The organism is Gluconobacter oxydans DSM 3504, from assembly GCF_000583855.1.
Taxonomy (GTDB): Bacteria; Pseudomonadota; Alphaproteobacteria; order Acetobacterales; family Acetobacteraceae; genus Gluconobacter; species Gluconobacter oxydans.
The window spans coordinates 1,382,501-1,580,000 of record NZ_CP004373.1; the positions used below are offsets into that span (position 1 = coordinate 1,382,501).

The window sequence follows — 197,500 nt, forward strand, 5'->3', positions numbered from 1 at the left end:
AGGCAAACCCGGGGAACTGAAACATCTCAGTACCTGGAGGAAAAGACATCAACAGAGATTCCGCTAGTAGTGGCGAGCGAACGCGGAGCAGGCCAATGCCTGATCAGGAAGAAGCTGAACGGTCTGGAAAGTCCGGCAAGAATGGGTGATAGCCCCGTAAGCGTAGTGTTCTGATGAGGATTCGAGTAGGGCGGGGCACGTGAAACCCTGTCTGAACATGGGGGGACCACCCTCCAAGCCTAAATACTCCTTAGTGACCGATAGCGAACAAGTACCGTGAGGGAAAGGTGAAAAGCACCCCGATGAGGGGAGTGAAAGAGACCTGAAACCGGACGCCTACAAGCAGTCGGAGCCTCTTATGGGGTGACGGCGTACCTTTTGTATAATGGGTCAGCGAGTTTCTGTTTGCAGCGAGCTTAAGCCGTTAGGTGTAGGCGTAGCGAAAGCGAGTCTGAATAGGGCGAATGAGTTGCTGGCAGAAGACCCGAAACCGAGTGATCTAGCCATGGCCAGGCTGAAGGTGCGGTAACACGCACTGGAGGGCCGAACCCACGCCTGTTGAAAAAGTCGGGGATGAGCTGTGGCTAGGGGTGAAAGGCCAATCAAACTCGGAGATAGCTGGTTCTCCGCGAAATCTATTGAGGTAGATCGTCGGGTGTTTACCCTGGGGGGTAGAGCACTGGATGGGCTAGGGGGGCCCAAAGCCTTACCAAACCTAACCAAACTCCGAATACCCAGGAGTATAGCCCGGCAGACAGACAGTGGGTGCTAAGGTCCATTGTCGAGAGGGAAACAGCCCAGACCACCAGCTAAGGCCCCTAAATCGTGGCTAAGTGGGAAAGGATGTGGGGATTCCAAAACAACCAGGAGGTTGGCTTAGAAGCAGCCATCCTTTAAAGAAAGCGTAATAGCTCACTGGTCTATTAGAAACCCTGCGCCGAAAATGTAACGGGGCTCAAGCCACGTGCCGAAGCTGTGGGTGCATTCTTTGAATGCGCGGTAGCGGAGCGTTCCGTAAGTCTGCGAAGGAGACGGGGTGACCCTCTCTGGAGATATCGGAAGTGCGAATGCTGACATGAGTAGCGACAAACAGTGCGAGAAACACTGTCGCCGAAAGTCCAAGGGTTCCTGCGCAAGGTTAATCCACGCAGGGTGAGCCGGCCCCTAAGGCGAGGGCGAGAGCCGTAGTCGATGGGAACCAGTTGAATATTACTGGGCCTGCCAGAAGTGACGAATGAGAGATGTTGTCTGTCCTTAACGGATTGAACAGGCTTTTCAATCATTCCAGGAAATAGCTCTGGCGTATAGACCGTACCCGAAACCGACACAGGTGGACTGGTAGAGAATACCAAGGCGCTTGAGAGAACGATGCTGAAGGAACTAGGCAAATTGCTCGTGTAACTTCGGGATAAACGAGACCCGCTCGTGGGCAACCATGGACGGGTGGCACAGACCAGGGGGTAGCGACTGTTTAGTAAAAACACAGGGCTCTGCGAAATCGTGAGATGACGTATAGGGCCTGACGCCTGCCCGGTGCCGGAAGGTTAAGAGGAGGTGTGCAAGCACTGAATTGAAGCCCCGGTAAACGGCGGCCGTAACTATAACGGTCCTAAGGTAGCGAAATTCCTTGTCGGGTAAGTTCCGACCTGCACGAATGGCGTAACGACTTCCCCACTGTCTCCAGCATCGACTCAGCGAAATTGAATTCCCCGTGAAGATGCGGGGTACCCGCGGTCAGACGGAAAGACCCTATGAACCTTTACTGCAGCTTTGCAGTGGCATCAGAGACATTCTGTGTAGGATAGGTCGGAGGCTTTGAAACCCAGGCGCCAGCTTGGGTGGAGCCATCCTTGAAATACGACCCTGAATTTTTCTGATGTCTAACCGAGACCAGTAAGCCTGGTCCGGGACCCTGCATGGTGGGCAGTTTGACTGGGGCGGTCGCCTCCCAAAGTGTAACGGAGGCGCGCGATGGTGGGCTCAGGCCGGTCGGAAACCGGCTGTCGAGTGCAATGGCATAAGCCCGCCTGACTGTGAGAGTGACAGCTCGATCAGAGACGAAAGTCGGCCATAGTGATCCGGTGGTCCCACGTGGACGGGCCATCGCTCAACGGATAAAAGGTACTCTAGGGATAACAGGCTGATCTCCCCCAAGAGTCCACATCGACGGGGAGGTTTGGCACCTCGATGTCGGCTCATCACATCCTGGGGCTGGAGCAGGTCCCAAGGGTTCGGCTGTTCGCCGATTAAAGTGGTACGTGAGCTGGGTTTAGAACGTCGTGAGACAGTTCGGTCCCTATCTGCCGTGGGTGTAAGAGACTTGAGAGGATTTGTCCCTAGTACGAGAGGACCGGGATGAACATACCTCTGGTGCACCGGTTGTCACGCCAGTGGCACAGCCGGGTAGCTAAGTATGGACGGGATAACCGCTGAAAGCATCTAAGCGGGAAACCCACCTCAAAACGAGGTCTCATAGAGCCGTGACAGACCATCACGTTGATAGGCCGGGTGTGAAAGTGCAGTAATGCATGCAGCTAACCGGTCCTAATCGCTCATACTTCTCACTCCAAAACACATGCACAGAAATCAGCCACACACTTCAAACGCACCAACCACCACCCTCTCTCAAAAGACAGGGTGGGCTGGAAGACCTGGTGGCCATTGCGAGGGCCCTACACCCGATCCCATCCCGAACTCGGCCGTGAAATCCCTCAGCGCCTATGATACTGCACCTTAAGGTGCGGAAAAGTCGGTCGCCGCCAGGTCCCCCAGCCTACCCAACACCACACCAAATCCCCCAACATCAACCAAACACCACCGCGGGGTGGAGCAGCCCGGTAGCTCGTCAGGCTCATAACCTGAAGGCCGCAGGTTCAAATCCTGCCCCCGCAACCATAGATCCCTGCACCAGGTGCCTGAAACCCCCACGAAACCAACAGGTTCGTGGGGGTTTTCGCATTTGAAGGCCGGGGGGAGGAGAGCAGATTTGCTTCATCGCTTTGGGATCTAACGCTTCGGAAAGGAAAATTACACTACGTATGCTCGCGTTCCTGTAATGAGCAAGTTACTCGTCAGGACTGAGCCGCGCTGAATATTCGGGAGAATCATGTATGACCAAGCTGCGTGTTGCCGTTATTCAGGCCGGAAGTAGCCTGTTCGATACGCCTGCAACTCTTGATCGCATGGAAGCGCACTGCGAGGCTGCTGCTGCGCAGGGGATTGATTTAGCAGTTTTCCCGGAGGCCTATATTGGCGGATATCCTAAAGGACTGACCTTTGGTGCCGTTTTGGGAAGCCGTTTTCCTGAAGGACGGGATGATTATCTGCGGTACTGGAAGTCAGCCATTGTGGTTCCGGGCCTTGAAACAGAGCGGATCGGGTCTTTTGCCCAGAAAATGACAGCACACTTGGTCGTTGGGGTGATCGAGCGGGATGGTGCAACCCTCTACTGTACAGCACTCTTTTTTGGGCCTGACGGAGCGCTTTTGGGCAAGCATCGCAAGTTAATGCCGACGGGTACCGAGCGTTTAGTCTGGGGACAGGGAGATGGGTCCACCATTCCGGTTTTCAGTACCGAGATTGGACGCCTGGGTGCTGCGATTTGCTGGGAAAACTATATGCCGGATCTCCGTCAGAGCATGTACGCGCGGGGGATCAACCTTTGGTGCGCGCCTACGGTGGACGAGCGTGATATCTGGCAGGCTTCCATGCGTCATATTGCTTATGAAGGTCGGACTTTCGTTCTGAGTGCCTGTCAGTTCATGACGCGTGCAGACGCCCCGGAAAACTACGCGTGTCATCAAGGAAATAACCCCGAAACGGTTCTTATCCGGGGAGGCAGCATTATTGTCAGCCCATTGGGAGAGATCATCGCGGGACCGGTTTATGACCGGGAAGCAATTCTGACAGCCGATATCGATCTGGAAGACATTATCCGGGCAAAATATGACTTGGATGTTGCAGGTCATTATGCCCGCCCCGATATTTTCAGTCTGCGCGTTAACGACGTTCCACAAAATCCAGTTTCTTTTTCAGAACAGGCTCAGGCTGTCTCAGGAAGTGACCAAAGCGAATAGCCTGTTCTGCTGGCGTCAGGAGGGTGAAAAGGGCTCCTCAAAACCAGAAGGTTTTTCGAGCCCTTATGTCACTAACGGTCAGGATTGAGGCATAAGAAAACCTCGATGTGAAAACGCCACATTTCGTGCTGCGTTTTCAGCCAAGGACAGCGTTATAGAATTTCTTCAGGGCAATTTGGTAATTTGCCATGTCGAATTTGCGGGCCTGTACGGGGCCATCCTGATGCATTTTCTGACAAAGATTATCGTCCCTATCGAGCTTCTGGATACCTTCCATGATGCTGATCGTATCATAGGCATCCACCATCAGCCCGGCCTCTCCCACGACTTCCGGCAGCGATGCCTCTCCTGAGGTCAGGACAGGTGTTCCCATCATCATCGCTTCCACGACGGGCAGACCGAATCCTTCGGTGAGGGAAGGAAACAGGACGGCTCTCGCCCCCCGGATGAGCATCATGAGGTCATTTTCCGGCAGGTATTCCATCTGGATAATACGTCCCAGACGCTTGCCACGCTCCAGGAGCTGTTGTTCGCCTTCTGATTTCCAGGCCATGGCACCCACTACGACCAGCTGTCTCTGACTTTCAGAGGCCAGGAAAGCCTCAATCAGACGCGCGATGTTCTTCTTGGGCTCAATGGAACCATAGTAGAGGAAATATCCATCTGTTCTGAGATCATAAAGGCGATTGAGTGTTTGGGTAATAATGTCAGCAGAAAGGTTCTGAACAGCGGTCTGTTCCCGCACCGACTGATAGGTGTTGTGCGTGATTGCTGCAGCCTGCGGGGCAAAGTCTATGATATCCCGTCGGGATGCTTCTGAGACGGTACAGATCGCATCTGCGTGCCGCACGATATCCGTAATCAATCGGAGATGGTTGGTCTTGTTGTCCAGCGTGGTGTGTGGGAGGCGCAGGGGTACAAGATCGTGAATGGTATAAACGTTCTTTGTATTCCGAGCCCGGATTGGCAGTGGATAGGTCCAGTGCATGACATCCGGGGTATTGGGCAGAGTAATATTCAGGAAACGGCGCGTCCGGCGGTAATGTGCCCATGCCGTGATGAACAGGTCCCGTGCATTGAGAATACTGTCAAAAGCTGGAAGCCGTTTTGAAAAAGAACGGGCATCTACATGCTGGTCGACCGGAACGCTGACAGCACGGTGCCCCAGAAGTTCTGCACGGGCCCGTTCTTTCCATCGGGCGCCCATGAAGCGTGCCCGACGGCTTGGTTCCTCTGCGCAGACCTGATCGAAAAACAGGATTTCACGCAGCAGACTTGGTGCCTTGGAAGGGATGTTCAGGCCATACAGTACGTCGACCTCACAAGACATTTCCTTGAGGGCATAACTCAGTGTCCGCGCGTAGGTCGCTACTCCCGTGCCGCGGGGAAGGGCAAGATTGAAACCATCGAGAGCGACGTGAAGGCGAGATTGAACGGACACTTGAACTCCTTGAACGGAAATGGGGAATACGACATCAGACCGTCGGGTTGTGGCAGGAAGAAGGCTGTCTTCCGGCCAGGACCTCACGATACAGGGCGCTGAAGCGCAATCCGTAATCATGGGGATTGAAATGCTTTACACGTTCGCGGCCAAGGGCAACGAGATTTCGGCATAAGGTCTCGTCCCGGTCCAGCTCGATCAGGCCTTCCGTGATCGACCCGATATCGAGCGGGTCCACCAGGCAGCCGGCGCCCCCCGCAATTTCCTCAGTGGTGCCGCCCTGAGAGGTGAGAACCGGAATACCCAGAGCCATGCCTTCCACGATAGGAAGCCCGAACCCTTCGGCCAAAGAGGGAAATACGATGGCGCGGGCTTTGGTGAGGGCTGCAAGAAGATCAGGTCGGCTAATCCAGGGTAGCCGCATGACGCGCTCTGGGTGGAGATGTTCTGAGAGTGCCGCGAGTTCCTGCTGTGCGCCGAAGCCATCCGGACCAATCAGAACCAGCATGCGCGTGGTGCGGCTGAGGCTGTGAGCCCGGATCAGGCGTGCGATGTTTTTGCGGCGTTCGATGGTGCCGATATGGATGAAGCTTCCATCAGGGCAGGGTGTCTGTCCTATGGAGTGGCTGCGTGAGAGTTCTGCCTGGATGTTGGTCGCCTGATGGATGGCGTGGATCCGCTCCGGCGGCAGACCGAAATGCGTCATGATATCTTTTTTGACGCTTTCCGAAATCGTGATGATCAGATCTGCCCGATCAATCACACGCTCGAGCATCCGCTGGGTCCGCTTGGGATCCGTCTGGCAGAATTCGGGATGCAGAATGGGGATGAGGTCATGGATCGTGACGATGTTGGGACAGCCGGGCATGTAGAGCGGCAGTGGACAGGTCCAGTGCATGATCGAGGGTTCTTCAGTGGGCTCGACTGCCAGAAGTTTTCCAAAGATATTGAAATGCACATGCCCGATCCGGAAGATATCCTCGGCAATCAGGTTTCCTGTCTGGGGGCCTGTACCAGCGAAACCCTTGCGCCGCCGGCTACTCAGGGCCCGGGCGAACCGGAGGCTGCGGGCGGGAAACGAATGGGAATGCTGCGAGGCGGCTGGCTGTAAACCCGACGCTTCATGGAGCCACCCTACCGAGATTTCCTGCTGGTTTTTCAGGGCTTCGGCGAGTGTTTTCGTGTAGGTTGTGACGCCGGTGCCCATGGCCCGGCCGGTATTTCGGGCGTCTAGAATGATCCGCATGAAGTCGTAGACTTATCGCGGCCGGATATGGGTTCGAAAGATGCGATCCAGCAGGGGAACTGTCGTAGCGTAATTGCCGTGGACAGGCGCATGATGATGCAGCAGATGATGCTTGCGCAAAATCCGGGGAAGCCGTCTGCGAGAATTCGTCTGATGGCAGGCCCAGTGCACCGTGTCATAGACGGTATAACCCGTGACGAATCCGGCAAAGCCTGAGTTATGGCCAGGAAGTCCGGAATGGCGGCAGGCAAGCCATATCAGAAACCCAAGAGGAAGACTGACGGTCAGGGGCATGATGCTGCGCAGTGGGTCTTTCGGATCCGCATGATGGTTGCCGTGGATCAGAAAGATGAAGTGACGTCCCATCGCGGAACTGAGCTTGAGATGGAAGATGTGGCGGTGTGCGACATATTCGAAAAGAATCCAGGCCAGCAGTCCTGTCAGGAAGCCTGTTACCATTTCCCAGCCTGAGTCCGACCGGAAAGCTGTCGCGATCGCAAGAATGTCGATTGGAAACCAGACGCTGAAAAACAAAGGGAAAGGAGTGAGCGTCGTCAGCTCGAGCCATTTGTTTCGAAACAGGCGGACCCGCGTCGGATGTGCCCTGAAAGTGCGGACCATCATTGCAAACCTCACCTGTCTTTACAGAAGCAACCCGTAACTTTACGTCCTATCATCCAGCCAGTTCCCTGTAAATCACGGTAAAATCTCAATGTCTGCCAAACCGTTACACACAGACTGAATAACCAGGTGCCGAACAAGGTTTCCAGGAGAATGCCTGACAGAGGTCCTCAGAACGGCAAGACTGATATATGGTGGCAAGATCAGAAGTGTGAGGCAAGCCGATCCATATGAATAGGGTGTCCGTAGGTTTCGAGAATGACAGGATGACCGGAGAAAACAGATCTCCTGGCAGAATGCACCAGACCATGTCCTGGATCCGGCGCCGGTCCGTTTTTCTGGGGGTTGTTGTGCTTCCGACCGTTCTTGCGGGTGGCTATTACGGACTGGTGGCCTCCCCGCAATACCAGTCAGAGGCGGAATTCGTTGTCCGGGGACAGCCGTCCCAGTCGCCCGGGGCGCTGGCTGGACTGCTGTCCGGCGGGAGTTCTGGTGGGACAGAAGATACCTACGTCGTTCAGGAATACGTGACGTCACGTGATGCAGCGCAACTCCTGCTCCATACGCAGGATCTGGCTAGCGTTTTTGATCGGCCGGGAACGGATGCTCTGGCGCGTTATCCCAACTTCTACTCGGGTCTTACGTTCGAGCATTTCTATTCTTATTATCAGCGCCACGTGAAGGCTGAACTGGACACGACCACTGGCTTGTCCACGTTGCGTGTCCGAACATTCAGGGCTGACGATTCACAGAGAATTGCCAAAGCGTTGATTGCTGCGGCCGAGCAACTCGTCAATGAAATGAATGAACGGCAGCGGGAGAACACGATTTCCGCATCCCGCAAGGAGCGCGATCTTGCGATCGAAAGGCTGAGGGGAGTCAACAGCCAGATCGACTCATATCGCAATGAAATCGCGATGCTTGATCCGCAGCGCCAGTCCCAGCCTCTCCTGACAGATATTGCAGGGCTGGAAACAATGAAAATGGCCACGCGCGTTCAACTCGAACAACTCCAGCATTCCACGCCAGATAGCCCGCTCATTCCCGTGCTCAAGCGCCGAATGGCAGCGTTTGACCAGGAAATTACCCATTCGTCTTCCCGTATAACAGGAGGGAAGGATACTTTCGTTCCCAAGATCAGTGGCTATGAAGACCTTCTGTTCCAGCGCCAGCTTCTCGAACGGGAAGTGAGTGCGGCTGATGCTGCTCTTGATGCGGCGCGGATCCAGGCGGACAGACAGCAGCTTTATCTTGAAGAGGTCACAAAACCCAATCGGCCGGACTATGCTGCCTATCCCCGGACACTTGCCAACATAGCAATCGTATTTGCCACCATGTTGGCATTGTATCTGATGGGCGCTCTTCTGGTGTCTGGTGCCCGCGAACATAAGAGCGTCTGAGATATGCTGCGCTGTATCGACGTCACGAAGGATTATCCCGTTCATGGCGGTCAACGCCGGGTTCTGGATAAGGTGAACTTTACTCTCAACAGAGGGGAAAAGCTTGGTATCCTGGGGCGTAACGGCGCAGGAAAATCTACCCTGATCCGTCTGATCGGGGGGGTAGAGCCGATGACGGCCGGGCGTATCGAACGCACTATGACTGTGTCCTGGCCGCTAGCGTTTGGAGGGGCGTTTCAGGGGAGCCTGACCGGGCTGGACAACCTGAAATTCGTTTCACGGATTTATGATCTGGACTATGCCTACACCCGGGCATTCGTGGAAGATTTTGCGGAATTGGGGCGGCAGCTTCTTGAGCCGGTCAAAACCTACTCTTCAGGAATGCGGGCGCGGTTGGCCTTTGCTCTGTCCATTGTGATCGAATTCGACTGTTATCTGATCGACGAGGTGATCATGGTTGGTGACGCCCGTTTCCACAAACGATGTCAGGACGAATTGTTCAATAAACGCAGTGAGCGAGCCATGATCGTCGTTTCGCACGATATGGGGTTCATGCGTGATACCTGCGACAGGGTCGGTGTTCTCGATAAAGGCCATCTCAGGCCTTATGAGACGCTCGAAGAAGCAATCGCTGTTTACGAAAACCTATGAAACGCGCGATAGGCCCTCTCATCCTGTCGGAACAGGATGAGAGGGCATTGCCTCTTCTTAGCGGGCAAGCCAGGCCGCTGTAATCGCCGGGCTGATCAGTGTGCTGATAAGCTGCGTGAACTTATAGAACCGATTGGTTTTTGCATTGGCGATGACAAGCACGTCGTGATTTTTCATGGGAACACGCTGAGCGGCGAAATACGACGTCGGATTCATGAGATCCAGTTGATAGACAACCGGGACACCAAGTGGTGTGGCGGGTGTCGTGATTTTCAGCGTTCTTGCCGTCTCAGGAGTTTCAAAACGGAACAGGAAAGCTGCGTTCGGGTCCGCACGGCTGTCAGACGGGCCGCCGACCCGCGCCAGAGCTTCTGCGAGGGAGACATGAGGAGACTTGAACGGTGTTTCTGTTGCCTCCCGTCCTGCTGCTCCAAATACCGTGTAGGTGCGCGGCTGATAGATGACATGCAGACGGTCTCCAGGACGGGCGCGGATATCCTGGGCCGGATAGGATTCCAGCGTCCCCAGATCGGTGGCTGCCGTATGTTCCTGGCGCACAAGCTGCACATGAGTGTCTTCGGGGGGATAGATGGCACCGCCTGCGATGGCGATCAGGTCGGACAGACGTTCCTGAGCGGTACTCAGTGTGACGCGGCCTGGATGATGGACTTCACCAGAAACAATGACCGTATTGGAAATGTCACTGGCAATCCTGACCATGACCTGAGGGTTCTGTGATTTTCCAGCCAGCCCCGCACTGATCATTGCCGCAACAGCTTGCGGGGTCTTGCCCGCGACATGCAGGCGTCCTGCATACGGAACGAGGATTGTCCCGTCGGTTTCGACTTCAGTTGGCGGAAGCGTTTCAGCGGTTACGCCAGTGGCACCTCCTGACGCGGCACCCATGCCATTGGACTGGGTGACGGCCGACAGGCTGCCGCCCGATGAGAAAAGACCGTTCCCCAGTTCGAAGACTGTGATGGTCAGGACGTCACCCGCACCTACCCGATCATTCTGGGCTGGGGCATTGTCAGCCGTATCCAGCGAAGAGATGAACGGGGGAATCTCAGCCGCCAGAATCGCCGCCACGTTCGGCGTAACCGGGAGTACGGCAAAGTCCAGAGGATTATGTTTCGTATCCCGTGATGCCTGCAGCACACCACTTTCAGTGGGGCCACTGTCTGGCATGGCGCTGCATCCAGCAAGAGCAAGGGCGAACGCATATGCTATGCTATGCTTGGCAAAACGGGCCGACCAGCGTGGGCACGACAGGCTGATACGCGGAACGGTCATAGAAGTTGAACCCTCGGGAAAATCCTTGTCAGCGCGTTGTGTAGACTTAGAGTGGACAGCAGGTCCACCCATTGAAGGGTTTGTGACTGAAAGCATGCCGACAGACGAGGCCTCAGAAATTTTTTACGCTGCGTCGATCAAGATATCGCCCATATTCGAATACCAGCAGACCATCGTAGATATGCATGCTTTGCACGTTTTCACTGAAAGAGTTGGGAGGAATGACCTGTCCCGTGTGATGAGCATGCATCTCATCGATCAAATCTTTGGCATATCCTAAGATGGTGCCTGGATCTCCCAATGATCCTTTATAGTTTTCCCAGTAGGATGTGTAAGTATCTTCTATAAAATAGAGTCCATTATTCTTGATGATGGCATTCAGGTTTTCGAAACTTGAAATAGTATCCTCCGGAAGATGCGATCCGTCATCTATCACGATGTCTGGCGCGCCAAATTCTATGACAAGCTGCTTTCGGAACAAGGGATTATCCAGGTTTCCGGCCCTGAAGGCGATCTGATCTTGATCTTTGTACCCGTTGGTGAGGCAAACAATTTTTGAAAAGGCCCCCAGGTACCGCACCCACATTTCTGCCTGAGCCTGAGCATGCGGCTCATCAATAATCAGGTAGAGAACGCAGGGACGATTTTTATAAGACGCAAGGTATCGCTCGTAAATCGAGAAGAAGTGCACGTTTTTCTCAATTTCACCGCTTTTGACGCTGGTGAATGCATCATACAGAGACAATGTGTATTCCTCAGTCAATTCTTGACAAAATTTCGTGCGCAATGCCTTTTGGGTCGGATACGATACTGTACAGATTGAACCCTAGAGTGTTTTCGTGCTGCTCTGTTCCAGATTTCGGGAATAAATATCGACTTTTATTTTTTGCTGCTTTGTCTATTAGTTTAAAATTGCTGTTGAGAAGATTTGTGGGGAGAATGCAAAAAATATCATTCTCCAACTCGGAAAATATACTCATGTGAAATGCGGAAGAAGAAGTGCCAATAATGGTCTGGCGTTCTCTGAATAAAGAAATCTGGTCTGGAAGAGACATGGTTTCCGGGCAGAAAATTTCCACGCCTGCATCCCGAAGGACATCGATGATTTCTTCTTCATTTCCGATTTTGGTGACACCGTTTCGCATCTGGTGTTTGCTGAGATAAGCTGGTGTTGTGTTGGAGTGAATGGGCCTCTGTCCAACGATACGATCGCCAATCTTCCGCATCATTCTGCCATAGACGTCATGTACGAAATTCTGCTCCTCCAGAGAGGCTCTGGGAATGGAGAGATGGCGAATCCGTACTGGAGTTTCGAACGTGGCGAAATCCTTGGCTTCAAGATTCGCCCCTTTCCAAAACTCTTCTCTGTAGGAAGGATTGAACCAGTCCGGAATTGCTCCGTGACTATGGCAGAGAATAGGTGAAGTCTTTTCGTGAAATTCCAAAAACCACAGCCGTGACAAGGAACTGATCAGGAAATGTCCGAAGTGGTTTATGATCGGACCACCGTAGATATAATGTTGTTCCGGCGCATACGGGACATCATCAAAATTTATATCTGTCGTGCTGTTTCCACAGACGAGGGCGTGTTGCCCACGAAAATATCCCGAACTATCGATCAGACGTCCGTCACGGGAAAAAATCCCCCACTGCCGGTCGTGGTCGAGGTGTACACCCACAGTGAACGGCACAAAAAGAACATCAAAATGCTCTTCTATGGACGGGCGTGAACGGACCAGATGATCGTTTCCCCAGATCGTGGTAACATCTCGAAGGATCATGAGAAAATCCTTGAAGGGGTCGTGGGGTTCATGTCTGTCTGCAATTCTCTGTCGATTGTCCCGTGCGTCAAGGGATCGAGACCCCTCTTCGCTTTTGTGAAGAGGGCTAACTATGGTAGACCGCCCCCTGAAAGGCAAGATGCCGGATTGGTGCGTTAGAATGCATATCTGAGAAATATTTTTCTCTACATTGGAGATGTTTCATTTACATGCGTCATTATCAGAACAGTCTGGTGTCGTTGGTAAAACTTCAGATCAAGGTCATTGCTGCACTGATGATGCGTGAGCTTCACACGCGTTTCGGGCGAGAGAATCTGGGATATCTCTGGATTGTGGGTGAGCCCATTCTTTTCTGTGCTGGCGTCGCGATCGCATGGACCGCAATTCGTCCTGCTCACGAGCATGGTCTGCAGACAACGGCAGTGGTCATTACGGGCTATGTGCCCCTGACCATGTGGCGGCATTGTCTCATGGTTTCCATTCGAGCGTTCGAAGCCAATGGCAGCCTGCTTTTCCATCGGCAAGTCACACCCCTGGATATTATTACCGCTCGAAGCGTTCTGGAAATCAGCGGAACGATTATGGCCGGTCTGATCGTTTGTACAGGGGCTATTCTTTTGGGTTACATGTCTCCTCCCAAGGACATTGGCCTGCTGTATGTCGGCATTATCTATCAGGCAGCCTACTCTTATGCGACTGCCCTGCTTGTGGCGGCTCTGAGCCAGCGCTCCGAGCTGGTGGAAAAGTCCGTAAGTGTATTTTCCTACCTTTCTTTGCCGTTCTCAGGAGCATTCGCATTTTGCAGTTGGCTTCCGCAGAAAGCGCGTGAAGTCTTACTTTGGTCGCCCTCCGTCAATAATATCGAAATGATCCGGGGAGGGCAGTTTGGGGAAACAATTCATCCCTACTACGACATGGTTTATGACGCTTATGCGACGATCATTCTTTTGATTATTGGTCTCTCTCTGACCTTGCGGGTGCGGCGCTTTATATCGGTCGTCTGAAATCCGTTATTGGCCTGTTGCCGTCCAGACGATCTCACAGTCTGCTTTGCTCGCTATGACGGTGAAGCTGACAGCAGAAACACTTGTTACGGTGGCTGTCGCGTTTTCTCCGTAAGTTTGTGCGAGCAGGATTGGGGCCGCAAAAAAACAGTTATGGCCCAGAGGCCGTTTGGGGAAAAAGATTTCTGTGCGTCCCTGCTTCGCCTTCGTTCTTCCATGAAGGCTGATCAGGCCGTCTGATGTTATTTCGCCTCCGATTTCACGGAGTGATGTCTGGCTGATCTGGTTTCCCCCAGCATCGCGGACTTTTTCTCCGCCGGACCAGGCGGCCCAGAGGGTGTCCACCTCGGAGAGCGTGTTACGTTTGGGATTGGGAAGCGCCGGATCTGCGAATTCAAAAGCGCAATAGATCGGGGCATAGGACAGGACATTGGTATCGCGGGCACGGAAATTGTCAGAGCGTCCGTCGACATAAACGAGGGATAGATCCGGTTCACTACCCGCAAAGACGTCGAATTTCACGCCGTCGAGCAGGATATCCCCGCAATCGACAAAGCTCATATAACGCCGTCTTGGCCGCCCATCGGGAATGGGCAGATGATCCACGTTGCGGTTGGCAATGTAGAAGCCGCCGCGAACGATGATGTTCCTGCAGTGGACCAGATCCAGAGCATACCCGAAGCCCTGCCAGTCACATTCCATGAAGTACCAGATGACGCTGCGATAGGTCTCATCAATGCTGTTCCGACGGTCCGGTGAAGCATGGACCCGCGACCGCACCATTCCCCAACCATTATAACAGGTGCAGGAATAGAAGCGCTGTCCTTCCAGCGGAGAGCGGATGTCATAGTCCCAGCCCCAGCTGTAATTGGCGACCAGGACATTGATGAAGATATAAGTGAAGCATCCCTGTGTGAAATGGGGTTCGCTGATGATCTTGAAACCAGCCGCATCCTGCATTGCGAAGTCGGGCCCGAATACCGTCACGTTTTCGCAATGCCAGTTCCGTGGGCAGTTTACGATCGTGGCACCCTGGCTCCATTTCCGCAGGGCGACGCCTTGCCACGTCATGCTTGCCTGTGGAGCTTCTGCAGCGAAATGGACGGAAATGCCCGTGCATCCACTGCCTTTCGGGTTACCGTCATCGAAACCGAGGTCCTGAAGCTGAAGATAACCCCTTGCTGGCTCACTGGACGTCCCGTGTGTCAGGATTCCCTTACCGCCCGTTGCCATCACCAGGACCGTCAGGTCCTGTCCGGCCCCGCGGATAGTAAGATTGCGGCCTCTCGTCTGTAGTGGCCCCGAAAGACAGATCGTCACAGCTGGAAGATCAAACAGGATGGAAGGGCACGCCATGTTTGGAGTGGTGACGCTGCTTTCGTCGATGCATCCCTGCAGGACATGCAGGTCGTCCGTTTTCCCATCAAGAGCCGCGCCACGACGCCGGAGTTCGGCTTCATCAATTCGCAGTGACGAAACTCTCTTCTCCGCGGAGGCCGAAGCTGCGGCGAGGAAAGGCGCGGCAAGACCCATGCCGACCAGTGCCCGGCGGCGGTTGACATCGGGATGTATACGGTCGGCTCGACGGGACATGTTTAGGTCTCTCCGGGTTGAAGAAGCTTTTCGTACAGAACGCCCAGATCCTGCGCCTGGTCGCGTGCAGTCCGGGATATTTTCAGTTCTGGGGCAGGCTGCCTGAAGCGGGTGGGGGACTTATCGATCAGCGTCAGGACGCGGCGCAGATCTGCTGCGCTGGAAACATCGATCCGGAAGCCATTGATATCATTGTTGATGGTATCACCGATGGCGCCACGATCTGATGCGACTACCCAGCATCCGCAAAGCGCGGCTTCGCGGGTGACGAGCCCGAAACTTTCCGGCCAGATCGAGGGAGCCAGCAGGACATCGATGCTCGCGTAGAGACCGGCCACTTCATTCTGGGACATTTTGCCGCGGAAAACGACCGGCGTCTGTCCAAAGACATCTGTCCGCTCATCGCCGGGACTCATCGCATGATCTATGGCCAGAAGTTCGAGATTGTGGAAATTCCCTTCCCGAAGGGCAATCTGGATCAGGTCCCATCCCTTGTGACGTGCCAGGCCTCCGATAAAGCCTAAACGGATACGCCCGGATTCTTCGCGGAGACGTGGACGGGGCGTAAGGGCGCTGACACCGTTTCCAATGGTCTGGACGTGATGGACCCCGGCAGTACGATAGAGTTCTGCAAACGCTTCCGAGACGGCCAGAACTGCTTTTGCGCCAAAGAGCCTGTCGCGCAGACTCTCCATGCGTGCCACGGCCTTTGCACCGCACCGTTCGAGGGTTTCAAGAGGCGAAGAGTAGTTATAGAGCCGCGGCTGCCCGAGTTCGTCGATGACAAACTGTCGGTCCGAAATCCACCAGGCATCGTGAAGAGTGATGCAGTAAGGAATGTCCAGTTCCAGGAGCACATCAATGATGCCGGCGGTCAGGCGCTGGATGCAGTGGAAATGCACGAGGTGGGGACGGAACCGTTCGATCACTTTGCGGAATTGCGTGACCATGTTGGGGTCTTCAGCGATACGGTCCTTGTCGTCCACATCCAGAGGGGCGACCGATGTGACGAGGATACCATCCTGTGCGTAAACCCGGAGTTTCTCGCTGTCGGGTTCGGCCTGGGAAGTAAAGACTTCGAACAGAAAGCGTTTGTCTTCCGGAGTGGAAAGGTCGCTGAGGTTGTCGTGGAAGACCCGGGTGGCTCCGCCGATGGCCTGGGGGGGATAGAAGACATTGACGCCGAGAATGCGGTGCCGTGCTGTCGTGTCTGGCGGTGCCGTTCGTTCCATGAGTGCTTTGGCACGGCTGGCGAGCGGGGTGGCCCCGTAGGTGGTGAGGGCATGGGTATAGGCGGCTTTTCCGATCCGGGTCCGCAGTGCCTGATCTGCCACGAGCTGGTCCAGCGCCCGTACCCAGCTGTTGGTGTCCGTGGCGAAGAGAGCGGTCTCGTTCTCTTTGGCAACATCCCTGTAGCCGGCGGTGTCGCTAAGGACAGAGGGGATGCCGAACATTGCGGCTTCCAGCCATTTGATGCCGCTTTTTGTGTCGGTCGTGGGGGATTGGCCAAGGATGGCGAGATTGATGTCGGCCGAGGAGAGAAGGGACCAGTAGGCCTGCACATCCGGCAAAGGGGGAAGAAGCGTGATGTTCCCCCTCAGGTCCGTGAGAATGCTGTCCTCGGGCAGGTCGCCGACGATGCAGAGCCGGACCCGCTGGCCATATTTTTTAAGGATCCGCGCCAGGGCCGGCTCGAGCACGGAAACGATTTCTGAACGGTTTGCTTTCGTGTTGCTGCCATAGAAGATCGTCACGGGTTGATCGGGAGAGGGAGATTTTCTGCCGTGACGCCGCATTGCGATTGCATGCGCCTCTCCAAGGCCGTTCGGCTGGACGAAGACTTCGCCATTGTGATGGCGTCGCATCCGCTCGGCGAGAGGTTCTGTGGAGGCTATGGCGTATTCGCACAGGCTCAGGGCCTTTGCGAACAGCGGAGCGCCCAGTGCCAGGCCGTAATAGGTTTCCTGGCTGATGGTGCCGCCATAAGTCTCGAAGGGTTCAGGGTAGAGTTCGGCATCGAAAATCGGATCATCGATGTCGTAGAACGTGGTGAGGCCGAGTGAGCGGGCCAGATGGATGGAGCGGATGACTGCGGGCCATGCGGGCGTCCGGTAGAAGATTACGCTTTCAAAAGCGGAAATTCCTGCGGTGAAGGCATCGAGATCACTATCTACATTGAAGATTTCAACAGTGTACCCCGCAGTCAGCAGATGATCCCGCCGTTGCTCCACACGATAAAGACGGCACTGGGAAAGGCTCATCTCGGCAACGATGGCAATCTTTCCGGTACGTGGCCTGAGTGCTTTTGGAAAAGGCAGCCGAAATGGGATCTCATTTAGGAAATTGTGAATGATATTCTGACCGTCGGCTATGCGTCCGATTCGAGCTAACGCCAGTGCCTCTCTCCAGGCTTGCTGGAGGTCCTGTTCTTCCTGGGTTCTGAGCGTATGGCGCAGAGCAGGTTCGCCGGCATGTGATGCGCCACCTGCGTACAGAGTCGTTCGAGCTGCTTTCCGTTCGCCTAAATGGTCTTCGCAACGTGCCAGAACCAGATATGTCACGGCTGCTTCGTGAGGCTGGCGAACCAGATCCTTCAATAATGGAAGCGCCGATCCTTCCATGTTCTGTGAAGCCAGCATAAAGGCGAGTGCGCGCGTATTCTGACGGCAGGTGGGGACATGGAGATAAATTTTTTCCCGTAGTCGTCTGGCTCCCTTCTGATGAAGAGCACTTCCCTTTTCACCACGGCATGCGATGGCGTGCAGGAGGGGAGCGTTGCGCGGTGTGGGCGTGACGGGGCGCTCGGGATCGGTGAGGAGGTCGGAGATGAAGCCCTCAACCAGGGTGCGCCGGGTATGGGTGGCGGCGTTTTCGTCCCGGAAGGCCGATGAGAGAAGGGGATCCACGTCTTCGAGCGTAGTGATCCGGTCGCCCAGAAGGCTCTGGATCCAGCGTTTTTCGTTCGCAGGGACGTGCTGCGCAATACCAGTGGTGAGCCAGTGCCGGTAAGCGCCGGCATCCGTGAAGGCGATGCCGTTCAGACGGAACCTGCGATAAAAATCGGGATCGAAACTCTCGACGAGGCTGAAGGGGAGGCATTTTGAGATACCGGACGTGCAGAAATGCCGCACGAGGTCCAGAGCGACGGGGGTGCCGAACGTCTGGCGCACTTCAGGATTGATTTGCCAGTAGGCCCAGGGGTCGAACAGTTCCATTCCGGCGTGGCAGAAGCCCTCGCTGGTCCAGAGTGCGGTAATATCGGGTGTCACCCATTCTGGCTGTCGCCATGAACGCTTGGGCTGCTTCTGGCGTTCGCGCAGGGCAGCGATGTCCTCCGCCGCGAAGAGGGGATCGCCGGAGATGCGCTGGCCTTCTTCCAGCGCGGTGATGCTGTCGCGGAAATTGCCCGCAAGGGACAGCAGATGACCGAGCTGAAGCCAGCCATCGGGATCATGTGGCGAGAGAAGCGTTGCCTGACGGTAGGCATGTTCGGCCTGGGAAAGGTCTCCCTGTTCCTTGAAGGCGTGGCCGAGCTGGATCCAGATATGCGCCAGACCCGGATCGACCGCCAGCGCTGCCTGATAGGCTCTGGCGGCCTGTGCCCAGTTCCGGTCGCTGTTATGCGCGTTTCCCTGACGGATATGATGATCCACAGGGAGAGACGTCCGGAACAGTCGGCCGATCCGCCATGGTTTCATGGGCGGGAAGCCAGAAGGGTACGATAAAGGGACAGGATGTCCCGCGCCTGATCATCGGCATGACGCAGCGGAGTGTCCGGCTGCGGGGGAGGTGTCAGGTAACGCTCCGGATCGGCGTCAATCATCTCCAGAACCCGGACGAGATCCGCGGGCGAGGTTGTATCGACCACGAAGCCGTTCACTCCCTCGACGATGTCAGTGCCCATGGCCCCCTGATTGCTGCCAATGACCCATGCGCCGCACTGGGCTGCTTCGCGGGTCACGAGGCCGAAACTTTCGGGCCAGGTGGACGGGGCGAGCAGGATGTCCATGTCTCCATAAAGTGTGGCGATCCTGTCTGCCGGAACTTTTCCCCGGATGGTGACAGGCGTGCTGCCCCATCGCGTTTCGAGCGGAGAGCCGGGATCCCGAGCATGTTCGAGGATGGTCAGGGAGAGGTTCCGGAAAGGACGGCTGCGAAGGGCGGCTTCGACGAGATAGGCGCCCTTGTGATGTTCCAGTCCGCCCAGATGACCCAGCCGGACGCGACCCTGCCGCGGAGTGCGCACGGGGGCGACGAGCGCCGATACGCCATTGGCGATCGTGGAGACCTGGAAACCTGCCTTGCGGTAAATTTCCGCAAATTCTTCGGAAACCGATAGCAGTTCCTGCGCGTGACGCAGGGCGCTCCGCAGTCGGGCGGCCCGTTCGAGACTGCGCGGCAGGCCAATCCGGTGCGAATAGGACTGTGTTGCAGGGTCAATGCTGATACGGGCCGGTTCCCCGTCTTCCTGGACAAGGAAGGGGAAGTCTGACAGCCACCAGGCATCATGCAGCGTGATGACATACGGGATGCCCAGTCTGCGGCATGCCTCTGCGACCGCGACAGAAAGGCGCGGCAGACAGTGGATGTGGACCAGATCCGGCTTGAACAGGGTGATGATGCGGCGTGTCTGGGCATCGACCTCGGAATTGTAGGTCCGCCAGTCCATGTCGATTTCCTGGGGCGTGGCGATCCGGAAGACCGGTGCACCTTTCCAGCTGTCGACACGTGTGACGCCACGATGACTGTTCTCGTCATCAGATGCCAGGATCGCGAAATCATAATCGTCACCGGCATGAGCCAGCATGTAGCCTGCATTGTCCGAAAGGACGCGTGTTGCACCCCCAGTAGTCTGGGGCGGGGCAAAAAGATTTGCGAACAGGATACGTGGCTTGGCCTTGGTGGCCGGGACCGCCCGGACGGGGGACCAGACGACAGGCGTCGGGGAAACAGCTTCCTCAAAGTGCGTACGGGCCGCGAGGGTGGCATCTTCCAGCGTCTGGGGCTGGCCGATCCAGGCTTTCAGGACTTCGGAAATCTGGGCCCATTTGGCGTAGCCCGGCGTTGATGCGCTGCCCAGTGCGGGATTGTCAGAGAGCACGAGGCACGGAATGCCGGACCATGTTGCTTCATCCGCCAGCGAACGCTGGTCGCGGGGGAGGTGGCGCAGGTCGAGGGCGATGGCGCAGCGGCTCAGGGCGGCGAGACGCTGATCCGATGTCAGTTCGCTTCCAAGGCGCTCGATACGCGTGGAATTGCGGACAGACAGTGGAAGAGCAGGATCAACACCTTCCACGAGAAGCGAAACATCCGGATAGGTCTCGAGGAGGGCGTCGAGCGCCTTCAGGAGAGCCTTTTGCCCGATCCGTGGGGCATAGGCGTCCTCATCTGCCGTAGACACGCGAACTGGTCGGCCCGCCAGAGAGCAGAAAATACGGATTTTCCCCGGAGCCGTTTCTGTGGCGGGCGGCATGTCGGCCAGAGCGTCCATCAGGGCGGAGACGCCGAGACGGGGGCGAAGGCTGAGGTCGTGAAAACGGGTGATGAGGGAAGGCATGGTCAGGACCACGTCGTCACACATTGTTGCTGCATGGATCGAACGCAGGGTCCGTCCCGTTTCACGGCTGTCGCGATACAGGAGGAAGTCGCTCCATGCCAGGTCGGACAGATCCGGGCCTTCGCCCGTGCTATCGCGGCCCAGCGGACCGGCCCAGTAGATGTTGCGCACGCCGAGGGCCTTGGCGCGCAGCAGGGTATCGACGATCAGTCCGTCGGTCTCAACCTCATGGTACAGGGCTACCGAGGCGCCGGGCAGGCTTTCCGCAAACAGGGCGACCTGCTCACGGGAGAAGACGATAACCTGTCTCGCGTCATCGGGTGCGATGCGTAGCGATGCTTCCCAGCGGGTCCTTTCGGATAGTCCGGAGCCCGAGAGGATGAGGATCGGTCCGTCTGTCCGGGCAAGGGTCAGTGGGGCAGGGATGCCTATCGATGCTACGGTTGGAACAAAGGTGTTCATGAACGCGAGGAAGCGTGCGTCAGGATGGGTTCTGGCCCGGATGTCGTCCTGAGTGATCCTGTCGTAGCTGTGGTGTGCGGCGTGATCGAACCAGCGCATGAACAGATGGGTCCGGGCTTCGCGCCAGGGCTGCATTTCTTTCCAGGCCGTCTGGGCGGTGCGGAGATGCTCCAGGCCTTTTTCGTAGAAGCCGAGATCTGCCGACAGGCGGATGCAGTTGATGTGGCTCCAACGGTTCGGCGTGTCCGTCTTCAGGCAGCGTGTATAGGCTTCAAGAGCCCCGTGCAGATCTCCCTGTGACTGAAGCCGGTCACCCAGCGTATGCCAGAAGACGCCGCGATGCGGCTCGACGCGGGCGGCTTCACGTAGACATTCCGTGGACAGATGCTGGTCGCCTGCTCCCTGGGCCCGTGCTGCACGCCAGGTCCAGAGGTCTCCGGCGCCCGGACCGCCCACCAGATCATCGCGGGGGGGCACAGCAGTGGACAGGAAGGCATCCAGCAGGTCGAGACGCGTGGAGCGGGCGAAGCGGGCCCGGTCGGTGGCCTGAAAGAGATCCCAGTGGAAGGCCGTGGGATAGGTCCGCTGGCCGATCATGTGCTGCAAGGCCCATTCCTCGGACGGGGCACGATGCATGAGGCTGCCAGCCTCCAGCCAGTGGCGGTAGGCATCAATGTCGGACAGATCGGCGGCATCGGTATACTGGCGGCGATAGAAGTCCGGATCGAATGCTACGGAAACCGAGAGCGGGGCGATACGCTCGATACCGTCTTTCAGGAAGGTCAGGATCGCTTCTGCGGCTGAAGCGGGCTTGCCGCACCATTCGAAGTTGAGTGCGCTGAATTCCTGGAGGTCCAGCATGTTGAACCACGGCGCGCTGATCGCACCCAGACGACGCAGGAGCAGGATACGGGCGGGAACGCCGTCCTGATAATCCTTTCTCTCGGCGTCACTCAGGGAAATCTTATTCGTGGTGAGGAGGGCCTCGAAGGCTTCGTCCAGACCCGGGAAATGGTAATGATACGGACGGTTCTGGGCGGCTCCGATGTTAAGGTAATGCCGGGCAGCGGTCCACGAAACTGGCTGGGTGACAGGCAGATCAGGGTTGGCCATGAAATAGGCGCCGGCGTCAAAATCCCGTGGGAGGCGCTGTTCAAGAGCGGCCTGTTCCCTTTTCATCATGGCTTCCGATCCATACCGGCCGACCAGTCTGCCATGGGTGAAGTAGTGATCCTCAAGAGCACGGTCGTTGGGCAGGGCGCTCAGGTCGCGATAGAAGCGGCGGTAGAACGCCGGATCGAAAGCGTCCTGATTCCTCTCCGCCTGTTTGCTGCCTTTTCCTTCGGCACCATGGTTCGCGAGGGCGCGCAGCTTGTTGACGAGCGACTTCTGCTCAGTGTCCGTTTCGAAGGCTGACCGTGTCCGTGCCAGCCGCGATGCGACGAGGGAGCCCGGGATCCAGTAATCCTCCCGCTGGGCGCGATGACGGATTTCCTCGTCAGAAAGCTCCGGTGCGACGAGGACGACGCTGCGGGTCTTTCCGCTCACGGCATCCACTTCGTACACGTCACTCAGCATCTGTTCGATCGTGGACTCATCCGGGTTCAGGAAGCGCTCGATCAAAGGAGATGTGAACTGGGACCAGAACCCGACGGCGCTCATCCATAGCAGAACGATATCCGAGGGATCGGATTTGATGGTGTTGAGGATCAGATGGCAGGGATGATGGGGATCTTCCTGCGCTGCGACGTCATAGGACGGCACGGTTCGGTCGCCATCCTTGCGATAGCCCAACAGGGGGCCGTACAGCGGATGTTTGAAGAACATCTCCAGCCAGGCGAAGCTGTCCTTCAGTTCGCCCGGAAGGAGGCCGTCATTGAGGATGACGTCTTTCTGGAAAATGACGTGGGGCAGGGCCGTTCGGGCGTTGCCCGAATAATTCGCATTGCTGGCGATGCAATGAAAATATACCTGCGGAATGGAGCCACCCAGTCCCTGCGGGCCTTCCTGAAGGAAGAAGGTGTTGAGGTCCCGTACGACAGTTCCGGAATAGCCGACGTCGCAGACATGGACGCTTTGGTGATTCAGAACGCCGGCATCCTTCAGATAGGATGCGGCCATGGCACGCTTGTGCAGGAGTGCCGTGCGGATTTCCTCGACCAGACCCGATGCTTCATAGGCTTCCAGAACCGTGAAGGTATCCGTCGAGGAGTGGTAGACCTTGTCCGCATCCAGGCCGGCTGGAGTGGCATCGATACCGAGCATTCCGGAAATCTGACGGGGCGTGGCTTTGCCGTGATGCAGCCAGAACGCGTGCCCGATCGACTGCAGAAGCCATTTGTCCTGGAAATTGACATTCAGCCAGCAGGTGACGGCGCGGCTGAGGAACAGGTCTTCCGAGTGAATGGGAGTGAAGAAGTTGCGGAACAGCGGCGAATTCCACTTTTCCAGCACCTTGTGCAACAGGCATCCGTCACGGCTCAGGAAGAACAGTCTGTCGCTGCCATCGCTCTGTGCGCAAAGCAGCAACTGCGTCAGGAAAAGCTTGGAAAGATCGCCAATTTCCATGTGAATGTCGGGACGGCGGCCGTAATCGGGGCGCTTGATACGGAGCAGTGGAGCATGGGCGACGTGGATCGCATGACCGCCCAGGCTGGTGGGCATGGCGACGTCGGAATGCGTATTGTCTCCCAGATGCAGCGTCTTCGCAGGGGCAATATCGAACTGCTTCCACACATGGGTGAAGAGATTGCCCGAATGTTTCGTAAGGTTTTCCTGCGAGGATACGAAAACGCGATCAATATGCTGGGCAAGTCCTGTCTGAAGCAGGATGCCCTCGATCTCGGTCTGGGAAAAATACATATCCGAGATGGCGATGACCGTCTTGCCCTGTGCCTTGAGTGCAGCAAGCATTTCGGCGGCGCCTTCGACCGCGTACAGGTTCTGACGATCAATCTCGTATTCGAAGGCCGCGACCTTCCGTCCCAGAGTCAGGGCTTTTTCCGTATGGCCGATCCGGGCGGTGAAAAGGCGGCTCCAGACAGCTTCTAGGGTCGGTTCCTCGATACGTTCATGTGCGGCGGCTTTCATCACATTGGTGATGTCGTAGCGCGTGAGGGTCAGAGCGCCCGGATTTTCCTTGCCGAATTGCCCCAGAAGGCTGAGGGCATAGGCGCTGGCAAGATCATGAACCTCATTGACTTCCAGATATCGGCGATAGACGAGCGTATCGAAAATATCGAAGGAAACGAGATCGTGGCTTACGTCGGAGGCGCCGATTTCAGACAGGGAAAAAATTTTCTGCATTAGGAGTGCCTGATCCGCTTTCAGATAAAGACAGGGTTTTCAGAAATCTGGGGAATTAGAAACCAAGTGCTGCGAGTTCAACAGTCGCGACTGTGGCGCCGGGATCATGGCGCAGGGCTTCGCGATAGGCTGTGGCCGCTTCTTCGCGTCTGTTCTGGAGTTTCAGGGCGTGTCCAAGCTGAATGTATCCTTCCGCCTGTGTCGGGCTGCGTTGAATGGCCTGTCGGTAGGCCAGTTCGGCATCCACGAGATAGCCGCTCTCCTTCAGGGCATGCCCATACTGGATCCACATGTCCACGCGGTCCGGATATCGGGTGAGGAGGTTCCTGTAAGCCAGGGCGGCTTCCGGCCACTGTTTCGCGTCCCTGGCCGTGTCCGCATTGCGAGCCAGATCGCGAAGGCGGGGAGCACTTTTGAATGGAAAAATCATGATCACGATACCTGGTGGGACGTTCGGCGGAATATCAGGAAGAATGAAAAGGAGAGGTGAACTTCTGGTCGGTGGGGAAGAGACCTTACGTTGCCTGAATATGACGCAGGGCCACGGACGGAGAGACGGGCCGGATCAGGCGTAACGGAAGTGTCGCATCGACCCAGACAGGATTGACGGTAGGATCCATGCTCAGCTTCCTCACTCCCCAGATGTTTTCGAACGCCGCGCGCTCCATCGTTCCGAGAGAATGCCGAAGGGGATTCAGATGGTCCAGTCCTCGCGAGGCAGATTCATCGTGACGGGCTTCGATGAGGGGCGTCCAGAGAATTTGCAGGCCCTGTTCCTGCAGACGCAGGCAGAGGTCGATATCGCTGTAGCTTATGGGCATCCGTTCGGCATCAAAACCGCCGGCCCTGGCGAAGACCTCGGCCCGGATGCCCAGAAATGCTCCGGTAACGGCAGAGACCTGCCGGGTGCATTGCCAGCGGCCGAAATGGGCATTGCTGTCGCGCGGTTCGTAAAGGCCGTCGTGAATGACGGAGCCCTGCCATCCCAGCAGCACGCCGGCGTGCTGGATGGTATCGTCCGAATAAAGCAGCCGGGCGCCCACCGCTCCTGTTGAGGGAGCGCGAAGCAGGCCGGCGAGCACCATGTCCCAGTTTTCCGACAGCATTTGCATGTCGTCGTTACAGAACAGGATATTGGGTGTGCTGATCCCGGCAGTGGCTTCATTGTTCAGGCGGGACCAGTTGAAAGGAGACGGGTCGCGCAGAATGTTCACACGGGGGTGACGCGTGGCGAGTTTTTCAAGAAGGAGGAGGTCTTCTGCAATTCTGGTGCCGTTGTCCACGATCAGGCAGTGGATGCGGTCGGGGTGCCGTGCCGTTGCGAACAGGCTGTCCACCATTGTGCAGCAGTCTGCGGCATTGTCCCGAGTGCAGATGACGACCGTGCAGGGTTCGGGCAGGTCGTGAATGACGAACTGCTCCGGAAGGGGGTGGGGGGCGCTGCAGACAGGGCGGTCCGACGGTCGGGGACTAGCGACGAGCGGGTAGGGAATATGAGCGATGCGCTGTCCTGTCGTCAGTCCATCGCGGATGATCCTGGCAGGACTTTTGCCACGATATGTCGGCCATAGCTCTGCGGAGAAGACGATGGCGTCTCCAATAGTGTCTTCCTGTTCAAGCCATATGGCGTCTGCGGCAGGGCGTGGTTGAAGGGCCGTGGCTTCGAACAGGGCGCTGCGGGAGATCGACAGGGTCAGGGTTTCGGCGTCGAAGAAAGCAATGTCGCAGGTGCTGGTCTGGACGGCACAGGCAATCCAGTCCGCGAGAAGTGGGGAGGGAATGCAGTCAGCGCCGATGAGCAGGACGTTTCCGGAGACCTGTTTTTCGGTGTGAGGCAGGGTAGCTGGAAGTGCGTCTGCATCAGGCAGATGGGTGATGGAAAGACCCGGCCGCATCCTCGTGTTCCATGCATCACGAAGGGTGGAAGAAGCGCCGGTTGTATAAAGCTTCGTGAGGGAGGACATGCTGCCCAGGGCCGTCATCTGGGCGGCGGCAACGGCTTCTGAGACATCATCCTGCGCAATGATGACTGTAAGCGGTAGTGGCGTAGCGGCCGGTGGCGGCGGAATACGGAAGAGTTTTCGGAAGATCGCGTAATCTTCGCTCGGGAAAGCGTTGAATGCGGAAATGTCCGGGAGCACGGCGGTCATGTCGTCCAGCCGGTGGCGCATGTCGGCCAGGGTTGCCGCAAGGTGAAGGCTTTGTTCGGTGCCGTGGGACAGATGCCGATGTGACATGCTGGCCCGCTGCGCGGCCGTGTCGCCGGCGAGGAAAAGTTCCCGATGTGCGGCTTCGCAGGTGGGGTCGCGTTCAAGAGCCTCATGGTAATGGTTCAGCGCCAGAATGCGACGGCCCTGGATCTTGTAGACGTGACCGAGCTGAAGATAGGTTTCGGCCTCTTCTGGGGCCTGGGTGATAATGGTGCGGTAGATATGTTCGGCGGTTTCAAGCTGGCCGCTATCCTTGAGCATGTTGCCCAGCTGCATGCCGAGATCGAGACGCCAGGGTGCGAGCGCGAAGGCGCCTTTGTAGAAGTTTGCGGCGTCTGCGGGGTTGCCTGCGTCCCTCATCTGATCCGCTTCCCGGGTCAGCGTCGTCATCCACTGCTGGCACGCTGCAGGGCGAAGATCCCAAAGGGTACGCACATCTGAAATATCCTTCTGGCCGGCAAGCCGGGACCAGTCTTCCTGACGGCACAGCGTCAGCAGTTCTTCCACGGGCATGGATGGTGAATGTCCATGCGTGTCCGTGCGTTGCGCCGTGTCTGTCCGTCGGGTGGAGAAAGGCCAGAGCCGCTTGAAAAACATCAAAGGGTATGTCCTGCCGAAGGAAGAAGAAGACGGGGGAGAGTTTTTCCGGATGCCAAACGCTGCAGCTTGCTATGACAGTGTCTGGATATGCGCGAGCGCACGGGCGATGCTCTGAGGCCAGGTGAGGATCTGCTCTTCGGCCAGGGGCACCGGTGGAGCGGGTTCTGCTCTGTCCGGTGTCAGTCCAGACAGGGTTTCTATGGCCCGGATCCATGCCGGCCCATCCAGCGGGTCAAGATATGTGGCGCAATCGCGGCCAATCTCGTGAAAGACCGGAATGTCCGAGCACAGAACGCGTGTGCCCAGGGCCAGAGCTTCGGCCAGAGGCAGGCCGAACCCTTCGGAGAATGACGGGAACAGGAGAGCCCTGGCCCCGCGGAGCAGGTCGACGACTGTGGTGTCGGGCAGGGAGTTGTGTTCTTCCACCATCCCCTTGAGAGCCGGAGATCGCTCCAGCATGTCGATGACCTGCTCGTTTTCCCAGCCTCGTTTGCCCACGATGACGAGATGGGGCGCGGCCTTTCCGTGGATATCGACAAGGCGTCGCCACAGGTTGAGAAGCAGAAGATGGTTCTTGCGGGCCTCGATGGTTCCCAGGCAGACGAAATAAGGATGGCTGCGTCGGGTGATCGTGTCGGCTTCGTCGCCAGGAAGTATGTCTGTTTCCGAGGCGGCACGCAGATGGACCCCGAGTGGGACGGGCCATATGGGTACGTTTCGGTGTGCGTTTTTAAAATAGGGGAGAAGAGACTGTTGGGTCGCCTGTGACGGGACCAGGACGGCGTCGGCATACTGGACGACCGTCTCGATACGGCGCAGGTGGCGTGCAGGCTCCCGCTCCCGCGCGTATTCAGGGAATTCGAGCGGGATCAGGTCCTGGATCATTGGAACGAACAGGCCATTGCGCCGCCGGATTGCAGCCGCGATCAGTCCGGGTCGTGTCAGGTGGTGATGGGAGACCAGAAGATAGATATTGCGGCCGTCGGTTCGCGCGTGTGGCGCGGTAGAACGGACGGGGCGTGGGAGGAGAAGGCCATGCAGAAGGGCCCGGCCCAGTCGGGCGGCCCGTCCTCCGTCATCCACTCCACTGTCCCAGACAGTGCCGATGGCCCTGATGAAGGCGAGAGCCCTGTCATACGGGAGAGCGGCGAACCGGCCGATCGGGTGGACGGCAGCGAATTCGAGATGGTCGGGCGCGTTCTGATGCAGGTAGCGGGCATATTCGAGTTCGACGCGGTCAATTCCTGTGGGGACGCGGGCGCCCGCGCGGGTGAGGATCCGCGAGATGTCGAGTGTATAGAATGGCACGTTGTCAGATAGTGACTGGCTCATGATGAGACCTTTTCCAGAGCCTCAGCCTCCGTTTCAGCCGGAACCGGAGAGATGATTTCCGCTGGCGTATCGGGGTGGCAGGCCAGTTCCTGGCGCAGGGTTTCGCGGCGCGCCATTTCGGCACGTGATGCGGTGGCAAAGTCGCGCGGGCTGTGGCGTGTCAGCCGGTCAATTGCGTGGCGCACCAGCTTGGCCATGCCTTCGTTCGAGAAGAAGCCCCCGGGAATCAGGCAGCGTTCGATCAGGACGCGGCGATAGGCGGCGAAGATTTCCGGGTCCGGTTGTCCCGGATTCGACCAGAATTTCTCCAGAGGGCCCTGAAACGTGATGCCTGGAATGTCGTAGACGGCATTTCCCAGCGTGATGACGGGTTTGTTTTCGGCGAGGGCCAGCGTTCCAGTCGTACTGTTGATGGTAATGACACCGGTGGCAGTACGAACCAGATCCGCGATGTCGCCCGTTTCGAAATAGTCCACACGGTCTGAGACGCCGTACGCTGCGGCCTGCATGGCAACTTCGTGGCACCAGTTCCGGATATTGTTGTCGAGCGGATGCTCCTTGATGACGAGGCGCATGCCGTGGGGGGCGTGGGACGTGAAAGAGGCGATCACGACCCGGATGGCTTCTGCCATGCCGCTGAAAGAGGAATGGAGACGGACCTGGGCATCGGCGTCGAGCTGAAGGGGGAACAGCATGTAGGGGCTGCCGGAAGCCCGTAGCGCCTCGAGTGTTTTCTGGCTTCTGGCGCGGCGTTCGTCACGGGCGAGCAGTTTGCGTAACCAGCCGATGCCTTCTGTCAGGGGATGCCAGGGGCGGTAGTTGTTCCAGTGGCGGTAATGCCAGCGGGAAAGAAGATCGGCGGTATTGTAGGCCAGTCCCTGAAGGGCCCGCGTCCGGAAAGAAGACGGAACCGGGTGGTGCGGCGGCAGGGCAGGAAGGGTTCTGGCGCGCTCGACGTAGTAGGCTGGATCGCGAGAAAGAGTGGAGTTGCCATTGACGCCTCCGAGCTCGAACGTCACCCAGTCGGGGCGGAGATAGCCTTCTTCAAAGACGTGCACCGGAATGTGCAGCCGGGCGCAGACTGCGATGGCCGCGCTGTGCAGAGGACGGCAGTCTCCGAACAGCACAACATCGGTAATGTCGTGCTCAATGATGATCCGGGTCAGGGCGTCCGGCCATTCATCGGCGCGGCCCGTGAAGTCGATGCCGCCGGGCAGGCGCCAGAAAAGCCGGTCACCGCCATTGAAATTGACTTTCCAGACTCCGTATCCCCGGCGGCGCAGTTCCCTGCCGATCAGTCGGAAAAACGGTCCCATCAGCCCCTGAAGGAGCAGGATGTTGCGCTGTACGCCTTCGGTGCCGTGCGTTGTATTGGACGCAGTATCTCCCGCGGAAGGAGATGTCCTGACGGAAGTCATGACCAGTCCTTCTTTTTCGCGCGTGTTTGCAACACCGTGTGAACTCCCTGAACAAAGGCTCTTCTGATTCCCCCCTGGGCTCCGCGCAGGCGCATGAGAAGATCAGGTCGCCAGACTTCGGGGGTTTTGAAGCGGTCGATAAGAACTTCCGGTCCGCAGAACAGGCCAGTCAGGGGATCAATATATCGTGGATAAAGCAGCAATGTGGCAGCCGTGAGCTGAGCGATGTTCAGCTGCCGGGTCCGTCGTGCGACAGGCGCCAGATCGTGGGTCAGCCCCCAGCCAGCGTAGAAAGGCTGTCCGTATGTCGTGACAGGCAGGCCGCGCATGATGGCTTCGAAGCCTGTCAGCGACGTCAGTGTATGGACTTCATCGACGGCATCCAGCAAGGGCGCCATGCCTCCCCCACGGGAAATCCGGTCCGCCACGTGCAGGACATCGGCATCAGGGATGGCGCCGGCGCGGTGTCCTGCATCCACATCGGGATGTGGACGATAGACGATGAAGGCATCCGGACAGGTCGCTCGGACACGGCGCAGGAGGTCCATGTTGCCCTTTATGCTTCCACCGCCCAGTCGGACCGACATGTCGTCCGCCACCTGGCCGGGGACGAGGATGATCCGTCGCCCTGCTGGTGCGTCGAATGCTGGAATGCTGCCGCCTGCCGAATACTTGGAAATATTCTGTGTGCGGATCAGCCCGATTAGCGCGCGCGCGCGCTCCTGAAGAGCCTCTCCCAGTGGGTGGGTGGCGAGTAGGACTTCCAGATCGCTGGGCCGTGCGGGATCGTAATAGGGGCCCCTGCTGTCCGCGATGATTGAGGCAGGAGGCAGGAAACCGCTGCCAAGACCGACAGAGCGGATGAAACCATCTTCGATACGGAAAAAGGGAAGATGGTTTTTCTGGGCTGTCTGTTCCAGTTTGCGCGGTATGCGTGTTGCCCAGACAGCAATGCCATTCTGGCCTTTGCGCGCGTGTGCTACGGCCAGCGCACTTGTTGTCGTGCGGCGGAAGAGGGGGAATGGACGGCGTTTTTCCGCAGTGGCGAAAAATTCCCTCATCCGGGCGCGTTTCCAGAATGACATGCCGACGCACACGCTGATGGTGCGATTGGACGTGAGGATGTGCTTCCATTCCGTCAGGAGAGAGATCGCCTCCAGGATGTCGATCGGCAGTCCCGAAAAAGGTGACCGGTATTCTGTTGCGGCGTGAAGGATATGCAATGCTGCCGAGGGGGCATGCAGGTCCGGTTGCCAGCCTTCGTCTCTGTCTGGACGTAGAATCGAATGTCCGGTCAGTGCCCCGAGTGCTGACAGTGTCGTCAGGCCTTTGGGGGGCAAGAAAAATGTGCGCGTTCCATCCAGCAGGGAGTGCGGATCAACATTTTCAGAGAGGGCTTGGGCTCCTTCGGCCCGGGCCTCGTTCCGCATTCTGCGCCATTGCACGCCGTCATGCGGAGTTACAAGAAGGAGCCGGGTAGGGCTGGTCCACTCTTTTGCTTTTCGCCACATCTGTAGGGCATATTCTGCATGAGGGGGGACGCAGACTACGATTGGGGCTGTCGTTGCCGCGGGACGCTCCCAGAACATACCGCCCACCCGTGCTTCCCAAATCATCCGTACAGCGGGGTTGTTCCGGATATGCTCGGGTGAAACCAGGCCTTCAGCCGTCAGATGGGAAATGGCGGACCGGATTTGCGTAAGCGGATGGACCGGATTTCCTAAAGGGGGCGCGGAAAGAATGAGGGGGAGTGGATTGACGGGCGAAATAACTCCTGGACGCAAGACCGGTACTCTTCCTTTCTCGTGCCCTCGTCCGGTGTCGTTTCTGCGGGGCTGGGTAAAATTCATCGGATGGTCTAACATTCAAAGAGTATGCATGAAAGATAAAAAATTAATTACAAAATGGAATGAAATAACATCATGCTTAACTTAAGGTAAGTGAAATTATTTAAATATAATAAACAAGTAAATTATTCGGGATAAATATGTGATATTGTTATATTTTTTATTTACGGTCTGGGTTGTTTTTGAGTTTATGGACTGGATTACATCCCGTTCTGTGAGATTTTCAAGAAAAAGTTCTCATCAGGGTGGGGTTCTGGTTGTTTTTTGTCAGGGAATTATTTTCCGTTTCTTTGTAACATTTATGATTTTTGGGGCACTCGTGTCGCTTGTGGGACATCCTCTGGCGGCAGCGGTGTTGGCAGTGCTGACTGGAGTTCTGCTGGTTTTCGGCTCGGGTTTGAAAAGGAATGTCCTTGGAGAACCGCTGATGTTCAGCGATGTCGCCGTCATTGGCGCCTTTGTGCGGCATCCCAGATTTTATATCGGGGCTATTCCGCCGTTCGCCCGGATTCTGGTGGTGGCAGGACTGGCGTTTCTGGGAGCGTCCTTTTTCGGATTGCTTCTGGAGGATGCACTCTGGCTTGGGAGCGGCTCTGGTCTTTCCGTTCGGGTGCAAGGGTTATGCCTGTTCGTGACCGGATGGTTCTGTCTTGATGTTCTAGGACGTGTCGGACTGGCGCGCAGGCTGCTGCCTGCTGCGGATTTGGATATGGGAGAACAGCGCTACGGTCTGTTGGCAACCATTGTGCTGAGCTGGCTGAGATGGAAGGACGACCGTCGTCGGAAATTACCTAGCTGGCCACCGGTGTCCGCAGGGCAGCTTGATCAGGCTCCCCTGATTGTAGTGATCCAGTGCGAATCGTTTGCCGATCCCCGTGAGTTCGGTCTCGAAGATGCGTCAGCCTGTGTGCTGCCTCATTTATTGTGTGCAGAACGGGAAGGGGAGGTTGGAAAACTCCAGGTTTCGGGGTTCGGTGCCTATACCATGCGCACGGAATACGGTGTGCTGTTCGGTCATGAAGAGAGTGAGCTCGGTTTCTGTCGTTTCGATCCTTATCTCACCGCAGGAAAGCAGGCTGGCGACGCGCTTGCGGCCCGGCTGTCTCCTGTCTGTGGGGATAGGGTCTTTCTGCACCCCCATGATCTCAGGTTTTATGGGCGGGATGTCCTGATGCCGGTCGCAGGCTTTAACCGGCTGATCGGTACCGAAGAGTTCGCTGCTGCGGCGCAAGAGAAAGGTCATATTGCAGATCATGCCGTGGGAGACCGGATACTGACACTGATTGATGAGGCTGTCTCCAAGCCTTCGGGAACATTCATTTTTACGGTTACGATCGAAAATCATGGACCCTGGTCAGGAGGAATGGCCGATTATCTTCAGCATCTTCAACAAGGGGATGAGTTGCTGGGACGTGTAACGCAGGCTCTTGGGCAGACCGGTCGAGACGCTCTTTTGGTATTTTATGGCGATCATCGCCCCTCGCTTCCCGGTGCTGTCATGCCGGGTGGTGCGCGTCATACGCCGGTTGTTGTTAAAGGTTTTGGTGCGTTGTCGGCTATGTCACGGCTCGATGGTGTATCCCTGACCCCCGCGGCTCTGCACCATCGGATCATCAGTCTGGTTGCCGGGTGTGTATCCTGAAACTGCCGTGGGGAGGTCGCTTGAAGAGAATACACCTCAGCGGATCAATGAAGCCAGTCCATCGATCTTGTCTGCCAGTGCGGCAATCATGTGTTTTAAATCTTCTGGAACGTCTGATTTGTCAGCAGTGATATTCAGTCGTTCCGCATCGGCCTGAAGTTCACCGAGAAGTTCGAGAATTTCCGAATCTGTGTCGGTGTCATCATAGGACATGAGTTGGTTTCCTTTGCCTGTGTCCACAGTGAAAGGTCAATTGCTGTTTGTCCAGTCGGTCTGAAGGGGGAGGAGCCTAATTTTTGGGCGATTGGCTATGCCATAATCCGCGCCTGAGAACGCTGGCTCGATAGCGTCTTCGTGAGTGTTTGTGGGGAGCCATGACGAGGCACGTTTGTTTCAATGCTCAAAAGTCTCTTGCAACTTGAGAGTATTCCCTGACCCAGGGGTAACCTTGGGCCAGGGAGAGTAACAGCTAAACCAGTATAAGATCATCTGGGTATAGCCCATTTAACCTGTAGAATTATCCAAACAGGCGGCGTATCTCGCGTCAGAGGGCCTTAAAAATTCCAGATAATTTTTCCTCGAATACCGCTGTCGATATAGTTGGCGCCGTACTGACCAACATACGATACGTTAGCATTCAGGCGATCGGATAGACGTACAGCCGTCCCGGCATTAATGACGGCCGCATCCTGCGCCAAAAGAGCGCCGGCTGCCTCAAAATCTGAGCTTCCCGTTGCAAAGCTCTGGTGTGCTGTTGGCGTTATGACGCCGTAGCTATGCCGATAACCCAGGCTACCATTAGGCATCAGTACGATATTTCCGACATGGAAAACGGTGGAGCCGCGAACACCAAAAGTGGAATACGTGGTGCCTGTATCCATGCCGCGCCCATTCAGAGCAGCAGTCTTTCCACCATCTTCATGGTAGCCGTTCGTATGCACATTGACATAGGCCACATTGGCAAAGGGTTCGATCCGTGTGGCCCGTCCAAAGCGGAACTGATACGCGATGTCGCCAAATGTCTGCGCTGTACCGCCCAGATAGCTGCTCGACAGGTGGTCGCTGAGACCTGGAGCTTTCACGGTCCGATTCAGCCCCAGAATGTCCCAGCTGTAAAAAGCTCCAAGCCGGAGATGGAGGTGTCCCCAGTGGGTGCCAGCGTAACCACCGACACTGACATCATTACTGTGTCCGGAAGACTGCACTGCATTGCTGCTGAATGCTGAGTGACCATAGCTTACGAGGCCACCAATACGCCATGTCTGGAATGCCTGAGTATCAGCTCCCATTACAAAGCCGCCCAGTTCGTGATGAAGGCTGCTGGCATTGCCGCCGCCCCCATTGTGACCCCATGACCCGTAAGCTGTGCCCCACATTGTCAGGCCGGGCTCGCGACAAGCAGAGGCATTGCCGGCAGTGCCGATGGATACAGTCTTGATCGTGCTTTGGCTGACGCCATTGATGCAATCTGATGAGACCAGCCGATCAAGGGCAGCATTCCGGATGTAGAAGCTGTTTTCAATCATTGTTGTACGCGCCGAGGCATGGATTTCACCCGACAGAGAATTATAGGCATGACGAGCCTGCTTCTCATTCAGGAGTTCAACAGCCCCAGTTACAGCACCGCCAGCAGCCCCCATGCTGTCTAGGGCACTTCCCACGGCGTACTGGTTACGTGTTACCGCAGCAGAAGCAAAGCTACGGCTGTTACGATCCATATCCAGATAAATGCTGTCCGCTGTGTAGTCGATGGTCGGGGAGAGGAAGTAATAATTATTAACTAGTCCGCTATCATTAATTGTACCAAAGGTGCCAGAAATCCCATTGGAAGCAGTTAGAATCTGATAACGGCTATTGGCGGATAGAATGGGGCTGCCAACGGTGTTTACAGTCAGGGTATTACCGTTGAGGATGACCTCTCCATTCACTTCTGTCTGGCTTGAGTGGCCATTCTCTCCTACCACAGCCAGATAATTCGCCCCTTGTTCCAGCGTCAGGTTACCATTTACGTGCAGGATGCTATCCAGACCGTTCGCTGAGGTATCAAGTGTACCGGAGCTACGAATATCTGTAGTACCAACAGCTCCAGTACCGGATAGCGTTGCACCATCATCTACAGTAACCGCCGAGTTTCCTATGAAACCGGAGACTGTCAGCGTTCCATTCTCAATCGTGGTATCACCCGTATAGGTATCATAAGCAGCAAGCGTGACATTGCCGCTCCCGGCTTTGGTCAAGGTTCCAGTGCCGCTGATGGAGTTTGACAGAGTGCCATCCGTGTCCTGTGCAATAGCCAGTGCCGCATTATCCATGATGGCGCCGCTGCCGAAGCTTGACGTTCCTCCAGTCAGGGTTCCGGCTGAAATCAGTGTGCCGCCTGCAAAGGTATTAATTCCCGTCAGTGTGACATTGCCGCTCCCGGCTTTGGTCAAGGTTCCAGTACCACTGATGGAGTTGGACAGAGTTCCGTCCGTATCCTGTGCAATAGCCAGTGCCGCATTATCCGTTATGGCGCCGCTGCCGAAGCTTGACGTTCCTCCAGTCAGGGTTCCGGCTGAAATCAGTGTGCCGCCTGCAAAGGTATTACTTCCCGTCAGTGTGACATTGCCGCTACCGGCTTTGGTTAAGGTTCCAGTGCCACTGATGGAGTTGGACAGAGTGCCGTCCGTATCCTGTGCAATAGCCAGTGCCGCATTATCCGTTATGGCACCACTACCAAAACTGGATGAGGTACCGGTCAGGGTACCTGAATTCAGGACTGTACCTCCAGTGTAAGTATTGGAATTGGAAAGAGTCAGGTTGTTGGAGCCGTCTTTAACAAGGATGCCTGATCCTTCAATGGCATTGGAGAACGTCAAATCATTGGAATGGTTAAAATCAACCACCCCATTATCAAGTATGTTTCCAGATATAATTCCAGTGCTGCCGCCGATACCGAAATTTATGGAAGACCCACTGTTCACAACCACATTATCTATAACGCTATCACCGGTAACGGTAGTCGCCCCAGATGCTGTCAGCAGATGAAATCCTACTGCGGAAGAAAATACCGATCCGTCTTCCAGGAAAATATTATTACTATTGTTACTGGGGTCTGCGGAAACCAGTCCCGTAATTGAAGATCCTTTTTCAATATAAAGGTTATTCTCCTGTTGAGTCCCGTTGTATCCTAGTTGGATGGCATATGAGTTTGATGATATTGTCCCAAAATTATATATATTTACTGAGCCATTGCCGGTTGTATCAATGGCGTGACCGTCACCGCCAGAAAATCCATTACTCTCTATGGAGCCATAATTCGTGATATTTAAATTTCCGTTTGACCAGACGCCTACGACTTCACCTTGAATATCGCCCTTATTCAAGATGTTATCATTTCCATCCATGTACAATCCGTAGCCGGTACCTTTTATTTCTCCAAGGTTGGTAATATTATTGGTATTATTTAATGCTGTAACTCCCACCCACTGTCCATCGATAACACCCGATGCATAATTTGTGAGGTCGAGGCCACCTGTTACAGCAACAGCTTCTGAAGCGTTTCCTTCTCCGTTTTTGTCATACCCAGCTGCTCCGGTACTTTGGATAAGGCCATAATTTTCAATAACGGCCTTATTGTCGATATCTACGCCGTCGCCATCGCCGGTTCCTGAGCCGTCATATTCTCCGATGATTGTCCCATAATTCACAACAGAACCATCACCATCCGAGCCAACGCCAGAACCGTTTCTGCCTACAATTGTTCCGTAATTGACAACGTTTACGTCAACGGAAGAGGTAATGCCATGACGTTTTCCGGAGATAGTGCCAGACTGGTTGTTTATTACGGTTCCAGCATAATCCTGAAAATCTATGCCATCATGACTGTCGCCTGTTGCGCCGTCAGCGTATATTTTTCCGTCATTGATGACAGTAGCGTTATTTCCGGGACGAATTCCGTCAGCATCATCTGAAATTAAAGAGCCTGTAGAGGTATTAATTATTGTCGTAGAGGAGGACGTGGAAGAGATATTATCGAAATCAATACTCTGCCCCCCAGATGTGCTTTCAATGGTTCCGCTGTTTGTTAGTGAAATTACAGCTGACCCTTCCGTGTAGGATTTCGCTTGCACGCCATCATCTTCGCTGATGATACTAGAACCCGTGCCGATATTTATGGATATGTCGGTCGGTTTTTTTATAACAATCGCTTTTTCGCTGCCGGTGGAGAGCGTAGTGCCGGAAGTTAAGGAAAGTGCATCATCTCCGGAGATTGAGATAGGAGTTGTACTGGAGCCTTGAAGAGATACCGTCTTGGCGAATGATTTTTGATACGAGAAAGCCAGCATTATGTATATTGTGTAGTACATATATAGTTTTCGTGATGAATATTTTCCATTGAGATGGATTTTGTTAATATTAATCATTTGGTTGTCTTTCCTAATAATTCGTAAATAGACAGAAATTCATTTCCTGACGATTTGTGTGTCTTTTTGTTTCAATTTCTGCCCAGGGTGTCACGGAGTGTTTTTTTTGCTACTATAGAATTTTATTGCCAACAATATATTTCGGTAAAATAATTTCGTATTGTAGAGATTGAACCATCGTTGTGGGGATGGGGCTGAACGGTTGTTGATTGACAACTCTTTCGAAAACTTTCGTTTTGTTATTGTGGTGAAGCGTATTTCGTGGCGCTTTGGACCCCTTAATAGGACTGTGTCTGTCCCTTTCGTCGTAGATTAATATCGATTTTTGAGTGGCTCGCTAAGTCATGATTTGAGCCAGATTACGCTGCTGGGAAACAGTATTCGGGCGGCTTTAAGTTGCCTACGGAGCCTTAGGCGCTCCCTGTCAAGCTACAGGTGGATGCTGCTCCCATACGCATATGCGCATGGAAGATGGGGCAGTTAGAAATTGTCTGACGAGGATTTGCGGCGGCCGCCCAGGCTGTAACGGTTGCCTGGGTAGGTGAAGATACCTTTCATGACGACGCGGCCTTTGACCCATGTGCGGCGTACGAGCTGGAGGCAGGGTTCGTGGGGGCCGATGTCCAGCAGCGATTGTAGCTCCGGCGTTGGAGAGACGGCGAACACGACGTGTTCGATCTCATCGGGGCCGGAGATATGGTAAAGGTGCCGGTGCGGATGGGTGAGGGTGAAGTCCTGCTGGAGGTATTCGGGCGCGAATGCCGGAGAGACGAAACGCTCTTCCACCTGAAGCGGGATATCGTCTTCGAAATGGACGATCACGGAATGGAACAGCTTGCTGCCGGGACGCATGTCGAAGGAAAATGCGAGATCGATATCGGCGCGGATGGCTTCCAGCGTGATGACGCGGGCGGTATGAACATGGCCTGAACTCAGGATGTCATCGGCGATATCGTGAAGTTCCAGAAGGTCAGCCTTTGGCGAAGGGCGCGAGACGAATGTTCCCACTCCCTGTGCACGGACCACGACGCCTTCGGTCATCAGTTCACGAAGGGCCCGATGGACCGTCATGCGGGAGACGCCGAGGAGTTCGACCAGTTCGCTTTCGGAAGGAAGTTTCTGGCCTTCTTTCCATTCGCCGTCCTGAATGCGCTCGGTAATGTAGAGTTTGACCTGTTCGTACCGAGCGGGAGAGCGTTCCCGGGAGACGTCCATTTTCATGTCGCGGGCTGTCCTTCAGCTGGGAAGCGGCAATCCAAAAAACATCCTGGCGAAACGGTTATTTAGACAAGAGGTTGTATGGATAAGAATATGCAACTTTATATCACAGGGTCCAGTTTACCGTCAAAAATTCGCTGAACTGGCCTTCTGCCGCCAATCCAGTACGAGAGTTCGTGTGGGCCGGCGATGTCCCACAGAAGCATGTCTGCGGCCTGTCCGGTCGTCAGGCTGCCGGTGACGTTCTGAAGCCCCAGGGCCTGGGCCCCGATCCGGGTTACGGCTGAGAAGGTTTCTTCAGGAGTCATGCGGAACAGGGTGCAGGCCATGTTCATGATACCTGTAAGGCTGACGCTTGGGGAGGTTCCGGGATTGCAGTCTGTGGCAAGTCCCATGGGAACATTGTGTTTTCGGAACAGGTCTACGGGCGGCATGCGCGTTTCGCGGATGAAATAGAAGGCTCCTGGAAGCAGCATCGCGACTGTGCCGGCCTGAGCCAGGTCGATGACGTCGTCTTCCACGACATATTCCAGATGGTCGGTGGAGAGGGCGCCGTAACGTGCGGCCAGCTTCGTGCCACCGCTGTTTGAGAGCTGTTCGGAATGGAGGCGGACGGGGATTTTCAGGTCGTTTGCCGCGATGAAGAGACGTTCGATCTGATCGGGTGTGAAGGCGATGTTCTCACAGAAGCCGTCAATACTGTCGATCAGCTTTTCTTCCACGGCCTGCGGCAGAATGTCAGTGATGAGGTGGGAGACATAATCGTCCTGCCGGTCTTTGAATTCCGGCGGCAGAGCGTGTGCGCCGAGGAAGGTTGCGTGAACACGTAGGGGCAGGGCGGTGCCGATGGCGCGGGCAACGCGGAGCTGTTTGAGTTCGTCCTGCAGGGTCAGGCCATAGCCCGACTTCATCTCAAGGGTCGTCGTGCCTTCGGCGATCATGCGTCGTACGCGGCGCGCTGTGACGTCAAAGAGTTCGTCTTCGGAGACGTTGCGGGTGGCGTTAACCGTCGAGATGATCCCGCCGCCTTTGCGCGCGATTTCCGCGTAGGAGACGCCATTGAGGCGTTCGGCGAATTCCAGGCTGCGGTCGCCGGCGTAAATGACATGGGTGTGGGCGTCCACGAGGCCTGGCGTCATCCATAGGCCGTTTCCTGAGTGGATCTTATGCGCCAGGTTTGGCGGAGCGTCTGGCAGGTCACGGGCCGACCCAATCCAGCTGATGCGTCCGTTTTCAATGCCGATGGCGGCATTGTGGATGCAGCCATAGCCGTCCTGATCCGAAATGAGCGCCGGGTCGGCAGTCGCGACATGAATGTCTGTCCAGAGCGTATCCCACATTCGCGTTCTTCCTTGCGCCATCAAATCTGTCGTGGTGGTATATACAAGCCTTACAATTCCATTATCATCATGCAACCAACGGGAAAAGCAAAGACTTTCCGCGTGATGAGGGAAGGAATGTCGAGGTTATGGAACTGTTTGCAGAACAGGCCCTTCTGCCAGACGGCTGGCACAGGAATGTGCGGATTACCGTTTCCCCTGACGGATGGTTCGAATCGATTGTCCCGGATTCCCGGATATCTGCGGATGCAGAGCGTAAAGCGATTGTCGTTCCATCGCAGCTGAGCCTGCATTCCCATGCTTTTCAGCGGGGCATGGCGGGACTGGCGGAGAGCCGTCAGAATCCGGCGGATACGTTCTGGACCTGGCGGCGGCTGATGTATCAACTCGCGCATCGCATTTCGCCCGAACAGATGCAGGACATTGCAAGCTACCTGTATATGGAAATGCTGACGGCCGGATATACGCAGGTCGCGGAATTTCATTATCTGCATCATGCGCCGGGTGGAGCGACTTACGGGCAGGTGGCGGAGATGTCCCTGCGCGTCGGTGAGGCGGCGCAGGCGGTCGGCATTGGTCTGACGCTTCTGCCGACGCTGTACGAGCGCGGGGGCTTTGACGGGCGTCCTCTTCAGGAAGCGCAGGAGCGGTTCGCGACGACGCCGGAACTCATCGGCAGGATCATCAGCGAGACCCGGTCGGCCTGGGCAGAAACGCCGCTGCTCTCTGTTGGGCTGGGTCTGCATTCGCTCCGGGCGGTTGATCTGAAGACGGCTTCGGATCTTCTGGCTGCGCAGACGGGTCCTGTTCATATCCATGTCGCCGAGCAGCAGAAGGAAGTGGAGGAGTGCGTCGCCTTCGTGGGTGCGCGGCCTGTGGAATATCTGCTGTCCCAGGCGGATGTGGATGAGCGGTGGTGTCTGGTGCATGCGACCCATCTGTCCGCTTCCGAGGTTGCGGGGATGGCGCGTTCCGGAGCGGTGGCGGGCCTTTGTCCGATCACGGAAGCCAATCTGGGGGACGGGCTTTTCCCGCTTGCGTCTTATGTGAATGATGGGGGGCGCTTCGGGATTGGAAGTGACAGCAATGTCCTGATCAGCCCCTGGGAGGAGCTGCGCACCCTGGAATACGGGCAGAGGCTTTTTACGCAGACACGATGTGCGGCTCTGCCGGCGGAGACGCTGGGATCCACGGGTGGGTGGCTGTATCGGCAGGCGCTGGATGGCGGGCGCCGGGCCTGTGGGCTTGAGTCCTGGGGGCTGGTTGCCGGGGCGCGGGCGGATCTGTGTGTGTTGGACGAGGATCTGCTGCCGCTTCCGTATCTGCAGGATGATGCCGTTCTTGATGCGGCCATTTTCGGATCACGCCAGCCCCCGGTGAAGGAGGTGCTGTGTGGTGGCCAGTGGCGCGTGCGCGATGGACGGCACCTCAATCATGACGCTGTAACGGCTGCGTTCTGGCGCACTGTGCGCACTCTTCTTGATCTCTGATCTTACAAGGAAATCCTGACCATGACGGATGTTTTTTCCTTTGTTCGCGGGACAATGCCCGTGCTTGTGACTCTTCCGCATTCCGGCTGCCATCTGGCGCCCGGGATGGAACGGCGGATGACGGAACGCGGGCGTCAGTTGCCTGATACCGACTGGTATATGGAACATCTTTATGCCTGTGCGCTGTCGAAGGGCATGGGGGTGCTGAAGGCCCATCATTCCCGTTATGTGGTGGATCTGAACCGTGGCGCTGACGATGCGGCGCTTTATCCGGGGCGGCCCAGCACGGGGCTTGTGCCGGCGCTGACGTTTGACGGGCAGCCCATTTACCATGAGGGGCAGGCGCCGGACGAAAGCGAGATCGCCGAGCGGCGGGAGGCTTACTGGCGTCCCTATCATGAGGCTGTTGCGGAAGAGCTGGAGCGGCTTCGTCAGAAATGGGGATGGGCGGTTCTGTGGGACGGGCATTCCATCAAGTCGAGCATTCCCCGGCTGTTTGAGGGGACACTTCCGGATCTGAACCTGGGGACCAATAGCGGACAGTCCTGTGACGGGGAATTGCAGACTCTTCTGGCGCAGAGGCTGGCTGGAAACGCGGCCTACAGCCATGTCGTCAATGGGCGTTTCAAGGGCGGATATACGACGCGGCATTACGGTCAGCCTGAGCGTGGAATCCATGCCATCCAGCTTGAAATTGCGCAGTCTACCTATCTGCGGAGCGAAGAGGCGCCCTGGCCGATCGATCTGGAGAAGGCGGTGCGTCTGTCGCGGATGATCGATGGCCTGCTTGAGACTGCGCTGTGCTGGCGGCCAGAGGCGGCGTGTTCGGGAAAATAAATCCCGATGTCATTTCATAAATGGATTGACAATTCCGCAGAGCGATTTGAGTATTGGTATATACAAGTTCATACAGGATGAAGCCCATGAGTGATCCCGGCAACCGCCTTTCGAATGATCGTGTCATCCGTGCCCCGACCGGGCCTGAACTCTCGGCCAAGAGCTGGCAGACGGAAGCGCCGCTCCGGATGCTGATGAACAATCTGGATCCCGACGTGGCGGAAAAGCCGTCCGAGCTCGTTGTCTATGGTGGCATCGGTCGCGCGGCGCGGAACTGGGACTGCTATGACAGGATCGTCGAGGCGCTGCGTGATCTGGAAGACGACCAGACGCTTCTGGTGCAGTCCGGCAAGCCGGTTGGTGTGTTCCGGACGCATGCCGATGCGCCGCGTGTCCTGATCGCGAACTCCAACCTCGTGCCGCACTGGGCGACCTGGGAGAAGTTCAACGAACTCGATCGGGCCGGGCTCATGATGTACGGGCAGATGACGGCGGGATCGTGGATCTATATCGGCTCGCAGGGTATTGTTCAGGGTACGTACGAGACCTTTGTGGAAATGGGGCGCCAGTATTATGGCGGGAACCTCAAGGGGCGCTGGATTCTGACGGGCGGTCTGGGCGGCATGAGCGGCGCGCAGCCTCTGGCGGCTGTCATGGCCGGTGCGTCCATGCTGGCGGTCGAATGTGAGCCGTCCCGCATCCGCAAGCGTCTGGAGACGGGATATCTGGACCGGCAGGTCGATACGCTCGATGAGGCGCTGGAAATCATTCAGGACGCCTGTGCGAAAGGCGAGGCCGTTTCCGTGGGTCTTCTGGGAAATGCGGCCGAAGTTTTCCCGGAACTGGTGCGTCGTGGCATCCGGCCGGATGGTGTGACGGATCAGACCTCTGCCCATGATCCGCTGAACGGTTATCTGCCAGCCGGATGGTCACTGGAGCAGGCCGAGAAGATGCGGATTACCAATCCTGCGGCGGTTGAGAAGGCGGCCCGGGAGTCCATGCGCCTTCAGGTCGAGGCCATGGTGGCGTTCCATCGCCAGGGCATTCCGACTTTCGATTACGGCAACAACATCCGCCAGATGGCCTTTGACGAAGGGCTTGAAGACGCCTTTGCCTTCCCGGGCTTCGTGCCGGCCTATATCCGCCCGCTGTTCTGCCGGGGTATCGGGCCGTTCCGCTGGGCAGCGCTTTCGGGGGATCCGGAAGACATCTTCAAGACGGACCAGAAGGTCAAGGAACTGCTGCCGGACGACAAGCATCTTCATAACTGGCTCGATATGGCGCGGGAGAAGATCCACTTCCAGGGACTGCCTTCGCGCATCTGCTGGGTCGGTCTGGGGGACCGTCACCGTCTGGGACTGGCGTTCAACGAAATGGTGGCCAGCGGTGAGCTCAAGGGCCCGATCGTGATCGGCCGTGACCATCTGGACAGTGGTTCGGTCGCCAGTCCGAACCGTGAGACCGAGAGCATGCGTGACGGATCGGACGCTGTGTCCGACTGGCCGCTGCTGAATGCGCTGCTCAATACGGCGTCGGGCGCGACTTGGGTGTCGCTGCATCATGGCGGTGGCGTCGGCATGGGCTTCTCCCAGCATTCCGGCATGGTGATTGTGGCAGACGGTACGCCGGATGCGGCGCGGCGTCTGGAGCGGGTGCTGTGGAACGACCCGGCTACCGGCGTCATGCGTCATGCGGATGCCGGTTACGACATTGCAACTGATTGTGCCCGCGAGAAGGGCCTCGACCTTCCCATGATCACGCGCGGAGCCTGAGACCATCATGACAACCAGCACTTTTACACTCACGCCCGGCAAGATCACGCTTAGCGACCTGCGGGACTTTTATTTCGGCCAGATGGATGTCCGCCTGGACGATGGGACCTTTGAGGCCCTGCAGCGTGCGGCGGAATCCGTGGAGCGGATCGTCGGGCGTGGCGAGCCTGTCTATGGGGTGAATACGGGTTTCGGAAAGCTCGCGAAGACGCGGATTCCCGATGACCGTCTGCGCGATCTTCAGCGCAATCTGGTGTTGAGCCACGCGGCGGGGATCGGGCAGCCGATGCCGGAGCGTGTGGTCCGTCTGATCCTGCTGCTCAAGGCCAATGGTCTGGCGCGCGGCTATTCGGGTGTGCGTCCGCAGATCGTGCAGCTTCTGCTGGACATGCTGAACCGGGGTGTTGTGCCCATTATTCCGGAAAAGGGATCGGTTGGCGCTTCGGGCGATCTGGCTCCGCTGGCGCATATGTCGGCTGTGGTGATCGGCGAGGGCGAGGCATTTTATCAGGGCAAGCGCCTTAAAGGCGACGAGGCCCTGAAAGCTGCCGGGCTTGAGCCTCTGGTTCTGGGGGCCAAGGAGGGTCTGGCCCTTCTGAACGGCACGCAGGCCTCCACGGCGCTGGCGATTGCGGCCCTTCTGGATGCCGAGCGGCTATTTCATGCAGCCCTTATCACGGGTGGCCTGACGCTTGATGCGGCGCGCGGCACGGATGCGCCGTTCGACCCGCGTCTGCATGAACTGCGCGGTCAGAAAGGGCAGATCGAATGTGCGGCTGTCTATCGCGCGCTGATGCAGGGGTCTGCCATCCGGGCATCGCATCTCGAGGATGACGAGCGGGTTCAGGATCCGTACTGCCTGCGCTGCCAGCCGCAGGTCATGGGTGCCTGTCTGGACAATCTGCGTCAGGCGGCGCGGGTTCTGGTGATCGAGGCGAATGCGGTTTCGGACAATCCGATCCACTTCCCGGACACGGATGAGATGATCTCGGGGGGCAACTTCCATGCGGAACCTGTGGCGATTGCCGCGGATCTCATGGCGATTGCCGTCTCCGAGGTCGGGGCGATTGCGGAGCGGCGTCTGGCGCTGCTGGTCGATGCACAGATGAGCGGTCTTCCGCCGTTCCTGGTGCAGGACAGCGGGCTGAATTCTGGCTTCATGATCGCGCAGGTTACGGCTGCGGCTCTGGCGTCCGAAAACAAGACGCTGGCCCATCCGGCAAGTGTGGACAGTCTGCCGACTTCTGCCAATCAGGAAGATCACGTCTCCATGGCGACGTTTGCCGCGCGTCGCGTCGGCGATATCGTGGACAATGTCCGGACGATCATTGCGGTTGAATATCTGGCGGCCGTGCAGGGACTTGATTTCCTGGCGCCGCTGGAAACATCCGCGCCGCTGCTTGAAGTCGCGAAGACGTTGCGGAAAACTGTGCCCTTCTTTGCCCAGGACCGGCTGTTCACGCCGGACATGGAAGCCGCCCGCGCGCTCATCATCGATGGCGCTCTGGGAGGCTGTGTCGGGTCGGGCGTTGCCCTGCCTGCTCTTGAGGGCTGATCGGGACGGGAGAAGAACGGGGAATGAACCATCACGGTATTGCGGCTCTGCATCGTCGGGCTGACAGGGTTCTTCCCCGTATTTTCCGGGATTATGTCAACGGTGGCTCCCATTCGGAGCGCACCGTCCGGGCCAACCGCCGGGCCTTTGACCGCTGGGCGGTTGTTCCGAAATGTCTGGTGGATGTTTCGGAGTGCGACCTGTCCGGGTTTTTTCTGGGAGCCACGCATCGGCTCCCGTTCATGTTTGCGCCGCTGGGTTTTGGTGGCCTGATGTGTCCGGACGGCGAAATCCGGGCCGCGCGGGTTGCGGCTTCGGCGGGTCTGCCGATGGCGGTGTCCACTTTCGCCATCCAGTCGCTGGAAACGCTCTCCCGGGTGCCGGGCGTGACGCTCGCGGCCCAGATCTATGTCTTTCGCGACCGCGGCATTACCCGTGACATGCTGTGCCGGGCGGAAAGCTGTGGCATCCGGAACATCATCCTGACAGTTGATACGCCGATCACGCCGCTCCGGCTGCGCGATGTGCGCAACGGCTTTCGCAATCTGACGCGCCCGTCCCTGCGGCATGTGCTGTCCATGGCCGCGCATCCCCGCTGGACGGCGGGGATGCTGCGGAGCGGGATGCCGAAAATCGGCAATCTGGCGCCTTATGGCATGGGCAGTAACCTGATGGAGCAGGCCAGGAATGCGGCGTCCCAGATCGATCCGACGCTGACCTGGAAAGATCTGGACTGGCTGCGCTCCGTCTGGCCGGGGCAGCTTGCCGTTAAGGGAATCATGGACGCAGGGGACGCGCTGGCCTGCCAGAAGGCGGCAGCGCAGACGGTGATCGTTTCCAATCATGGGGGGCGGCAGATGGACCCGGCTCCGTCGTCGCTTTCCGTCCTGCCGGACATTGTCGAGGCTCTGAAGGGGGAGACGGACGTCATTCTTGATGGCGGTGTCCGCTGGGGCGGGGACGTGGTGACCGCGCTGGCGCTGGGCGCGAAGGCTGTGGGGATCGGGCGTCCCTGGGCCTGGGCACTTGCTGCGGGTGGTGAGAGAGGCGTTCGCAGTCTGGTGGATGGGTTGGGCGGTGAGATCCGCGATGTCCTGCGTTTGGGCGGGATGGTGGATCTTGCGTCGCTGCGGGCGCAGGGAGCGGCAGCGCTCCGGCCGGTCAGGTGACGGCGTAGGCGATCTGACCCGCTTTCAGGACGGTGAGTTCAAAGGGGATTTCGCTCAGAAGAATGTCTCCCGGTGCGAGCGTGTAATGCTGCTCTTTGGTCGTAACGTCCCAGTACCCGTCTACGGCGATAAAACCCAGCAGAGCATCTGAAGGAAGATTTTCCGGGGTGATGGCGGTCAGGTCCGGGCCTGTCCTGTTCGCGGGGCGCATCAGGTTCAGGACGTCTACCGGGCCGTCCAGAGGTGCGCCTGTCAGCGGCAGGTCGCCACTGAACCGGATCACGCCGCCGGGCTGATCCAGCAGAAGGGGCGGACCGCCCGACACGGGAAGAAGCTGGACACCATTGCCTGTCAGAAGCCCCATCTGTCTGAACAGACCCGCAAAGCTGGAGAACGGTGCGGGTCGGGTGATGCTGGCGACACTGAGGCGCCATTCCGGCTGTTCGGTCAGCAGGCGGGTGGTGCCGGCACCATTTTTCCATGGGCTTGCGGGCACGGTGGGCAGACGGATGTGCCGAATGCTCATGGGACGTCTGCGGGAACGAGTTTTCCGGGGTTGAGGATGTTCTTCGGGTCCAGTGCGCTCTTGATGGCGCGCATGACGGACAGGGCGGCAGGCTCGTGCTCTTCGGTCATGAAGATCTGTTTTGCGAGGCCGATCCCATGTTCGCCACTTGCGGAACCGCCGAGCGAAAGGGCGCGGCGGATGATTTTATGGTCCAGTTCGAGGGCACGCTTTTCGGCATCCGCGTCATTGGGGGGGATCAGGATGACGGTGTGGAAATTGCCGTCTCCAACATGGCCGACAATGGGGGCCAGCAGGCCGGAGGCGTCGATATCGGCTCTGGCGCCGGTCATGAGTTCCGTCAGTGCGGCGATGGGGACGATGGCGTCCGTGGTGATGCCTCTGTAGCCGGGGCGATAGGCCATGCAGGCCCAGAAGGCGTCATGACGCGCCTTCCACAGCGTGTTGCGCTCCTCGGTTGCGGTGGCCCAGCGGAAGGACTGGCCGCCCTGGCTTTCCACGAGATCGCGCAGCACCGTTTCCTGCTCCGCGACACTGGCGGGTGAGCCTGTCAGCTCGAAGAACATGGTGGGGAGGGCGTCGTAGCCCGTGAGATGGGAGTACAGGATGCAGGCGTCCATCTGGACATCGTCGAGCAGTTCCATCCGGCCGACCGTCAGGCCGCACTGGATCACGAGGACGGCCGTCTCCACGGCGCTGGCCAGTGTCGGGAACTGGCAGACCGCGGCGCCCACGGCTTCAGGGATGGGATGGAGCTGGGCCTGGACTTCCGTGATGACGGCCAGCGTGCCTTCCGAGCCGATGAGCAGACCCGTCAGATCGTAGCCTGTGGCGGCTTTGCGGACGGCGCCGCCCGTATGGAGGATACGTCCGTCGGCCAGAACGGCCGTGAGGCCCAGCACGTTCGCGCGCATGGTGCCGTAGCGCATGGCGCCGGTGCCGGAGGCCCGGGTGGCGCACATTCCGCCAAATGTCGCTTCGCCGCCGGGATCGACCGGGAAGAACAGGCCCTGTGTCCGCAGATGGAGGTTCAGATCCTGCCGGGTCACGCCCGCCTGCACGCGGCAGGTCAGGTTCTCGGGCGAGACGTCGAGAATATCCGTCATCATGGACAGATCGAGGCTGATGCAACCGGGAACGGGCGTCAGCTGTCCTTCAAGGGAGGTGCCGCCGCCGAAGGGAATGACAGGAACATTTTCTTCGTGACAGATCCGCAGGGCGTCGGACACGTCCTGCGTGGTGCGGGCGAACAGGACATAGGCTGGCAGCAGGGTCTGATCCGGGTGGCGCCATCCTTCGCCATGCGCGTGATGGTCCCGGACCGTCTCGTTGGCGGTCAGGCGCTCCCCGAAAAGAGGGGCGAGACGCCGGGCGGCGCGTTCGGCGGCAGAAGGGCCGGTCATGGCGCGTTCCTTCTCAGGCTGCGGAGGAGTGGGAGGGCTGACGGACGCGATCGAAGGCTTCAAGGAAAGCCTGACTGTCTTCGGGGCGCGCAATGCTGACGCGGATCCAGTTTTCGTAGCCCTTTTCCTTCCAGGGTTTGACGATGACGCCCTGTTCGAGAAGGCGTTCGGCGAGGGCTGACGCGGATTCTCGGGCGTCGAAAAACAGAAAGTTGGCGAAGGACTGTGCGACGAAATAGCCGCGCTCTTCCAGAGCCGCTTTCAGCGCTTTGCCTTCGACCAGGGTTGCGTCCACCGTTTTGTGCATGTGTTCCTGATCGAGCAGGCTCAGCCGGGCCATTTCCAGCGCTGCGCTATTGCTGTTGAACGGATCGCGGACGCGGGTCATGACGGCGGTGAGGCCGGGATCCGACGTCAGTGCGTAACCGACCCGCAGCCCGGCCAGACCATAGGCTTTCGAGAATGTTCTCAGAACCATCCAGGGACGCGACTGTTTTCTGAGAATGGCGAGACTGTCGGCATAGTCCGGGCTGGAGCGCGCATATTCCCAGTAGGCCTCGTCGATGACAATCAGCGTATCCGCCGGGCAGGCGTCGATCAGGTTCTGCATGGCCTCTCCTGTCATCATGCAGCCGACGGGATTGGACGGGTTCGAGAACATCAGCACCTTGAGAGGTCCGGATGTTACGGCCTGATGCAGCCGCGGTAGGTCGAAACGGGCATCTGCCGTCATGGGAATGGCGTCTGCCCTGGCCCCCATCATCTGCGGCCAGATCAGATGCAGCCCGAAGGAGGGCAGAACCGTGACGAGGCGGTCTCCGGGAGACAGGAAGGCTTCGCAGATCATGCGGATGATCTGTTCAGAGCCGTTTCCGATAACAATCCGGTCCGTGTCGATTGCGGTCTGACGGGACAGTTCCTCCCGAAGCCCCTCGGCGGACGCGTCCGGATAGCGGAACAGGCTGGAGGCTATTTCGGTCCAGTGCTCTAGAGCCGCGGGAGACGGCCCATACGGGTTTTCGTTGCTGCCCAGTTTGGTGATCCGCGGAATGCCGTATTTTGCCCGCACGGCGTCTTCTGACAGGCCTGCATTATAGACCGGCAACTGACGGACTTCAGCCCGGGCCAGAGAGAGGGGAGAGGTCTGGCATTCAGGGGCGGTGTTCATGCGATGGCTCCACGGAAAGAAGGTGCTGGGGGCTGTGTGAGACGGGATCATTTAACTTGTAAATACAACCATAGATTCTTTGGGATATCCAGAGGATGAAGGGGCTCTGGACGTGTTTTTCAGGCCTTTTCACGCGCTTTTTTCAGGGGTGTTTTCCGTTCTGGCCAAGGGCGCGATCGGAAAGAATAGGATATTGATAGAAGGGGATATTTTAAGGCGTTTGGGGCGAAAAGTGATGTGGGGATGGTGTCTGCTGAAGGGGAAGAATTTCCAAAAAACCAGTTCGATATCAGAATAGACATAGACAACCTTTTTCCGGAATGACATGGTCTATCCCGAAAAGGCCGCATGCCTTTCGGTTTCCTCTGTAGCCTGTCAGTGACTGATGGTGTCTCCTTCAAACGACTGCTTTGGGAAAGTACGGGAATATGATGTCCAAGAATAACATTCCATCACCGGATCAGGATGCCTGTTGTTTTCCCGTCTCAGGAAGCAGATCTCAGTCGGATCTGAAACGAAAGGGTGCATCTTCGTTTCTGGTCTGGGTTCTCGCATCGACGGCATTTTCCTGCTGCGCGGCCCAGGCGGCAGATCCCAAGAAGCAGACCCGTCCCGTCGTCCATCACAATGCTGGCAAGGCTGCTCCGGTAGCGCCTGTCCGCTCGAAAGCCGCGCGGGCCCGTCGTGCGACGGCGCGTGAGGCGCTGGAAAGCGAGAGCATGCAGGTGACGGCCCATCACGTTCCTCACGGTGCCGTTACGACAGTCTCTTCCGAAGCGTTGGCGGATGCGGTGCCGGGCACAAATCCGCTCAAGGTTCTGGCGCGTCAGCCGGGCGTCATGTTCCAGTCCGATGATCCGCAGGGCATGGATACCTGGTCTACCCAGTTCTATATGCATGGCTTCCTGCAGAACCAGATTGGCATGACGCTGGATGGCATTCCGCTGGGCGATCAGGAATTCCATACCTTCAATGGTCTGAACTCCGTCAATGCGATCTCGGCCGAGAATGTCGGGCGAATGGATGTTTCCATGGGAGCGGGGGCTGAATCCGTTGCCAGCACCAGCAATCTGGGCGGTGCTGTCGAGTATGTTTCTTCCGACCCCAAGCACAAGGCGGGTGGTCTGGCGTCACAGACATTCGGCTCAAACAGCGGCTTTCATACGTTTCTGCGGATGGACAGTGGCGATCTCAACAAGAGTGGCACGCGGTTTTACGTCTCCTACATGCGCAATTCGCAGGATAAGTGGAAAGGAGGCGGCGACCAGTTTGGTCAGCAGGTCAACGCCAAGTTCGTGCAGCCGATTGGTGAACGCAGCAGTATTTCGTCTTTCTTCGATTACAACCTGACGCAGAGCTATCTGTATCAGGACATGTCCTTCGATATGCTCAAGAATGGCGGATACGGGATCGACAACTTTTACGGCACGCCTAACGCCTACAAGAAAGCCTATCTGTCTGCGCTTTCGGCAAACGGTCTGCCGGGTGGTGCGCTGCCGGCGGGTTATTCCAAGATGTCCGATCCGTGGGATGCCTCCTATTACGATGGCGCACTGGTTGAGCGTGATTATCTGGGTGGTCTGAAAGCCAATCTGGCCCTGACGGATCGGCTGCGGTGGGAAAGCGTGGTGTACGGTCACGGGCAGTATCTGCGCGGAACCTGGGCGAACCCGTATGTTTCCTCTCCCAATGGTGCGCCGCTGATCGATCAGGCGACCGTGACGCATTCCCAGCGCTTTGGTTTTACGTCCGCTCTTCATTACCAGATCGCACATAACGATATCAGCGGTGGCGTGTGGTATGAAAACTTCCATACGGATGTGGGACGTTTCGGTTATCAGGAACCGCTGCTTTCGGATGTGGAATCCGGGAAGGCCAAGCCTGTCAATTCGGTCGGGGAACTTCCCGATCCTTACGCCACGCTGTGGGGGCAGAACCTTAATTCCAACAGCTTTACGGCTTTCGTTCAGGACACGTATCACGTTCTGCCCAACCTTTCCCTGCATTTCGGCTTCAAGTCGCTTCTGCAGACGGTGCGGGGTGGGCAGTATGCCAATGATGAGAGCTATACGGGTGTTGGCCAGATCGCAGGCGGCAGCATTACGACGGCCAAGGCGTTTCTGCCGCATATCAGTGGAGACTGGCATTTCCTGAAGCATCACGAGCTTTATTTCGATATCGCGGAGAACGTGAAGTCCTATCCTGTGCAGGCCTTCAAGGAAGGGGCATCCCCCTTTTCCGTTTCACAGTCCGCGTATAACCAACTGCTGCAGAATGGTGGTCTGAAGCCTGAGACGGACTGGAATTTTGCAGTCGGCTATCGTTTCACGCACAAATACGCTCTGGCGTCCGTGCATGCCTACAGAACGAATTTCCACAACCGTCTGCAGCAGGTGACGTCGGGTTCAATCGTCAACCCGGTGTCCACGGTTGCGAATGTGGGTGGCGTGACCATGAATGGCGTGGATGCCGGTCTGACGCTGATGCCCGTCAAGGGGCTCTCGCTGTACAACAGCATCAGCTACAACCATGCGACCTATGACAACAACGTTACGGAAGCGGGGACGACCTATCACATCAAGGGGCAGCAGATCGTTGCGTATCCGCGCTTCATGTACAAGGCGAGCCTGGCCTATGAGTGGCGGAACTTCTCGGCGCATCTCGATACCCAGTTCCTTGGCACGCGCAATTACAGCTATACAGGGGATATGAAAATTCCCTCTTACTGGATTGAGACGCTGGGTGCGCGGTACCGCTTCGGCAACCTTGGAAAATATTCCAGAAGTCTGGATTTCGTCCAGAACCTGACCTTCGAGTTCAATGTCTATAACCTGACGAACACGAAGTATATTTCCACGATGGGTGAGACGGGTGTGCCGATGTCGGGCGACTACCAGTCGTTCCTTGTGGGTGCGCCGCGTCAGTACTATGGCACGTTCAAGGCTGAATTCTGATGACGGAACAGGTGCGCAGGGCTGAATTCCACCAGTCCGTCGAGGTTCATACGATCTATCGGATCCCGACGGAACACCGGCATGGACGTGTCCGCGACCTGTTTACGGTCTGGTTCAGTACGAACATGACGCTCCTGACGATCGTAACCGGAGCGCTGGGACCAAAGATCTTCGATCTGTCCCTGATCTGGGCGATTGTCGCGGTGATTGCTGGCAACCTGGTGGGCGCGGTTTTCATGGCGCTCCATGCCGCGCAGGGCCCGGTTCTGGGTGTGCCGCAGATGGTGCAGAGCCGCGGACAGTTCGGCGTCTGGGGAGCAGTTCCGATCATTGTTCTGGTCGTGCTGATGTATATCGGGTTCGCGGCTTCGAACTGTGTCGTGGGCGGTGAAGCGCTGGACGATGCCCTGCCTGTGCTGGGGCGGGTTCCGGCGGTTCTGCTGCTGGCCTTTATCAGTCTCGTCCCTTGTATTCTGGGGTATGGGGCGATCCATGCGTGTTCAAAGGCCGTGACATGGCTGTCCGGCATTGCGGTCATGTACTGTCTGGTGGTCGGGTTTTGGCACATGCCGGTCACGCTTCTGACGGAACTGCATGGCTCGGTCGCCGGTTTCTGCGGCATGTTTTCGATCGCGGCACTCTGGCAGATTGCCTATGCGCCGTATGTTTCCGACTCATCGCGCTATTTGCCTGAGGACAGTCTGTCCGTCCGGAACACGTTCTGGGCGAGTTATGGGGGGACTGTTCTGGGTACGATCCTGCCGATGGTCCTGGGGGCCTTTCTGGTCTTGCAGTGGCCTGGCGAAAGCGTGGTGCAGTCGCTGGGTCATCTGGCGGGAGTGTGGGGCGCGCCGGTTCTGGTGGTTCTGTCCCTGTCCATTGCCCTGGCCAATGCCATGAGTGTCTATTGCGGAGCGCTGTCGAGCATCACGATCATTCAGACCTTTCTGCCTGAATGGCGGGCAGCGTTGAGAAGCCGTGTGGTCCTGACCTGTGCGCTGCTGGGTCTGTCGCTGTTTTTCGCGCTGGGCATGGCGGACAGCTTCATGAAGTCCTATGCGGCTTTTCTGGATATCCTGATGGCTGTCATGGTGCCGTGGACGGCGATTAATCTGTACGATTACTACGTCCTGCGTCATGGCGATTATGATGTTGAGTCCTTTTTTCGGAAGGACGGGGGCATATATGGCTATGTAAACTGGGCTGCGGTCGGAAGTTATGTTCTCGGCGTACTCGTTGAAATCCCGTTCCTGAAGAATGAATTCTTTACGGGATTTTTCGTCCCCTATCTTCACAAGGTGGATGTTTCCTGGCTGGTCAGTCTGGTTGTGACCAGTCTGTTCTATGCGGTCGTATCCCGAAGGAGCAGTGTCGGTGATGTCTCCCGTCCGTCTTCCTGCTGATATGCGGCGGCGCGTGTGGCGTCGGTACTGTCAGGTCGGTCTGCTTGTTGTCGGGGTAGCAGGGAGTGGGCAGATTGCGTGGGCGCAGACCGTGCAGCGTTATTCTGATCCGAAGGATGATTTTCCGATTTCGGCTGCTGTTCAGGTCCCGGCAGGAGCGGAGACAGTTTATGTCTCCGGTCTGGGGCCTGCGCCGGACAGGGCGTCCGGCACGACAACTGAGGAGCAGACACGGAGTGCGCTGGATCAGATCTCGGCGGCACTCGGGCATTTCGGGATGACATTGCAGGATGTCGTGCAGATGCATGTCTATCTGGTGGCCGATCCGCAGTTGGGTCACATGGATTTCGACGGCATGATGCAGGCTTATCGGGCCAGGTTCAGAAGCGGTTTTCCGGCCCGGACCGTTATCGAGGTTCCTCATCTGACCAATCCGCACTGGCTGGTCGAAATCGATGTCGTGGCATCGAGGAACGATGTGAATAAAAAACGTTTTCCTGCGAAATGATGTTCCCGCCGGGAGTAGGAAGGCGGCGTCTGATCGTGGTTTCGTCTCTGGATTTTCAGGGCATCAAAAGGGGTAAGGCATGAACGTATTCAAGCGGACGCGGCTTTCTCGGAAGCGGATGGGCAAGGCCCTGCTGAAAAGCGGCTTTCTGCTGCTGGCTGGCGATCTGATGGTGGCCCAGGCGCTGAGTGCTCCGGCGGATCATCAGGCTGCGGCGGACCAGGCTCTGGAGCTGGCGGAAAAATCCATTGCGCTGCGCTCGGTCGCTGGGCCGGGAAACCAGACGCCGCAAGTGGCCGCGCTGTTCCGCGATGCGCTGGTCAAGGGCGGTTTCGCCCCGTCCGATATTACGATCACGCCTTACAAGGACACGGCTTATCTGATCGCCCGCTGGCCGGGGCAGGATCCGTCCCTCAAGCCGCTGGTCATTTCAGGGCACATGGATGTCGTGGAAGCCAAGGCATCGGACTGGACGCATGATCCGTTCAAGCCGCAGATCGAGAACGGCTATCTTCTGGGCCGCGGCTCCACGGATATGAAGCTGGATGACACGCTGGCGATTGCGGCTCTTCTGGAGCTCAAACGCGAGGGGTACAAGCCGCGGCGCGATATCATCATCGAGTTTTCGGGGGATGAAGAGACCACGATGGCGACGGGTGCCATCATCGCGGACAAGCTCTCCAATGCCGAACTGGTGCTGAACATGGACGGCGCGAACGGGACGCTCGATGAGAAGACGGGCAAGCCGGATTATTTCACCTGGGAAGGTGCGGAAAAGAATTATGCCGATTTCCGCCTGACCGTGACCAATCCGGGGGGGCATTCCTCCGAGCCGCGTCCGGTGAATGCGATCGACGAGCTTGCGGCTGATCTCCTGCGGATCCAGCAGCACCGTTTCAAACCGGAAGTCAACGAGCTCAGCCGCAGCTATTTCCTGAATGCCGCGCGCTGGCAGAAGCCGGAGATGGCTGCTGCCATGAAGGCTTTTGCGAAAAACCCTGCGGATGAAAAAGCCATTCGTACGCTGTCTTCAGACCCGTCTTATATTGGTCGTATCGGAACGACCTGCGTCGTGACCATGATCGAGGGCGGTCATGCGCTGAATGCCCTGCCGCAGAAGGTGACAGCCGACATCAACTGCCGGATTTTCCCGGGCCATCCGCGGACAGCCATTATGGAAGAACTGCGTCAGGCTGCGCAGGATCCGTCCATGAAGATCGAGGATGCGACGGAAGGATCGGTTCAGACTGCCGCGTCTCCGATGCGTCCGGATGTGATCAAGGCGATCGAGCATGGGATGCAGGTTGCCTATCCGGGGGTGGCCGTTTTCCCTGCGCTGTCTTCAGGGGCGAGTGACAGCATGTGGTTCCGCTCCCATGATGTGCCGAGCTACGGGATCAGCCCGATTTTCATCAAGAACTCGGATTCCTTCATGCATGGCCTGAACGAGCGCACGCCTGTGGCCAGCATCGCGCCCGCCATCGAGGATCTGCTGGTGCTGTTTTCGGACCTGTCTCACTGAGGACAGTCCGGATGTTGTGAAAGGGGGCGCACGTGTTTGATCTCGTGATCCGTAACGGTTTGCTGGTTGATCCGGAAACGGGGCTGGAGCAGGTCGGCGATGTGGCGGTGCAGGACGGGATCATCCAGCGTGTCGGTGCTGTTTCCGGTAAGGCCCGGCATGAAATCGATGCGACCGGGCTCGTGGTGGCCCCAGGCTTCATCGACCTTCACGCCCATGGGCAATGTGTGGCCTCCGATCGCATGCAGGCGTTTGACGGGGTGACGACCTCTCTGGAACTGGAAGTCGGGATTTTGCCGGTTTCTGACTGGTATGCGCGCCAGCAGGAACAAGGGCGGGTTCTGAATTACGGGGCCTCGGTGGCGTGGGCCTTCGCGCGGATCAGCGCGATGATCGGCCGGCCGGTGGAGCCTTCTCTTTCGTTCATGGGGAAGTGTTACGATGATCCCCGATGGAGCGAGAATACGGCGAGTTCTTCGGAACTGCGGGATATTCTGTCGCTGGTCGGACAGGGATTGTCGGAAGGGGGGGTGGGGATCGGTATTCCCCACGCCTATGTTCCTGGCGTCGGTGCGAAGGAACTCGTGGAGCTCTGTACGTTGGCGAAGCGTCATGAGGTGCCGACCTATACGCATATCGCCTATTCCTCGAATATCGATCCGCGCAGTTCCATTGAGGCCTATACCCGTCTGATCGGGTATGCGGGTGCGACCGGCGCGCACATGCATATCTGTCATTTCAACAGCACGAGTCTGCTGGATATCCGGCAAGCGGCAGAGCTTGTGTCCATGGCACAGAAGCAGGGGCTGAACATCACGGTCGAGGCCTATCCGTATGGAACGGGTTCCACGGTGATCGGGTCGCCGCTTTTCGGTGAGGTGGCGTTCCGGGAGCGGACGGGCAGTCCCTATACGGCAATCCAGCGGGTCGATGACGGGCATCGGTTTGAAAGCCGTGAAGAGGTTCTGGGCGTGCAAAGGGAGCGGCCTGATACGCTCGTGCTCTGGCATTTTCTGGATGTGGAGAGTGACCCGTCGGCGCAGGATCTGCTGGATGTGTCGGTTCTTTATCCGGGCGGGGTCATTGCCTCGGACGCCATGCCCTGGACGCTTCCGGATGGTTCCGTTTACGAGGGGCTGGACTGGCCTCTGCCTGAGACGGCGGTGGCCCATCCCCGTTCGTCTGGGACTTTTTCGCGGTTTTTGCGGGAATATCTGCGTGAGCGCTCCAGGGTTTCGTTATGCGAGGCCATGCGGCGCTGTTCGCTTGGCCCAGCGAAAATCCTGGAGACTGTCTCTCCGCAGATGCGCCGGAAAGGGCGGCTTCAGGAAGGGTGTGATGCCGATATTGTCGTGTTCGATCCGGATACGATTACGGATCGTGCGGATTTCGCGGCCATGAACCGCTCTTCGGAAGGGGTTCGTTATCTTCTGGTCAATGGTCAGTCCGTGATTTCCGGGGGCGAACTCAACCGGGACGCTTTCCCGGGACAGCCTGTCCGTGGACATTGCGGGGTGGTGTGAGCCGGGGATCTGGTCTGGGAGAGGCTGCGGCCGTTCCGGTGCATGTGGTGGGCGGCTTTCTTGGGGCCGGGAAAACCACGCTGCTCAACCGGCTGCTCAGGGCGCAGCAACACCGGCGTCTCGCCATTCTCGTCAATGATTTCGGCGCGATTGATATCGACGGGTTGCTGGTGGAGCGGCGGGAAGAGGACGTGCTGGCGCTGAGGAATGGCTGCATCTGCTGTTCCCTGCAGGCTGATCTGTTTTCCATGCTGAGGATGCTGCTGTCCCGTCGGCCGTTGCCTGAGGCCATTTTTATCGAATGCAGCGGGGTTTCGAAGCTTCAGGAAATGCGCAGGGCGCTGGCAGATCCCATTCTCTGGCAGTACGCGGCCCTTGAAGGGGTGATCTGTGTCGTGAACGCTGCCGATGTGGTCGCGCAGGCCAGGGTGACTGAAGATCCTCTGTGGAAGGAGCAGATTCTCTCTTCGGACATGATCGTTCTTTCCCATACGGACGAGCTTGGAAAAGCTGGTGTCAGGGATGCAGAAGAGCGGTTCCGGGAAATTGGGCCGGGGATACCGGTCCTGCCTTTTTCAGACAGCCTGCTGACGCATGAGGGGCTTTTTCGTCCTCTGGACCGGAAAACGGAAAAATCCCTTTTCCGGATTGAAGGGGAGAGCATTGATGATGATTTCGTCAGCCTTGAGTGGCGATGGGGATCTCCGCTGGACCTGACAGGATTTCGCGCGGTGATCGAACGCCATGCTCCGGTGCTGCTTCGGGCAAAAGGTATCCTTTATCTCGCGACCGCTCCGCAGCGTGCGTTGCTGCTTCAGATGACAGGATCCCGGATTACCATCGGGCAGGCACCGGAGAAGGCCCGGTCCGATCCCGCCACCCGACTTGTGTTCATTGGTCGGAAAGGGATGTTCGATCCGCAGGCGCTCAAGGTTGATCTTGATGCCATTATAGAGAGCGGGCCTCCCGAGATGCGGGACTAGATCCTTATCGATGATCGAACGGGCGTTCGTCGCTGCCAACCTGGCGGATATAGAGATGGCGGAAATCCGGTTTCGTGTTGACGAAGACCGGCAATGTCATCCCGCCGATTACGGGACCATCCGTGAGAAGGGTCGCTGTGGTGAGGCGCGGTAATTCGCGATCCCGGGTTGCACTCAGCGAGGGCAGAAGGGGATAGGCTCGTTCCACCAGTGCCGAGAGAACCGATGCCGGAAATCCGCCGCTCAGTAAGATTGTTTCGGGATCGAATGCAGTTTCTATGATTGCTACGAGGAAGCGCAGGGTCTTCGTCGCTGTTTCCATCCAGTGCATGAGAGTGCTGTCACGGCTGGCATGCAGGTTGCCGATCGCCTCGGGGGTCAGTTCCGCCACCGGACAGTGCAGCATGCGGGCAATGGCATGGAGCGAAAGCTGATCATCGATCACGCCGCCGGGACTGTCGGGAAGGCAGAGAGGCAGCGGGAGAAGGCCGAGTTCGCCTGCATTCCCGCGGGCGCCTTTCATGGGCATTCCGTCCACGACGATGCCTGCCCCGGTGCCATATCCGATATAGACCAGAACGGCATTGCGGGGCGGGGTTCCGGGATGGGAGAACAGTTCAGCCATGGCGGCCGCGGTGGCGTCGTTTTCCATCAGGACGGGCAGGTCCAGAAGGGCTCCGAGCTTTCCGGCCACGTCAAAGCCGCGCCACAGATCCCATCCGGGCATGGTCATTTCGGCTTCGTAGGTATCCGCGTTGAGTGTTGGCAGGACGAGGCCAATGCCCCAGATTTTCTGTTTTTCGATCCCGCTTTCGAGAATCATGGTCTCTGCCAGCTGGGCCATGACGGTCGTCGTGGCTGCGGGATCGGTTGTCTCGCCTATCCATTCGATCCGTTGCCGGATGTTCAGCAGAAGATCGCCGAGGACAATCGAGATCCGTCCCTGATCGACATGCATGCCCAGCGAATATCCGGCGTCGGGATTGGGGGCGAGATAGGTCTGGGGCTGTCCGCGCTGGCCAACGGATTTGCCGACCTCGTGAATGAGGCCCTGTGTCAGGAGCTCACGGGTGATGCCGGAAATTGTCTGCGGCTTGAGGCCGATACGGTCCGCGATGTCCACCCGGCTCAGGGGGCCGGCCTGATGGAGGAGTTCGAAGATCAGGCGACGGTTGTAGATCCGGGAATAGGCCTGCCCGGCGCCGTCGGATCGGGTGTTTTCGTTCATTTGACAGCCCCCGCAGTCAGGCCGGAGGCAATGCGGTTCTGGAAGAACAGGACGAGCAGGATCGGGGGGAGGGTTGCGAGAAGGGATGCGGCCATGATGGTCCCGAAAGGAAGTTCAAACCGGCCTGGAGCGGAAATCAGTCCGATACCGACCGGAAGGGTACGGGCTGAGTCGTTGAGTGTGAAGGTCAGGGCAAAAAGAAACTCGTTCCAGCACGTCATGATGTTCAGCAGTCCAGTGGCGGCAATTCCCGGCCAGACCAGGGGCAGGTGAATGCTGAAGATCCGGCGCATCAGGCTGCAGCCGTCCAGTTTTGCCGCGTCGTCCAGTTCGGGGGGGAGGTCCCGGAAAAAACCCGTCAATAACCAGATCGTGAAGGGAAGGGCAAAGAACAGGTCGGCAAAAATGATGCTTTCGACGTGATCATACAGCCCCAGCGCTGAGATCAGTTCGAACAGGCCGGACAGGATGGCGATCTGGGGCAGCATCGAGCAGAGCAGCAGGAGGCCAAGCACCAGCCGGCGCCCGGGAAAACTCATCTGACCGAGGGCATAGGCTGCCGGAATGCCGAGTAGAAGCGAGATGAGCGTAACGGAACCGGCGCACAGGACCGAATTGAACGTCTCCCGCCACAGTTCGGGACCGCCGAGGACTTTTCTGTAGTTTTCAAGGTCGGGGAACGTGAAGAGAGCTGTGGAAAAAAGTGTGGTTCCGTGACGGAATGATGTGACGAGGGCCCAGTAGAGTGGAAACAGTGTGTGCAGGATGATGAAGGCCATCGCGACCAGACGTCCTGTGACCAGCATCTCTGTTGTGAGTCTCACGATGAGCGTATCCACCCCGGAATCTTCAGGCACACACCATAGAGCGAAGCTGCAAGAGCGATGATGCCGAGGGTTCCAAGCGCCGACGCTGCGCCGTAACCCGGTGCTCCGAACTGGACGATCTGGCTCTGCACGAAGGCGGAGAGGGTCATGCCACTCATATCCGTTCCGTACAGCACACTGGCCAGATCGAACATCCGCAGGGCATCCAGCAGACGGAACAGCACGGCTATGGACAGGACGGGGGCAACGAGGGGCAGGGTGATGGAGATGAAGCGCTGCCAGGGTGAGGCGCCATCAAGTTTTGCAGCTTCGAAAACATCGGTGGGGATGGACTGTAATCCGGCAAGGGAAAGCAGCGCCATGAAAGGGGTCGCCTGCCAGAAATCTATGGCGATCATGACGGCGACCATGCTGCGCGGATGGGTGGTCCATGCAACGCCCTGATGCAGCAGGCCCAGCCGGACGAGCATCGCGTTGATGATGCCGTACTGGTCATTGAGCATCCAGTTCCACAAACGGGCGGCCACGACGGAGGGAACGGCCCAGGGCAGAAGGATGACGGCCAGCAGGATTCCCCGGAGTTTCAGACTGTAGCCCTGAAGAAGTATGGCAATCGCCAGACCGGCGCAGGTTTCGCTGATGACGGCTCCGGCTGCGAAAAGCAGCGTCGTGCTGACGGCGGTCCACCAGGCCCTGTCCTGAAGAAGAACCCGGAAATTGGTCAAGCTCCATCCCGGCTGTGCCTGCATGAAGCCGTGTGGGTCATCATGGAAGGCAAGCCAGATCGTTCGGGCGAACGGAATTGCGGTGACCGCCATCAGCACGATCAGTGCCGGCGCGACAAGAGCCCAGGGGCGCCAGTCAAACCGTTTTGGAAGCAGGACAGTCAGCATGGGAGATGGTCAGTCCGCCGCCAGCGCGCTCAGTGCTGCACCGATGATTCCGGACTGTTCCCCCAGTCCGGCGATGAGGATGGGAATGTCCGCACAGGAGCGTTCCCAGATATTGGCGCGGACATGTTCCTCCAGTTTCTGGCGGTAAAATCCTTCCGAGCATCCAAGACCGCCGCCCAGAACGATCTTTTCAGGATCAAGCATGTTGACGGCCTGTGCGATGAGGCGGCCGGTCATGCCGGCGGCGTCCTCGATGACGCCTTTTGCACGGCTGTCTCCGGCGGAGGCAAGGGTTTCGAGCGTATGGACGCCCTCTTCCAGTTTTTCGCCGCCCCGCGCGGCCCACAGACGCTCCATCCCCAGCCCGGATGCAAAATCCTCGGGGATGGCGATGCTGAGACGGGAGCGGTCTTCCGTGGGGACCGCAAGGCTGGAGCTGGCGAAATGGATGGCAAAACCATGTGTGCCCCTGTAGGGGCGCCCGTTCAGGCACAGCGTATAGCTGATCCCGGATCCGAGGGAGAAATAGGCGAAGCTGTCGCAGGACTGGCCGGACCCGAAACGGGCTTCCGCAAAGGCCCCGGCCCGGACATCGCTTTCCAGCCGGACGGAGAGGCCGGTATGTTCGTGGATGGTGCGGGTGAGATCGGGGAGCGGGAAGTTCCAGGCGCTCCGGATCTGTCCTGTGATGTCCACCAGTTCCGGAACGGCAATGCCTGCGGCCTGGGGCATGTCATCGGGACCGTGGGCATCCCGCCGGGCCGCATCCATGACCTGTGCCACGATAGCGGTGATGTCGGAGACGATTTCTCCGGGAGCGACGTGACGCCGCGTGGGGATGCGGGTGAGAAAGCATATTTCTCCCGTACACGGATTGACTATGCCGGCCGCGATCTTGGTGGCGCCAATATCAATTCCGAGAATGGGAGATCGGGACAGGGAAGGGGTCACAGGCCGAGCCGTTTCAGCACGTCTCTGTTATGGCGTGCGATGGGAAGGGGTTTGTCAGGGGGGCAGGGATACATATCCTGCTCGACGACGACGAAGCCGTCGAAGTCCTGTTTGCGCAGGAAATCCACGACCTCGGTGAAGTCCAGAATGCCTTTGTCCAGTTCACACATCACACCATTCTGGAAGACTTCCATGAAAGGTGTTCCGGCCGCCATGGCCCGGGCATGGATGGCTTCGTCCAGATTTTTGAAATGATAATACGGGATGCGCGATGCATGCTGGCGCATGAAAGCGAGTGCATCCGCTCCCGTATAGGCGTGGTGGCCGAAATCGAAGCAGAGCTCGACCTGATCGGCAGGGGTGTCGTTCAGCAGACGGAGGATTTCCGTTTCGGTTTCGACGGCGGTGCCGATATGGGGATGGAACAGGAGGTGCAGACCATGCTCATGCCGGATTTCCCGGGCAACCGTCGTGATGACATGCATCATGCGTTTCCAGATTTCCGGGGTGGTGATCCGGGCTTCCGGGGTGAGATAGACGTCTGAATCATCCATCAGCAGAAGCCAGGGCGTGTTGGTGGCGACCAGGGTTCGGCACAGCGGGCGCAGTCTGTCACGCAGGGTTTCCAGGGCATCCGGTGCGGTCAGGGGATGAACGACCGCTGCGCCGCAGAGGCCGAGGCCACGGCTGGAAAGCGCGTCCTGAAGCTGCGCGGGATCAGTCGGGAGGTAGCCCCACGGACCAAGTTCGGTCCAGCTGTAACCGGAGGCTGCGACCTCATCGAGGTAACGCTCCCACGGGGTCTGTTTCGGGTCACTGGCGTACCAGACGCCCCATGCATCAGGGGCCGTGGCGGTTCGGATGGTCATGGTCTGTGCCTCTCGATCGTTGAGTTGGAAAGCGTCCACTGACCGAGCATGGCAAGCTGCTCCAGTGAGGAGACGAGAGAAGTGAGCGTCTGCGGCGACGGGTGTGTGCTGCGCAGGGCGTCCTTGAAGTGGTTCGCCATGATCCACGAGACGCGGGGATAGTCGATTCCGGTCTGTGCGACTGGCCGGAGTCCGAGGGATGCGAGGGCCGGGCGAACGGTGTCCAGGATGGGAATGGCGCTGCGGATTTCAGGATCATCAAGGAGAGATGTGCGGGCCGGGATATAGCCACCTGCAAGCGCCTGATGGCGTTCAACGGTCTCGCTGGTCAGATAATGCAGCAGGGAGAGGGCTTCGGCAGGGTGTGCCGTATTGCGGGGGATCCCCAGATAGACTGTGCCGTCTATGCCGCTCGGGGCATCCTGCGTGTCTCGGGGCAAAGGGGCGACGCCGATCTTTCCGGAAACGGGGCTGTCGGGGTTGTTGGCCAGGGCCCAGGCATAGACCCAGTTCCGCATGAAGACTGCATGACCGGACTGGAAAATGCCGCGGGCATTTTCCTCGTCGTAGTTGAGGACGCCCGGGGGCGAGACTGTACCAACCCAGCGGGTGGCACGCTCGAGGGCGCGCTGCAGGCCGGGCAGGCTGGTTCTGACTGTACCATCGGTTCCGACAGGATTTTCCGCGCCGTCCCATTCCAGGGCATTGCAGACGAGACTTTCCGAGGTCCGGCCCTGCCAGACATAGCCCCAGACCGGGTGGCCCCTCTGATATTCAGCATTCTGAATTAGTGTGGCGGTTCGTTCGAGATCGCTCCAGCGTGTCGGGACCGGCAGGTGATAGCGCTCAAGCAGATCGCGACGGTAGAACAGTAGCCCGATGTCCCGGTACCACGGCAGTGCGACCTGTCGGCCCTCAATCTGAAAGGGCGGCGGCCGGGTGGCCGCGTCATCGTCGGTGGGGGGAATGTCCAGAAGGAGCGGGGCCAGAGCTCCGATCCAGGTGCTGTCAAGGATCAGGACATCGGCGACGGGATGATGGGCTGAGAGCAGCTGACGGTAGAGCGGGAGGACCGTTCCCCAGTCGGAGGGGAGGGCGATGACCCGGACTTCATGGCCCGTTTTTTCCATCCAGCTTTGGACGGCGTGATGGCACAGGGACAGTTCGGTTCCGCTGGATGAGCAGAAAACGGTCAGCGTGGCGGCCGTGGCAGGACAAGTAGCAGCTGTTCCGGCAAGAAGGAGCCCGCAGAGAGCCCCTGCCCATATATTTTTCCGATGCACAGGGTGTCCGACCTGTCCTCTCCTGCTCACGGCGTTTCTGTTCCCCGGGAAAGGGCGGTGGCCATGAAGAGAGAGGCTGCGGTGATTTGTCCCTGCGCTGAGGCGTGAAAGGGATGGTCGTTCCAGGTGTCGCTGGTGAGGGCGTCCAGTTTTCTGCTGTGCCAGGCGGACCGGGCCTGCAGTGACAGCCAGTCCGCAATTCTGGTGCGCGTTGTATTGTCGACTTCTGAAGCTGCAACGTGGCCGAGTGCCCGGACAAAGATGCCGCGGAAAATTCTTGCATCCGTGTTCATGGGGCCGCCGGGCTCCTGGAATGTTCCGGGAGAAGGCGTGAAGGCCCTGATGGCGGCCAATGCAATTCGCGATGCCGTCTGTTGTGGCGCGCCGTCTTCTGTCAGGGCCGAGATTTCCAGCAATCCATCAAGGATTACGCCCTGATTGTAGCTGTATGCCGGGCCGCCGTTATTTCGGCACTGGTTGTCCAGCCCGTCATTGATCAGGTTGTCGGCGTCAATCATTCCGCTGTGGCGGAACCAGGACCAGCTTTTCAGGGCCCAGTCTCGGTAGGCTTGTTCATGCGTGAAGCGATAAAGTCGGGCTGCCGTGCTTAGGAACAGTTCGTTTGTAATGGCATTCTTGTAGGTTCGTGCATGGTCCCACCATACGCCGCCACCGCAACGCCCGTCCCAGTATTTCGAGGCGATGGTATTGAAAATTCTGCGTGCATCCTGGATCTGGGCCGGGCTGTGTGTAAGGCGTGCCATGTCGAGGTCCGCCTGCGCGACCCACAGGTCATCGTCGTTTCCGTCCAGCCCCTGACGGTTCTGGAGCGCACGGAGGGCGCTGTCGTGAAAGCGGGTACTCCTCGACATGATTTCATAATCCGACAGCGTACTGACCGTCACGAAACGCTGCCAGGCATGCAGATCCCGCCAGTCTGAATGGTTGGCAGTTTCGTAGCGGTTCATGAGGGGGTGGAGTGTCAGGGTCGTCTGGTCTTGCAGAGACACAATGGCGTTGTGCTGTTTTTCCGGGTTTTTTGCGCAGGCATTCGGCGCAGGAAGAAATGCGCCCAGCGCAAAGACGGTCAAGGCAGTCATGGTCCTGATCGCCTGTTTATAGGAACGCATTGAAGAGCATGTGCATGCCATCGGGGTTTCAGGCCTTGAGCTTATGGGAGCAGGGCAGGCTGGCATGACACATCCGTGGTTTCATCGTGAAAACTGACATTCAGAATGGAATAAATCCGGTAAGAGTTTTTTTTGCGATGCGGGAGGGCTGAAGCTGTCTCCGGGATGGTGGGGATGAGCGGATGAAAACAGGATTCTGGGAAAATATTTAATCAAATAAAAAGATTTAATCATTGAAATGGAAGATTATTCCTGAAATTTCTCACCTTTTAGGTGTTTTCTGATGCGGTTTTCGTTCTTGGAACGGACGTTCCGTTCGCAATCAGGCTTTGATGCTGTCTGTGAAAAAGTAAAGTGAAACTTTCGCGAAAAAAGCTACTCCTTTAAATGGTTATTGAGAGTAAATAGTTGAAAATAAATTGTTTTATATACCTCCTGGCAGCAGGAAGAGGTATTTTCCCGGCCTGTTCGAATAGGGTTTTTGGGTGTCATGATAGTTTCATCAAGTTACCGTTGCTAAACGGGGGTTCTCTCAAATAAATCAATTTCAGGAAATTAATTCGCGGCAAGGATCATTCATCATGGTGAGACGGCTTACCCTCGGGCTGATTGGTGCTGGCGAAGTGGCCCAGCTCATTCACCTCCCGATTCTTCACCAGCTGTCGGATCGGTTTGATGTCGTTTCGATTTATGATCCGTCTCCTTCAGTGGCGCAGGCTGTCGGGCGCCACTGGGGGGTGCCGCATATCCATACGGATATTGAGAATTTTTTCGCGGACCGGGTGTTCGATGCCGTCATGATCCTCAGTCCGGACCAGTATCATGCGGAACATGCACGGAAGGCCTTTGCTGCAGGGCTGCATGTTTTTCTCGAAAAGCCGGCATGTCTGACGGAAGCAGAATTCAGGCCTCTTAACGAGGATTTCGAACGGACGGATCGCGTGGGGATGGTGGGTTACATGCGCTGTTACGCTCCGGCGTTCCAGAAGGCGCGTGCGCTTCTGCCTGAACTCGGACCAATCCGTCATGTCCGTATCCGGGATGTTATCTGTGAGGGGCCGTGGTTTTTCGGGCAGGTGACGTCGGTTGCCGTGCCGGATGGTGACATTCCGGACGATCTGCTGGTCGCTGGGCGGCAGGCGCGAAGAGACGCAATTCTTTCCGTCTGTGGAGCCGATGCTCCTCCCTCGCTTCTGCGGGGGTACGAGGTTCTGACCGGGCTGGGAATTCATGCGTTTTCGGCCATGCGTGTCCTGCTGGGCAGCCCGGAACGTGTTCTCGCGGCGCATTTTGGCGCTACGGGGACGGAAATCAGTATCTGGTTTGATTATGGAAGCTTCATTGCTTCCTATGAATGTCTGATCGACGATGTTGCGCGGTTTGAATCGTCCATTGAGGTGCTTTCAAATACGCAGCGGCTTCAGGTCCGTTACGACACCCCTTACATCCGGAATCTTCCGGCGGGTGTCACCTTCCAGGAAACCGTTGGTTCCGAGAACCGCGTTACGGAATATGGTCCTTATTATCAGGATCCGTTCAATGCGGAGCTGGTCGCTTTTCACGACGCGGTCGTGACGGGTGCGCCGCTTGTCGATCCCTTTTCCAATGCGCTCGCTGATCTGACCCTGTGCCGGCAGATCATCGAGGTTGCAAAAACCAGCATGTCGCCCGTCTGAGGGCGCTTACCCCTAGCAGAAATCAATGTGTGGACAGGATCTCCGGATGGGGAAGCTGTTCGCGCGCTCCATGGAGAAGTCCTGATGTCCAAATCGTACCGGCAGCAGTCGCCCTGGAAGGCGTTCAGCTGTCTTATTCCTGTGGTGATCGTGGGGGTCCAGCTTGGGCAGCCGGCCGCCGCTGAAACGAAGTCGCTCAAGAAAACCCATACCCGCAAGGCCGTGAAAACGCATCAGGCGCCTGCTGCGGCGCAGGCAAAGCCTGCTGTTGCTCCGCCTGCTGCCAAGGCTGCTCATGTTCCGCCCAGTGATCTGGTGAGCCATGATCAGGAACAGGTGCATGTCACGGGGTTCGGGACGTCTTCGGGACGGCAGCTCAAGGCGCAGAATGAAATGATGAGCCTGAGTGCGAAAGATCTCGCACGGCTACCGGCCCAGAATGTGACGGAAGCGCTGGCCAGATTGCCGGGTGTGACCGTCATGCCGACCAGCATGCAGGGCAATTTCGGCGGTATTGATACGGCCGCCCGCGGCACGGGAGCCACGGTGTCGCTGCGTGGGATGAACGGGCAGTACAATATCAACCAGATCAACGGTATCGATGTCGCGGAAGCTGCGCCGTTCAGCCGGACGGTTTCGCTGGATCTGCTGCCGCCGACCGGATTTTTCAGGATTGATGCCAACAAGACGCTGACCCCTGGCATGGATGGAGATGCCATTGGCGGTATCGTCAATTTTGAAATGCCGAATGCGTTTGATTACGGACATGGAACGCATGGCTCTCTCCAGCTTGGGGGGCAGTATAACGAAAAGGCCGCTGATTACGGTGCGAGTGCCATTGGCGGAAATGGTGCGGCTGAAATTTCCTCCGTTTTCGGAAAATCCGACCAGTTCGGGTTTTACATGAGCGGATATTACAATCAGCGCTATTTCGCGGCCGGCGAGCAGACCTATTCGGGTGGTGAATGGGGTGTGTCGCGTGCCATGGATGCGCAGGGCGATCTTTATCCGGGGCAGGATCCGGTCAAGAGTCTCCAGCTGTTTGGCGTTGATCCGCAGGCCAGTATCGGTGTGACGAAACGCTATGGTGGTACTGCGGGTTTTGAATGGCGTCCGGACAGTTCGACGCGGGTTTATCTTCAGGGCACGGAATCCTATTCCGACACGCAGCAGGACATCTATCAGGTCGCGATTCACGGAAATGACAGCGGTGCGTCCAGCGCTGGCATGATTTCCTATGTCGAGCAGGCGGACGGGTCCTATGCGCCGTCGATCACCCGGACAAATGTCCATTACTGGTACGAAACAAATCCGACGCTTGAGCAGCTTGGCACCATGAAGCTGGGCATGGACAAGAAGCTCGGACGGTTTTCCATTTCGCCTTCGGCTTTCCTGAGCTGGGGCACCATCAGCCGCGATCATATCGAAACATCGGCCTGGCAGTCGGGTGTTGCGGCTTTCGATGGCGCGCCGAATTTCGTTTACAAGGATGGTATGCCGACTGTCGGGCTGACGTCTGCGCAGGCCGCTGTTGCGAACGGCACTCTGGATTTTCCGACGCATAACCGCGGCGAATATGTCCAGTCAGATGCCTGGCAGCTTCGTACGGGGACGTCGCTCGATATGAGTTATCGTCTTGACAGGTTCCATATCGACACGATTTCTGCGGGCTTCAAGTATCAGACGAGCTGGCGGAATTACATCAACCGTGACACGGAAGGTCAGGATAACGGGGGCTCTGGCGCCTATCCTGCCGGTGGCACGCTGTCGCAGACCGGACTGGTGGATGGGAGCCTCTCTTCTCTGATCCCGGGGGCGTATAATTTCTATACTCCGACCATCAGCCGTTCCGCGTTGCTCAGCAACTATCTGGCGGATCCCTATAACTGGAAATACATGGACAAGGATGCCTGGAACGGGAACACGATCGGGGGGACCGAAACCGTCTATGCCGGGTATGTTTCCGCCCAGATGCATTTCGGAAAATTGCAGGTCGTTCCCGGTATCCGGTTCGAGCAGTCAGATCTGCATAACACCTACTGGGCCAGTGGCAATGAAGGTGTCTCGACTGCGGATGCCCATTATGGCTGGTCGGCGACCAACAGTCATTACTTCAAGGCGCTGCCGAGCATTCATCTGACCTATCGTCCGCGGCAGGATATCGTCTATCGTGCATCGGTGTGGACAAGCTATACGCGGCCGTCCTTCTTCCAGCTGAGTGGTGGCTCGCAGATTACCCGCAATGATGACGGAACGCTGAGCATTACGACGGGTAATCCGAACCTCAAGGCGACGACGGCTGTCAATTACGATCTGTCCTGGCAGTGGATGCCGAGTTCGACCACGAGCTTCTCGCTGGCCGGGTTCTACAAGCAGCTTTCCAATTATATTTATGATAATGGTGGTTCGTATAATAACGAGACCACCACGGCAGGAATTGCCAACAGCGTTTCCCATCCTGAAAACGGTGGCAGTGCGACGCTGTTTGGTCTCGAATTCGCGTTCGAGCATCAGTTCAAGGGGCTGCCCGCGCCGTTTGATGGTCTGGGAGTGCGCGGGACGGCGACATGGGAAATGTCGCGGGCCCATCTGAACAATGCCTATCTCAGTTCAACGGAAAACATGCAGGATGCGCCGCGCTGGATGACCAATGCGGGGGCGTTTTACAACAAGGGGCCGTTCCAGTTCGATCTGAACTGGCGTTTTGTGGATGCCTATCTGTACGAATACGGTCTGTGGGGAACGCCGAACAACTTCAAGACGAACCTGAACAGCAGTTCGCTTGATGCCTGGGTACAGCCGAGCCTGAATCTGGATGCGCATCTGGGATATGCGGTGACCAAGCGGTTGCATGTGGATTTCTCGGCCCAGAACCTGGGTGTGAACCGTTTCTATCGTTTGACGATCGGGCGGCACAGCAATGCGGTTCCGCAGAATATCCTGACATCGCGGACCTTCTTCCTGAACGCCGGTTATCGCTTCTGATTTCCGGGACATGACATGCGCCGTCCGGATCTTGGGATCCGGACGGTTGTCTTTATTCTGTTGCGGCGGGTGCCGTGACGTTCATTTGTCCGGATAGCGTTATCGTCCGGATTCTATTGCGGAACAGAGCCATGATTTCTTTCCCCGTTGCTTCGCGTCTGGCTATCGCTCTCATGGCTGCGGGGGATGTCTCGATAGCGGCGACGGCCATGGCGGAAACGCCGCAGGACAGTCTGCGTCTGGATCAGATTCAGATCATCGGATCCCATAACAGCTATCATGCCGGTCTTGATCCTGCGATCCGGTCCCGGCTTCTGGCATCCGCACCCGACCTTGTGCGGGAACTGGACTACCAGCATCCGCCATTGGCCGCGCAGCTTGATGGGGGTGTCCGGCAGCTTGAACTGGATATCTATGCGGATACGGCGGGCGGCCGCTTTGCCAGTCCGCATCGGCCTGGTGTTCCGGAAGATGTGTGGCCACTTTCGCCTTCCGATCAGACGATCATGCGTCAGCCCGGTTTCAAGGTCATGCACATTCCGGACATTGACCAGCACGCGACGTGCCAGCCGTTGCTTCAGTGTTTGAGCCAGATCCGGGAATGGTCTGTCGCGCATCCGGGGCATGTACCGGTTTTCGTTATTCTCGAAGTGGAGCAGCACAACGATATTACCGGCGGGACGGAAGCTGAGCCTTTTGATGCGGCGACATTCGATGCGCTTGATTCGGCCATTCGGAGTGTGTTTTCGCCGTCCCAGCTTCTGATGCCGGATGATGTGCGGGGAGAGGCTCCCGATCTGCGCAGCGCGATCCTCACGAAGGGGTGGCCCTCGATGGGGCAGGCGCGGGGGAAGGTCGTGTTTCTGCTGGATCAGCGCAGTGACCGGAGCTTGTATCTGAGAGGGCATTCCGCGCTGCGCGGGCGGGTGGCTTTTACGAATGCTGATCCGAATGCGCCGGATGCGGCGTTCACCGAGATGAATGACGGGCCGGGGGGCGATATCGCAACGCTGGTACGCCGTCATTTTCTGATACGGACACGCTCTGATGCCGACACCGTTGAGGGACGTTCGGGAGATGTGGGGCGTCGGGATGCGATGCTGGCCAGTGGAGCGCAGATTGTCAGTACGGATTACCCCGATTCCGAACCCGCGCGATGGAGCGGTTATCATGTCGGATTTCTCGATAATGCCGCTGTTCGCTGCAATCCGGTCTCCGCGCCGGCCGATTGTCAGTCCCGTTTGATCGAGACGCCTGCGAAAGGCGATTTTCACCTCGAGCGGATGATCATGGTGATGCGGCATGGAATCCGTTCTCCGCTTGCCGGGCAGGTCCCTGCGGGCGTTGGGATTGCAGGGGGATGGCCGCAGTGGAGTGGGGCTCCGGGGGATCTGACGCCTCATGGGGCGCTGGGCATGACGGCGCTTGGAACATTTGACCGGGTGTGGATGGCGCAAGCGGGACTGATACCGGCGAAAGCCTGTCCGTCCGCCGGCGCTGTGGCGGTCCGTGCCAATTCCTCCCCGCGGACTATCGCCAGTGCTGAGGCATTTGTGCGTGGCTTCATGCCGGGCTGTTCAATGACGGTCATGCACAAGCCGTCTGGTCAGCCGGATGTTCTTTTTTCTCCGCTGGATGCTGATCCGGCGCGTTTTGATATGTCTGCGATTATTCCGCAACTGCCTGATGCGGATCGCATTTTCCGTGCGAAAGGTGAGGCTCTCAAACTGCTGGGGCGTGTGCTGGATTGTGGTCCGGCATCCTGTGGGTTTCTGAGCGCGCCTGCGCATGTTGGTGTGGATGCGACGGGGCACCAGCTTGTTCTTACGGGGCCGGTCGCGCAGGCGTCTTCCCTGTCCGAAGCACTCATGCTGTCCTATCTCGATGGAAAGCCGCTGGTTCAGACACCGTCAGGTGTTCTGGATGTGGGCGACCTCGGGACCTTAAGCGCCCTGCACGCTGGCATGCTGGAAGCGGTGGTGCGTCCCCGCGCTCTGGCCGAACCGCTCTCTCGCGAGATGAGGGCGCGGCTGCTTCAGGATCTCCGGGATGAGGGTGGGCCTGCATTCAGGCTTTATATGGGGCATGACGACACGATCGGTCCCCTGCAGACCATGCTGGGTTTTCATTTTCGTGTTCCCGGCTATGCCGAGGATGAGATTCCCATCGGATCTGCCCTGGGATTTGCGGTGTATGGAAATGGAACCGGGGAGCGCCGTATCCGTGTCTTCATCCAGTCCCAGACTCCGCAGGCTCTGCGTGATCTGGATGGGAAGGCGCTGCCTGTCGTGCTCTATCCTCAGGTTCCGGGCTGTACGGAACCTGGCGGATTGTGCGCTCCGGAGGTTCTGGCTCAGGATTTTTCTGAAGTGCGGCGTGCGGAGCGCTGAATTCCTGATCCCTCGTCTGGAAGCGGAAGAAGGCTCTGTTCGCGACTGAGGGGGAGCCGCACGGCCTGATTCTGGATTTTGAGGACGGGGCTGTGGGGAATATGATTTTCCTTTGTTCCCCGTGTTCGATATCTTCACCTTTTTTCGGAGAGTCTGGGACCATGGCTATCAAAGATCCTGTTGTGATCGAGCATCTTAACACGCAGCTCACGAATGAGCTGACAGCGATCAACCAGTATTTCCTTCATGCCCGGACGCTCCGGCACTGGGGTGTGACCCATCTGGGGAAGAAGGAATATGACGAGTCCATTGAGGAAATGCGTCATGCGGACTGGCTGATCGAGCGGATCCTGTTCCTGGGTGGTCTGCCGAATGTTCAGCGTCTGAACCCGATTCTGATTGGCCAGACGGTTCAGGAAGTCCTGGAATGCGATCTGAAGCTTGAAGAGAAGGCCATTCAGGATCTGCGGGAAGGGATCGCTTACTGTGAAAGCGTCCGGGACTATGTCTCGCGCGATCTTCTGCTGAAAATCCTCGTCAACGAAGAAGAGCACGAGGACTTCATTGACCGTCAGTTCGACCTGATCAAGCAGGTTGGGATCGAGCGTTACATCCAGAAGAACTCCGCTTCGGCACCCGATCAGGACTGAAGCAGCGTTACAGTATGACGTTCAAGCAACCCGGCATTGTCCGGGTTGTTTTTTTATGCGGCGTTGAGATGTGTCTGTTCGGACTGGGCTTTCTGAAGGGCCGAGCGCAGCAGGCAGACGATGCCGGGGACGCAGTTGCCGCACTTGGCTTTGCATTTCCGGGCTGAGTAGATTTCCGCCGGTCGGGATGCTCCGTTGTGGATTGCGATTTCGATATCCTGATGGGACAGCGCGTTGCACGAGCAGACGATCATGGAGAAGCAGGCTTCCGTTCACTGGGACCGATGAAGCGAGCCTAGTTCAAATGCAAATGGTTCGCAAATGCATTTTTGATTTTGGGCGACTCAGGAGGAATCCTGGCTGATCCAGCGCTGGACGACGGGGCGGATTGCGAAATTGCTCTGGATGCGGACGACGCCGGGGAGGCGGGAGAGCTCTTCCTTGTGGATGCGTTCGTAATCCGCCAGATCGCGTGCGGCGACGTGGAGCAGGTAATCGGCCTCACCCGTCATGAGATAACACTCCCGGACATCGGGGCATTCGCGGATACGGGCTTCGAATCGGCGGAGCGTTTCATCCGTCAGGCGCTCAAGGGTGATCTGGACGATAACGGTCGTGAGTTTGTGGGCCGAGCGTTCGTCGATGACGGCTCGGTAACCCCGGATGACGCCCTGTTCTTCACGCAGGCGCACGCGTCGGAGGCAGGCCGACGGGGAGAGGCCCACGCGCTGTGCCAGCTCGGCATTGCTGAGGCGTCCGTCGTGCTGGAGGATGCGCAGGATGGATTCGGTGATGCGGTCGAAGATCATGATGGAATTATCGGTCTATTTTCGCATTTTCGATCATAGATTTTTTGTTAACTGAAAGATTATGCGGTCGTCCGGCAGGATATTCTGATCGGGAAGAGGATAGTCTCATCTTTCATGATGAGCGCATGTCCTGATCCTCTGTGGCCTTCCTATCGTGCCGGTGCCCGCCTGACGGTGGATCTGGACGCGATTGCTTCCAATTACCGGTATCTTCAGACGCTGGCCTCAGGCGCTTCGTGTGCGGCGGTCGTCAAGGCGGATGCCTACGGGCTGGGAATCGAGCGGGTTGCCCCGGTTCTGGAGAATGCCGGAGCCACGGATTTCTTTGTCGCGCATGTCGATGAGGGCATCAGGCTGCGGTCCGTTGTGTCGGACAAGGCCCGGATTACGGTGCTGCATGGACCGCGCCCCGGGGCGTCTGGAGACTGCGTGCGCTATGGTCTGCGGCCTGTCCTGAACAGTCTTGAGCAGATTGCGCTGTGGCGCGACGAGGGCTCGTGGACAGGCGGGCTCCCAGAAGCGGCGCTTCAGGTTGATAGCGGGATGTTACGGTTCGGTCTCTCTGACGCCGATCTTGAAACCCTTCAGGCGGATAAGGGGCTTGTGGACGGGCTGCACGTCGGTCTTGTCATGAGCCATCTGGCCTGTGCCGATACGCCCGATCATCCTGCCAATCAGGCCCAGAAAGACCGGTTGTTGCAGATGTCCGCGCGGCTGCCGCCTGCGCCGCTCAGTCTGTCTGCGTCGTCGGGGATTTTTCTGGGGACGGACTATCATCTGGATGTCGTGCGACCGGGTGCCGCACTGTATGGAATTGCACCCAACCGGACTGGCCCCAATCCGCTGTCGCCGGTGGTCCGGCTTCAGGCCCATGTTCTGCAGATCCGTGAGATTTTGCCAGGTGAGGGGGTTGGCTACGGCCTGACCTATCGGCCTGACCGCGTGCGCCGGATTGCGACGGTGGCTGTCGGGTATGCGGATGGTTTTTCCCGGCATGGCGCCGGGCAGGGCTGTGCGTGGTTCGAGGATATCCGTCTGCCGATTCTGGGGCGAGTCTCGATGGATTCCCTGATCGTGGATATTTCAGAGGTGCCGGAAGGAAAACTTGGTCCCGACATGATGGTGGATCTGATCGGGCCCAGACGCAGTGTCGATGATGTCGCGGAAGCGGCGGGAACGATCGGATACGAGGTCCTGACGTCTCTGGGGCACCGTTTTCATCGGGAATATGTTGGAAATCAGGAGAACCCCTCACGGGGCGATTGACATTCCAGCATGGAAAACAAGATAGACGAACTGAAATCGGACTATGTCATGATGATATCGTCTGTCGCAGCAAATCGGAATTCTCATGTATCTCCGCCGTGATAGAGCTTTGACCGCCATATCCATCATGCTGGATGTCGCTTTCCATGCGGGCCGATCCGGGGTCGTGAGTGGTGCGGATATTGCCAGACGTGGTGACATGCTGCGTCGGGGGATTGAGCCCGTGCTGCAGGCGCTGTCCCGGGCCGGTCTGCTTTCCAGTGTCCGTGGGCCCAAGGGCGGCTATCGCCTGGGGCGGCCGCCGCGGACCATCACGCTGAACGAGATCGTCCGGACTGTCACGGAAGATCCGGAAATGCCGGGGGATGGGGTCAATCTTCTGCGGACCAAGGTTCTGGAGCCGTTCTGGCAGTCAGTGGATCATGAGGTTTCGGAAAAGATGGCGTCCGTCACGCTGGAACATCTGCTGCAGAATGCGGAAGAGGCCGGAATGCAGCGTCCAAGCCGGGCACCGATTTCCTTCTCCATATAACCAGTAAAAAAAGTATTTTGTAAAAACCACGAAATAGGTTTTACAGGGCTGGATATCTTACCATGATGGATCAATGTTTGATCTGCTGTGGTGAATTTCCTGTTTCTGATATGCCTGCGCTCTGCTGTTCAGGCGTGGGAACAGGGACGGATTCATGATGGGTCCGGTCTGAAGGTCAGGTCGGGATTCATCAGGAAGGTGAGCGCTGATGAAACGTCCTGTCCGACTTGAACCTGGCCAGAAGCTGGTTCTGACTGCCAACCGCCTGCTGGATGGTCGTACCGTCTGGTGGTGTGCGGACGGGACGTGGGATCTTCACATTGGACGCGCGGCCCTTCTGGATGCGGATGAGGCGGAAGTAGTGCTCGCGCGCGTGGTGGCAGAGGCCCAGCGTGATGGGGTGGTGGGTGTCTATGATACGGCGGTGCAGGCTGTTGTGCCTCCGGAACCCGTCACCGTACGCGAAAAAATCCGGGCGCATGGCCCGACAGTTCATCCCGAATTTGCAGTGGAGACCGAACAGTGAGCATTCCTGTCGGCCATTACCAGTATGACCGGATAGACCGGGATTTCCTTCAGGCGCGGATTGCCGAGTTTGAGGGGCAGGTGCAGCGTCGTCTGGACGGGACGCTGAGCGAAGACGAGTTCAAGCCGCTGCGGCTGATGAACGGGCTTTATCTGCAGCTTCATGCCTATATGCTGCGGGTTGCCATTCCCTATGGGATTCTGGACAGCCGGCAGTTGCGCAAGCTGGGCGAGATTGCCCGGCGGTATGACCGCGATTACGGGCATTTCACGACGCGGCAGAACATCCAGTTCAACTGGATCCGACTTGAGGATACGCCGGCCATTCTGCGTGAGCTGGCTGAGGTGGATATGCATGCCATCCAGACCAGTGGGAACTGCATCCGTAATGTGACGGCGGATGAGTATGCAGGAGCGGCGGCGGATGAACTGGTGGACCCTCGGGTTCATGCGGAGATCCTGCGTCAGTGGTCTACGCTGCATCCCGAGTTCACGTTCCTGCCGCGCAAGTTCAAGATTGCGATTTCGGGCAGTCCGAATGACCGGGTGGCGGCGCGATTCCATGACATCGGGATTCTGGCCCGTCCGGGTGAGGATGGGGCGCCGGTGTTCCGGATTTTCGTGGGTGGTGGTCTGGGGCGGACGCCGGTCATTGGTGAAGAACTGTTCGACAGCGTGCGGGAAGAGCATCTTCTGGCGACGCTTGAGGCCATTCTGCGCGTCTATAATGCGCATGGGCGGCGGGATAATATCTACAAGGCGCGGATCAAGATCCTGGTCCAGGCGATCGGGGTCGAGGCCTATCGCGAGGCTGTGGAAGCGGAACTCGCCCAGATGGATCTGGAGCGGTATCGGCTGACGCCGGAGGCGGTTGCGGCAATCCGGTCGCGGTTTGCTGTGCCTCTGCTTGAGGCTCCGGCCGATGCAGATGCGGTTCTGGCGCAGCAGCGGCGGGATGATCCGCTTTTTGACCGCTGGGTGCGGAGCAATACGCATGTCCATCGCGATCCGGGGCATATCATTGCCACGATTTCGCTGAAGCCGGCGGGCGGGATTCCGGGCGATGCGACGTCGGCGCAGATTGCGCGTCTGGCGGATCTGGCGGATGCGTATTCGTTCGGGGAGATCCGGATTACGCATCTGCAGAATGTGGTTCTGGGACATGTGCGCAAGGACCGGCTGCGGGATCTGTGGCTGGGTCTGTCGGAAGTCGGGCTGGCGGAAGCGAATATCGGTTTGATCGGCGATATCGTGGCGTGTCCGGGGCTGGATTACTGTGCGCTGGCGAATGCGCGGTCCATTCCGATTGCGCAGAAGCTCGGGGCCCGGTTTGCGGATACGGCGCTTCAGGCGGAAATCGGGGCGCTGCGGATCAATATCTCGGGCTGCATCAATGCCTGCGGGCATCATCACGCCGGGCATATCGGACTTCTGGGCGTGGACAAGCGCGGGGAAGAGTTCTTCCAGCTGACGGTTGGTGGCCGGGCCGAGAATGGCGCGGCGATCGGGACGATTCTGGGGGCGGCTCTGCCGGAAGACGAAACGGTGGATGCGATTGCGCGGCTTGTGGACTGCTATCTCGGGCGCCGGGAGAGCGGGGAGACGTTCCTCGATACGCTGACGCGGCTGGGGCATGAGCCTTTCAGGGAGGCGGCTTATGAAACTGTTTGAACTCGGCGAGCGGTCGGCACAGGTTCATGATGTGCTGGTGACGCTTGCAGAACTGGCAGAGCGGGATGATGCGCGGGCGGTTCTGCTGGAAAGTGCGGATGATCCCGCACTTCTGAAGCCTTATCTGAACCGGCTGGATCTTGTGGTGCTTCGGTTCCCGATTTTCCGGGATGGGCGTGGGTTCACGCAGGCGCGGGAACTTCGGGAATATCTGCGGTTTTCGGGCGAGATCCGCGCGGAAGGGCATATCCTGCCGGACCAGGCGGCGTTTCTGCGTCGGTGCGGGGTGGACAGTGTGGTCCTGCCGAAGGACGGCAATGGTGAGCCGGCTTTGTGGGAAAAGCAGCTCCGGCAGTTTCCGGTGGCGTATCAGCGCTCGGTTCTGCCGGAGCGGTCCGTGGGGCCGGGGCTTCGGGTGGAAGAGGCGCCCTAACGGGCGCCGAACCAGCCGCGGCGCCAGAACCAGAAGAGTGGCAGAACGACCGACAGGACCATGAGTGTCAGGCCGTAGGGATAGCCATATTTCCATGACAGTTCGGGCATGTTGTGGAAGTTCATGCCGTAGATGCCGGCGATCAGGGTCGGCAGGATGCCGATCGCGCTGACGACGGTCAGGACCTTCATGCCGTCATTCTGTTCGATGCTGATGAAGCCGAGTGTGGCGTCGAGCAGGAACTGGACCTTGTTGACGGTCTGGGCATCGAAGTCGTTGAGGGAGGCGATGTCGCGTCCTGCGACCTTGATGCGGGTTCTCAGGGCCTGGGGGTCTTTTTCTGTCCTGTCGCCGATATAGATCAGGATCCGGTCCAGGCCGAGCAGGCTGTCGCGGGTCATGGAGGCAAGGTCGCCGCCATGGCCGAGGCGGCGCAGGGTTTCACGCAGCATCTCACCGGCCCGGGCAGGGTCACGGGGGCGGTCGGTGTTGAACACCCGTTTGGAGATGGCATCGAGGTCGCGGCCCAGGCCTTCCAGGATGTCTGCCAGACGGTTGATGACTTCCTCGATGATCTCGACGAGGATTTCGTTGGCGGAGGGCTCGCCTTTGGCGGGGTCGCGTTCGGCCTGACGGCGACCGACGATGTCGAAGCCATAATAGTCGGCATAACGGACGGTGATGAGGCGTCTGTCGGTCAGGACGAAGCCGATCGGCAGGGAAAATGCCGTGTCTTCCGCGCGTCTGACGAGGGGAGTTGAAAGATAGAGGACCCCACCTTCTTCGTGGTGGCGGGAGGAGCTTTCGATTTCCTCAAGTTCTTCCCGGCGCGGGATATGGGTGCCAAGGGCCTTTTCCGCACGGTCGATTTCGTCCGTGGTCGGATTGATGAGATCGAGCCAGACCGCTTTGGAAATATCGACATCCGGTCCGATTTCCCGGGCCGGAACGCCAGCGGGGCGCACGAGGAACATCAGGCAGATCCTTGGGACAAATGAAATGGCTGTGAGGCTCTCTCATGTCCTGACTGCAGCGGGATCGCAAGGTCCTGTCCCGGAATTGTTTCAGGAAGCGTCGGAAATCAGCGAGATGGATGGACGGCGCGGGCTGCCCTTGGTATCGCATTGGGGCCCTGAAGTGGAGCCGAGTGCGGTATGACGAACACATCTTCCCCCCTGTCCCCTCCTTTGGTCAATTCCCTCCGTTCCGGTCCGGATGACCGGGGGCGGTTCGGGATTTTCGGTGGCCGCTTCGTTGCGGAAACGCTGATGCCGCTGCTGCTTGAGCTGGATGAGGCCTATCGCGCCGCGCAGGCTGATCCGGAATTCCGCAAGGAGCTGGACTATTACCTGAAGGATTATGTTGGTCGCCCGAGCCCGCTGTGGTTTGCGCAGCATCTGACGGAGGAGCTTGGCGGGGCGAAGGTCTACTTCAAACGTGAAGAGCTGAACCATACCGGCTCGCACAAGCTCAACAACGTCATGGGCCAGATTCTCGTCGCCCGGCGGATGGGCAAGACGCGGATTGTGGCTGAGACCGGCGCGGGGCAGCACGGTGTGGCGACGGCGACGGTCTGTGCGCTTTTCGGGCTGAAATGCACGATCTACATGGGCGCAACCGACGTCGAGCGGCAGAAGCCAAATGTGTTCCGCATGCATCTGCTGGGCGCGGAAGTGAAGCCGGTGACGGCCGGGGCGGGAACGCTCAAGGATGCGATGAACGAAGCGATGCGTGACTGGGTGGCCAATGTCGCCGACACGTATTTCCTTGTTGGCACGGTGGCCGGGCCGCATCCGTATCCGGAGATGGTTCGTGATTTCCAGTCTGTTATCGGGGTTGAGGTCAAGGAACAGATTACCCAGGCCGCAGGGCGTCTGCCCGATGTGATCGTGGCGGCCATCGGGGGCGGCTCGAATGCGATGGGGATTTTCCATCCCTTCCTTGATGATGCGTCCGTTAAGCTGGTCGGCGTCGAGGCTGCGGGGCATGGGCTGGATTCCGGGAAGACGGCGGCCTCCATTTCCCGTGGGCGACCGGGTGTGCTCCATGGCAACCGGACGTATCTGCTTCAGGACAAGCACGGTCAGATCGAGGAGGCTCATTCGATCAGCGCGGGGCTGGATTATCCGGGGATCGGGCCCGAGCATTCCTGGCTGAATGATATTGGCCGGGCTGAATATGTGGGTGTGACGGATGAGGAGGCGCTTGAGGCGTTCCAGGTCTGCACGCGGACAGAGGGCATTATCCCAGCGCTCGAATGCGCGCATGGGCTGGCGCATGTCATGAAGATCGCGCCCACGATGGCGAAGGACCAGATCATTGTCCTGAATGTCTCCGGGCGTGGAGACAAGGACATCTTTACTGTGGCGCATCATCTGGGAGTGAAGCTGTGAGCCGTATCCAGACACGTTTTGCGGCCCTGAAGAAGGAAGGGCGCGGCGCGCTGATCCCGTATCTGCAGGCCTGTGACCCGGATTATGATACTTCGCTGGAGCTGCTGCGGGCGATGCCGGCGGCTGGGGCTGATCTGATCGAGATCGGGGTGCCGTTTTCCGATCCGTCCGCGGATGGGCCGACGATTCAGGCGGCAGCACTTCGTGGCCTCAAGGCCGGGGCGACGCTGGGGCGTGTGTTGGAGATGGTCCGGGCGTTCCGCGAGACGGATAATGAAACGCCGATCGTGCTGATGGGGTATCTGAACCCGATCGACAGCTATGGTCCGGCCGAGTTTTGCTTTGATGCGGCTCAGGCGGGTGTGGACGGGATTATCGTCGTCGATATGCCGACCGAAGAGGCGGATCTGCTGGATGCGCATGCGCGGGAAGCAGGCCTCGACATCATCTCGCTGGTGGCGCCGACGACGTCCAATTCTCGGCTATTCCATGTGCTGCGGGAGGCGAGCGGGTTCGTCTATTATGTGAGCATTACCGGGATTACCGGGACGAATAGTGCGAGTGCGGCGGATCTGGAGAAGGCGCTGCCGCGGATCCGGGAAGCCACGGATCTTCCAGTCGCTGTCGGTTTTGGAATTTCCACGCCGGAGCAGGCGCGGACGGCGTCGCGGATTGGGGATGCGGCGGTTGTGGCTTCGGCCTTGATCAAGACCATGGCCTCAACGTTGGAGAATGGTCAGGCGACGGAGCGGACCGTACCGGCGGTTCTGAAGCAGCTTGAAGGCCTGGCGGCGGCCGTCCGGGCCTGATTTCTAAGGTTCCGGCAGGCTGGTGCCTGCCGGAACGGGATGCTCAGACGCCGTCGTTGCGCAGGGACAGTCCGAAGAGGACGGTTGCGACGCCGGCCATGAGCAGTTCCACGGCGATGAACATGCCGATCAGCCACAGGCCGGACCAGGGCAGCGTCATGTAGAGCATGATGCCGATGATCAGTGTGACAAGGCCGCTGATGGCGAGGGCGAGCCAGCTTCTGTTGTTGCGGTGGCTGCCAGCCCAGAAGGTGCGGGCGAGGCCAGCGAAGATAAGGCAGCCTGCGAGGATGGCGGTCAGGAAGATCGAACCGGTGGCGGGCTCTTCGATCAGGAGAATGCCGCCGAGAATGTAGAGGCCGCCGATCAGTCCGGAGAGCCACTGGTTCGGGACGGGCAGGCCACGATGGGCGAAGCTCTGCATGACCTGGGCGACGCCGCCGATGATCATCAGGACGCCGAGGATGACCATGCTGGTCAGGGTGGTGGTGATGGCATCCAGAGCGGCCAGGATGCCGAGAATGATCAGGAAAGCTCCGAAACCAATGAACCAGCCGGGCTTGAGGCCCTGAGGGCTGGGGAAGCGGATGGTGTTGAAACTGTCGGACATGGTCTTCTCCGTTCAGGGACGTGGTCTGTCGGGCTGGCCCTTTTCGGGAAAGGGGCCGGATGCCGGACATGACGTCCGCTGTGATGGGTCGTGTCGGGGAAGATGGCATGATTTGTGATGCAGGCGGGAGAGATAAGACGGGCCCGCTGATGGTTGGGCTGGCATATTTGGCCTCCGGGCGTTAAAACGCGCCAGAGAATGCAGCCCTTCGCCGGGCTTTAACCCCACTCCGTCCTTTGTCCTGAAGGCGGCCAGAAAGTAACGAGACGACATGAGCTGGATGACCGACTACGTCCGACCCAAGCTGCGTGGCCTGCTTCAGCGGGACGTGCCGGACAATCTGTGGACCAACTGCGAATCCTGCGGGCAGATGATGCTCACCAAGGAGCTGGAGCGGTCCGAGAAGGTCTGTCCGCATTGCGGGCATCACATGCGGGCGACGGCGAAGGAGCGTCTGGGCTGGACGTTCGACGGGGGGGAATACACCACCATCGAGCTGCCGAAGATGCCGGTCGATCCGCTGGGGTTCAAGGATTCCAAGCGTTATACGGACCGCCTGAAGGATGCGCGGCACAAGTCCCATCTCGATGAGGCACTGGTCGTTGCTCATGGCATGATCAAGGGGCAGAAGGCTGTTGTGGCCGTCATGGCGCCCGAGTTCCTGCTGGGGACGATGGGTGCTGCGTTGGGCGAGGCTTTCGTGGCCGCCTGCCGTCTGGCTGTTCTGCAGAAGGCGCCGCTGGTGGTCTATACGGCTTCGGGCGGGGCGCGGATGCAGGAAGGCGTTGTCAGCCTGATGCAGATGCCGCGGACGACGATTGGTGTGCAGATGCTTCAGGAAGCCGGGCTGCCTTATGTTGTCGTGTTCACGAACCCGACGACGGGCGGTGTTTCTGCGTCTTTTGCGATGCTGGGCGATGTGCATATCGCCGAGCCCAATGCGCTGATCGCATTCGCGGGGCCGCGCGTCATTCAGGATACCGTTCGCGAGAAGCTGCCGGAAGGCTTCCAGCGTTCGGAGTATCTGCGTGAGCACGGCATGGTCGATATCGTGGCCAAGCGCTCCGAGCTTCCGGAACTGTTGGGGCGGATTCTGGGCATCATGATGCGCCAGAAAACCGTTTCCGACGCGGCGGCCTGATGACTGCGGAGCGTGGGGCGCCGGTTCGGCTGTCCGGCGAATATCAGGGACGGCCGGGTGCCGTTCTTGCGCGCTTGCAGGAGCTTTATCCGGCGCTGATTGATCTTTCGCTGGGGCGGCTTGAGGCGCTTCTGGCGAAGCTGGGCAATCCCGAGCGTCATCTCCCGCCGGTCATTCATGTGGCCGGGACGAACGGCAAAGGCAGCACCTGCGCCAATCTGCGGGCCATTGCCGAGGCAGGTGGTCTGCGCGTTCATGTCATGAGCAGCCCGCATCTGGTGAGCGTGACCGAGCGTTTCCGGCTGGCGGGACGGCTTGTGGACGAGGATGTTCTGGTTGCCGCGCTCGAGAAGGTCGAGCAGGTCAATGCCGGTGCTCCGATTACGGTTTTCGAGGTTCTGACGGCGGCGGGGTTCCTGCTGTTCTCGCAGGTGCCGGCCGATCTGGTGGTGCTGGAAGTCGGGCTTGGGGGGCGGCTGGATGCGACCAATGTCGTGCCGAAGCCTGCGGCCTGCGTGATTACACCGGTCAGTCTGGATCATGAGGCGTTTCTGGGCAGTACGGTTGCGGCCATTGCCGGGGAGAAGGCCGGGATCATCAAGGAGGGTGTGCCGGTTGTTTCGGCGGCCCAGGTACCGGAGGCGCTGGATGTCATTCGTCGCCGGGCCTCAGAGCTGAATGCGCCGCTTCGGGTGATCGGGCAGGATGTTGTCTTCACCGAGCGTGCGGATGGTCTGGAATATCGCGATGCGGATGGTGCGCTCTCGCTGCCGCTGCCGGCTCTGAAAGGGCAGCATCAGGCCGGGAATGCGGCGCTGGCTGTGGCCGCATTACGGGTTTCGGGGCTGGGTCTGCCGGTTTCGGCTTATCAGGGTATTTCTAGGACTTTCTGGCCTGCGCGGTTGCAGAAACTGGATGGTACGCTGGCGCAGATGCTTCCTTCCGGATGGGAACTCTATCTGGATGGTGGGCACAATCCGGATGCCGGTCAGATGCTGGGAACGGTTCTGGATGGGTGGAAAGACCGGCCTGTCCATGTGATCGCGGGTGTGAAGCAGACCAAGGATGCTTCGGGGTTTCTGGGACCGATCGTTGAGCGGGCGGCTTCGGTTCAGGCGGTGGCGGAGCCGGGGCAGCATCTGGCGATGCCGGTCGAAGAGATCATTGCGGCTTCGGGGGGGCGGGCGATTGCCGGTCCGACTGTCAGGGAAGCTTTGGAGCGTCTGGTGGCTGAAGGGGGTGCGCCTGCGCGGGTACTGATCTGTGGCAGTCTTTATCTGGCGGGTGTGGTTCTGGCGGAGGATGGCTGGGTCGCGCGGTAATCCGTTTCTGGTCGCGATGCAGGATGGTAGAAGGGCAGCGTGAACATGATCGAATCGCATTCTTCTCCGACCGTCTCTGATGCTTCCTCGAACGACGGAGATCTGGGTGTCCTGCTGAGGCGCAGTCCGCCGTCCAGCACGGCCGCCGAGCAGGCGCTTCTGGGCGCTATTCTGACCAACAACAAGGCGTATGAGCGGGTTTCGGACTTTCTGGAACCGGCTCATTTTTCCGATCCGCTCAATGGACGGATCTACGAGGCCATTGCCCGGCGGATCGAGCGGGGGCAGTTGGCCGATCCCGTGACCATGCGGGCGGAATTCGAACATACCGGTGTTCTGGATGCTGCGGGTGGGCCTGCCTATCTGGCGAAGCTGCTGACGGCGATGGTGGGTATCGTCAATGCGGGTGATTATGGGCGGGTGATCCATGATGCCTGGGTGCGCCGGCAGCTGATCGATATTGGTGAAACTGTCGTCAACAATGCCTTTGGGGCGCGGCCTGATCTGGATGGTTCCGATCAGATTGCGGCGTCTGAAGAAGCGTTGTTCAAGCTGGCGACGGAGCGGGGCCAGGAAGGTGGGTTTGTCTCGTTTACCAAGGCTCTGACGGAAGCTGTCAGTGTTGCGACCAAGGCCTATCAGCGCAGTGGCGACGTGGTGGGTCTGACGTCGGGTCTGCGGGACTTCGACAAGCGGACGGGTGGGCTTCATCCATCGGATCTGATCATCCTTGCCGGGCGTCCTGCGATGGGCAAGACGGCGCTCGCGACCAAGATTGCGTTCTCGGCGGCACGCTCGATCCTGCGGGATGCCGAAGATAGTGGCGAGAAGCCCAAGGGATCGGTTGCGATTTTCTCGCTGGAAATGTCATCCGAGCAGCTGGCGACCCGTATTCTTTCGGGTGAGGCTGAAGTTTCGGGTGAGAAGATCCGTCGTGGTGATATCGGGCAGAAGGAATTTGACCGGTTTGTCCGGGTTGCGCGCGAGCTTCAGCGACTGCCGCTCTATATCGACGATACGCCGGCGATTTCCCTGTCTGCCATGCGGACGCGATGCCGCCGTCTGGCGCGGACGCAGGGGCTGAGCCTGGTGGTGGTGGATTATCTGCAGTTGATGCGGCCGGCCATCGGAACGAAGCCTGACAGTCGTGTTCTGGAAATCTCGATGATTACGCAGGGCCTCAAGGCGATTGCGAAAGAGCTTTCCGTGCCCGTGATTGCGCTGTCCCAGCTCTCACGTCAGGTCGAATCGCGTGAGGACAAGCGGCCGATGCTGTCGGATCTGCGCGAATCGGGTTCGATTGAGCAGGATGCGGATGCGGTCATGTTCGTTTATCGCGACGAATATTACCTGCAGCAGCGTCAGCCCAAGGACAGTGCCTACGACAGCAATGACAAGTTCCAGGCTGCGACAGAAGAGTGGCAGCGCAAGATGGCTCTGGTGCACAACAAGGCGGAGCTGATTCTTGAGAAGCAGCGGCATGGCCCTACCGGAATGATCCAGCTGTATTTCGAAGGGGAATATACCCGGTTCGGAGATCTGGACGTCATTCACGAGTAGCTCTGCGGACAGGGCGAGTACTTTGAATGATGCGGATACCCCTCGGACGATCCTGTCTGAGGGAAGGGGCTGTCCGGCGGTTCGGATCGTGAAAAAATCGTCGGGACTTTTTTTTCGAAAAAGCGTCCGCGTGGGCAAACATGGAATGTCTCGATAATTGAATCAGTACTTCAAAAGTACAGATTTCATTAAAATATACAGTCAGAAAAAAGCTGTAATATGAAACTCTTCAGCGTGATTTCTCTGTGAAATGCGGTTGAAGATGCCTGTCCGCTATACCGGATTGTGGCTGCAATGCGGAAAATTGGCGGCAGCCAAAACCTGTCTTAATGGCTCAAAGCCATATTTGTTCCTTGACCCAATGGCACAGTGCCATTAATTTATCGTTAATCGGTGGTTGTCATGGGGGCGATCAACGGGGAAGGAAGGGAGCCGGTCAATGAATTCAGACGCTTTGATGACCGGGGATGTTTCCGATTTGTTCATTCCATCGATGAGGCGAGCTTATCGTGTCGTATCGAATGGGGGGCGCCTGAATGCGTATGGAAACCGGTGAAACAGTCACTAATGGATCTCCTCATCTGGTCTCTTGGGCGGATCAGGTGTGTCGGAAGATGTGTTTCTGTCCGTGTTCGGAGCCATGTCTTGCCGCTGGAGCACCAGTTCTGGGTGCAGGGCAGCCAGCCGCAGGGCCAGTTCTTCGTCGGTACGACCGTTCAGGACGCCTTTCAGAAGAAAATCTGTCGAGACGCGCAGGCGGTTCGACAGTGCCGCAATGAGGAAGACGCTGGGCGCGCGGTCACCGCGTTCGATCTTGTTGAGGGTCGAAGCGTCAACGCCCAGCAGGCGGGCGCATTCGCTCTGATTGGGCATGACGAGTTCGCGAGCCCAGGAAATGCGAGTTCCGATGGCTCGTTGGAGTGCAGTCAGAGAGTCCGGGCGCTTGTGTTTGGCCATGAGGCCTTTTTAGCAATGGCTTTATGCCAAATCCAGAAGAAGTTTTTTTTATCACACACTGTGGCATTTTGCCAAAGTTGGAAACAGTTCTGTACTGATAAAGGATGTTGAGATGAGGCAGGTCAAGTCAGGTTCCGTACCCCGTCGGGTCTCCGCAAGCGCTCTCGCTGCCATGCTTGCTTCCGATGGCTGGCTACCTGAGCAGGGCATTGCCCGCAAGGGACGGGGACGTTCTGCCAAAAAAACATCCGGAACGTCCTCGTCGCGCGTCCGGATGGTGACGGACAGGGAAACGGCTGAGGCGCTTCCTGCCGGTCATCCCGTGAGCTGGAATGCGCTGTGGGGTGCGGATCTGGTGCCGGTCTTTCCGGGATTGCAGCCGATGGGTGGCCGTGAGGCCGGGCTGGAGATCAACTGATGTTCGAGATGGTGCGGGAAATACCGGTTGCTGCTGCGGGACTGTCTGATGGTGTGGTCAGGCCGACTGGGGAGCGGTACCGCCATTCGGAGATCCGCGAGGTTGGAAATACGTTCCGGGTCGTGAACGCGGTGCAGTCGATGTATGACGCGGGCGATATCGGGGACGATGAACTGGCTGCTGCGGATCGCTGGTATCGCGAATATGTCTTTGCCTCTCTGGGGGTGGTGGAAAATCCGCCTTCTGATGGTCGTGTCAGGGAGCGGGGAGACATTCACACCTGGATGATGGGGCGCGGGCAGTGTTCTGCGCGGATTACGCAGATTCGTGATATGCTGGGGCTGTGCGCGCATGTTCGTCTGGAGATGCTTCTGGCGCGGGAGATGTCGTTTTCGGCCATGGCGCGGCATCTCTATCCGGCTCTGTCGGAAGGGCGGGCGCGGATGAAGGTGTCGGCTCAGTGTGCACTGCTTCTGGAGCAGCTGGCACATGTCTATGAAACGCTGTCCAAAAAGAAAAACAGGAAAAAATCTGGTTAACGATAAATTACCGCTTGATATATGAACGCAGTTTTGATACAAAAAATACATACTGAAGAATTACGACATGAAAATCTGAAGCCGGCCTTTCGAAAGAAGGCCGGCTTTTATTTTGGAAGTTTCCTGATTTATGGAAAAGTGTGAAATTTCTTCTGGTAGCGTTGTGTTGTCTGGCAGGCAGACATTCATTGTTCTTCAGAAAAATGCAGGTTCATTTGTCGGGTGTCCTCTCGTTTATGAAGGCGAGCCGGTTCATCGGGCGGATGTCGTTCTGGAATGGCATGAACTGGTGGACGCAGGTCTTTCCCGCCTGGATGTCCGGTGCAGGTCCATTCCCTGTCAGCGGTCGGTTCTTTCCGCCCGGGTGATTGGGCGGATTGCGCCGGAAACCCTTTCCCGTGTGGCGCTCCGTGCCGAACGTGAGCAGACGCAGCGGAATGTGGAAACCCTGGCGCTGCGCGGGACAGGTCACAGGGATCGGCCCCGTCAGAAGCCGGTTCGGGCTGTCTGGCTGGAGGGTGGCATGATGATGAGCCGCAGGGAGGCTTCGCTGAGAGCCGTCTGATGGTTGGTTCTCAGGGCGATCTGGGGAAAAAGGTTGGAACAGATGGATGAAGACGTATCTGGTAAATGTTCTTTGCGACGGGAACAGTCTTGGGAACGGAAGAAGAGATTTCTCGAACATCTGTCTGTGAGTGGAAATATTTCTGAAGCCGGGCGTGTCGCTGAGGTCCGGCGCAGTACGTTATATCTCTGGAAAGATACGGATAAGGAATTTTCTTCCCGGTGGGAGGAAGCTCTGGAAGAGGCTGCGGATGCTCTTGAAGCGGAAGCGCGGCGCAGGGCCATCGAGGGATATGATGAGCCTGTTACGTATGCAGGGCGTGTCGTCTGTGATCCGGATACGGGCAATCCGATTGTTCGCAAGCGGTATAGCGATGGGCTGATGGCGTTTCTGCTTCGGGCGCATCGTCCGTCCCGTTTCAGGGCGGGTATGGAATCCGAGGGGCGTTCGGGGACGATCTCGATCAGCATCAGCAGTGATGACAGCGCCCTTTAGGCTCAATGATTCGCAGCGTGAGGCGGTGCGGCTGCTGGGTGGGCCGGCGCGGCATATTCTTCTGAGGGGCGGGTCGCGGTCGGGAAAGACCTTTGTTCTGGTTCGGGCCGTTGTGATCAGGGCGCTGAAGGCACCGGACAGTCGGCATGGTATTTTTCGCCATCGGCTGACGGCGCTGAAGGCGTCGGTTCTGCGGGACACGTTTCCAAAGGTCATGCGGATGTGTTTTCCGCAGGTCGGGTGGAAGCTGGACCGGCAGGACTGTGTCGTGACGTTCCCGAATGGATCGACGATCTTTTTCGGTGGGCTGGATGACGAGCAGCGGACCGAGAAGATCCTCGGTCTGGAGTTTGCGACGGTTTATCTGAACGAGGCCAGCCAGATCAGTTATGGCGCGCGGAACATGCTTCTGACGCGTCTGGCGCAGAAAACCGGCCTGGCGGTGAAGGAATATATCGATGCCAATCCGCCGAGTATGGGGCACTGGCTTTATGCGCTTTTCGAAAGCGGGATCGAGCCGAAATCGGGGGAACCGTTAGCGGACAGGTCGCTGTATGCGACGATGATCCTCAATCCGCAGGCCAACCGGGATAATCTGAGTGAGGATTATCTCGCCAGCCTTGAAGCGCTCCCTGAGCGGGAAAAGCGGCGGTTTCTTTATGGTGAATATCAATCGGTTGTTGAAGGCGCGCTGTGGCGGCTGGAGTTGTTCCAGCGTGAGGCGGCGATTACGGCGCAGAGCCGGGCGGATGTGGCGGCCCGTATGCGGCGTATTCTGGTGTCTGTTGATCCTTCGGGGGCTGCGGGACCAGAAGATTACAGGTCCGATGAAATCGGGATTGTGGTCTGTGGCGTTGATGCGGCTGGTGTGGGGCATGTTCTGGAAGATCTGTCTGCCAGGGATAGCCCGGCGGGCTGGGCTGCCCGGGCCCTGCGGGCATTTGATGAATGGGGTGCTGAACGCATTGTTGCGGAGCGGAACTTCGGCGGGGCTCTGGTAGAGGGCACGATCCGGAGTGTGCGGGCGCATGCCTCGGTCAAGCTGGTGACGGCGGCGCGGGGTAAGGCGGCACGCGCAGAGCCGGTTGCAGCGCTCTATGAGGTTGGCAGGGTTGTTCATCATGGCCGCTTTACGGCTCTGGAGGATCAGCTCTGTCATTTCTCGGTCAGTGGATATCGCGGGCCACGGTCTCCTGACCGGGCGGATGCGATGGTCTGGGGGCTGAGTGAACTGATGCTTGCCGGAAGTGGCGGCATGACGGGCTGGAGCTCGTCTGGATTTTCGCTGGCGCGCTGAACTGACCCTCCGGGTCGGGATGCGGCCTGAAACAATGGAGAACACATGGACTGGTTGTCCCTGCAACAGCGTTACGCTGTTCCCGCGGGTGCGTCCGCGCGGACGGCGCGGCTGCTGGCGCTCAAGCGTGTTCTGGACGGGACGCAGTATGATGCGCTGCCGCATCCGTTCTCGATGGAGAAGTCGGGGGCGGGGGAATACATCCCGCTGTCGAGCCGGCGTCCTTCGGTGCGGACGAATCTGTGCCGGACGGTGGTGGATGAGTCGGTTTCGCTGCTGTTCGGGGATACGCACTGGCCGGGTCTGGTGACGGATGATGCGCGGGTGACGGAAGCCTTGAGCACGTTTGCTTCGCAGACCAGGCTGGCGTCGCTGCTGATGGAGGCGGCGCGGCTGGGCTCGGTTGGGTCGGTTGCGATCCTGTTCGAGGTCTCGGCCGGGGTTCCGAAGCTGTCCGTTCTGGAGACGGCGTATCTGACGCCATTCTGGGATGATGCGACGGGGGAACTGCTTCGGGTCGAGGAGCGGTTTCTGGTCCGGGGGCGGGATCTGGCGGCGCAGGGCTATCCGATTGCGGATGAGCTTCTGGGAGCGCAGTTCTGGTGGCAGCGGATCTGGACGCCTCTGGACTGTGCGGTGTCCGTGCCCTGGCTTGTGGGGATGGATGGCGGGGTCCGCGACGAGAGCCGGTCCGTGCGGCATGGGCTGGGGTTTGTTCCGATTGTGTGGACGCGCAATCTGGGCGGACCTTACGGGCGTGATCCGGAAGGTGAATGCACGTTTGAGCGCGCCATCGATACGGTCATCGAGGCGGATTATCTGCTGTCGCAGGCCGGGCGCGGGCTGAAATACGGGTCCGATCCGACGCTGGTGCTGAAGACGGGTGGGTTTTCCGACGGTGTGGCGCATCAGGGCGGGGCGGCTTCGGCGCTGACGCTACCGCCGGAAGGCGACGCCAAGCTGCTGGAAATCAACGGGAATGCGGCGGGGGCGGTGCTCGATCATTATCGGGAACTGCGTCTGGTGGTGCTTGAGCAGCTGCATGGCAACCGGGCGCATGGCGACCGGGTTGGTGGTGCGCAGTCGGGCAAGGCCATGGAGATGATGTGTCAGCCACTGATCTGGCTGGTGGATCGTCTGCGGCATTCCTACGGTGAGGGAGCGCTGCTCTCGATTTACCGGATGGCGTGCCGGTTTTCCTGTGTTCTGGAAAACGGGCTGCGGATCGGGGGAACGCTGGTCAAGGACCTGCCGTACTGCCGCATGAGTTTGCGGTGGCCGGCATGGTTTCCGTCTACCGATCCGGAGCTGCTGTCACTGACGCAGGGTCTGGTGGCGGCGGTCTCCAATGGAATTCTGAGCCGCGAGACGGCGGTTCGGATGTTTGCGATGGCATCGGGAAATTCTGATCCGAATACGGAATGGAAAATGCTGGAGCAGTGGTGTGCTTCTGAACAAGCATGAGTGTTGACGGGGGAATGATGTCCGGAACTGATGACACCATTGAGGATGTGGAGGCTCTGCGTCGGGCGCTGAATGAAGCGCGGAGCGAGGTTGAGGCGGTCCGTCAGGAAATGACGGATGTTGTGACGCGGCAGGAGACGCTTCAGCGCAGTCATGAGGAAGCGCTGGCCCGGGTGCGGCAGGACAGTGACCGGGAAGTCATTGTGGCGGCGCTGCGGGCGGAGGCGATCCGCAATGGTGCGCATAATCCTGATGATGTCGTGCGGCTGATTGATCTGGAAGGGATCAATCGGGGTGAGGATGGTTCCGTGGTCGGTGTGGCCGAGGCTTTGCAGCAGGCCCGTCAGGAGCGGGCCTATCTGTTCGGCGAGGTGCTGCGGCCTGGATATTCGAGCGGAACCACCGTCGGGCAGGCAGCGCCACGCCCGGGCGGGATCGAACCGTTCAATGCGCGCGCCGTCAGCGAGGCGGATTATGAAGCGCGCAAATGGCAGTTTCTGGCCCAGGGCTGAGGTCCGGGACGATATTTGACCGGGCCTGATGGCAGGCCGGGTTCAGAAAACACATTTACGGAAAAAACACATGAGCATTGATAATTTTCCTGTTCAGCTTCAGGCCGCCATTCAGCAGGGTTTTCTGGCCCGCGAGTTCGAGAATGGTCTGAAATCCCGCCTGGGTTTCCGGCAGGTTGCCGATCGTGAAGTGTTCCCGAATGCCATCGGTGAGACGCTGACGAAAACCCGCAAGAGCCTCAAGGCTCCGGTGACGACGCCGCTGAACCCGACGGGTAATACGAATTTCGATAATGGTCTGAGCCCGTCCGGCTGGTCGATCGAGCAGTATACGCTGTCCATCAACCAGTATGGCGATACGATCGACCTGAACATGGTCACGAGTGGTGTGGGGATTGCGTCGCAGTTCCTGGCCAATGCCAACACCAATGGTGTGCAGGCCATGCAGTCGCTGGACCGTCTGGCACGCAATACGCTGTTTGGCGGTGCACAGAATGGTGTGGGCGGTTACCTGGGTGGCAACACGCGTGTGACGGCGACGCTGGGGAGTGCTGACAATACCATTGCAGTGGATGACATTCGTGGCTTCCAGTCCGTGATCGTGAATGGTCAGGTGACGCCGATCAGCGCGACCAATGGTATGACCGTGACGGTGGGCGGGGATGTTTACACCCTTGTCAGTGTGACGGCGGATGCGACGAATGTGTCCACAGCGCCGGGCGGTGTTTCGGGTCAGATGACGTTCTCGGCGTCCGTATCGGTTACGGATGGGACGGAAGGTCAGGCGGTTGTGGCCTCCACGGCGCCGCTGGTAATCCGTCCGAATGGTCGTCTGACCACGGCGGCACTGCAGACGGCTAGCTCGAGCGGTCTGGCGGATACGCTGGGCATCCAGCAGGTTCTCGCCGGTGTGGCGACGCTGCGGCGTAATAACGTGCCAATGATCAATGGTGCGTATCACTGTTACCTGGATGATCTGCAGCTTCTCTCGCTGTTCCGCGATCCGGATTTCAAGCATCTGTACCGTGGTGCTTATGGTTCGGAAGAGTATCGTTCCGGTCAGGTGATCGAGCTTCTGGGCGTACGGTTCATCCCGACGACGGAAGCGCCGCAGCAGGTGTCTCTGGGTTCCGGTTCCATTCATCGTGCGCTGCTGCTGGGGCAGGGGGCGCTGATTGAGGGTGACTGCGCGCTCACGGGTCATTCCGATATTCCGGATTCCGAGCGTGCGCTGATCGAGATGGTGGACAGCGTGGCGATGGTGACACGTGAGCCGCTGGATCGTCTGCGCCAGATCATTGCGCAGTCCTGGTACTGGATTGGCGGTTTTGCACTGCCGACCGACGTGACGGCGGATATGACGGTCATTCCGACGGCTACGAACAGCTATCTCAAGCGTGGTGTCGTGATCGAGAGCCTTGGCACGGATGCGCTTGGTCTGACGTTCTGAGGTTTTTCCGGCCCCTGTCTGTAAGGCAGGGGCCTCTCTTGCGGGGAGAATGACATGTCCGGAACGGTTGGTTTATCGACGGATATTCTCTCGGAAGGAGAGAAAATGGATATCCGCCGGTTTTGTGGTTATCCCGCGATCGGGTCACGGGAAGGCAATCAGGAATCGTGGCGTTTCTTTCAGGTGGAAGGGGCGCTGGAATGGCGGATGAATTGTCTGTCCGGGGCGGAGCTTCAGCAGATCCGGCTTTATCTGGCGCAGCTTTATCCGCTGGAAAATGCGATTACGGCGTCGTCGGACAATCTGGATACGGCGCGGGCGGCGGGCTGGTATCACAATGGTCGGGAAGTTCAGGACCGGGTGATGCTGTTTACGCTGTGGCGGAGGCGTCTGTGTGCGTTTCTGGGGGTGGCTGGCGGGCTGGAGCTGCAGGACGGCCGGGCGATCGTGGTTTGAGGAGGGCTGTGTGCAGCAGGCAATGATCGCGGCCAGGCTCTCCCGAGGGTATGCGAAGGCGGCGGCCGTTCTGGGGGCTTTGGGGGAACAGTATCGTCCTTCGGGCGGTCTGTCGCCGATGGAAACCCTTCATGCGCAGCCCATGCTGGCTTTTGACGTCGATGCAGGGTTTTCGTTTGCGCGGCCGATCGGGTGGGGGATTCCGACGGAATATGTCCTGACGGATCGGCGGGATGATACGCAGGTTGCCGATATTCTTGTAGCAAACGGACGGATTTATTTTGTCGCGTCCGTGGAGCCTCTGCGGCCGCCTTTATGTGTTGTGTGTAGTCGGATCGTGACAGTCAGCGGGGTTACGGGAACGGTGGAGACGCTGGTCTCGGACTGTCCGGCGGCCGTTATCATGCGGGCGAAAGGGGAGTCTTCGGGCAGTGGAATTCCGGGAGCAACGCGTCCGGGACAGTCCGTGATGTATCTTCCGCTTCTGCCCGGGGTGGTGCTGACGCCTTACATGACGGTCACGACCGATCTGGGCACGACTTATACGGTTAATGCGGTGGAAACTTCCGGCTTCGGGATCCGGTGTACTATGTCGCTTCAGCAGGTCTGAGGGAGGACAAGAATGACAGATGCCTCCAAAGTCGGATTGGCGCTGGCTTATAACTGTGCGCAGATCCTGTATCCGGATGGGCTGTCGGGAGCTTCAGTGACAGGGCGGCAGGTGGTGCTGCGGCGGGGGTGGCTTTTGCCGAGCGATCTTTTCGCGGCGCAGAACATCCGCAACAACATCGATTTCGTGACTGTTACCATGGCGCCGCGGAAAATGCCGGAATGGGCTGAACCTTTGGGGCGGCCCTGGCGGGTACAGCAGAAAGTGGTTCCTACGGTTGGGGTCGTGGTTACGGATGGGACGGTTGAGATCGTCTTTTCCGGGACTTCTACACCTGCGGGTGTGGTGGCGGTCTGGCTGGATGACATGCCGCATGGAGGTGCGCCTTCTGCGGCTTATGCGGTGACGGCGCAGGATACGCCAGCGACGGTTGCGGCAGCTCTGGCGGCGGCGTTGACGGATGGTGTGGCGAGCGGGGCGACTGTCAGTGTGCCGGGACGGGTTCTGAACGGTCATGCCGGTGGATACGGGCAGTCGGTTCGGGTGACGCGGCGGCAGGCGCAGCTTTATCGGGTTTCGATCTGGACCGCGGATGCGACAGCGCGGGAGACACTGGCTTCCGTGTTGGATACGGCGTTGGCGGAGCAGAGCTGGATCAGCACTCTGGACGGGCGGGAGGCTCAGCTTCGGTTCCAGAGCGTGGAAGATGTCGACACGATGCAGAACGAGGCACTGTATCGGCGGGATTATTTCTATGAGCTGGTTTTCGACACCCTTCAGGTGCAGTGGGCTTCCGAAATGCTGTGCGGCATCGGGAACCTCTCTGGAGAGGGCGGGGTAGCGATGTCTTTCGGGGAGTTGGCTCCCGGGGGAGCGAACCAGACGGTAACGGCGGCTCTGGATGCCATGCAGGCTGTGGTTGCGGCGCAGGCTGCCGCCACGGCCTATCCGGGGCTGGGGGTTGATCAGTTCGGGACAGTGGTCGCTGCTGCCTGACGCAGAAGCTGAGTCAAAGCGCTGAAATTTCATCAGGAAAGCGGGTTGCTTCTGTGGGAGCGCCCGCTTTCTGCATTTTGGAGAGCGATCCGGGGATGTCTCTGGTCTATCAGGCGGGAACGCTGAATACCACGGCACTGACCGTGCCAAATCTTTACGTGCAGATCGCCCAGCCGCAGACGCTGGCCCTGGCGGGAGCATCGTCTTCTCAGCTGGGGATTGTGGGCACTGCCGGCTGGGGGCCGGTGGGGATGCCGCTGCCGATCGGGGGCATGAGCGACTATGTCGCGGCGTTCGGCGCCAAGCAGAACAAGACGACGGATGCGGGGCTGGCGGTCAATATCGCTGTGATGCAGGAAGCATCGTCTTTTGTTGTCGTTCGGGTGACGGACGGGACGGATGTGGCGGCATCCGGCACGCTGGATGGCGTGACGATCCAGGCTGTTCATACGGGTAGCGTGGGTAATGGCATCGTGGCGGCCGTGACGGCTACGGGTTCCGGATTTGCGCTTGCGGTTACGCATAGGGATCTGGGGGCTACGACCTATGCGGGGGCGGACTGGTCTGCCATTGCGGCGGCTGTGGCGCAGGATCTGAATGCGCTGGTGAAGGTCGTGCTTCCGGAGACGGTTCCGGCTGTGGCTGCAGCGAGTGTGACACTTGCAGGGGGCACGGATGGCGGTGTGCCGACGACGGCTCAGTTCATCGGGCAGGACAGCACGGTGCGGACCGGTATGTATGCGCTGCGCGGGCAGGGCTGTGCGGTGGCGCTGCTGCATGGTGTGACGGACAGCACGTCCTATACGGCTCAGGCGGCTTTCGGGACGTCCGAAGGGGTCTATATGATCGCTGTCGGGCCGGCTTCCGATACGGTGACGAATGCGATTGCAGTCAAGGCGGCGAGTGGGCTGGATGCGTCGTCGGTCAAGCTGATGTTCGGTGACTGGCTGTGGTGGAATGATGATACCAACGGCATGATGCTGGTCAGCCCGCAGGCATTTGCAGGTGGCAGGCTTGCCGCTCTTTCGCCGGAGCAGTCCAGTCTGAACAAGGCGCTGTCGGGGATCGTGGGGAGCCAGAAGGCGGGTCTGACGGGCAGCAGTGCGACCTATTCAACGGCTGAACTGTCAGTGCTGTTTACGGCCGGAATTGATGTGATCTGCAATCCGGCGCCGGGTGGCACTTACTGGGCGGTGCGCTGTGGACATAATTCGTCCAGCAAGAGCACCATGAATGGCGACAATTATACGCGCCTGACGAACTATATTGCGTCTTCGCTTGCGGGTGGCATGGGCGGTTATGTGGGTGAAGTGATCAACGATACGCTGTTCAGCGATATTCGTTCGACGCTTCTGGGCTTTCTGTCGTCGCTGCTCTCACAGGGTATTCTGGGCGTTCAGAATGGTGAGCTGCCTTACAGTGTGGTCTGTGATTCGAGCAATAATCCGCAGTCCCGCACGGCGCTGGGCTATGTGCAGGCGGATGTGGCGGTTCGCTACCAGGGCATCAACGAGAAATTCATCGTCAATCTGCAGGGTGGCGCGTCTGTCACCGTGTCGTCTGCATCGGGGAGTGTCGGCTAAATGGCAAATCCATACAGCATTGGCCGGGATTGCCGGATTACTGTTCTGTGGAACGGTCAGCGGGTTGATCTGCGGGACGTCACGTCCTTCAGTGCGGCCCAGGAAACACAGGCCCTGCGCGCAAATCCGCTGAACGGGGTGCCGCTGGAGTTCAATGTTCCCAATGGCTGGCGGGGAGCGTTCCAGATTGCCCGGGCCAATGCGGCACTGGATAATCTGGTGGCGGCTGTCGAAGCCGCATACTGGAATGCAGGGACGGTCGGAAGTGGGACGATCTATCAGTACGTGACCGAACCGGATGGGACGACCAGCACCTGGGAATTCAGCAATGTTTCCATGCAGCTGAAGAGTGATCCCTGGCAGGCGGATCACATGATCCATCAGACTGTTCAGTTTTTTGCATCTACGAGGACGAAGATTTCGTGAGTGATTTTCCGCAGGAAGTTGTTCTGTCCGATAACCGGCGTCTGACGCTGCGCGAGATTGATCCGGCAGATATGCTGGATCTGATCGAGGCAGCGGGCAGTGCGATCAATGGCGCGTCGGCATCCGCATGGCTGGGTTATGCGGAAATGATCTGTTCGGTGACGGCCATTGATGGTGTGCCGGTTCAGATGCCGCAGACCAAGGATGAAATCCGCGAGCTGGCCCGTCGGGTCGGCAAGGCCGGGATTGCGGCTCTGACGCCGCTTTTCGAGCGTGATGCGGATGAGGATCTGCGGGACGTCGCAAAAAACTGAGTCGGCACTCCGGGTTTCAGGAGATGCTGTATCTGCTGGATCACGGGGTGCCGTGGGATGTTTTGCGAGGATGGTCGAGAGCGCGGCGTCTTGCCGCGTGTGTCATTACCGGAGAGCGGGAAGGGCACTGTTTTGACTGGGACATGATGGGTTATCGGGGAGAGATATGATGCGGGAGCACATCTGGCGGTCTCTTCTCTCGGTCAGGACGTTTTTTGCAGCTTCTTCCAGAGGGTTGGTGTGGGTGCATCGGTCGTTTCCGGTTGCGGCTGTGCCACGGTTGAAAAAACAGGCTGGGATCGTGCCGTCGCGCATCAGGGGGCCTCTGGTTTCCGGAAGGACGGTGCGGGGTGGCGGCTTTCAAAGACGAGAGGGCATCCACGAGATTGCGCCTGTTCGTAAATCGGGTGGAGTATTTCATTCGGTGTTGTTTCCCGTGCGGGAAAAACAGCGGGTGGTGCGGATCCTGCGATTAGGTCTTTCTTTGAAGCCTTTTTTTGTTGTTGCAGAAAAAGCGGGAATACGTGCGGGTGTGCATGAGATGACTGCTTTTCCGAAACGGAAAGGGCGACTGGATGCAAAGTCGGGGCGGATTGTGGTGGCGCGGAAACGGGCTGCTGCTGATGTCGGACGAACGGCGGTATCCCCCAGTCGGGGGGGAATGATTGAGCGCGCATTGCCTGTCAGGCGCATCAGGCATGGTGCGACAGGGGTGTCTCCTGTCGTTCGCCGGGCAGTACTGGTGGATAAAGGTTCGACCTGTATTCCGCCAGTGCGGAAACAGACTGTGCACGCGCCATCATCTGAAGGAGCCGGACGGGAACATGACGCGCTTCCAGCCTTTCCGGCGCTCCGGAATTATCACGACAGGAACACTATGAGTGGTGATGTGGATCACGAGATGAGGCGTGATGATTTCTCGTTCGGCAATCGCAGGTCCCGTCTGGCGGCGCGACGTTCTGGCGGGGGCGTGGATGAAATCATGCAGCCTCAGTATCCGGGCCGAAGTATCGGATTTTTCTGACAGAGGAGGTGTTCCCCGATGGGTATTGGTCTTTCCGACATCGAAAATGCCATTGGTGCCGTAGGGCGGCTGGGGTCATCATCTCCTGTCATACTGGGAAATCTGGTTCTGACGGGAATTGAAGTTCCCGATACGCTGCAGGTTGGCGGTCGGCAGATGCTGGTTGTGCATCGTCTTCCGGGGGGCGGGCGTGTTGTTGATGCGCTGGGCAACGATCCGGGGCGTCTGGAGCTGAAAGGGCGCTTTCTTGGTCCGGATGCGCAGATGCGGGCTCAGGCGGTTGAACGCATGCGGATGGCCGGGCAGCAGGTTGCTTTTTCGGCTGCGGGGCTTTCCGTCCAGGTCTGGATTGCCCAGTTTCATTACGTTTACCAGGCAAAAGGCGCTGTCTGTTCCTATGCGCTGGTTCTTGAGCGACCACAGGAAACGACGGCTGTACAGACTTCCGATACTTTGTCCGGAGCGCTGGGAGATGATGTCGGGAGTGCTCTCGACAGTTTTTCCAGCGTGGTTTCGGATGTTTCCGAAGGGGTTTTTACGGCGGTGGGACAGGTGTCTTCGGTTGTCGGGCAGGTCATGCCGCTGGCGACGCTTGTTGGTGCCGGGGGTTTTGCCTCGAAGGTGACGGATGCTCTGGGGACGGTCAACGGCGTGGCGCAGAGTGGTATGAATCTCGCTACGGTGCCTTCCGCGCTGACCTCTGTTGCCGGGGGGCTGGAAAATGCGGGAAGTGGGTTGCAGTCCATTCTGACCGGAGCCGGACAGAATGTTGAAGCCATTCAGCCGGTCAACAGTGTTTCATTGAACGCTTTGGGACAGAACGCGGCGCTTCTGAGCGCTGCCGCCGATGCGGGCAGTCTGGTGAATCGCTCGGCGGCGAATGTTGCTGTGGCGCAGGGGCAATCGACGTCTTTGCCGTCCGTTTTCGCATGAGGACATGATGCAGGATATTATTGTCAGCGCTGCGGATATTTCGTTGTTTCATGTGGCCGCGCGTGAGCTGGGGAATGCTTCTCAATGGTGGAGGATTGCGCAGGTTAACGGGATGACGGATCCGGATCTGGGGTGGATTTCCGAAACTGTCGTGCTGAAGGTGCCGGCGGTCGAGAGTGATCTGGTATCGGGTTTGCCTGACGGGGTGTTGGAATGAGCGTCAGAAACCTGGAAGTCCAGGTTCTTTTTGATGGGCAGGTTGATCCGGTTCTGGCGCTTCTGCAGTTCGAGATTGATGCGAACCGCTATGAAGCCTGTGATGTCGCATCGCTGCGTTTTGCCGTCAGGGATCAGGCGCAGCAGGCTTTGTGGTTTGAGACGGAGCAACCTGCCCGGAAGTGGGTGATCCTCCAGATGCGGGATACGCAGAGCGTTTTGTCTTCGTGGACTACGCTGTTTGAGGGCCGGATCGACCATATTGAATATGCGGCCGAGCATGCCGTTCTGGAAATGGAATGCCGTGATGCGCTGGCGGCTCTGATGGATCTGCGGATTCAGGATGCGTGGCTCAACCATACCCAGCAGGAATTGCTGGAAATCATGGCGCAGGCCGCAGGCCTGGATGCGGCGATTGCGCTCCCCTCTGATCAGGCTACGCTCATGGCGGGTCAGTTCTGGCAGATCGAGCATAAGCGCGGTGCTCTCATGGGGCAGCATCGTTTTCAGACGGCGGCGGATCTTGCGTTCACGATTGCCCGGGATTCTTTTTGTGATCTTTACGCTAGTGGAACATCTCTTGTCTGCCAGCCACTGGGCTCCTCTTCCGATACAGGTGTGCAGGTGACAGACATGCGGAACGCGGTTCTTGAAACCAGTGTTGCGCGGGATCTGCAGCTTCTGTCTGGTGTGGTTGTGCACATGGCATCGTGGGATTCACGTCAGAGAAGTACGACGCAGATTTATTATGATGGCGTTTCGTTCTCTCAGGGCGCTCCGTCTGGAAACGCCAGTATCCATACCTTTCGTGTTCCCGGACGGCGGCTGGACGAGTTGCAAAGGCTGGCGCGTGGCAAGCATGCACGTATTGCGGCGCATGCGTTGTCTGTGCGGATCAGGATTCCGGGTGTGCCGGGTATTGCACCAAGAAACTACATGACTGTTGTAACGGGAAATGGGGAAAAGACCCTGGGGATTGATCAGGTGACCTCCCGGTTTTCCGTGGAGCAGGGATTTGTGCAGCAGGTTGTTCTGAGGGATCGCGGAGGTGGGACATGAGTGATGCTCGTTTTGATGCCGCTGCTCTTCAAGGCAGGACGGCGCATACGATGTTTGGAATCGTCTCAGCCGTCGATCCTGTCAATCATGCCGTAAAGGTCCGGATCCAGCCTGAAAATGTGGAAACGGGCTGGATTCCGGATGCTGGCGGGGTGCATGCGGGAGATCTGCGGATTGCGTGTCCGTCTTCTCCAGGCACGCATGTTGTTCTTCAGCCTGTTGAGGGGGACGGAGAGCATCTTGTTGTAACGGGATGTGTGTTTGATACGGTGGTGATGGCGCCTGTGTCTCCTCTGACCGGAGCCGTTGCGCAGCCTGGCGAACTGCTTGTCAAAGGGGGATGTGGTCGTCCGCCGCTTTCCTCGGCAGGCGCTTCCGGGGCGACGTCTTCGGAAGCGGGCTGGCTGCATGTCGGGTCTGCTGGTGTGGCGGCGGGTGCGGGAAATGCACGGATTGTTCTGAAGGACGGTGGCATCAGTTTTTCTGTCGGTGGGACAAGCATGACCCTGACATCTGCCGGGTTGACGGTTTCGGGGGGGGATGTGTGTACGGATCAGCATTCGCTGAATGAGCATGTCCATCTGCTGGGAAGTCAGAAGACGGAAGGAGCGCTTGGATGATCGCTCTTTCACATGTTTTCGGGAACGATCTGGTTCTGAACTCCGGCACGCTTCAGACGGTCTCTGGCACGGAGCTGACGAGACAGAGTCTGTTGAGGCGTTTGCTGACTGTTCCCGGGGATTATATCTGGCAACTGGATTACGGGGTGGGGCTGCCACTCATGGTCGGTCAGGTCATTGCACCGGAAGCGATGGAATCTGTCATCCGGGCGCAGGTTCAGGCAGATGCCGGGGTGGATTCATCGCAGGCCGTGACAGTGACTGTAACGGATGAGGGCGGTGGTGTCTGCAGATGCGACGTGTCCTATGTCGATGCAGCATCCGGTCAGCAGCAGAGCCTGTCTTTTTCCTACTGAAATGATGAGAGCGGCACAGTATTGAACCGCTCCAAGAGGATGCGATGTCTCTCTCCTTACGTTCCTTTTCCACGACTGTTTCGGCTGCAGTGACAACGGCGCAGGCCTCATGTTCCCAACTTCTGGACGTTTCCATCGGATCGCCTGTGCGGGCGCTTATGGAAGGTGTTGGCGGTGTGGGATTGTGGTTGCAGTATCTGGTATTGCAGTCGCTGCTGCGGACCCGTCTGGCGACGTCGACGGGGGCGGACTGTGACAGTTTCGTCAATGATTTTGGCATGACCCGTCTGCCGGGGACGCCGGCGACAGGGCTTGTGACGTTTACGTCCTTTATGGCCAGCGAGCAGTCGGCGGTTGTTCCGCCGGGAGTGATTGTGCGCACTGTGGGGGGGATATCCTTTGTCGTGACGCAGGATCAGTCCTTGCCGACATGGTCCGCATCTGCTGGCGGATATGTGCGGGCGGCAGGTGTGACGACGCTGTCGGTGCCTGTTTCATGCCAGGTGGCGGGGGCAGTCGGAAATGTCTCGGTCGGTGCGATCTGCCTGATGGGCACGGCGGTCTCGGGGCTGGATACCGTGACGAATACGGCGCCTTTCCTGAATGGCTCCGACCAGGAGACGGATAGTCAGCTGAGGGCGCGTTTTCCGCTCTGGCTGGCGGCGAAGGCGTCTGCCAGTCGGGCCGCGGTGGGGAATGCCATTGCTAACGTTCAGACGGATCTGAGTTATTCGCTCCGGGATGGTCTGGATGCGGCGGGTGTTGCGCGGAGCGGATATTTTACGGCTGTGGTCAATGACGGAAGTGGGGTGCCTTCGGACCAACTGCTGTCGAATGTCTATGAGGTCATTGATTCTGTTCGGGCCCTGGGGGTCGGTTTTGGTGTGCAGGCGCCACAGGTTCTGACGGTGGATGTTTCCATGGATGTTGTGGTGCCGTCTTCCGTTTCGGTTCAGCAGGCGGCAAGCGCCATTCAGTCTGTCGTGTCGAAAGATATTGCCGCGATGACCGTGGGGGCCGGATATCCGTACAGCCGTCTTTCCTACCTGGCCTATGCGGGCGCGGGGATCTCCGTGACGTCGGTTCTGAATGTCCGTCTTAATGGAGCGCAGGCTGACATTCCTGCCAACGGCAATCAGGCGCTCGTGGTTGGAAGCATTCAGATCAATGTCACCCAGGGCTAAGGATCCGGAATCTGGATCCATCGGCAGGGATGAGGAATTTTCATGGCGGTATTTAATACATATCCGAAACTCGAATCCCTGACGGGAGAAGAGGTCCTTGTTCTGGCGGATGCCAGCGGAACACGGACAGTGACGGCGACTGTGGCGCAGGTAACTGAGGCTCCTGTCAGTGTTTCGGCCAGTGGTCAGTTCTATGCCGACAAGGGAGCGCAGGTAAAACGTTTTGCGGACCGGCTTCTGGTGGGTGTTGCGGCGGAAAATCCTGCTCTGAGTGACCGGGCCAGTTCTTCGGAACATGACTGGCTGTCGGAGACCATGGCGGCGACGTCCATTGGTCCCTGGGCCTTGCAGGATGCCCAGTGCGCGTCGGTTGCGCAGTTCGGCAACAGTGCGTTCGTCGCAGGGTCGCGGACTTCGGATGCAGTGAGCGGCTCTTCGGTTCTGGGGTTTCAGCCAAGCTCCATCGGAGTGGCGTCCTGGGGAATTTCCGACGATACGTCCAATCCTACCACCACGACCGCCTATGCCTATTATGGTGAAGCGTGGCGGATGGCAGGGGTGGATTACCAGCCGACATTCGGGATGGAACTTGAGGCCGTCAATTTCGGTGGCCTTGCGGTGGGACAGTCCACGCCTTATGCGCCAAATGTTGGTGGTGGCGTGTATGGAATTCAGCTTGGCGCGGGTGGCGGCCAGACATCGGGGACGTCCGATGCTGCGGCAGGAATAGTATTCGTTTCCAATCCGAACTCCTGGCAGACGGGTATTGTTTTTGGGGCCCAGTCCCTGACGGGAACGGATGGGAAGGATTCCGGATATGCATCGGCTGTTTCGCTGGCGCGGAATCATGCTGTCGAATGGCATACGCCCGAGACCGTTTCCGGGGTGGCGGGGGCGAATGTGGGAGCATTTGTCCGTTCCACAGTGACGGAACGCACCAGCGGCACGCGGCAGGAATTTACCAATGACGGGATCCTGTTTGGCAATATCGAGGGGGAAACACTCTTCTCGATTGCCGGCATGGCCAGCCCGACCAATGCGCTTCAGGTTCAGGCTGGATCCGGGACGCAGGCAGCGGGTCTCTATGTGCAGGAAGGGACGGGAGGCTCCGGAAATCTGGGACTTTTTCCCGCAAGCGGGGGAGAACTTCAGATCACGTCACCAGTTACTGGAGCCGGAGGTACGATGCCGACTGTAGCAGATGGCGGTTTTCTCCATATCAACGTCAATGGTGCCGATTATCGTATTCCGCTGATGAGCCCCAGCCAGGCTGGGGGATGACCGGATGGGTATTCTTTATGACGAAGGCCGGGATATTCTCCGGGCATCGGATGGAAGCATCCTTTTCGATACGGGACCGGCTCCCGGTTCGATAGATGATTTCGCAAGCCGGCTCCGGCGTCTTTTGCCCAAGGGATGGTTTCCTTCGGAGCCTCAGGGGCTGAATGAGGAGACCGCACCAGTACTGGCGGCTCTTCTGCGCGGGTTTGGCACTGTCCTGGCTGGCATCTGGCAACTGATGCTGGAGTGTTCTCCGCAGATGCGTCTTGCGACGATGAGCGGCGCGTTTCTGGACATGGCTGCGGACGATTATTTCGGTGAAAGCGGTCTGGTCCGTCAGGCTTCCGAAACGGATGCCGTCTATCGCAAGCGCATTAGTGCTTCGTTGTTTGCCGAACGCAACACACGTCAGGCCGTGACGAATGCAATTGTTGCGGCGACCGGTGTGCAGCCGGTCATCATTGAAACCCTGAATGCTTCTGACTGCCATGCCCTTGGCTGCGCAACGTCGCCTGCTATGGGCGGGGGGTACGGTTATGGTGCGGCGGCCCTGCGTTACGGCAGCCTTCAGGGTGGTCAGTTCTTTGTAGAAACACAGCTGGGAAAGGCCGCAGATCTGGCGACAGTCTGCCGCGCCGTCGATCAGACGGCGGCCATGGGCGTTACCGGCTGGATCAAGGTGGAAAATTAATGGACCGGGCAATCGTTTATGCGGGATCCATCCCGCTCGACACGGATCTTCTGCGGGCCGGGCGTTATACCAAGGCTGCTTTTGGAAACCTGGCGTCCATGCTGTACGGTCCGAATGTCATGGCCGCGTCTGGACTGGGATATTCTGCATCTTCCAGCGATCTGAGCCTGACGGTCGAGGCGGGTTCGATCCTGGCGCCGGGCGTCATGGACGCCACCAGCCTGGGCGGCAATGGCGGGGGGCTTGCGGCGGATACAACGGCTCTTACATGCCAGTATATCAGCACGACATCGCAGACCGTTACGCTTCCGGGGAGCGGCAACACCTATACCGTTTATGCAGTCTGCTTCGAGCAGGATGCCGATCCGACCGTGCTGCCGTTTTTCAATGCCAGCAATCCGTCGCAGACGCAGGCAGGAATCCAGAATGACGGTGGCGCGCTGCCGGTGCGCCGGGCAGGTGTGATTTCTCTGGTGGCCGCTGCCAATCCGCCTTCCGCTCCTACGGGTGGATGTGTTGTGGCGCTTTACACGATTGCGGTTCCACAGGGCGCGAGCAACCTGTCAGGTGTGAGCGTTCAGCCGGGACAGGTTTTCTGGCCGACCATCCCGGAACTGGCAACGCAGGCTCTTCTCAAGGCCTGCACGGAACCCATGACGCTGGTGACTGTGAATGGCTCGGTCTCCGTTCCGGCATGGGCATCTCGGGTGGAACTGCGCGTTATTGGCGGCGGCGGTGGTGGGGCTGCTTCTCAGTCGATGACGACTGCCGGTGCGTTTTCTGGTGCCGGTGGCGGCGGTGGGGGAGATGCCTGGGGTATCTATGCCGTCAGCCCCACGCAGGGGAATGGTCTGGCGATTACCGTCGGAAGTGGCGGCGGGTCCGAGCAGACGGGCGGGACTTCGCTGGTGAGTTACAACGGGCAGACGCTTTTGCAGGCCGAAGGTGGACAGGGTGGAACATTTTATTCCACGACCGGATCTGCGGGCGGTGTGGGCGGTAATGCTTCTGGCGGCACGATCTGGAATCAGAGCGGAACCTCTGGTGGGGACGGGCAGTGCAACGCCTATACGTTCTCCGGATATGGTGGGGATGGCCCCTGGGGAGGTGCGGGACGTTGTGGCAACCAGGGGGGGCGCCTTGCAACGCGGTACGGCGCAGGTGGTGGCGGTTCTTACTCGGCAACGGCTGAGGGCGTGTCTTCCAGTGGTGGCACCGGGTTTCAGGGCTGTGTGCTTTATCGCTTCCTGCCCTGAGGCGGCGTTCAGTTCAGTGAGACTGCATCATCTGCCATATCTGGTGGGGGCATGGTCTTGCTGAACTGTCTGACGTCTTCTGCTGAAACAGGAGAGGCGTTGTTGCCCCAGGCATGGCGGATGAAAGTCACGACATCGGCAATCTGCTGATCGGTCAGTTTGTGACTGAAAGCGGGCATCGTGATGGAAGAGGGCGCGGCTGTCATGGCAGGAAGGCTTGCGCCCTTCTGAACGATGTGAACGAGAGACACAGGATCGCTCTGCATCATGACAGGATTGCCAGCTAAAGGCGGAAAGACGGCCGGATAGCCTTTTCCATCAGTCCTGTGACAGGCTGCACACCGGTCGACATAGATGCGGGCACCGCGTGAGGACAGATCCGCTTTGTGAAGCTGGTCGGTGATCGTGGGATCATACGTCCATGGCGTCTGTGTCTCGTCGGCGGGGGACAGACTTTTGAGATAATGTGCGATGGCGTGCAGGTCGCTGTTGGTCAGTTTCTGTGTGCCGTGCAGAACGGCCGAGGTCATGGAGCCGAAAACGCTGCCGGTGTTCGAGCGGCCGGTCCTGAGGAATGAAACGATGTCCTCCTCACTCCAGCGGCCCAGGCCGGTCCGGTTTTCCTGACGGAGTGATGGTGGCGTCCAGCCATCTACTGGCGCCCCACCAGCCAGATAAAGGCTGCCGTCCTGCGCAGTCAGGGCTTTTTCCTGCATTGTGATGGCGCGCGGGGAATGGCAGGCGCCGCAATGAGCCGGCCCTTCCACGAGATAGGCGCCCCGCGCAAGCAGTGGGTCGGTGAACTCTTCTGCTGTGCTGGCGATGGCCTTATGGGGCGTGGGAGCAAAGGCCCAGCGCCAGAAGGTCAGAGGCCAGCGAATAGAAAGTGGCCAAGAAATTTCGTTCCTAGGCGCTGAAACCGGCACAGCTTTAACGCCCTCCCTGAAATAGACAAAAAGAGCGTGGATATCGCTATCTGTCAGTCGGGCGTAGGACGGAAAGGGCATGGCAGGATAAAGTGTCGAGCCATCCCGGCGGATGCCTTGTCGCAACGCCTGTCCGAACTGGGCTTCCGTATAGCGGCCGATCCCGTGATCGGGATCCGGAGTGATATTGGTGGAATAGATTTTTCCCATTGGCAGGGAAAATGATACACCTCCGGAATACTCCGGTTTGCCATGAACGGAATGACAGGCCGCGCAGTCGGAGGCTGCGGCCAGATAGCGTCCCTTTTCTATAATGGCGTTGTCAGAGGCCTGCGCTGTGGCTTCTGCTGTGAGACCTATTCCCAGAAAGCAGGCGATGACCAGCGGCCACTTCATGCTTTCACCAGGGGGCCAGGGGACTTCAGGTAGGTCGTCCGGATGTGATGTGCGGCCCAGTAGGCCAGAGCGGCCACCATTCCCGTTGGATTATAGCCCATTCCTTGCGGGAAAGCGTTCGATCCGATGACAAAGACATTGGGCACATCCCAGCTCTGGAGATAGCGGTTGAGCGTACTTGTCTGGGGATTGTCTCCCATGATGGCGCCGCCTCCCAGATGGGTGGTCTGATAATTGCGGGTGTCAAAGGGCTGCCCGGCATTGAGATGAACCAGATTCATCTTTGTTGCCCCCATCGCGCGGGCGATGGGCTCGATCCTGCTGACGACATACTGGTTCATGCGGATATCATTGTCTTTCCACGTGAAGGTCATGCGAAGCAGTGGCTGCCCGTAAGCATCTTTCCAGGTCGGATCGAGATCCAGATAGACATCCCGATACGCCATATTGCTTCCATGGGCATCAATACCCAGCGAATGCTTGTAGGTATTGATCAGGGCGTTCTTGTAGGCAGAGCCCCATCGTGGTGTTCCGCCACCACCGGCGCCTATAGCGGCGGCGATGGGTTTCACACCCGCCTGATTGACCCAGACAGGCGATCCCCCCACAAAACCAAGCGGCCCATGGTCGAAATTCATGCTGTTGAAATCGTCAATGGCGACACCGGCCCCGCCGGCCCCGACGAATTGGTTGGTGTAGGTCGAAGAGGGAAGCCAGATGCGCGAGGATGTAATGGTCTGATAGACAAAATTGCGTCCGACCGTCCCGGTATTGCTGACGGGATCGTAAGGTTTTCCAATTCCGGAAACCAGCATCAGATGAACATTGTTGACCTGGAATGCCCCCAGGATCACCAGATCGGCAGAAAGGGACGTTTCCTTCCGGCTCTTTGTGTCCAGATAGGTTACCCCGGTTGCTTTTGTTTTTGTGCTGTCGAGATCGACCCGCAGGACATGGGCATTCGGGATAAGGGTAAATCCTGGGTCCTGCCGCAATGCGGGCAGGATATTCACGTTAGGCGAGGCCTTGGAATACAGATAGCAGTCATAGCCGCTGCAATAGCCGCAGAAATTGCATGGCCCCATCTGACAGCCATAGGTGTTGGTGTATTGTCGTGATGCGTTGGCAGCAGGCAGGGCATAGGGATGATATCCCGCATTTTTCGCAGCATCGCGGAAGATCGATGCTGAAAAGGTATCCTTCATGGCTGGGAGTGGAAAGTTATCGGAACGATCCGGAGAAAAAACATTTCCGTTTCCGACGATTTTTCCCTGAACCTTGTACGCTTCCCCGGACGTGCCAAAGACCTTTTCCGCCTTGTCGAAAAACGGTTCGAGTTCTTCATAGGTGACGCCATAATCCTGAAGGTTCATGCCTTCGGGAATGAATTTCTCACCGTAGCGTTCGATCACGGAGCTCCGCAGTCTCAGATCTTCGGGGGCAACGCGAAAATGCACTCCCGACCAGTGCAGGCCTGCGCCGCCCACGCCTTCTCCGGGCAGAAAGGCTGCGAGCTGACGGTAAGGCAGTGCCGTCTGGTCCATTGTATTGCGGATCGTCACTGTGGACTGGGACAGGTTCTGGAAAAGGCGCTTGCGCACGGCGCCGCGCAGTTCATCAATCGATTCCGGATAGGCGCCTTCGACGGGTGTCGTCCGCTCGGGGCCACGTTCCAGCATGATGACTGACAGTCCGGCTTCGGTCAGTTCCTTGGCCATGATCGAACCGGCCCAGCCAGCGCCAACGATGACTGCATCGACATGTGTCCTGCCCATCTTAAGCGGTCTCCCCTGAAATGGAGACCGGCGCGAGGGGATAGGGAGCGCCTTCCTGATTGACCCAGTCCATGAAATCCGCCCTGGCGCCAGGGAAACCCAGCATGATCCAGCCGCCAAGTCCCCGGTTGCCGCCGTAAAGTGGATCGGCGAAGGCGCCTTCAAGTGTATTGGTCCGGAGCTGCTCGAAAAAGACGCGGCCCGGGACTTCGCCTAGCTGGACCGATCCCCCTTCCAGCGCCGTCAGAATTTCATCCTGCTGCACCGGCGGGAGGTCTGCAAAGCCTTTGCCGTAATGTTGTCGGGTGTAGTGCTCAACGCCTGCGATGCCCTTGCGATACAGGTCGCGCGGTACAAACGGGAGCTGATATCCCAGATTGGCTGGCCCCTGCTGGAAGGGGCCGGACATGTACCAGTTTTCCCCCCGGGCATAAGGGGTCTGCATCTGACGGTCGATGAATTCCGCCACCCCCAGCGCTTTTGCGCCCGGCCCGTTATCGTCAGCAGGAAAGAGGCGCTCGCTGGCTGCCTCTACAAACCGGTATTCCATCGCATCGAAAAAGGTGGGCTGATAGGGATGGGCTGCCTCAGCCGCCAGCGCTTCTGTCCATGAGGCATTTCCCGAAGCCATCCAGAATGATGTGGTCCCAAGAAGCCCCTTCACGAAACTGCGGCGGAGCGGACGGTTCAGTGTCGGTTCCATGGGGGGCACAGGTTTCTCCGGACAGTAGAACCAGAAATGACAGAAAATCTGGAAACGGTCATTTTACAAAAAGGATGCCCTCTCCCTAACGAAGGCAGGCGCAGTTCACCAGACATGTGCTCATCACAACATGACGAGAGGCGTAAATCAGTGCGTTTCAGTGCTGTCTGTTGAGGGAAGCTTCAGTGTTCCGGGCTGTGGCGAGTGCTGGGTGGCTGTCGTTGCCGCCTCGGTGTCGGATCCTGTGGGGAAAATGGCGTCCGGCGCGCTCGGAGCGGCAGCGGGTGCTGCTGCCTTTTCGGATGTGGCTGATCCTGTGGAAGTCTCTGTAGAAAGTGCCGGTGTTGTCGGGGCAGTGGCCACCGGTTCTGTTCCAGGTGCTCCAAGTGTCTGCTGCTGGATACCGCCATTGACGAGCGGAGTTCCGGCAGCATCCGTCATCCAGGAAAGGAGCTTCTTGCGGATCTGGAATTCCAGTTCCACGTTCATGTCCTGCATCATCTGGCTGGTAAGGGTATAGAGTTCCTTGCGCGAGGTCGGATCCCGGTCTCCCGCATCCAGCTTGTGGGTGATGCGCGCATGGACGAAACCGGTATGCTGGTTACCGGCATCCGCGACGTTGAGCTGTACGTCCATGGCGCCAGTTACCACTTTATCGCCTGCCCGGTTCAGATAGGCCTGCTTGATGATGAAGTCGGCCTTGCCGGAGGTTCCGCTGGCTACCAGACGCTGGTTTGCCATGGCCTTCAGGGCCTGGTCCGGCGCAACGGGGGCCTTTGCCGATAGTGAGTCCGGCGCAGCGGGAGCTTCATCCTGCACGTCAATCGACGCTACGTTGAGATGGATCTGGGACAGATAGCTGTAATCAAGCGGAGGAAAGGTCTGGTCCGCATCTCCATCGGAGCATGCCGCCACGCCAAGGGACAGCACCAGAGCACTCAGACCAGTCCAGTAACGTACGCGCATATCCTGTCTCCTGAAGGCGCTACAGACGACCGAAAAGGGACTTGAGTCGACTTTTCAGCCCCTGTCTAGACGCTTGAGGGGGGGCAGCGGAAGCCGATTGTTCCACTGGGAGCGGCGAGGGAGCTGGCGCAGCCGGTGGGGGCGGGGAATTTTCGTCCGAGGGTTTCGGGCGCAGGCCGGACGCCTGTCCGACACCGAAATCCTCGGCTCTGAAGGGGCGCGCCTCGCGGATCAGCGCTGCGTGTTCGGGATGGCGTGCATACCAGCTCAGGATCAGTCCCGGGATCATCGCGCCGCCCGGATCATCACTAATGAGCAGCGGGGCATCGGGATAATAGAAAGAGGGGCGAAGGGCCGGAAGAGCGTTGTTCCAGATCAGGTAGAAAACCGTATCGGCTTCCTGAAAACGGCTGACACTCAGAGGTCCCGTCTGGAACGTGATCTGTGCCAGCAGAGGGAGCGCTGTGAAGGGCGAAGAAACGATCAGCGGGCCGTTTCCGCGCTGGGCAGCCAAGAGGGCCGTTATCCGGTTTGCGCCGATTTTGCGTCCGTTCGGACATGGTAGTGGCTCACCGCTATCTGCATGGCCTGATGGCAGAAGGAGTGTATGGGGTGCATATCCTTCAAGCCACGAACCGGCCAGCTCGTTCACGGCAATTTCAGGCAGGCTCTCGCAGGAGGGGCCGGTCTGGTCGGGCAGGGGAGAGCCCAGAACTCCTGATGCCAGCGGCCAGAACACCGGATCCATGGCGGTCAGAAGGCGTTTCCGCAAGGCGGGATCCAGCGCCAGAATATGGCTGGCACGATAATTTTCGCCTTCAAGCCACCAGCAGGCCTGCCGGCTGGTGCTCGCTTCAGCAAACACCACAACGCTGAAATCATCCGCTACAGGCGCCCGGCTGAGGGGCGCCCAACCGGGATAAAGCTGCTCGACCGGAAAGCCATCGAGCTTTACGTCATCAAGCAGAGGTAGAGTCATGCAGAGCGTGCTCCAAGTTCATCGCGCGTGAATCGGAAACCCACGTTGCAGAATTCACAGTTCATCGTGATGGCGCCATTTTCGACCATGTGATCGAGGTCGTCATCAGGGAATGTCTCCAGAACGGATGCGAGCCTTGCCCGGTTGCATCGGCAGCCATAGGCCAGCGCGCGCGGAGTGCCCAAACGGACATCCAGCGTACCAAAAAGCCGATGGATCAGCCGCTCGTGCGACAGGTCCGGATCAAGGACTTCCTGTTCCGTCACTGTGTCGGCCAGCGTGCAGGCGGTTTCCCACGCATCTTCATCCTGTTCGGTGGTCTCGATGCCGCCTTCGGCCGCAATCCGTTCCAGAACCAGTGCACCGGCCTTCCAGCCGTCAGCCGATTTCGCACAGAACAGCCGGATCCAGCAGTCATGCTGCTCGCTGGTCTGGAAATAGTTCATCGCCATATCGGCGAGCGTCGTGCCCGTCAGGTCCACGATGCCCTGATGCCGGTCCATGTCCGGCCCCTGGTCGATGGTGAAGGCCATGTAGCCGTCGCCTAGAAGCTCCTTGGCGGTGGCGGGCAACGCCTCGCGATTGGCATCTTCACGCAGACGCGCGAAAAACCGCAGATCCCCGCTATCTGTTGCATCCGCCACTAGCATGGAAACCGGCCCATCGCCCTTGACCTGAAGGGAGAAGGCACCTTTGAACTTCAGGGCCGAAACCATGGCGGCTACGAGTGCCAGAGCCTCGCCGCCAAGCCGGGAAACGGCATCGGGATTGTCGTGACGCGACAGGATGGCATCCGCCAGTGGTCCGAGCCGCACCAGACGGCCCCGAACCGGCGAACGTTCCAGATAGAACGGCATGACACCGCCCGAAACGACCATGTTCGGAACTTCAGGCCGGTTCGTATCAAGAAAGGGGGGTGTATCCATCAGCCGTTTTCTTTCCCCAGGGCCCAGAGCAGCAGGCCCTTCTGCGTGTGAAGGCGGTTTTCCGCCTCATCAAAGACAACGGACGCCGGGCCTTCAAAGACCTCGGACGTCACTTCCTCTCCGATATGGGCAGGCAGGCAGTGAAGGAACAGGGCATCGGGCGCAGCTTTTGCCATCAGGGCCCTATCAACCTGATAGGGCTGGAACACCTTGAGCCGCTTTTCGCGGTCCTTGTCTCCCATGCTGACCCAGGTATCCGTCAGTACTGCATCAGCCCCGGCCACAGCTTCTGCAGGGTCCCGGAAAATCTCGATTGTCGCGCCATGATCCCGTGCCCACGCCACGGCATCGGGGTTGGGAGCAAAGCCTTCCGGCGTTGCCAGGTGGACCTTGAAGCCGAGAAGGGCCGCGCCTTCCATCAGGGAGGTAGCGACGTTGTTGCCATCCCCGATCCAGGCCAGCGTTTTGCCGCGGATCGGCCCGCGATGTTCCTCGAATGTCAGGACATCCGCAAGAATCTGGATCGGATGGGAAACCGGCGTCAGGCCGTTGATGACCGGCACCGAACTCCACTTCGCTAGTTCGCGCAGATTGGCGTCATTGCCGGTCCGCAGCACGATCACGTCCAGAAAACGCGACAGGACACGGGCCGTGTCCGCCACGGTTTCGCCCCGGCCAAGCTGCATGTCGCCCGGTGAAAGTACGGAAACGGACCCGCCAAGCTGTCCCATCCCCACCTCGAACGACACGCGGGTGCGGGTCGAAGGCTGGGCCAGGATCAGGCCAAGACTGCGGCCTTCCAGCGGGCGATCGGGATGCAGGGGCTGTCGGCGCCCGTTCTGCAGGGCTTTGACTTTCGCTGAAAGGTCGATGACCTGCCGGATGACCTCGGGGCTGAAATCCCGCAAATCCAGGAAATGTCTTGGAGTCAGGGTCGCTGCTGTGGTGCTCACGATGCGTTCTCCTGCGTTGCAGGGGCTTTCAGGGAGTGAGCCGCCTTCACGAGCCTTTCGCAGGCTTCGCGGCATTCGGCTTCCGTCACGATCAGCGGCGGGACGAGGCGCAGCACGTTGTCCCCGGCGCTGACCGTCAGAAGCTCCTGATTCAGTGCGGCCTGCATGACGTCCGCGACCGGCGGCACGCAGTGCAGTCCCCGCATCAGCCCAATCCCGCGGACATTGTCGAAAACACCTTCAGACCGGCTCACGACATCTTCCAGCATCTTCCCGAACGCGTCGCCGACGCTCCGGACATGTTCCAGAAAACCGGGGCTCAGGATTTCTTCCAGAACGGTCACACCCGCCGCACAGGCCAGCGGATTGCCGCCAAAGGTCGTCCCGTGTGAGCCCGGGGTCAGATGCCGCGCCACCTCTTCCGTCGCAAGAACGGCGCCGAGCGGGAAGCCGCCACCGATCCCCTTGGCTACGGAAATCACGTCCGGACGGACGCCATACCATTCATGTGCAAACAGCTTGCCCGTCCGCCCCACGCCGGTCTGGACCTCATCAAAGCCCAGATACAGCCCGAATTCGTCACAGACGGCGCGGAGCCCTTCCATGAATTCGAGGGTTGCGGGCTTGATGCCGCTCTCACCCTGAACGGGTTCGACGACGATACCCGCCGTGTGCGGCGTGATGGCGTCCCGCAGAGTGTTGGTATTGTTGAACGGCGCATGGTCGAAGCCCTCCACCACAGGGCCAAAGCCCTTGAGGTAGGCGGGATTGCCCGTCGCCGAGATCATGGCCAGCGTCCGGCCGTGAAATGCGCCGTTGAAGCACAGGATGTTGGTCCGCTCCGGATGCCCGTTCTCGAACTGGGCGCGGCGGATCATCTTGACCATGCCTTCATTGGCCTCCGCACCCGAGTTGCAGAACAGCACCGAGTCCGCAAACGTGTTCTGCACCAGCAGTTCCGCCAGCTTCTCGGCCTGGGGGATCCGGTACAGGTTCGAGACATGCATGACCTTCGCGGCCTGTTCCGCAATGGTCTTCACAAGCTTCGGATGGGCATGTCCCAGCGAGGTCACGGCAATACCGGCCCCGAAATCCAGATATCGTCGCCCGTTCGTCGCCGTCAGCCAGACGCCTTCGCCCTGCTCGAAAGCAAGGTCGGCACGTTTGTAATTCGGCATCAGCGCGGGGATCATGATGGATCTCTGAATATCTGGTTGAAAACGAAACGGTTTGTGCGGAATCGCAAAACCCTGCTCTGGTTGCCCGGAGCAGGGCTTCAAGTTCCACACCCCTATAGTGAAGGGCAGAAAGGGGTTCCGTCAAACCCCGACGCAACAGAATGTCCCGGTTAACCCGGCAGATCAGACCCGCTGATACATTAGATCCCGCGCCAGCCAGCACCCGACCCGCACCGCTGTCACGCTGCCGCCCTGACGCTCGAATGCCAGTGTCCAGTCTCCGGGCGCCGTATGATCCAGCGCCCGGGGGCAGGGCAGAACCCAGACATCCTTTGCCAGGCGCTGGAGCATTTCCATCCGGCCATCGCCCAAGATTCCAGAGAAACCGCCATAAACCACGCCGCCAGCCAGTTCGATGGTCACTTCGGCCTCGTCCAGTTCCTCGCAGCGATAGACACCGGCCAGTTCGGTAATATCCTCGCCGGGCGTCTCATCACAGCGGGCGAGGATGCTGGTGCGGTTCTCGCCCGGACGTTCCATCACGGCTTCCGCGCCCTCCGCAGTCTCCTGCGCGTTCACGACGACCGATCCGGCCTCGACGCGCGTGGCTGAAATGCCTTCCAGAAGCTCCGGCACCATCAGATAGCGCAGCTTCGCCCCACCGGGCGCGGGTTCGATTCGGGCCGAGAGTCCCGTCTCCCGTTCCAGATAGGTGCCATACAGTGCTGTCGGCTGCTGCGTGCTCCGCTCAGGCTCGTAGGGCACACCCAGAGCCGCAGCCAGGATCTGCGCCGAGGCAACCTGCGCCGCGCTCATGTGATTGAACATTACCACGACGGACAGACGCTCGGATGCGACATGCAGCCGATGGGACCGCCAGCCGCGCAGGGCGCCCCCATGCATCGTGACGTCCCGGCCGAACATCTTGGTCCGCTGCAGCCCGAACCCGTAAGGCGCAGGCTGTCCGTCGCTGAATGCCACCGGAACGGTCAGGCGCCGGTAAAGACTGTTCGGAGCGTCGCGCGTCTCGTCAATGAAGCGCTCCCAGGCAATCATGTCATCCAGCGAAGCGCCGAGTCCGGCATCTCCCGTCCACCAGATGTTGTTGATGGCCGGGCGGAATCCGCTCTCCACGGTTCCTTCGTAGCCCACTGTTCCATCCGGCATGGCACGTGTTTCGGCGGCAAGGATTGCGCGTTCCATGCCGACAGGATTGAAGATCGACGTCTGGAGCAGTTCGGCGAAGCTGCGTCCCGTCCGGTCCTGAAGAATGTCGGAAATCAGCCGGAAGTTCTGGTTCACATAGGAATAGGACGTTCCCGGCTGGAACTGGAGTGTCCGCGTCCCGTCAATGACGCGACGGGCTTCGCGGTCGCCGAAATACCCTTCGATGGGCGCGCCATGCAGCATCGCCACCGCCCAGTAATCCCGCAGGCCGGACTGGTTATGCGCCAGATGCAGCATTCCCGGTGAGGGCTCATCCAGTTGCGGCAGGCGCGCATCCACATCTGCGTCCAGTTCGGACGGATCGTCATACAGGTCCAGCAGCGTTCCGCAGGTGAACTGCTTGGTGATGGAGCACATGCGGAACAGCGTGGAGGGTGTGAACGGAATGCGACGTTCCACATTCGCATAGCCCCAGCCATGCCGGACCAGAACCTCTCCGTCCTTCAGAACGGCCACGGCCCCGCCGGGACCGGGAAAGCGGGCAGGGAGGGCGGAGACGGCCGCTTCAAGACGGGCAGCCAAAGGGGCAGAAAATGAATCGCTCATGCCGGGAATGATGGCTCCAAGGCGTCTTGCCGTAAATGCCTTTCACGCCGCATACTCCGAAGCATTATGGAGGACAGTCCCGCCCCGCCACCCGTTCCGGATGCAGCGTCCCTGCGTGAAGTGGCGCTGGCGCATCTCGCCCGCTTCGCCACAACCGAACAGGGCCTGCGTCAGGTGCTGGACCGTCGCCTGCGCCGCTGGGGCGTGCGCGCTTCCCGGGCGGGTCTGCCGAACGAAGACATCGAATCCGCTATTGCATCCCTGCGTCCCGCCATCGACGGAATCGTCGCATCCATGACCGATCTCGGTGCCGTGGATGATGCCGGCTACGCCCGCAACCGCGCGCTCAGCCTGACCCGGACCGGTCGCTCCCGCCGGGCTGTTGAAGCCCATCTTGCCAACAAGGGCGTGGATCAGGACACGACCCGCGAAGCCCTCAACGACTCGCTCGGCGAACGCTCGGACAGCAGCGCGCAGGAAGCGGAGCTCGCCGCCGCCCTCGTTCTGGCCCGCAAGCGCCGCCTCGGCCCGTTCCAGAGACCCGACCGCGAAGAGGAAGATCCGCTCAAGGCACTGGGCGTCTTTGCCCGCAACGGTTTCTCCCGTGATGTCGCGCAGAGCGTGCTCGACATGGACTCCGATGAGGCGGAAGACCGCATCATCGCTTTCCGCAGTCTGTAGAAGATGACGATGCCCCGCTTTTTCCGCTGCCTGCCGCTGGGCCTTCTGGTCGTCCTGGCGGCCTGCGGCAACCGCTATGAATACAGCCGCGCCAGCTTCAACGGTCCGCTGCAATGCGCACCTTACGCCCGCGAGCGCACCGGCCTGAAACTGAGCGGAAGCGCCGCCTCATGGTGGGGACAGTCCGCCGGACGCTATGCTCATACCCATACGCCCCGACCCGGAGAAGTCCTGGTCTTCCGCGCCACGTCCCGCGTGCCCAGCGGCCATGTTTCCATCGTGCGCCGGCAGGTTTCGGACCGCACGATCCTCGTTGACCATGCCAACTGGGAACCCGGTCGCATCGACCGTGCTGTCCCCGTGACGGATGTTTCCGCCCGCAATGACTGGACGCTGGTGCGCGTCTGGTGGGCGCCGGTTCACAGCCTCGGAAAGCGCGCTTATCCGACCTATGGCTTCATTTCATCGCACGACAGTGACGACGCTTCCTGAGAGGAACGCTTGCACAATCGCCCAAGCCTTGCCACATGATGGTGGCCTTGGCTTTTCGGAGTAATACATTATGGGCAGCATGAGCCCCGTTCACTGGCTGATCCTGGCGGTCGTCCTGCTCGTCGTGTTTGGCGGCGGCGGCAAGATCAGCGGCCTGATGGGAGACTTCGCGAAGGGCATCAAGTCCTTCAAAAAGAACATGGCCGACGATGAATCCATGACCGCGACGGACGCCACGCAGGCTCCGGGTCACATCTCTCCGCCGAACCAGAATCCTGGCTACAGCCAGACGACCAGCAGCGAAACGCACCGCAACCAGGTCTGATGCAGAACCTCAAGGTTGATGAAAGCTGGGGCAATGCCTGCCGTCAGATCGTGCAGGCTGGCCAGCGGATGGACCAGCGCGGCTGGGTTCCGGCCACGGCGGGGAATCTGTCCTGCCGCCTGCCGGACGGTCGCATCGCGATCACGCGCTCGGGTGGCCACAAGGGTTTCCTGACGGACAGCGACGTCATCGAGATTACCCCCGATGGTGTTCCGGTCGATCCCGCAAACCGTGCCAGCGCGGAAACGCTCCTGCACACGCAGCTTTATGCGCATGATCCCGCAATCGGGGCCGTGCTGCATGGTCACTCCGTGGCTGCGACCATCCTGTCCATGGATGAACCCTCCGACGCGATCATGCTGGCAGGCTATGAGGTCCTCAAGGTGTTCGAGGGCCAGACGACCCACGATACCAGCCTCGAACTGCCCCTGTTTCATAACGATCAGGACATCGCGCGTCTGGCTACGGTCGTCGCACCAAAGCTCGCGGACATGCGTCTTGGCTATCTGATCCGCGGCCATGGCGTGTATGTCTGGGGCAAGGACATGTTCACGGCCCTGGCCCGTCTCGAAGGGCTCGAGTTCCTGCTGGCCTGCGAACTGGCCCGTCTGCAGAAGAAGGCCTGATCATGAGCCGTCTGACCGTCTATCGCGACGATGCTCCCGATACGATTCTGCTGGACGTCACCACGCCCGGCGAGATCGCAGAGACCCTGCGCCCTCACAACATCCGCTTCGACCGCTGGTCCGCTCCCGTCACACCGGCGCCCGACGCGCCGGCAGAAGAGGTGCTGGACGCCTATCGTCCCTATCTCGATACGCTGATGGGTGAGACAGGTGCGGGCAGTGCGGATGTGGTGCGGATCAACGCGTCCACGCCGAACCTCCCCGAGCTTCGGAAAAAATTCCTGTCCGAGCACACCCACAGCGAAGACGAAGTCCGCTTCTTCGTGCATGGGCAGGGGGCGTTCGTCCTGCATATCCGCGGTCGCGTCTATTCCGTCCTGTGCACACAAGGCGACCTGATCTCCGTTCCCGCAGGCATTCCGCACTGGTTCGACGCCGGGCCGTCCCCGGATGTCGTGGCCCTGCGCGTCTTCACCGATACGACCGGCTGGATCGCGCAGTATACCGGCGATGACATTGCCAACCGTTTTCCGGCCGAAGTGCCTGCCGAAGCCTCCGGCAACTCCTGAAAGTCTCCCATGATCCGTCTCGTTCTGCTTGATATCGAGGGCACAACCCTGCCGATCTCTTTCGTGCGGGACGTCATGTTTCCCTACGCCGCGAAAGCCCTCCCGGCCCTGATGCAGGACCATACGAACCCGATAGTTATGGGCGCCCGTGCAGATATCGTCATGGAGCATCCGGGGCAGGACCCGCTGAAGGTCTGTCAGGACTGGATGAAGACGGACGTGAAGGCCGTACCCCTCAAGACGCTTCAGGGCCTGACCTGGCGTCAGGGTTTCGAGGACGGCACCCTGAAGGCGGATCTCTATCCCGATGTCCCGCCCGCTCTGGAAGCATGGTCAAAGGGTGGTCTGCGTCTGGCTGTCTACTCGTCCGGCTCCATCCCGTCCCAGAAGCTGCTCTACGGCCATAGCGAACAGGGTGATCTGACGCCGCTGTTCGAGGATTTCTTCGATCTTTCGACCGGCGGAAAAAAAGACGCAGCCTCCTATGAAAAGATTACAGCCGCTGTCGGCCTGCCCGCACACGAAATCCTGTTCCTGTCCGATATCGGCGCCGAACTGGACGCTGCCCAGAGGGCAGGGCTGACCGTCTGTCAGCTCGTTCGTGAGCAGGACGGCACTGTCCCCCATCCGGGCGTACCGCAGGCCCCAGACCTCAACGCCGTCTCCACCCAGTTCGGCCTGCCCGTCGCATGATCCTGCATACGGACTGGCGCAATATTCCTGCCTCTGCCCGCAATACGGTTGCGGCCCTGGGCAATTTCGACGGCGTGCATCGCGGGCATGTCCATCTGCTCGATACGCTGCGGATGGCACGTCCCGATCACCCACTTTCGGTCGTCACTTTCGATCCCCATCCCCGCACGCTGTTCCGCCCGCAGGATCCGCCGTTCCGCCTGATGCTACCGGATGTCCGCGCCGCTGCTCTTGGTGAACAGGGCGTGGATCATGTCTTCCAGATTCTGTTCGATGCGGAGTTTTCCCGTCTAAGCGCCGATCAGTTCGTGAACGACGTGCTGGTGAACGGCCTTGGCGTGGCGCATGTGGCCTGCGGAGCGGATTTCGCGTTCGGCCACCGACGCACCGGCAATATCGAGCGGCTTGAAACCCTTCTGGCACCCCATGGAATCGGTCTGACCATCGTGCCCCAGCTTTCCGATGAGGGCGGTCCGATCTCCTCAAGCCGCATCCGTCGCCTGCTGCAGGAAGGTTATCCCGAGCGCGCGGCGCAGGAACTTGGCCGTCCCTGGAGCATCACCGGTCCCGTCATGCACGGAGACCAGCGTGGACGCCTCCTCGGTTTCCCGACTGCCAACATTCCCCTGACCCAGCATGTCGAACCTGCACGCGGCGTCTATGCCGCGCGCGTCACGTTGCCGGATGGCCGGGTTATTCCCGGCGTTGCGAATATCGGCCGTCGTCCGACCATCAATGACGGTCAGGAAAGCCGGCTCGAAGTCCATCTCTTTGATTTCAACGAGGACCTGTACGGCCAGATTCTCAGTGTCGCCCTGATCGCCCTGCTGCGTGAGGAAAAGCGGTTCTCCGGTCTGGACGAACTCAAGACCCAGATCGCCGCAGATGCTGCGCAGGCCCGGTCCATCCTGGGCGCCTGACGTCCCCGGTTTTTCCCTTTTTCAGCGCCGTCAAATCCCCTTTTCCGGTCCGGGAAAGGGGTTTTTGTTACGTATCGTTCTGTGTCATTTATGCCACGCTTCGACATGGAGAATGAGAATCTTTCGCAATGTTGCTGAATCTGTATTGAGAATTAGTCGCATTAACTCTTTAAGGACAGCATCCGTTTTCGTTTGCAGGATCGTGATCCGATGTCGTCCAGAACACCCCGCCACCCTCTGGGTCCGCTATCTCTTGCCGCAGGGCTGACGCTCGTCTGTTCCGCCGCACACGCACAGGGCGACACCCGGCATCATCACAAGGCCCGTCGTCACCCGGTTCCCAAAAACGACGCAGCTAGCGCCCAGACGCCCAAGGCCCTTCCGCCGAAAGCTCCTACATCGGGATCTGCTCTAAAAACGGCGGACAACAGCATCGTCGCAACGCCTGAGGAAACCGAACATCTGCAGGTCATCGGCTCTCCGATGAACACGTTGCAGACCCCCATCGGCATTGGCCGGATGCCCGAAGACGTCATGCATACGCCGCAGACGATCAACGTCGTGCCCAAGCTCCTGATGGAACAGCAGAACGTCAAATCGCTCGACGAGGCCCTGCGCAACGTGCCGGGCATTACCGCGTCGGTCGGTGAAGGCGAGGGCGGCATGGCGGGGGACCAGTTCCTGATCCGCGGTTTCCAGGCGCAGAACGACATCTATGAGAACGGCCTGCGCGATTTTGGCGTCTATACCCGCGACAGTTTCGATTACGACCACGTTTCGGTCATCAAAGGGCCGTCTTCGGAAGTCTTCGGGAATGGCACAACGGGTGGCGCCATCAACATCACCACCAAGGTCGCGCATCTCGGGGACAGCTACAGCGGCGGCTTCTCAGGTGGGTCGGGCGCCTATTATCGTGGCACGCTCGATTTCAACAAGCAGATCGGTGACTCCACGGCCATCCGTATCACGGGCATGGGCAACGAGAACAACACGGTCGGCCGGGACAATGTCTTTTCCCATCGCTGGGGTATTGCACCGTCCATTGCCTTCGGTCTGGGCAAGCGCACGACCTTCACGCTGGAATATTTCCACCAGACGGACAACCGCGTGCCGGATTATGGTGTGCCGGTCGTCACCAAGCCGGGAACGCGCGTTGCAAAGCCACTGACGGAATATGGCCTGAATCGCAACAACTGGTACGGCACGACCTATGATCAGGATGCGTCGAATGTGGACATGCTGACGGCGCGCCTGAAATTCGACCTGAACAAGAACATCACGTTCTACAACGATGCGCGTGGTGGCATGTACAGCCGGTACTTCTCCGCATCACAACCGGGCTGCGATACGACCTGCGCTGCCGAGTATTTCACTGATCCTGAAGCGGCGACCATCAACCGGCGTGGCCATCTGGGCGGTCCGGAGCCCTATCAGCAGAACGACTGGTCCGTGCAGGATGTGTTCTCGGGCATCGCGAAGTTCTCGACCGGCAGCATCCGTCACCAGATGATCGCCGGCGTCGATATCTCGCATGTCTATGACCGTCGCACGAACTACGCGTACAATTTCAACGGGCAGAACGGCACGAAAACTGACACGACAAGCCTGCTCCACCCGTCCGCCACCCAGCCGGGTCTCCTGCTCGGATCGCTGGGTCAGTACAGCGGAAATCTCGTGAACATCTCCGGTGTCGGTCATGCCATGTACAAGACGGGCGATGCCACCGATGTCGGCGCGTTCTTCTCCGAACAGATGTGGCTGGCACCCTGGTTCTCGATCCGTGGCGGCTTCCGCTGGGATCACTGGGACAGCCACTACTCCGCCAATGGCGGAACGGCCGGCGCCGGCGTGTCTTACGGACAGACACAGGATACGTTCAATCCGACCGTCAGCCTGATGTACACGCCCAACAGCAACATCATGGTCTATTTCAACTGGGCCCAGTCCACCACGCCGCTGGGCCTGTACGTGACGAACAGCTCCGAACCCCTGAAATCCACGACGCAGGGTTTCAGTCCCGAACGCAGCAGTCTTTACGAACTGGGTGCGAAGTATAACGCCTTTCACGGTCGCATGGGCTTTACGGCGTCCGTGTTCCGTCTGGAAAAGGGCAACGCCCTCATGACCGACCCTTCGACGGGGGATGTGTCTTCGTCCAGCGATCGTCAGCGTAACCAGGGCGTTGAACTCAGCGTTTCGGGCGAAATCCTGAAGAACTGGACCATGATCGGCACTTACGCCTATTACGACGCCACAACCGTCTCGTCCCTGACGGCGGCTGATGTCGGCAAGCGCATCCAGTACGCGCCGAAGAACTCCGCTACCATCTGGTCCACCTACACGATCGCGCCGAACCGCCCGTGGAACGTCACGTTCGGTGGTGGTCTGACCTGGCGTGATGGTGTCTACCTGAACGCCACCAATACAGCGGCAGTGCCCGCCACCGTGGAATGGGATGCCGTGATTTCCCACAATTTCGGCAAGCACTGGCGCGTCGCCATGAACGGCTACAACCTCGACAACCGGCTGAACTACAGCAACCTGTTCAGCGACCGTGCCACCCCGGCTGTCGGCCGGTCCTTCCTCTTCAACCTTTCGGCGAATTACTGACCGAAACAGCCGCGCCTGACGGAGAAATTCCCATCTCCTTCAGGCGTTTGCGCACCCGCTCCAGCAGGTCCGCGTCGCTTTTTGGGCCCAGCGTCGTCAGTTTCTGGTCCATCGCCAGCAGAATGTCGGACGTCGCATCCACGACGGCCTTGCGCCACCAGCCCAGCGCCTCATCGATCTTCCCGGCATCCACAAGCGCCGTGGCATGATTGTGCTGCCCCCGGTAATCGCCGCCTTCCGCTGATTTCCGATACCAGTCCAGCGCTGCCGCCCGATCCTGCGGCACAACCCATCCTTCTTCCAGAAACCGCGCATACAGGTTCATGGATTTTGCATGGCCGTTATTTGCCGCGGTGCGGAACAGGTCCAGCGCCCGCGCCAGATCTGTCTCCATGCCGATCCCGCGCATGGTCATGATACCCAGATTGTACCGGCCCCATTCGTCTCCAGCCGCCGCGGCAGCTTCATAACAGCGCGCTGCCTGCTGAAGGTCCTTCCCGCAACCCCAGCCAAACTGGAAGCACCGTCCGCGCATGTTATGCCCTGGTCCGAACCCGGCATTGGCCGCAATCGTGAACCAGTCCAGCGCTGCCACCGGATCACGCGGAACATACACGCTGTCCAGCAGCACCTGCCCCCACTGTACGATCTGAAGGTGCTGTCCCTTGAGCGCGCCCTGCCTGATTTCCTCGATCTGCGGTGGGAGGACAGGAGGCTCGGGACGGCGGGTGGGCGCTTTGCGGCCCAGGAATTTCTGAACGATCCGTTTCATCAGAGTGCGGGTACGATCTGCTGGACCTCGAACCCGTCCTTGCGAAGCAGGGCGGGCAGCCCCTTCGGCCCCGCCATGTGCAGGGAACCCACGGCTGCGAACAGCGATGTCCCGCTCTCATGGATCTTCTCGATTTTCTGCGCCATGCCGACATTCCGATCATCCAGAAGCCGCGTCATGAAGCGTCGCTCCTGCGCGGTATTCAGGCAGTCGCACCAGTCCTGATAACGATCCAGCCGTTTCACGTCGCTCGCTGCCCACATCTCCGCCAGATGCTGGTTCTCGCCCTGCGTCTTGCCGGAAGACACGCCCTTGACGATGTCATCAATGAACGCGTCCTCATCCGCAGCGTCCGGACCGATCAGCAGGTCCCGCTGCATCTGCACCGTCTCCAGCCCGATCAGTGGCTTTTTCAGACTGCCCGCCATGCCCTGCAGAACGCCATCCACAGCATAATCCGGATAATATCCGTTCTGGCGTGACGCCAGGGATTCGACGCCTGCCGCCTCCACGCCGACCGCCACATGTGCGAATGCCGCGCTGGGCACGCATTGCTGGTCCATCAGCGCATCCACTTTCGCCTTGCGCCCCGATTGTACGAGATGTGCCCATCGGGCGGGATCTTCCGGCTGGCGCAGCGTGGTGGCCGTGTCCGGGGCATTCAGATCAAGCTCAAGGGCGACCTCGCTGCTGTGCAGGATCGCGGCACGTGTCAGGGGGCCGGGCAGCAGCCAGTCCTGTTTTGCGATATGCAGCGTCCCATACAGCCAGGACGAGTGACCGTCCTTCGTCACTTTCCACAGGAAGCCCCGGTCCGGTGCCGTCTGGAACATCTGCGCCATCCGGGCCTTGTCCGGCACGCTTGCCGCTGCCGGGCAACGGGGCGCCTGCGCGTGTGCGGCCATGCTGAACCCCGTACAGACACCCAGAACGGCTCCTGCAAAAGACTGGAAGAGACGAAGTGCGTTCACGGTTCTGCCTTCTGAAAAAAGCGCCATATTGCCCATCATCCGCGAGTCCCGCCGCCCCGGCAACCCGCTTTGGGGCAGCCCTGCATTGCTGCCGCCTTTAACGCGGACTTGACCGGATTGGCTCGCGATCTCCATATAACCCACCCTTTGTGTGAATGACCGAAACTGGCTCGTCCCTCATGTCCGATAAGACTCCCGATCCTTCCGTCGCCGCCTTCAAGGAACAGCAGGACCGCTACCGCGATACCGTGTTCCTCCCCCGCACCGGTTTTCCGATGCGCGGCGGCCTGCCCAAGCGCGAGCCTGAAACGCTCGCCCGCTGGGCCGCTACGGGACTGGACGAAAAGATCCGCGAGGTCGGGAAGGGACGTACCGTCTTCACGCTTCATGACGGACCGCCCTACGCCAATGGTCACATTCACATCGGGCATGCCCTGAACAAGGTGATGAAGGACGTCATCAATCGCGCCCATCGCATGTCGGGGTATGAGGTCCGCTATCTTCCGGGTTGGGACTGCCACGGCCTGCCGATTGAATGGCGGATCGAGGAGCAGTATCGCAAGGCCGGCAAGGACAAGGATCAGGTGCCCCTGCTCCAGTTCCGCGCCGAATGCCGCCAGTACGCTGCCGAATGGGTGCAGAAGCAGGCCGAGGACTTCAAGCGCATCGGCGTTCAGGCCGAATGGGCCAACCGGTATGTGACGATGGACTTCAGCTCCGAAGCCAAGATCGTCGACGAAATCGGCAAGTTCCTGCTCAATGGCAGCCTCTATCGTGGCCTGCGCCCCGTCATGTGGAGCCCGGTCGAGAAGACGGCCCTGGCCGAAGCCGAGATCGAATATCACGACATCGACTCCACGACGATCTTCGTGGCCTTCCCGATCATCAAGGACCCGACGCCCGCCCACGCCCTGAACGGGGTTTCGGCCGTCATCTGGACGACCACGCCCTGGACCATCCCGGCCAACCGCGCGCTCGCCTACGGCCCGGACATCACCTATGTCGTCCTGCGCGTCGATGAGACGAACGAGAACAGCGTGGTTCCGCAGGGTGCCAAGCTTCTGGTGGCCGAGGATCGTGTGGACGCGTTCTGCACGGAGACGGGCATTACCGCCCATCACATCCTCTACACCCTGCCGGGCAACGGGCTTGAAGGCGCGGTCTGCGCCCATCCGCTTCGTGGCCGTGGCTATGAGTATGACGTGCCGATGCTGCCGGGCGATTTCGTTACGACCGATGCCGGTACGGGCCTCGTCCACATGGCGCCGTCCCACGGTCAGGACGACTTCATGCTCTGCCGCCAGTACGGCATCGAAGTCCCCGAACTCGTACAGGATGACGGCCGTTATGCTCCGTGGGTTCCGCATCTGGCCGGCATCCATGTCTTCAAGGCGGCCGATCCGGTCTGCGACCTGCTGACCGAAGCCCGCCAGTCCGCCGAACATGACGACGCCCCCGCCACCGGCCTGATGGCCCGCGGAACGGTCCGTCATTCCTATCCGCATTCCTGGCGTTCCAAGGCGCCGATCATCTTCCGCGCCACGCCGCAGTGGTTCATCGCGATGGATGGCGAGACGAAGCTGCGCGAAAAAGCCCTGAGTGCGCTCGACAACGTCACCTTCGTCCCCGAAGCCGCCCGCCGTCGCCTGACCTCCATGATCGAGCAGCGCCCCGACTGGTGCATCTCCCGCCAGCGCGCCTGGGGCGTGCCGATCGCGGTCTTCGTCGAGAAGCGCACCGGTGAAGTCCTGCGCGATGCGGCCGTCATGCAGCGCATCGTCGAGGCCTTCCGCGAAAAGGGAGCGGACGTCTGGTATGAAGCCGACCCGTCGCTTTTCTTGGGTGAAGGCCGGGATCCCGCCGATTACGAACAGGTCTTCGACATCGTGGACGTCTGGTTCGAGAGCGGGTCCACCCATCGCTTCGATCTGGGGCAGGAAGGTCTGAACTTCCCGGCCGATCTTTATCTTGAAGGTTCTGACCAGCATCGCGGCTGGTTCCAGTCCTCCCTGCTGGAAAGCGTGGGGACGATGGGTGTGGCACCCTACAAGGCGCTTGTGACCAATGGCTTCGTCATGGACGAGCAGGGCCGCAAGATGTCCAAGTCGCTGGGCAATGTCGTGGCCCCTTCGGACGTGACCGAAAGCCTTGGCGCCGACATCCTGCGCCTGTGGGTCCTGAACTCCGATACGAATGAAGATCTCCGCATCGGGCAGGACATCCTCAAGCAGCAGGGCGAACTCTATCGCCGTCTGCGCAATACGCTGCGCTGGCTGCTCGGCGCCCTGGACGGCTTCACGCCCGAAGAAGCCATGCCCTACGCCGATCTGCCGCCACTGGAGCAGTACATCCTGCACCGCCTGACCGAACAGCGCGGCCTGATCGCAAGTGCGGTCGAGACGCATCAGTGGGTTAGTGTCTATCCGGCACTGCACGGCTTCTGCACCACCGATCTTTCGGCCTTCTATTTCGACATCCGCAAGGACGCGATCTACTGCGACGCCCCGTCCGATCCGACGCGCCGTGCAGCCCGCACGGTGCTGGACGCCCTGCATCGCGCGCTCTGCACCTGGCTGGCGCCCGTCCTCGTCTTCACGGCCGAGGAAGCCTGGCAGGCCCGCTTCGGCGAGGAGGATAGCGTTCATCTTGCACAGTTCTTTGAGCCGGACGCCGAGTGGAACGACCCGGAACTCGGCAACCGCTGGGAAGACATCCGTGCCTATCGCCGCCTGATCACGACCGAGCTGGAAACGGCCCGCCGTGACGGCACGATCGGCTCCTCGCTCGAAGCCAGCGTCACGCTGCCTCTGTCGCAGGAAGAGGCCGGGATTTTCGGCGGGCTGGACTGGGCCGAACTGCTCATCACGTCCCATGCCGAAACCGAACTGCTGCCGGGTGACACGGCGCATGGCGGCCCGCAGGTCGAGCGTGCGCCGGGCCATAAATGCGCCCGCTGCTGGAAGGTTCTGCCCGAAGTGGGCGAGAACACCGAACATCCGGCGCTGTGCCGCCGCTGCATCGACGTGGTGAGTGCCTGATGTCCCTGTGGCATGAGGGCATGAGCCGCACAGGCCGCATGGTTCTGGGATTTGCCCTGCTGGTTCTGGTCCTCGTTCTGGATCAGGCCAGCAAGGACTGGATCCTTTATGTTTACCATCTGCCGGACCGGGGATCGGTCGAAATCCTGCCGTTCCTGAACTTCACGATGGTCTGGAACCATGCCGTGACGTTCGGCATGTTCGGCGGCCTCGGCAGCCGGGGACCGTGGATTTTCTGCGCGGTTTCCCTGATCGCCGTAGGGCTTCTGGTCTGGACCCTGACCCGCACGAAGCGCACGCTCGTGGCGGCGTCCTGTGGTGCGATTGCCGGTGGTGCCATCGGCAATGTCATCGACCGCCTGCGCTATGGGGCGGTTGTGGATTTCCTGCACGCCCATGCGTTCGGTTGGTCATGGTATGTCTTCAATATCGCGGATTCAGGGATCGTCTGCGGCGTCATCGTCTGGCTGATCGACTCCCTGCTCGCGGAACGTCAGGCCGCTGCCAAGTGATGCGATTGCGGAACTTGTTCCAATGGCTTGCCCCCGCGTCGCGCGGACTGTAGGAGTGTTGCATCATGATCGCGTCCCAGGGGCCCTCCATGCGCCGTAACCGTCTTTCCGTTGCCCGTCTCAGTGTCCAGATGGGTGCCATGGCTTCCGTCGGCCTGCTGCTTTCGGGCTGCTCGGGCGCCGATGTCTCACGCGCGATCGGTCTCGAACGGGCCATGCCCGACGAGTACACCGTCACGACCCGCGCTCCGCTCTCCATGCCGCCTTCCGAGCAGATGCAGCTCCCCGGTGCCGCAGATGCGCATCGTCCGGACGAAAGCCCGCGGATGCAGGCTCTCGAAACCCTGTCGCCGGATACGGCCCTGCATCCGGATTCCGGCAAGGGCAGCACCGGCCAGACTGCACTGGTCGGACAGGTGGACAAGTCCGCCAGCGCACCGAACAACGCCGAGCTTGGCGCGGCCGATGCCGGTTTCGTGGATAACCTGATGTTCTGGAAGGGCGGCAATGCCGGTTCTGTCGTCGATGGTGACGCCGAAAACCGCCGTATCCGCGAGAACTCGGCCCTGGGCCGCAATCCCGCAACGGGTGCGACCCCGACCGTCAGAAAGAAGAAGGCCTTCCTCGGCGTTCTCTGAAGTACCCTCCGTCCCGACTGCCCCTGATTGGGTGGACGGGACGGTCCTGTCTGCCGTCCGGCCCCTGTCCGGACGATGAGGAGGCATCGTGTCCGAGGCCCCGTCCTTTCCCCGCCCCACAATCCGTCGTCTTTCCGGCCATGTCATTGATCTGATTGCGGCTGGTGAAGTCATTGAACGTCCCGCCGCTGCGCTGAAGGAACTGGTGGAGAACGCCATTGATGCCGGGGCAACCCGCATCGTGGTCGCCCTGCGTGCCGGCGGGACGGACCGGATCGACGTCACCGACAATGGTTGCGGCATGACCCCGGTCGAACTGGAGTTGGCCGTCGAGCGGCACTGTACCTCCAAACTTCAGGACGAACGCCTCGTCCAGATCCGCACGCTGGGCTTCCGGGGCGAGGCACTGCCGTCCATCGGTGCCAGCGCGCGCCTGTCCATCACGTCCCGCACGCCGGAGTCCGATACCGCCTGGTGCATCCGGGTGGATGGGGGTGTCATCACGCCGCCCCAGCCTGCCTCCGGTCCGGTCGGCACGCGCATCGTTGTGACAGACCTGTTCTTTGCCACCCCGGCGCGGCGCAAGTTCCTCAAGAGTGCGCGTGTCGAAAGCAGCCATGCCGAATCCGTCATGCGTCGTCTGGCCCTGTCCGCGCCTCATTGCGCCATGCGCGTCCTGCTGGACGACAAGGTGCTGTTCGATTTGCCCGAGCAGAGCCCCATTGCTCGGGCAGCTTCCGTTCTGGACACGACTCCTGACACGCTGATCCCGCTCGACGAACAGCGCGGGGCCGTGCGTCTGTCTGGCTTCGCCTGCGGGCCGGCCCGCACCCGCGCCACCGGATCTGGGCAGTTCATTCTGGTCAACAATCGCCCGGTCACGGACCCCATGCTCCGGACCGCCATCCGCGTGGCCTACCGCCCCGTGATCGAGCGTGGCCGCTTCCCGGTCATGGCGCTGCATCTGACCGTGCCGCTGGAACGGCTGGACGTGAACGTCCATCCTGCCAAGACGGAGCTGCGGTTTGCCGACGAAGCCGAAATCCGGTCTCTCGTGATTGGCGGTCTGGGCCGGGCGCTGGGTCATGGTTCGAATGGCGGTGGTGGCATTCATGCGAGCTTCGGTTCGCGGCCGTCCATCGTCTATCCGCCCCGGCCGCCGGAGCCACGGGAAGCTCCGGCTTCCGTACCGCTACAGGGCAGCCTTCCGACCGGTTATGCTCCGCGATCCTCGCCTCTGCCGGACGCCACTCGGTCTCTGGTCCGACCGGGTTTTGCGGAAACGGACCCGGCTTTCGCCCCCGCTGCCCGTGCTCCGCAGCAGCCCGAAGCGCTCGATCCTGCATTCCCGCTGGGTGCTGCCATCGCGCAGGTCTTCGATACCTATATCCTGGCCCTCGCTCCTGATGGGGACCTCGTCCTCGTGGACCAGCATGCCGCCCATGAGCGCCTGACCCATGAACGCCTGCGCGAACAGTACGCCAATGGCGGCACGCTGCGGTCGCAGGCTCTGCTCCTGCCGGAAGTGGTGGACCTGCCGCGTCGCGAGGCGGAAGCCCTCATGGCCCGGGCCGAAGACCTGTCAAAACTGGGGATCGATCTTGAATCCTTCGGCCCCGGCAGTGTTCTTTTGCGCTCGGTGCCGGCCCTTCTGGGCGCTCAGGACATTCAGGGTCTCCTGAAAGATATTGCCGACGAACTGGCCAGTGATCCGGATCTGGACGCTGCCAGTACGGGAAGTTTCTCGCATCATCTGGATGCCATTCTCGCGCGCATGGCATGTCATGGTAGCATCCGTGCAGGTCGTCGCCTCAAGCCTGAGGAAATGGATGCCCTGTTGCGCGAGATGGAACTGACACCGCGTGCAAATACTTGCTCGCATGGACGGCCGACATGGCTCAAACTGACACGGCGTGAACTTGAACGTCTTTTTGGGCGCGTTAAATAACACGCAGGGTTGAAGAGCGGTTTCTTGCAACACCATGTTAGGACCAGCGGCGATCACTTTGGCGGCAGGAAAGACAACAGAATGTCAGCGTCACTAAAAGGCAGTTCCGAGGTCAGCAATGCCTCGCTCATCCACTCCCTGCGGGCCATTGTGGGCGCGCGGCACGTTCTGACGAAGCCGTCGGCGACCTACCGCTTCCGCAAGGGCTTCCGCTTCGGCATGGGTGACGTTGTGGCGGTGCTTCAGCCGGGCAGCCTGGTGGAACTGTGGCGCGCTGCGAAACTCTGTGCCGAAACGGGCCGGATCATCATCATGCAGGCCGCCAATACCGGCCTGACCGGTGGTTCTACCCCTGACGGCAACGACTATGACCGCGATGTCGTCATCATCAGCACGAACCGCCTGGACGGCATTCACCTGATCGGTGAGGGCAAGCAGGTCGTCTGCCTGCCGGGCTCCACCCTGCATGATCTGGAAGAAAAACTCGCTGCCATTGGCCGTGAGCCTCATTCTGTCATCGGCTCGTCCTGTATTGGCGCCTCGGTTCTGGGCGGCGTCAGCAACAATTCCGGTGGCGCGCTGGTGCAGCGTGGACCGGCTTTTACCGAGATGGCCCTGTTCGGCCAGATGGGCGAGGACGGCAAGCTCCACCTCGTCAACCATCTGGGTATCCGTATTGAAGGTAATCCCGAGCAGGTCCTTGCCGCCGTGCAAGCCGGTCAGCTTCCGGAAAATGCCATCGACTGGAAGGCCGGTCGTGGTCACGACGAGAACTATGCCATCCATGTCCGCGACGTGGACGCCGACACTCCCGCCCGTTTCAATGCCGACCCCAACCGCTGGTACGAGGCCGCGGGCTGTGCGGGCAAGCTGGTCGTGTTTGCTGTCCGTCTCGACACGTTCGAAGCCAACAAGAATCCGGGCGTGTTCTATATCGGGACGAACAACACATCCGACCTCGAAGACCTCCGCCGCCATGTTCTGACCCATTTCGACGAGCTGCCGATCGCCGGTGAGTACCTGCACCGCGATGCGTTCAATATCGCCGAAAAATACGGCAAGGATACCTTCGCGGTTATCCGCTATTTCGGCACGAAATACCTGCCGATGTTCTTCTCCATGAAGTCTAGGTTTGACGTTTTTGCGCAGCGCCTGCCCTTCCTGTCCGATCATTTCAGCGATCTGGCGATGCAGTTCCTCAGCCGCTTCCTGCCGAAACAGCTTCCCCAGCGCATGTGCGATTACCGCGACCGCTTCGAGCATCACCTGATGCTCAAGGTCTCCGCCCATATGACCGCACCCGTCCGCGCCTATCTGGAGCAGTGGGCCTCAAGCACGGGCGGTGCCTTCTTCGAGTGTACGCCGGATGAAGGCACACGCGCCTTCCTGCACCGTTTCGCCGCAGCCGGTGCGGCCGTGCGTTACCGTGCGGTCCATACGAAAACCGCTGAAGACATCGTGGCGCTCGACGTTGCCCTGCGCCGCAACGACCGTGAGTGGTTCGAGGTCCTTCCCAAGGAAATCGAAGACCGGATCATCGTCAAACTCTATTACGGCCACTTTTTCTGCCACGTGATGCACCAGGATTACGTGATCAAGAAGGGCTACAACGCCATGCAGGTGGAGCACGACATGCTCCCCGGACTGGATGCCCGCGGGGCGCGCTATCCGGCCGAACACAATGTCGGGCATCTCTACAAGGCGCCCGAGGAAATGGTTGCCCATTACCGCAGCCTTGATCCTTGCAACTGCTTCAACCCTGGCATTGGTTTGGCGACGAAGAAGCGGAACTGGGTTGCCGAGAGCGTCTGACGCGCTCCCGGTTCTCTTTCAGAATGCGGCGGTCAGGCTCATGTTGAAGGACCGCCCCATTCCCGGCAACGGCTCCAGAATGCCTGTGGCGTCGTAATCCCCCAGCGAGAGCCCGCCGAGGGGCAGGTAGTATCGCTGGTTCAGCACGTTCGCCAGTTCGGCATTGAGGGTGAAATACCGCCAGCGATAGCTCCCCCCAAGCCCCAGCAGCGCATAGCCCGGCGTGCGGGGCTCGTTGCGCAGCCAGTCCACGGTGTCCTTGGACTTCACGAGCGTTACTTCGACGCGTCCCGTCCAGTTCTCGTACGTCTCGTGCAGCCCGATCACACCATTCGTCGGCATCTGGTGATACAGGCCCGAATGCGTCACCAAATCCACGCCGCGGACCCAGTTGATGTTCCCGACAAGCTCGCCCCGTCCGTAAGCCGGCCTGTCCCAAAGACGTACGGACCCAGAGGCGTTGATGCCGTAGCTCTGGGCATTGTGGTTGACGAAACCCAGCATCGACAGCCCGTTCGAGAAGCTGCCCAGGCGGCGGACGTTAATGTAGTTGTGCGTGTAGGTGTAAAACGGCTGGATCTTCAGGTCCCAGCGCTGCATCGGGTTGGGGTCATGCCAGTCCACCGTCACGCTGGCCGTATTGGCGACTTCGGGCGACAGGTTCAGGTTCCCCACATAGCCGTTGCCATCGCCAAACCAGCCGGTCATGCGCGTCGCCATGCTGCCCATGCCCCAGGCATAACGCTCATACAGGTTCGGCGAGCGCGTCTTGCGGGCATAGCCACCTTCAATGGACAGGCTGTCCAGCGGCTTCCATCGCCCCGTTGCCGTGACATCGAAATTGACGTCCGTCCGGCCGCGTGACGCCTTGTTGAATGTCTCGGCTGCGGCAGCATCCGCCATCGACATCATGCTGCTCCAGGAATAGGGGGCGACCTTCCCCGTATTCATCATCACGACGTCATTGCGGAACCCGAGCTGCGTGGAAAAGCGTGGCAGCCACTGTGCATCCCATTCCACGAAATGGCCCAGCCGGTCCCGATGGCCGTTATTGATGTTGTGATAGGTGCCAGGCCCCATCATCGTGCTGCCCTGCAAAGGCGGCCACCAGTCGTTCAGCCCGTTATGATCGAAGGAACTGCCCAGCTTCAGCGTATGCTTCAGCCCGAGCGGAATGGTCGCCTTGATCGCATAAGCCGCCGTCCGCGCATCCGTGTTCATCGGCATACCCGTGGTGGCACTGTGACCGCCCTTGTCCGACAGCATGTCCATGACATGCGTCACCCGCTGCCACGACCCGCGCACATCCAGCGTGCCCCAGTTGAAGTCGCCCTTGTACTTGCCGTTCACGAAGGTCGAACGGTTGTTCGTCATGTCCATATACTGGTTGGGAAAGCCTTCATACGGGATGTCCTGCTGACCGAACGTCAGGGCCAGCAGATGATTGGCCTTCTTCACGCCCAGCGTCACCGCATGGTTGAAGCTCAGGTAATCCGTGGACCGCACGTGCTGTCCGTTTCCGCCAGCCTGATAGTCGCTGGCATGGGAATAGGACGCCGTATAGCGCAGACTGAACATCTCATTGGCGACGGTCAGGGACCCGGAAGCACCGGAGCCGCCGCCATTGCTGCGATAGTCGCCACGCACATGTCCGGTCACGAGGATATTGCCCGCTTTCGCAAAGAGCGGGTCTTTCCGCTCGATCTCCACGGTGCCGCCGATGCTGTCCCCGCCCAGACTGACGGGCGTGATGCCCGCAATCGCCACGGCGCGGGACACGCTGTCCGGATCGACATAGGACATGGCCGGGTTCATGTGATTCGGGCAGGCCGCATCAATCCGCATCCCGTCCACGAGTGTGGCCACTCGGTCATCGGCCATGCCGTTCAGGACGGGTAGGGCGGAAACACCCCCTGCGGAATAGGTGCTGTAGCCCAGTGCATGGTCCAGAAGATGCGCCGTATCCGCGCTGGTTGTCCGGGGCTGGCGCACACCATTGACGGTCAGATGTTCGGCTTTGCCGGCTTCGACGGAGCCCGGCTGGGGCAGGGTTTCCTGAGCAGAGGCCCCTGAAAAGGCGCTCAGGGTCAAAATGATGGCCGCCAGGTACGGGCGCACGTGAGGTGCACCGCCTGCGCGGGGGCTGAAAAAGGGGAGCATGATCCGCATCCTCGACTGGTCTGAAATCCAGTCACGGCGAATCACGTCCTGAAGAGCCGCCCGAAACGGGCAGACCGCAGGAAGTCCCGTCCTCCGCCATGACCACGATGGGGGTCAGACGAGGCGAGGTGGTCCCCGGGACGGTGGAAGCAGACGCCAGATCGCAGGCGGCGCGCGTGGTGTGCCCGGGTGTTGCCGGATCTGACGGCTTGTGGTCCTACGGGCGGGCACGAGGGGCAGACTGGCCAGGATGACCGCAAGCAGTTGCAACAGCGGACAGAGCGGGCAGGTGCCGTCATGGGAATGGTGGTGGTGATGCTGTCCGGCCGTCGTTCCGGGCATGGGCCCGGTCATCACCATGGGTGACGGCGCAATGTCGATCCCCGTCAGGCGCTCGATCGTCGCCCGCGGACTTTCTTCGGGATAGGCACATCCCTGAAGGACCAGCTGCCCCAGAAATCCCAGAAGAACCACGGCGATGACTGCAAGCGCAGACAGACCGGACCGTTGGTTCGAGGAGGGAAAGAGGCGGGACATGACGTCCGCATCTGGCGCGCGTGTCGCAGGCCGGTCAAGGGAGCGAAATACGGCCCATCCCTATATTTCTGTCAGTTTTCAGCCGATTATTGCTCAGGCGGGATCAGTGGAGCGGCTTCTGGCGCCCTGTCAGGACATTCCCGGCCGATGCCGCCGCGATGCACAGAACGCCCATCCAGCGCATGATGGACAGCGCCTCATGCAGGAAAATGAATCCTGAAAGCGCACCCAGCATCGGCTCCATGCTCAGCAGGATTCCCAGCTCGCGCGGGTTCAGGGTCCGCATCGCCATCATGTCCAGAATATAGGGCACGGCCGAGGAGAGGACAGCGACGCTCAGCGCGGCTCCCCCCTGCCAGGGATGGGTCAGTACCGTCGGGATCGTCGGAATCAGGCAGGGCAGCAGCAGAATACCTGCCGTGCTCATGCCCAGAGTGGTGGCGACGGGGGCGGGGAACATCTTGCCCATGCGTGTGCCGGTCAGGATATAGACCACCCAGCCACACCCACTCAGCAGGGCCGCGGCCACGCCAAACAGATTGAGCGAGGACAGGCCAATCGTCGCTCCCTCGGGCCGCAGCAGCAGGAAAAGCCCCAGAACCACAAGCCCCGCCCAGCACAGATCCAGCCATCGGCGGGATCCAACCAGTGCCAGCGTCAGAGGGCCTGTGAATTCAAGGGCGACAACAACGCCCAGCGGCAGCCGGACCAGTGCCACATAGAAGCAGAAGTTCATGACCGCGACAGCGGCGCCATAGGGCAGAAGCAGTTTCAGACGTTCGACAGTTAGCGAACCGCGTGTCGGCCGCCAGATGCACAGCAGGATCACGGCCGCCAGACACACGCGCAGCCCGACCATGCCGGTCGGACCGAACAGGGGAAACAGCCCCTTTGCCAGCGTTGCGCCGATCTGAAAGGAGGAAATCCCTCCGATCAGACATCCGACGGCCTTGAGCTGGCTATGAGACTCCGTGGAACTGGCCGGTGACGACACGCTCAGACGTCGAGCTCGTCAACGGATCGGGCATGTTCCTGAATGAAGCGGAAGCGCAGCTCCGGCTTGCGGCCCATGAGGCTTTCGACACGCTCACTGGTCGCCAGACGGTCCTCGGCCGGGGTGATGACCCGCAGAAGCGTGCGACGGGCCGGATCCATGGTCGTTTCCTTGAGATCCTTGACCGGCATCTCACCCAGGCCCTTGAACCGGGAGACCTCGACCTTCGCATTCGGCTTGAAGTCGGCCTTGATGCGACGGACGCGGTCCTGATCATCCATCGCATAGACCGTCTTGGGCCCATGCGTGATGCGATAGAGCGGCGGCTGTGCCAGATGCAGATGTCCGTGACGGATCAGCTCCGGCATCTCGCGATAGAAGAACGTCATCAGCAGCGAGGCGATATGCGCCCCGTCCACGTCAGCATCCGTCATGATGATGACGCGCCCGTAGCGCAGGCGGCTGATATCGAACGAGGCCCCGATGCCGCAGCCAAGAGCCTCGGTCAAATCCCGGAGTTCCTGATTGGCCCGCAGCTTGTCGGTTGTGGCGGATGCCACGTTGAGGATCTTTCCACGCAGCGGCAGCACAGCCTGCGTTTCACGATCACGGGCCTGACGTGCCGAGCCACCGGCCGATTCGCCCTCCACGAGGAACAGCTCCGTCTCCGCCGCATTTTCGCGCGTGCAGTCCGTCAGCTTGCCCGGGAGACGTAGCTTGCGCGTCGCGCTTTTACGGGCCGTGTCCTTGACTTCACGACGGCGCAGCCGCTCTTCCGCCCGCTCGACCATGAAGGCCAGCAGGGTGTCGGCCTGTTGCGGGTTGCCGCCCAGCCAGTGATCCACACGGTCGCGCAGCGCGCCTTCAACCAGTCGGGAGGCTTCCTGCGAGGTCAGCTTGTCCTTGGTCTGGCCCTGGAACTGCGGATCACGGATGAAGACCGACAGCTTGGCCGCCACGGAACCAAGGACGTCCTCGGCCGAGATCGCCGCAGCCCGCTTGACCTTGCGCTGGTCGCCCCAGGCGCGAAGCCCTTTGACCAGAGCCGCCCGGAACCCGGCCTCATGCGTGCCACCCTGCGGCGTGGGAATCGTATTACAGAACGAGGAAAGCGAGGCTGTACCGCTCTCAAGGAACGCTACCGCCCATTCCACGCGTCCGCCCGTGCGACCGTCTGCCGCAATCGGCAGCTCGACATCGCCGGCCCAGATCGGCGTCAGCAGATCCGGATCCGGCCCGAGCTCTGCCGAAAGGGCGTCTTCCAGACCGTTGGGGAACTGGATGGTGGCTTCGACCGGCGTCTCGTCTCCGGCCTTGATAAGAGACGGCTCGCATTTCCACTGGATCGTCACCCCCCGGAACAGCGCCGCCTTGGAGCAGCACATCCGGTAGAGGCGCGCCGGGGAAAAGTGGTGGTTGCCGAAGATTTCCGGGTCGGGTGTGAAACGCACCGTCGTGCCACGGCGGTTGGGCGCATTGCCAACTTCCGCCAGCGGCGCCAGCGAGACACCGCGCACGAAGTCCTGCCGGTACAGCGTCCGGTCCCGCGCGACCTCGACTTCCAGCTTCTCGGACAGCGCATTGACGACCGAACTGCCGACGCCGTGCAGGCCGCCGGAGGTGTCATAGGCCTTGCCGGAGAACTTTCCGCCCGCATGCAGCGTGGTGAAAATCACCTCAAGCGCGGATTTCTTGGGAAATTTCGGATGGGGATCGGTCGGAATACCACGGCCATTGTCCCGCACCATGAGCGTGCGCGGGCCTTCCAGCCGGACGTCGATGGTCGTGGCGTGCCCCGCCACCGCCTCATCCATCGCATTATCAAGGATTTCGGAGGCCAGATGATGATATGCGGTATCATCCGTGCCACCGATATACATGCCCGGACGGCGCCGGACGGGCTCAAGCCCTTCCAGCACCTCGATGTCGTGGGCGCCATATTCCGTGTCGACTGTCCCCTTGCGGGTGCCGCCGGCCCGGGTTTTGCCTGTCTTTCCTGACTCGAACAGATCGCTCATGTCTGCGTTGTCGCCGTCCCGTCACGGAACGTCAAGCGAACGCTTCGCGACAGGATCAGAGATTGGCTCAGGCGCGGTTCGTGTGGCGGGTGGCTGCCCGCTTCGTCACGCCCTTGCGGGAGTGGCGGTCGATGGTCGCCGGAGCTTCGCAGCTCTCATAGGAGGCCGGCTGGGCCACGTCCTTGGCTTCGGCGTAATGCGCCAGATCGGATGCGGATTCCAGGGCATCGATCTCGTCGAACATCGCCTCGCGCTGCTGGCAGAAGACCGTACCGGACTTCAGTCCACCCAGTGACTGGATGTCGGCCAGCTGCGTGATGTAATCATCATGTTCGACCTGCGCACGACGACCATAGGTCGTGTGGAAATAGCTGTTCAGACGCTCGTCCGCATTCAGCAGGGCCGGGCGGAACTTGCTGACGAAAGCGTTGTAACGGTCCTGCGCCTTGCACGACAGCGCCGTCACCATCAGCTCGGATTTCAGGCCAGCCACATCGAAGGCTTCGTGAGCGGGCGAATTGCCACAGTCCGCAGCGCGGGCGGACAGGGGATGAACGGCAGAAAGCGTAGCGCAGGAAAGCCCGACAGCAAGCAGGCTCTTGAAGGAACGACGGAAGATCGACGGCATTGACAGACTCCACAAGACCGGATCGACCGGCCACAACCACTGGAACAGACTACCCGCGGTCGACCCCCCGCGAAAGCTGATTCTGCGTCTGAGGAACGTGCGGCAAGCCCTTAATCCGAAACATGATTTCGTGGCAGAAAATTGGCGCGGGACGTCCCGGGGCGAATTTATCGCTTCCCGGGCACAAAATACCGTCAAAATGGCCACACTGTCCCCATGCAGCCTTTCGCCCCGTGCTGTCCTGTTCTACATGCGAACGTCTGTCTGCCGTGAAAACGCGGCATGTCCTGTCACGATGCGTTGGAGTTGACCGTGCGTCTGCGAGGTTCTGCCATTACCCTGGGTTCGGCACTGGCCGTTTCCCTGCTTCTCTCCGGTTGTGCCCAACAGCCGATCGTCCAGCGTTCCGTGGCCCCGAATCCCTTCGGCTACCAGCGGACCTCCGCTGTCTGCCACGTCTCCGCCGTCAAGAAGGCCGCTGACGGCACGATGAGCGTGGACATGACGGTCCGCAGCGATGACGGACTGTGCTCCATCGCCATCCAGAAGCCGATGGGTGGCAACTATGCCTCCTTCGGCGTCAATCCGCCGCCGGCACACGGCAAGGCCTTCCTCTATAATTATGATGGCAAGACCTATGTGGATTACACGCCGGCCACGGCTTACGCCGGAACGGATTCGTTCACGGCCGAGCTGATTCCCGGTGGTGGCCAGAAGCGCGAGCATCTGACGATCCACGCCACGGTGGATGCAACAGGCGTCGTTGTCGCCAAGCCGCCCGCAGTCGTCGCTCCGACGCCCGCGAAGACGACGGCCAAGAAAGCCACCGTCCGTCATACGGTGCGCCGCAAGAAGTAAGTCTTTTCCATCACGTCGATGGGTCTGAAAGGGCGGGGAGGTTTCTCTCCGCCCTTTTTTATGTCGGCCGGGCGTATGGCAGGCATAAAAAAACCGACGGCCTCATGAGAAGCCGCCGGCTGACCGGGAATCTGCGTCTGTTCGCAGACTTTACTTGAAATCGATTTCCACGCGGCGGTTCTGGGGCTCGCGGGTATTGGCAGCGGTGACCACCAGCGGGTGGCTCTCGCCGAAGCCCTGCGTCGTGATCAGCCCGGCAGCCACGCCGTCACGAACCAGCTCTTCCTTGACCGTGTTCGCACGACGCTGCGAGAGCGCCATGTTGTAGGCCTCGCCACGATGTCCCGGATGGGCTGCCGAGGTGTCGGTATAGCCGCTGACCTCGATATGCGTGACCTGCACGGAGGTGGAGTTGCGGGCTGCGGCGGCCACAACGGCTTTCGCGCGCGTGCTCAGCTCAGCCGAATCCCAGTCGAAGAACACCAGATAGGTGCGGGTGGGCGCAGGTCCCGGAATCGGCATGGGTGCCGCAACCGGCTTGGGCGGCGGGGGAGCGGGATTGAACTCGTAGCGCAGCCCCAGCATCAGCGAATGATTGAAGTCCGTGCGGGTATCGCGGTTGCCGCTGGATACCCCGAATTCCTTGGTCTTGTCCCAGCCGCCATAGATTCCGGTTGCCGTGGCATGGTGCCCGTTCGGACCCATCAGCGTGTAGAAGCGGTACTCGGCGGTGGCGGACAGGCCTACAACCCAGGGAACAGGGAAGGACAGGCCGAAGATGCCCTGATAGGCGAAGTTCCCGGTCGTGCCGCCCACATGCTGGTCAAACGCGCCGTTCGGGGCATGAACATAGGTGTTCATGGCCTGCCAGCCATAACCGATACCGGCGCCGAAATACGGGAAGACCCAGGACTTGCCGATATCCATGTCGAACAGGGCATTGGCCATGACGCCATAGCCCTGCTGACGGCCACCAACGGAGGACGGGAAGGTGCTGGAGCGGAACTGCTGCAGACGGTTGTTGCGGTAGTTGCCTTCGACTTCGACCCGGAAGCCGTTTCCAAGCCCATAGCCGAGGCTGCCAATACCGGTCACACCGGCCTGGTAATGGTCACGTCCGCTCGGAAAGACCGGGGACAGGCGCGCGGTCTGGTCCTGGTTGAAGCTGGCGCCGCCTTCACCTGCAATATACAGGCCTTTGACGGGCTGTGCGGTTGCGGCACCCATGACGAGCATCGAAACGCCTGCAGTGAACCCGGCACGGGTAAGCCAGGTCCTGACAACGGATCGTTGCGTCATGTCATTTCTCTCCAACCAGACAAATCTGCCAACCTTATCTGCGTGTGTTCTTGCCGAAAGCTCGGACGATGGCAACGCATCACACAGCACAATGCCGCATCATGCGGTTTTCTTTATGGCAGGTTCGCCATGTGCTGTGTCTTCACTCCCACAGTTTACGCCTCTTCGTCCAGATCGAGCCGTCGCGAGCCGAGGGTGCGTTCTATGGGCTGGGATACGTCCCGCATCTCCAGTTCGATGATCCACAGGTCGGGATCATATTTCTTCTGCCGCTCCAGATAGGCGTCCACGCCTGCCGGATCGGTGGCATCAACGCGGGCCCATCCGTTTCCGTCTTCGCGCAGGACGCCGGTTCCACCCGAGCGGTCGGTCAGGACGATCAGGACCGCTCCGGCGTCCTCATCGCCTTTCTTTAGGACCATGGCCGAGGTTCCGTCCGAGGAAATACGGCGCAGGACAGCCCGTACCCAGAGTCCCGTTTTCAATCGTGCGCCCATGACTGCTTCCGTTCGTCCTGCAAAGTTAGTGGATGGGCGCGCTGTTCTCGTCAGGAACAGACTCCAGCGCCGCCCTGTAGGCGGCAGGGGAGGACAGCAGCACCCTGGCGGCGTCCATATCGGCATCCGAGCCGATGGCGGCCGGGCAATGTTTCCGGATATCGAGGATTTTCGTCACCGGAACCGGATAGCGGGCCGCGCGTGCCATCTGCACGGCCTCGCCCTGCAGGGTGTTTCCCTGTTTCAGGGCGGAGAGCTGGGCCTGAAGGGACTCGGCACCAAGCGATGTGCAGACCTGCGGCATGACGCCCAGACCCTGGATGGGCCAGCCGAGTGGGGCCTGATTGCGACTCCACGTCACGAACAGCTCTCCTCCGTTTGGCATCTGTCCGATCACCTGCACGAGTCCCTTGCCGAGCGTCTCGCTCCCGATCACGACGGCGCGCCGGTGATCGGCCAGCGCGGAGGCCAGGATTTCAGCCGCGCTGGCTGTCCGTCCGTCCACGAGAATCACCACCGGCGTGCCATTGGTCATGTCGCCACCCTGAACGGCCCAGATATGGTTGGCCAGAGGGTTCCGGCCATGCGTGGTCACTGCCACGCCATGATCCAGCAGCAGGGCCGCGGTGGTGACGGCCTGCTGAAGGACGCCGCCGCGATCACCACGCAGGTCGAGAATAATCCCCGCGGTCTTGTTTTTGCTGGCAGAAGGAGCAGGCGTATCCGGTGTCGGTTCGTCCACGACCTGATCGATATACTGGCTGATCTCTTCTGCGGTCTGGGTTGAAAAGGACGTGACGCGCAGAACGGTGAAAGGCCCGTCCGTCGAGGCAAATACGGTTTCAGGCGGGACCTGTGTCCGTTCCAGCCGCAGCGTCGTTGTCCGATGGCCTTTCGCGGCGATCCCCAGCGTGACGGAGGTATGCTCGTCCCCCTCCAGCCAGCCCTGGACCGTGGTGACATCCTGACCACGCGTCGACCGGCCGTTGACGGAGACCAGACGCTCGCCCGTATCCACGCCGGCTTCCCAGGCTGGGCCGTTGGCGTTGACGGCCGTAATCACGATCATGCGGCCGCTCTGGCCCAGACTCAGCCCAACCGTTCCCGTATTGCCGGTCCGCCGCGTGCGGTCCGAACTGGCGGGAGAGGGACCGAGATACCGGGAATAGGGGTCAAGATGATTGAAAAGTTCGTCGAAAAAGCCCTGCAGAAGCGCGTCTGATCCGGCCTCCCGCAGCGTGGCGGAATGCTGCCAGGCGGCCTGCATGGCAGCCGTGACCAGATCGGCCCATGCCCCGTTGCTGTCCGAGGCCGGCATGATCCGGCTGAACACGACCGTCTGCCCCTGGAGGACATTCAGCATTGTGGGCGCCTGCGCAGATGTATCGGCAGAGCTCTTTTCCGCCGCCATTGCCCCACCGGGAGAGGGTGCCGGTCCCGACACTTCCGGGCGCGTTTCTGTGACGGAAAGGGTCGGGTCGATGGCCGTCAGCCCGTCCAGTCCCCACAGGCAGAAATCCCGCGCGGAATGCGCCTCGAGCGTACGGGGTTCCAGAAAGCCAAGGGCTGCAACCAGCACTTCGCGTGTCAGGGAAACTGAAAGTGCCGGCTGCGGTACGGGGGTAGCAGCGGAGATGGCGGGAGCTGCCTGCGCTGTGGTTCCGGCTGTATCTGCGGGTGTCTGTGCCTTTGCGGGTCCTGTCGGGGCGATCAGGATGAACATGCAGAACGCCAGACAGAGAGCCGGGCGACATGCCGCCTCGCGGCTGCGCGGCATGAAATGGATCATAGGGCGGACGGCATGACGCAAGACGGGGTCCTTGGAGACGGGACGGCAAAGAAGGCTGCTCCCCGTAAGGCGACCACGCCACAAACTTCAGCCACGGTAAAGACTTGCCAGACCGAATGTGGGGTCGGCAGTGCCGTCAGGCAACACTGTCGACCCGATCTGTTTTCAGCCTTCCGACGACGTGTCGGAAACAGTCTTACGCTTCCGCGGCGTTGTGGTTTTCGTCTTTGTGGCGGATTTGGCCGGGCTACGCTTTGTTACCTTCTTCGGGGCCGTCTCATCCCCTTCCGCAGCCGCAACGGCTTTTTTCGCCTTTGCTGCTTTCGGAGCCGCTTTTTTCGCGGAAGTTTTTTTTGCGCCACCTTTCAGTGGCTTGCCCTTCTCCGCCAGAAGCGCCACGGCCTCATCCAGCGTGACCTCGTCCATATCCTGCCCCTTCGGCAGGTTGGCAATTAGCTGGCCATGTTGCGCGTACGGGCCAAAGCGCCCCTTGCGGATCATGACCGGCTCGCCGTCCTTTGGATGGGGGCCCAGATTGCGGATGGAGGCCAGTTTCTTGGCCAGCGCATCCACGGCACGGTTCAGCCCGACGGTCAGGACGTCATCATCCTTGTCGAGCGTGCCATAGATGGCGCCCATCTTCACATACGGTCCGAACCGTCCCAGACCGGCCTCGATTTTCTCGCCCGTCTCGGGGTGAAGTCCGACCAGACGCGGCAGGGACAGCAGCCCCAGCGCCTGTTCCAGCGTCATGGTATTGCCGTCGAGCCCTTTGGGAATTGTCGTCCGCTTGGGCTTGGCTTTCTTGTCTTCGGGGTTCGGCTCTCCGCGCTGGATATACAGACCGTAAGGCCCGCGGCGGATCGTGACGTCTTCGCCGGTCTCCGGATCCTGCCCCAGAACCTTCGGGCCATCATTCAGCCCTTCGGTATCGCCTTCCTCGGCCACCAGACGGCGGGTAAACTGGCAGGTCGGGTAGTTCGAACAGCCGATGAAGGCGCCGAACTTGCCCAGCCGCAGGCCCAGCCGCCCGGTTCCGCAGGATGTGCAGACGCGCGGATCGGCCCCATCGGGACGCGGTGGGAAGAAATGCGGCCCGAGATCCTCGTCCAGCGCGTCGATGACGTCCGAGATCTTCAGATCCTTGGTTTGCGCGACGGCAGCCGAGAAGTCGTGCCAGAATGCGGCCATGACATCATGCCAGTCGGCCCGGCCGCCTGAAATGTCATCGAGCTGCTCTTCGAGCGAGGCCGTGAAGCCCGTATCGACATAGCGCTCGAAGAACGACGTCAGGAATGCCGTGACCAGACGGCCGCGATCTTCAGGAACGAAGCGCCGTGCGTCGAGACGCACATAGTTGCGGTCCCGCAGCACACCGAGGATGGAGGCATAGGTCGAGGGACGGCCAATGCCGATCTCTTCCATTTTCTTGACGAGCGAGGCTTCCGAATAGCGCGGCGGCGGCTGGGTGAAGTGCTGTTCGGCTTCCACAGCTCCCGTCGTCAGGCGGTCGCCTTCCTTCATCGGCGGCAGGAGCTTGCCGTCCTCGTCTTCGGCCTTCGTGTCGTCACGGCCCTCGATATAGAGCTTGAGGAAGCCGTCGAACGCGATGGTCGAGCCTGTGGCGCGCAGAAGCGTCTGGCCGCTCGCATCCGCCAGCGTTACTGCCACCTGATCCAGTTCGGCCGACTGCATCTGCGAGGCGACGGAGCGCTTCCAGATCAGCTCGTAGAGCTTCTTCTGCTCCGGCGTCAGGGCATGGGCGACCTGCTGCGGGGTGAGGAACACGTCCGTCGGGCGGATGGCCTCATGGGCTTCCTGCGCATTCTTGGCCTTGGTCGAATAGCTGCGCGGATAATCCGGAACGTATTCGTCACCGAAGGCCTTGCCGATATGCCCGCGGATGGACCCGATGGCTTCCTTGGCCATCGTCACGCCATCGGTTCGCATATAGGTGATCAGACCGGTGGTCTCGCCACGCAGATCCACACCTTCATAAAGCTGCTGGGCCGTCCGCATCGTGGTCTGCGCACTCATGCCGAGCTTGCGCGAGGCTTCCTGCTGCAGGGTGGATGTCGTGAACGGGGGCGGCGGGTTGCGCTTGGTGCGCTTGCGCTCGACGGAGCGGACCGTGAACTGTCCACTCAGAACGGTGTCGCGAGCGCCGAAAGCCAGCTGCTCGTTGTTCAGGTCGAACTGGTCGAGCTTCTCGCCCTTCAGATGTGTCAGACGTGCCTGGAATGCCGCTTTGCCCGGCGTCGTGAAGCCGCCGGTGACGGTCCAGTATTCCTTGGGTCGGAACACCTCGATTTCGGCTTCGCGCTCGCAGATCAGGCGCAGAGCGACGGACTGCACACGTCCGGCACTCCGGCTGCCCGGCAGCTTGCGCCACAGGACGGGAGACAGCGTGAAGCCCACCAGATAGTCCAGCGCGCGCCGGGCCAGGTAGGCGTCGATCAGCGGACGGTCCAGCTCACGCGGAGCGGCCATCGCAGCCGTGACGGCTGATTTGGTGATTTCGTTGAAAGTGACGCGATGGACGTCGACGTTCTTCAGAAGCTTCTTTTCTTCCAGAACGCTGCGGACATGCCAGGAAATCGCTTCGCCTTCGCGATCCGGGTCAGTGGCGAGGTAAAGGTTCTTCGCCCCCTTCAGCGCCTTGGTGATGGCGGAAATCTGCTTGGCACCGCGCTCGTCCGTCTGCCAGCTCATGGCAAAGTTCTCGTCCGGGCGCACGCTGCCGTCCTTGGGCGGCAGATCCCGCACATGGCCGAACGAAGCGAGCACGGTATATCCGCTTCCCAGATACTTGTTGATCGTCTTGGCCTTTGCCGGGCTCTCGACCACCACAACGTCCGTCATCGCCACTCCGGTATTCCGCGTCACTTCAGTTCGGCAGCAACGCCACGCGTCCGCCGGGCACAAACTCCACGACCCCGCCGAGCTCAAGCTCAGCCAGCGTCGCAAGCACTGCCGACACGGAGAACTGGCAGCGGCGCACCACATCGTCAACTGCTACCGGTGTTACAGACAGGAGGGAACAGACCGTCTTCTGGGCCAGATCCGGCTCAACCCAGTCCTCGCTGGCGGGGCTGCCCCAGGGCGTGGAAGGCTCGGAAAAGCCCGTCAAAGGCGGGCTGTGGGCGGATGAACGCTGCCAGGGCGCTGCCTCGCGCGGTGGAAGCGCCGAGGGCAGGACCTGAAGAATATCGTCAATATTTTCTGTCAGGGTGGCCTGGCCCGTTTTCAGCAACTGGTTTCCGCCCCGTGATCGCGGATCGAGCGGTGAGCCGGGTACGACGAGGAGTTCGCGGTTATAGGACTGGGCCAGATCGGCCGTGATCAGAGTGCCGGACCCGACAGTTGCTTCAATGATCAGGCACCCCAGCGAAATCCCGGCGATCAGGCGGTTGCGCCGTGGGAAATGGCGGGCCTGCGGAGCTGTGCCGAGCAGGGCTTCCGTTACCAGACAGCCCCTTTCGGCGATCTGCTGCTGAAGGGAGGCATTCTCGGGCGGATAGACATGATCCAGTCCGCCCGCGATGGCGGCGACCGTCAGTCCGGGATGAAGAGCTGCGGCATGGGCCGCCGAGTCGATTCCCCGTGCCAGCCCGGAAATCACGCAAAGTCCCGAATGGGCAATTTCGGCCGAAAGGCTCTCCGCCATCCGGATTCCGGCCGCAGACGCATTGCGGGCGCCCACAATTCCCACGGACCGCATCGAGAGTTTGCGGACGTCTCCAAGTGTGAAGAGGACAGGCGGGGCATCCGGGATGCAGGATAGGAGCAGCGGGTAGTCCGCATCCCCCCGCACCAGCATCTTTCCGCCCAGTTTTTCAAGGCGTTCCAGCTCATCCGCCATGCGCGAGACGGTCGGAATGACAGGGTCTTCCCGGCGTCCCGCCTTGCGCATCCGACCGGGCAGGGCGGCAAGGGCAGCGCCCGCACTGCCATACTGCGTCATCAGTCGCGCAAAGTTGATCGGACCGACGCCCGTTGTCCGCGCCAGACGCAGTATGTCGATTCGGTCTGTGGCGGGCAGGACGGGGCGCATGTCCGGAGAAGCTGTCATAGGATCTTTTCCTTAAGACAGATTTCTTAACGGATGCTTAAAATCTAGCGCCGGGATGCCTGGTCAACCTTCACGCGCGGTTCGCGTCCCGTCACAAGCCGGGCAATATTGCTGGAATGCCGGGCCCAGATCAGAAGCGAAATAAGAAGCGTCGCTACCGGAATGGGCGTGTGCAGTGGCCGTCCGGACAACAGCACCATCAGTCCCGGTGCCAGCAGGAATGCGGCCAGTGCTCCGGCCGAGGAAATCCGGCTCAGTCGTGCGACCAGCAGCCAGACCACGCAGCAGGCCAGTCCCACCGGCCAGCACAGGACCCAGATCGTTCCGAGCCCTGTTGCAACGCCTTTCCCGCCCCGGAAACCGAGCCAGACCGGGAAACAGTGCCCGATGACAACCGCTACGGCCGCCACGGCCATGGTGGTTTCGCTGGCGCCAGGGAAGAAAAACCGGGCGATCAGGACAGCCAGAGCTCCTTTGAGGGCATCCAGCAGAAGCGTCGCTGCTGCCAGGCCCCGACGGCCCGTGCGCAGGACGTTGGTCGCACCGATATTGCCCGAGCCGATCTTGCGGATGTCGCCGCCACCGGCCACGGCCGTCAGAAGCAGCCCGAAAGGGATGCTTCCGATGACGTAGGATACAAGAGATAGCAGGATCAGCTGTGCCTGAAAGCCGCTCATGAAGCGGCTCCCGCCCGTTCATCACCGGACAGCTCATCCGCCGTGAAGACTTCCACGCCGCGTTTGAAGGTCCGCAGGACGCGGCCCTTCAGGTCTTTTCCATCGAATGGCGTGTTCTGCGCCCGGCCGGGAAGGTTTCCGGCCACGACGGTCCACGACGCTTCCGGATCGAACAGGCACAGATCGGCATCGCTTCCAACCGCCAGCGTTCCGGCCTTGAGGCCAAGTAGTGCCGCAGGGGCCGAGGTCACCAGACGCAGGGCATCAATCAACGGCAGTCCAGCGCCAAGCGTGACGCCCAAAAGGGTGACCAGTCCCGTACCGCCCGCCCGTGCCTGTGCAAATGGCAGTCGCTTGTCATCCGCATCCGCTGGCGCATGATCCGACGCTACGGCGTCGATCGTGCCATCCGCCAGCGCCGCACAGACGGCCTTGCGGTCCGCTTCGCTGCGCAGGGGGGGCGATAGTTTCGCGTAGGTACGGAAATCGCCAATATCGTCTTCGGTCATGGCAAAATAGGGCGGTGCCGTATCGCAGGTCACCCGGATTTCGCGGCTCTTGGCCTCGCGGATCAGGTCCAGCCCTTCTGCTGTCGAGACATGTGCGAAATGCAGCCGTGCGCCCGTCATGGCTGCCAGTCGCAGATCCCGCGCGATCATGATGGCTTCGGCTTCTGCCGGAACCGAGGGCAGCCCCATCCGCACAGCCCGCGCTCCGGCCGTGGCGCAGGCGCCTTTGGCGAGAGAAGGTTCTTCCGGATGCTGCACCACAATGGCGTCGATAAAGCGCGAATAGGACAGCAGATTGCGCATCTGCTTGGCGTCCGAAATGGCCCGTGTCCCGTCCGTAAATGCCACGGCTCCGGCGTTCTGGAGTAGGCCGAGTTCGGCCATTTCCCCGCCTTCGCAGCCGCGAGTCAGTGCGCCATAGGGATGGATCGAGACCATGCCCGTCTCTTCGCCCCGGACGCGCAGGAGATGAACCAACGCCGGATTGTCGATTGGGGGCGACGTGTTAGGCAGGACCGCCATGGTCGTGATGCCGCCAGCCACGGCCGCCCGCGCGCCAGAGGAGACGCTCTCGCGGTATTCCGATCCCGGTTCGCCGAGCGCCACGCGCATATCCACCAGTCCCGGACACAGGACTGCGCCCGCGCCATCAATGACCCGCGCTCCTTCGGGGACCGATCCATCTTCGCAGGCGACGATCTTCCCCTGACGCACCGCAAGTCGTCCGGTCTCATCGCGACCCGAGGCCGGGTCGATCAGGCGGACATTTTCAAAAACAATATCACTCATACCGGCATCCGTGCCCGGGACAGGCGGTCCAGAACCGCCATCCGCACGGCCACGCCCATTTCAACCTGTTCGGAAATCACGCTTTGATCCGAATCCGCCACGTCCGAGGCGATTTCCACCCCCCGATTCATCGGCCCCGGATGCATGACGAGCGCGCCGGGTTTCGCCAGTGCCAGACGCCTGCGATCCAGCCCGAAGAAGCGGAAATACTCGCGGGCACTGGGCACCAGACCGGCGCCCATGCGCTCTTTCTGAAGGCGCAGGGACATGACGACATCCGCGCCTTCAAGTGCACGGTCCATGTCGGAAAACAGCTCGACATTGCCGAGCTCGGCCATGGCACCGGGCAGGAGCGTCGGCGGTCCAGCCAGATGCACCCGGTTTCCAAAGGCCGTCAGCAGATGGATGTTGGAGCGCGCCACGCGGCTGTGTCCGACATCGCCGCAGATCGCCACCGTCAGGCCTTCAAGACGGCCGAAATGACGGCGGATCGTCAGCGCATCGAGCAGCGCCTGTGTCGGATGTTCATGCGTGCCATCGCCCGCATTGACGACACTGGCTTCCACCTTCTGTGACAGAAGGGCAGGGGCGCCGGACTGTGCATGTCGTACGACCAGCAGGTCACAGCGCATGGCATTCAGCGTTGCTGCCGTATCCAGCAGCGTTTCGCCCTTGTTCACCGAACTCGTGGCGACGGACATGTTGATCACATCCGCTCCCAGCCGCTTGCCCGCGAGTTCGAAACTTGTGCGGGTGCGGGTGCTGTCCTCGTAGAACAGGTTGATGACCGTCCGTCCCCGCAGCGCATCACGCGGCGCGGAACGCGAACGGCTCAAAAGCGCGTAGCTTTCCGCCAGATCGAGGAACGGTACGAGCTGTTCGGCCGACAGCCCCTCGATTCCCAGCAGATGCCGGGGGACGGAAGGCCGCTCAGGCATCGACGGACCCGGAAGCGAGAACCGCGGCAATGCGGGCCAGCACTTCGTCCTGCCCCAGTGCCGACAGCGTCAGGTCAATGCCCGGAGACGTCGTGGAACCCGTCATGGCGGCGCGCAGCGGCTGGGCCACGGAGCCAAGCTTGATTTCATGCTTCTCGGCATAGGCGCGCAGCGTGGCGTCGATGGCTTCGGGCGTGAAATCCTTGAGAGCGGCCAGTTCCTTGCCGACGCCTTCGAGGACCTTGCGTCCGTCTTCTCCGAGCAGCTTTTCAGCCTTGGGCGTGAAGGTCAGTGGCAGGGTAAAGCCTGCGAAAGCCGCATTATCTGCCAGTTCGACCAGCGTCTTGGCGCGTTCCTTGAGGCCCGGCATCATCGCAAGAATGCGTGCGCGGGTTTTGTCGTCCGTCACCACGCCTTCGCGGCCCTGAAGGCGCTCCATGACATCATTCGTCAGGCGCGCATCGTCGGCCTGACGCATCCAGATTCCGTTGAGATGCGCCAGCTTGACGTAATCCATGCGCGACGGGGAGCGGCCCACGCCGTCCAGATCGAACAGCTTGATCTGCTCTTCGCGGGAGAGAACCTCGGCATCGCCATGACCCCAGCCCAGACGCAGCAGGTAGTTGCACAGGGCTTCCGGCAGATAGCCTTCCTCGCGGAAATCCACGACCGACTGCGCGCCGTGACGCTTGGACAGCTTGGCGCCATCCGGCCCGTGGATCAGCGGCAGATGCGCGAAATGCGGCAGGTCCCAGCCCATGGCGCGATAGATCATGGCCTGACGGAAGGTGTTCGTCAGGTGATCGTCACCGCGCATGACATGGGTGATCTCCATGTCATGATCGTCAACAACCACGGCATGCAAATAGGTCGGTGTGCCATCGGAGCGCAGCAGGATCAGATCGTCCATTTCCGCATTCGCCACGCGGACTTCGCCCTGCACCAGATCCTTGATGACGGTCTCACCTTCGCGCGGTGCCTTCAGACGCACGACATACGGCGCGCCTTCGGGGGCCTCGGACGGATCGCGGTCCCGCCAGGTGCCGTCGTAACGGGGCGGACGCTTCTCGGCCATGGCCTTCTCGCGCATGGCGGTCAGCTCTTCCGGCGTGCAGAAGCACTTATAGGCCTGCCCTTTTGCCAGAAGCTCCAGCGCGACTTCCGTGTGGCGGTCCTGACGCGCGGACTGGAAAACCGGTTCCGCATCCGCCTCGATCCCCATCCAGGCCAGACCGTCAAAGATCACGTCCACGGCCTTCTGGGTGGAGCGTTCCTTGTCGGTGTCCTCGATCCTCAGAAGGAATTCGCCGCCGTGATGGCGTGCAAAGAGGAAATTGAACAGGGCGGCGCGGGCATTGCCGACATGCAGCAGACCCGTCGGGGAGGGGGCAAATCGCGTACGGATGGTCATGTCGCCGTCATATCACGCTCTGCCCCGCGCTTCCATCCGCCAGCGCAGGGGCCTGTTCATGACTCCCTGGTCTGGCGATCGCCGGATTGTCCGGGAAAACCGTCAAAACGCCGTGTCTTACAAAAAGCTAAGCCTCTTCAAGCGCGTGTGATTTCCTGTCCTTTCCCGAACCTGCCTATCCTGTACCTCAATAGTCCGGATGGTGCCTTTTCGATGAACCGACGCGATTTCAACGCCCTGCTGGCAGGGCTGGGACTGACCTTCGGAGAGGGCAGGATCCATCATGCGAGCGCCACGACATCGCACGTGGACGTCTTTACGCTGCGTGCCAATGACTGGGTGCCGAACAATCCGGATCTTCCCGTCATCGTCTATCGCAATGCGCTGGAAGCAGGGCCGGACCGTGAGTCGGTCTATGAGGACCTGTTCGCCCGTAACGGCTGGCCACCGCAGTGGCGGAACGGCGTCTATCCGTTTCACCACTATCACAGTCTCGGGCATGAAGTTCTGGGCTTTTCCAACGGCTCTGCCCGCCTCATGCTTGGTGGCCCGAAGGCCTGGACGGTCGAGGTACGTGGGGGCGATATCGCTCTGCTTCCGGCGGGAACGGGGCACTGCAATCTTGGCTCGGACGAGGACTTCACCGTCATTGGCGCCTATCCGCCCAACCAGTCCTTCGACATTCTCCGTGCTGCGCCCACAGCAGAACAGAGCGCCCGCATCCATGACCTGCCATTCCCGAAAACCGATCCGGTTCAGGGCGGAGCAGGCGTCCTTGCACGGGAATGGCACCCCTTATGACAGCCTTTCCGCTCAGACGACGTCCCTTCCTTGCAGCGCTCGCGGGTCTGGCCACGGTCAGCAGCGCCAGTGCGGTTGAGAGCACGGGCCAGAAAACCCGAATTGGCATCATCGGCACCGGCCATGTCGGCACGACGCTGGCCGAACTCTGGGTTCATGCGGGCTATCACGTCATGGTCTCGGCCCGCTCCCTGACCGAGGCGCAGTCGCTCGCCACATCGCTTGGTCCGCTCGCCACCGCCGGAACCCCGGCCCAGGCGGCGGCTTACGGAGATATCGTGGTCCTCGCCGTGCCCTATGGCGCCATTCCGCAGCTTGGCCCGCAGCTCAGCCGGACGCTGCTGGATAAGGTCGTGCTTGATCCGTCCAATCCCTATCCCTGGCGGGACGGGGCGATTGCGGATACGGCGCAGAAGGATGGGGCGGGTGTGACGACCCAGCGTTATTTCCCATCGGCGCATGTGGTGCGGGCGTTCAATTCCATCGACATGACGACGCTCCGTTCTGAAGCCCATCGTGCGGCGCCTCTTCTGGCTGTGCCGGTTGCGGGAGATGATGCGCAGGCCGTGTCGCAGGTGGTGGCGCTGGTGAGGGCAGCCGGATTCGAGCCTGTCGTGACCGGGAATCTCGCGACTGCAAAGCTGTTCCAGCCGGGCAGCACCGGCTTTGAGCTGGAACAGGATGCTGCTGGTCTGAAGCAGGCGCTTCACCTGCCGCAGTAAGGGAGGTCTGTTCGGGATGCGTCGGCCTCGCGTGAGGAGGCGCGTCCTGCGGAAAAATCCGTTACGGTCCTGTCCGTGAAGACAGAGCCCCTTTCCGTTCCGGATCTCGATACGGACGAACTTCTGGCCCGTGCAGAGTCCCCTGACCCTGCATTGACGCCACCGCCTGCCATCATCCGGTCCTTTCTGGATCAGGGGCGGCAGATGATCTGCTGGCTTCCGGTCGCGGTGGGGCTCGGGGCTCTGCTGTATCTGGTTCTGCCGTTCGAGCCTTCCATCCTGTGTGTTGTGCTCGTTACGGTTCTGCCGATCCTGATGGGGGTTGCCTGTTTCTGGTGGGGCTGGCAGCGGCTGTTTCCGCGTCTGCTGGGATTCGCACTGCTCTCTGCGGCGATCGGGTTTGGCGATCTGGCATTTCAGGCCCGGATGCAGCCGCCGATGCCGGCCCTGCCGACCCATGCGACGGTCCTGACCGGGCGTGTCCAGTCGCTGGAAATCCTGCCGCCCCGCAATGATGACGAGGATGACGGCCATCGCGTGACTCTGGCGGATGCCGTATTCGAGACGCCTGTCGATGCCGGGATGGCGCCGTTACGCCGGACGCTGCATATCCGTCTGCGCGATGATGACGACCTGCTTCCCGAGCCCGGAAGCACGATCCGCCTGCGCACCATGCTGCGCGCACCGCCGCCGCCTTCCTGGCCCGGCGGGCGGGATCTTCAGCGGGAAGCCTGGTTCTCGGGGCTGGCCGGCAGTGGCTATGCGCTCGGTCCGGTCAGCCTTTCAGGCGCCCCCCCCCGCCAGTCCTGGCTTGAATCCCTGCGCGAAACCGTGGCTCTGCGTGCCAATGCTGCGCTGTCTGACCAGACAGCTGCCATTGCCGCAACCCTTCTGGCTGGAGAGGCGGGGAGCATCGACCAGCATACGCGCGAGACGTTTTCCGCTTCGGGGCTGGCACATCTCCTTGCCGTGGCCGGGCTGCATCTGGGTCTTGTGATGGCGGCTGTCATCGTAACGCTGCGTTGTGGTCTGGCCGCCATCGAATATGTCGCCCTGCGCTGGCCGTGCCGGCAGATCGCTGCTGTTGCCGGCCTGCTGGCCGGGGCGGGTTATGTGATGCTGACAGGCGCGCATCTTCCCAGCCTTCGCGCGCTGGGCATGGCCAGTATCGTGACGCTGGCCATCGTGACCGGGCGACGCGTGCTGTCCATGCGCTCGCTGTCCATCGTGGCGCTCCTGATCCTGCTGGTTTCGCCGGTCTCAGTTGTCGATGTGTCGTTCCAGATGTCCTTTGCCGCCGTGATGGGACTGATTGCGGGCTATGGTGCGCTGCGTGAGCCGCTTATGCGCCTGCGGGGTGAGGGGGAGTGGTATCGTGTTGTCGCGTCCCATTGTGTGGCGCTTGTCCTGACGAGCCTTCTGGCCGGACTGGCGACCCTGCCGGTCAGTATGGCGCATTTTGGCGCGCTTCAGCCTTGGTTCGTGCTGGCCAATCTCGTGGCCGTGCCGCTGGCGGCGGTCTGGATTATGCCGGTCGGGCTTCTGGCGCTCGTGGCCATGCCGTTCCATGCCGAAGCGCCGTTCCTGAAGCTTATGGGGATGGGAATCCGCATCGTGCAGACACTGGCGGAGCGTGTGGCGGCGTTTCCGATGGCGCATCAGCCCGTGCCCGCCATGCCGGGCTGGGGTCTGCTTCTGGTCATGCTCGGGCTGTGTTTCCTATGCCTGTGGAAGGGCAGGGTGTGTCTTGCTGGTCTGCTGCCCATCGCGGTTGGACTGGCCTCGATCTGGCTGGCCCCGAAGCCGGATATTCTCGTTTCTCCGGATGCGGGGCTGATGGCTGTGCGCAGTCAGGGTGTGTTGCTGGTCGGGCCTCATTCCAGCCTGCAACGCCGCACACTGGAAGATTGGCAGCAGGCTCTCGCCCTTCCTACGGCGCCGCTGCCGTCAGACTGTCTGTCGGGACCGTGCCGGATGTCTTTTGGCGCGCAGACTGTCCTGCTGCGTGTCCGTGATGCTTCGGATGGCAATACGCTGCCGACTGCGGAGCAGTGCGAGGGCGTGAGCCTGTTCCTCAGTGCCTCACCCGCACGGAAAGGTTGCCCGGACGTGCCATCCATCGACCGGTTTTCGGTCTGGCGGGATGGGGCTTACAGCGTCTTCGCGGGGCGCGGTCTTAAAGTCGTGTCGGACCGGAGCTGGCGGGGCAACCGTCTCTGGGTGCCGCCCGTGGGCTGGCATGGCATGCCCAACCTGCCTCTGGCCCAGTCTGAGTGAGCATCTCTCAACCTTTTGGAAAGCAATCGCCCTGTAGGATCGCCACACAAGGAGGTCCGCTATCGTGGCTTACAAACCCGCAACGGGCGTTCTGCTCGCGCTTGCACTGACGGCTGCCATTCCGGCGCAGGCCGCTCCCGCCGTGATCTGGGAAGGGCTGGCTCTGGGTATGAGTGTTCCGGAAGCAAAGCTTAGCCATCCGGAAATGATGGCGCTTCCCGCGCCGGTGCCTCGGGCGGGTTTCGCGCGCTATGTGATGCAGGGGCCGTCGATCGGGTCGTGCCTGTCGAATGTGGATGTGAACTTTCTGGGTGGACGTCTGGCTTCGGTGGAGGTGCATGCCCTGACGGATACGGATTCCGGCGATGTCCGGATCTGTGCCGAGGAATGGGGACGCGCGGTCAGGCAGAAATATGGCCAGCCGCTGTTCGATATCCGAACGCCCATGACGGAAAAGATTACCTGGAACGCCAATGGCTTTTCGGTCACGACCCACATGCAGGTCGTCAATACGGTTGTGGTCTATTCCGTCTCCTATCAGGCCTCTCGCCGGACAGCGGCCCAGATACTTTAGGTTGCAGCGGCTTTTCGTGCCGGCGGGGCCTGCATCCGTTTGTCCGGATAGAGGCACCATTTTGTTGCCGGGCAACGCCAGCATTCCGGTGCGCGTGCCTTGCAGACATAGCGTCCGTGCAGGATCAGCCAGTGATGCGCCGGGCGCAGCATGTCTTTTGGAATCCGCGCGACCAGCCCGTCCTCGACCTGTCGCACGGTTTTGCCCGGTGCCAGGCCGGTCCGGTTGCCGATACGGAAGATATGCGTGTCCACCGCCATCGTATCTGCCCCGAAGGCGACGTTCATCACGACATTCGCCGTCTTGCGCCCCACACCGGCCAGCGCTTCGAGCGAGGCGCGGTCGGATGGAACCTGTCCTCCATGCCGTTCCAGCAACTGTTTGCAGAGCAGCGCCACGTTATGCGCCTTCGCCCGCCACAGCCCGATGGTGCGGATATGCCGGGCAATGCCGTCCTCGCCGAGGGCTGCCATGGACGCCGGATCGGGCGCTTCCTCGAACAGGCCCTTCGTCGCCTTGTTGACGGATTTGTCCGTGGCCTGGGCCGAGAGCACGACGCTCACCAGAAGTTCGAACGGATTGCGGAACACCAGTTCGCTCTCCGCGTTGGGGTTGGCCTCGGCCAGTGCGGTGATGAAGGCTTTTGCGGCCGCCTTGCTCATGGCCCGGCTTGCGGTTGCGGGGGCATCGGTCATGACAGGGGCTCCACCGGGATGTTTTGCAGGCTGTTGCGTCCGGTCCGGACAGACAGCAAGATACGGCAAAGTTCTGAAAATTCCATGCCATCACACCGTGGCCTGCCCTGCATGACCTCGCAGGCAGACAGACGGCGGAGCATTCTGTGTCCGATACTACCCCCCTCATGACCCGCCAGCAGAAGGAAGGCCGCAAGCAGGACGTGTCCTTCACGGAAGTCCTCTCCTTCGTTTCAAGTCGCTGGCGTCACCATCCTCTGCTGTTGTCGAAAACCCTTGGCGGCGTTGGTCTGGCCACCTTGGCCGATGTCTGTACGCCCATTCTCGCGGGGCGTCTGGTGGATGATATTTCCCGCCACGCCGCAGGCCCTGCCGTGCAGCAGACCGCCGAACTGCTGCATCTGCGGGACGATGCGTTCCTGATGGTTACGGGACTGATCGTTCTGGGGCTGGTCGGGCTGTTCGGGCGGCGCTCGTCCTTTATCGGGATTTCGCATCTTACCCTCGCCATCATGCATCGTATTGCCAATCAGGCTTTCGATCGGGTGCAGCGTTTTTCGACGGACTGGCATGCCAATAACTTCGCCGGCTCCACCGTTCGCAAGCTGACGCGCGGCATCTGGGCGATTGATACGCTCGACGATACGCTGCTGCTTCTGATTGCGCCGGAAGTGCTGGTTCTGGGCGGCACGACGGCCGTTCTCATGTTCCGCTCGCCGCTCATGGGATCGGTGCTGGCGCTGTCGGTCGTGCTCTTCGCCTGCCTCTCCATCACCCTGACCCTGCGCTATGTCGCGCCCACCGCCCGTGCTTCCAATGAATGGGACACGAAAATGGGTGCGGCCATGGCTGATGCTGTGACCTGCAACCCGGTCGTCAAGGCGTTCGGTGCGGAAGACCGTGAGGATGCGCGGCTCGACAGCATTATCCATGGCTGGCGTCAGCGCACTCTGAGAACCTGGATCCGCGGGACGAACAGCGCCAATCTTCAGGCGCTGGCGTCACTCGCCATGCGGATGCTGCTGATCGGACTGGCTGTCTGGCTGTGGTGGGACGGCAAGGCCGGGCCGGGCGATGTGGCGTATGTGTTGACGATGATGTTTCTCGTGCAGGGCTATCTGCGCGATCTGGGGCAGCAGGTCAGCCAGGTGCAGCGCTCCGTCAACGAAATGGAAGAGCTGGTGGCGATTTTCCGCCGCGATCCCGCCATTCAGGATGCCCCCGATGCGCAGAAGGCCCATTTCTCGCACGGTGCCATCCGGTTCGAGCATGTGGACTTCCAGTATCCCGGACAGGCCAAGCCGCTTTATCATGACCTGAGCATCGATATCGCGCCGGGCTCCCGCGTGGCGCTTGTCGGGCCGAGCGGATCGGGCAAGACGACGCTGACCAAGCTGCTTCAGCGTCTTTATGACGTGAATGGTGGGCGGATCGTGGTGGACGGGCAGGATATTGCGCATGTCACGCAGGATTCCCTGCGCTCGCACATCGCTATTGTCCCGCAGGAGCCGATCCTGTTCCACCGGACGCTTGCGGAAAACATTGCCTATGCGCGCCCGGATGCCAGCCGTGCGGAAATCGAGGAGGCTGCCCGGTTTGCAAACGCTGCGCCGTTCATCGAGCGTCTGCCCGAGGGTTACGAAACCATGGTCGGGGAGCGTGGCGTGAAGCTCTCGGGAGGCGAGCGCCAGCGTGTCGCCATTGCCCGGGCCTTCCTGGCTGACGCGCCGATCCTGATCTTTGATGAAGCGACGTCCAGCCTCGATTCAGAGTCCGAATCCCTCGTGCAGGACGCCATGCGCCGCCTCATGCAGAACCGGACGGTCATCGTCGTGGCGCATCGTCTTTCCACGGTCATGGAACTGGATCGCATTCTGGTCTTCAGTCAGGGCGAACTGAAGGAAGACGGGACCCATGCCGCGCTGATCGAGCGGGAAGGCGGGATCTACCGGCGCCTGTTCGAGCTCCAGTCCCTGGAAGCCTGATACGGGAGCGGAAAGGGAGGGGTTTTTTGCATCCTTTCATGTCCGGCAGCGTTTCCTCCCGTACTGGGTTTTCCCGGCCGGACGATGCATGCCCGACGGGAGCCACACAGGAGACCGCCGCATGACCATCCGTTCCGCTTTCGCCGCCCTGCTGCTCGCAACACCTGCCGCCCTGAGTGCAGGGAGCGCGATGGCCGAACCGGTAGCGTTTGAGCATGCGCGGCTGATCGATGGAACGGGTGCTCTGGCACAGCCGGACGCGACGGTGGTTATCGATAATGGCACCATTATCTCCGTCGGCATTCCTGCACCGGCCGAGGTGCGGCATGTGGATCTGACGGGCAAGACGCTTATGCCTGCCCTCATCAGTGATCACGTCCATGTCGGGCTTGTGAAAGGAACGGGGGCAAGTCGCGATAACTATACCCGATCCAATATTCTTGCGGCCCTGAAGCAGTATTCCGATTACGGCGTTCTGACCGTCACGGCGCTAGGTCTGAACCGCTCTCCGCTTTTCGATACGTTGCGGCAGGAGCAGCATGACGGTCGCAATCCGGGCGCGGATCTGTATGGCGTGGATCAGGGGATTGGTGCGCCTGATGGTGTGCCTCCGGCCGCCATGGTCAAGGGCGTTGGTCCCGATCAGGTTTTCCGGCCCACCACGCCGGAAGAGGCCCGCAAAGACGTGGACCAGATGATCGCGGAACATACGGATCTGGTGAAGCTGTGGGTGGACGATTTCCGCAATGACGTGCCCGACGGCAAGACCTATCCAATGCTGCCCCCGGCCATCTATCAGGCTGTCATTGACGAGGCGCATCAGCATGGCACGCGGGTTGCGGTGCATATCCATGACCTTGCGGTCGCCAAGGCTATCGTTGCCTCAAAGGCGGACATCCTTGCTCATGGCGTGCGGGACCAGCCTGTCGATCATGATCTGATCGCCGCGATGCTCCGTCAGGGGACGTGGTACATCGCGACGCTGGATCTGGATGAGGCGAACTATCTGTATGCCGAACAGCCTGAACTGCTTTCCAATCCCTTCGTGCTGGCGGGCATCGATCCAGCCCTGCGCCGTGAGTTCACCGATCCAAAATGGCGTGCCGAGACGATGGCCAAGCCTCTGACCAAGGCCTCGCATTACGCGCTGTCCGTTAATCAGAAGAACCTTGCTGTTCTGTATCGTGCCGGTGTGAAGGTCGGTTTTGGTACGGATTCCGGGGCTGCTCCGACCCGCATTCCTGGCTTTGCCGAGCATCGTGAGCTTTACCTGACGGTGCAGGCGGGACTGTCGCCCGTGCAGGCGATCAGTCTGGCGACGGGCAATGCCGCAGCGTTGATGCATCTGTCCGATCGTGGTGTGATCGCGCCGGGTCGCCGGGCGGATCTTCTGGTTGTGAACGGCAATGCCGATGAAAATATTGGTGCCGTGGATCAGATCGATCAGGTCTGGCAGCGGGGCGTTCTTGTCAGCCACGGCCCCGTGCGTTCGAAGAACTGAGGAACGGTTATCCGGCGGTTTGGGCGTGCGAACGCCCTGACACCAGCCGGAACATTGGTCCCGTCAGGGTCGTGGAAATCACGGCCAGAACCATCAGGGATGCGAAGGCGAATTCCGAAATCATGCCATGGGCATGGAGGATGGTCGCTGCCACGATTTCCATCAGCCCTTTGCACTGCAACAGTGAGCCTATCCCCAGTGCCTGCCGGTGCGTCAGGCCCGGTGCGGGCGGGAAGATCCAGACGGCCAGGATCTTCGTGACGATTGCGATGACCACCAGCAGGAGCGAGGCTATGACCGACGGCCAGGTCAGCGCATCGCCGTCGATCCGAAGGCCGCTATGGCCGAAGAACATGGGGGCCAGCCAGATCAGGGAGAACGTGCCCACCGCCTCGACAGGCAGGCGACGGACCCAGCGTGGTGGCATGAGCGCGCCCGCGAAATAGGCGCCTATTAACTCATGTAGGCCCAGTTCATGGCTCGCCCAGGACCCTGCGGCGAGGTAAGCGGGGACAGCCGCCCAGATCACCCAGATCGGCGGGTTTTTAAGGTTTCGCGTGGCCCAACTGCTGAGAAAGGCCATGCCGATCAGCAGCAGGACGGCCAGCCCTTCAAAACCGGTCCAGCCATGTAAAGCGTCAGGTCCGCGTGCTGCAAACTGCAGGATGGCCAGCCCGATCCAGAGCGCGGCATCGTCCACAACCGCAAGCTTCAGGGCAAGCTGCCCGACGGGCCGGTACACGGGTTCCAGTTCACGTACGATCCCGATCAGAACCGGCAGGGCACTGACGGAAATGCACAGTCCGATCGACATGGCTCCGATCCAGCCATTCCCGTGGGCTGCCTGCCAGCCATGCAGCGGCAGGAAGAACAGTTTGACCAGAACGGTGCCGATGATGAATGGAATTCCCAGCGCGACCAGTGCGCCGCACAGAAGGCGGCCCAGCGTTGGGGAGGGCAGGTTTGCGGCTTCGGGCGAATGGGTCGGGTTCTGCCACATTTCCAGCCCTGCGGTGAACGCCAGCACCAGAACGGCCAGCCAGCCGATGTAATCGCCGTAAAGCGAAGGAATGCCAATGCTCGAGGCGGGAAAATGCAGGACCGCCAGAAGAATGCCGACCAGAATGGGCAGGATGGCAATCGGAATGGAGCGTCTGAGCAGCTGCCACAGTCCCCACGGAATAAGGACAAATATAAATGCATCCGCAAACAGTGCTGTCACATTCCCCATGACGATCCCTTTTTTGTTTCAGGTGCGTGCAGGGTAACATGAAACATGGGGTTAACGAAAACTAATAACAAAACCTCAATAAAATATAAAAATACTTCAGAATTAAAACATACTGTTAAAATAATAATCGAGTTCGGAAAATCCGGGCTTCCGGGATGTTTTTCGGAAGCCCGTGCTTTCCTTATGCCTGGCTAAGTTTCTCGGCTTCGTCGATGTAAGCTCGCATGGCCAGGTGTTTCTCTGCGGTATTCCAGAAGTGGATGAAACCACGGGGATAGGCAGGGTCCGTGGGATGGTCGTAACCGCCTATCTGCGTGTGTGCACTGACGGGCTCGCCATCGAAATCGTCGAGTTTGTACAGCGTATAGTTCAGCACGCTCTGGTCATAGAACGGGATTGATTTGCGACCATGCTCAGATGTGTAGCGGACCAGTGTCTGATAGGCGGCTCTGATGTAGCGGGCATGATCTGCCATGTTCGGTACCAGAAGAAGGCCGCCATTGAAGCCATGCAGTCCTTCGCATGTGAAAGGATCGGCCTGCACGAGGGTGGATCCTGTGTGTTCCGATGTGGCGATCTGGTGAAAAGGCTCGATCTGTGCGCTGCATCGCCGGGCTTTGATCGCTTCGACAAGGAAGGGTTCGATCGGGCGGTCAAAAACGATATCGACATCCGAATACAGGATGGGCTGGTATTCATCGAGTAATGACGTGTTGAAGATCGTCAGACGGGCTCCGACATAGTCGAGCTGGTCCGAGCCCTGCATCGGAATGACCTGGATCTGGCTGCGAAGGGCCTCTGGTGCCAGACCTTTCAGATGGTCCGCTTCGATGTTGCTGACGATCAGGATCGTGCCGTCATATTTTGCCAGCGACCCAATGCTACGGATGCATTCACAATACTGCTGAAGAGCCACCCCATGCCCAAAAACGACGAGGACGATGGCGGGATTGAGCAGAAACGCTTCATGAACTTTCCAGTCGTCGAAAAATATGAAGCGGGGCAGGTGTTTCGTGGCTGCGGCGCTGTTGAAGAACGCTTCCATTGGAAGCTTCTTTTCTCCGAAAGTGACGTGGTCGAAATTCGACTCCCGGAGATTCAGCTTTACGATGGTGTCGCTGCCCCCCAGGACCCAGCGATGGCTGGCAACCCGTCTGGCGGCATAAAAGGTCTCGATATCGAGAAGCTTGAATGTTTCCCAGAGGTTGCGGTGCTCGGCAACGAAATCAAGACCGCCGAGATGGTTGGCCCGGCCAAATCTGCCACCGTACTGAAAGCTGTAATGCCCATTGCCATGATACTCGGACGTTATCGCAACAGTGGGGATGGCACGCGTGATGGTCAGTGTTTCAAGATCCAGCCAGCGATCTGAATCTCCCAGCGTGCAGAAGCCCTGGAGGCCGTTTCTGTCATAAAAACAAAGAACATCTTCAGGACGTGTAATGTTTGAAAGATCGCGCTGAACGATGCGCTCTCCTTCCACATGGAAGACTTTCAAATTGTGGCTGACCAGAATTTTCAGCATTGGTTCGCGCGCGCTTTACTTTGTGAATGGCGGGTCACAGCATCGCATGAAACATGTTTGGAAACAAACAGGCATAATAGCCGGTCCATAGCGTCATGGCCCCGAAACCTGATTGCAGCTTCCAGGTGGAAAAAGCCTGTTTAGTGCGCCGCATAATTTAATCCTGTGTGAGACGGGTATCGCCTACTACATCAGGGAGTTACCGACACTTTACTTGAAATGTTGTCCACACAGTCCTTCAGAAATGCCGTCAAAGCCCGTCCGCGGTGGCTCACGGCGTTCTTTTCGACTTCTGCCATCTCCGCGAACGTCCGGTTTTCGCCTTCCGGTACGAACATCGGGTCGTAACCGTGTCCATGATCGCCCCGTGGCGGCCAGACGACGGTGCCGTGACATTCGCCTTGTACGGTCCGTGTCTCGCCATCCGGCCAGGCCAGGCATAGGGCGGCTACGAAAAACGCCCGATGATCCGGGTTATCGCCCATCTCCCGGTGCACACGCTCCATCGCGACCTGCATGTCCTTGGTCGGCCCACCCCAGCGCGCGGAATAGACACCCGGTCGGTTGTCCAGCGCTGAAACGCAGAACCCGGAATCATCCGCCAGCGCGGGCAGTCCGGAGGCCCGGGCTGCGGCCAGCGCCTTGATGGCGGCATTGCCGGTGAAGGTCTCTTCCGTTTCTTCCGGCTCGGGCAGATCCAGTTCTGCGGCCGAGATTACGGTGATTCCGCTTTCGGCCAGCAGGGTGGAGAACTCGCGGAGCTTGCCAGCATTGTGGCTGGCAAGCACGATCTTTGAACCGGGGGAAAGTTTACGCATCATGCAGTCTCCAGCGCCTTGTTCTGGGCTTCGAACAGTCGGGCCGTGCCGAGCTTCGCCAGCCGCAGAAGTTCGAAGAATTCGCTTTCCTGAAACGGCTTGTCCTCGGCCGTCCCTTGGATTTCGATGATGCCACCATCTGCCGTCAGAACGAAATTCGTATCGGCCTGTGCGCTGCTGTCCTCGATGTAATCCAGATCCAGCACGGCTCCGGCATCCGTCAGCCCGCAGGAGACCGCCGCGACCTGTGCCGTCAGGGCCTGGGAGCGTTTTGCTTTTTTTAGGGCCAGAGAAAGCGCGACCCAGGCGCCCGTGATGGACGCGCAGCGCGTGCCGCCATCCGCATTCAGCACGTCGCAGTCGAGCGTGATGGTCCGCTCGCCGATCTTTTTCAGATCCACGCAGGCGCGCAGCGAACGTGCGATCAGGCGCTGGATTTCCTGCGTGCGGCCGGACTGCTTGCCCTTGGCGGCTTCGCGCTGGCCCCGGCTGTGCGTGGCGCGTGGGAGCATTCCGTATTCCGCCGTGATCCAGCCCTGTCCCTTGTTGCGCAGGAAGGGCGGCACGCGGTCTTCGATCGTGGCCGTGCACAGGACTTCCGTCCCGCCGACGCGGATGAGGGCCGAGCCTTCGGCGTGGCGGGCAAAGCCGGTTTCGATCGAAACAGTGCGGTTTTCATCCGGCGCACGTCCTGAAGGACGCTTGCCTGCGGTGTCAGTCATGTAAAAAGATCCTGTGGCAGAATATGTGCCGCCTCTACCGCGTTTGACGTGAAGGCATCCAGCCCCGACAGTTGGTTTTACCATGATGCGACCCCAGTCTCCCCTGTTCCGCCCCTCTATCCCGATGCCCCACGGACTGGGAGATCGGGAAGCCGCGATCCTGCGGGAAATCGTCGAGGAATATGTTGAAACCGGCGAACCCATCGGCAGCCAGACCCTGGCCCAGCGCCTGCAGCCCAGCCTGTCCCCGGCCACCATCCGCAATGTCATGGCGGAACTGGCCCGTGCCGGACTGCTGTTCAGCCCCCATGTCTCGGCCGGACGGCTGCCCACCGAAAAAGGCGTGCGCCTGTTCGTGGATGGTCTGCTCCAGTTCAGTTCTTTGACGGAAGAAGACCGGGCGAGCATCGACAGCCGCCTCGATATCCATGGCCGCTCTTATCAGGACATTCTTTCCGAAGCGTCGTCCCTGCTGTCGGGCCTGTCCTCTGCGGCCGGACTGGTGCTCGCTCCGAAATCAGATGCCACGCTCAAGCATATCGAGTTCGTGGCGCTGGGTCCGGGGCGGGTGCTGGTTATTCTGGTGGGTTCGGACGGGCAGGTGGAGAACCGTATCATCGAGACACCGCCCGGTGTTCCGCCCTCGGCGCTGGTTGAGGCGGGGAACTACCTCAATTCCCGTCTCGGTGATCTGACGCTCGGCAATCTTCGCGAACGGATCCGGACGGAAATGGATGCCAGCCGTCACGAACTGGATACGCTGACCGCCAGCGTGATCGAGAGCGGGTTGGCGACATGGGATGCCGATGGCGGGACGCTGTTCGTGAAAGGGCAGGGGAAGCTGCTGGCCGACATCACCGAGATCGAACGCCTGACCACCATCCGGATGCTGTTCGACCATCTGGAAACGCAGGAGACCATGCTCCAGCTTCTGCAACTGGCGGATGCGTCCGAAGGGGTGCGGATCTATATCGGACGCGAAAGTGGCATGTTTGGCATGTCGGGCGTGTCCATGATCGTGGCCCCGGCCCGCAACGAGGCCCAGAAGATCGTAGGCGCCATTGGCGTGATCGGGCCGACCCGTCTGAACTACGGGCGTATCGTGCCGGTCGTGGACTACACCGCGCGGATGGTCGGGCGTCTGCTTGGCTGATGAAACGCGGAAATTCCGCCTGTCCCAGACCTGCATCTTTGTCACGAAATGACCCTTTTAGACGGGGGCGACGGCGGATGCGGAACAATGCTATGCAGAAGTCATGACGCGACGTTCCTTCCGCTCCCGTAATCCCCAGGACTCTGGCAATCCACAGGGTCCTGGCGCCACGCCGCCCCGTCCTCCCCGTTTCCGCCGCTACCGGCAGTCCCTGGCGATCATCGCCGGTGTAGGGCTGGTGGGGATCGCCGGGGCAGGGGTTCTGGGCTGGACGACCTATGCCAAGCTGGTGGCGGATCTGCCCAGCGTGGACAGTCTGCGCGCCTATCAGCCGCCGACCGTCAGCCGCATCTATGCTTCCGATGACCGTCTGATGGCGGAACTGGCGAACGAACGCCGGATTTTCGTGCCGATCAACGCCATCCCCGAGCGGGTGAAGAATGCCTTCATCGCGACCGAAGACCATAATTTCTACACGCATGGCGGTGTGGATTTCATGGCGATCGGTCGTGCGGGCCTGACGGATATCTTTGCGCGTCATGGCCGCCGTCCGCTGGGGGCCTCGACCATCACCCAGCAGGTCGCGAAGGTCATGCTGCTCAACAGCAACGTCCTGAGCTTCGACCGCAAGATCAAGGAAGCCCTGCTCGCCATGAAAATGGAGCAGGTGCTGTCCAAGGACAAGATTCTCGAGATTTACCTGAACGGCATCTATCTTGGGAACGGAGCCTATGGTGTCGCAGCGGCGGCTCAGAGCTATTTCAACAAGCCGCTTGACCAGCTCGATGATGCCGAGGCGGCCTCACTGGCTGCTCTTCCCAAGTCGCCCACGAACTACAATCCGTTCCTGCACCCGCAGGCCGCGATGGCGCGGCGTAACCTCGTGCTGGACCTGATGGTTGAGGCTGGTGTGCTGACACGCCAGCAGGCTGATCAGGAAAAGCAGGAGCCGCTGGTCCCGCAGCAGAAGCAGCGTTTCGGGCCGTTGCCGGATTCCGAATGGTTTGGCGAGGAAGTCCGCCGGCAGCTCATCGCCCAGTACGGGCAGGAACGGGCGGCTCAGGGCGGGCTGGAAGTCCATACCAGCCTCGACCAGAGCCTTCAGGTTACTGAGACGCGCCTTCTGCATGAAGGCCTGATGAACTACGACCGCGTTCACAGCGGCTGGCGGGGGCCTTTGCGCAACCTGCCGGACATTCAGGATGATGGCTGGGAAAGCGTTCTCGATCACGTCACGCCTCCGGGCGGTATGCTGCGTGAGTGGCGTCTGGCCGTCGTGCTGCCTGGGGCGACGCATGTGGGCTGGATCGAGGAAGGTACGGCCCGCAAGGGCGCACTTCTTGCGACGGATATTGCCTGGGCGCGCCGGATGCATCCGCTCCGGGCCGGTGATGTTATCATGATCGAACCGCAGGAAGGCGGCTCCGCCGCCCTGCGCCAGATCCCGCAGGTTGAAGGCGCTGCTGTCACGCTGGACGTCCATACGGGCCGTGTTCTGGCGATGGTTGGCGGCTGGTCGTTCCATGAGAGCCAGTTCAACCGTGTGACGCAGGCCCTGCGTCAGCCCGGATCGTCCTTCAAGCCGTTCGTTTATCTGGCTGCCATGGAAAAGGGGATTTCCCCCTCCGAGCGCTTCGACGATTCGCCGGTTTCCTATGGTGACTGGCATCCCCAGAACTACGAGCACGATAACTGGGGCCCCACCACGCTGCATGACGCGCTGCGTGAAAGCCGTAACCTCGTCACGATCCGAGTGGCTGCCCATCTCGGCATGAAGGCCGTTGCCGATACGGCTATCCGGGCCGGGTTGGTGGCACAGATGCCCCATGTGCTGCCTGCCGCCCTTGGCGCTGTTGAAACCACCGTCATGCGCGAGGCTGCGGCCTACGCCACGATCGCCAATGGCGGCCATATCGTCACACCGACCCTCGTGGACGACATCCAGGACCGTGCAGGCACTGTCCTGTGGCAGGCGGGTGGCCTGAAGCTCGGTACCGCCATGCAGGCTCCCCCTGCCGAACAGCCAGTTCCCACGGATGGCACGACGCCGCCCGTCCCGGCGACAGCCACCACAACTCCTTCCGCAACACCGGCGGTTCCTCCGCCGAGCAGTGTGCCTGTTCCGGCCCTGACGGATGTGCGGCCGGTTCTCGCCAGCGAGCAGAGCACGTTCCAGATCGTAAAGATGATGCAGGACGTGATCGCCCGCGGGACTGGTCGTATGGCAGGCGTTGGCATTGACCGTCCCATTGCGGGCAAGACGGGCACCAGTCAGGATTTCCATGACGCCTGGTTCGCCGGCTTCTCGCCCGATATCGTCACGGTTGTCTGGGTCGGTTTCGACACGCCCCAGACGCTGGGCCGCAATTCGGATGGCGGCCGTGTTGCCGGACCGATCTGGAACAAGATCATGAAGGTGGCGCTTTCCAGCCGTCCGAAGCTGGATTTCCGGGTGCCTGACGGCATCACGCTGGCCAGCTACGACACGGGACGCATCTCCGCGGTGGATGGTTTCAAGACCGATCAGGTTCCGGGCGCTTCCGTCGAACTGCATGGCTTCGGCGCAGGCACGGAAGCCCTGACCGCCGCCGATACGGGCGCGGACAGTGTGATTTCCGATTCCGAAAGCGATATGGCCCAGACGCCCGGTCAGGGCGGGGGAATGGCTGGAACTACCCCCGGAAGCGGCACGGCCGCAGTTCCGGGGCAGGCCCAGAAACCTGCTCCGTCTGATGGTGACATCGGCGTGGGCGGCCTATACTAAGACGCACCAGAACAGACCGAATGGGGCGGTGACAGGCCGCCCTTTCAGTGGAGGACATTATGTCGGCCGAAACCGAGGCCCTTTCAGAGCAGATCAAGCAGTCGGTGGCACTGCTGAGGAGGCATCTTTGACTGGGATGTCGCAACAACACGCCTCGCGGAACTGAACCACCGCGTTGAAGATCCCGACCTGTGGAATGACGCGGACGCTGCCCAGAAGCTGATGCGCGAGCGGACAACGCTGGCGAACCAGATTGAAGGTGTCCAGCGGATCGAATCCGAGGTCGAAGGTACGCTCGAACTGGTCGAACTGGCGGAAATGGAAGGAGACGAAAGTCTCGTCCAGGATGCCGTGCAGACCCTGCGCGCCATTGCCGAGGACGTTCGCAAGCGCGAAATCGAAAGCCTGCTCTCGGGCGAAGCGGACAGCAATGACTGCTACGTCGAGGTGAATGCGGGCGCCGGTGGCACGGAAGCCCAGGACTGGGCCGAGATGCTCCTGCGCATGTATACGCGCTGGGCCGAGCAGCATGGCTACAAGGTCACCTTCATCGAAGGTAGTGAAGGCGAACAGGCCGGCATCAAGTCCGCCACCATCCAGGTGAGCGGCCCTAATGCCTATGGCTGGCTCAAGACTGAGGCCGGCGTGCACCGTCTGGTCCGGATTTCGCCCTTCGATGCGGCAGCCCGTCGCCAGACGTCGTTTGCATCCGTCTGGGTCTATCCGGTCGTCGATGATTCGATCGAGATCGACATCAACGATTCGGACCTGCGCGTCGATACGTTCCGGGCATCCGGTGCGGGTGGACAGCACGTCAACAAGACGGATTCGGCGATCCGGATCACCCATATCCCCACAGGGATTGTGGTGGCCTGTCAGACGGACCGGTCGCAGCACCGCAACCGTGCCAAGGCCATGGAAATGCTGCGGGCCCGCATGTACGAGGCGGAGCTCCAGAAGCGCGAGGCTGCGGCTGCCCAGACGGAAGCCTCAAAGACTGATATCGGCTGGGGCCACCAGATCCGTTCCTACGTCCTGGCACCTTACCAGCTGGTCAAGGATCTGCGGACGGGGGTGGAGAAGGGGAACCCGGGCGCCGTGCTCGATGGTGCTCTGGACGACTTCATGTCGGCCTCTCTGGCCCAGAGTGTGGGAGCGACCCGCTCCGAAGCCAGCGCCTCGGCCCAGTAGGGCAGAAAGAGGGGCTGCAATCAGGGTCCTGCAGGGTGTCAGAACGGAAAAACCGTTCTGACACCCTGTTTTTTTATGAAATCTGTCACAATGGGCAGAGAGAAATTGCGTTACGGTGATTCTCTGCGATATTTTTGGTCATACGACGATAGCCAGAACCGAAGAATATGTCGTCATTATGAAAAAATCGTTTCGATAAAGGCAATAACCCGCTTGACAGCAGGGGGGTTAGACTGCCCAATCAGCATATCGGGTATGTTCTCAAAGCATGTGACGCATTTTATGGGTCTGCGGTGAGGGAACCCGATGGAAACACAGAAATCGGGGGCACCGCACCCGGCAGATGTGGATCAACGCCGGTGTCAGTGAGGGGTAAGAAGGTTTCGACATGAAGAGCTACGCCGCACAGCAGCGCAAGCCGACAGACTACATTGTCGCGATCGTCGTGGCCGTGCTGGCTATGGGCGCCGTGATCTATGCGCTCATGAGCGGTGCCGTGAGCAAGCTGGTCCAGGAAAAGCCGCCTATCAAGACGGAAGTCATCAAGGAACAGCCCAAGCCGCCACCGCCGCCACCGCCGCCGCCGCCGCCGCAGATGGAACAGCCGCCACCGCCGTACATTCCGCCGCCGAAGATCAGCGTTCCGCCGCCGCCGAAAGCGGTCCAGCGGGTCACGCATGTCAAGCCGCCGCATCCGGTGCCGCCCAGCCCGACTCCGTCGCCAGAGCCCGTTCCGGCTCCGCCGCAGGGTCCGCCGGCTGACGCAGTTCCCGATCATTCGGCTGGTGCACGACCGATCAACGGCGCACAGGCAGTCTATCCGGACGAAGCCATGGAAGAAAATCGCGAGGGTCATGTGACCGCATCGTGTGACATTCTTCCGACAGGCAAGACGGCGAACTGCACCATTGTGAGCTCAAGCGGTGGACACGAGTTCGTGGAAAGTGCGCTCGACTTCCTTCGTCGGGCCCGTTACCAGCCCGCCGTCGTGAACGGCGCTCCGGTAACAGAGCATCATCACGTGCTGCACATCGACTTTACGATGGGCGACGACTGATCTTTCGATTGCCGTCAAACAGAATTGCCCTGTCAGGTTCTCCAAGCCTGGCAGGGCTCAGAAAAGGGCCGGTCTCCATATGGCCGACAACCCAGAAAGCTCCGAAAACGGGCATCTCTAACGAGGATATGGAGTTCATGACCAGACTGTTCCGCCTTCCTGCCCTTGCCGTTCCGACGAAGGCGCGTGCCGTCCGGGCCAGCGCACTGGCTCTGACGCTGGCCCTGGCTTCCGGTGCCGTTGCACCGGCCGTCGCTTTCGCCCAGCCGGCTCCGGCCGACCAGAGTGCTCCCGCAGCGGCTCCGGTGGATCCCTCTTCCAACCCGGCTGCCCCGACGACGTCCGCCGATCCGGCAGGTGCTCCGGCTGCAGCCGCCCCTAACGATGCCGGCGCTCCGGCAGGAGCCGCTCCTTCCGACAGCGCAGCTCCGGCAACGGCTCCGGCCGACGAATCTCCTGCCGCGGCCGCAACGCCGGGCGAGAGCGCAACCGCAACGCCGGAAGCTCCTGCTCCGCAGGGCAACCCGTATGGCCTTGGCGCCCTGTGGGCCAATGGTGATGCGATTGCCCGTGGCGTCCTGATCATCATGGTCATCATGTCCGCTGGTACCTGGATCATCATGGTCATGAAGTTCCTGGAGCAGGGCCGTCTGTTCGCGGCATCCAAGGAAGCTGCCCGTGAGTTCTGGACCAAGCCGTCCGTTCACGACGGTGCTGCTGCCCTGAAGCCGTCTTCCCCGTTCCGTTACATTGCCGAGACGGGCATCGTGGCCGCAGAGCACCACGAAGGCTCCATGCGTGACTCGATCGATCTGCCGTCCTGGACCGAAATGTCCATCTCGCGCTCGGTCGACACCATCAACACCCGTATGCAGGGCGGCCTCGCCTTCCTTGGTACGGTGGGTTCCACGTCTCCGTTCGTCGGTCTGTTCGGTACGGTCTGGGGTATCTATCACGCCCTGACGGCCATTGGCATCTCCGGCCAGGCGTCCATCGACAAGGTTGCCGGTCCGGTTGGTGAGTCCCTCATCATGACGGCCATCGGTCTTGCGACCGCTGTTCCGGCCGTGCTGGGTTACAACCTGCTCGTCCGCCGCAACAAGGGTGCCATGGACCGCGTCCGCAACTTCGCTGCCGACATCCAGTCCGTCCTGATCGGTGGCTTCCGTCACGGCGTCAGCCCGGAGCAGGGCAGCATGTCCGTTCCGACCACCATCACCACCAGCGAGCGGGTCTGATACCATGGGAATGAACGTCGGAGGAGGCGGCGGTGACGACGAGGTGGTGTCGGCAATCAACACCACCCCCCTCGTCGACGTCATGCTGGTGCTGCTGATCATCTTTCTGATCACCATCCCCGTCGCCACGCATACGGTGAAGGTCAAGCTGCCGGTTGATGCCAATCAGCCGACACAGACCAAGCCGGGCAACGTTGTCCTGGCCGTGAATGCGAACGGTCAGGTGTTCTGGGACACGACACTCGTCCCGAACCACACCGAACTTCTGAACCGCCTCGTCGAGGCGGCAAAGAAAAAGCCGCAGCCGCAGATCCAGATCCGCGGTGACCAGGCTGCCAAGTATCTGGCAGTCGGCCAGGTGGTTGCAACCTGCCAGGAAGCAGGGATCGCCCACGTGGACTTCATTACCGAGCAGCCTCACTCGAACTGAGGTCGTGTCGGGCCGTTTTGAACGAAACGGCCCGTTCCTGCTTTCACGTCACCCTTTTGGAGAACCGCCGTCATGGGCATGAGCGTCGGATCTGACAGCACGCACGAAGACGAAGGCATTGTCGATATCAACACCACGCCGTTGATCGATGTGATGCTGGTGCTGCTGATCATGCTGATCATCACCATCCCGCTTCAGACACACTCGGTGGCGATCGATCTGCCCCAGGGCAATCCTCCCCCATCGACCGAACAACCCAAGCTCGTGACCGTCAGCATCGGCTACGACAATAGCATTTCCTGGAACAACGAGCCGATCACGTCCGAGGCCGCTCTTCAGGCCCATTTCGAAGCTGCCGCAGCAATGCCGGACCAGCCTGAAATGCATATCCATCCCGATCGTCTTGCCGACTACAAGACGGTGGCCCATGTTATGGCAGATGCACAGCGTCTCGGCATGACCAAGCTGGGGATTGTCGGTCTGGATCAGTTCATGGAAGGACAGTAATTCGTGTCTTTGTCCCTTTACCGCCGTCTGAGCGCCCGTAATCTCCTGCTGGCCGGTGTTTTCGGTATCGCCGCTCTTGCCGGCTCTGCACATGCTGACGATGTCCTCGGCCAGGCCGTGGGCAAGGATCTGCAGCAGGCCCAGAGCGCCCTGGCATCCAAGAATTATGCCAAGGCGATGGAAGCCGTCGACGCCGCGGACGCGGTCAAGGGCAAGACTGATTACGAAGCCTACACCACGGCCCAGATGCGTGCGGCCATCGCCGCGCAGTCCGGTAACACGGATGCTGCCATCAAGGCCTATGATGTCCTGATCAGCAGCTCCCGTACGCCGAAGGCTGCCAAGGGCCAGATGCTGATGGCGCAGGCCACGATGGCATACAGCGCCAAGCAGTACGCCCGCGCCATTCCGGCGACCGAGCGTTATCTGAAGGAATACGGCGCCGACCCGCGCATGCAGACGATGCTGATCCAGTGCTACTACCTGCAGCAGGACTGGAAAGGCACCGCCAAGGCGGCTCAGGAGCAGGTGGACGCCACGATCAAGGCTGGCAAGATCCCGCCTGAGAACCAGCTCCAGATGCTGGCTACGGCCTATACGAACCTGAAGGACGCGGATGCGAAGACGCATGCCTATGTCCTGCTGGCCAAGTATTATTCTAAGCCTGACTACTGGTCGATGCTGATCCACGATCTGGTGGCAAACCCGAATCTTTCGCCGCCGCTCGTTTTTTATGTCGAGCGTCTGCGTCTGGCGACCGGTGTGCTCAAGGATCCGTCCGATTATCAGGATATGGGTGAGCGCGCCGTCCAGATGGGTCTGCCCCAGCTGGCACTCAACCTGCTGAACCAGGGTTATGCCAATCATTCGCTCGGCAATGGTCCCACCGCAGCGGCTGACGCGAAGTTCCACGCCTTTGTGGCCCAGCAGGCCGCAACGAACCGGAGCCAGCTCGCCTCTGCCGTCACGCAGGCCGCTTCTGCTCCGAACGCAGGCCCGGCTCTGACCGCTGGTTACAATCAGGTGCTGAACGGGCAGGTCGATGCCGGTCTGGCTCTGATGAAGACGGGTCTGAGCAAGAACCCGCGTTATCCGGATCTGGCTCAGGTCGAATACGGCATGGCGCAGATGGATGGTGGCCAGAAGGCTGAAGCCATCAAGACCTTTGCTTCCGTGCAGGGCAATGGCCCTGCCAAGGACGTTGCTGAACTCTGGTCGCTGCTGCTGTCACGTCCCGCTAAGTAAGATATTCGTCTTGGAAGTATAAAAAAGCCGGGGTTTTGCCCCGGCTTTTTTGTGTTCAGAACGGCAGGATCGCGTCCATGACCTGCTGGCCATAGCGGGGTGTCTGAAGCTGCGTGAGAGTCCCGCGGCCGCCATAGGAAATCCGTGCTTCCGCCATCCGGTCATGCGTCACGGTATTGTCCGCAGTGATATCCTGTGGCCGGACGATGCCGCTGACCCCCAGCTCTCGCAACTCGCTGTTTACCCGGACTTCCTGTTTTCCCATCACGACGAAATTGCCGTTGGGCAGCACCTGGGTGATCGTTCCTGCCAGACGCAGGGTCACGGTCTCGTTGCGGGTGATCTTGCCGGTTGCGCCGGAATCGCTGCTGCTGGCGGTGCTCAGGCTGTCCGCTCCGGTAATGGCGCTGATGACCTTGCCCTTGATCCCGAACAGATTGGGAATGCCGAATTTCTCGTCAGCGGTGCGGTCGGCAGTTGTTCCGTTGTTGAAGGCGGCGTTGTCGGTGATATCCACGATGATCGTGACCAGATCACCCACCTGCGACGCCCGCTGATCCTTGAAGAACGCCTTGCTGCCCGAACGCCAGAGGCTCGCGGCTTCGTCGGGGGGCGCCTGAAGCGGTGGCATCGGCATAGTGACGGGCCGGTAGGAATTGGCCAGTGTGGGATCGGTAATGGATGTCATGCGGGGAGGCCGCCCGATCTCCGACATCTGCGCGAGGGAATTACAGGCTGACAGGACCGGCAAAAGCCCGAGCAGCCCCAGAGTGCGAACAGAATGTCGAAAAGCGTGCCGCATGGGAAAGTTGAGATCCGTCAGTTCCGTATGATCCCAAGCAAACACGACAACGGTAAAAAACCTGTTAAGACGCCGTCATTCCAGCGCATTGAAAAGAGTCGGTCTTCGCCTGCATCTGGGCGGGAAGACTGTTTGCGCGTGACGGCTCCCGCTTGACCCTTGCCCTGTCGGGGGATGTGGCCGAAAACAGCATGGCGTGGGCCGACATTTCTGATGGCCCGGGCCCATTCTGTCTGGAGAATGCCCCATGCCAATCGTTTCAGCTTCTTTCCCTGCGGACAGTTTTTCCGCATTCCGGTCCTGAAATGGGACTGCGGATTCTGCTGACCGGCGGGCAGGGATTCGTCGGGCAGCATCTCAAGGCGCGTCTGAAAGACCGTATTCCTGGTCATGTCCTGCTTGAGGACCCGATGGACATCCGGGACCGTGCCGCCGTCGAACGGTTCGTGAAAGACGAAAAGCCTGACGCCTGTCTGCATCTGGCCGCCGTCTCCTCGGTTGCCCGCGCAAAAGCGGAAAATACTGAGGCCTGGACCGTCAATCTGGATGGAACGCTCATCCTGGCGGAAACCTTTGAGACCCACGCTCCCCAGGCCAGTTTCGTGTTTGTCTCTACTGCCGAGATTTACGGCGCCAGCTTTTCCTCGGGGCAGCCGCTCGACGAGTCCGCCGTCATCGCGCCGGTGAATGCTTATGCGTCCAGCAAGGCCGCAGCGGATCTGGCGATCGGAAACCTGAGTCAGGAAGGGCTGCATGGCCTGCGTCTGCGCTCTTTCACACAGGCTGGAACCGCACAGGATGAAGAAGCCATTCTGCCGTTTCTCGCGGCACAGGTCGCCCGGATCGAGGCAGGACAGCAGGCCCCGGCCATTACCGTCGGTCATCCGGATGCTGGTTTTGACATAACCGACGTTCGCGATGCCTGTGACGCCTATATCGATGCGCTCGCTCTCCCCCAGCCTCTGCCGAACGGAACGGCTCTGAACATCTGTTCCGGTGTGACCCGGAGCGTGCGGTCCATGGCGCATGATCTGCTGGAAGTTGCCGGGATTTCCGCATCCCTTGAGGTCGATGCCACGATCCCCTGTCCATCCGGCCTGCCGTCCATGCAGGGCAATCCCGCTGCCGCCCGTCAGGCACTGGGCTGGACGCCGCGTATTCCGTGGCATGAGACCCTGGTCACCGTTCTTAATGACTGGCGTTACCGGATCAGGCCGTAAGGCCCTGCTCTCGAGATCGTCAGATGCTGGACAGCGCCTGAGCGCGTTGTCATTCTTTCCGCAGAACCGGCAACCGGAGTGCGTATAATGACAGACCCCCATGATACCGAAATCACGGTGCTTGCCCGTGCGAATGGCCTGACCATTCCTGCCGAATTTCATGCTGGCGTGCGGAGCAACCTTGACCTTCTGCGCAGCTACGGCGCGCTGATCGAAGGGCTGGACCTGCCAGATCGCCTCGAACCTGCCTGCCGGTACGAACCATGAGCGGCCTTCAGCAGCGCACCCTCGCGCTCGCGGCCAGTGTGCGCAAAGGCGAGGTTTCCGCCCGCGACCTGACCGTAAAGACCCTGGCCGATATCGAGGCACGGGACAAAGACTATAACTGCGTCACGCGCCTCCTGATGCACCGTGCGCTGGAAGCTGCCGAGCGGGTGGATCGCCTGGTGCTGCAGGGGCAGGATCCGGGGCCGCTCGCCGGGGTACCTTTTGGCATCAAGGACCTGTTCGATGTCCGGGGGGAAATCACGACGGCCGGGTCGAAGGTTCTCGCCAATGATCCGCCCGCCACGCAGGATGCGACACTTGTTGCTCACATGATCGCGGCCGGGGCCATCCCCATTGCGCTGACGAACATGGACGAGTTTGCCTACGGGTTCGCCACGATCAACGCCCATTACGGCAATACCCGCAATCCGCATGCTCCCGAGCGTCTGGCTGGCGGGTCGTCAGGCGGTTCTGCCGCGGGTGTGGCAGCGCGGATGTTCTCTATTGGTCTTGGGTCCGACACGAACGGTTCCATCCGCGTTCCGGCATCGCTTTGCGGGATCTGGGGTCTGCGGGCGACGCAGGGACGACTGTCGGTTGAAGGCAGTTATCCCTTCGTGCCGAGCCTCGATACGGTTGGCCCGTTTGCCGACAGTGCAGGCGGCCTGAAAGCCTGTTTTGAGGCCCTCTGCGCCAGATCGCTGGCGGATGTGGATGTGAGCAGTCTGCGCATTGCCCGTCTGGGCGGATGGTTCGGCGAGAACATGTCGGCGCCGATGCAGACCGCGATCGATACGCTCTCCATGGCGCTGGGAGCCACCGATGTTGTCGAACTCCCGGAAGTGGCGCGTGCGCGTGCGGCGGCATTTGTCATCAGCGCTTCCGAAGGGGCGGGGCAGCATCTCAAACGCCTGCGCACACAGGCCGCAGATTATGATCCCGCTGTCCGGGACCGTCTGCTGGCCGGGGCTCTTCTGCCGTCCACGCTGATCTTTCAGGCCCATCGCCTGCGTCACTGGTTCCGCGACCGGATGCACGAAGCTTTTGCGAAGACGGACATTCTGCTGGCCCCGGCGCTTGTCGGCGAGGCCCCGCGTTTCGATCAGCCGGAAATCGAAATCGGCGGCAAGATGGTCTCTGCCCGTGCCAATCTGGGGCTTTACACGCAGCCCCTGACGCTTGCGGGCTTCCCGGTTCTGACGGTCCCGATGAAGGTTCCGGGGCTGCCGCTCGGTGCGCAGTTGATCGCGCGTCCGGGCCGTGAGGACCAGCTCTTTGCTCTGGCGGAAAAGCTGGAAACGGACGGACTGGCGGAAGCCCGTTTGATCTGATTAACGTCCCAGCGCCTCGGCCATTTTCGTGTGGTCGAGGCGCTTTTCCCATGCCGCGATCAAAACCGGGGCGACGCAGTTGCCTGCGAAGTTGCCTACCGCCCGCGCGATCCCCGCAAACCAGTCGACCGCTAGAAGCATTACTAGGCTTGCGGGTGGAATGGATGGCACGCTTGCCAGCGTTGCTGCCAGAATGACGATTGCAAAACCCGGAATGCCATGCGCCCCCTTGGACGTGATGAGCGCTGTTACCAACAGGGTCGCGATCTGCCAGATTGTCAGATGCGTTCCGGTAGCGTTGGCCAGAAAGATTACCGCCAGTCCCAGATAGATCGAGAGTGCATCCAGATTGAGTGAATACCCGGCGGGCACCACGATCCCCACGACCTGACGTTCCACCCCGAGTTTCTCAAGTTTGGTCATCAGGCTGGGCAGAACCGCGTCCGATGCCGTGGTCGTGGCGACGATCAGCAGTTCTTCGCGGAAATAACGCGCAAACCGCAGCGGACTGACGCCCGCAAGTCGCAGACCACCGCCCAGTGCGCCCATGATAAAAAGCCCCACCAGCAGAAAATATAGCGCTGTGAACCCGGCCAGATGCCCGATGGTCTCCAGTCCGTAGTGCGCCGTTGTCGTCACCATTGCGCCGAACACGCCCAGAGGAGCCACGCGGATGATGACGCCCATCATGCGCGAAAACAGTTCGGAAACACTTTCGATCAGCCGGACCAGAGGTGCGCCGCGCTCACCCATGCCGCTCAGGCAGCATCCGGCGAAAATCGCGAAGACCAGAATCTGGAGGACGTTCCCCTGTGCGAAGGCTTCTGCTGGGGTGCGCGGCACGAGCGAGAGCAGAAATCCGCTGATGCCTCCGGCCCGCAGGCTCTGCGCATGTCCGCCATAGGACGCGATCATCCGCATATCTTCGGCACTTGGCACGAACCCAACACCCCGGCCGATTCCGAGCCCCATCGCAACCATGACCGCTACGCCAAGCGCGAGCGTCGTCATGATCTCGAAATAGAGCAGGGCCTGTCCACCCAGTCGCCCGACCGTTTTCAGCGATCCGGCCCCGAGGATTCCGAGCGTTACGATACAGAACAGCAGCGGGCCGACCGCCATGATGATGAGGCGCATGAACAGCGCCGTCATCCATCCCACATCATCCGCGAGAGCCGGGAAGAATAGTCCGGCGCCAAGCCCGAGAACCGTCGCCAGAACGACCTGCGCGAACAGGTTTCTGGTCAGAGCTCTCACCACGCGGCAACGGCCCCGTCACTGCGGGGATCGGTCGCGCCTTCGAGGCGTCCGTTTTCGTGGCGGATCAGCGCGCCGGCGTGACCCATGATGATGGATTGCGTGGGCAAAGCCTCGACCGTATGCCCCGCCGCCTCAAGCTGCGACATGACGCCCGGACTGAATCCCGGCTCCACCTTGAGCGACAGGCTTTCGTCTCCCCAGGTGCGTCCGAGCAGCCAGCGCGGGCGGCAGATGGCTTCCTGAAGCGGTACGCCATAGCGGACGTGACGGCTGAAGATCGCGGCCTGTGTCTGGGGCTGGCCTTCGCCGCCCATGGTGCCATAGACCATTGTGCGGCCGTCCCGTAGTCGTGCGGCAGCGGGGTTGAGCGTATGAAACGGTTTGGCTCCGGGGCGCAGGATGTTCCAGCCCGAATGGGCCAGCCGGAAGGACGATCCCCGGTTCTGCCAGAACAGTCCGCTCTGCGGCAGCATCACGCCGGAGCCGAACTCGAAATACAGGCTCTGGATCATGCTGACCGCGACGCCATTGCGGTCGATCGCACCCATCCAGGTCGTGTCGCCCCATTGCGTTTTCTCCGTCCAGGGCATGGCGTGGGTCATGGAAATGCGGGACGTCATCGCTTCCAGCCGTGCCGGATCGGCCAGCAGCTCCCGGGCCAGTGCCTCGGAGTGTTCGCTGCCATCCGTATAACGGTTGCGGTAGAGAAACGCCTGTTTGGTGGCTTCGACCAGACCATGTACGTGGGCAAAGCTCTCCGGCCCGTCCGCACGGCTCAGATGATCCGACAGGGCCAGGATCAGAAGCGACGCCACACCCTGTGTGGGAGGGGCGGTATTGTAAAGAAAGCCGTCGCTGGTCTGCACATGCAGCGGTTCCTTGACCTCTGCCCGATGCGCCAGAAGATCCAGAGACCGGACTGGACTGCCTGCTGCGGCAAGATCGGCGGCCAGACTGCGCGCCAGCGGCCCGTTATAGAAACTGCGCAAGCCGTCCCGGTTCAGCATGCTCAGTGTCTGGGCCAGTTCGGGCGATTTGCGGATACTGCCCGCTGTCCAGGGCTTTCCGTCGGGAAAGCAGATTCGCGCCAGCGTCGGGTCCGACATCAGCTCCGGCTGTTTCTGCGCCAGAAGTGCTCCCTCGCTTTCGGATACCACGCGCCCATGCTCGGCATAATGGATGGCATCGCGCAGCAACCGGTCCAGTGGGAGCGGGTCGCGGATCTCGCTGCTCAGTTCCAGTGCCGTTTCCCAGCCCGAAACCGTTCCCGCCACAGTATTGGCCGCCAGACCGCCGCGCCAGGGGATGGTGGTGTGTCCAGCCTCGGCATAGAGCGCGTGCTCCGCGCCCATCGCCAGCGCGCCACAGGCGTCAATGGCCACGGTCCGTCCGTCGGGATAACAGATCAGCCAGAACGCATCGCCACCTAGCCCGGTCATGTGCGGATAAACCACTGCCAGCGTGGAGGCCGTCGCCACGACCGCCTCAATCGCCGTTCCGCCCTCGCGCAGAACATCCAGCCCCGCCTGACTGGCGAGATGATGCGGAGACGTAACCATCCCGCCTAAGGCATTGGGAGTCAGCATGACAGAGGGGTCCTTACAGGGGCAGGAGATCGGGTTGCAGGCGTGGAATATGGGCGCACAGCGTCCGGATGAGCAGCTCTTCCGGGCCTTGCGCGGTCTGATGACGGGTGGAGGCGATGAACTCCACCTGCGGCATTTCCGGCAGCAGGCCCGGGGCACAATGGGGCAGATGCTCCGCATTGCGCAGAAAGGCCGGCTGTGGCGTCACGCCATATCCGGCGCGCACAGCCGCCAGAAGCGCGCCCAGACTGCCGCTGGTAAAGGCCAGATGCCAGGCCCGCCCGGCCTTGTTGAGCGTTTCGATCGCCAGGCGCCGTGTGACGCTGCCATCGGGGAATGTCACGAGGGGAATGGACTGCTCTGCCGGAAATTCCGTCCCCGCAGGCGCATACCAGCGCATGTCCTCGGTCCAGAGTTTCTGCCCGCGAGTCTCCGTCGTGCGCCGCATTCCGCACCAGACGTCCAGCTCCCCCTGATCCAGAAGCCGGGCCAGATATGCTGACAGACCGACCGTCATGGTGATCTGAAGCGACGGATGCGAGGCGCGGAATGTTCCCAGAATTTCGGGAAACCGCGTCAGAAGCAGGTCTTCCGTCACACCCAGCCGGATGGTCCCGCGCGGCGTTTCCTGACGGAAACGGGAGAGAATGCTGTCCTCGCACTGAAGAAGCTGCCGGGCCAGGCCGATCAGCGCCGTGCCATCTTCCGTCAGCCGGACGCTCTTGGTGCTGCGGGCCAGAAGGCGCGTGCCAAGCTGCTCCTCCAGCCGGCTGACATGCTGGCTGATGGTGGACTGGCTCACCCCCTGGCTCTGCGCGGCGGATGTGAAGTGCAGCGTTTCCGCGACCGCCAGAAAGGATTGCAGATGGAACGGATCGAGATGCATCTGATCTTTCATGCCAATATGTGGTACCATATTTATTGGCAGGTCAACTTGATCTGACTCCGTTATGAGCGCAAAGTTTCCCTTCCTTGACACCTCCCGGACAGGAGCCCCCATGACAGCCCACGGAGCCCGCGCCGTCGAGCGGTGCCGTATTCTCGCGGATGTCCCGTTCAGCGAGACACCGGGCAGTCTGTTCCGCTTCTGGCTCGGTCCTGCCTATCAGCGCACGCTCACGCAGGTTACGCAGTGGATGAAAGAGGCCGGGCTGACCACCCGTCTGGACGCGGCCGGGAGCCTGATCGGGCGCTATGAAGGTATGACGCCCGGCGCTCCGGCGCTGATGATCGGCTCCCATCTTGATACCGTCCGCAATGGCGGGGCCTTTGACGGGAATCTGGGCGTCATGCTGGGAATCGAGCTTGTTTCTGCCCTGAATGAAGAAGGCATGCGCCTGCCATTCGCCATCGAAGTCATGGGCTTCGGGGATGAGGAAGGCTCGCGTTTTGCGGCTCCCATGATCTGCTCCCGCGCCATGGCCGGACTGATCGAGTCTATTCCCGAAAACATGACGGATGCGTCCGGGATAACCATGGCTGACGCCATGATCCGCTACGGCCTCGATCCCGCCCGTCTGACCGAAGCTGCCCGTCGCCCCGACGAACTGGTTGCCTATATCGAACCCCATATCGAGCAGGGTCCCGCGATTGAAAGCGCGGATGGCGAAATCGGCGTCGTCACGGCCATCGCCGCCCAGACCCGCCAGCGTGTCACCGTCACCGGCCAGTCCGACCATGCGGGCACGACCCCCATGACCATGCGTCAGGATGCCCTGACGGCTGCTGCTGAAATGATCCTGGCGGTCGAACGCAATGGTGCCTCAGGCGGCACGACGCAGGTTGCCACGGTGGGTCAGATCGACGTCACGCCAAACACGTCAAACGTCATTCCCGGCGAAGTCCGCTTTTCGCTCGACATGCGGGCCGAAACCAATGAGGCGCGTGATGCCATGGCCGATGCCATCCGCACCGATCTGCGTGCCATCGCTGACCGGCGCGGTCTGCGGATCACGTTCGACACACCCCAGTATCTGCCTGCCGCGGCCTGTGCACCTGAACTGGTGGAAGGTCTGGCGCGGGCTGTCACGAGCGTCACCGGTCGTCCGGCCCAGCGCCTTCTAAGTGGCGCCGGCCACGACGCCATGGCCATGGTCGATCTGTGCCCGATGGGAATGCTGTTCATCCGCAGCCCCGGCGGCCTGAGCCATCATCCCGATGAAACCGTCCGCGTGGGAGACGTCGATCTCGCCCATCGCGCGCTGCTTGCCTTCGTCAAGGAGTTCCAGTCATGACCCATCCCGCAACTTTCGCCCAGCTCGATCCGCCGTCCCGTCTGCTGATGGGGGCCGGGCCGACCAACGTCCACCCGCGCATCCTCCGCGCCATGTCCTATGACGTAATCGGCCAGATGGACCCGGAAATGACCGCCTATATGGATGAGGTCATGGCCCTGTATCGCGAGGTTTTCCGCACGAAGAACCACTGGACACTGCTGGTGAACGGCTCTGCCCGCTCGGCCATTGAGGCCGCGCTGGTGTCGCTGGTTTCGCCGGGCATGAAGGTCGTCATTCCGCGCTTTGGCCGTTTCGGTCTACTGCTGACGGAAATCGTTCATCGCTGCGGCGGTATTCCCTGCACGGTGGACGTCGAATGGGGGCAGGTCGTCGCTCCGGCTGCCATTGAAGCCGCTATCATCGAGCACAAGCCCGGTCTGGTCGCCTGTGTTCATGGCGACACCTCCACCACAACGGCCCAGCCGCTCGAAGAGATCGGCCGCATCTGCCGCAAACATGATGTGCTGTTCTATGTGGATGCCACGGCCACGCTCGGCGGCATGACCTTCGAGACCGACGCCTGGAACATCGACGTCGCCACGGCAGGTCTGCAGAAATGCCTGAACGGCCCTCCGGGCTCCGCGCCGATCACGCTGTCCGACCGCGCCGTTGCTGCCATCCTCAAGCGCCGCCATGACGAAGCTGGCATTGCCACCGGCCAGCTGCAGGGCGACGGCCCGGTCATCCAGTCGAACTATTTCGATCTGGCGATGCTGATGAACTACTGGTCCCCGGCGCGGATGAACCATCACACCGAAGCCACATCCATGCTCTACGCTGCTCGCGAAACGGCACGTCTGGTCGTGGAAGAGGGCGTGGAGGCGCGTGTTGCCCGTCATGTGCGGGCAGGGCGTGCCATGGTCGCCGGACTGCGCGCCATGGGCCTGAAGGTTTACGGCGACGATGCCACGCGCATGAGCAATGTCACGGGCGTCTGGGTGCCGGACGGTGTGGACAATGCCCGCATCCGTCAGCTTATGCGCGACGATTTCGGTATTGAGATCGTCTCGTCCTTCGGTCCGCTGACTGGCAAGATCTGGCGTATCGGGGCAATGGGCATCAACGCCCGTAAGGACAAGGTCCTGCTGACGCTCGCCGCCCTCGACTCCGTGCTGGCCGGCGAAGGCGTAAAACTCAACCGCGGCGCAGGCGTGGATGCCGCCCGCGCTGCCTGGGACGCGGCCTGATCGATCGTTGGGCCGGAAATCTATTTCGAGGAATGGTTCTTCCGGCCCGAACCGCTCTTTTTCCCGCCACCGTCTTCCTTGTTGACGGTGGCCCAGGCCCGGCGCTCGGCTTCCTTCTCCGGGACGCCCCGCTTTTCGTAGCCTTCCTCGATATGCTCTGCCTGACGTTTCTGCTTGTCCGTATAGGCTGACTTGTCTCCACGAGGCATGATCCTGCCCTCCTGTATGAGATCCAGCCCCCTCTACGTCCGAACCTGGCCTGCGTTCCCGACAGGTGGCCATACACAAACAGGTGTGCGGGGTTGATCCGAACTCCCCGTGGCGCGAGCATCGCCGGACATATTTCCGGCTGGAGAGCACGCAGAATGTCGATCGTCTTCCATCATACGCCCGAACGCGCGAAGGTCTGGAGCGAGAAGTTCGCGAAGGCCCGTCCCGACATCCCGTTCCATATCTGGCCCGAAACCGGCCCGAAAGAGGATGTCCGTTATCTCGCGGCCTGGAAGACACCGGACGATCTCGCCACGCTTTTTCCCAATCTCGAAGTCCTGTTTTCGCTGGGCGCGGGGATCGACCAGCTCAATCTCGCCAATGTGCCACCGGGCGTGCAGATCATCCGCATGGTGGAGAGTAGTCTGGTGGAGGGCATGATCGAATATGTCCTGTGGGCCGTGCTCTCTTTCCATCGCGACATGTTCCGCTATGCCCGCCAGCAGCGCGAACATGTCTGGGATGGCTCACATAACCGTCTGGCGAAGCTCTATCGCGTCGGCCTCATGGGCATGGGAGAACTTGGCAGTCCGGTTCTGGAGAAGCTCGTCTCCTTCGGCTATGAATGTCGGGGCTGGAGCCGAAGTCGCCGCGAGGTGCCGGGTGTAAAGTCCTTTGCCGGGGCAGGGGAGCTGGATGCCTTTCTGGCGGAGACCGACATTCTCGTCTGCCTCGTCCCGCTGACGGACGCCACGCGCGGCATCCTCAATCGCAGCCTGTTTGAAAAGCTGCCCAAAGGCGCCTGTCTCATCAACTGTGGCCGCGGTGGTCATCTGGTGCAGGACGATCTGATTCCCGCCCTCGACAGTGGCCAGCTCTCACAGGCCGTGCTCGATGTCGCCACCCCCGAACCGCTGCCGCCCGAACATCCGTTCTGGGATCATCCGCGCATTTTCCTGACCCCGCATATCGCCAGCGCTGCCCAGTCGGACACCGCAGCCGAGGCCGTTCTGGCCAATCTGCGCCGCTATGAAGCCGGTGAACCCATGACCGGCGTCATCGATACCGGACGCGGCTATTGAGATCCCGACACGGTTTGTGCATTTTCCGGCTTGCCAAGCCCCGAGGGCTCGGTTAGAACGCGCCCACCTTGATGGGTGCGCCGGTGTAGCTCAGCTGGTAGAGCACGTCATTCGTAATGATGGGGTCGGGAGTTCGAATCTCTTCACCGGCACCATCAAGGTCTTCCGAAAATCCGGATCAGAAACACCTTTCTCCTGTCATGCAGGCAGAGAGATGATCTGATGCGCTGGTTTCCGGATCTTCACAATTTTTCAAAATATTGCCGATAAAACCGGCTTCCTCTGGGCAATCCGCCTGAGATGGGACTACGATGAGTCCCGATATCCCGATGCGGAGGGCTGCCCGAAGAGGGCGGACTGTCAAAAGACGGCTCCCTGCGTTAGGTTAGGAGCCCGATGTCTGACCGTTTTCATAAACGACTGTGGCGCAACGCCGTCAGCTTTTCCCGCAGTCAGGAGCCCCACGCATCCATCCACGCGGTGGAAGGTCTGCGGGAATGCCCGACCTGCGGTCTCTTCCAGCATGTTCCGCGCCTGAAACCCGGTCATCTCGCCGAATGCCTGCGCTGCGGCTGCCAGCTTGCCCGTCGCCGTCGGACATCCCTGATCGGTGCCCCCGCCGCTTTCTGCATTACGTCCGCCGCGCTCTACGTCACGCTCCTCATCAGTTCCCTCATGACCCTGAACGTCTACGGACGTGAAAACACGGTCTCACTGATGAGCGGCCCGATCGAACTCGGCCATCAGGGCTATGGTGCGATCGGCGTTCTCGTCGCTCTGGTGACGATCCTTATGCCCGGCGTCATCATTGGTCTGATGGCGGCTATCCTTTTTGGTGCCTCCCGTCCCCAGATGCCTGACTGGACCCCGCGTCTTCTCACCTGGTACGACCGCCTCCGTGGCTGGTCGATGGTGGAGGTGTATGTCCTCGGCGTTCTGGTGGCCTACACCAAGCTCGTGGACCTCGCCCTCGTTATCCTTCAGCCTGGCGTCTATCTGCTGGGCGGCCTGATGCTGAGCATGGCGGCCGTGGACTCGACCTTCGACGCCGAACGGATCTGGCGCAGCCGCGACATCCGCCCCCAGCTCGACGATCATCAGGGCCATCTGCTGGATGTCGCCCATCTGGATGCCCGTAATGGCGTCATCCCCCCCGTGGAGAACATGCTGTCCTGCCACGCCTGCAATCTGGTCATGGCCTTCGACCATACCGTGCCGCAGGAACAGGACATGGGTGACTGCCCCCGCTGCGGGCAGATCCTGCGCCGCCGCAAACCGCAGAGTCTTGCCTCGGCCACATGTCTTCTCGTGGCCAGTGTCGTTTTCTACCTGCCGGCCAATCTGCTGCCGGTCATGACCTACACCAAGGTCGGCCATGGTGCGCCCAGCACCATCATCAGCGGTGTGATCGAACTGTGGCAGGCGGGAATGATCCCGCTGTCCCTGCTGGTGCTGTTCGCCAGTATCACCGTGCCTGTCCTCAAGATCGTCGCCCTGACGATCATGATCATCAGCACCCGCCTCGGAGGTCGCTGGCAGCTCAGGCATCTGGCGAAACTCTACCGCCTTGTCGTCATTATCGGCCGCTGGTCCATGATCGACGTCTTCATGATTTCCATTCTCGTCGCCGTCGTGCATTTCGGTTTTCTGGCCAATGTCACGGCCGATCCGGGGATGGTCTGCTTTGCTCTGGTCGTGATCCTGACCATTTTCGCCGCAGAGCTTTTCGATCCCCGCGGCATGTGGGATGCAGCCGGCCTCAACGGCGCGGTCGCAGGCCCCGCAGCGGACACCAGGGAGCCGGAGACGCCGTCTCCGTCCGATCCTGTGCCGCACCTGCCTTCTTCTGACCCTACTGACATGGAGCCTGGACGCGCGTGAGCGATTCCCGAAACAACCGGGGGGAGCCAACGGTCTCGCCGAAGGAAGCCCCGGTGCGCCGCACCCGCTTCTCCCTCATTCTGCTGATTCCGGTGGTGGCCATTCTCATCGCCGGATGGCTGGCGTGGGAGCATTTTGCCACGCGTGGTCCCGTCATCACCATCACGTTTGAAACGGCGGATGGCCTGACTCCGGGCCAGACGCAGGTGAAGAACAAGGCCGTGACGCTGGGTACGGTGCAGGACATCACCCTGAGTGACGACATGAAACATGTCGATGTCACGGTGCAGATGAACGCCAACAGCGCGCATATCCTGACCGATCACACCCGGTTCTGGGTCGTGCGTCCGCGGATCAACGGCGCCAGCATCACCGGCCTCGATACACTGTTCTCCGGCGCCTATATCGCCCTGGATCCGGGAAGCGATGACGGCCACTACCAGAAGTCCTTCAAGGGTCTCGAATCGCCGCCGGGTGTTCGTTCGGACCAGCCGGGCGAGACGTTCTGGCTCGTGTCTCCGTCGCTGGGCTCGCTTGGTCCGGGGTCGCCGGTCTTTTTCCGTGACCTTCAGGTGGGTGAGGTGCTGGGCTACACGATGCCGCCGGGCGGGAAGGGGCCTATCGTCATCCAGGCTTTCGTCAAGGAGCCCTATGATCACTATCTGCGCACGGACAGCCGTTTCTGGAACGTTTCCGGCGTTCAGGTCGGCCTTGGTGCCGGTGGTCTGAAGGTCCAGCTCAAATCGCTTCAGGCACTGTTCTCGGGCGGCATCGCCTTTGGTCTGCCGGAGCGCCGCCGCAACATCGATCTGCCCGATGCGCCGGCCAATTCCGTCTTCAAGCTCTATGCCAGCGAGGCTGATGCCGACAACGCGCGCTACCACAAGCGCCTGCGCGTCGTGACCTACATCAACTCCTCCGTCAAAGGCCTGACGAACGGCAGTCAGGTCACCATGTTCGGTCTGCAGATCGGTACTGTTACCGATGTCCGTCTCCTTCTCGAAGGCCCCACGAAACTTCCCCGCGTCCGCGTGGATATGGAGCTCGAGCCGGAGCGTATGCTGTCCAACTGGGATGACCGGATCGAGAACAGCAAGGAGCCGCCCGTCGAGAAGTATCTCCAGGCCTTTGTGGCTGACGGAATGCGCGCCTCGGTTCAGAGCGCCAGCTTCCTGACCGGCGAATCCATGATTGCCCTGCAATTCGTCAAGAACGCCCCTGTCACGGCTCTGACCTATGAAGGCGACGTTGCCGTTCTCCCCAGCCAGGCTGGCGGAATGGACGGAATCATGGAGTCCGTCTCCACCATCACCGACAAGATTGCGGCAATGCCGCTGACCGAAATCGGTGGTCACGTGAACGATCTTCTGGCGCATGCGGATGGCCGTCTGAACAGTCCGGAAGTCACGCAGTCCCTCGCAGCGCTGCGCGATTCGCTACAGAACCTGAGCAGGCTGACGAAAACCGCCAACCAGAACCTGCCGGCGCTGATGAAGGGTCTGCAGGGTACGCTGGCGAACGCCCAGTCGGTTCTGGGGGCTTATGGCGGCGATACGGATTTCCACCGCAGCCTTCAGAACATGATCACCCAGCTGACCCAGATGTCCCGCTCCCTGCGGTTCCTCACGGATTATCTGGATCACCATCCTTCCGCTCTTATCACCGGCCGCAGGAACTGAGCCATGACACAGTCTTCGACGTCCCGCCTTCGTTTCCTGTCCCTGGTGGGAGCTCTGGGGCTGACGGGCCTCCTCTCGGCCTGCAGCAGCGATCCGACGCTCTATACGCTGGCCCCTCTGCCGGGTGTGTCCCAGGCAGGAGGTCCCGCCGTGGTCGAGGTCCGGACGCCTGTTGTGAGTGCGCGGCTTGATCGCGACACGATCGTGAAGGCCAGTGAGGATTACCAGACCAAGCTGGCTTCGGGCAGCAGCTGGAGCGAGGCGCTTCCCGATATGCTGGGCCACACGCTGATGACCGATCTGGCCCAGCGCCTGCCGGGCACGACTGTCTTCGCGCAGGATGATGCGGTCACGACGACGCCTGCGGCCTATGTGGAACTGACCATCCGCAATTTCGAAGCCGATTCGGCCGGACACGCACTCGTGACGGGAATGCTGTCCGTCCATCCGGCCGGAAAGATGATCGGTCCCGTGATGACCACGCCTGTGGTGTGGCAGTCGCCAGAGCCTGTCGCATCCAGCACGGCAAAGCTGACAGCAGCGCTCAGTCAGGGTGTTGCCAGCATCGCGGATCAGGCGGCCGCAAAACTGCGCGTTCTGCCGCCGCCCCTGAAGGATTGAGAACCATCAGGTGCACCAACAAAAAAGGCTCCCGAAAGGGAGCCTTTTTTGTTGGAAGCAATGGAACCTGAAAGGATTTAGAGCTTCTCGACCTGCGTGAAGTCCAGATCGACCGGTGTGGAGCGGCCGAAGATGGAGACGCTGACCTTGAGGCGCTGACGCTCGTCGTCGACATCTTCGATCATGCCGGTGAAGGAGGTGAACGGACCATCGGCCACGCGGACCTGCTCGCCGATCTCGAAGGACAGGCTGGAACGGGGACGCTCAACGCCTTCCTGGGCCTGCTTCATGATCCGGTCGGCTTCGGCTGCCGTAATCGGGGTCGGACGGTTGCGGGTTCCGAGGAAGCCCGTGACCTTGGGGGTGTCCTTGACGAGATGCCAGGCTTCGTCCGTCAGTTCCATCTTGACGAGAACATAGCCGGGGAAAAACTTGCGCTCTGCATTGACCTTACGGCCGCGGCGCATTTCCGTCACGTCTTCGGAGGGAACAAGGATCTGTTCAAAATGGTCGGACAGGCCCTTCTGTGCAGCCTGTTCCTGGATGTGACTCGCGATCTTCTTCTCGAAACCGGAATAGACGTGAACAACGTACCAACGCTTCGCCATGGTGCGAACCTAGCCTCCAACGCCAAAAAGTTCGCGGACGCCGAGGCCGATCACCTGGTCCACGATGAAGAAGAAGATGCAGGTCACGGTAACCATGACCAGCACGGCACCTGACGTGATCAGGGTGTTGCGACGGGTCGGCCACGTGACACGCTTCGCTTCGGCGCGCACGTCACGGACGTAGGCCACCAGATTGAAGCCGGATCCGCTCTTTTGAGGCGCCGTTTTCCGCGACTCGTCTTTCGGGGTACTGACCGACACCATCGTCCTCGAATCAAGTGAAAATCCCGCTCCCGGTGTCGGGAAGGACATCCGGCGAGAAGGAGTGGCAGGGGCGGAGGGTCTCGAACTCTCAACCTCCGGTTTTGGAGACCGGCGCTCTAGCCAATTGAGCTACACCCCTATCATCGGGCAGGACGTTTTGAAACGTCATGCCAGCGACAGTGGCCGCAAAAGAGAATGTTCAGGACTAAAAGTCAAGGGGCCTGAACATCTTTGTTGTGGAATTTCCATTTTGGATTTTCCCCTCTTGCGGGCGTGGGAGCAGATGGAGTAAGGACACTCCCATCTGAGCGGGCGTAGCATAGTGGTAATGCAGTAGCCTTCCAAGCTTCTTAGGAGGGTTCGATTCCCTTCGCCCGCTCCAGATTCTCCTTGAAATTGATATCGCTGCCTTACTGTCCCTGACAGGGGACGTGTGATGGCGTCGCTTCTCCGAATTTGAGAATCTGCAGGGCGACAGCGGCATCGCCGACATTTCCTGATTCATGACCTTTCGGATCGGTGCCGTGAGCGACGGGTGCCACATCCTCACTGAGCAGGACATCACCCGGATTCAGCTCCACGCTGGTCCCGTCCATCGCCTTGACGAAATAGATTCCTGACAGCGGTACAATCCACTGGACCTGATGGCTCTCGTTCCATCCGCCTTTCCAGTGCGGGGGCTGAACCCGTATCGTCACGGTTGCCGGTCCGTCATGGGGCGTGCTGAGCATGACCTTATCCCCGGTCGGCGTGATCGAATCCTCATGGAATGTCGACATCTTGCACTTGGTCAGATGCGTGACGCCCTGCGGATCGGTCCAGTTGTCCCAGTAGGAAATGGTCGGGAAGGACGGTTTGTCCTCGACAGGGGTCGCTCGGGCCGCCGTGGTCAGGGCCAGGAGAGGAAGGGCGGGGACGGACAGGGCGCCCAGCAGGAAAAAGAGGCGCTTCTGGATGGTCATCGGGTTTCCGTGGCTGTTTGGAGGGAGTGTGCTGGACGGGAGTAAAGAACCCCCGAAAAATCACTGTGGAACCCCCGTCATGCCAGTCCGGCAGGGGAAAACGCAAACCTTCGTCCGACTGGCGGCCGGATGAAAGGGGATTTGCGTATCGTCTCGGTTGCGCAGGAACCGGACAGCGTGCTAGAGGCGGCGCCAAGTGGAGGACCGGGTTTCAGACGAATCCTGCGCAGGAACGTGTATGCCCGGTCCGGACAGTTTTGATGCAAGGAGCCGGATAAGCCGGTTCCGGCCGCACTCTGCGGCGGATTTAGTGAGACGGAACACGCGTGTGACGGTGACACAGGTGCCGCAGGTTGGACATACAGGGGGCTTGGCCCAGCGCTATGCCCGTGCGCTTTATGATCTCGCTTCGGAGCAGGGAAATCTTTCCGATGTTCTGGGTGAAGTGAAGGCGCTGCGTGCCGCCATTGCCGAAAGCGACGATCTGCGGAAATTCCTGGCTGACGCCCGGATGGATATCCGTCAGGGCCGGACGGTTTCGAACGTCCTGATGTCGAAGCTCGGTTTCGGCGACGTCCTGCGTCGTTTTGTTGGCGTCATTGCCGATAATCGCCGCCTGCCTGATCTTGCATCCATTCTGGACGGTGTTCTGGCGCTCGATTCCGCCCTGCGCGGTGAAGTCGTTGCCGAAGTCCGCTCCGCACAGCCTCTGACTGACACGCAGCGCAGCCAGCTTCAGGCCCGTCTGGCCGAAGCCGGTTACAGCCGCGTGTCCATGACCGAACGTACGGACGCCGCCCTGCTCGGCGGCATGACCGTGCGGATCGGTTCCACACTGTTTGATACTTCGATCGCCGGGCGCCTGACCCGCCTGCAGAACGCCATGAAGGGAGCCGCGTGATGGATATCCGTCCCGCTGAGATTTCGGACATCCTCAAGCAGCAGATCGCGTCGTTCGACCAGGTCGAGACCGTTTCCGAGACGGGCACGGTCCTGTCCATCGGCGACGGCATCGCCCGCGTCTACGGCCTGACGAACGTCATGGCCGGTGAAATGGTCGAGTTCGAAGGCACAGGCCTCAAGGGCATGGCGCTGAACCTCGAAGCCGACAATGTCGGTGTGGTTCTGTTCGGCGACGGTGACAGCATCCGCGAGGGCGACACCGTCCTGCGGACGAAGTCCGTGGTTGAAGTCCCGGTCGGCAAGGGCCTGCTGGGACGCGTGGTTGACGGTCTGGGTAACCCGATCGACGGCCGTGGCCCGCTGACGGATGTCGAATACCGTCGCGCCGAAGTGAAGGCTCCTGGCATCATGCCGCGCCAGTCGGTCAGCGAGCCGATGCAGACGGGCATCAAGGCCATTGATGCTCTCGTTCCCATCGGACGTGGCCAGCGTGAGCTGATCATCGGTGACCGTCAGACGGGCAAGACCGCCATCCTGATCGACACCATTGTCGCCCAGAAGCCGGTCAATGCCGAAGGCGATCCGAAGAAGTCCCTGTACTGCATCTATGTCGCAGTCGGACAGAAGCGCTCCACGGTTGCAAACCTGGTCCGCACGCTGACCGAGCATGGCGCCATGGAATACTCCATCGTTGTCGCCGCCACGGCCTCCGATGCTGCTCCGATGCAGTATCTTGCCCCGTACACGGCCTGCGCCATGGGTGAGTACTTCCGTGACAACGGCATGCACGCCCTTGTCTGCTACGACGATCTGTCCAAGCAGGCTGTGGCTTACCGTCAGATGTCGCTGCTGCTGCGTCGTCCGCCGGCACGTGAAGCTTTCCCGGGTGACGTGTTCTACCTGCACTCCCGTCTGCTGGAGCGTGCGGCCAAGATGTCCGACGCCAATGGCGGCGGCTCCCTGACGGCCCTGCCGGTCATCGAGACGCAGGCTGGCGATACGGCCGCCTATATCCCGACCAACGTGATCTCCATCACCGACGGTCAGATCTTCCTTGAGACGGATCTGTTCTATAAGGGCATCCGCCCGGCCGTGAACGTCGGTGGCTCGGTGTCCCGTGTGGGTTCCGCAGCCCAGATCAAGGCGATGAAGCAGGTTGCCGGCAAGATCAAGTTGGAGCTGGCCCAGTATCGTGAAATGGCTGCCTTCTCGCAGTTCGCTTCCGACCTGGACGCAGCGACCCGCAAGCAGCTGGATCGTGGTGCCCGTCTGGTCGAGCTGCTGAAGCAGCCTGAGACATCCCCGCTGCCCGTCGAAGAGCAGGTTGTTGTCCTGTACGCCGGTACGCGCGGTTACGTGGATCCGATCGCCGTGGATAAGGTTGTGGCCTACGAAGCCGCTCTTCTGTCCGAACTGCGCGGTGCGGGTTCTGATATCCTGACGGCCATCCGCAATGACCGCCAGATCAAGCCGGAGACGGAAGGCAAGCTCAAGGAGCTGCTCGAAGCATTCGGCAAGCGCTTTTCGGCCTGAGGATAGCCCATGGCTTCGCTGAAGGAACTGCGCGGACGGATCACGGGCGTCAAATCGACGCGCAAGATCACGAACGCGATGAAAATGGTCGCAGCCTCCAAGCTGCGACGCGCCCAGATGCAGGCCGAAGCGGCCCGTCCCTATGCCGACGCCATGCGTCGCATGATGGCGGAGCTGGCGACGGCAACCCGTGGTGAGGACGCAGCCAGTCTGCCGCGTCTTCTGGCGGGAACAGGCAAGGACCAGACCTATCTCGTGGTGGTGCTGACCTCTGATCGTGGCCTTGCCGGCGGCTTCAATGCCAATATCGTCCGCAGTGCCCGTCAGCTGGTCGACACGCTTGTCTCTGAAGGCAAGACGGTTCGCATCCTGCCGGTTGGCCGCAAGGGAGCAGACATCCTCGTACGTCACTATCCGGAGATGATCACCGATCGTCTGGCTGGCAGTGATGGCAAGGATGTGGGTTTCGATAAGGCGACCGATATCGGAAGCCGGATTGCCACCATGCTGGACGCGGGCGAAATCGACCGCTGCACGCTGGTCTATAACCGCTTCCTCAACGCCATGACGCAGATTCCGGTTCAGGCGCCTCTGGTTCCGCTTTCGGTTCCCGAGAACGACAATGCCGCACCTGATGCCGATACGGCGCAGTACGAATTCGAGCCTGATGAGGCGACCCTCCTGACGCAGCTTCTGCCGCGCAACCTGCAGGTCCAGATTTTCTCGGCCATGCTGGAAAGCGCTGCCGGGGAGCAGGGCGCGCGGATGACCGCGATGGACAATGCCAGCCGCAATGCGAGCAAGGCCATCGACCGTCTGTCGCAGAAGTACAACCGCACGCGTCAGGCCAACATCACCAACGATCTGATCGAAATCATCTCCGGCGCAGAAGCCGTTTGAGATCACGCAGGAGACGAATCCGATGTCCGAAACTCTTACCCCTTCTGCCGGAGCTGCCAACAACGTGGTCGGCCGTGTCACCCAGGTGCGTGGTCCGGTCGTGGACGTGCAGTTCGAAGGCGATCTTCCCTTCATTCTGAACGCCCTGCACGTCCAGAACGGCGATCACACGCTGGTTCTGGAAGTCGCCCAGGAAATCGGCGAGCGTCAGGTCCGCTGCAT

General features: G+C 60.0%; 166 protein-coding genes, 4 tRNA genes and 2 rRNA genes (2 of these 172 cut by a window edge). 99 read left to right on the forward strand and 73 right to left on the reverse strand.

The annotated features are described in order from the left end of the window. The 4 genes from GLS_RS06225 to GLS_RS06240 form a co-directional block, all read left to right on the forward strand. Positions 1–2,568: ribosomal RNA gene (locus GLS_RS06225) — 23S ribosomal RNA — on the forward strand (it extends 168 nt beyond the left edge of the window). A gap of 82 nt (positions 2,569–2,650) precedes the next feature. Beyond that, a 5S ribosomal RNA gene (gene rrf / locus GLS_RS06230) occupies positions 2,651–2,765 on the forward strand. 53 nt (positions 2,766–2,818) lie between these two features. Next, positions 2,819–2,895: transfer RNA gene (locus GLS_RS06235), tRNA-Met, on the forward strand. Between the two features lie 215 nt (positions 2,896–3,110). Further along, the gene (locus GLS_RS06240) at positions 3,111–4,076 is read left to right on the forward strand and encodes a carbon-nitrogen hydrolase family protein (RefSeq protein WP_041111589.1); all 966 of its coding nucleotides are present in this window, start codon (positions 3,111–3,113) and stop codon (positions 4,074–4,076) included. Between the two features lie 136 nt (positions 4,077–4,212). On the opposite strand, the gene GLS_RS06245 is transcribed toward GLS_RS06240, so the two are convergent. From GLS_RS06245 to GLS_RS06255, 3 genes are read right to left on the reverse strand one after another with little or no spacing between them, the layout of a single operon-like run. Then, positions 4,213–5,517: a glycosyltransferase family 4 protein gene (locus GLS_RS06245; RefSeq protein ID WP_041111590.1), complete on the reverse strand. Its 1,305-nt coding sequence runs from the start codon at positions 5,515–5,517 to the stop codon at positions 4,213–4,215. A 34-nt stretch (positions 5,518–5,551) separates the two neighbouring features. Further along, entirely contained in the window at positions 5,552–6,763 is a 1,212-nt protein-coding gene (locus GLS_RS06250; protein WP_041111591.1) for a glycosyltransferase family 4 protein, read from the reverse strand. Positions 6,764–6,775: 12 nt separating this feature from the next. Next, positions 6,776–7,222, reverse strand: a complete 447-nt coding sequence (locus GLS_RS06255) for a sterol desaturase family protein (RefSeq protein WP_226986655.1) — start codon at positions 7,220–7,222, stop codon at positions 6,776–6,778. A 512-nt stretch (positions 7,223–7,734) separates the two neighbouring features. Here GLS_RS06255 and GLS_RS06260 point away from each other — a divergent pair. Both GLS_RS06260 and GLS_RS06265 read left to right on the forward strand, forming a co-directional pair. Further along, complete coding sequence (locus GLS_RS06260) at positions 7,735–8,784, forward strand: capsule biosynthesis protein (protein WP_226986656.1); 1,050 nt, start codon at positions 7,735–7,737, stop codon at positions 8,782–8,784. Between the two features lie 3 nt (positions 8,785–8,787). Further along, the gene (locus tag GLS_RS06265) at positions 8,788–9,435 is read left to right on the forward strand and encodes an ABC transporter ATP-binding protein (RefSeq protein WP_041111594.1); all 648 of its coding nucleotides are present in this window, start codon (positions 8,788–8,790) and stop codon (positions 9,433–9,435) included. A gap of 57 nt (positions 9,436–9,492) precedes the next feature. Here GLS_RS06265 and GLS_RS06270 read toward each other — a convergent pair whose 3' ends face one another. The 3 genes from GLS_RS06270 to GLS_RS13100 form a co-directional block, all read right to left on the reverse strand. Continuing rightward, on the reverse strand, positions 9,493–10,623 hold the full coding sequence (locus GLS_RS06270; protein ID WP_226986657.1) for a polysaccharide biosynthesis/export family protein: 1,131 nt from the start codon (positions 10,621–10,623) through the stop codon (positions 9,493–9,495). Between the two features lie 217 nt (positions 10,624–10,840). Then, positions 10,841–11,473: a hypothetical protein gene (locus GLS_RS06275; RefSeq protein ID WP_148295898.1), complete on the reverse strand. Its 633-nt coding sequence runs from the start codon at positions 11,471–11,473 to the stop codon at positions 10,841–10,843. A 10-nt stretch (positions 11,474–11,483) separates the two neighbouring features. After that, complete coding sequence (locus GLS_RS13100) at positions 11,484–12,509, reverse strand: glycosyltransferase family 61 protein (protein WP_080691903.1); 1,026 nt, start codon at positions 12,507–12,509, stop codon at positions 11,484–11,486. A 209-nt stretch (positions 12,510–12,718) separates the two neighbouring features. Between GLS_RS13100 and GLS_RS06290 the strand changes: the two genes are divergently transcribed. Further along, on the forward strand, positions 12,719–13,513 hold the full coding sequence (locus tag GLS_RS06290; RefSeq protein ID WP_041111597.1) for an ABC transporter permease: 795 nt from the start codon (positions 12,719–12,721) through the stop codon (positions 13,511–13,513). A 6-nt stretch (positions 13,514–13,519) separates the two neighbouring features. Here the strand turns inward: GLS_RS06290 and GLS_RS06295 are convergent, their stop codons facing one another. The 8 genes from GLS_RS06295 to GLS_RS13505 all read right to left on the reverse strand — a co-directional run bounded on the left by GLS_RS06295 (position 13,520) and on the right by GLS_RS13505 (position 31,052). Further along, positions 13,520–15,106 carry a hypothetical protein gene (locus tag GLS_RS06295; RefSeq protein ID WP_041111598.1) on the reverse strand — a complete coding sequence of 529 codons (1,587 nt, stop codon included), beginning with the start codon at positions 15,104–15,106 and terminating at the stop codon, positions 13,520–13,522. A 2-nt stretch (positions 15,107–15,108) separates the two neighbouring features. Next, entirely contained in the window at positions 15,109–18,804 is a 3,696-nt protein-coding gene (locus tag GLS_RS06300; RefSeq protein ID WP_041111599.1) for a glycosyltransferase, read from the reverse strand. Beyond that, the gene (locus GLS_RS06305) at positions 18,801–24,431 is read right to left on the reverse strand and encodes a glycosyltransferase (protein WP_041111600.1); all 5,631 of its coding nucleotides are present in this window, start codon (positions 24,429–24,431) and stop codon (positions 18,801–18,803) included. Before GLS_RS06305 ends, GLS_RS06300 begins: the two co-directional genes overlap by 4 nt. A 55-nt stretch (positions 24,432–24,486) precedes the next feature. Next, positions 24,487–24,861: a tetratricopeptide repeat protein gene (locus tag GLS_RS06310; protein ID WP_148295899.1), complete on the reverse strand. Its 375-nt coding sequence runs from the start codon at positions 24,859–24,861 to the stop codon at positions 24,487–24,489. A gap of 85 nt (positions 24,862–24,946) precedes the next feature. Continuing rightward, a complete protein-coding gene (locus GLS_RS12965) occupies positions 24,947–27,154 on the reverse strand; it encodes a tetratricopeptide repeat protein (RefSeq protein ID WP_158413635.1) in 2,208 nt (735 codons plus the stop codon). Positions 27,155–27,310: 156 nt separating this feature from the next. Beyond that, on the reverse strand, positions 27,311–28,573 hold the full coding sequence (locus GLS_RS06320) for a glycosyltransferase family 4 protein (RefSeq protein WP_041111602.1): 1,263 nt from the start codon (positions 28,571–28,573) through the stop codon (positions 27,311–27,313). After that, positions 28,570–29,991, reverse strand: coding sequence for a capsule biosynthesis protein (locus GLS_RS06325; RefSeq protein ID WP_041111603.1), 1,422 nt, complete (start codon positions 29,989–29,991; stop codon positions 28,570–28,572). The genes GLS_RS06320 and GLS_RS06325 overlap by 4 nt, the downstream gene beginning before the upstream one ends. Further along, positions 29,988–31,052, reverse strand: a complete 1,065-nt coding sequence (locus GLS_RS13505; RefSeq protein WP_226986658.1) for a capsular polysaccharide export protein, LipB/KpsS family — start codon at positions 31,050–31,052, stop codon at positions 29,988–29,990. The genes GLS_RS06325 and GLS_RS13505 overlap by 4 nt, the downstream gene beginning before the upstream one ends. A 928-nt stretch (positions 31,053–31,980) precedes the next feature. On the opposite strand from GLS_RS13505, the gene GLS_RS06335 reads away from it, so the two are divergent. Beyond that, positions 31,981–33,480: an LTA synthase family protein gene (locus tag GLS_RS06335; protein WP_226986659.1), complete on the forward strand. Its 1,500-nt coding sequence runs from the start codon at positions 31,981–31,983 to the stop codon at positions 33,478–33,480. 36 nt (positions 33,481–33,516) lie between these two features. Here the strand turns inward: GLS_RS06335 and GLS_RS13410 are convergent, their stop codons facing one another. The 4 genes from GLS_RS13410 to hutI all read right to left on the reverse strand — a co-directional run bounded on the left by GLS_RS13410 (position 33,517) and on the right by hutI (position 40,444). After that, complete coding sequence (locus tag GLS_RS13410) at positions 33,517–33,693, reverse strand: hypothetical protein (protein WP_193363854.1); 177 nt, start codon at positions 33,691–33,693, stop codon at positions 33,517–33,519. Positions 33,694–34,034: 341 nt separating this feature from the next. Then, the gene (locus GLS_RS13105) at positions 34,035–37,886 is read right to left on the reverse strand and encodes an autotransporter outer membrane beta-barrel domain-containing protein (protein WP_080691905.1); all 3,852 of its coding nucleotides are present in this window, start codon (positions 37,884–37,886) and stop codon (positions 34,035–34,037) included. 480 nt (positions 37,887–38,366) lie between these two features. After that, on the reverse strand, positions 38,367–39,107 hold the full coding sequence (hutC, locus tag GLS_RS06345; RefSeq protein ID WP_011252715.1) for a histidine utilization repressor: 741 nt from the start codon (positions 39,105–39,107) through the stop codon (positions 38,367–38,369). Between the two features lie 98 nt (positions 39,108–39,205). Further along, positions 39,206–40,444: an imidazolonepropionase gene (gene hutI / locus GLS_RS06350; protein ID WP_041111606.1), complete on the reverse strand. Its 1,239-nt coding sequence runs from the start codon at positions 40,442–40,444 to the stop codon at positions 39,206–39,208. 128 nt (positions 40,445–40,572) lie between these two features. Between hutI and GLS_RS06355 the strand changes: the two genes are divergently transcribed. The 5 genes from GLS_RS06355 (at position 40,573) to GLS_RS06375 (ending at position 47,267) form a co-directional block, all read left to right on the forward strand. Continuing rightward, a complete protein-coding gene (locus GLS_RS06355; protein ID WP_041111607.1) occupies positions 40,573–41,934 on the forward strand; it encodes a formimidoylglutamate deiminase in 1,362 nt (453 codons plus the stop codon). Positions 41,935–41,955: 21 nt separating this feature from the next. Beyond that, a complete protein-coding gene (gene hutG, locus GLS_RS06360; RefSeq protein ID WP_041111608.1) occupies positions 41,956–42,771 on the forward strand; it encodes an N-formylglutamate deformylase in 816 nt (271 codons plus the stop codon). Between the two features lie 86 nt (positions 42,772–42,857). Beyond that, positions 42,858–44,543, forward strand: a complete 1,686-nt coding sequence (hutU, locus tag GLS_RS06365) for a urocanate hydratase (protein ID WP_011252719.1) — start codon at positions 42,858–42,860, stop codon at positions 44,541–44,543. Positions 44,544–44,550: 7 nt separating this feature from the next. Next, positions 44,551–46,098, forward strand: a complete 1,548-nt coding sequence (gene hutH / locus GLS_RS06370; RefSeq protein WP_041111609.1) for a histidine ammonia-lyase — start codon at positions 44,551–44,553, stop codon at positions 46,096–46,098. Positions 46,099–46,121: 23 nt separating this feature from the next. After that, positions 46,122–47,267 (forward strand): alpha-hydroxy acid oxidase, encoded by a 1,146-nt coding sequence (locus GLS_RS06375; RefSeq protein WP_052327501.1) that lies wholly within the window; start codon positions 46,122–46,124, stop codon positions 47,265–47,267. Here the strand turns inward: GLS_RS06375 and GLS_RS06380 are convergent. From GLS_RS06380 to GLS_RS06390, 3 genes are read right to left on the reverse strand one after another with little or no spacing between them, the layout of a single operon-like run. Continuing rightward, positions 47,260–47,793: a HutD family protein gene (locus tag GLS_RS06380; RefSeq protein WP_041111610.1), complete on the reverse strand. Its 534-nt coding sequence runs from the start codon at positions 47,791–47,793 to the stop codon at positions 47,260–47,262. The genes GLS_RS06375 and GLS_RS06380 overlap by 8 nt on opposite strands. Then, a complete protein-coding gene (locus GLS_RS06385) occupies positions 47,790–49,196 on the reverse strand; it encodes an FAD-binding oxidoreductase (RefSeq protein WP_041111611.1) in 1,407 nt (468 codons plus the stop codon). Before GLS_RS06385 ends, GLS_RS06380 begins: the two co-directional genes overlap by 4 nt. 13 nt (positions 49,197–49,209) lie before the next feature. Then, positions 49,210–50,364: a histidinol-phosphate transaminase gene (locus GLS_RS06390; RefSeq protein WP_041111612.1), complete on the reverse strand. Its 1,155-nt coding sequence runs from the start codon at positions 50,362–50,364 to the stop codon at positions 49,210–49,212. 428 nt (positions 50,365–50,792) lie between these two features. Here GLS_RS06390 and GLS_RS06395 point away from each other — a divergent pair, with 428 nt between their 5' ends. From GLS_RS06395 to GLS_RS06420, 6 genes are all read left to right on the forward strand, one after another. Continuing rightward, positions 50,793–53,318 (forward strand): TonB-dependent receptor, encoded by a 2,526-nt coding sequence (locus tag GLS_RS06395; protein ID WP_041111613.1) that lies wholly within the window; start codon positions 50,793–50,795, stop codon positions 53,316–53,318. Then, complete coding sequence (locus tag GLS_RS06400) at positions 53,318–54,721, forward strand: purine-cytosine permease family protein (protein WP_052327502.1); 1,404 nt, start codon at positions 53,318–53,320, stop codon at positions 54,719–54,721. Before GLS_RS06395 ends, GLS_RS06400 begins: the two co-directional genes overlap by 1 nt. Beyond that, complete coding sequence (locus tag GLS_RS06405; RefSeq protein WP_052327503.1) at positions 54,696–55,229, forward strand: RidA family protein; 534 nt, start codon at positions 54,696–54,698, stop codon at positions 55,227–55,229. The genes GLS_RS06400 and GLS_RS06405 overlap by 26 nt, the downstream gene beginning before the upstream one ends. A 118-nt stretch (positions 55,230–55,347) precedes the next feature. Further along, positions 55,348–56,751, forward strand: a complete 1,404-nt coding sequence (locus GLS_RS06410; protein WP_080691997.1) for a M20/M25/M40 family metallo-hydrolase — start codon at positions 55,348–55,350, stop codon at positions 56,749–56,751. 32 nt (positions 56,752–56,783) lie between these two features. After that, the gene (locus GLS_RS06415) at positions 56,784–58,274 is read left to right on the forward strand and encodes an amidohydrolase family protein (protein ID WP_041111614.1); all 1,491 of its coding nucleotides are present in this window, start codon (positions 56,784–56,786) and stop codon (positions 58,272–58,274) included. Then, positions 58,271–59,257 carry a CobW family GTP-binding protein gene (locus GLS_RS06420; protein WP_052327504.1) on the forward strand — a complete coding sequence of 329 codons (987 nt, stop codon included), beginning with the start codon at positions 58,271–58,273 and terminating at the stop codon, positions 59,255–59,257. Before GLS_RS06415 ends, GLS_RS06420 begins: the two co-directional genes overlap by 4 nt. A gap of 4 nt (positions 59,258–59,261) precedes the next feature. Here the strand turns inward: GLS_RS06420 and GLS_RS06425 are convergent, their stop codons facing one another. From GLS_RS06425 to GLS_RS12970, 7 genes are all read right to left on the reverse strand, one after another. Continuing rightward, a complete protein-coding gene (locus GLS_RS06425; protein ID WP_041111615.1) occupies positions 59,262–60,485 on the reverse strand; it encodes an ROK family transcriptional regulator in 1,224 nt (407 codons plus the stop codon). Beyond that, a complete protein-coding gene (locus GLS_RS06430) occupies positions 60,482–61,309 on the reverse strand; it encodes a carbohydrate ABC transporter permease (RefSeq protein WP_226986527.1) in 828 nt (275 codons plus the stop codon). The genes GLS_RS06425 and GLS_RS06430 overlap by 4 nt, the downstream gene beginning before the upstream one ends. Continuing rightward, a complete protein-coding gene (locus tag GLS_RS06435; protein ID WP_052327505.1) occupies positions 61,306–62,205 on the reverse strand; it encodes a carbohydrate ABC transporter permease in 900 nt (299 codons plus the stop codon). Before GLS_RS06435 ends, GLS_RS06430 begins: the two co-directional genes overlap by 4 nt. 9 nt (positions 62,206–62,214) lie before the next feature. Then, the gene (locus GLS_RS06440; protein WP_041111616.1) at positions 62,215–63,156 is read right to left on the reverse strand and encodes an ROK family protein; all 942 of its coding nucleotides are present in this window, start codon (positions 63,154–63,156) and stop codon (positions 62,215–62,217) included. Continuing rightward, a complete protein-coding gene (locus tag GLS_RS06445; protein WP_041111617.1) occupies positions 63,153–64,025 on the reverse strand; it encodes a sugar phosphate isomerase/epimerase family protein in 873 nt (290 codons plus the stop codon). The genes GLS_RS06440 and GLS_RS06445 overlap by 4 nt, the downstream gene beginning before the upstream one ends. Next, positions 64,022–65,155 carry an extracellular solute-binding protein gene (locus GLS_RS06450; protein WP_226986528.1) on the reverse strand — a complete coding sequence of 378 codons (1,134 nt, stop codon included), beginning with the start codon at positions 65,153–65,155 and terminating at the stop codon, positions 64,022–64,024. Before GLS_RS06450 ends, GLS_RS06445 begins: the two co-directional genes overlap by 4 nt. A 179-nt stretch (positions 65,156–65,334) precedes the next feature. Then, on the reverse strand, positions 65,335–66,408 hold the full coding sequence (locus tag GLS_RS12970; protein WP_226986529.1) for a glycoside hydrolase family 76 protein: 1,074 nt from the start codon (positions 66,406–66,408) through the stop codon (positions 65,335–65,337). A gap of 611 nt (positions 66,409–67,019) precedes the next feature. On the opposite strand from GLS_RS12970, the gene GLS_RS06460 reads away from it, so the two are divergent. From GLS_RS06460 to bfr, 4 genes are all read left to right on the forward strand, one after another. Continuing rightward, positions 67,020–68,114, forward strand: coding sequence for a Gfo/Idh/MocA family protein (locus tag GLS_RS06460; RefSeq protein ID WP_041111618.1), 1,095 nt, complete (start codon positions 67,020–67,022; stop codon positions 68,112–68,114). 84 nt (positions 68,115–68,198) lie between these two features. Next, complete coding sequence (locus GLS_RS06465; RefSeq protein WP_148295900.1) at positions 68,199–71,099, forward strand: TonB-dependent receptor; 2,901 nt, start codon at positions 68,199–68,201, stop codon at positions 71,097–71,099. Positions 71,100–71,230: 131 nt separating this feature from the next. Continuing rightward, positions 71,231–73,489, forward strand: coding sequence for a Ca2+-dependent phosphoinositide-specific phospholipase C (locus tag GLS_RS13510; RefSeq protein WP_148295901.1), 2,259 nt, complete (start codon positions 71,231–71,233; stop codon positions 73,487–73,489). A gap of 161 nt (positions 73,490–73,650) precedes the next feature. After that, complete coding sequence (bfr, locus tag GLS_RS06475; protein ID WP_024717020.1) at positions 73,651–74,139, forward strand: bacterioferritin; 489 nt, start codon at positions 73,651–73,653, stop codon at positions 74,137–74,139. A gap of 53 nt (positions 74,140–74,192) precedes the next feature. Here the strand turns inward: bfr and GLS_RS06480 are convergent, their stop codons facing one another. Next, a complete protein-coding gene (locus GLS_RS06480; protein ID WP_024717021.1) occupies positions 74,193–74,393 on the reverse strand; it encodes a (2Fe-2S)-binding protein in 201 nt (66 codons plus the stop codon). Between the two features lie 90 nt (positions 74,394–74,483). Then, the gene (locus GLS_RS06485; RefSeq protein ID WP_041111620.1) at positions 74,484–74,948 is read right to left on the reverse strand and encodes an Lrp/AsnC family transcriptional regulator; all 465 of its coding nucleotides are present in this window, start codon (positions 74,946–74,948) and stop codon (positions 74,484–74,486) included. Between the two features lie 117 nt (positions 74,949–75,065). On the opposite strand from GLS_RS06485, the gene alr reads away from it, so the two are divergent. The 5 genes from alr to GLS_RS06510 all read left to right on the forward strand — a co-directional run bounded on the left by alr (position 75,066) and on the right by GLS_RS06510 (position 79,375). Beyond that, on the forward strand, positions 75,066–76,214 hold the full coding sequence (gene alr / locus GLS_RS06490; RefSeq protein WP_041112732.1) for an alanine racemase: 1,149 nt from the start codon (positions 75,066–75,068) through the stop codon (positions 76,212–76,214). An 85-nt stretch (positions 76,215–76,299) separates the two neighbouring features. After that, positions 76,300–76,746 (forward strand): RrF2 family transcriptional regulator, encoded by a 447-nt coding sequence (locus GLS_RS06495; protein WP_011252749.1) that lies wholly within the window; start codon positions 76,300–76,302, stop codon positions 76,744–76,746. A gap of 208 nt (positions 76,747–76,954) precedes the next feature. Further along, positions 76,955–77,272: a DUF2849 domain-containing protein gene (locus GLS_RS06500; RefSeq protein WP_041111621.1), complete on the forward strand. Its 318-nt coding sequence runs from the start codon at positions 76,955–76,957 to the stop codon at positions 77,270–77,272. Further along, entirely contained in the window at positions 77,269–78,942 is a 1,674-nt protein-coding gene (locus GLS_RS06505) for a nitrite/sulfite reductase (protein ID WP_041111622.1), read from the forward strand. The genes GLS_RS06500 and GLS_RS06505 overlap by 4 nt, the downstream gene beginning before the upstream one ends. Beyond that, the gene (locus tag GLS_RS06510) at positions 78,929–79,375 is read left to right on the forward strand and encodes a DUF934 domain-containing protein (RefSeq protein WP_041111623.1); all 447 of its coding nucleotides are present in this window, start codon (positions 78,929–78,931) and stop codon (positions 79,373–79,375) included. Before GLS_RS06505 ends, GLS_RS06510 begins: the two co-directional genes overlap by 14 nt. On the opposite strand, the gene GLS_RS06515 is transcribed toward GLS_RS06510, so the two are convergent. Beyond that, positions 79,372–80,349 carry a magnesium transporter CorA family protein gene (locus tag GLS_RS06515; protein WP_041111624.1) on the reverse strand — a complete coding sequence of 326 codons (978 nt, stop codon included), beginning with the start codon at positions 80,347–80,349 and terminating at the stop codon, positions 79,372–79,374. The two genes, GLS_RS06510 and GLS_RS06515, sit on opposite strands and share 4 nt — an antisense overlap. Positions 80,350–80,529: 180 nt before the next feature. Between GLS_RS06515 and trpB the strand changes: the two genes are divergently transcribed. Together trpB and trpA are read left to right on the forward strand one after the other, a co-directional pair. Then, positions 80,530–81,768, forward strand: coding sequence for a tryptophan synthase subunit beta (trpB, locus tag GLS_RS06520; RefSeq protein ID WP_041111625.1), 1,239 nt, complete (start codon positions 80,530–80,532; stop codon positions 81,766–81,768). Continuing rightward, positions 81,765–82,577 carry a tryptophan synthase subunit alpha gene (trpA, locus tag GLS_RS06525; RefSeq protein ID WP_041111626.1) on the forward strand — a complete coding sequence of 271 codons (813 nt, stop codon included), beginning with the start codon at positions 81,765–81,767 and terminating at the stop codon, positions 82,575–82,577. Before trpB ends, trpA begins: the two co-directional genes overlap by 4 nt. Positions 82,578–82,620: 43 nt before the next feature. Here trpA and GLS_RS06530 read toward each other — a convergent pair whose 3' ends face one another. Then, positions 82,621–83,187: an HdeD family acid-resistance protein gene (locus GLS_RS06530; protein WP_041111627.1), complete on the reverse strand. Its 567-nt coding sequence runs from the start codon at positions 83,185–83,187 to the stop codon at positions 82,621–82,623. A 271-nt stretch (positions 83,188–83,458) separates the two neighbouring features. Here GLS_RS06530 and accD point away from each other — a divergent pair, with 271 nt between their 5' ends. Genes accD through GLS_RS06545 form a run of 3 tightly spaced genes read left to right on the forward strand, consistent with a single transcriptional unit; the run spans position 83,459 to position 87,210 of the window. Continuing rightward, on the forward strand, positions 83,459–84,328 hold the full coding sequence (accD, locus tag GLS_RS06535; protein WP_011252757.1) for an acetyl-CoA carboxylase, carboxyltransferase subunit beta: 870 nt from the start codon (positions 83,459–83,461) through the stop codon (positions 84,326–84,328). Beyond that, complete coding sequence (locus GLS_RS06540; RefSeq protein ID WP_041111628.1) at positions 84,328–85,650, forward strand: bifunctional folylpolyglutamate synthase/dihydrofolate synthase; 1,323 nt, start codon at positions 84,328–84,330, stop codon at positions 85,648–85,650. The genes accD and GLS_RS06540 overlap by 1 nt, the downstream gene beginning before the upstream one ends. A 45-nt stretch (positions 85,651–85,695) precedes the next feature. After that, positions 85,696–87,210, forward strand: coding sequence for a replicative DNA helicase (locus GLS_RS06545; RefSeq protein WP_011252759.1), 1,515 nt, complete (start codon positions 85,696–85,698; stop codon positions 87,208–87,210). A 564-nt stretch (positions 87,211–87,774) separates the two neighbouring features. Here the strand turns inward: GLS_RS06545 and GLS_RS06550 are convergent. Continuing rightward, a complete protein-coding gene (locus GLS_RS06550; protein WP_011252760.1) occupies positions 87,775–88,083 on the reverse strand; it encodes a helix-turn-helix domain-containing protein in 309 nt (102 codons plus the stop codon). A gap of 196 nt (positions 88,084–88,279) precedes the next feature. Here GLS_RS06550 and GLS_RS06555 point away from each other — a divergent pair, with 196 nt between their 5' ends. Continuing rightward, on the forward strand, positions 88,280–88,585 hold the full coding sequence (locus GLS_RS06555; RefSeq protein ID WP_041111629.1) for a hypothetical protein: 306 nt from the start codon (positions 88,280–88,282) through the stop codon (positions 88,583–88,585). Then, positions 88,585–89,124 (forward strand): hypothetical protein, encoded by a 540-nt coding sequence (locus GLS_RS06560; protein WP_011252761.1) that lies wholly within the window; start codon positions 88,585–88,587, stop codon positions 89,122–89,124. Before GLS_RS06555 ends, GLS_RS06560 begins: the two co-directional genes overlap by 1 nt. 211 nt (positions 89,125–89,335) lie before the next feature. Here the strand turns inward: GLS_RS06560 and GLS_RS13395 are convergent, their stop codons facing one another. Continuing rightward, the gene (locus tag GLS_RS13395) at positions 89,336–89,809 is read right to left on the reverse strand and encodes a hypothetical protein (protein ID WP_162472128.1); all 474 of its coding nucleotides are present in this window, start codon (positions 89,807–89,809) and stop codon (positions 89,336–89,338) included. Between the two features lie 6 nt (positions 89,810–89,815). Between GLS_RS13395 and GLS_RS06570 the strand changes: the two genes are divergently transcribed. The 21 genes from GLS_RS06570 to GLS_RS06665 all read left to right on the forward strand — a co-directional run bounded on the left by GLS_RS06570 (position 89,816) and on the right by GLS_RS06665 (position 107,912). Continuing rightward, on the forward strand, positions 89,816–90,184 hold the full coding sequence (locus GLS_RS06570; protein ID WP_226986530.1) for a hypothetical protein: 369 nt from the start codon (positions 89,816–89,818) through the stop codon (positions 90,182–90,184). Beyond that, positions 90,168–91,481: a phage terminase large subunit gene (locus GLS_RS06575; RefSeq protein ID WP_041111631.1), complete on the forward strand. Its 1,314-nt coding sequence runs from the start codon at positions 90,168–90,170 to the stop codon at positions 91,479–91,481. The genes GLS_RS06570 and GLS_RS06575 overlap by 17 nt, the downstream gene beginning before the upstream one ends. A gap of 45 nt (positions 91,482–91,526) precedes the next feature. Then, positions 91,527–92,945 (forward strand): phage portal protein, encoded by a 1,419-nt coding sequence (locus GLS_RS06580; protein ID WP_041111632.1) that lies wholly within the window; start codon positions 91,527–91,529, stop codon positions 92,943–92,945. Between the two features lie 14 nt (positions 92,946–92,959). Then, a complete protein-coding gene (locus GLS_RS06585; RefSeq protein ID WP_226986531.1) occupies positions 92,960–93,457 on the forward strand; it encodes a phage scaffolding protein in 498 nt (165 codons plus the stop codon). Positions 93,458–93,527: 70 nt separating this feature from the next. Further along, on the forward strand, positions 93,528–94,907 hold the full coding sequence (locus tag GLS_RS06590) for a hypothetical protein (RefSeq protein WP_041111633.1): 1,380 nt from the start codon (positions 93,528–93,530) through the stop codon (positions 94,905–94,907). A gap of 54 nt (positions 94,908–94,961) precedes the next feature. After that, the gene (locus tag GLS_RS06595; protein WP_011252768.1) at positions 94,962–95,363 is read left to right on the forward strand and encodes a hypothetical protein; all 402 of its coding nucleotides are present in this window, start codon (positions 94,962–94,964) and stop codon (positions 95,361–95,363) included. Positions 95,364–95,373: 10 nt separating this feature from the next. Beyond that, positions 95,374–95,973 carry a hypothetical protein gene (locus GLS_RS06600; RefSeq protein WP_193363796.1) on the forward strand — a complete coding sequence of 200 codons (600 nt, stop codon included), beginning with the start codon at positions 95,374–95,376 and terminating at the stop codon, positions 95,971–95,973. A gap of 12 nt (positions 95,974–95,985) precedes the next feature. Continuing rightward, positions 95,986–96,969, forward strand: coding sequence for a hypothetical protein (locus GLS_RS06605; protein ID WP_041111635.1), 984 nt, complete (start codon positions 95,986–95,988; stop codon positions 96,967–96,969). A 95-nt stretch (positions 96,970–97,064) separates the two neighbouring features. Then, positions 97,065–98,552, forward strand: a complete 1,488-nt coding sequence (locus GLS_RS06610) for a phage tail sheath protein (RefSeq protein ID WP_041112735.1) — start codon at positions 97,065–97,067, stop codon at positions 98,550–98,552. Next, the gene (locus GLS_RS06615; protein ID WP_011252772.1) at positions 98,553–98,978 is read left to right on the forward strand and encodes a hypothetical protein; all 426 of its coding nucleotides are present in this window, start codon (positions 98,553–98,555) and stop codon (positions 98,976–98,978) included. Beyond that, positions 98,975–99,292, forward strand: coding sequence for a hypothetical protein (locus tag GLS_RS06620; protein WP_011252773.1), 318 nt, complete (start codon positions 98,975–98,977; stop codon positions 99,290–99,292). Before GLS_RS06615 ends, GLS_RS06620 begins: the two co-directional genes overlap by 4 nt. 166 nt (positions 99,293–99,458) lie before the next feature. Further along, positions 99,459–100,316, forward strand: a complete 858-nt coding sequence (locus GLS_RS13260; RefSeq protein ID WP_148295903.1) for a hypothetical protein — start codon at positions 99,459–99,461, stop codon at positions 100,314–100,316. 18 nt (positions 100,317–100,334) lie between these two features. Further along, positions 100,335–101,249, forward strand: coding sequence for a hypothetical protein (locus GLS_RS06625; protein WP_041111636.1), 915 nt, complete (start codon positions 100,335–100,337; stop codon positions 101,247–101,249). 4 nt (positions 101,250–101,253) lie between these two features. Continuing rightward, on the forward strand, positions 101,254–101,466 hold the full coding sequence (locus GLS_RS06630; protein ID WP_024717029.1) for a hypothetical protein: 213 nt from the start codon (positions 101,254–101,256) through the stop codon (positions 101,464–101,466). After that, complete coding sequence (locus GLS_RS06635; RefSeq protein WP_041111637.1) at positions 101,463–102,524, forward strand: hypothetical protein; 1,062 nt, start codon at positions 101,463–101,465, stop codon at positions 102,522–102,524. Before GLS_RS06630 ends, GLS_RS06635 begins: the two co-directional genes overlap by 4 nt. Beyond that, positions 102,521–103,144: a baseplate assembly protein gene (locus GLS_RS06640; protein ID WP_041111638.1), complete on the forward strand. Its 624-nt coding sequence runs from the start codon at positions 102,521–102,523 to the stop codon at positions 103,142–103,144. The genes GLS_RS06635 and GLS_RS06640 overlap by 4 nt, the downstream gene beginning before the upstream one ends. Beyond that, a complete protein-coding gene (locus tag GLS_RS06645; protein WP_011252778.1) occupies positions 103,141–103,500 on the forward strand; it encodes a tail protein in 360 nt (119 codons plus the stop codon). The genes GLS_RS06640 and GLS_RS06645 overlap by 4 nt, the downstream gene beginning before the upstream one ends. Positions 103,501–103,544: 44 nt before the next feature. Next, complete coding sequence (locus GLS_RS06650; RefSeq protein ID WP_041111639.1) at positions 103,545–104,684, forward strand: baseplate J/gp47 family protein; 1,140 nt, start codon at positions 103,545–103,547, stop codon at positions 104,682–104,684. 42 nt (positions 104,685–104,726) lie between these two features. Next, on the forward strand, positions 104,727–105,965 hold the full coding sequence (locus GLS_RS06655; protein ID WP_041111640.1) for a hypothetical protein: 1,239 nt from the start codon (positions 104,727–104,729) through the stop codon (positions 105,963–105,965). Between the two features lie 4 nt (positions 105,966–105,969). Next, positions 105,970–106,656 (forward strand): hypothetical protein, encoded by a 687-nt coding sequence (locus tag GLS_RS06660; RefSeq protein WP_041111641.1) that lies wholly within the window; start codon positions 105,970–105,972, stop codon positions 106,654–106,656. Beyond that, on the forward strand, positions 106,656–107,912 hold the full coding sequence (locus GLS_RS06665) for a glycine-rich domain-containing protein (RefSeq protein WP_041111642.1): 1,257 nt from the start codon (positions 106,656–106,658) through the stop codon (positions 107,910–107,912). The genes GLS_RS06660 and GLS_RS06665 overlap by 1 nt, the downstream gene beginning before the upstream one ends. Before the next feature lie 8 nt (positions 107,913–107,920). Here GLS_RS06665 and GLS_RS06670 read toward each other — a convergent pair whose 3' ends face one another. The 9 genes from GLS_RS06670 to GLS_RS06710 form a co-directional block, all read right to left on the reverse strand. After that, positions 107,921–109,234, reverse strand: a complete 1,314-nt coding sequence (locus GLS_RS06670) for a cytochrome c (RefSeq protein WP_041111643.1) — start codon at positions 109,232–109,234, stop codon at positions 107,921–107,923. After that, on the reverse strand, positions 109,231–111,009 hold the full coding sequence (locus GLS_RS06675) for a GMC family oxidoreductase (protein ID WP_041111644.1): 1,779 nt from the start codon (positions 111,007–111,009) through the stop codon (positions 109,231–109,233). The genes GLS_RS06670 and GLS_RS06675 overlap by 4 nt, the downstream gene beginning before the upstream one ends. Position 111,010: 1 nt before the next feature. Continuing rightward, positions 111,011–111,721, reverse strand: coding sequence for a gluconate 2-dehydrogenase subunit 3 family protein (locus tag GLS_RS06680; RefSeq protein WP_041111645.1), 711 nt, complete (start codon positions 111,719–111,721; stop codon positions 111,011–111,013). A 138-nt stretch (positions 111,722–111,859) separates the two neighbouring features. Continuing rightward, positions 111,860–112,678: a hypothetical protein gene (locus GLS_RS06685; RefSeq protein WP_041111646.1), complete on the reverse strand. Its 819-nt coding sequence runs from the start codon at positions 112,676–112,678 to the stop codon at positions 111,860–111,862. Positions 112,679–112,697: 19 nt separating this feature from the next. Continuing rightward, positions 112,698–113,657, reverse strand: a complete 960-nt coding sequence (locus GLS_RS06690) for a hypothetical protein (protein ID WP_041111647.1) — start codon at positions 113,655–113,657, stop codon at positions 112,698–112,700. After that, positions 113,654–114,583 (reverse strand): Hsp33 family molecular chaperone HslO, encoded by a 930-nt coding sequence (gene hslO, locus GLS_RS06695; protein WP_041111648.1) that lies wholly within the window; start codon positions 114,581–114,583, stop codon positions 113,654–113,656. Before hslO ends, GLS_RS06690 begins: the two co-directional genes overlap by 4 nt. Further along, positions 114,583–115,611 carry an ornithine carbamoyltransferase gene (gene argF, locus GLS_RS06700; protein ID WP_226986532.1) on the reverse strand — a complete coding sequence of 343 codons (1,029 nt, stop codon included), beginning with the start codon at positions 115,609–115,611 and terminating at the stop codon, positions 114,583–114,585. Before argF ends, hslO begins: the two co-directional genes overlap by 1 nt. Next, positions 115,533–116,729, reverse strand: a complete 1,197-nt coding sequence (locus tag GLS_RS06705; protein ID WP_041111649.1) for an aspartate aminotransferase family protein — start codon at positions 116,727–116,729, stop codon at positions 115,533–115,535. The genes argF and GLS_RS06705 overlap by 79 nt, the downstream gene beginning before the upstream one ends. Positions 116,730–116,897: 168 nt before the next feature. Then, entirely contained in the window at positions 116,898–118,487 is a 1,590-nt protein-coding gene (locus tag GLS_RS06710) for a D-aminopeptidase (protein ID WP_041111650.1), read from the reverse strand. Positions 118,488–118,553: 66 nt separating this feature from the next. On the opposite strand from GLS_RS06710, the gene GLS_RS06715 reads away from it, so the two are divergent. From GLS_RS06715 to GLS_RS06750, 8 genes are all read left to right on the forward strand, one after another. Continuing rightward, positions 118,554–119,168, forward strand: a complete 615-nt coding sequence (locus tag GLS_RS06715) for a regulatory protein RecX (protein WP_041111651.1) — start codon at positions 118,554–118,556, stop codon at positions 119,166–119,168. Between the two features lie 3 nt (positions 119,169–119,171). After that, positions 119,172–119,660: a CHAP domain-containing protein gene (locus GLS_RS06720; protein WP_193363797.1), complete on the forward strand. Its 489-nt coding sequence runs from the start codon at positions 119,172–119,174 to the stop codon at positions 119,658–119,660. Between the two features lie 70 nt (positions 119,661–119,730). Beyond that, positions 119,731–119,985, forward strand: coding sequence for a twin-arginine translocase TatA/TatE family subunit (locus tag GLS_RS06725; protein WP_011252794.1), 255 nt, complete (start codon positions 119,731–119,733; stop codon positions 119,983–119,985). After that, positions 119,985–120,611, forward strand: coding sequence for a methylthioribulose 1-phosphate dehydratase (locus GLS_RS06730; protein WP_041111652.1), 627 nt, complete (start codon positions 119,985–119,987; stop codon positions 120,609–120,611). The genes GLS_RS06725 and GLS_RS06730 overlap by 1 nt, the downstream gene beginning before the upstream one ends. Positions 120,612–120,613: 2 nt before the next feature. Further along, positions 120,614–121,180 carry a 1,2-dihydroxy-3-keto-5-methylthiopentene dioxygenase gene (locus GLS_RS06735; protein ID WP_041111653.1) on the forward strand — a complete coding sequence of 189 codons (567 nt, stop codon included), beginning with the start codon at positions 120,614–120,616 and terminating at the stop codon, positions 121,178–121,180. A gap of 9 nt (positions 121,181–121,189) precedes the next feature. Beyond that, positions 121,190–121,873 carry an acireductone synthase gene (gene mtnC, locus GLS_RS06740; RefSeq protein WP_041111654.1) on the forward strand — a complete coding sequence of 228 codons (684 nt, stop codon included), beginning with the start codon at positions 121,190–121,192 and terminating at the stop codon, positions 121,871–121,873. Next, positions 121,870–122,793 carry a bifunctional riboflavin kinase/FAD synthetase gene (locus GLS_RS06745; RefSeq protein WP_041111655.1) on the forward strand — a complete coding sequence of 308 codons (924 nt, stop codon included), beginning with the start codon at positions 121,870–121,872 and terminating at the stop codon, positions 122,791–122,793. Before mtnC ends, GLS_RS06745 begins: the two co-directional genes overlap by 4 nt. A gap of 210 nt (positions 122,794–123,003) precedes the next feature. Continuing rightward, positions 123,004–125,403: a TonB-dependent receptor gene (locus GLS_RS06750; RefSeq protein ID WP_041111656.1), complete on the forward strand. Its 2,400-nt coding sequence runs from the start codon at positions 123,004–123,006 to the stop codon at positions 125,401–125,403. Here GLS_RS06750 and GLS_RS06755 read toward each other — a convergent pair. Then, the gene (locus GLS_RS06755; RefSeq protein ID WP_041111657.1) at positions 125,381–126,175 is read right to left on the reverse strand and encodes a tetratricopeptide repeat protein; all 795 of its coding nucleotides are present in this window, start codon (positions 126,173–126,175) and stop codon (positions 125,381–125,383) included. The genes GLS_RS06750 and GLS_RS06755 overlap by 23 nt on opposite strands. Further along, positions 126,175–127,146 carry a TraB/GumN family protein gene (locus tag GLS_RS06760; RefSeq protein ID WP_226986533.1) on the reverse strand — a complete coding sequence of 324 codons (972 nt, stop codon included), beginning with the start codon at positions 127,144–127,146 and terminating at the stop codon, positions 126,175–126,177. The genes GLS_RS06755 and GLS_RS06760 overlap by 1 nt, the downstream gene beginning before the upstream one ends. A 179-nt stretch (positions 127,147–127,325) precedes the next feature. Between GLS_RS06760 and ileS the strand changes: the two genes are divergently transcribed. The 5 genes from ileS to dld all read left to right on the forward strand — a co-directional run bounded on the left by ileS (position 127,326) and on the right by dld (position 135,094). Continuing rightward, the gene (ileS, locus tag GLS_RS06765) at positions 127,326–130,184 is read left to right on the forward strand and encodes an isoleucine--tRNA ligase (protein WP_041111658.1); all 2,859 of its coding nucleotides are present in this window, start codon (positions 127,326–127,328) and stop codon (positions 130,182–130,184) included. Further along, positions 130,184–130,696, forward strand: a complete 513-nt coding sequence (gene lspA, locus GLS_RS06770; protein WP_011252803.1) for a signal peptidase II — start codon at positions 130,184–130,186, stop codon at positions 130,694–130,696. Before ileS ends, lspA begins: the two co-directional genes overlap by 1 nt. Before the next feature lie 65 nt (positions 130,697–130,761). After that, a complete protein-coding gene (locus GLS_RS06775; protein ID WP_011252804.1) occupies positions 130,762–131,334 on the forward strand; it encodes a DUF3035 domain-containing protein in 573 nt (190 codons plus the stop codon). Between the two features lie 88 nt (positions 131,335–131,422). Continuing rightward, a complete protein-coding gene (mutL, locus tag GLS_RS06780; RefSeq protein ID WP_080691908.1) occupies positions 131,423–133,282 on the forward strand; it encodes a DNA mismatch repair endonuclease MutL in 1,860 nt (619 codons plus the stop codon). Between the two features lie 81 nt (positions 133,283–133,363). Then, positions 133,364–135,094 carry a D-lactate dehydrogenase gene (gene dld / locus GLS_RS06785; protein WP_041111659.1) on the forward strand — a complete coding sequence of 577 codons (1,731 nt, stop codon included), beginning with the start codon at positions 133,364–133,366 and terminating at the stop codon, positions 135,092–135,094. An 18-nt stretch (positions 135,095–135,112) separates the two neighbouring features. Here the strand turns inward: dld and GLS_RS06790 are convergent, their stop codons facing one another. From GLS_RS06790 to GLS_RS06810, 5 genes are all read right to left on the reverse strand, one after another. Beyond that, positions 135,113–137,254, reverse strand: a complete 2,142-nt coding sequence (locus GLS_RS06790; RefSeq protein ID WP_041112740.1) for a TonB-dependent receptor — start codon at positions 137,252–137,254, stop codon at positions 135,113–135,115. 114 nt (positions 137,255–137,368) lie between these two features. Then, complete coding sequence (locus GLS_RS06795; protein WP_041111660.1) at positions 137,369–137,791, reverse strand: DUF2946 family protein; 423 nt, start codon at positions 137,789–137,791, stop codon at positions 137,369–137,371. A gap of 103 nt (positions 137,792–137,894) precedes the next feature. Then, a complete protein-coding gene (locus tag GLS_RS06800) occupies positions 137,895–138,785 on the reverse strand; it encodes an EamA family transporter (protein ID WP_041111661.1) in 891 nt (296 codons plus the stop codon). A gap of 2 nt (positions 138,786–138,787) precedes the next feature. Continuing rightward, positions 138,788–140,803: a DNA topoisomerase IV subunit B gene (gene parE, locus GLS_RS06805; protein ID WP_041111662.1), complete on the reverse strand. Its 2,016-nt coding sequence runs from the start codon at positions 140,801–140,803 to the stop codon at positions 138,788–138,790. A gap of 67 nt (positions 140,804–140,870) precedes the next feature. After that, positions 140,871–141,431: a hypothetical protein gene (locus tag GLS_RS06810; protein WP_041111663.1), complete on the reverse strand. Its 561-nt coding sequence runs from the start codon at positions 141,429–141,431 to the stop codon at positions 140,871–140,873. A 312-nt stretch (positions 141,432–141,743) separates the two neighbouring features. Between GLS_RS06810 and GLS_RS06815 the strand changes: the two genes are divergently transcribed. Continuing rightward, a complete protein-coding gene (locus GLS_RS06815) occupies positions 141,744–142,289 on the forward strand; it encodes a hypothetical protein (RefSeq protein WP_024717037.1) in 546 nt (181 codons plus the stop codon). Between the two features lie 150 nt (positions 142,290–142,439). Here the strand turns inward: GLS_RS06815 and GLS_RS06820 are convergent, their stop codons facing one another. The 9 genes from GLS_RS06820 to gltX all read right to left on the reverse strand — a co-directional run bounded on the left by GLS_RS06820 (position 142,440) and on the right by gltX (position 154,270). After that, the gene (locus GLS_RS06820; RefSeq protein ID WP_041111664.1) at positions 142,440–143,588 is read right to left on the reverse strand and encodes an OmpA family protein; all 1,149 of its coding nucleotides are present in this window, start codon (positions 143,586–143,588) and stop codon (positions 142,440–142,442) included. A 155-nt stretch (positions 143,589–143,743) separates the two neighbouring features. Next, positions 143,744–144,085 carry a DUF1491 family protein gene (locus GLS_RS06825; protein ID WP_011252814.1) on the reverse strand — a complete coding sequence of 114 codons (342 nt, stop codon included), beginning with the start codon at positions 144,083–144,085 and terminating at the stop codon, positions 143,744–143,746. Positions 144,086–144,110: 25 nt separating this feature from the next. Further along, a complete protein-coding gene (locus tag GLS_RS06830; RefSeq protein WP_226986535.1) occupies positions 144,111–145,862 on the reverse strand; it encodes a S41 family peptidase in 1,752 nt (583 codons plus the stop codon). A 177-nt stretch (positions 145,863–146,039) separates the two neighbouring features. Beyond that, positions 146,040–148,736 carry a type I DNA topoisomerase gene (gene topA, locus GLS_RS06835; protein ID WP_041111666.1) on the reverse strand — a complete coding sequence of 899 codons (2,697 nt, stop codon included), beginning with the start codon at positions 148,734–148,736 and terminating at the stop codon, positions 146,040–146,042. 25 nt (positions 148,737–148,761) lie between these two features. Beyond that, the gene (gene dprA / locus GLS_RS06840) at positions 148,762–149,946 is read right to left on the reverse strand and encodes a DNA-processing protein DprA (RefSeq protein ID WP_041111667.1); all 1,185 of its coding nucleotides are present in this window, start codon (positions 149,944–149,946) and stop codon (positions 148,762–148,764) included. A 44-nt stretch (positions 149,947–149,990) separates the two neighbouring features. Then, positions 149,991–150,623, reverse strand: coding sequence for a glycerol-3-phosphate 1-O-acyltransferase PlsY (gene plsY / locus GLS_RS06845; protein ID WP_011252818.1), 633 nt, complete (start codon positions 150,621–150,623; stop codon positions 149,991–149,993). Next, on the reverse strand, positions 150,620–151,921 hold the full coding sequence (locus GLS_RS06850; protein WP_041111668.1) for a dihydroorotase: 1,302 nt from the start codon (positions 151,919–151,921) through the stop codon (positions 150,620–150,622). Before GLS_RS06850 ends, plsY begins: the two co-directional genes overlap by 4 nt. After that, positions 151,918–152,859: an aspartate carbamoyltransferase catalytic subunit gene (locus tag GLS_RS06855; RefSeq protein ID WP_041112741.1), complete on the reverse strand. Its 942-nt coding sequence runs from the start codon at positions 152,857–152,859 to the stop codon at positions 151,918–151,920. The genes GLS_RS06850 and GLS_RS06855 overlap by 4 nt, the downstream gene beginning before the upstream one ends. Further along, positions 152,852–154,270, reverse strand: a complete 1,419-nt coding sequence (gene gltX, locus GLS_RS06860) for a glutamate--tRNA ligase (RefSeq protein WP_041111669.1) — start codon at positions 154,268–154,270, stop codon at positions 152,852–152,854. The genes GLS_RS06855 and gltX overlap by 8 nt, the downstream gene beginning before the upstream one ends. 213 nt (positions 154,271–154,483) lie before the next feature. On the opposite strand from gltX, the gene GLS_RS06865 reads away from it, so the two are divergent. The 4 genes from GLS_RS06865 to GLS_RS06880 all read left to right on the forward strand — a co-directional run bounded on the left by GLS_RS06865 (position 154,484) and on the right by GLS_RS06880 (position 158,644). Continuing rightward, positions 154,484–155,071 carry a cupin gene (locus tag GLS_RS06865; RefSeq protein ID WP_041111670.1) on the forward strand — a complete coding sequence of 196 codons (588 nt, stop codon included), beginning with the start codon at positions 154,484–154,486 and terminating at the stop codon, positions 155,069–155,071. Continuing rightward, the gene (locus tag GLS_RS06870; protein WP_080691909.1) at positions 155,068–155,793 is read left to right on the forward strand and encodes an NADPH-dependent F420 reductase; all 726 of its coding nucleotides are present in this window, start codon (positions 155,068–155,070) and stop codon (positions 155,791–155,793) included. Before GLS_RS06865 ends, GLS_RS06870 begins: the two co-directional genes overlap by 4 nt. Positions 155,794–155,997: 204 nt before the next feature. Next, a complete protein-coding gene (locus GLS_RS06875; RefSeq protein ID WP_052327634.1) occupies positions 155,998–158,070 on the forward strand; it encodes a ComEC/Rec2 family competence protein in 2,073 nt (690 codons plus the stop codon). A gap of 64 nt (positions 158,071–158,134) precedes the next feature. Continuing rightward, positions 158,135–158,644 (forward strand): hypothetical protein, encoded by a 510-nt coding sequence (locus tag GLS_RS06880; RefSeq protein ID WP_041111672.1) that lies wholly within the window; start codon positions 158,135–158,137, stop codon positions 158,642–158,644. Here GLS_RS06880 and nth read toward each other — a convergent pair. Then, positions 158,641–159,339 carry an endonuclease III gene (nth, locus tag GLS_RS06885; RefSeq protein WP_193363799.1) on the reverse strand — a complete coding sequence of 233 codons (699 nt, stop codon included), beginning with the start codon at positions 159,337–159,339 and terminating at the stop codon, positions 158,641–158,643. The two genes, GLS_RS06880 and nth, sit on opposite strands and share 4 nt — an antisense overlap. 167 nt (positions 159,340–159,506) lie before the next feature. Between nth and GLS_RS06890 the strand changes: the two genes are divergently transcribed. Then, entirely contained in the window at positions 159,507–161,324 is a 1,818-nt protein-coding gene (locus tag GLS_RS06890; protein WP_405002436.1) for an ABC transporter ATP-binding protein, read from the forward strand. A 121-nt stretch (positions 161,325–161,445) separates the two neighbouring features. Beyond that, positions 161,446–162,825: an amidohydrolase family protein gene (locus GLS_RS06895; protein WP_041111674.1), complete on the forward strand. Its 1,380-nt coding sequence runs from the start codon at positions 161,446–161,448 to the stop codon at positions 162,823–162,825. Positions 162,826–162,832: 7 nt separating this feature from the next. Here GLS_RS06895 and GLS_RS06900 read toward each other — a convergent pair whose 3' ends face one another. The 4 genes from GLS_RS06900 to rph form a co-directional block, all read right to left on the reverse strand. Then, complete coding sequence (locus GLS_RS06900; RefSeq protein WP_041111675.1) at positions 162,833–164,056, reverse strand: cation:proton antiporter; 1,224 nt, start codon at positions 164,054–164,056, stop codon at positions 162,833–162,835. Between the two features lie 181 nt (positions 164,057–164,237). Next, complete coding sequence (locus GLS_RS06905) at positions 164,238–165,581, reverse strand: glycosyltransferase family protein (protein ID WP_041111676.1); 1,344 nt, start codon at positions 165,579–165,581, stop codon at positions 164,238–164,240. A 191-nt stretch (positions 165,582–165,772) separates the two neighbouring features. Beyond that, positions 165,773–166,399 (reverse strand): RdgB/HAM1 family non-canonical purine NTP pyrophosphatase, encoded by a 627-nt coding sequence (rdgB, locus tag GLS_RS06910; RefSeq protein ID WP_041112744.1) that lies wholly within the window; start codon positions 166,397–166,399, stop codon positions 165,773–165,775. Further along, a complete protein-coding gene (gene rph, locus GLS_RS06915) occupies positions 166,399–167,121 on the reverse strand; it encodes a ribonuclease PH (protein ID WP_041111677.1) in 723 nt (240 codons plus the stop codon). Before rph ends, rdgB begins: the two co-directional genes overlap by 1 nt. Before the next feature lie 82 nt (positions 167,122–167,203). Between rph and hrcA the strand changes: the two genes are divergently transcribed. The 8 genes from hrcA to GLS_RS06955 all read left to right on the forward strand — a co-directional run bounded on the left by hrcA (position 167,204) and on the right by GLS_RS06955 (position 176,706). After that, positions 167,204–168,274, forward strand: coding sequence for a heat-inducible transcriptional repressor HrcA (gene hrcA / locus GLS_RS06920; protein WP_041111678.1), 1,071 nt, complete (start codon positions 167,204–167,206; stop codon positions 168,272–168,274). Positions 168,275–168,377: 103 nt separating this feature from the next. Next, positions 168,378–171,038 (forward strand): penicillin-binding protein 1A, encoded by a 2,661-nt coding sequence (locus GLS_RS06925; RefSeq protein WP_041111679.1) that lies wholly within the window; start codon positions 168,378–168,380, stop codon positions 171,036–171,038. A 59-nt stretch (positions 171,039–171,097) separates the two neighbouring features. Next, a protein-coding gene (prfB, locus tag GLS_RS06930; RefSeq protein ID WP_098049516.1) for a peptide chain release factor 2 occupies positions 171,098–172,229 on the forward strand; the annotation gives its coding sequence in 2 pieces (ribosomal slippage) (positions 171,098–171,166 and positions 171,168–172,229; 1,131 coding nt in all). Positions 172,230–172,617: 388 nt separating this feature from the next. Continuing rightward, positions 172,618–173,286, forward strand: coding sequence for an energy transducer TonB (locus GLS_RS13575; protein ID WP_011252839.1), 669 nt, complete (start codon positions 172,618–172,620; stop codon positions 173,284–173,286). A gap of 137 nt (positions 173,287–173,423) precedes the next feature. After that, positions 173,424–174,524, forward strand: a complete 1,101-nt coding sequence (locus GLS_RS13110) for a MotA/TolQ/ExbB proton channel family protein (protein ID WP_062368197.1) — start codon at positions 173,424–173,426, stop codon at positions 174,522–174,524. A gap of 4 nt (positions 174,525–174,528) precedes the next feature. After that, a complete protein-coding gene (locus GLS_RS06945; RefSeq protein ID WP_011252841.1) occupies positions 174,529–174,954 on the forward strand; it encodes an ExbD/TolR family protein in 426 nt (141 codons plus the stop codon). 72 nt (positions 174,955–175,026) lie between these two features. Further along, positions 175,027–175,461, forward strand: coding sequence for an ExbD/TolR family protein (locus tag GLS_RS06950; protein WP_011252842.1), 435 nt, complete (start codon positions 175,027–175,029; stop codon positions 175,459–175,461). Positions 175,462–175,464: 3 nt separating this feature from the next. Then, complete coding sequence (locus tag GLS_RS06955; protein WP_041111680.1) at positions 175,465–176,706, forward strand: outer membrane protein assembly factor BamD; 1,242 nt, start codon at positions 175,465–175,467, stop codon at positions 176,704–176,706. Between the two features lie 55 nt (positions 176,707–176,761). On the opposite strand, the gene flgH is transcribed toward GLS_RS06955, so the two are convergent. Beyond that, the gene (gene flgH, locus GLS_RS06960; protein ID WP_011252844.1) at positions 176,762–177,508 is read right to left on the reverse strand and encodes a flagellar basal body L-ring protein FlgH; all 747 of its coding nucleotides are present in this window, start codon (positions 177,506–177,508) and stop codon (positions 176,762–176,764) included. A gap of 311 nt (positions 177,509–177,819) precedes the next feature. Between flgH and GLS_RS06965 the strand changes: the two genes are divergently transcribed. The 3 genes from GLS_RS06965 (at position 177,820) to GLS_RS06975 (ending at position 180,326) form a co-directional block, all read left to right on the forward strand. Next, positions 177,820–178,728 (forward strand): GDP-mannose 4,6-dehydratase, encoded by a 909-nt coding sequence (locus GLS_RS06965; RefSeq protein WP_052327635.1) that lies wholly within the window; start codon positions 177,820–177,822, stop codon positions 178,726–178,728. A gap of 87 nt (positions 178,729–178,815) precedes the next feature. Next, positions 178,816–178,995, forward strand: a complete 180-nt coding sequence (locus GLS_RS06970; protein ID WP_041111681.1) for a DUF4089 domain-containing protein — start codon at positions 178,816–178,818, stop codon at positions 178,993–178,995. Continuing rightward, the gene (locus GLS_RS06975) at positions 178,992–180,326 is read left to right on the forward strand and encodes an AtzE family amidohydrolase (RefSeq protein WP_041111682.1); all 1,335 of its coding nucleotides are present in this window, start codon (positions 178,992–178,994) and stop codon (positions 180,324–180,326) included. The genes GLS_RS06970 and GLS_RS06975 overlap by 4 nt, the downstream gene beginning before the upstream one ends. Here the strand turns inward: GLS_RS06975 and GLS_RS06980 are convergent, their stop codons facing one another. The 3 genes from GLS_RS06980 to GLS_RS06990 are packed head-to-tail and all read right to left on the reverse strand — an operon-like array spanning position 180,327 to position 184,070. After that, positions 180,327–181,586 carry a cation:dicarboxylate symporter family transporter gene (locus GLS_RS06980; protein WP_041111683.1) on the reverse strand — a complete coding sequence of 420 codons (1,260 nt, stop codon included), beginning with the start codon at positions 181,584–181,586 and terminating at the stop codon, positions 180,327–180,329. After that, positions 181,580–183,172, reverse strand: a complete 1,593-nt coding sequence (locus GLS_RS06985; protein ID WP_193363800.1) for a gamma-glutamyltransferase family protein — start codon at positions 183,170–183,172, stop codon at positions 181,580–181,582. The genes GLS_RS06980 and GLS_RS06985 overlap by 7 nt, the downstream gene beginning before the upstream one ends. A 13-nt stretch (positions 183,173–183,185) precedes the next feature. Further along, entirely contained in the window at positions 183,186–184,070 is an 885-nt protein-coding gene (locus GLS_RS06990) for a LysR family transcriptional regulator (RefSeq protein ID WP_041112748.1), read from the reverse strand. A gap of 100 nt (positions 184,071–184,170) precedes the next feature. On the opposite strand from GLS_RS06990, the gene GLS_RS06995 reads away from it, so the two are divergent. Together GLS_RS06995 and GLS_RS07000 are read left to right on the forward strand one after the other, a co-directional pair. After that, positions 184,171–185,406 (forward strand): allantoate amidohydrolase, encoded by a 1,236-nt coding sequence (locus tag GLS_RS06995; protein WP_041111684.1) that lies wholly within the window; start codon positions 184,171–184,173, stop codon positions 185,404–185,406. Next, positions 185,403–186,635 carry a pyridoxal-phosphate-dependent aminotransferase family protein gene (locus tag GLS_RS07000; protein WP_041111685.1) on the forward strand — a complete coding sequence of 411 codons (1,233 nt, stop codon included), beginning with the start codon at positions 185,403–185,405 and terminating at the stop codon, positions 186,633–186,635. Before GLS_RS06995 ends, GLS_RS07000 begins: the two co-directional genes overlap by 4 nt. A gap of 20 nt (positions 186,636–186,655) precedes the next feature. Here the strand turns inward: GLS_RS07000 and GLS_RS07005 are convergent, their stop codons facing one another. Further along, a complete protein-coding gene (locus tag GLS_RS07005) occupies positions 186,656–186,844 on the reverse strand; it encodes a hypothetical protein (RefSeq protein WP_041111686.1) in 189 nt (62 codons plus the stop codon). A 156-nt stretch (positions 186,845–187,000) separates the two neighbouring features. On the opposite strand from GLS_RS07005, the gene GLS_RS07010 reads away from it, so the two are divergent. The 5 genes from GLS_RS07010 to GLS_RS07030 all read left to right on the forward strand — a co-directional run bounded on the left by GLS_RS07010 (position 187,001) and on the right by GLS_RS07030 (position 192,108). Then, positions 187,001–187,927, forward strand: coding sequence for a 2-hydroxyacid dehydrogenase (locus GLS_RS07010; RefSeq protein ID WP_041111687.1), 927 nt, complete (start codon positions 187,001–187,003; stop codon positions 187,925–187,927). A 79-nt stretch (positions 187,928–188,006) separates the two neighbouring features. Further along, positions 188,007–188,082: transfer RNA gene (locus tag GLS_RS07015), tRNA-Thr, on the forward strand. A 241-nt stretch (positions 188,083–188,323) separates the two neighbouring features. Beyond that, entirely contained in the window at positions 188,324–189,808 is a 1,485-nt protein-coding gene (locus GLS_RS07020) for a paraquat-inducible protein A (protein ID WP_041111688.1), read from the forward strand. Beyond that, positions 189,805–191,487: a PqiB family protein gene (locus tag GLS_RS07025; RefSeq protein ID WP_041111689.1), complete on the forward strand. Its 1,683-nt coding sequence runs from the start codon at positions 189,805–189,807 to the stop codon at positions 191,485–191,487. Before GLS_RS07020 ends, GLS_RS07025 begins: the two co-directional genes overlap by 4 nt. 3 nt (positions 191,488–191,490) lie before the next feature. Next, the gene (locus GLS_RS07030) at positions 191,491–192,108 is read left to right on the forward strand and encodes a PqiC family protein (protein WP_041111690.1); all 618 of its coding nucleotides are present in this window, start codon (positions 191,491–191,493) and stop codon (positions 192,106–192,108) included. Positions 192,109–192,185: 77 nt separating this feature from the next. Here the strand turns inward: GLS_RS07030 and nusG are convergent, their stop codons facing one another. The 3 genes from nusG to GLS_RS07045 all read right to left on the reverse strand — a co-directional run bounded on the left by nusG (position 192,186) and on the right by GLS_RS07045 (position 193,119). Continuing rightward, on the reverse strand, positions 192,186–192,716 hold the full coding sequence (nusG, locus tag GLS_RS07035; RefSeq protein WP_011252857.1) for a transcription termination/antitermination protein NusG: 531 nt from the start codon (positions 192,714–192,716) through the stop codon (positions 192,186–192,188). Between the two features lie 9 nt (positions 192,717–192,725). Then, the gene (gene secE / locus GLS_RS13415; protein ID WP_024717048.1) at positions 192,726–192,980 is read right to left on the reverse strand and encodes a preprotein translocase subunit SecE; all 255 of its coding nucleotides are present in this window, start codon (positions 192,978–192,980) and stop codon (positions 192,726–192,728) included. Positions 192,981–193,042: 62 nt separating this feature from the next. After that, a tRNA-Trp gene (locus GLS_RS07045) sits at positions 193,043–193,119 on the reverse strand. 169 nt (positions 193,120–193,288) lie between these two features. Between GLS_RS07045 and GLS_RS07050 the strand changes: the two genes are divergently transcribed. After that, positions 193,289–193,362 (forward strand) — tRNA-Gly (locus GLS_RS07050). Positions 193,363–193,390: 28 nt separating this feature from the next. On the opposite strand, the gene GLS_RS07055 is transcribed toward GLS_RS07050, so the two are convergent. Beyond that, the gene (locus GLS_RS07055; RefSeq protein WP_041111691.1) at positions 193,391–193,942 is read right to left on the reverse strand and encodes a cupin domain-containing protein; all 552 of its coding nucleotides are present in this window, start codon (positions 193,940–193,942) and stop codon (positions 193,391–193,393) included. A gap of 328 nt (positions 193,943–194,270) precedes the next feature. Here GLS_RS07055 and atpH point away from each other — a divergent pair, with 328 nt between their 5' ends. The 4 genes in view from atpH to atpD are tightly spaced (at most 22 nt apart) and all read left to right on the forward strand, a layout consistent with a single transcriptional unit that may run on beyond the window. After that, on the forward strand, positions 194,271–194,843 hold the full coding sequence (atpH, locus tag GLS_RS07060; RefSeq protein ID WP_024717049.1) for an ATP synthase F1 subunit delta: 573 nt from the start codon (positions 194,271–194,273) through the stop codon (positions 194,841–194,843). Further along, positions 194,843–196,378: a F0F1 ATP synthase subunit alpha gene (gene atpA / locus GLS_RS07065; RefSeq protein ID WP_041111692.1), complete on the forward strand. Its 1,536-nt coding sequence runs from the start codon at positions 194,843–194,845 to the stop codon at positions 196,376–196,378. Before atpH ends, atpA begins: the two co-directional genes overlap by 1 nt. Before the next feature lie 9 nt (positions 196,379–196,387). Beyond that, the gene (locus tag GLS_RS07070; RefSeq protein ID WP_041111693.1) at positions 196,388–197,278 is read left to right on the forward strand and encodes a F0F1 ATP synthase subunit gamma; all 891 of its coding nucleotides are present in this window, start codon (positions 196,388–196,390) and stop codon (positions 197,276–197,278) included. Positions 197,279–197,300: 22 nt separating this feature from the next. Beyond that, positions 197,301–197,500: the beginning of a F0F1 ATP synthase subunit beta gene (atpD, locus tag GLS_RS07075; protein WP_011252863.1), read on the forward strand. It continues 1,264 nt past the right edge of the window; only the first 200 of its 1,464 coding nucleotides appear in the window; it begins with the start codon at positions 197,301–197,303; its stop codon lies off the right edge, out of view.

Excerpts from the sequence above, each read along its gene's own strand:
- GLS_RS06240 (WP_041111589.1), top strand. The coding sequence starts at position 3,111 with ATGACCAAGCTGCGTGTTGCCGTTATTCAGGCCGGAAGTAGCCTGTTC.
- GLS_RS06250 (WP_041111591.1), bottom strand. The coding sequence starts at position 6,763 with ATGCGGATCATTCTAGACGCCCGAAATACCGGCCGGGCCATGGGCACC.
- GLS_RS06255 (WP_226986655.1), bottom strand. The coding sequence starts at position 7,222 with ATGGTAACAGGCTTCCTGACAGGACTGCTGGCCTGGATTCTTTTCGAA.
- GLS_RS06265 (WP_041111594.1), top strand. The coding sequence starts at position 8,788 with ATGCTGCGCTGTATCGACGTCACGAAGGATTATCCCGTTCATGGCGGT.
- GLS_RS06270 (WP_226986657.1), bottom strand. The coding sequence starts at position 10,623 with ATGCCAGACAGTGGCCCCACTGAAAGTGGTGTGCTGCAGGCATCACGG.
- GLS_RS13100 (WP_080691903.1), bottom strand. The coding sequence starts at position 12,509 with ATGATCCTTCGAGATGTTACCACGATCTGGGGAAACGATCATCTGGTC.
- GLS_RS06290 (WP_041111597.1), top strand. The coding sequence starts at position 12,719 with ATGCGTCATTATCAGAACAGTCTGGTGTCGTTGGTAAAACTTCAGATC.
- GLS_RS06295 (WP_041111598.1), bottom strand. The coding sequence starts at position 15,106 with ATGTCCCGTCGAGCCGACCGTATACATCCCGATGTCAACCGCCGCCGG.
- GLS_RS06300 (WP_041111599.1), bottom strand. The coding sequence starts at position 18,804 with ATGAAACCATGGCGGATCGGCCGACTGTTCCGGACGTCTCTCCCTGTG.
- GLS_RS06305 (WP_041111600.1), bottom strand. The coding sequence starts at position 24,431 with ATGCAGAAAATTTTTTCCCTGTCTGAAATCGGCGCCTCCGACGTAAGC.
- GLS_RS06310 (WP_148295899.1), bottom strand. The coding sequence starts at position 24,861 with ATGATTTTTCCATTCAAAAGTGCTCCCCGCCTTCGCGATCTGGCTCGC.
- GLS_RS12965 (WP_158413635.1), bottom strand. The coding sequence starts at position 27,154 with ATGCCCGTGGAAGAACTGCTGACGCTGTGCCGTCAGGAAGACTGGTCC.
- GLS_RS06320 (WP_041111602.1), bottom strand. The coding sequence starts at position 28,573 with ATGAGCCAGTCACTATCTGACAACGTGCCATTCTATACACTCGACATC.
- GLS_RS06325 (WP_041111603.1), bottom strand. The coding sequence starts at position 29,991 with ATGACTTCCGTCAGGACATCTCCTTCCGCGGGAGATACTGCGTCCAAT.
- GLS_RS13505 (WP_226986658.1), bottom strand. The coding sequence starts at position 31,052 with ATGAGGGAATTTTTCGCCACTGCGGAAAAACGCCGTCCATTCCCCCTC.
- GLS_RS13410 (WP_193363854.1), bottom strand. The coding sequence starts at position 33,693 with ATGTCCTATGATGACACCGACACAGATTCGGAAATTCTCGAACTTCTC.
- GLS_RS13105 (WP_080691905.1), bottom strand. The coding sequence starts at position 37,886 with ATGATTAATATTAACAAAATCCATCTCAATGGAAAATATTCATCACGA.
- hutC (WP_011252715.1), bottom strand. The coding sequence starts at position 39,107 with ATGAAAATGGACGTCTCCCGGGAACGCTCTCCCGCTCGGTACGAACAG.
- hutI (WP_041111606.1), bottom strand. The coding sequence starts at position 40,444 with ATGTGGGATACGCTCTGGACAGACATTCATGTCGCGACTGCCGACCCG.
- GLS_RS06355 (WP_041111607.1), top strand. The coding sequence starts at position 40,573 with ATGGAACTGTTTGCAGAACAGGCCCTTCTGCCAGACGGCTGGCACAGG.
- hutG (WP_041111608.1), top strand. The coding sequence starts at position 41,956 with ATGACGGATGTTTTTTCCTTTGTTCGCGGGACAATGCCCGTGCTTGTG.
- hutU (WP_011252719.1), top strand. The coding sequence starts at position 42,858 with ATGAGTGATCCCGGCAACCGCCTTTCGAATGATCGTGTCATCCGTGCC.
- hutH (WP_041111609.1), top strand. The coding sequence starts at position 44,551 with ATGACAACCAGCACTTTTACACTCACGCCCGGCAAGATCACGCTTAGC.
- GLS_RS06375 (WP_052327501.1), top strand. The coding sequence starts at position 46,122 with ATGAACCATCACGGTATTGCGGCTCTGCATCGTCGGGCTGACAGGGTT.
- GLS_RS06380 (WP_041111610.1), bottom strand. The coding sequence starts at position 47,793 with ATGAGCATTCGGCACATCCGTCTGCCCACCGTGCCCGCAAGCCCATGG.
- GLS_RS06385 (WP_041111611.1), bottom strand. The coding sequence starts at position 49,196 with ATGACCGGCCCTTCTGCCGCCGAACGCGCCGCCCGGCGTCTCGCCCCT.
- GLS_RS06390 (WP_041111612.1), bottom strand. The coding sequence starts at position 50,364 with ATGAACACCGCCCCTGAATGCCAGACCTCTCCCCTCTCTCTGGCCCGG.
- GLS_RS06395 (WP_041111613.1), top strand. The coding sequence starts at position 50,793 with ATGATGTCCAAGAATAACATTCCATCACCGGATCAGGATGCCTGTTGT.
- GLS_RS06400 (WP_052327502.1), top strand. The coding sequence starts at position 53,318 with ATGACGGAACAGGTGCGCAGGGCTGAATTCCACCAGTCCGTCGAGGTT.
- GLS_RS06405 (WP_052327503.1), top strand. The coding sequence starts at position 54,696 with ATGTCTCCCGTCCGTCTTCCTGCTGATATGCGGCGGCGCGTGTGGCGT.
- GLS_RS06410 (WP_080691997.1), top strand. The coding sequence starts at position 55,348 with ATGGGCAAGGCCCTGCTGAAAAGCGGCTTTCTGCTGCTGGCTGGCGAT.
- GLS_RS06425 (WP_041111615.1), bottom strand. The coding sequence starts at position 60,485 with ATGAACGAAAACACCCGATCCGACGGCGCCGGGCAGGCCTATTCCCGG.
- GLS_RS06435 (WP_052327505.1), bottom strand. The coding sequence starts at position 62,205 with ATGCTGACTGTCCTGCTTCCAAAACGGTTTGACTGGCGCCCCTGGGCT.
- GLS_RS06445 (WP_041111617.1), bottom strand. The coding sequence starts at position 64,025 with ATGACCATCCGAACCGCCACGGCCCCTGATGCATGGGGCGTCTGGTAC.
- GLS_RS06450 (WP_226986528.1), bottom strand. The coding sequence starts at position 65,155 with ATGGAAAAAACGGGCCATGAAGTCCGGGTCATCGCCCTCCCCTCCGAC.
- GLS_RS12970 (WP_226986529.1), bottom strand. The coding sequence starts at position 66,408 with ATGACTGCCTTGACCGTCTTTGCGCTGGGCGCATTTCTTCCTGCGCCG.
- GLS_RS06460 (WP_041111618.1), top strand. The coding sequence starts at position 67,020 with ATGGTGAGACGGCTTACCCTCGGGCTGATTGGTGCTGGCGAAGTGGCC.
- GLS_RS06465 (WP_148295900.1), top strand. The coding sequence starts at position 68,199 with ATGTCCAAATCGTACCGGCAGCAGTCGCCCTGGAAGGCGTTCAGCTGT.
- GLS_RS13510 (WP_148295901.1), top strand. The coding sequence starts at position 71,231 with ATGATTTCTTTCCCCGTTGCTTCGCGTCTGGCTATCGCTCTCATGGCT.
- bfr (WP_024717020.1), top strand. The coding sequence starts at position 73,651 with ATGGCTATCAAAGATCCTGTTGTGATCGAGCATCTTAACACGCAGCTC.
- GLS_RS06480 (WP_024717021.1), bottom strand. The coding sequence starts at position 74,393 with ATGATCGTCTGCTCGTGCAACGCGCTGTCCCATCAGGATATCGAAATC.
- GLS_RS06485 (WP_041111620.1), bottom strand. The coding sequence starts at position 74,948 with ATGATCTTCGACCGCATCACCGAATCCATCCTGCGCATCCTCCAGCAC.
- alr (WP_041112732.1), top strand. The coding sequence starts at position 75,066 with ATGAGCGCATGTCCTGATCCTCTGTGGCCTTCCTATCGTGCCGGTGCC.
- GLS_RS06495 (WP_011252749.1), top strand. The coding sequence starts at position 76,300 with ATGTATCTCCGCCGTGATAGAGCTTTGACCGCCATATCCATCATGCTG.
- GLS_RS06500 (WP_041111621.1), top strand. The coding sequence starts at position 76,955 with ATGAAACGTCCTGTCCGACTTGAACCTGGCCAGAAGCTGGTTCTGACT.
- GLS_RS06510 (WP_041111623.1), top strand. The coding sequence starts at position 78,929 with ATGAAACTGTTTGAACTCGGCGAGCGGTCGGCACAGGTTCATGATGTG.
- GLS_RS06515 (WP_041111624.1), bottom strand. The coding sequence starts at position 80,349 with ATGTTCCTCGTGCGCCCCGCTGGCGTTCCGGCCCGGGAAATCGGACCG.
- trpB (WP_041111625.1), top strand. The coding sequence starts at position 80,530 with ATGACGAACACATCTTCCCCCCTGTCCCCTCCTTTGGTCAATTCCCTC.
- GLS_RS06530 (WP_041111627.1), bottom strand. The coding sequence starts at position 83,187 with ATGTCCGACAGTTTCAACACCATCCGCTTCCCCAGCCCTCAGGGCCTC.
- accD (WP_011252757.1), top strand. The coding sequence starts at position 83,459 with ATGAGCTGGATGACCGACTACGTCCGACCCAAGCTGCGTGGCCTGCTT.
- GLS_RS06540 (WP_041111628.1), top strand. The coding sequence starts at position 84,328 with ATGACTGCGGAGCGTGGGGCGCCGGTTCGGCTGTCCGGCGAATATCAG.
- GLS_RS06545 (WP_011252759.1), top strand. The coding sequence starts at position 85,696 with ATGATCGAATCGCATTCTTCTCCGACCGTCTCTGATGCTTCCTCGAAC.
- GLS_RS06550 (WP_011252760.1), bottom strand. The coding sequence starts at position 88,083 with ATGCCCAATCAGAGCGAATGCGCCCGCCTGCTGGGCGTTGACGCTTCG.
- GLS_RS06555 (WP_041111629.1), top strand. The coding sequence starts at position 88,280 with ATGAGGCAGGTCAAGTCAGGTTCCGTACCCCGTCGGGTCTCCGCAAGC.
- GLS_RS06560 (WP_011252761.1), top strand. The coding sequence starts at position 88,585 with ATGTTCGAGATGGTGCGGGAAATACCGGTTGCTGCTGCGGGACTGTCT.
- GLS_RS13395 (WP_162472128.1), bottom strand. The coding sequence starts at position 89,809 with ATGTTCGAGAAATCTCTTCTTCCGTTCCCAAGACTGTTCCCGTCGCAA.
- GLS_RS06575 (WP_041111631.1), top strand. The coding sequence starts at position 90,168 with ATGACAGCGCCCTTTAGGCTCAATGATTCGCAGCGTGAGGCGGTGCGG.
- GLS_RS06580 (WP_041111632.1), top strand. The coding sequence starts at position 91,527 with ATGGACTGGTTGTCCCTGCAACAGCGTTACGCTGTTCCCGCGGGTGCG.
- GLS_RS06585 (WP_226986531.1), top strand. The coding sequence starts at position 92,960 with ATGATGTCCGGAACTGATGACACCATTGAGGATGTGGAGGCTCTGCGT.
- GLS_RS06590 (WP_041111633.1), top strand. The coding sequence starts at position 93,528 with ATGAGCATTGATAATTTTCCTGTTCAGCTTCAGGCCGCCATTCAGCAG.
- GLS_RS06595 (WP_011252768.1), top strand. The coding sequence starts at position 94,962 with ATGTCCGGAACGGTTGGTTTATCGACGGATATTCTCTCGGAAGGAGAG.
- GLS_RS06605 (WP_041111635.1), top strand. The coding sequence starts at position 95,986 with ATGACAGATGCCTCCAAAGTCGGATTGGCGCTGGCTTATAACTGTGCG.
- GLS_RS06610 (WP_041112735.1), top strand. The coding sequence starts at position 97,065 with ATGTCTCTGGTCTATCAGGCGGGAACGCTGAATACCACGGCACTGACC.
- GLS_RS06615 (WP_011252772.1), top strand. The coding sequence starts at position 98,553 with ATGGCAAATCCATACAGCATTGGCCGGGATTGCCGGATTACTGTTCTG.
- GLS_RS13260 (WP_148295903.1), top strand. The coding sequence starts at position 99,459 with ATGATGCGGGAGCACATCTGGCGGTCTCTTCTCTCGGTCAGGACGTTT.
- GLS_RS06625 (WP_041111636.1), top strand. The coding sequence starts at position 100,335 with ATGGGTATTGGTCTTTCCGACATCGAAAATGCCATTGGTGCCGTAGGG.
- GLS_RS06630 (WP_024717029.1), top strand. The coding sequence starts at position 101,254 with ATGATGCAGGATATTATTGTCAGCGCTGCGGATATTTCGTTGTTTCAT.
- GLS_RS06635 (WP_041111637.1), top strand. The coding sequence starts at position 101,463 with ATGAGCGTCAGAAACCTGGAAGTCCAGGTTCTTTTTGATGGGCAGGTT.
- GLS_RS06640 (WP_041111638.1), top strand. The coding sequence starts at position 102,521 with ATGAGTGATGCTCGTTTTGATGCCGCTGCTCTTCAAGGCAGGACGGCG.
- GLS_RS06645 (WP_011252778.1), top strand. The coding sequence starts at position 103,141 with ATGATCGCTCTTTCACATGTTTTCGGGAACGATCTGGTTCTGAACTCC.
- GLS_RS06650 (WP_041111639.1), top strand. The coding sequence starts at position 103,545 with ATGTCTCTCTCCTTACGTTCCTTTTCCACGACTGTTTCGGCTGCAGTG.
- GLS_RS06655 (WP_041111640.1), top strand. The coding sequence starts at position 104,727 with ATGGCGGTATTTAATACATATCCGAAACTCGAATCCCTGACGGGAGAA.
- GLS_RS06660 (WP_041111641.1), top strand. The coding sequence starts at position 105,970 with ATGGGTATTCTTTATGACGAAGGCCGGGATATTCTCCGGGCATCGGAT.
- GLS_RS06665 (WP_041111642.1), top strand. The coding sequence starts at position 106,656 with ATGGACCGGGCAATCGTTTATGCGGGATCCATCCCGCTCGACACGGAT.
- GLS_RS06670 (WP_041111643.1), bottom strand. The coding sequence starts at position 109,234 with ATGAAGTGGCCGCTGGTCATCGCCTGCTTTCTGGGAATAGGTCTCACA.
- GLS_RS06675 (WP_041111644.1), bottom strand. The coding sequence starts at position 111,009 with ATGGGCAGGACACATGTCGATGCAGTCATCGTTGGCGCTGGCTGGGCC.
- GLS_RS06685 (WP_041111646.1), bottom strand. The coding sequence starts at position 112,678 with ATGCGCGTACGTTACTGGACTGGTCTGAGTGCTCTGGTGCTGTCCCTT.
- GLS_RS06690 (WP_041111647.1), bottom strand. The coding sequence starts at position 113,657 with ATGACTCTACCTCTGCTTGATGACGTAAAGCTCGATGGCTTTCCGGTC.
- hslO (WP_041111648.1), bottom strand. The coding sequence starts at position 114,583 with ATGGATACACCCCCCTTTCTTGATACGAACCGGCCTGAAGTTCCGAAC.
- argF (WP_226986532.1), bottom strand. The coding sequence starts at position 115,611 with ATGCCGCGAAGCCTGCGAAAGGCTCGTGAAGGCGGCTCACTCCCTGAA.
- GLS_RS06705 (WP_041111649.1), bottom strand. The coding sequence starts at position 116,729 with ATGATCCCCGCGCTGATGCCGAATTACAAACGTGCCGACCTTGCTTTC.
- GLS_RS06710 (WP_041111650.1), bottom strand. The coding sequence starts at position 118,487 with ATGAGCGATTCATTTTCTGCCCCTTTGGCTGCCCGTCTTGAAGCGGCC.
- GLS_RS06715 (WP_041111651.1), top strand. The coding sequence starts at position 118,554 with ATGGAGGACAGTCCCGCCCCGCCACCCGTTCCGGATGCAGCGTCCCTG.
- GLS_RS06720 (WP_193363797.1), top strand. The coding sequence starts at position 119,172 with ATGACGATGCCCCGCTTTTTCCGCTGCCTGCCGCTGGGCCTTCTGGTC.
- GLS_RS06725 (WP_011252794.1), top strand. The coding sequence starts at position 119,731 with ATGGGCAGCATGAGCCCCGTTCACTGGCTGATCCTGGCGGTCGTCCTG.
- GLS_RS06730 (WP_041111652.1), top strand. The coding sequence starts at position 119,985 with ATGCAGAACCTCAAGGTTGATGAAAGCTGGGGCAATGCCTGCCGTCAG.
- GLS_RS06735 (WP_041111653.1), top strand. The coding sequence starts at position 120,614 with ATGAGCCGTCTGACCGTCTATCGCGACGATGCTCCCGATACGATTCTG.
- mtnC (WP_041111654.1), top strand. The coding sequence starts at position 121,190 with ATGATCCGTCTCGTTCTGCTTGATATCGAGGGCACAACCCTGCCGATC.
- GLS_RS06745 (WP_041111655.1), top strand. The coding sequence starts at position 121,870 with ATGATCCTGCATACGGACTGGCGCAATATTCCTGCCTCTGCCCGCAAT.
- GLS_RS06750 (WP_041111656.1), top strand. The coding sequence starts at position 123,004 with ATGTCGTCCAGAACACCCCGCCACCCTCTGGGTCCGCTATCTCTTGCC.
- GLS_RS06755 (WP_041111657.1), bottom strand. The coding sequence starts at position 126,175 with ATGAAACGGATCGTTCAGAAATTCCTGGGCCGCAAAGCGCCCACCCGC.
- ileS (WP_041111658.1), top strand. The coding sequence starts at position 127,326 with ATGTCCGATAAGACTCCCGATCCTTCCGTCGCCGCCTTCAAGGAACAG.
- lspA (WP_011252803.1), top strand. The coding sequence starts at position 130,184 with ATGTCCCTGTGGCATGAGGGCATGAGCCGCACAGGCCGCATGGTTCTG.
- GLS_RS06775 (WP_011252804.1), top strand. The coding sequence starts at position 130,762 with ATGATCGCGTCCCAGGGGCCCTCCATGCGCCGTAACCGTCTTTCCGTT.
- dld (WP_041111659.1), top strand. The coding sequence starts at position 133,364 with ATGTCAGCGTCACTAAAAGGCAGTTCCGAGGTCAGCAATGCCTCGCTC.
- GLS_RS06790 (WP_041112740.1), bottom strand. The coding sequence starts at position 137,254 with ATGCTCCCCTTTTTCAGCCCCCGCGCAGGCGGTGCACCTCACGTGCGC.
- GLS_RS06795 (WP_041111660.1), bottom strand. The coding sequence starts at position 137,791 with ATGTCCCGCCTCTTTCCCTCCTCGAACCAACGGTCCGGTCTGTCTGCG.
- parE (WP_041111662.1), bottom strand. The coding sequence starts at position 140,803 with ATGAGCGATCTGTTCGAGTCAGGAAAGACAGGCAAAACCCGGGCCGGC.
- GLS_RS06810 (WP_041111663.1), bottom strand. The coding sequence starts at position 141,431 with ATGCCGTCGATCTTCCGTCGTTCCTTCAAGAGCCTGCTTGCTGTCGGG.
- GLS_RS06820 (WP_041111664.1), bottom strand. The coding sequence starts at position 143,588 with ATGACGCAACGATCCGTTGTCAGGACCTGGCTTACCCGTGCCGGGTTC.
- GLS_RS06825 (WP_011252814.1), bottom strand. The coding sequence starts at position 144,085 with ATGGGCGCACGATTGAAAACGGGACTCTGGGTACGGGCTGTCCTGCGC.
- GLS_RS06830 (WP_226986535.1), bottom strand. The coding sequence starts at position 145,862 with ATGCCGCGCAGCCGCGAGGCGGCATGTCGCCCGGCTCTCTGTCTGGCG.
- topA (WP_041111666.1), bottom strand. The coding sequence starts at position 148,736 with ATGACGGACGTTGTGGTGGTCGAGAGCCCGGCAAAGGCCAAGACGATC.
- dprA (WP_041111667.1), bottom strand. The coding sequence starts at position 149,946 with ATGACAGCTTCTCCGGACATGCGCCCCGTCCTGCCCGCCACAGACCGA.
- plsY (WP_011252818.1), bottom strand. The coding sequence starts at position 150,623 with ATGAGCGGCTTTCAGGCACAGCTGATCCTGCTATCTCTTGTATCCTAC.
- GLS_RS06850 (WP_041111668.1), bottom strand. The coding sequence starts at position 151,921 with ATGAGTGATATTGTTTTTGAAAATGTCCGCCTGATCGACCCGGCCTCG.
- GLS_RS06855 (WP_041112741.1), bottom strand. The coding sequence starts at position 152,859 with ATGCCTGAGCGGCCTTCCGTCCCCCGGCATCTGCTGGGAATCGAGGGG.
- gltX (WP_041111669.1), bottom strand. The coding sequence starts at position 154,270 with ATGACCATCCGTACGCGATTTGCCCCCTCCCCGACGGGTCTGCTGCAT.
- GLS_RS06865 (WP_041111670.1), top strand. The coding sequence starts at position 154,484 with ATGAACCGACGCGATTTCAACGCCCTGCTGGCAGGGCTGGGACTGACC.
- GLS_RS06870 (WP_080691909.1), top strand. The coding sequence starts at position 155,068 with ATGACAGCCTTTCCGCTCAGACGACGTCCCTTCCTTGCAGCGCTCGCG.
- GLS_RS06875 (WP_052327634.1), top strand. The coding sequence starts at position 155,998 with ATGATCTGCTGGCTTCCGGTCGCGGTGGGGCTCGGGGCTCTGCTGTAT.
- nth (WP_193363799.1), bottom strand. The coding sequence starts at position 159,339 with ATGACCGATGCCCCCGCAACCGCAAGCCGGGCCATGAGCAAGGCGGCC.
- GLS_RS06890 (WP_405002436.1), top strand. The coding sequence starts at position 159,507 with ATGACCCGCCAGCAGAAGGAAGGCCGCAAGCAGGACGTGTCCTTCACG.
- GLS_RS06895 (WP_041111674.1), top strand. The coding sequence starts at position 161,446 with ATGACCATCCGTTCCGCTTTCGCCGCCCTGCTGCTCGCAACACCTGCC.
- GLS_RS06900 (WP_041111675.1), bottom strand. The coding sequence starts at position 164,056 with ATGGGGAATGTGACAGCACTGTTTGCGGATGCATTTATATTTGTCCTT.
- GLS_RS06905 (WP_041111676.1), bottom strand. The coding sequence starts at position 165,581 with ATGCTGAAAATTCTGGTCAGCCACAATTTGAAAGTCTTCCATGTGGAA.
- rdgB (WP_041112744.1), bottom strand. The coding sequence starts at position 166,399 with ATGCGTAAACTTTCCCCCGGTTCAAAGATCGTGCTTGCCAGCCACAAT.
- rph (WP_041111677.1), bottom strand. The coding sequence starts at position 167,121 with ATGACTGACACCGCAGGCAAGCGTCCTTCAGGACGTGCGCCGGATGAA.
- hrcA (WP_041111678.1), top strand. The coding sequence starts at position 167,204 with ATGATGCGACCCCAGTCTCCCCTGTTCCGCCCCTCTATCCCGATGCCC.
- GLS_RS06925 (WP_041111679.1), top strand. The coding sequence starts at position 168,378 with ATGACGCGACGTTCCTTCCGCTCCCGTAATCCCCAGGACTCTGGCAAT.
- GLS_RS13575 (WP_011252839.1), top strand. The coding sequence starts at position 172,618 with ATGAAGAGCTACGCCGCACAGCAGCGCAAGCCGACAGACTACATTGTC.
- GLS_RS13110 (WP_062368197.1), top strand. The coding sequence starts at position 173,424 with ATGACCAGACTGTTCCGCCTTCCTGCCCTTGCCGTTCCGACGAAGGCG.
- GLS_RS06945 (WP_011252841.1), top strand. The coding sequence starts at position 174,529 with ATGGGAATGAACGTCGGAGGAGGCGGCGGTGACGACGAGGTGGTGTCG.
- GLS_RS06950 (WP_011252842.1), top strand. The coding sequence starts at position 175,027 with ATGGGCATGAGCGTCGGATCTGACAGCACGCACGAAGACGAAGGCATT.
- flgH (WP_011252844.1), bottom strand. The coding sequence starts at position 177,508 with ATGCGGCACGCTTTTCGACATTCTGTTCGCACTCTGGGGCTGCTCGGG.
- GLS_RS06970 (WP_041111681.1), top strand. The coding sequence starts at position 178,816 with ATGACAGACCCCCATGATACCGAAATCACGGTGCTTGCCCGTGCGAAT.
- GLS_RS06975 (WP_041111682.1), top strand. The coding sequence starts at position 178,992 with ATGAGCGGCCTTCAGCAGCGCACCCTCGCGCTCGCGGCCAGTGTGCGC.
- GLS_RS06985 (WP_193363800.1), bottom strand. The coding sequence starts at position 183,172 with ATGCTGACTCCCAATGCCTTAGGCGGGATGGTTACGTCTCCGCATCAT.
- GLS_RS06990 (WP_041112748.1), bottom strand. The coding sequence starts at position 184,070 with ATGAAAGATCAGATGCATCTCGATCCGTTCCATCTGCAATCCTTTCTG.
- GLS_RS06995 (WP_041111684.1), top strand. The coding sequence starts at position 184,171 with ATGACAGCCCACGGAGCCCGCGCCGTCGAGCGGTGCCGTATTCTCGCG.
- GLS_RS07000 (WP_041111685.1), top strand. The coding sequence starts at position 185,403 with ATGACCCATCCCGCAACTTTCGCCCAGCTCGATCCGCCGTCCCGTCTG.
- GLS_RS07005 (WP_041111686.1), bottom strand. The coding sequence starts at position 186,844 with ATGCCTCGTGGAGACAAGTCAGCCTATACGGACAAGCAGAAACGTCAG.
- GLS_RS07010 (WP_041111687.1), top strand. The coding sequence starts at position 187,001 with ATGTCGATCGTCTTCCATCATACGCCCGAACGCGCGAAGGTCTGGAGC.
- GLS_RS07020 (WP_041111688.1), top strand. The coding sequence starts at position 188,324 with ATGTCTGACCGTTTTCATAAACGACTGTGGCGCAACGCCGTCAGCTTT.
- GLS_RS07030 (WP_041111690.1), top strand. The coding sequence starts at position 191,491 with ATGACACAGTCTTCGACGTCCCGCCTTCGTTTCCTGTCCCTGGTGGGA.
- nusG (WP_011252857.1), bottom strand. The coding sequence starts at position 192,716 with ATGGCGAAGCGTTGGTACGTTGTTCACGTCTATTCCGGTTTCGAGAAG.
- secE (WP_024717048.1), bottom strand. The coding sequence starts at position 192,980 with ATGGTGTCGGTCAGTACCCCGAAAGACGAGTCGCGGAAAACGGCGCCT.
- GLS_RS07055 (WP_041111691.1), bottom strand. The coding sequence starts at position 193,942 with ATGACCATCCAGAAGCGCCTCTTTTTCCTGCTGGGCGCCCTGTCCGTC.
- atpA (WP_041111692.1), top strand. The coding sequence starts at position 194,843 with ATGGATATCCGTCCCGCTGAGATTTCGGACATCCTCAAGCAGCAGATC.
- GLS_RS07070 (WP_041111693.1), top strand. The coding sequence starts at position 196,388 with ATGGCTTCGCTGAAGGAACTGCGCGGACGGATCACGGGCGTCAAATCG.